The sequence below is a fragment of the Ideonella livida genome, from assembly GCF_010499455.1.
GTDB lineage: Bacteria > Pseudomonadota > Gammaproteobacteria > Burkholderiales > Burkholderiaceae_C > Ideonella > Ideonella livida.
The window spans coordinates 1-229,576 of record NZ_JAAGOH010000003.1; the positions used below are offsets into that span (position 1 = coordinate 1).

The 229,576-nt window shown below is 69.8% G+C and carries 194 protein-coding genes, 2 pseudogenes and 2 riboswitches (1 of these 198 cut by a window edge); of the genes and pseudogenes, 108 read left to right on the top strand and 88 right to left on the bottom strand.

The features are described from left to right. Positions 1-975: pseudogene (locus G3A44_RS03415) on the top strand (hypothetical protein); the annotation flags it as partial. A 19-nt stretch (positions 976-994) separates the two neighbouring features. On the opposite strand, the gene G3A44_RS03420 reads toward G3A44_RS03415, so the two are convergent. The 12 genes from G3A44_RS03420 to rbp all read right to left on the bottom strand — a co-directional run bounded on the left by G3A44_RS03420 (position 995) and on the right by rbp (position 13,596). After that, on the bottom strand, positions 995-2,191 hold the full coding sequence (locus G3A44_RS03420; RefSeq protein WP_163456105.1) for an FAD-dependent oxidoreductase: 1,197 nt from the start codon (positions 2,189-2,191) through the stop codon (positions 995-997). A gap of 95 nt (positions 2,192-2,286) precedes the next feature. Beyond that, positions 2,287-3,471: an alpha/beta hydrolase family protein gene (locus G3A44_RS03425; protein ID WP_163456106.1), complete on the bottom strand. Its 1,185-nt coding sequence runs from the start codon at positions 3,469-3,471 to the stop codon at positions 2,287-2,289. A 46-nt stretch (positions 3,472-3,517) separates the two neighbouring features. After that, positions 3,518-4,471, bottom strand: a complete 954-nt coding sequence (locus tag G3A44_RS03430; protein WP_163456107.1) for an NAD-dependent epimerase/dehydratase family protein — start codon at positions 4,469-4,471, stop codon at positions 3,518-3,520. A 28-nt stretch (positions 4,472-4,499) separates the two neighbouring features. Continuing rightward, positions 4,500-4,925 carry a nuclear transport factor 2 family protein gene (locus G3A44_RS03435; protein WP_163456108.1) on the bottom strand — a complete coding sequence of 142 codons (426 nt, stop codon included), beginning with the start codon at positions 4,923-4,925 and terminating at the stop codon, positions 4,500-4,502. A 3-nt stretch (positions 4,926-4,928) separates the two neighbouring features. Further along, positions 4,929-6,797, bottom strand: coding sequence for a phytoene desaturase family protein (locus G3A44_RS03440; RefSeq protein WP_163456109.1), 1,869 nt, complete (start codon positions 6,795-6,797; stop codon positions 4,929-4,931). Between the two features lie 20 nt (positions 6,798-6,817). Beyond that, on the bottom strand, positions 6,818-7,804 hold the full coding sequence (locus G3A44_RS03445; RefSeq protein WP_163456110.1) for a fumarylacetoacetate hydrolase family protein: 987 nt from the start codon (positions 7,802-7,804) through the stop codon (positions 6,818-6,820). 42 nt (positions 7,805-7,846) lie between these two features. Then, on the bottom strand, positions 7,847-8,848 hold the full coding sequence (locus G3A44_RS03450) for a Bug family tripartite tricarboxylate transporter substrate binding protein (RefSeq protein ID WP_163456111.1): 1,002 nt from the start codon (positions 8,846-8,848) through the stop codon (positions 7,847-7,849). Between the two features lie 37 nt (positions 8,849-8,885). Further along, on the bottom strand, positions 8,886-9,659 hold the full coding sequence (locus G3A44_RS03455) for an SDR family NAD(P)-dependent oxidoreductase (RefSeq protein ID WP_163456112.1): 774 nt from the start codon (positions 9,657-9,659) through the stop codon (positions 8,886-8,888). Between the two features lie 344 nt (positions 9,660-10,003). Next, complete coding sequence (gene hisD / locus G3A44_RS03460; protein ID WP_163456113.1) at positions 10,004-11,287, bottom strand: histidinol dehydrogenase; 1,284 nt, start codon at positions 11,285-11,287, stop codon at positions 10,004-10,006. A gap of 180 nt (positions 11,288-11,467) precedes the next feature. Continuing rightward, positions 11,468-11,920 (bottom strand): VOC family protein, encoded by a 453-nt coding sequence (locus G3A44_RS03465; protein ID WP_163456114.1) that lies wholly within the window; start codon positions 11,918-11,920, stop codon positions 11,468-11,470. Positions 11,921-12,136: 216 nt separating this feature from the next. Continuing rightward, positions 12,137-13,057: an SDR family NAD(P)-dependent oxidoreductase gene (locus G3A44_RS03470; RefSeq protein ID WP_163456115.1), complete on the bottom strand. Its 921-nt coding sequence runs from the start codon at positions 13,055-13,057 to the stop codon at positions 12,137-12,139. A 149-nt stretch (positions 13,058-13,206) separates the two neighbouring features. Continuing rightward, positions 13,207-13,596, bottom strand: a complete 390-nt coding sequence (rbp, locus tag G3A44_RS03475; protein WP_163456116.1) for an RNA-binding regulator — start codon at positions 13,594-13,596, stop codon at positions 13,207-13,209. A 483-nt stretch (positions 13,597-14,079) separates the two neighbouring features. Between rbp and G3A44_RS03480 the strand changes: the two genes are divergently transcribed. Continuing rightward, positions 14,080-14,835 (top strand): cation efflux transmembrane domain-containing protein, encoded by a 756-nt coding sequence (locus G3A44_RS03480; RefSeq protein ID WP_163456117.1) that lies wholly within the window; start codon positions 14,080-14,082, stop codon positions 14,833-14,835. 17 nt (positions 14,836-14,852) lie between these two features. On the opposite strand, the gene yghU is transcribed toward G3A44_RS03480, so the two are convergent. Further along, positions 14,853-15,767: a glutathione-dependent disulfide-bond oxidoreductase gene (yghU, locus tag G3A44_RS03485; protein ID WP_163456118.1), complete on the bottom strand. Its 915-nt coding sequence runs from the start codon at positions 15,765-15,767 to the stop codon at positions 14,853-14,855. Positions 15,768-15,895: 128 nt separating this feature from the next. Between yghU and G3A44_RS03490 the strand changes: the two genes are divergently transcribed. Next, the gene (locus G3A44_RS03490; protein WP_163456119.1) at positions 15,896-16,687 is read left to right on the top strand and encodes a hypothetical protein; all 792 of its coding nucleotides are present in this window, start codon (positions 15,896-15,898) and stop codon (positions 16,685-16,687) included. Positions 16,688-16,689: 2 nt separating this feature from the next. Here the strand turns inward: G3A44_RS03490 and G3A44_RS03495 are convergent, their stop codons facing one another. Continuing rightward, entirely contained in the window at positions 16,690-17,892 is a 1,203-nt protein-coding gene (locus tag G3A44_RS03495; RefSeq protein ID WP_163456120.1) for an MFS transporter, read from the bottom strand. Beyond that, positions 17,889-18,668 (bottom strand): DeoR/GlpR family DNA-binding transcription regulator, encoded by a 780-nt coding sequence (locus G3A44_RS03500; RefSeq protein ID WP_163456121.1) that lies wholly within the window; start codon positions 18,666-18,668, stop codon positions 17,889-17,891. The genes G3A44_RS03495 and G3A44_RS03500 overlap by 4 nt, the downstream gene beginning before the upstream one ends. Positions 18,669-18,889: 221 nt before the next feature. Here G3A44_RS03500 and G3A44_RS03505 point away from each other — a divergent pair, with 221 nt between their 5' ends. Then, entirely contained in the window at positions 18,890-19,144 is a 255-nt protein-coding gene (locus G3A44_RS03505; protein ID WP_259372979.1) for an acyl-CoA thioesterase domain-containing protein, read from the top strand. A 42-nt stretch (positions 19,145-19,186) separates the two neighbouring features. Here the strand turns inward: G3A44_RS03505 and G3A44_RS03510 are convergent, their stop codons facing one another. Next, positions 19,187-19,498 carry an ATP-binding protein gene (locus tag G3A44_RS03510; protein WP_163456123.1) on the bottom strand — a complete coding sequence of 104 codons (312 nt, stop codon included), beginning with the start codon at positions 19,496-19,498 and terminating at the stop codon, positions 19,187-19,189. Between the two features lie 29 nt (positions 19,499-19,527). Between G3A44_RS03510 and G3A44_RS03515 the strand changes: the two genes are divergently transcribed. Next, entirely contained in the window at positions 19,528-20,052 is a 525-nt protein-coding gene (locus G3A44_RS03515) for a GNAT family N-acetyltransferase (RefSeq protein WP_203561281.1), read from the top strand. A gap of 162 nt (positions 20,053-20,214) precedes the next feature. On the opposite strand, the gene G3A44_RS03520 is transcribed toward G3A44_RS03515, so the two are convergent. Together G3A44_RS03520 and G3A44_RS03525 are read right to left on the bottom strand one after the other, a co-directional pair. Next, entirely contained in the window at positions 20,215-21,567 is a 1,353-nt protein-coding gene (locus G3A44_RS03520; protein WP_163456125.1) for a DUF1329 domain-containing protein, read from the bottom strand. An 83-nt stretch (positions 21,568-21,650) separates the two neighbouring features. After that, positions 21,651-23,330 carry a DUF1302 domain-containing protein gene (locus G3A44_RS03525; RefSeq protein ID WP_310734315.1) on the bottom strand — a complete coding sequence of 560 codons (1,680 nt, stop codon included), beginning with the start codon at positions 23,328-23,330 and terminating at the stop codon, positions 21,651-21,653. Positions 23,331-23,738: 408 nt separating this feature from the next. Here G3A44_RS03525 and G3A44_RS03530 point away from each other — a divergent pair, with 408 nt between their 5' ends. After that, positions 23,739-24,644, top strand: coding sequence for a LysR family transcriptional regulator (locus G3A44_RS03530; RefSeq protein ID WP_163456126.1), 906 nt, complete (start codon positions 23,739-23,741; stop codon positions 24,642-24,644). 776 nt (positions 24,645-25,420) lie between these two features. Here G3A44_RS03530 and G3A44_RS03535 read toward each other — a convergent pair. Continuing rightward, positions 25,421-26,575: a ParB/RepB/Spo0J family partition protein gene (locus tag G3A44_RS03535; RefSeq protein ID WP_163456127.1), complete on the bottom strand. Its 1,155-nt coding sequence runs from the start codon at positions 26,573-26,575 to the stop codon at positions 25,421-25,423. 1 nt (position 26,576) lies between these two features. After that, entirely contained in the window at positions 26,577-27,887 is a 1,311-nt protein-coding gene (locus tag G3A44_RS03540; RefSeq protein ID WP_239061689.1) for a ParA family protein, read from the bottom strand. Between the two features lie 615 nt (positions 27,888-28,502). Here G3A44_RS03540 and G3A44_RS03545 point away from each other — a divergent pair. Further along, entirely contained in the window at positions 28,503-30,212 is a 1,710-nt protein-coding gene (locus G3A44_RS03545) for a replication initiation protein (protein ID WP_163456128.1), read from the top strand. Between the two features lie 66 nt (positions 30,213-30,278). Here G3A44_RS03545 and G3A44_RS03550 read toward each other — a convergent pair whose 3' ends face one another. Then, positions 30,279-30,713 carry an Lrp/AsnC family transcriptional regulator gene (locus G3A44_RS03550; protein WP_203561282.1) on the bottom strand — a complete coding sequence of 145 codons (435 nt, stop codon included), beginning with the start codon at positions 30,711-30,713 and terminating at the stop codon, positions 30,279-30,281. Between the two features lie 153 nt (positions 30,714-30,866). Here G3A44_RS03550 and ocd point away from each other — a divergent pair, with 153 nt between their 5' ends. The 4 genes from ocd to G3A44_RS03570 all read left to right on the top strand — a co-directional run bounded on the left by ocd (position 30,867) and on the right by G3A44_RS03570 (position 35,682). After that, a complete protein-coding gene (gene ocd / locus G3A44_RS03555) occupies positions 30,867-31,913 on the top strand; it encodes an ornithine cyclodeaminase (RefSeq protein ID WP_163456129.1) in 1,047 nt (348 codons plus the stop codon). 136 nt (positions 31,914-32,049) lie between these two features. Next, a complete protein-coding gene (gene ctlX / locus G3A44_RS03560; protein WP_239061701.1) occupies positions 32,050-32,955 on the top strand; it encodes a citrulline utilization hydrolase CtlX in 906 nt (301 codons plus the stop codon). A gap of 180 nt (positions 32,956-33,135) precedes the next feature. Continuing rightward, entirely contained in the window at positions 33,136-34,563 is a 1,428-nt protein-coding gene (locus G3A44_RS03565) for a CapA family protein (RefSeq protein WP_239061690.1), read from the top strand. Between the two features lie 93 nt (positions 34,564-34,656). Then, on the top strand, positions 34,657-35,682 hold the full coding sequence (locus G3A44_RS03570) for a ChaN family lipoprotein (RefSeq protein ID WP_163456131.1): 1,026 nt from the start codon (positions 34,657-34,659) through the stop codon (positions 35,680-35,682). 17 nt (positions 35,683-35,699) lie between these two features. On the opposite strand, the gene garD is transcribed toward G3A44_RS03570, so the two are convergent. The 8 genes from garD to G3A44_RS03610 form a co-directional block, all read right to left on the bottom strand. Beyond that, entirely contained in the window at positions 35,700-37,289 is a 1,590-nt protein-coding gene (garD, locus tag G3A44_RS03575) for a galactarate dehydratase (protein WP_163456132.1), read from the bottom strand. A gap of 5 nt (positions 37,290-37,294) precedes the next feature. Then, complete coding sequence (locus tag G3A44_RS03580) at positions 37,295-38,290, bottom strand: Bug family tripartite tricarboxylate transporter substrate binding protein (protein ID WP_163456133.1); 996 nt, start codon at positions 38,288-38,290, stop codon at positions 37,295-37,297. A gap of 180 nt (positions 38,291-38,470) precedes the next feature. Next, positions 38,471-39,469 (bottom strand): TRAP transporter substrate-binding protein, encoded by a 999-nt coding sequence (locus tag G3A44_RS03585; protein ID WP_163456134.1) that lies wholly within the window; start codon positions 39,467-39,469, stop codon positions 38,471-38,473. A gap of 24 nt (positions 39,470-39,493) precedes the next feature. Further along, positions 39,494-40,777, bottom strand: a complete 1,284-nt coding sequence (locus tag G3A44_RS03590) for a TRAP transporter large permease (RefSeq protein ID WP_163456135.1) — start codon at positions 40,775-40,777, stop codon at positions 39,494-39,496. A gap of 1 nt (position 40,778) precedes the next feature. Then, a complete protein-coding gene (locus tag G3A44_RS03595) occupies positions 40,779-41,318 on the bottom strand; it encodes a TRAP transporter small permease (protein WP_163456136.1) in 540 nt (179 codons plus the stop codon). A 26-nt stretch (positions 41,319-41,344) separates the two neighbouring features. Further along, the gene (locus tag G3A44_RS03600; RefSeq protein ID WP_163456137.1) at positions 41,345-42,337 is read right to left on the bottom strand and encodes a TRAP transporter substrate-binding protein; all 993 of its coding nucleotides are present in this window, start codon (positions 42,335-42,337) and stop codon (positions 41,345-41,347) included. Between the two features lie 69 nt (positions 42,338-42,406). Then, positions 42,407-43,321: an SMP-30/gluconolactonase/LRE family protein gene (locus G3A44_RS03605; RefSeq protein ID WP_203561283.1), complete on the bottom strand. Its 915-nt coding sequence runs from the start codon at positions 43,319-43,321 to the stop codon at positions 42,407-42,409. A gap of 25 nt (positions 43,322-43,346) precedes the next feature. Then, positions 43,347-44,180 (bottom strand): NAD-dependent epimerase/dehydratase family protein, encoded by an 834-nt coding sequence (locus G3A44_RS03610; RefSeq protein WP_163456139.1) that lies wholly within the window; start codon positions 44,178-44,180, stop codon positions 43,347-43,349. 242 nt (positions 44,181-44,422) lie between these two features. Between G3A44_RS03610 and G3A44_RS03615 the strand changes: the two genes are divergently transcribed. Beyond that, the gene (locus tag G3A44_RS03615; RefSeq protein WP_163456140.1) at positions 44,423-45,337 is read left to right on the top strand and encodes a sugar kinase; all 915 of its coding nucleotides are present in this window, start codon (positions 44,423-44,425) and stop codon (positions 45,335-45,337) included. Positions 45,338-45,409: 72 nt separating this feature from the next. Here the strand turns inward: G3A44_RS03615 and G3A44_RS03620 are convergent, their stop codons facing one another. After that, entirely contained in the window at positions 45,410-46,420 is a 1,011-nt protein-coding gene (locus G3A44_RS03620; protein ID WP_163456141.1) for a porin, read from the bottom strand. A 363-nt stretch (positions 46,421-46,783) separates the two neighbouring features. Then, complete coding sequence (locus G3A44_RS03625) at positions 46,784-47,158, bottom strand: cupin domain-containing protein (protein WP_163456142.1); 375 nt, start codon at positions 47,156-47,158, stop codon at positions 46,784-46,786. A 254-nt stretch (positions 47,159-47,412) separates the two neighbouring features. On the opposite strand from G3A44_RS03625, the gene kduI reads away from it, so the two are divergent. From kduI to G3A44_RS03700, 15 genes are all read left to right on the top strand, one after another. Further along, complete coding sequence (gene kduI / locus G3A44_RS03630) at positions 47,413-48,249, top strand: 5-dehydro-4-deoxy-D-glucuronate isomerase (RefSeq protein WP_163456143.1); 837 nt, start codon at positions 47,413-47,415, stop codon at positions 48,247-48,249. A 186-nt stretch (positions 48,250-48,435) separates the two neighbouring features. After that, positions 48,436-49,212 (top strand): 2-dehydro-3-deoxy-D-gluconate 5-dehydrogenase KduD, encoded by a 777-nt coding sequence (gene kduD, locus G3A44_RS03635; RefSeq protein ID WP_163456144.1) that lies wholly within the window; start codon positions 48,436-48,438, stop codon positions 49,210-49,212. A gap of 98 nt (positions 49,213-49,310) precedes the next feature. Continuing rightward, entirely contained in the window at positions 49,311-50,195 is an 885-nt protein-coding gene (locus tag G3A44_RS03640) for a carbohydrate ABC transporter permease (RefSeq protein ID WP_163456145.1), read from the top strand. Then, positions 50,192-51,130 (top strand): carbohydrate ABC transporter permease, encoded by a 939-nt coding sequence (locus G3A44_RS03645; RefSeq protein WP_203561284.1) that lies wholly within the window; start codon positions 50,192-50,194, stop codon positions 51,128-51,130. Before G3A44_RS03640 ends, G3A44_RS03645 begins: the two co-directional genes overlap by 4 nt. Before the next feature lie 32 nt (positions 51,131-51,162). After that, complete coding sequence (locus G3A44_RS03650; RefSeq protein WP_163456146.1) at positions 51,163-52,314, top strand: ABC transporter ATP-binding protein; 1,152 nt, start codon at positions 51,163-51,165, stop codon at positions 52,312-52,314. Between the two features lie 101 nt (positions 52,315-52,415). Then, a complete protein-coding gene (locus G3A44_RS03655) occupies positions 52,416-53,735 on the top strand; it encodes an ABC transporter substrate-binding protein (RefSeq protein WP_163456147.1) in 1,320 nt (439 codons plus the stop codon). Between the two features lie 12 nt (positions 53,736-53,747). Continuing rightward, entirely contained in the window at positions 53,748-55,130 is a 1,383-nt protein-coding gene (locus G3A44_RS03660) for a pectate lyase family protein (protein ID WP_203561285.1), read from the top strand. Between the two features lie 149 nt (positions 55,131-55,279). Further along, on the top strand, positions 55,280-56,425 hold the full coding sequence (locus tag G3A44_RS03665) for an oligogalacturonate lyase family protein (RefSeq protein WP_163456148.1): 1,146 nt from the start codon (positions 55,280-55,282) through the stop codon (positions 56,423-56,425). After that, positions 56,422-57,828 (top strand): MATE family efflux transporter, encoded by a 1,407-nt coding sequence (locus G3A44_RS03670; RefSeq protein WP_163456149.1) that lies wholly within the window; start codon positions 56,422-56,424, stop codon positions 57,826-57,828. The genes G3A44_RS03665 and G3A44_RS03670 overlap by 4 nt, the downstream gene beginning before the upstream one ends. Before the next feature lie 20 nt (positions 57,829-57,848). Then, positions 57,849-58,670: a DNA-binding transcriptional regulator KdgR gene (gene kdgR / locus G3A44_RS03675; protein ID WP_163456150.1), complete on the top strand. Its 822-nt coding sequence runs from the start codon at positions 57,849-57,851 to the stop codon at positions 58,668-58,670. Between the two features lie 58 nt (positions 58,671-58,728). Beyond that, positions 58,729-59,475: a FadR/GntR family transcriptional regulator gene (locus G3A44_RS03680; protein WP_163456151.1), complete on the top strand. Its 747-nt coding sequence runs from the start codon at positions 58,729-58,731 to the stop codon at positions 59,473-59,475. 205 nt (positions 59,476-59,680) lie between these two features. After that, the gene (locus tag G3A44_RS03685; protein ID WP_163456315.1) at positions 59,681-60,472 is read left to right on the top strand and encodes a transporter substrate-binding domain-containing protein; all 792 of its coding nucleotides are present in this window, start codon (positions 59,681-59,683) and stop codon (positions 60,470-60,472) included. A 28-nt stretch (positions 60,473-60,500) separates the two neighbouring features. Next, complete coding sequence (locus G3A44_RS03690; protein WP_163456152.1) at positions 60,501-61,157, top strand: amino acid ABC transporter permease; 657 nt, start codon at positions 60,501-60,503, stop codon at positions 61,155-61,157. Between the two features lie 20 nt (positions 61,158-61,177). Continuing rightward, positions 61,178-61,828, top strand: coding sequence for an amino acid ABC transporter permease (locus G3A44_RS03695; RefSeq protein WP_163456153.1), 651 nt, complete (start codon positions 61,178-61,180; stop codon positions 61,826-61,828). After that, on the top strand, positions 61,815-62,546 hold the full coding sequence (locus tag G3A44_RS03700; protein ID WP_239061691.1) for an amino acid ABC transporter ATP-binding protein: 732 nt from the start codon (positions 61,815-61,817) through the stop codon (positions 62,544-62,546). The genes G3A44_RS03695 and G3A44_RS03700 overlap by 14 nt, the downstream gene beginning before the upstream one ends. 21 nt (positions 62,547-62,567) lie before the next feature. Here G3A44_RS03700 and G3A44_RS03705 read toward each other — a convergent pair whose 3' ends face one another. Continuing rightward, positions 62,568-63,356, bottom strand: a complete 789-nt coding sequence (locus tag G3A44_RS03705; RefSeq protein WP_163456155.1) for a FadR/GntR family transcriptional regulator — start codon at positions 63,354-63,356, stop codon at positions 62,568-62,570. A gap of 219 nt (positions 63,357-63,575) precedes the next feature. Here G3A44_RS03705 and G3A44_RS03710 point away from each other — a divergent pair, with 219 nt between their 5' ends. The 9 genes from G3A44_RS03710 (at position 63,576) to G3A44_RS03750 (ending at position 73,961) form a co-directional block, all read left to right on the top strand. Beyond that, on the top strand, positions 63,576-64,730 hold the full coding sequence (locus G3A44_RS03710; protein ID WP_163456156.1) for a mandelate racemase family protein: 1,155 nt from the start codon (positions 63,576-63,578) through the stop codon (positions 64,728-64,730). Positions 64,731-64,799: 69 nt separating this feature from the next. Beyond that, a complete protein-coding gene (locus G3A44_RS03715) occupies positions 64,800-66,431 on the top strand; it encodes an ABC transporter substrate-binding protein (RefSeq protein ID WP_163456157.1) in 1,632 nt (543 codons plus the stop codon). A gap of 21 nt (positions 66,432-66,452) precedes the next feature. Then, positions 66,453-67,508 (top strand): ABC transporter permease, encoded by a 1,056-nt coding sequence (locus G3A44_RS03720; RefSeq protein ID WP_163456158.1) that lies wholly within the window; start codon positions 66,453-66,455, stop codon positions 67,506-67,508. A gap of 86 nt (positions 67,509-67,594) precedes the next feature. Further along, positions 67,595-68,503, top strand: coding sequence for an ABC transporter permease (locus G3A44_RS03725; RefSeq protein WP_163456159.1), 909 nt, complete (start codon positions 67,595-67,597; stop codon positions 68,501-68,503). A gap of 14 nt (positions 68,504-68,517) precedes the next feature. Continuing rightward, positions 68,518-69,402 (top strand): ABC transporter ATP-binding protein, encoded by an 885-nt coding sequence (locus G3A44_RS03730; RefSeq protein WP_163456160.1) that lies wholly within the window; start codon positions 68,518-68,520, stop codon positions 69,400-69,402. Positions 69,403-69,449: 47 nt separating this feature from the next. Continuing rightward, the gene (locus G3A44_RS03735) at positions 69,450-70,181 is read left to right on the top strand and encodes an ABC transporter ATP-binding protein (RefSeq protein WP_375138622.1); all 732 of its coding nucleotides are present in this window, start codon (positions 69,450-69,452) and stop codon (positions 70,179-70,181) included. A gap of 157 nt (positions 70,182-70,338) precedes the next feature. After that, on the top strand, positions 70,339-71,250 hold the full coding sequence (gene kdgD / locus G3A44_RS03740) for a 5-dehydro-4-deoxyglucarate dehydratase (protein WP_163456162.1): 912 nt from the start codon (positions 70,339-70,341) through the stop codon (positions 71,248-71,250). 183 nt (positions 71,251-71,433) lie between these two features. Beyond that, entirely contained in the window at positions 71,434-72,426 is a 993-nt protein-coding gene (locus G3A44_RS03745; RefSeq protein ID WP_310734319.1) for a Bug family tripartite tricarboxylate transporter substrate binding protein, read from the top strand. 38 nt (positions 72,427-72,464) lie between these two features. Continuing rightward, on the top strand, positions 72,465-73,961 hold the full coding sequence (locus G3A44_RS03750; protein WP_163456163.1) for an aldehyde dehydrogenase family protein: 1,497 nt from the start codon (positions 72,465-72,467) through the stop codon (positions 73,959-73,961). 149 nt (positions 73,962-74,110) lie between these two features. Here the strand turns inward: G3A44_RS03750 and G3A44_RS03755 are convergent, their stop codons facing one another. Beyond that, complete coding sequence (locus G3A44_RS03755; RefSeq protein WP_163456164.1) at positions 74,111-75,061, bottom strand: LysR family transcriptional regulator; 951 nt, start codon at positions 75,059-75,061, stop codon at positions 74,111-74,113. Between the two features lie 133 nt (positions 75,062-75,194). Here G3A44_RS03755 and G3A44_RS03760 point away from each other — a divergent pair, with 133 nt between their 5' ends. From G3A44_RS03760 to G3A44_RS03825, 14 genes are all read left to right on the top strand, one after another. Further along, entirely contained in the window at positions 75,195-76,190 is a 996-nt protein-coding gene (locus G3A44_RS03760; RefSeq protein ID WP_163456165.1) for a Bug family tripartite tricarboxylate transporter substrate binding protein, read from the top strand. 27 nt (positions 76,191-76,217) lie between these two features. Next, positions 76,218-77,252 (top strand): 4-hydroxythreonine-4-phosphate dehydrogenase PdxA, encoded by a 1,035-nt coding sequence (locus G3A44_RS03765; RefSeq protein ID WP_163456166.1) that lies wholly within the window; start codon positions 76,218-76,220, stop codon positions 77,250-77,252. Positions 77,253-77,307: 55 nt separating this feature from the next. Beyond that, positions 77,308-78,480, top strand: a complete 1,173-nt coding sequence (locus G3A44_RS03770; protein WP_163456167.1) for an L-rhamnonate dehydratase — start codon at positions 77,308-77,310, stop codon at positions 78,478-78,480. 8 nt (positions 78,481-78,488) lie between these two features. Continuing rightward, on the top strand, positions 78,489-79,424 hold the full coding sequence (locus tag G3A44_RS03775) for a dihydrodipicolinate synthase family protein (protein ID WP_163456168.1): 936 nt from the start codon (positions 78,489-78,491) through the stop codon (positions 79,422-79,424). Between the two features lie 134 nt (positions 79,425-79,558). Next, entirely contained in the window at positions 79,559-81,055 is a 1,497-nt protein-coding gene (locus G3A44_RS03780) for an aldehyde dehydrogenase family protein (RefSeq protein ID WP_163456169.1), read from the top strand. A gap of 422 nt (positions 81,056-81,477) precedes the next feature. Next, complete coding sequence (locus G3A44_RS03785) at positions 81,478-82,482, top strand: TRAP transporter substrate-binding protein (protein WP_163456170.1); 1,005 nt, start codon at positions 81,478-81,480, stop codon at positions 82,480-82,482. A 23-nt stretch (positions 82,483-82,505) separates the two neighbouring features. Continuing rightward, positions 82,506-83,450, top strand: coding sequence for a YncE family protein (locus G3A44_RS03790; RefSeq protein WP_163456171.1), 945 nt, complete (start codon positions 82,506-82,508; stop codon positions 83,448-83,450). Positions 83,451-83,454: 4 nt separating this feature from the next. Beyond that, positions 83,455-84,444 (top strand): TRAP transporter substrate-binding protein, encoded by a 990-nt coding sequence (locus tag G3A44_RS03795; protein WP_163456172.1) that lies wholly within the window; start codon positions 83,455-83,457, stop codon positions 84,442-84,444. 2 nt (positions 84,445-84,446) lie between these two features. Next, a complete protein-coding gene (locus G3A44_RS03800; protein WP_163456173.1) occupies positions 84,447-85,466 on the top strand; it encodes an amidohydrolase family protein in 1,020 nt (339 codons plus the stop codon). Further along, entirely contained in the window at positions 85,445-86,428 is a 984-nt protein-coding gene (locus G3A44_RS03805) for an amidohydrolase family protein (RefSeq protein WP_163456174.1), read from the top strand. The genes G3A44_RS03800 and G3A44_RS03805 overlap by 22 nt, the downstream gene beginning before the upstream one ends. Positions 86,429-86,478: 50 nt before the next feature. Further along, positions 86,479-87,519 carry a TRAP transporter substrate-binding protein gene (locus tag G3A44_RS03810; RefSeq protein WP_163456175.1) on the top strand — a complete coding sequence of 347 codons (1,041 nt, stop codon included), beginning with the start codon at positions 86,479-86,481 and terminating at the stop codon, positions 87,517-87,519. Positions 87,520-87,550: 31 nt separating this feature from the next. Continuing rightward, positions 87,551-88,054 carry a TRAP transporter small permease gene (locus tag G3A44_RS03815; RefSeq protein ID WP_163456176.1) on the top strand — a complete coding sequence of 168 codons (504 nt, stop codon included), beginning with the start codon at positions 87,551-87,553 and terminating at the stop codon, positions 88,052-88,054. Positions 88,055-88,088: 34 nt separating this feature from the next. Continuing rightward, complete coding sequence (locus tag G3A44_RS03820; RefSeq protein ID WP_163456177.1) at positions 88,089-89,372, top strand: TRAP transporter large permease subunit; 1,284 nt, start codon at positions 88,089-88,091, stop codon at positions 89,370-89,372. A gap of 105 nt (positions 89,373-89,477) precedes the next feature. Beyond that, on the top strand, positions 89,478-90,449 hold the full coding sequence (locus G3A44_RS03825) for a class I SAM-dependent methyltransferase (RefSeq protein ID WP_163456178.1): 972 nt from the start codon (positions 89,478-89,480) through the stop codon (positions 90,447-90,449). 12 nt (positions 90,450-90,461) lie between these two features. Here G3A44_RS03825 and G3A44_RS03830 read toward each other — a convergent pair whose 3' ends face one another. From G3A44_RS03830 to G3A44_RS03850, 5 genes are all read right to left on the bottom strand, one after another. Next, positions 90,462-91,055, bottom strand: a complete 594-nt coding sequence (locus tag G3A44_RS03830; protein WP_163456179.1) for a GNAT family N-acetyltransferase — start codon at positions 91,053-91,055, stop codon at positions 90,462-90,464. A 114-nt stretch (positions 91,056-91,169) separates the two neighbouring features. Then, positions 91,170-91,625, bottom strand: a complete 456-nt coding sequence (locus G3A44_RS03835; RefSeq protein WP_163456180.1) for a DoxX family protein — start codon at positions 91,623-91,625, stop codon at positions 91,170-91,172. 125 nt (positions 91,626-91,750) lie between these two features. Beyond that, positions 91,751-92,587 (bottom strand): HvfC/BufC N-terminal domain-containing protein, encoded by an 837-nt coding sequence (locus G3A44_RS03840; protein WP_163456181.1) that lies wholly within the window; start codon positions 92,585-92,587, stop codon positions 91,751-91,753. Beyond that, positions 92,584-93,489: an MNIO family bufferin maturase gene (bufB, locus tag G3A44_RS03845; RefSeq protein WP_239061693.1), complete on the bottom strand. Its 906-nt coding sequence runs from the start codon at positions 93,487-93,489 to the stop codon at positions 92,584-92,586. Before bufB ends, G3A44_RS03840 begins: the two co-directional genes overlap by 4 nt. 33 nt (positions 93,490-93,522) lie before the next feature. Next, complete coding sequence (locus G3A44_RS03850) at positions 93,523-93,819, bottom strand: BufA1 family periplasmic bufferin-type metallophore (protein WP_163456183.1); 297 nt, start codon at positions 93,817-93,819, stop codon at positions 93,523-93,525. A 545-nt stretch (positions 93,820-94,364) separates the two neighbouring features. Here G3A44_RS03850 and G3A44_RS03855 point away from each other — a divergent pair. Next, positions 94,365-95,489, top strand: coding sequence for an NAD(P)/FAD-dependent oxidoreductase (locus tag G3A44_RS03855; protein ID WP_163456184.1), 1,125 nt, complete (start codon positions 94,365-94,367; stop codon positions 95,487-95,489). 22 nt (positions 95,490-95,511) lie between these two features. Here the strand turns inward: G3A44_RS03855 and G3A44_RS03860 are convergent, their stop codons facing one another. From G3A44_RS03860 to G3A44_RS03900, 9 genes are all read right to left on the bottom strand, one after another. After that, positions 95,512-96,345: a hypothetical protein gene (locus tag G3A44_RS03860; protein ID WP_163456185.1), complete on the bottom strand. Its 834-nt coding sequence runs from the start codon at positions 96,343-96,345 to the stop codon at positions 95,512-95,514. Positions 96,346-96,496: 151 nt separating this feature from the next. Further along, positions 96,497-97,426 (bottom strand): alpha/beta hydrolase, encoded by a 930-nt coding sequence (locus G3A44_RS03865; RefSeq protein WP_239061694.1) that lies wholly within the window; start codon positions 97,424-97,426, stop codon positions 96,497-96,499. Then, a complete protein-coding gene (locus tag G3A44_RS03870) occupies positions 97,423-98,688 on the bottom strand; it encodes an amidohydrolase family protein (RefSeq protein WP_163456186.1) in 1,266 nt (421 codons plus the stop codon). Before G3A44_RS03870 ends, G3A44_RS03865 begins: the two co-directional genes overlap by 4 nt. Before the next feature lie 105 nt (positions 98,689-98,793). Continuing rightward, positions 98,794-99,831 carry a Bug family tripartite tricarboxylate transporter substrate binding protein gene (locus tag G3A44_RS03875; protein ID WP_163456187.1) on the bottom strand — a complete coding sequence of 346 codons (1,038 nt, stop codon included), beginning with the start codon at positions 99,829-99,831 and terminating at the stop codon, positions 98,794-98,796. Positions 99,832-99,929: 98 nt separating this feature from the next. Beyond that, positions 99,930-101,543 carry a bifunctional 3-(3-hydroxy-phenyl)propionate/3-hydroxycinnamic acid hydroxylase gene (locus tag G3A44_RS03880; RefSeq protein ID WP_163456188.1) on the bottom strand — a complete coding sequence of 538 codons (1,614 nt, stop codon included), beginning with the start codon at positions 101,541-101,543 and terminating at the stop codon, positions 99,930-99,932. Between the two features lie 2 nt (positions 101,544-101,545). Further along, positions 101,546-102,412, bottom strand: coding sequence for a fumarylacetoacetate hydrolase family protein (locus G3A44_RS03885; protein WP_163456189.1), 867 nt, complete (start codon positions 102,410-102,412; stop codon positions 101,546-101,548). 61 nt (positions 102,413-102,473) lie between these two features. Beyond that, on the bottom strand, positions 102,474-103,379 hold the full coding sequence (locus G3A44_RS03890) for a VOC family protein (protein WP_163456190.1): 906 nt from the start codon (positions 103,377-103,379) through the stop codon (positions 102,474-102,476). A 49-nt stretch (positions 103,380-103,428) separates the two neighbouring features. Next, a complete protein-coding gene (locus tag G3A44_RS03895; RefSeq protein WP_163456191.1) occupies positions 103,429-104,478 on the bottom strand; it encodes an amidohydrolase family protein in 1,050 nt (349 codons plus the stop codon). A 122-nt stretch (positions 104,479-104,600) separates the two neighbouring features. Then, the gene (locus G3A44_RS03900; protein WP_163456192.1) at positions 104,601-105,026 is read right to left on the bottom strand and encodes a GlcG/HbpS family heme-binding protein; all 426 of its coding nucleotides are present in this window, start codon (positions 105,024-105,026) and stop codon (positions 104,601-104,603) included. A gap of 97 nt (positions 105,027-105,123) precedes the next feature. Here G3A44_RS03900 and G3A44_RS03905 point away from each other — a divergent pair, with 97 nt between their 5' ends. Next, positions 105,124-106,059, top strand: coding sequence for a LysR family transcriptional regulator (locus G3A44_RS03905; protein WP_239061695.1), 936 nt, complete (start codon positions 105,124-105,126; stop codon positions 106,057-106,059). Between the two features lie 18 nt (positions 106,060-106,077). Here the strand turns inward: G3A44_RS03905 and G3A44_RS03910 are convergent, their stop codons facing one another. The 8 genes from G3A44_RS03910 to G3A44_RS03945 form a co-directional block, all read right to left on the bottom strand. Continuing rightward, positions 106,078-106,422, bottom strand: a complete 345-nt coding sequence (locus G3A44_RS03910; protein ID WP_163456193.1) for a TFIIB-type zinc ribbon-containing protein — start codon at positions 106,420-106,422, stop codon at positions 106,078-106,080. Positions 106,423-106,579: 157 nt separating this feature from the next. Continuing rightward, a complete protein-coding gene (locus G3A44_RS03915; protein WP_163456194.1) occupies positions 106,580-107,371 on the bottom strand; it encodes an enoyl-CoA hydratase-related protein in 792 nt (263 codons plus the stop codon). Next, positions 107,368-108,222 carry a crotonase/enoyl-CoA hydratase family protein gene (locus G3A44_RS03920; protein WP_163456195.1) on the bottom strand — a complete coding sequence of 285 codons (855 nt, stop codon included), beginning with the start codon at positions 108,220-108,222 and terminating at the stop codon, positions 107,368-107,370. The genes G3A44_RS03915 and G3A44_RS03920 overlap by 4 nt, the downstream gene beginning before the upstream one ends. 29 nt (positions 108,223-108,251) lie before the next feature. Further along, complete coding sequence (pcaF, locus tag G3A44_RS03925; protein WP_163456196.1) at positions 108,252-109,457, bottom strand: 3-oxoadipyl-CoA thiolase; 1,206 nt, start codon at positions 109,455-109,457, stop codon at positions 108,252-108,254. 1 nt (position 109,458) lies between these two features. Beyond that, a complete protein-coding gene (locus G3A44_RS03930) occupies positions 109,459-110,301 on the bottom strand; it encodes an amidohydrolase family protein (RefSeq protein WP_163456197.1) in 843 nt (280 codons plus the stop codon). Positions 110,302-110,811: 510 nt separating this feature from the next. Continuing rightward, positions 110,812-112,482, bottom strand: coding sequence for a (2,3-dihydroxybenzoyl)adenylate synthase (locus tag G3A44_RS03935; protein WP_163456198.1), 1,671 nt, complete (start codon positions 112,480-112,482; stop codon positions 110,812-110,814). A gap of 33 nt (positions 112,483-112,515) precedes the next feature. Continuing rightward, a complete protein-coding gene (locus tag G3A44_RS03940; RefSeq protein ID WP_163456199.1) occupies positions 112,516-113,301 on the bottom strand; it encodes an SDR family NAD(P)-dependent oxidoreductase in 786 nt (261 codons plus the stop codon). 204 nt (positions 113,302-113,505) lie between these two features. Beyond that, positions 113,506-114,540, bottom strand: coding sequence for a Bug family tripartite tricarboxylate transporter substrate binding protein (locus G3A44_RS03945; protein ID WP_163456200.1), 1,035 nt, complete (start codon positions 114,538-114,540; stop codon positions 113,506-113,508). A gap of 150 nt (positions 114,541-114,690) precedes the next feature. On the opposite strand from G3A44_RS03945, the gene G3A44_RS03950 reads away from it, so the two are divergent. Next, entirely contained in the window at positions 114,691-115,587 is an 897-nt protein-coding gene (locus G3A44_RS03950) for a LysR substrate-binding domain-containing protein (protein WP_163456201.1), read from the top strand. 16 nt (positions 115,588-115,603) lie between these two features. Here the strand turns inward: G3A44_RS03950 and G3A44_RS03955 are convergent, their stop codons facing one another. Next, positions 115,604-116,242, bottom strand: coding sequence for a LysE family translocator (locus G3A44_RS03955; RefSeq protein ID WP_163456202.1), 639 nt, complete (start codon positions 116,240-116,242; stop codon positions 115,604-115,606). Positions 116,243-116,353: 111 nt separating this feature from the next. Between G3A44_RS03955 and G3A44_RS03960 the strand changes: the two genes are divergently transcribed. Then, entirely contained in the window at positions 116,354-116,812 is a 459-nt protein-coding gene (locus G3A44_RS03960; protein ID WP_163456203.1) for an Lrp/AsnC family transcriptional regulator, read from the top strand. 69 nt (positions 116,813-116,881) lie between these two features. On the opposite strand, the gene G3A44_RS03965 is transcribed toward G3A44_RS03960, so the two are convergent. Next, positions 116,882-117,346 carry a super-infection exclusion protein B gene (locus tag G3A44_RS03965; RefSeq protein WP_163456204.1) on the bottom strand — a complete coding sequence of 155 codons (465 nt, stop codon included), beginning with the start codon at positions 117,344-117,346 and terminating at the stop codon, positions 116,882-116,884. A gap of 174 nt (positions 117,347-117,520) precedes the next feature. Then, complete coding sequence (locus G3A44_RS03970) at positions 117,521-118,411, bottom strand: LysR family transcriptional regulator (RefSeq protein WP_163456205.1); 891 nt, start codon at positions 118,409-118,411, stop codon at positions 117,521-117,523. A 143-nt stretch (positions 118,412-118,554) separates the two neighbouring features. Between G3A44_RS03970 and G3A44_RS03975 the strand changes: the two genes are divergently transcribed. The 13 genes and pseudogenes from G3A44_RS03975 to G3A44_RS04035 all read left to right on the top strand — a co-directional run bounded on the left by G3A44_RS03975 (position 118,555) and on the right by G3A44_RS04035 (position 130,069). After that, entirely contained in the window at positions 118,555-119,832 is a 1,278-nt protein-coding gene (locus G3A44_RS03975; RefSeq protein WP_163456206.1) for an ABC transporter substrate-binding protein, read from the top strand. Positions 119,833-119,859: 27 nt separating this feature from the next. After that, complete coding sequence (locus G3A44_RS03980) at positions 119,860-120,594, top strand: ABC transporter ATP-binding protein (RefSeq protein WP_163456207.1); 735 nt, start codon at positions 119,860-119,862, stop codon at positions 120,592-120,594. Positions 120,595-120,597: 3 nt separating this feature from the next. Continuing rightward, positions 120,598-121,320 carry an ABC transporter ATP-binding protein gene (locus G3A44_RS03985; RefSeq protein ID WP_163456208.1) on the top strand — a complete coding sequence of 241 codons (723 nt, stop codon included), beginning with the start codon at positions 120,598-120,600 and terminating at the stop codon, positions 121,318-121,320. 1 nt (position 121,321) lies between these two features. Then, positions 121,322-122,179 carry a branched-chain amino acid ABC transporter permease gene (locus G3A44_RS03990; protein WP_163456209.1) on the top strand — a complete coding sequence of 286 codons (858 nt, stop codon included), beginning with the start codon at positions 121,322-121,324 and terminating at the stop codon, positions 122,177-122,179. Positions 122,180-122,184: 5 nt separating this feature from the next. Then, positions 122,185-123,177 (top strand): branched-chain amino acid ABC transporter permease, encoded by a 993-nt coding sequence (locus G3A44_RS03995; RefSeq protein WP_163456210.1) that lies wholly within the window; start codon positions 122,185-122,187, stop codon positions 123,175-123,177. A gap of 42 nt (positions 123,178-123,219) precedes the next feature. Beyond that, positions 123,220-124,146: a catechol 2,3-dioxygenase gene (locus G3A44_RS04000; RefSeq protein WP_163456211.1), complete on the top strand. Its 927-nt coding sequence runs from the start codon at positions 123,220-123,222 to the stop codon at positions 124,144-124,146. 55 nt (positions 124,147-124,201) lie between these two features. Continuing rightward, the gene (gene dmpE, locus G3A44_RS04005; protein ID WP_163456212.1) at positions 124,202-124,993 is read left to right on the top strand and encodes a 2-oxopent-4-enoate hydratase; all 792 of its coding nucleotides are present in this window, start codon (positions 124,202-124,204) and stop codon (positions 124,991-124,993) included. Between the two features lie 11 nt (positions 124,994-125,004). Continuing rightward, on the top strand, positions 125,005-125,799 hold the full coding sequence (locus G3A44_RS04010) for an SDR family NAD(P)-dependent oxidoreductase (RefSeq protein ID WP_163456213.1): 795 nt from the start codon (positions 125,005-125,007) through the stop codon (positions 125,797-125,799). A gap of 23 nt (positions 125,800-125,822) precedes the next feature. Beyond that, positions 125,823-126,611, top strand: a complete 789-nt coding sequence (gene dmpH, locus G3A44_RS04015) for a 2-oxo-3-hexenedioate decarboxylase (protein WP_163456214.1) — start codon at positions 125,823-125,825, stop codon at positions 126,609-126,611. Between the two features lie 29 nt (positions 126,612-126,640). Continuing rightward, positions 126,641-126,832: a 2-hydroxymuconate tautomerase gene (gene thmT / locus G3A44_RS04020; protein ID WP_163456215.1), complete on the top strand. Its 192-nt coding sequence runs from the start codon at positions 126,641-126,643 to the stop codon at positions 126,830-126,832. A gap of 5 nt (positions 126,833-126,837) precedes the next feature. Next, entirely contained in the window at positions 126,838-127,848 is a 1,011-nt protein-coding gene (locus G3A44_RS04025) for an acetaldehyde dehydrogenase (acetylating) (RefSeq protein WP_163456216.1), read from the top strand. 116 nt (positions 127,849-127,964) lie between these two features. Continuing rightward, positions 127,965-128,978: pseudogene (dmpG, locus tag G3A44_RS04030) on the top strand (4-hydroxy-2-oxovalerate aldolase); the annotation flags it as partial. 188 nt (positions 128,979-129,166) lie between these two features. Beyond that, positions 129,167-130,069: a SphA family protein gene (locus G3A44_RS04035; protein WP_163456218.1), complete on the top strand. Its 903-nt coding sequence runs from the start codon at positions 129,167-129,169 to the stop codon at positions 130,067-130,069. Positions 130,070-130,165: 96 nt separating this feature from the next. On the opposite strand, the gene G3A44_RS04040 is transcribed toward G3A44_RS04035, so the two are convergent. After that, complete coding sequence (locus G3A44_RS04040) at positions 130,166-130,786, bottom strand: Crp/Fnr family transcriptional regulator (RefSeq protein ID WP_163456219.1); 621 nt, start codon at positions 130,784-130,786, stop codon at positions 130,166-130,168. Between the two features lie 222 nt (positions 130,787-131,008). Between G3A44_RS04040 and G3A44_RS04045 the strand changes: the two genes are divergently transcribed. From G3A44_RS04045 to G3A44_RS04065, 5 genes are all read left to right on the top strand, one after another. Continuing rightward, the gene (locus tag G3A44_RS04045) at positions 131,009-131,983 is read left to right on the top strand and encodes an alpha/beta fold hydrolase (protein ID WP_163456220.1); all 975 of its coding nucleotides are present in this window, start codon (positions 131,009-131,011) and stop codon (positions 131,981-131,983) included. A 185-nt stretch (positions 131,984-132,168) separates the two neighbouring features. Then, on the top strand, positions 132,169-133,242 hold the full coding sequence (locus G3A44_RS04050) for an alpha/beta hydrolase family protein (RefSeq protein ID WP_163456221.1): 1,074 nt from the start codon (positions 132,169-132,171) through the stop codon (positions 133,240-133,242). A gap of 147 nt (positions 133,243-133,389) precedes the next feature. Then, a complete protein-coding gene (locus G3A44_RS04055; RefSeq protein WP_163456222.1) occupies positions 133,390-134,238 on the top strand; it encodes a polysaccharide pyruvyl transferase family protein in 849 nt (282 codons plus the stop codon). An 84-nt stretch (positions 134,239-134,322) separates the two neighbouring features. After that, a complete protein-coding gene (locus G3A44_RS04060; RefSeq protein ID WP_163456223.1) occupies positions 134,323-134,751 on the top strand; it encodes an SRPBCC family protein in 429 nt (142 codons plus the stop codon). Further along, a complete protein-coding gene (locus G3A44_RS04065; protein WP_163456224.1) occupies positions 134,748-137,402 on the top strand; it encodes a hypothetical protein in 2,655 nt (884 codons plus the stop codon). Before G3A44_RS04060 ends, G3A44_RS04065 begins: the two co-directional genes overlap by 4 nt. On the opposite strand, the gene G3A44_RS23385 is transcribed toward G3A44_RS04065, so the two are convergent. From G3A44_RS23385 to G3A44_RS04095, 6 genes are all read right to left on the bottom strand, one after another. Continuing rightward, positions 137,395-140,478, bottom strand: coding sequence for a PAS domain S-box protein (locus G3A44_RS23385; RefSeq protein WP_163456225.1), 3,084 nt, complete (start codon positions 140,476-140,478; stop codon positions 137,395-137,397). The genes G3A44_RS04065 and G3A44_RS23385 overlap by 8 nt on opposite strands. A 138-nt stretch (positions 140,479-140,616) precedes the next feature. Next, entirely contained in the window at positions 140,617-141,297 is a 681-nt protein-coding gene (locus G3A44_RS04075) for a GntR family transcriptional regulator (RefSeq protein WP_163456226.1), read from the bottom strand. Next, the gene (locus G3A44_RS04080) at positions 141,294-142,682 is read right to left on the bottom strand and encodes an aspartate aminotransferase family protein (RefSeq protein ID WP_163456227.1); all 1,389 of its coding nucleotides are present in this window, start codon (positions 142,680-142,682) and stop codon (positions 141,294-141,296) included. The genes G3A44_RS04075 and G3A44_RS04080 overlap by 4 nt, the downstream gene beginning before the upstream one ends. Before the next feature lie 98 nt (positions 142,683-142,780). Then, positions 142,781-144,115 (bottom strand): glutamine synthetase family protein, encoded by a 1,335-nt coding sequence (locus G3A44_RS04085; RefSeq protein ID WP_163456228.1) that lies wholly within the window; start codon positions 144,113-144,115, stop codon positions 142,781-142,783. Between the two features lie 207 nt (positions 144,116-144,322). Next, positions 144,323-146,017: a lactate permease LctP family transporter gene (locus G3A44_RS04090; protein ID WP_163456229.1), complete on the bottom strand. Its 1,695-nt coding sequence runs from the start codon at positions 146,015-146,017 to the stop codon at positions 144,323-144,325. A gap of 44 nt (positions 146,018-146,061) precedes the next feature. After that, a complete protein-coding gene (locus G3A44_RS04095; protein WP_163456230.1) occupies positions 146,062-148,899 on the bottom strand; it encodes an FAD-binding and (Fe-S)-binding domain-containing protein in 2,838 nt (945 codons plus the stop codon). A 265-nt stretch (positions 148,900-149,164) separates the two neighbouring features. Between G3A44_RS04095 and G3A44_RS04100 the strand changes: the two genes are divergently transcribed. Next, complete coding sequence (locus tag G3A44_RS04100; RefSeq protein ID WP_163456231.1) at positions 149,165-149,941, top strand: GntR family transcriptional regulator; 777 nt, start codon at positions 149,165-149,167, stop codon at positions 149,939-149,941. A 128-nt stretch (positions 149,942-150,069) separates the two neighbouring features. Here G3A44_RS04100 and gstA read toward each other — a convergent pair whose 3' ends face one another. The 4 genes from gstA to G3A44_RS04120 all read right to left on the bottom strand — a co-directional run bounded on the left by gstA (position 150,070) and on the right by G3A44_RS04120 (position 156,791). Next, positions 150,070-150,678, bottom strand: coding sequence for a glutathione transferase GstA (gene gstA / locus G3A44_RS04105; RefSeq protein ID WP_163456232.1), 609 nt, complete (start codon positions 150,676-150,678; stop codon positions 150,070-150,072). 77 nt (positions 150,679-150,755) lie between these two features. Next, positions 150,756-152,282 (bottom strand): efflux transporter outer membrane subunit, encoded by a 1,527-nt coding sequence (locus G3A44_RS04110; protein ID WP_163456319.1) that lies wholly within the window; start codon positions 152,280-152,282, stop codon positions 150,756-150,758. Further along, positions 152,282-155,455: an efflux RND transporter permease subunit gene (locus G3A44_RS04115; RefSeq protein ID WP_163456233.1), complete on the bottom strand. Its 3,174-nt coding sequence runs from the start codon at positions 155,453-155,455 to the stop codon at positions 152,282-152,284. Before G3A44_RS04115 ends, G3A44_RS04110 begins: the two co-directional genes overlap by 1 nt. Before the next feature lie 43 nt (positions 155,456-155,498). Further along, on the bottom strand, positions 155,499-156,791 hold the full coding sequence (locus tag G3A44_RS04120) for an efflux RND transporter periplasmic adaptor subunit (RefSeq protein WP_163456234.1): 1,293 nt from the start codon (positions 156,789-156,791) through the stop codon (positions 155,499-155,501). Positions 156,792-156,932: 141 nt separating this feature from the next. Between G3A44_RS04120 and G3A44_RS04125 the strand changes: the two genes are divergently transcribed. From G3A44_RS04125 to G3A44_RS04135, 3 genes are read left to right on the top strand one after another with little or no spacing between them, the layout of a single operon-like run. After that, positions 156,933-159,209, top strand: coding sequence for a type I restriction-modification system subunit M (locus G3A44_RS04125; protein WP_163456235.1), 2,277 nt, complete (start codon positions 156,933-156,935; stop codon positions 159,207-159,209). Then, entirely contained in the window at positions 159,206-160,456 is a 1,251-nt protein-coding gene (locus tag G3A44_RS04130) for a restriction endonuclease subunit S (RefSeq protein ID WP_239061696.1), read from the top strand. Before G3A44_RS04125 ends, G3A44_RS04130 begins: the two co-directional genes overlap by 4 nt. A gap of 43 nt (positions 160,457-160,499) precedes the next feature. Continuing rightward, positions 160,500-163,796 (top strand): type I restriction endonuclease subunit R, encoded by a 3,297-nt coding sequence (locus G3A44_RS04135; protein WP_163456236.1) that lies wholly within the window; start codon positions 160,500-160,502, stop codon positions 163,794-163,796. A 3-nt stretch (positions 163,797-163,799) separates the two neighbouring features. Here the strand turns inward: G3A44_RS04135 and G3A44_RS04140 are convergent, their stop codons facing one another. Then, the gene (locus G3A44_RS04140; RefSeq protein ID WP_163456237.1) at positions 163,800-164,720 is read right to left on the bottom strand and encodes a LysR family transcriptional regulator; all 921 of its coding nucleotides are present in this window, start codon (positions 164,718-164,720) and stop codon (positions 163,800-163,802) included. A 149-nt stretch (positions 164,721-164,869) separates the two neighbouring features. Here G3A44_RS04140 and G3A44_RS04145 point away from each other — a divergent pair, with 149 nt between their 5' ends. Then, positions 164,870-165,643, top strand: coding sequence for an SDR family NAD(P)-dependent oxidoreductase (locus tag G3A44_RS04145; RefSeq protein WP_163456238.1), 774 nt, complete (start codon positions 164,870-164,872; stop codon positions 165,641-165,643). 29 nt (positions 165,644-165,672) lie between these two features. On the opposite strand, the gene G3A44_RS24035 is transcribed toward G3A44_RS04145, so the two are convergent. Together G3A44_RS24035 and G3A44_RS04155 are read right to left on the bottom strand one after the other, a co-directional pair. Beyond that, positions 165,673-166,398 carry a glycine-rich domain-containing protein gene (locus G3A44_RS24035; protein ID WP_203561287.1) on the bottom strand — a complete coding sequence of 242 codons (726 nt, stop codon included), beginning with the start codon at positions 166,396-166,398 and terminating at the stop codon, positions 165,673-165,675. A 23-nt stretch (positions 166,399-166,421) separates the two neighbouring features. Continuing rightward, positions 166,422-167,765, bottom strand: coding sequence for a ferredoxin reductase family protein (locus G3A44_RS04155; RefSeq protein WP_163456239.1), 1,344 nt, complete (start codon positions 167,763-167,765; stop codon positions 166,422-166,424). 240 nt (positions 167,766-168,005) lie between these two features. Here G3A44_RS04155 and G3A44_RS04160 point away from each other — a divergent pair, with 240 nt between their 5' ends. Together G3A44_RS04160 and G3A44_RS04165 are read left to right on the top strand one after the other, a co-directional pair. Beyond that, positions 168,006-169,409, top strand: coding sequence for an ATP-binding protein (locus G3A44_RS04160; protein ID WP_163456240.1), 1,404 nt, complete (start codon positions 168,006-168,008; stop codon positions 169,407-169,409). Further along, positions 169,406-170,164, top strand: a complete 759-nt coding sequence (locus G3A44_RS04165) for a winged helix-turn-helix domain-containing protein (RefSeq protein ID WP_163456241.1) — start codon at positions 169,406-169,408, stop codon at positions 170,162-170,164. Before G3A44_RS04160 ends, G3A44_RS04165 begins: the two co-directional genes overlap by 4 nt. 55 nt (positions 170,165-170,219) lie before the next feature. On the opposite strand, the gene G3A44_RS04170 is transcribed toward G3A44_RS04165, so the two are convergent. After that, positions 170,220-170,528: a BON domain-containing protein gene (locus G3A44_RS04170; RefSeq protein ID WP_163456242.1), complete on the bottom strand. Its 309-nt coding sequence runs from the start codon at positions 170,526-170,528 to the stop codon at positions 170,220-170,222. Positions 170,529-170,677: 149 nt separating this feature from the next. Here G3A44_RS04170 and G3A44_RS04175 point away from each other — a divergent pair, with 149 nt between their 5' ends. Next, positions 170,678-171,322, top strand: coding sequence for a hypothetical protein (locus tag G3A44_RS04175; protein ID WP_163456243.1), 645 nt, complete (start codon positions 170,678-170,680; stop codon positions 171,320-171,322). Positions 171,323-171,395: 73 nt separating this feature from the next. Next, on the top strand, positions 171,396-172,313 hold the full coding sequence (locus tag G3A44_RS04180) for a hypothetical protein (RefSeq protein ID WP_163456244.1): 918 nt from the start codon (positions 171,396-171,398) through the stop codon (positions 172,311-172,313). A 15-nt stretch (positions 172,314-172,328) separates the two neighbouring features. On the opposite strand, the gene G3A44_RS04185 is transcribed toward G3A44_RS04180, so the two are convergent. The 3 genes from G3A44_RS04185 to G3A44_RS04195 all read right to left on the bottom strand — a co-directional run bounded on the left by G3A44_RS04185 (position 172,329) and on the right by G3A44_RS04195 (position 176,430). Further along, positions 172,329-173,639, bottom strand: a complete 1,311-nt coding sequence (locus G3A44_RS04185) for a HupE/UreJ family protein (protein WP_163456245.1) — start codon at positions 173,637-173,639, stop codon at positions 172,329-172,331. Further along, a complete protein-coding gene (locus G3A44_RS04190) occupies positions 173,636-175,147 on the bottom strand; it encodes a DUF3500 domain-containing protein (protein WP_203561288.1) in 1,512 nt (503 codons plus the stop codon). Before G3A44_RS04190 ends, G3A44_RS04185 begins: the two co-directional genes overlap by 4 nt. Positions 175,148-175,506: 359 nt before the next feature. Next, the gene (locus tag G3A44_RS04195) at positions 175,507-176,430 is read right to left on the bottom strand and encodes a LysR family transcriptional regulator (RefSeq protein WP_163456246.1); all 924 of its coding nucleotides are present in this window, start codon (positions 176,428-176,430) and stop codon (positions 175,507-175,509) included. A 183-nt stretch (positions 176,431-176,613) separates the two neighbouring features. Between G3A44_RS04195 and G3A44_RS04200 the strand changes: the two genes are divergently transcribed. From G3A44_RS04200 to nirD, 6 genes are all read left to right on the top strand, one after another. Further along, complete coding sequence (locus G3A44_RS04200) at positions 176,614-178,374, top strand: hypothetical protein (protein WP_163456247.1); 1,761 nt, start codon at positions 176,614-176,616, stop codon at positions 178,372-178,374. Positions 178,375-178,521: 147 nt separating this feature from the next. Beyond that, entirely contained in the window at positions 178,522-179,520 is a 999-nt protein-coding gene (locus G3A44_RS04205; protein WP_163456248.1) for a tripartite tricarboxylate transporter substrate binding protein, read from the top strand. A gap of 9 nt (positions 179,521-179,529) precedes the next feature. Next, positions 179,530-180,762 carry a M20 aminoacylase family protein gene (locus G3A44_RS04210; protein ID WP_163456249.1) on the top strand — a complete coding sequence of 411 codons (1,233 nt, stop codon included), beginning with the start codon at positions 179,530-179,532 and terminating at the stop codon, positions 180,760-180,762. Between the two features lie 11 nt (positions 180,763-180,773). After that, positions 180,774-180,865: riboswitch (glycine riboswitch) on the top strand. 8 nt (positions 180,866-180,873) lie between these two features. After that, positions 180,874-180,969: riboswitch (glycine riboswitch) on the top strand. 88 nt (positions 180,970-181,057) lie between these two features. Beyond that, a complete protein-coding gene (locus G3A44_RS04215) occupies positions 181,058-182,425 on the top strand; it encodes a D-amino acid dehydrogenase (RefSeq protein WP_310734316.1) in 1,368 nt (455 codons plus the stop codon). 353 nt (positions 182,426-182,778) lie between these two features. Then, the gene (gene nirB / locus G3A44_RS04220; protein ID WP_163456251.1) at positions 182,779-185,313 is read left to right on the top strand and encodes a nitrite reductase large subunit NirB; all 2,535 of its coding nucleotides are present in this window, start codon (positions 182,779-182,781) and stop codon (positions 185,311-185,313) included. An 81-nt stretch (positions 185,314-185,394) separates the two neighbouring features. Beyond that, positions 185,395-185,784 (top strand): nitrite reductase small subunit NirD, encoded by a 390-nt coding sequence (nirD, locus tag G3A44_RS04225; RefSeq protein ID WP_163456252.1) that lies wholly within the window; start codon positions 185,395-185,397, stop codon positions 185,782-185,784. Between the two features lie 102 nt (positions 185,785-185,886). Here nirD and G3A44_RS04230 read toward each other — a convergent pair whose 3' ends face one another. The 4 genes from G3A44_RS04230 to G3A44_RS04245 form a co-directional block, all read right to left on the bottom strand. After that, positions 185,887-187,188: a gallate dioxygenase gene (locus G3A44_RS04230; protein WP_163456253.1), complete on the bottom strand. Its 1,302-nt coding sequence runs from the start codon at positions 187,186-187,188 to the stop codon at positions 185,887-185,889. A gap of 110 nt (positions 187,189-187,298) precedes the next feature. Next, the gene (locus G3A44_RS04235) at positions 187,299-188,348 is read right to left on the bottom strand and encodes a TRAP transporter substrate-binding protein (RefSeq protein WP_163456254.1); all 1,050 of its coding nucleotides are present in this window, start codon (positions 188,346-188,348) and stop codon (positions 187,299-187,301) included. A 128-nt stretch (positions 188,349-188,476) separates the two neighbouring features. After that, a complete protein-coding gene (locus G3A44_RS04240; RefSeq protein ID WP_163456255.1) occupies positions 188,477-189,802 on the bottom strand; it encodes a TRAP transporter large permease in 1,326 nt (441 codons plus the stop codon). Then, positions 189,799-190,329, bottom strand: a complete 531-nt coding sequence (locus tag G3A44_RS04245; RefSeq protein ID WP_163456256.1) for a TRAP transporter small permease — start codon at positions 190,327-190,329, stop codon at positions 189,799-189,801. Before G3A44_RS04245 ends, G3A44_RS04240 begins: the two co-directional genes overlap by 4 nt. A 143-nt stretch (positions 190,330-190,472) precedes the next feature. On the opposite strand from G3A44_RS04245, the gene G3A44_RS04250 reads away from it, so the two are divergent. Together G3A44_RS04250 and G3A44_RS04255 are read left to right on the top strand one after the other, a co-directional pair. Continuing rightward, positions 190,473-191,387 (top strand): LysR family transcriptional regulator, encoded by a 915-nt coding sequence (locus G3A44_RS04250; protein WP_163456257.1) that lies wholly within the window; start codon positions 190,473-190,475, stop codon positions 191,385-191,387. 205 nt (positions 191,388-191,592) lie between these two features. Beyond that, on the top strand, positions 191,593-192,429 hold the full coding sequence (locus G3A44_RS04255) for a hypothetical protein (RefSeq protein ID WP_163456258.1): 837 nt from the start codon (positions 191,593-191,595) through the stop codon (positions 192,427-192,429). Positions 192,430-192,445: 16 nt separating this feature from the next. On the opposite strand, the gene G3A44_RS04260 is transcribed toward G3A44_RS04255, so the two are convergent. Beyond that, the gene (locus G3A44_RS04260; protein ID WP_163456259.1) at positions 192,446-193,432 is read right to left on the bottom strand and encodes a LysR family transcriptional regulator; all 987 of its coding nucleotides are present in this window, start codon (positions 193,430-193,432) and stop codon (positions 192,446-192,448) included. Between the two features lie 83 nt (positions 193,433-193,515). Between G3A44_RS04260 and speB the strand changes: the two genes are divergently transcribed. The 3 genes from speB to G3A44_RS04275 all read left to right on the top strand — a co-directional run bounded on the left by speB (position 193,516) and on the right by G3A44_RS04275 (position 197,696). After that, positions 193,516-194,475 (top strand): agmatinase, encoded by a 960-nt coding sequence (speB, locus tag G3A44_RS04265; protein ID WP_163456260.1) that lies wholly within the window; start codon positions 193,516-193,518, stop codon positions 194,473-194,475. Positions 194,476-194,605: 130 nt separating this feature from the next. Continuing rightward, on the top strand, positions 194,606-196,060 hold the full coding sequence (locus G3A44_RS04270) for a sensor histidine kinase (protein ID WP_239061698.1): 1,455 nt from the start codon (positions 194,606-194,608) through the stop codon (positions 196,058-196,060). 10 nt (positions 196,061-196,070) lie between these two features. After that, positions 196,071-197,696: a diguanylate cyclase domain-containing protein gene (locus G3A44_RS04275; RefSeq protein ID WP_163456262.1), complete on the top strand. Its 1,626-nt coding sequence runs from the start codon at positions 196,071-196,073 to the stop codon at positions 197,694-197,696. Positions 197,697-197,726: 30 nt separating this feature from the next. Here the strand turns inward: G3A44_RS04275 and G3A44_RS04280 are convergent, their stop codons facing one another. Then, a complete protein-coding gene (locus G3A44_RS04280) occupies positions 197,727-198,152 on the bottom strand; it encodes a VOC family protein (protein WP_163456263.1) in 426 nt (141 codons plus the stop codon). Positions 198,153-198,192: 40 nt separating this feature from the next. On the opposite strand from G3A44_RS04280, the gene G3A44_RS04285 reads away from it, so the two are divergent. After that, complete coding sequence (locus G3A44_RS04285; protein WP_163456264.1) at positions 198,193-199,089, top strand: LysR family transcriptional regulator; 897 nt, start codon at positions 198,193-198,195, stop codon at positions 199,087-199,089. A gap of 149 nt (positions 199,090-199,238) precedes the next feature. Here the strand turns inward: G3A44_RS04285 and G3A44_RS04290 are convergent, their stop codons facing one another. Beyond that, a complete protein-coding gene (locus G3A44_RS04290) occupies positions 199,239-201,212 on the bottom strand; it encodes a reprolysin-like metallopeptidase (protein WP_163456265.1) in 1,974 nt (657 codons plus the stop codon). Between the two features lie 366 nt (positions 201,213-201,578). On the opposite strand from G3A44_RS04290, the gene G3A44_RS04295 reads away from it, so the two are divergent. The 8 genes from G3A44_RS04295 (at position 201,579) to G3A44_RS04330 (ending at position 214,276) form a co-directional block, all read left to right on the top strand. Next, on the top strand, positions 201,579-202,403 hold the full coding sequence (locus tag G3A44_RS04295; protein WP_163456266.1) for a putative hydro-lyase: 825 nt from the start codon (positions 201,579-201,581) through the stop codon (positions 202,401-202,403). Positions 202,404-202,461: 58 nt separating this feature from the next. Then, on the top strand, positions 202,462-203,454 hold the full coding sequence (locus tag G3A44_RS04300) for a TRAP transporter substrate-binding protein (RefSeq protein WP_163456267.1): 993 nt from the start codon (positions 202,462-202,464) through the stop codon (positions 203,452-203,454). A gap of 116 nt (positions 203,455-203,570) precedes the next feature. Beyond that, on the top strand, positions 203,571-204,086 hold the full coding sequence (locus tag G3A44_RS04305; protein ID WP_163456268.1) for a TRAP transporter small permease: 516 nt from the start codon (positions 203,571-203,573) through the stop codon (positions 204,084-204,086). Positions 204,087-204,104: 18 nt separating this feature from the next. Beyond that, positions 204,105-205,400, top strand: a complete 1,296-nt coding sequence (locus tag G3A44_RS04310; RefSeq protein WP_163456269.1) for a TRAP transporter large permease — start codon at positions 204,105-204,107, stop codon at positions 205,398-205,400. Between the two features lie 57 nt (positions 205,401-205,457). Continuing rightward, positions 205,458-206,468, top strand: a complete 1,011-nt coding sequence (locus G3A44_RS04315; RefSeq protein ID WP_239061699.1) for a TRAP transporter substrate-binding protein — start codon at positions 205,458-205,460, stop codon at positions 206,466-206,468. 71 nt (positions 206,469-206,539) lie between these two features. Further along, positions 206,540-210,295: a hydantoinase B/oxoprolinase family protein gene (locus tag G3A44_RS04320; RefSeq protein WP_163456270.1), complete on the top strand. Its 3,756-nt coding sequence runs from the start codon at positions 206,540-206,542 to the stop codon at positions 210,293-210,295. A gap of 439 nt (positions 210,296-210,734) precedes the next feature. Next, a complete protein-coding gene (locus tag G3A44_RS04325; protein WP_163456271.1) occupies positions 210,735-212,015 on the top strand; it encodes a purine-cytosine permease family protein in 1,281 nt (426 codons plus the stop codon). A gap of 164 nt (positions 212,016-212,179) precedes the next feature. Further along, positions 212,180-214,276 carry a DUF4357 domain-containing protein gene (locus G3A44_RS04330; protein ID WP_163456272.1) on the top strand — a complete coding sequence of 699 codons (2,097 nt, stop codon included), beginning with the start codon at positions 212,180-212,182 and terminating at the stop codon, positions 214,274-214,276. 33 nt (positions 214,277-214,309) lie between these two features. Here G3A44_RS04330 and thiD read toward each other — a convergent pair whose 3' ends face one another. Both thiD and G3A44_RS04340 read right to left on the bottom strand, forming a co-directional pair. Next, complete coding sequence (gene thiD / locus G3A44_RS04335; RefSeq protein WP_163456273.1) at positions 214,310-215,212, bottom strand: bifunctional hydroxymethylpyrimidine kinase/phosphomethylpyrimidine kinase; 903 nt, start codon at positions 215,210-215,212, stop codon at positions 214,310-214,312. 82 nt (positions 215,213-215,294) lie between these two features. Further along, positions 215,295-215,729, bottom strand: a complete 435-nt coding sequence (locus G3A44_RS04340) for a hypothetical protein (protein WP_163456274.1) — start codon at positions 215,727-215,729, stop codon at positions 215,295-215,297. A gap of 68 nt (positions 215,730-215,797) precedes the next feature. Between G3A44_RS04340 and G3A44_RS04345 the strand changes: the two genes are divergently transcribed. Together G3A44_RS04345 and G3A44_RS04350 are read left to right on the top strand one after the other, a co-directional pair. Further along, positions 215,798-217,408 (top strand): SEL1-like repeat protein, encoded by a 1,611-nt coding sequence (locus G3A44_RS04345; protein WP_163456275.1) that lies wholly within the window; start codon positions 215,798-215,800, stop codon positions 217,406-217,408. 62 nt (positions 217,409-217,470) lie between these two features. Next, on the top strand, positions 217,471-217,827 hold the full coding sequence (locus tag G3A44_RS04350; protein WP_163456276.1) for a DUF1304 domain-containing protein: 357 nt from the start codon (positions 217,471-217,473) through the stop codon (positions 217,825-217,827). 59 nt (positions 217,828-217,886) lie between these two features. Here the strand turns inward: G3A44_RS04350 and G3A44_RS04355 are convergent, their stop codons facing one another. The 3 genes from G3A44_RS04355 to G3A44_RS04365 form a co-directional block, all read right to left on the bottom strand. After that, positions 217,887-219,530, bottom strand: a complete 1,644-nt coding sequence (locus G3A44_RS04355) for a response regulator (protein ID WP_163456277.1) — start codon at positions 219,528-219,530, stop codon at positions 217,887-217,889. After that, positions 219,527-224,014, bottom strand: a complete 4,488-nt coding sequence (locus G3A44_RS04360) for an ATP-binding protein (protein ID WP_163456278.1) — start codon at positions 224,012-224,014, stop codon at positions 219,527-219,529. The genes G3A44_RS04355 and G3A44_RS04360 overlap by 4 nt, the downstream gene beginning before the upstream one ends. Before the next feature lie 67 nt (positions 224,015-224,081). Next, positions 224,082-225,437: a glycerate kinase type-2 family protein gene (locus G3A44_RS04365; RefSeq protein WP_163456279.1), complete on the bottom strand. Its 1,356-nt coding sequence runs from the start codon at positions 225,435-225,437 to the stop codon at positions 224,082-224,084. Between the two features lie 133 nt (positions 225,438-225,570). Here G3A44_RS04365 and G3A44_RS04370 point away from each other — a divergent pair, with 133 nt between their 5' ends. The 5 genes from G3A44_RS04370 to ltnD all read left to right on the top strand — a co-directional run. Further along, positions 225,571-226,386 (top strand): FadR/GntR family transcriptional regulator, encoded by an 816-nt coding sequence (locus G3A44_RS04370; RefSeq protein ID WP_310734317.1) that lies wholly within the window; start codon positions 225,571-225,573, stop codon positions 226,384-226,386. Positions 226,387-226,546: 160 nt separating this feature from the next. Then, positions 226,547-227,542, top strand: coding sequence for a TRAP transporter substrate-binding protein (locus tag G3A44_RS04375; protein WP_163456280.1), 996 nt, complete (start codon positions 226,547-226,549; stop codon positions 227,540-227,542). Between the two features lie 17 nt (positions 227,543-227,559). Next, a complete protein-coding gene (locus tag G3A44_RS04380) occupies positions 227,560-228,051 on the top strand; it encodes a TRAP transporter small permease (RefSeq protein ID WP_163456281.1) in 492 nt (163 codons plus the stop codon). A gap of 18 nt (positions 228,052-228,069) precedes the next feature. After that, a complete protein-coding gene (locus G3A44_RS04385) occupies positions 228,070-229,377 on the top strand; it encodes a TRAP transporter large permease (protein WP_163456282.1) in 1,308 nt (435 codons plus the stop codon). Positions 229,378-229,418: 41 nt separating this feature from the next. After that, a protein-coding gene (gene ltnD, locus G3A44_RS04390) for an L-threonate dehydrogenase (protein ID WP_163456283.1) crosses the window boundary here: on the top strand, positions 229,419-229,576 show its start. It continues 772 nt past the right edge of the window; 158 of the gene's 930 nt are visible here — the first part of the coding sequence; it begins with the start codon at positions 229,419-229,421; its stop codon lies off the right edge, out of view.

A 229,576-nucleotide genomic window follows, 5' to 3' on the forward strand; every position in this document is an offset into this window, starting at 1 on the left:
CCGGCCGCCTCTGCGCCAGCCGCCTCCGCGCCCAGCGGCGCGGCCCCCGCCGCGGCGGCACCGGTCTGGATCGCCGGTGAGCCGGTCAGCGCCGCCGAGCTGTGGTTCTGGCTGCGCTTTGCCGACCGCCACCAGCGCGCCCAGGCCCACCCCAGCGCCGCCCCAGGCCCGGCAGCCGCCATCACCCCGGCGGAGGCAGCGCGGCTGAGCCAGACCGCGGTTGACCTGGCCCGCCAGAGCAGCGCCCTGCGCGCCCAGGCGGCGGCCCAAGGCGTGGCCCTGACGCCGAGCGATCTGGCGCCCCTGCAGCAGGAATGGGACCGCCAGCGGCGGCTGTACGGCAGCGTGGAGTACCGGCGCATCGTCATGCGCATGTACGGCGCCGAGACCGTGATGCAAGACCTGGCCCGCACCGACCTGCTGGGCCAACGCCTGTTCGCCCGGCTCTACGGCGAACGGGGGGAGCGCTGCCCCGACGCGGCCGTGGCGGACTACATCCACCAAGCCGGGCTGCAGCATCTGCAGTACGTGCGGGTGGCGCCTGGGCCTGGGGCGGCGGTGCAGGCCCGGCTGCAGCGCCTGCAGGACCTGGCCCGGCAACTGCGGCAGGCCGACGACCCAGACGCCCTGATGGAGCAGGCCATCGCCACGCTGGGCGAGGACGAGGCCATGCTGCAAGAACCCCAGGGGCGTGTGGTGGGCGCCGGGGTGCTGCCGGCGGCGGTGGAGGCGGCCTACCAGGCGCTGGCCGACGGCCAGAGCAGCGGGGTGGTGCACACGCCCCAGGGCGCCTACCTGCTGCGGCGCCTGCCGCTGCACGGCGAGGTGATCCAGGGCGCCACCGGCAAGACCCTGCGCTATTGGGCGGCCTACAACGGCCTGTTCAAGCCCCAGGTGGCCGCCTGGGCACAGGCCCTGCCGGTGGTGGAAAGCCCCACCTGGCAAACGCTGGACGTGGCGCGCCTGCTGCGCTGAACGGCCGCTTGGGTGCCGCTCAGCGCGCCGTCCCGGCGTGTCTGCGGGCGGCAGAAACCGGGGGCGGCACGCCCCCGGGGCCTAAGATCGGCGCGCGCAGCGCCTCTTGGGCCTGCAGCATCACCTGGGTGTGCTCCTCGCGGCTGCCGCCCTGTTGCTCGATCTGGCCCATGCGGCCCGAGGCGCTGACCACCAGCCGGGCACGGTCGTAGTGACGGCCGGCGTAGGCCAGCAGCGCGCCTTCCAGGCTGTGGCGGCGGGCCAGCTCTTCGGCCAGCACGAGGGCGCCTTCGATGGCGATGCCCGCGCCAGAGGCCAGGTGCGGTGTGGTGGCGTGCACCGTGTCGCCCAGCAGCACGATGCGGCCACGGTGCCAGGGCCCGTCGATCATGTGGCCGGCCAGCGGGCGGTAGAGCACGCGGGCGTTGGGCAGGGTGCCGGCACGCAGCGCGTCGCGGATCTGGCCAACTTGGCCGCCAAACTCTTCCAGCAGTTCGGCCAGGCGTTCGGGCCATTCGGCGAGCGGAATGAAGTCCAGGCCCTCGCGCTTGTCCAGCACAAAGAGGTAGCACTCGGTCGCGCTGATGGGGTTCAGGCCCGCCTTGGTGGTGGCGCCCATGTAGATGGTGCTGTTTTCGCGCAGGCGCGGCACCACGGCGCGCCACGAGCCCTGGCCGGTGAAACGCGGGCCGCCAAAGTCGGGCTTGACCAGGGCGCGGACCTTGGAGTTCACGCCGTCGGCGCCGATCACCAGGTCATAGCGGGCGCTGGTGCCGTCGGTGAAGCGCACGTCCGCGCCGTCGGCATCGGGCGTGAGGGTCTCAAAGCTCACGCCCAGGCGCACGCGGGCGCCGGCGGCCAGCACGGCCTGGCCCAAGATGTCGGCCAGCACCGGACGCAGGATGCCGCCGGCGGGCGGCAGCTCAGCCGCGCCTTCAGCCGGGTGCACCGGCACGGTATTCACCACCTCACCGGCGGCGTTGCAGAGGTCGATGGCGCGCCAGTGGCCGCCTTGGCGCAGCACCTCATCGAGCACGCCCACGGTGTGCAGGGCGCGCAGGCTGGGGCCGCTGAGGGTGATGCCGGCGCCGTCGGGCGCCCAGTGGGGGTTGATCTCGACCAGATCAACGGCGATGCCCAGCTTGCGCAGCTGGATGGCGGCACACATGCCGCCCACGCCACCGCCCACGATGAGGGCGTTGCGGATCAGGGCCATGGGGTCTCCTTGGGGGTTTGTTCTGGGGAATGGCCGCGCGGCAGGCGCAAACGCGGGCGCGGCGGGCGCTGGCGGAGCGGCCGCCAGCCCGGCGCTCACACCTGGCCGCCCAGCACTTCGGCCAGCCAGTCGGCGATCAAGTTGCCGGCGTTGGCGGGGTTGTCCAGCGAGCTGTGCTCCACGCCGCCGGTTTGCTGGTCAAACACGATCAGCTCGCGGCGCGGGCTGTTGACCAGCTGCCCGTAGGTCTGGTGGGCGTACTTCAGCGGAATTTGGCGGTCGTTCTCGCCGTGGGTGACGAGAAAGGGCACGCGGATGCGATCGAGCACGCCGTTGAGGTGCATACCCTCAGCCTTGGCCAGAAAGTCGTCCAGGTCGCGGGCGCCAAACACCCATTGCACATGCTTCCAGTAGTGGGGCACGGGGTTCTCGCCCTCGCGCTGCAGGCGGGCCTGCTGCACGGCGCGCCAGTCGTGGTTGGCCCCCCAGACGGCGCCGCAGGCAAAGCGCGGCTCAAAGGCCACGGCGCGCGGGCAGTAGTAGCCGCCCAGCGACACGCCCAGGGCGCCGATGCGCGCCGGGTCCACCTCGGGGTGCTGCACCAGCCAGTCCATCACCGGGGTGGCCCAGGTTTCGGTCTGGGGCACGGCAGGCAAGCCGCCCAGGCGCAGGGCCTCGCCGGTGCCGGGCTGGTCCAGGAACAGGGTGGACAGGCCACGCTGCGCAAACAGGGTGCCCATCACGCTCTTCTGCAGCATCTCCTTGGTGGAATCCAGGCCGTTGAGCACCAGCACCAGCGGCGCACGCTGGCCGGGGGCCAGGCCTTGGGCGCGCACGTACAGGCCACTCAGGTGGCCGGGTTGCGGGCCGTCAAAGTCGGGCCGCACATAAGGAATCTCCACCCGGACGCAGTTCTCGCCGGTGAGCTGGCGGCTGCGCTCGAACAAGGCCAGCGAGTGGCGGTACTGGGCCAGACGGTGCTCAAAACCGTGGGCCTGCATGCGCTCGGCAATGCCGTGGTACAGCGCGGCGCGGCCCAGCTTCTCGCCGGCCGAGCGGCGCCGGCCGCGCAGCAGGTCCTGCTGGGCCAGGCCTTCGAGCTGCTCCGCCCCGCCTTTCCAGGCCTGGTAGAAGGCCACGGTGCCGGGGTCGTCACCGGCCTGGGCGGCTTCACGCAGGGGGGCGCACATGGCGTCCACCTCGCCAATATTGCCCCCGTGGGTGAGGGCGATCAGGGTGGACAGGCTCCACACGTAGTTGGTGGGAAAGTACTGGAACATGGGGTGGGGGCCTTGGCGCTTGGAAGGTCTGCGAACGAGCCGGCCCTCAGGCCATGGCGTGGGTGATGAGGCGGTCGATGTCCCCGTCGTGGCGCAGGCCCAGGGCCTCGGCCTCGGGGGTGCGCAGCGGCGGGTAGCTGGCGAACAACTTCTGGATGAAGGGGTCGGGCACGTACTGCACCAGGGCGCGGCGGTCTTCGCCAAAGCGGGCGCACAGCGCGTCCACCAGCTCGGCCACGGTGAAGCGCAGCACCGGCATCTGGTAGCTGCGGCGCGGGTTCAAGCGGGCGGGGTCCACGGTGGCGGCGTGCAGCAGGTTGTCCACGCAGGCGCCCACCGAAATCCACCAGGCCACACCCTGCGGCGTGACCGGCACGGTCAGCGGCTGGCCGGCGGCCAGGCGCCAGAACAGCAGGCTCATGAAGGCGCTCATCATCCCGGTGCCCTCGCCCGGGCGGGCCACCACACCCGGCAGGCGCAGCGAGCAGCCTTGTACCCAACCCTTGCGGCTGGCGTCGGCCACCAGGGTTTCACCGGCCAGCTTGTGGGCGCCGTAGGAGAGGCCGGGGTTGGGCAGCGTGGCCTCGTCCACCACAGCGGGCAGGTGCTCGCCGTAGACGGCAATGGTGCTGGCAAACACAAACCGGGGCACGCCGCCATCGCTGGCCTGCACACCACGCAGGTCTTCCAGCAGGCCCAGCGTGGCGTCCAGGTTGACCTGGCGGCCCAGCTCGTAGTTCTTCTCGGCCGCACCGCCGGGGATGCTGGCCAGGTGGAACACGGCGTCCACACCGCCTTCGTAGGCAGCGGCACGCAGGCCGGCATCGGCAATGCTTCCAGGCCGCTGGCGCACCCGCGGGTCGGCCGCCGGGCCGGCAAAGCCCACGTCCAGCAGGGTGAGGCGGGACACGGGCTGACCGTTCAGGCCGTCCTGCAGCAGGCGTTGCACCAGGGCGCGGCCGACAAAACCGTCGGCACCGGTGACGACAACATGGGTCATGGGAGTTCTTTCCTTGAACGGGGCGGCGTCAATGCGCCAGGCCCAGGGAATGGGTCACGCCATCCACCCCGGTGCGGGTGAAGGACAGGTAGGAGACGAGGATGCGGCTGAAGCGCCCGCTGGCGTCGAGGTCGTAGAACACCACGCCGTCGTAGTCGAAGCACTCACCGCGTCGCACCGGGCCGAAGGGTGATGTGTCCGCGTCCTTCAGCGCTTCGAAGTGGGTCTTGAGGTGCACCGCGGCGCTGTGGGCATCGGCCACATAGCGCTGGACGTTCAGCGTCTCACGGAAGGTGCCCCAGATGCGGGCGTAGTGGTCCTTCATGCCTTGCACGCCGGTGTAGTGCAGGCCACCGTTTTGCACCGCCACCTCGGGGCTGAGGTAGTCGTCAAAAGCCGTGGCGTCCTCGGCGTTGAAGCGGGCCACGTAGTCGTCAAAACGGGCGCGGTCCATGCATCAGTCTCCCGTGCCTTTGCGCAGCGGCAGGGTGGCCAGGAAGGCCAGCTTGCCCAGGCCCAGCAGCTTCAGGCCGGCGCGGGCCGAGTCGGCATCCAGCCGGGCCTGCATGGGCATGGTGCCAAAGCTCTTGCCCTTGATGACCAGCTCGTCGCCCACGCGGTCGATGGCCTCCACGTGCATCAGCTCCTCGTTGGCGGGGCCGCGAAGGACCATGCCTTCCTTCTTGGTGACCTTCTCGGCAGTGGCCACCACGTTCGGGTTGGCGTTGTCCTGGCGCGCCCCGGCGGCCACGGCGCCAAAGTCCATGCCCAACTCCTCGAACATCTTGATGGCGGTGGCGCGGCCAGCGCCGTAGACGCCGCCGCCCGGGTGCTGGAACGGGCCCGCCAGGTACAAGCGCTCCACACCGGGCACGGTGTACTGGCCCAGGTCCTGGGTGGGGCGGGCCCCGGCGCTTTGGTGGAAGTAGGGCGCCACGCCGTGCAGGTCGCCACGCATCATGCTGTTGGGGCTGGAGCGCTCCAAATCCACCGGGCTGACGATGCTGCGGGCGATGATGTTGTCGCTCGTCAGGTTCTTCACGAACTTGCGGTAGTGGGCGAGCGACAGGTCGCCGATCTCTTCCTTGAACTCGTCCCAGTGACGGTCCTTCCAGCGCTTGTCCGTCACGGTGTACGGCGCGAAGGTGATGCCGTGGAACATGCCGGCGCCTGCAGGCACACGGGTCTTGTCGCCGATGCTCTCGTCACCGCCGGCGCACAGGCGGCGCTCGGTGATGAGGCCACGCTTCAAGTCATCGAAATCGGCCAGCATCTCGTCGAGCGAATCCGTGGCCATGAACTCGCACATGGTGGCATAGCCCACCTGGTCGTCGGCGTAGTACTGGGCGTTTTCCTTCAGGTCGTAGTGGCTGACCATGATGGAGAACGGCGCGAGCTGGGTGCGCTCGGCCTTTTTGAGCACCGGCTCCGGCACGCCCTGCACGAACTTGCGCACCACATGCGGGTGGATGGCGCCAATCACCGCGTCCTTGGCCAGGATCTGCTCGCCGTCACTCATGCGCACACCGGTGGCACGACCACCGCTGGTGAGGATCTGCGCCACCTCGGCGTTGCAGCGCACTTCACCGCCGTGGCTTTCGATGCAGCGCACCAGGGCTTCGGTGAGCTTGCCGCTGCCGCCGATGGGCTGGCTCACGCCATAGGTGTGGATGATGCCGGGCATGAGCAGCACGCCCATGCCGGTGCCCAGCTCGTTGGGGTGCTGCAGGTTCTCGCTCACCAGCCGCAGCAGGTGGATCTTGATCTTGTCGCTCTCGTACAGGTCGTTGACCAAGCTCAGGCAGTCCCGGGTCATGTACTCCAGCATCAGCCGGCCTTCGTCCGTCCGGTCCAGCATGGCCACCAGCTCGCCCAGGGGCGGCGGCGGGCTGTAGAGGCCCGGCATGAAGACCTTCAGGATGTCGGAACTCATCTTGACGAAGTTCCGGTAGGTTTCGGCATCCCTGGGGCTGACCTTGGCGAAGCACTCGCAGGTCTTGTCCAGGTCCTTGTAGGTGTAGAGCACCGACTGGTCCGGAAAGACCGTGGCGTGCGGCACCGGCGAGTAGTGGTACTTCAGCCCGTGCTGGGAGAGCAGGCCCAGCTCGTCCTGGCGCAGCATGGGGTTGCCCTGGATCATGATGTGCACGCTGCTGTGCTCGTCATGCCAGTAGCCCGGGGTGTTGAGCTGCTGGGTGCTGACGCCGCCACCGGGGTGGTTCTTGCGTTCCAGCACCAGTACCTTTTTGCCCGCCTTGGCCAGGTAGGCGGCGGCGACCAAACCGTTGTGGCCGGCGCCCATGGCCACGATGTCGTAACTGCTCATCTTCTTGCTTTCAATGCGGCTCAACGCTGGCCAAAGGGCACGAACTGGTGGTCCACCGCACCAAAGATGCTCTGGCCATCGGCGCCCATCACCTCAAAGCGCAGGCGGTCGCCCAGCTGCAGGAAGGGGGTGGTGGAGTCGCCGGTGGCGATCTTTTCCAGCGCGCGCTTCTCGGCCAGGCAGGCCGAACCCACGGTGCGGGCGGCCTGGTTGCTGACGGTGCCCGTGCCCAGGATGGTGCCGGCGCGCAGGTTGCGGTTCTTGCCCAGGTGGGCCAGCAGCTCGCCAAAACTCCAGTCCATCTCGCGGCCGTTGGGCTGGCCAAACCACTGGCCGTTGCGGCTGACGTTCATGTTGAGGTGGATGCGGCCGTCGGCGCCCCAGGCCTCGCCCAATTCATCCGGCGTGACGGCCACCGGGCCGAACACCGTGGCCGGCTTGGCGTTGATGAAGCCAAAGCCCATCTGCAGCTCGCGGAACAGGTGGGCGCGCATGCTCACGTCGTTCAAGATCATCACCAGGCGGATCTTGCTGGCGCACACCTCAGGGCTGCTGGCCATGGGCGTGTCGTCCACGATGACGGCGAACTCGCCTTCAAAGTCACCGTTGTCGGCCTCGATCAGCGGGTAGTCGTCGCAAGGGCCGGCAAAGTCATCACTCTGGCGCTGCACCAGCACCGGGATGCCAGGCGTCTTCTTCACGGTGAGCTGGTAGGCCTCTTCCATGATGTGGCCGTGGTTCAAGAAGGCCGAGGCGTCCACGAACTGGTGGGTGCGCGGCAGCGGTGACATGGCCTGACGCGGGTCGAACTCGATTTCACCGGCCACGGCGCCGGCGTTCAGGGTGGCGTACAGGGCCTGCAGGCCGGGGGCCACGGCATCCCAGTGCTCGATGGCGAACTGCATCGTGGGCGCATGGGCGGCGGCGTCCACCGCACGCTTCAGGTCACGGCTGACGACGAGCAGGCGGCCGTCGCGGCTGCCGTTCTTGTAGGTGGCGAGTTTCATGGTCTGTCTCCGGGGTTCTGGGTGTTCTGAACGGGGCCGCGCTCACTGCGCGGTGATGTGGTGCTTGCGGATGAGCGGGCCCCAGGTGGCCAGGTCGCTGGCGATCTGCTCGGCCAGGTCACGCGGCGGGCCGGTGTGGCCTTCAAAGGCCATGGCCACCAGCTGGGCGCGCACGGCCTCGGCCACCAAGGCTTGGTTGGCGGCGTCGTTGAGCTTGGCCAGCAGCGGCGCGGGCGTGTCGGCCCGGGCCAGCAAGCCCAGCCAGAAAGTGGCGCGGTAGCCGGGGGCCACGGTCTCGGCCAGGGTGGGCACATCCGGGAAAGCGGGGCTGCGCTTCAAACCTACTTGGGCGAGGGCCTTGAGCTTGCCCGCACGCACCTGAGCACCCACGCTGCCGATGTCGCCCACATAGAGCTGAAACTGCCCGCCCAGCAGCGCGGTGATGGCCGGGCCAGCGCCGGTGAAAGGCACGTGCACGGCGTCAGCGCCCAAGCGGTCCAGCAGCAGGGCCATGGCCAGGTGGTTGGTGCTGGCAATGCCGGCGCTGCCGTAGTTGAGCTGGCCGGGCCGAGCTTTCATATAGGCCACCAGCTCCTGCACGGTGTTGACCGGCAAGCTGGCGGGCACCACCAGCAGGCCGTCGCCCCCGGCCAGCAGGGCCACGGGGGCAAAGTCCTTTTGCGCATCAAAGGGCGCGGGCTGTTTGAGCAGCGTGGGCAGCGTGAGGCTGGTGGGCGTGGCCAGAAACAGGGTGCGGCCATCGGCCGGGGCTTGCAGCACGGCCCGCGCGGCGATGGCGCCACTGGCGCCCGGCCGGTTTTCCACCATGACCGCCTGGCGCAAGGCCTGGCGCAGGGGCTCTGAGAGGGCTCGGCCCATTTGGTCGGTGATGCCACCGGGCGGCGCGGCGACGACGAGCTTGAGCACGTCGCCCTGGGCCCGAGCGGGGCTGGCGCCCAGCAGGCTGGCGGCGGGCCCGGCCAGGCTGGCGGCCAGCAGGCGCCGCAGCACGCGCCGGCGCGGGAGGGTGGAGGCAGATCGCATGGCGGGGAGTCCTTGCGGGTGGAGAGACGGTTTCGCTTCAGGCCAGCGGCCGGCCGCCATCCACGGGGATGACGGCGCCGGTGGTGAAGGTGAGGTGTGTGGCGGCGGCCACCACAGCGGCGGCCACCTCTTCGGGCAGGGCCAGGCGCTTCAGGGGCGTGCGGGCGGCCTGCTCGTCGCGCCAGGCCACGTCCAGGCTTTTCACAAACTCGGTGTCGGCCAGGCCGGGCGAGACGCTGAGCACGCGGATGGCCGGCGCCAGCGCCCGGGCCAGGCTCTTGGTGAGGTTGTCCACCGCGGCCTTGGAGGCGCAGTAGGCGATGTTGCTGCCCATGGCGGTGACGGCGGCGATGGAGGAGATGTTGACCACCAGGCCGCTGTGTCCTCCGGCCTTGGGGGCGGCCAGCAGGGGCTGCAGGGCGCGCAGGGCGGCGATGGGGCCACGCACGTTGGTGGCCAAAATCTCGTCGATCAGGCCGTCGTCCAGCCCGGCCAGGTCGGCATGGGGCACAAAGCGGGTGGTGCCGGCGCAGTTGACCAGGATGTCGCAACGGCCGTAGCGGCGCTGCACGTCAGCGGCCATCTGGGCCAGGGCGGCGGAGTCGGTGACGGGGCACTTCAGCGCGGCGTGCTGCGGGGCACCGGCGGCGGCGGGCAAGCGCGCAGCCAGTTCCGCCGCCGGGCCTTCCGAGCGGTTGTAGCCCACCACCACGGTGGCACCGGCCTGGGCCAGGCCGATGCAGATGGCTTCACCGATGCCCCCGGCACCGCCGGTGACGACGGCGACTTGTCCGTTCAGGTTTGCTGGCATGAGGGTTATGAGCTTTCTGTTCAGGACGTGGCCGGTTGGAGCCGTTGGTGACGCGAGGGTTGGAGGATGGGCACAGTCATCTCGGTGTGGAGGGCGGGTGAGTGCTTCCACTCATATCCTCCGGCCTGCGGCCTCCCCCTTGACTTCGCGGAAGCACTCACCCGCCCTCCACAGTGCCAGGGTCTTAGTGGTTTCACCCGTCGAAGACCCAAAACGGTGGCTCGTCGGGGGTGGGGTGCTGTGTTGGGCGAGGTAAAGGAGGAGACGACAGCCGCAGGCTGGCGGCGGGGGACACGAGCCCAACACAGCACCCCGCCCCGACCGCGCAACCCGTCACCGGGAAATCACACTTTCTTCAGGCGCCGCACCCGGATGTCCGCCTGCTCCTTGTGGCCACTCATGTGCTCGTAGCCGCACAGGCGCGAGCAGTACTCCCCCACCATCACGCTGGCCTCGTCGGTCAGCACGCGCTGGTAAGTGTGGGTCTTGATGAACTTGCCCACCCACAGGCCGCCGGTGTAGCGGCCGGCGCCTTGCGTCGGCAGCGTGTGGTTGGTGCCAATCACCTTGTCACCGTAGCTCACGTTGGTGCGGTGGCCCAGGAACAGACCGCCGTAGCTGGTCATGCGCTGCAGGAACCAGTCCGGGTCCTTGGTCATCACCTGCACATGCTCCGAGCACAGGCGCTCGGACTCCTGCAGCATCTCCTCATCCGTGTCGCACAAGATGATTTCGCCATAGTCGCGCCACGACACGCTGGCGATCGGCGCGGTATCCAGGCGCGACAGCACGGTGTCGATGGCGGCCGGCAGCTGCTCCGCGATCTTCTTGCTGGTGGTGATGCAGTAGGCCGGGCTGGTCGGGCCGTGCTCGGCCTGGCCCAGCAGGTCCACCGCCACCAGCTCAGCGTCCACGGTGTCATCGCAGATCACCATGGTTTCGGTCGGGCCGGCGAACAGGTCAATGCCCACGCGGCCGAACAGTTGACGCTTGGCCTCGGCCACATAGGCATTGCCCGGGCCCACGATCATGTCCACGCCGGGGAGGGTCTCGGTGCCGATGGCCATGGCGGCCACGGCCTGCACGCCGCCCAGGCAGTAAATCTCGTCGGCGCCGGCCATGTGCATGGCGGCCACGATCTCGGGGCAAGGGGCGCCGTCAAACGGCGGGGCGCAGGCGATGATGCGCTTCACACCGGCCACCTTCGCGGTCAGCACGCTCATGTGCGCGCTGGCGATCAGCGGGTACTTGCCGCCGGGGATGTAGCAGCCCACCGAGTTCATCGGAATGTTGCGGTGGCCCAGCACCACGCCGGGCAGCGTCTCCACCTCCACATCCTTCATCGAGTCGCGCTGGATCTGCGCGAAGCGGCGGATCTGCGCCTGGGCGAACTTGATGTCGTCGATCGTCTGGGGCGGCAGGCTGGCGATGCAGGCCTGGATCTGCTGGGCACTCAGGCGGAAGCTCTCGGGGGACCACTTGTCGAACTTGGCGCTGTACTCGCGCACCGCCGCGTCGCCACGGGTCTCGATGTCGGCCAGGATGCCTTCGACGGTGGCGCGCACCTGGGCGTTCAGGTCGGCCTTGGCGGCGGCGGGCTTGCCGGCCTTGATGGTCTGGATGGTCATGGGGTTCTCTCTCGCACGCGGCGGTTGAAGGCGAAAGGGGTAAGGAACAAGGGGTCCTGCGGTGGCGGCGGATGCTAGGCAGCCCCCTGTCCGCGGGGAAATGGTTTGTGCCGATGGCAGGTATCAGCCTGGCGCATGCCCGGTGGGCTGACCCGCAGGCCACGCCAACGGGCACAGTGCTCAGCCCGGGGCGGGCACCTGACGCCGCTCAAAGGGCTGCAGCAGCTCGATCAGGTTGCCAGCGCAATCACGCACAAAGGCCGTGGGGTTGCCCTGCACCGTCAGCTCCAGGGCGATGTCCGCCCCAGCGGCACGCAGCGCGGCCACGGCGGCCGGCACATCGGGCACCTCAAAGCACAGGTGCTTATTGCCGTGGGTCTTCAGGTCCAGGTTGGGCACGCGCCGGTCGGCCGGCAGCGGGGCGGCCCCCTCGACCTGGAAGATCTCAATGCGGAAGTTGCCGCGCTTGACGAAGGCGATGTGCGCAGGGATCTTCTCGATGTAGAGCCGCTCCTCCAGCACAAAGCCGAGCAGGCGCTCATACCAGTCCAGCGCTTGGTCCAGGTCGGGCACGCTGATGCCCAGGTGGTGCGGCCGCAGCGGCCCGACGGCACAGGTGAGGGATTCGGTCACGGGGGAAGTCTCCTGGCGGTCCGCGCGGGGCGCCGGGAGCCCCACAGCGCACCGCGCGTCTTGATCTGCCGCAGATGCTAGGCAGGCCAACCCATCAGGAGAATCGCAACGTGTTGAAGGGATGGTTTGATGGCATCAATACATCCAGCCCTGGCGGCTGCTCGCCGGTCGCCGCGGCGGTGTGGGGGCAGCCGCATCCCGCGGGCCCCGCCCGCCTCAGCCCCGGGCCGCCCGCATCGCCTGTCCCACCTCGTTGGTGCCCTGGGCGGCGCCGCTGGCGGGCACCTGCTCGCCCTCGTCGCGCTGCGAGACCTCGTCCCACTGTGCCACCACCTGCTCGGGGGTGTCCGGGGCCAGGCCCAGGTGCACGCCTTGGGTCAGGGTGATGTAGGCGCGCTCGAAGGTGCCGGCACCGGCGCAGGCGATGGCGCGGTTGGGCGCGTCGTCGGCGCACAGGGCCAGCAGGGCCGGGGTGACAGCCTCAGGGCGGAGCAGGTCCAGCACGGCCTGGGGCATCAGGCCCTCGGTCATGCGGGTGGCGGCGGTGGGGGCCAGGCAGTTGACGCGGATGCCGTTCTTCTCGCCTTCCAGCGACAGGGTCTGCATCAGGCCCACCAGGGCCATCTTGGCCGCGCCGTAGTTGCTCTGGCCAAAGTTGCCGTAGAGGCCGGAGGACGAGGTGGTCAAGACGATGCGGCCGTAGTTTTGCGCGCGCATCAGCTCCCACACGGCCTTGCAGCCGTGCACCGCGCCCATGAGGTGGACCTCCAGCACCAGGCGGAAGTCGTCCAGCGCCATCTTGGCAAAGGACTTGTCGCGCAGGATGCCGGCGTTGTTGACCAGGATGTCGACCCGGCCCCAGGTGTCCACCGCCTGCTGCACCATGGCCTGCACCGCCACAAAGTCCGTGACCGAGGCGCCGTTGGCGATGGCCTCGCCGCCGGCGGCGCGGATCTCGGCCACCACGGCGTCGGCCGGGCTGTCGCTGCCGTGGGCGGGCGCGAAGTCATTGACCACGACCTTGGCGCCACGCGCGGCCAAGGCCAGCGCATGCTGGCGGCCCAGGCCGCCGCCGGCACCAGTGACGATGGCCACGCGGCCATCAAAACGGAGGGGGGAAAGAGATGCGGTGCTCATGCCGGCATTGCAGCACGGCCCGGTGGCCGCGGCCTGCCGCCGGCGCGACAAATCGACCCCCCAACGACAACGCGGGCCCTGGGGCCCGCGTCGCAGAGGCGGCCGCCGGCTCAAGGCCGCGGCCGCAAGGGATCAGCCCCTAAGGCAGATCAGTAACGGTTGCGGCCACCGCCGCCGTAGCCGCCACCCGAACCGTAGCCGCCGCCGAAGCCGCCGCCACCGCTGCGCGAGCCGCCGCCGCCGAAGCCGCCGCCACCACCGCGCGGGCCGCCGAAGCCGCCCGGACGCTCTTCGCGCGGACGGGCCACGTTGACCACCAGGGCACGGCCGCCGGCGGACTGGCCGTTCAGGCCTTCGATGGCGGCTTGCGCTTCAGCGCCGCTGCCCATCTCGACGAAACCGAAACCCTTGGAGCGGCCGGTGTCACGCTCCATCATGACCTTGGCCGACTGCACTTGGCCGTAGGGGGCGAACATTTGCGCCAGATCATCGTCGCGCACGGCATAGGCCAGGTTGCCCACGTAAAGCTTGTTGTCCATGAAGTGTTCCCGAAGGGACCCAGAAAGAAAGAGAAAGAGAGAGGAAGGGCACCCGGCCAGTACGGCATCGCACCGGTCCAGGGGCCGGCAACTTCCGTGACACTCGCCTTCGGAGCCGCAGCACGCGGCCAGGAACGCACGGGAACGGGAGCACCGGCAGGTAAGCGGCCTTCAGACCCTCCGGGACGGGAGGGCGGCAGTCGGGCCAGGTGGACGCTCGCCGAGGATGGCGGCCGGGCCTCAGGCCGGAGCAGAACTCCGGCTGGCCACGCCGCGATGCCGCAAAGGAGAGCAAAGCTGCGGCAAGGGCCGACAGGGTAACAGGTCTGGACGACTTCTTCGCCAAAGATGCACCGCTTTCCTTGCCATGTGTCAGAACGGCACGTGGCCGGAGGGCTTGACCCTGGAGTGACTTCAGGGTTTGAAATGCGGTTCTGGCGCTGGGCCAGGACCTCCGCGCCGGTTGCCGCCGGCCTGACCGACATGTCTGCTTCCTGCTGTGCTCCCCTGCCCCCTTCGGCCGATCCGCGCTTTCGCCGCGCGCTGTGGATCGCCTTGTGGGTCAATGCCCTCATGTTCGTGGTCGAGTCCTGGGCGGGCTGGGCGTCGGGCTCGGTCGCACTGCTGGCCGATGCGGTGGACTTCTTCGGCGACGCGGTGAACTACGGCGTGTCCCTGGCCGTGCTGGGCATGACGGTGGCGGTACGGGCGCGCACCGCGCAGTTCAAGGCGATCTGCATGGCGGGCTTCGGCGTCTTGGTGCTGGGCCGGGCGTTATGGGCCTGGCAGACCGGCAGCATGCCGGAGCCGGCCACCATGGGCGTGCTGGCCACGCTGGCCCTGCTGGCCAATGTGGGCGTGGCCCTGCTGCTCTACCGCCACCGCACGGGCGACGCCAATATGCGTTCGGTCTGGATCTGCTCGCGCAACGATGCGGTGGGCAATGTGGCCGTGGGCCTGGCCGCCCTGGGCGTGCTGGGCACCGGCTCGCCGTGGCCCGACCTGGGGGTGGCCGCGTTCATGGCGGTGCTGGCCCTCAGTGGCGCCGCGACCGTCTGGCGCCAGGCCACCACGGAGCTGGCCACCGCGGCGGCGCCGGCCGGCGCCACGGGCGCAACAGCAGCCCACCACGGCGCCCCCCCTGCGCATGACACATGCTGTGCAGCCGGGCCTGCACCGCGCTGCCGCGCCGGAAACCACGATGACCATGACCATGGACCGGCGCATCCCCCCCACTGAGCAGGGAGGCCAAGGCGTCAAGCAGCGCTCAGCTTGTCCTGGGTGCGCAACTGGAAGTCGCTGGCGTCATGGCGCTCATGCAACTGCTCGGCCAGGGGGCCGCGGGTGCGGTTGACGATGCGGCCCCGTTGCACCGCGGGGCGAGCACCCACTTCCTCAGCCCATCGCCGCACATGACGATACTCGTCGACGGCCAGGAATTCGGCGGCGTCGTAGAGCTGGCCCAGCGAGAGGCCGCCGTACCAGGGCCAGATGGCCATGTCGGCAATCGTGTAGTCGTCGCCAGCCACAAAACGATGCTCGGCCAGCCGGCGGTCCAGCACGTCCATCTGGCGTTTGGACTCCATGGCGTAACGGTCGATCGCATACTGGATCTTGGCCGGGGCATACGCATAGAAGTGGCCAAAGCCGCCGCCCAGGAAAGGCGCACTGCCCATCTGCCAGAACAACCAGGACAGGCACTCGGCCCGGCCGGCGCCGGTGGGCAGGAAGGCGCCGAACTTCTCCGCCAGGTACATGAGGATGGCCCCACTCTCAAAGATCCGCACCGGCTCGGATCCGCTGCGGTCCAGCAGCGCCGGAATCTTGGAGTTGGGGTTCACTTCCACAAATCCGCTGCCGAACTGGTCGCCATCGCCGATGCGGATCAGCCAGGCGTCGTATTCGGCACCGGTGTGGCCCGCAGCGAGCAGTTCCTCCAGCAAGAGGGTGACTTTCTGGCCATTGGGCGTGCCCATGGAGTAGAGCTGCAGCGGGTGCTGGCCCACGGGCAGGGCCTTGTCGTGGGTGGCGCCGGCGATGGGCCGGTTGATGCTGGCGAAGGCGCCGCCGTTGGCGGTGTCCCAGGTCCAGACCCGCGGCGGGACGTAGGCGGCCGGCGCGGCAGTGGCATCGGAAGGGGCAGAGGAGACGGTGGAGGAAGAGGTGCTCATGCGACCGAGTGTAGGCAGGCGCAGCGCCCCGTAGCGGAAGCCCGGGCCAAGCCCCCAGGGCCAGACGCCCTGCCTGGTGGCGTCCGGCCCCCCTTGGCTTACAGTGCGGCGCCTCTGGAGAGTTCACCATGTCGCGCCTGCTTGCCGAACGCCTACGCCTCTACCTGATGCCCCCGGCCCCAGGCCAGGACCGTGACGACACCGGCCACTGCCGCGCCCTGGTGCTGGAGCTGTCCCGTCCAGCCGACTGGCAGGCCCTGGGCACGGTGTGGCGCGGCGTGCAGGAGCACCTGGGCTGGCCGGCGCCCGCCATTGCGGTGTCGGGCGATGAGGGGCTGCAGCTGTGGTTCTCACTGGCGCAGGCGGTGAGCACCCCGGCCGCCCATGCCCTGCTGCAGGCCCTGGGCCCGCATTTCCTGCCCGAGGTGCCGGCGCACCGCCTGCGCCTGTGGCCCGATCCGGCCGCCCCCGAGCGGACCTTGCCCCGGTTGCCCGAACAGGTGCGGCCCGAGCAATGGTCGGCCTTTGTCTCACCAGATTTGGCGCCGGTGTTCGCCGACACGCCCTGGCTGGACATCGCGCCGGGCGAGGACGGCCAGGCCGAGCGGTTGCGCCCCTTGCAGCCGGTCAGCCCCGCCGAGTGGCAGCAGGCCCTGGCGGTGCTGGGCCTGCAGGCCGATGGCACTCGCCAGGCGCCCCCCGCGGCCAGTCCGGCACCCTCGGCGGGCCCGGCAGGTCCGGCGCAGGCGACCGCCGGGCCCCCGGCCGCGCCCGAAGCGGCATCGGACAGCTTGTGCCTGCCCGACCTGCCGCAGACCGACGACCCCCGTGCGTTTCTGCAGGCAGTGATGCGTCATCCGCAGGCACCGGTGGCGCAGCGCGTGGCCGCCGCCCGGGCGCTGCTGGGCCTGCCGAACTGAGGTCAGGGGGCCACCCGACGCCCCAGCAGGACCAGTGGCAGCAGCAGCAGGCCCAGGCCCCAGAAGGCCGCCCCCAGGCTGGTGAACTGCGCCACCGCCCCCACGGCCGCCGGCCCCAGCAGCACACCGGCATAGCCCGTGGTGCTGACCGCGGCGATGGCCAGCGGCACGGGCATCTGCGTTTGCACACCCGTGCGACGGAACAGCACCGGCACCAGGTTGGCCGCCCCCAGTCCGATGGCGGCAAAGCCCGCCAAGGCCAACGGCGCCCAGGGCGCCAGCAGCAGCAGGCCGAAGCCCGCCGCCGCCAGCAGCCCGCCAGCCTGCAGCAGGCGCCGGTCGCCCAGGCGGGTGCTGGCCGCGTCGCCCGCCAAGCGGCCAGCGGTCATGGCCAAGGAGAACAGCACATAGCCCAGGCCCGCCTGCGCCGGTGAGGCCAGGCCCTGCTGCAGGATGAACAGCCCGCCCCAATCCAGCACCGCCCCTTCCACCAGAAAGCACAGGCCGGCCAAGGCCGCCAGCAGGCGCACCGGGCCGCGGGGCCAGGCCAGCAGCGGCACCGGCTGCGTGGTGCCCGGGGTCTGCAACAGGTGCTGCCAGGCCAGGAGCATGGCCAGGGCCATCAGCGCAGCGGCCGGCAGCGCACTGGCCAAGGCCCCCAGGCCGGGCAGGAAGACCGCCAGGAACCAGGTCATCAGTCCCGCCCCCAGAAAACCGCCCAGGCTGAACTGGGCATGGAAACCAGCCATCAGCGGCCGTCCGGCCGCGCGCTCTACCGCCGCCGCATGGACGTTGATGGCCACGTCCAGCGCGCCGACGCTGGCCCCGAAAGCCGCCAGGGCCAGGCCCAGTTGCCAAGGCTGCTGCACAGCGGCCAGCAGGGGCACGCACAACGCCAGGCTCAGGCCGGAGCTGAGGATGACCGGACGCGGACCGTGCCGGGCGCTCCACCACCCGGCAGCCACCATGGAGGCCACCGAGCCCAGGCCCATGCACAGCATGAGCAGGCCCAGCGCCCCCGCACTCAGGCCCAGGCGCTGCTGCAGCACCGGCACCAGCGGCGCCCAGCAGGCCATGCCGAAGCCGGCCACCAAAAAGCCCAGCCGGGTGGCCCAGCGGGTGCCGGGGCGATCGTCGTGTCGGTCGTCATGGCCGGAGACCGGAGCCGGCGCGTCGGTGCGGGTGGCAGGGGCGGTGGCGCTCATGGTGCCTCCGCCAGCAGCAGCCGGGCGCCCGCCGCCTTCAGGGCCGCCTGCTGCGCCGCGGGCAGGTCCGCCTCCACGACCAGGGCTTCCAGGGCGTCCAGCGGCAGCACCCGATGCGGGGCCCGCAGCTCCAACTTCTCGCAGGTGGCCAGGCCCAGCACCCGTCGGCTGACGCGGGCCAGGACCCGCTTGAACTGGGCATCACCCGCCTCCTGTGCGCACAGGCCATGCACGGCCGACACGGCGCACAGCCCCAGAAAGCAGCGGTCCACCACCAGTTGCTGCACCGCCTGCACCGCCTGCGCATCCACGCAACCGCCCACCAGGGGGTCGACCAGCCCACCCACCATCAGCAGACGCAAGTCCCCACGCTGCAGCACCGCCGCGGCGATATCAGGCGCGTTGGTGGCCACGGTGAGCCGGGCATCCTCGGGCAGGCAAGCCACCAGGGCCTGCTGGGTGCTGCCGGCATCCAGGAACACCATCTCGCCGGCTTGTACCGTGGCTGCAGCGGCCTGGGCCAGGGCCAGCTTGCGCGGGCCATCCCGGCCCAGCCGGGCCTGCAAAGGCAGCAGGCCAGGCACCGGCGGCAGGGCGCCACCATAAACCCGCCGGCACAGCCCCTGCGCCGCCAAGGCCCGCAGATCGCGGCGGATGGCGTCTTCTGACACGCCGAATTCGCCAGCCAGGCTGGCGGCGGCCACCGGCTGGCCCGCCGCCAGTCGAGCAGCAATGCGGTCCCGCCGACCCACGGGCAAACCATCTTGTTCATGCATGATTTGATTTTATATCGTGCATGAACGTGCACCCCCCCCACAGGCCACCAGACGGCAGGTGCTGGCGCGGCAGCGGGGTCAGGAGACCTTTGAGCTGACCGCCAGCTTCCAGACCCCGGAGCCCGGGCTGGACCGCCACCACCCCATGCCTCCGGTACCCGGCCCCGAAGGGATCCGCAGCGAGGCCGAGCGGCGCCGGGAACAAGGGGAGCGGTATCCCCCTGCCCCACGGCCTGAGCCTGCTGCGCGGCGATGTCCGCATGGCCAGCATCGACCATGCAATGTGGTTCCACCGCTCCTTCCGGCTGGACGACTGGCTGCTCTACCAGGTGGACTCTCCCACAGCCCGCGGCAGCCGCACCCTGTGCCGCGGCGCTTTCTACCGCCGCGACGGCCAGTTGGTGGCCAGCACGGCGCAGGAGGGCCTGATGCGCCTGCGCGGGCTGCCCGATGCCGCGGCCGCGCCCCGCCCATGACCGGGCGCTGAAAGGGCATGGGCGGGCGCCACCCGGGCTGTCCTACGCCCCAGCCCCATGCCTGCCGGCCTGCGGTGCAGGCGTGGCCGCCATCCGGACGGCATCAAAGGGACAGGCCCTCACACAGCGCCCGCAGGGTGAGCAGTCGTCGGGGGCATGGAGCTCGGCCACCTTGACCCAGCCGCGGGGCGCCAGGCTCAACGCATGGGGTGGACAGGCCGCCACGCATCGACCACAGCCGGTGCAGCGCAACGGATCAACGGCCGGTAGGCGCGCAGGTCTCCCCCCGTTGGGGGATGCTCCGCCAAGCACAGCGGGCCGAACATCTTCAAACGCTGCGGGGTGCTTGTCCATGCCCCGAGCCTAACGGAAGCATGTCCCGGATGTCCTACCCTGATTTGCTGGTCGAACCGCTGCACGAGGACCATCTGGAGCCACTGGTGCAGGCACTGTTGAATCCGGAGGTGTATGCCCACATCGGCGAGCGCCCGGCCTCCCATGAGGTCTACAAGGCGCAGCTGCGCCGGATGATCGCCGGGCCGCAGCGGGCCGAGGACGCCGACCAGCTCTGGCTGAACTTTGCGCTGCGGCGCCCTGGCGGCGTCGTCATGGGCCATCTGCAGGCCACCGTGCACCACGGCTTGGCGGAGGTGGCCTTTCTGCTGCGGCCCGACTGCTGGGGCCAGGGCCTGGGCAGTGCAGCACTGCACTGGCTGCATGGCCACCTGGCCAGCCTGCGACCCACCCAGGGCGCCCTGCCCTGCTGGGCCACCACCATCCCGCCCAACCTGCGCTGCCAGGCGCTGCTGGAGCGCCACGGCTACCGCCTGCGCGAGCTCCCGCGCACGGTGCCGCTGTACTCCTGGGATCCGGGGGACCTGGTCTACCACCGGCCGGACACGGCTTGAACACCTCGCGAGGGAGGTGACCACGAGGGAGAACCCTCGCGGCCACCGCTCGCCCGTGGATGCGCTCCCCCGCGTCCACGGCGCCCAGGAGACAGACCCGGACCTCGTCGGAAAGACGGCGCGGCCGCCCTCCCCTGTTCCTCGATCAGACCACCGGCGGGCTCAGCGCACCGCCTCGCCAGTCAGCGCTTCGGGCGTGAAGGTGGTGGCCGGATACCGCGGCATGATCTTGTACTGCTCGGCAGCGTCGCTGAGGGAGCTGTCAAAGTACCACGCCCCCGACAGCAAGTCGTAGAAGCCGAACATCTGCGGCGAGGTGGTGGCTGGCAGGTCCGGCATGACCACCGGGTTGGAGAAGCCCATCTGCCAGAGCTGGCCGTTGGCATCCCAGTGGTCGGCCAGCACGGCGATCCAGGTGTCCTCGTCCAGGTAATAGCGGCGCTTGGGCGCCACATGGCGCTTGCCCGCGGCCACGCTGGCCTCGATCACCCACACCCGGTGCAGCTCCCAGCGCAGCGCGTCGGCGGCCAGGTGGTGCTTGTCCAACACCTGCGCCTCGGGCATGGCCAGCATGCGGTTGCCGTTGTACGGAATCAGCATCTCCTTCTTGCCCACGACCTTCCAGTCAAAACGGTCGGTGCGGCCGTTGAAGACGTCGGTCTGGTCGAACATGGAAATGCCAGCGCTGGCGGGGGTGGGCGTGTCGCAGCAGGCGTTGGGCACCTTGCGCACGCGGCGCTGACCGGTGATGTAGGCCCACACCTGGGTCTTGTCGCCCTGCAGGTGCTCCCGGCCGACGATGCCCTCCCCGGCGCGCAGGGCCGGGCCGGAGTTGATCAGGCGGATCGACCAGTGCTGGCCGTCAAAGGTCTCGGGGTTGCCATCCTTGAAGTAGTAGGGCATCTGAAAGTCGCCCGAGGCCACGGCCGTGACCACATGCTTGCCGTCGGCGGTGCCCTGGATGCCCTTGACCGCCACGTGCCAGGCTTCACCGCGCCAGCGCAGGTTGTGGTTCCACATCGCCTCGGCGCCGGTCTTGGGGATGGGGAAGGGTATGCCGCCGTAGGCCCCCACCGGCACGCCGTCCTGCAGGTTGGCCTTCAGGGCATTGCGCGCGGTGTTGTCGTAAACCCATTGCGGCGCCGCGGCGGTACGGTGGGTCTTGTACACGTTGAGCCGGAAGCTCTCCGGGTACTTCTTGAGCATGGCCTTCACCCCCTCGGTGAGCTTGTCGGCATGCTGGCCAGCATTGGCTGCCGTGACCTGGTAGAGGGGCTTCTCCGCCGCGAAGGGGTCGGGACGCTTGCCGCCATTCTTGAAGCCGGGCGTGGGCGTGGTGTAGCCGCCGGTCCAAGCCGGAATCGTGCCGTCCTTGTTGCCGGCGCGCTCGGCGCCCAGCGGGGTCAGGTCGGACTTGAGTCGGGCGGCCTCTTCGGCGGAGACGGCCGCCAGGGCGGCGGTCTGGGCCAGCAGCAGGGCGGCCGCCAAGGCCAGGGGAGTGGTACGCAGGGACATGGTGATAGAGGGAATTTGAAGTTGGAGGCGGACACGCGGGCTGCCGGCAACCGCCTGGGCGGCGGCCGGCTCCGCGCCACAGATCAGAAGGTGCGGCGCACGAACAGCGAGAGGTAGTCGCGGTCGGCGTAGGACTGCTTGAAAGCGCGGTGGCCGCCGTCGATGAAGGGCGCCGCCTCACCCAAGTAGTGGGTGTAGTTCAGCCCAAAGCGCCAGACGTCCAGGTAGGCGCCGTTGAGGCCCACGCTCAGATCGCCCACCCCCTTGCCCATGAAGGCACCGACCGCCCGGGAATTGCCATGCAGGCCATAGCCCAACCCCACGGGTACGCTCAGGTCGACCCCCGGCATCACCTGCCGGTACTTCGGCTCCAGCACCATGCGGAGGTTGGCCGCATCACGGGTGGAGTTGGGGTTGAGCGCCGCGGCGTTGCGGGTGACGGAAAGGGTACGGTTGAAGGCCAGCTCGCCCACGAAATCGGTGTCCGGAGCCAGCCAGGTCTGCGCCAGGCTGGCGATCCAGCTCACCTGGGCGTGCAGGGACTTGCCGACGGCATAGAGCGGCGCGTCGGTGTTGTTCGCGCTGCGGGTGGCGTCCACCTGGGCGTCGCTGTCCAGCGGGGTGTTCCACCGGTAGGACATCTCGCCGGCCAGGTTGACACTGCCCAGCGTGGTGCTGAAGCCAGCCCCCACCGCCTTGATGCCTTCGTGGAACACCCACTGGTAGGTCCCCACATGCACACCCTGCCCATCCACCGTCGGACTGGCGTGGGGATGCAGGTACAGCCCGGAGGGTCCGTGGTCGTTCCACTGTGCCGCCAGCAGGCTGTAGTCGGTGTCGCCCACATGGAATCGCATCTGTGCCCCCCACTGCCCCTTCTTCTTGGGCGTGAGGTCGGCCTCGCGGTCAAAGCCGACGTTGCCAGCAGGGCTGTACCCGACGATCAGCCGCTCGCCCCCGGTGCCCAGTGCATCCATGAAGCTGAAGTAGCTGCCGGAGCCTGGCAGCCGGTCACTCTTCCAGTCCAGCATGTAGTAAGCACTCACCGTCACATCTGGTGAAACCTGCAGCTGCCCCGACACCTGGTTGACCGGCATCATGAACTCCTTGAACTGGGAGTTGGGCACAGTGGCGGCCTTGACCACGTCAATGGGTGCCTGGGCCGCGGCCATGCCGTTGGCCCCCAGCATGAAGCTCTCACCCAGCAGCAAGGTGTGCTTGCCCAGGCGCACGCTGGCAGGCATGTCGCCAAGGTCGAAGCGGGTGAACACAAAGGCATCCAGCACCTCCGCATCTCCACCATGCAGCTTGCGGGTGGCCGCGGTGAAGTCATCGTGCGCCACCGACAGGGGATTGGCCGTGCCCGCCGAATCGTTGTCGTTGCGGCCGCGGTAAACGCCATCACGCCAAGCGGCACCGGTCACCCGAAAGCCGCTGCGCTTGTATTGGAGGTCCAGCTCGGTCAACAGGTCCAGCCGGCTGGAGACCAGGCCTTTGCCGAAGTTGCGGCTGCCGTCGTCGGTGTTGGGAAAGTAGCCGCTGCTGCTGGTGTCGTAGTTGCCCCCCCCCACGATGGCCGAAGAGGCCTTCTCCATGCGAAATCCCGCGCTGTACTTGACCGTGGTGTCCCACAGGATGCGAAGGTCCGGGTCCTCGGTGTCGATCTGAAAGGCCGAAACCGGGCCGCACAAGGCCATGGCGGCGGCGGCAGCCAGCAGGCGCTGTCGCCGCAGCGGGGAAGGGAAGGGGCAGAGGGTGCTCACACGTGTCTCCTGGGTGGGGTCGGACATGACGGCGCTCTACGGCGCGTTGGAAAGCTGGACGGACCGGGAGGGCAGACGCAACCTGCCGATGCCGAACGGATCAAGGAGGACAAGGGGAGGCAGAGGCCGTGGCAGGCCACGCGCCTGAGGCCAGTTCACATGGCCTGCAGCAGCGATTAGGATCGACCGCAGTAATATGTCAGCGAGTGCTCGCTCTAAACGTGGCTCTTCACCTGTACAGCGATGGTACGGCTACCTATGTCTCCGTTCTCGTCTTCTTTGATCTGGGACAGATGCTAGGCACCGGGAACGTTTCAGGAAATCAAATTGTGCTGAAGCCAGGCGTTGATGCAATCAACACGTTAATCCTGATGTGCGGTGCATCTAGGCTGCGCAGAATCGCGGCCCATGCGATTGGGTCACTTTGATTTGAACTTGTTCGTCACGCTGGATGCCTTGCTGGAGACGCGAAGCATCACCCGCGCGGCAGAACGGCTGCACATTGGAGCCTCGGCCACCTCAAGTGCGTTGGGACGCCTGAGAGAACACTTTGGCGACGAGCTGCTGGTGCAAGTGGGGCGGCGAATGGAACTGACGCCACTGGCCATCAGTCTGCGTGAGCCCGTGCGTGACGTGCTGCTGAGGTCGCAGGCGACCTTGGCGGCCCGGACAGACTTCGACCCTTCGCGGGCCGAGAGGCGGTTTACCTTTCATGCCTCTGACTATGCGGCAACGGTGTTGTTGGCTCCACTGTCGCAACGCCTGGAACCTCTGGCTCCAGGCATCTCACTGGACATCATGAGCCTGGGAGACCGCAACCTGGAGAAACTCGAACGCGGCGAGGTTGACTTTGCGGTGTACCCGGACCGCAATGCCAGCCCGGACCACCCGCAGGAGTTTTTGCTGCAGGAAACCCACAGCCTCGTGTTGTGGACTGGCCACCGTCTGGCGCAACAAGGTTTGTCTCGTGAAGAGTACCTGCAGGCTCGGCATGTGGCGGCGCAGTTTGGCAACCAACGCCTGCCCACCTTTGAGGGATGGTTCCTGGAGCACCATGGCCTGGCCCGCAATGTGGTGGCCACTGCAAGCAGCTTCAACGCCTTGCCGTCCCTCCTGGTGGGCACCCAGCGGGTTGCCACCATGCACACCCGCCTGGCTCGCATGTACGCCCGCATGCTGCCGCTGGTGGTGCACCCTTCCCCGTTTGACATGCCTGCCGTGCAATTGGTGATGCAGTGGAACCGGCATAACGACCGGGACGCCGCACATGCGTGGTTGCGTGAGCAGCTTATCGCCGTGGCTGGCGAAACCTGAGGCTGGACCTGGCACGGGTGGCAGGGCGAGACCGTGCATCGCGTCCACCGCGGACCACTGGTTCAAGCCATTTCGGGTCTCCTCTGGGTCTCCTTGGGGTGCATGGCGGGCTGCGGCCTTGTGGAGAAGGCTCGGGAGATATCGCGGCCGGCCCGTGGTCAGCCGTCAAGCACAGGCATGGCCAGGGGAGAAGGGTTGGGAGGGGGTTGTACGGTACAACCCTCATTCGCCTTGTTCGGCCCCAGCTTAGGCCGTCATGCATCTTTCCACATCCGGCAACCGCCATGCGCCGCCAGCCAACGCCGTTTCAATTGGCAATCACGCGAAGCTGTCACGCGCATGGCAGTAGCGAATCCACGGGTCGACGGCCGCGCGCTGGGTCCTGCAAGCTGAGGGCATGAGACCGGCGTTGACAAGGACAGCGCCGGCGGTCGCTGCGCCCGGACGGGCAAGCCAGCATTGCCAAGTATGACCGCCAGAACTCAAACAGACAGACTGGCCGAATGAAGGAACTGACGTTGGGGAACTGACCCACCGTCAACGCACAACAGTCGGTTTACACCGACCTGCCCCAGCGGTCCACTTGTGGGGCATGCCAACCGGCCGTCTCGGTGGCCTCTGCACCCGCCAGCTCGAACTGGGAGGGCAAAGCCCAGACGAGTTGAGCGAGCGCTGGGCTCATGGCGGACAAAAGAAAAGGGGGTTGTACGGTACAACCCCCTTTGACCTGTCATGCGGCGCGGTTCGCACACCGCCTCGACGGAGGCTCCCACCGACTACTTCAGGACAGCCTCCTCGCCAACAAACAGGCGTACAGCCTGAACCAACGCCTCCACATCGCGCTGCTCCACTGCGCGGCCAGAAATGTCGATACGCAGGTCGCCCTCGGCGCTTTGCTGCACGGTCGCCACGCCGCGTCCAGCCAGCTCAATCGCCCACGATCGGGAGGGGGTTGTACGGTACAACGCCCCATTGCCGCGCAGATCCACAGGATCCTGCAAAAGCCGCTGCAGCACCTCCTTACCAGACAAGGCACCTCGGTCGTGGCTCAAAGCCGCGGCGCGCCGCAGCACCCCCTCACGGTCTGTGTTCAGCGCATCGTTGAGCAACTTGGACCAGCGGAACTGCAAATCCAGCGGCGAGGCAAAGGCGCCCACCACCTCGGCAGGCAAACGCGCCAGGCTCAGTGCCTTGCCCAGATTCCCCAAATCCACCCCCACCGCCTCAGCCAGCTTGCGGTTGGAGGGGAAGAGACCTTCATCCAGTGCGCGCTGGTACATCTTGCCCTGTTCCCAGGCCGAGAGATCCTTGCGGGTTCGGTTCTCACGGTCCATCTCGACGAACAATGCCTGGTCGTCCAGGTTGTCCACCATGGCCAGCACCGGCAAGCCAAGCTCCAGGCAGGCCTGGTGCCGGCGATGGCCATACACCAGCTCAAAGCGTTCAGCACCGCCCTCCGCTGCAACCTGGCGGACCTTGATGGGCTGAACGTTCCCCCCCGCGTTGGCGATCTCCGCCTTCAGCTGCTCAAAATCGACACCAAGAAAGCTGCGCGGATCACGATTGGCATACCGACTGCGCACCACCAGCTTCGGGTCCAACCACCGCGCGGCCTTTGCGCCCTCCCACTGCTGCAGGTCCACCAAGGCCTCGTCGAGCTGACTGCGAAGACCCTCCGCCTCTGCAGCCGCAGCACGCAGTTCCTCGTTCTCCTTGAGCAGGGAGGAGCGGGCGTCATTGGCAAAGGCCATCAGCGCGCCCGGCGCCGTTTTCGGCCCTGCCAAAGGTGCCGACGGCGCCACCGGCGCAGGTGCCGTCGTGTTGGGCAGGGCCAATCCTGGAATGGCCTCTCCGGCCCGCGAGGGCAGGGCGCCCGGCAGGTTGCTGAAATCCAGTTTGGCAGCCTTGCTGCTCAGCTTGCTCGTCGCCATGTCAATGTCCGAGTTGTTCCACTTGGGCCGCCCACACGGCCTCAATCTGTTGTTCCACCAGCTCACACAGCCGGTCATAAGCGTCCCGCGCCCGGGAGAAGGTCTTGGCGTTCATCGCCCCACGGGGCAGGTCATACACGGTGCCGAATTCGGCCGCCGCTGTCGCCGTCACTGCCGTCTTCGGGATCTCAATGGGCAACACCTTCTCGGTATAGCCCTCCAGGACCCATTGACGCACCACCGAACTTGCTGCGTCGGAGGATTCCACCCGTGACAGCAGCACGTCGATGAACTCGAACGTCTTGTCTTGGCCGCGGCTGCGAATCAGCTGATTGCAGAGATCGGAAAACAGATCCCAAAACTGCGCAGAACTTGCAAAATCCAAGGCAGATGGCGGCAGCGGCATGATGACGCCATCGGCCGCCATCAAGGCATTGATGGTGACGTAGGACAGCGCCGGCGGCGTGTCGATCACGATGACGTCGTAATCCATGCGCGCCTGGTCCAGACCGCGATCCAGACAGCGCCAAAACTCAAAGCCAGGATCGCGGGTTTGGCGTGCGGGGAGCGCAAATTCAGCCCCAAAAAGCAGCGGTGCGGCGCAAACCAGATCGATGCCAGGCCAGTAGCTCGGGCGAATGGCATAACTCAGGTCGTCGTGTTCGCCGGCAAAAAGGAGCATGGCGGTGTGTTCCTGCTCAACCTCCGCATCAGGAAGGACACCAAACAAGGTGGTGGCTGACCCTTGGGGATCCAGATCCACCACCAACACACGATGCCCGCGCATGGAAAGTCCCTGCGCTAGGGTCACCGCCGAGGTGGTCTTGGCCACGCCACCCTTGAAATTGGCCACCGTGATGGTGGTACCTGCCGCCATGGCAGGACGAAGGTGGCTTGCACGAAACTCTCGAACCCATTCCCGAGCTTCGTGCATCGTCCACTCACGGCGGTTTCCCTTCATCGTGCCCTGTGGCAGTCCGCCCCGACTCAGGCGATAGGCGATGCGGTTCTTGTCCACGTCGCACAAGGTGGCCAGCTGCGCGGCGCTGACGTCTGGGGCTTGTTTGGCGGCGGTTGGCTCCAGCATCGCAGCACGGATGTGTTCCATCATGGCCGAGATGCGTGCCGCTTGCAGTTCGATGTCCGCCAGAGACTGGCGTTTGATGGGGGCGCGCGCCTGTCGCAACGCGTCACTCATCACGGGCTTCTTTTCGCTCATCAGAAACTCCGAATAGATGTTGATTACGCGATTATGCGTGTGAACACCGAAAAATCGAATGGAATTCGGTATGTCAAAGCTCGCGAGCACCATGCCGCAGTGACGTATGCCAGCGAAAGCTTGTGGCATTCGGTTTTGGGTCCTAAATGGGGTCCATCAGACCTTCTCGGGGGATGAGATTAAGAAGAAATCTTCAATACCATCTAAGAGATTAAGCCTCCCTCGAATGTCAGAAAAACTCATATAATTCAACAACTTACATCGACTTTTAAGACCAAATTCGTCCAGCAACTACCCGCTGTTGTCCGTTGTTCTCCCGTTTGTGTCTGTGGAACAACCGACCATCGTCCAGCCTATGACCGGGGGCCACCGTCCAGACCCGTCCGGACGCCTCAAGGGCTGAGGCGTGCACATTCGCCCGGCCTCGCAGAGCCCTTCGTGGGGTCGAGTAGGGTTGTCGGCTGCGGAAAGGCGGGTAAATCTCGGACATCGGTCTCCAGAAATCGATCTCCCGCAAAGGCTTGGTGCCTGCCGGCAAGGGCCTGCGTGACGAAAGGTCCAGACTTTTCCCGTCGTCCTGGCCCGGTAAGCAGCTGGACTGTTTCGGATTTCGGCAAGAACCGTCCAGCTTTTACCCGCGAATCGAAGTGGATTGCGCGAACCACTGCGGTAATTGCGTCCAATCGCTGAAGGACATACCATCAACCCATGGACGATCCGCGTGCCCTCACCGCAGGCCCGCCCGGTGAGGAAAGCTCGACGCCAGAGCTGCGCAAGCCGCACGAAATGATCGTGCTCATGCCCCGCAGCAAGCGGGTGACCCTCACCGGACGGTTGCTCTACAACGCCATGCTGCAAGTGGCGCAGTCGCGTCTGGCGGCATTGCAGACCATGCCCAGTGCCGACTATCTGTTTGAGGCGCCCTTGCCAGCCCTGCTGCGCACGACTGGCTCCAGTGGCGAGGACCGCACCGCAGCTAAGCGCTATCTGCGCGAGATGCGCGGCTTGGAGGTGGACTGGGAGTCCACCGCACCGGGAGATGGCGTCAAGTGGCGCGGCTTTTCCATGCTCTCGGAGGTCGCCATCGAACTGCGGGGAGGGGAGAACTGGGTGGCCTGGTCTTATCCGCCCACGTTGATGGCGGCCCTGAGGGAGCCCGCCCGCTGGGCCCGGATTGATCTGGACATGCTGGCGCGCCTCGGAACTTACTCGGCGGTGGCCTTGTTCGAGATCTGTGCGCGCTACCGCGACAACCCATCGGGTGTGACCAGTCGCAAGCCGGTGTCGTGGTGGGTCGACGCGCTCAGCCCCCAGCCTGGTGGCAGCGAGCGGCGGGAGTGGCGCAAGTTCAAGTCAGAACGCGTGAAAGAGGCGGTGGACGAGATCAATGCGCACACCGACCTGGAGGTCGAACTCATTGAGCATCGGCAAGGGCGGGCTGTGATGGAGGTTCAGTTCGCGGTGCGTCGCAAGTTGCGCGGCGTGCGGGGGGCGGTACAAGCGGCGTTGGGCGCCGGCCAGGGCCAGGGCAACGGGACGACCGTACCCGCTGACGCGCACCTGGTGCTGCGTGCCGAGTCTCTCGGCATACGTGAGCTCAAGCTCGAAGGCTTGCTCAAGGAGTTCGGTGCGGATGCCGTGCGTGAGCAGCTTGATGTGGTCGAGCGCCGACACGCCAGTGCTCATCTCAGGCAGATTGAGAATCCGTATTCCTACCTCCGGTCGCTCTTGCGCCAGCAAGCTGGTCAGCTTGATTCGGTGGCGACGGTTCAAGTGCCGATGCAAGAACGGGATGCGGGTCCTGCGTGGTTGGCTGGCGATCGCCTTTCGGGCTCTGTCACCTCATCCTCTGCCAGGGTGGCTCGTCGGGCGGGCAGTGTTCCAACCAGGTCCGCTGCTTCAGGGGCACAAACCGCGGGCGAACTTTCGCAGACTCTGCTGCAGGGCATGGAGCGCGAGGCGCGCTCTCCTGTGGATCCACGTGGAACAGGGGCGCAAAGGCCAGCTGAGCGCCGGATGCCGGCGGCGGAGTCACCGGTGCAGGCGCGGCCTGTGATGCGTAGGCCGGGGCCAGTGGGCACCTCCGGCGTGGGTTCGGATGCCCGTTCGGGTCTTGGCGGCGTGGTGGGGCGCTCGGCGGGTAGTGGCACCGCTCCCGGAGTTTCGTCCATGTCCGACTCCTCTTGGCTGGAGCGCCGTATTCAGCAGCTCAAGAGCGAGTTAGCCAGCATGACGCCGGAGCAGCGGCAGGTTTGGGTGGAACTGGCGCTGAAGGATCTGGCGGAGAGGCGGCTTCTTTCGGCCGTCATTTCACGGCGCGCGGCGCAAGGCGATGTCCTTCACGGCATGTTGGGCGCTGTTTTGGTCAAGCTCTATGGCGAGCGGCAGTACGGTACTGGCTGGGACTCACAAACATAGATATACGCAATTGCCCGACTTTTCATCAACAGCGATGAGTTACAGACCAGATGGCTTGCGTATATCCTATTTGTAGGTGCCGAGAAGCAAGCTGGTCTCAGTCGTCGAAATTCCATCCAACAACCGAATGGTGTTGAGTACGGTATCGAAGGCGTGCAGGCTGTCAGTGCGCAGTTCGGCGACCAGGTCCCAACGGCCGTTGGTGGTGTGCAGCGCAACCACATTGGGGTGGCCGGTGAGGGCGTGGCGCACTTCCGCCGCGCGGTTGCCCTCCACCGCAATGCTCATCACCGCGCGGATGGCGTGCTCGGCCACATCGGGCTTGAGCTGCACGCTGTAGCCCACGATGGTGCCCTCGCGCTCCAGCCGCGCCAGGCGGTTTTGCACAGTGCTGCGGGTCACGCCCAGCGCACGGGCCAGCGCCACCACTGGCGTGCGCGCATTGCGGCGCAGCTGTGCGATCAGCTTGAGGTCGGTTTCGTCCAGAGTGGATGCGGCCATGGTTTGAGCAAAGTGTTTGCTTGGGTGTTCATTTTGCTCAATCCATTGCGCGAAGTGAGCAGCTTGCCTGCTTCTTTCTGGCGGTGGAGGCCGAAAGAATCCGGTGCATCGAGATCAGATGCCGCTGCCCGGAGGCAGCGCAAGGAGACCCCCATGACCCGATTCATTGATGTGGCCACCCTGGCCGAGTTGGTGGCCGCCGAGGGCCTGGAACATTTCATCGGCGAGCTGGCCGACACCATTGCGGCCGACTACGTGCGCTGGCCCGAGTTCGACAAGTCCGCTCGCGTGGCCAGCCACTCCGAGGTGGGTGTGATTGAACTGATGCCCACCGCCGATGGCCAGCGCTACGCCTTCAAGTACGTCAACGGCCACCCGGCCAACACCCGCCGCGGCCTTTACACCGTGATGGCGTTTGGCGTGCTGGCCGAGGTGGCCACCGGCTACCCGGTGCTGCTGTCAGAGTTGACGCTGGCCACCGCCTTGCGCACCGCGGCCACTTCGCTGGTGGCCGCCCGGGCGCTGGCCCGGCCTGGGTCACGCCGCATGGCACTGATTGGCAACGGCGCGCAGAGCGAGTTCCAGGCGCTTGCCTTCCATGCGCACCTGGGCATCGAGGAGCTGGTGCTGTTTGACGTGGACCCGGCCGCCATCGACAAACTGGTGCGCAACCTGGCCCAAGCCGCGCCGCGCCTGCAGGTGCGCCGCGCCACCAGCACCGCCGACGCGGTGCGCGGCGCCGACATCGTCACCACCATCACCGCGGACAAAACCCGCGCCACCATCCTCACGCCCGAGATGATCGAACCCGGCATGCACCTGAACGCCGTGGGCGGCGACTGCCCCGGCAAGACCGAGCTGCACCCAGACATCCTGCGGGCCGCCCGCATCGTGGTGGAGTACGAGCCGCAAACCCGCATCGAGGGCGACATCCAGCAACTGCCCGCCGACTGGCCGGTGGCTCACCTGTGGCGGGTGCTGGCCGGTGAGCAGACGGGCCGCGAATCGGCCGATCAGGTCACGGTGTTTGACTCGGTGGGCTTTGCGCTGGAGGACTTCTCCACCCTGCGCCTCATCGAAAGCCGTGCGGCCGCGCTGGGTCTGGGCCAGACCATCGAGCTGGTGCCCGCGGCCGAAGACCCCAAGGATCTCTTCCGCCACACCCGACGCGGCCAGCGCACGCTGCGCCGTGTGGCCTGAACGCCGCGCCGCCATGTTCTGCCTTCAGCCTGACCCGACCGTGGCCCACGCCGAGCTGCTCCCATCGGCCCCGCCCGTCGGCTTGTCGGTGGCCACCGCGCCACTGCCCAGCCTGCAAGCCCCGGCTGCGGTGGTGATGGTGCGCCCGCACCATTTCCACCCCAACCCCGAAACGCTGGCGGACAACGGCTTTCAAAGCCGCGGCGCCCCGGCCGATGGCGGCGCGCTGGCCGCCCGTGCGTTTGACGAGGTGAGCGCCGCCGCCCAGGTGCTGCGAGACGCAGGCGTCACTGTGCACCTGTTCGAGGACGACGGCACGCGTGACACGCCCGACTCGGTGTTCCCCAACAACTGGTTCTCCACCCATCCCGGGGGGCGCGTGGTGCTCTACCCCATGCACGCGGCCAGCCGCAGGAGCGAGCGCCGCGCCGATGTGATCGAGCTGCTCAAGGCCCGCTACCGCGTGCAGGAGCTGATCGACTACAGCGGCCTGGAAGCCGATGGCCTGAGCCTGGAGGGCACCGGCGCCATGGTGCTGGACCACCTGGACCGCGTGGCCTATGTGGCCCGCTCTCAGCGCGCTGACCCGGCGGTGCTGGCGCGTTTTGCGGCCCATGGCCATTACGAGCCGCTGGTGTTTGACGCCACCGATGCCCAGGGCCTGCCGGTCTATCACACCAATGTGCTGATGTGCGTGGCCACCCGCTTTGCGCTGGTGGGCACCGGCCTGATCCGCTGCCCGGCGCAGCGCGCCCAGGTGGTGCGGCGCCTGCAAGACAGTGGCCGCGAGGTCATCGAGTTGAGCGAAGCGCAGTTGCGCGAGTTTGCCGGCAACGCGCTGGAGCTGAGCGGGCGCAGCGGCCCGGTGCTGGCCCTGTCGGCCCGGGCGGCGGTGGCGCTCACAGCGGCACAACGTGCGGCCATCGAGCGCAGCGCCCGCTTGCTGCCGCTGGCGGTGCCCACCATCGAGCTGGCGGGGGGCTCGGTGCGCTGTATGTTGGCCGGCATCCACCTGACGCCACGGCCGGTGGCAGCAGCCTGAGGGGGGACTGCGGCGGGCCTGAAGCGGGTATCAAACGGGCCGGAAGCGGGCAGGCGGCAGGCATGAGGGCCGGGCCGCTCCGGGTGCAGCGTGGGCCGGCGCTGTGCGATGCTCGGGCGCCCGCGTGTCGCGGGCCACCGATGCCCACCGACGACCACTGACCCCTGCCACTTGCCGCCCATGCCCCGCACCGCCCTTGCTCTTGCTGCCTTGACCACCGTGTTGTGGGGGAGCGCCGTCACCCCGGCGTCTGCCGCAGTGCCCCAAGCCGAATGCCAAGTGACCTACGGCGGGGAAACCCACACCTGGCAGGCCAGCGCCACCGCCGCCCCGCTGCAAGCGCCCGTGAAAGCCGTGGGTTCCTACTTCTTGCTGCGCATGGTGCTGGAGCAACTGCCCGGCAGCGAACCCGCGCTCAAGCTGAGTGCCTGGGCCGACGCGGAAGGCGCCCCGCAGCCCCTGCACGAAGGCCGCTGGCCCGCCACTCGCGCCGGCGACACCGGCTGGCAGGCGGTGTATGAGCCGATGCGCGACGGTGAACTGCGCTACCGCTGCCAGTGGCCCGCCGTGCCCACCTTGCCCCCGGTCCGTCGCCTGCAGGCCCCGCTGGCCGTGGTGCCGCTGGACCCGGCCGTACCCGAGCGCACCCTCTCCCCCGCCCAAGCGCAAGCCCTGCGCGCCACGCCGGCCCCAGCGGGGGCACGGGTCACGCTGGCTTTTGCCGGTGACTTGATGCTGGACGACGGCCCTGGCCGCCTGATCGCCGCCGGAGGCGACCCGCTCGCGCCTTTTGACGCCCTGCTGCGCGCCGCCGATGTGCGCATCGGCAACCTGGAGTTGCCCGTGTCCACGCGCGGTGAGGCACTGGCCAGCAAGATTTTTGTGTTCCGCGCCCCGCCGCAGGCGCTGCGCGTGCTGCAAGGCCGTTTTGACGCCGTGGCCGTGGCCAACAACCACTCGGGCGACTACGGCAAGCAGGCCTTTGCCGACACCTTGAGCCACAGTCGCGCCGCCGGCTTGGTGCCCTTTGGGGGCGGCGCCAACCTGCGCGAGGCGCACCGGCCGCTGTGGATCGAGCGCCAGGGCCTGCGCATCGCCGTGCTGGCCTACAGCGAGTTCAAGCCGCGCAGCTTTGCCGCCGGCCCCGACTGGCCCGGCATCGCCTGGAGCGAGGACACGCTGGTGGAAGCCGACATCCGCGCCGCCCGCGCCGCCGGCGCGCACGTGGTGATCCCGTTCATGCACTGGGGCTGGGAGCGTGAACCCCAACCCGAAGCCCGCCAGCGCGCGCTGGCTCGCCGCATGATCGCCGCCGGTGCCGATGCGGTGGTGGGCGGCCATCCGCACGTGACGCAGGGCGCCGACATCATCGATGGCAAACCGGTGATCTGGAGCCTCGGCAACTTTGTGTTCGATGGTTTTGACCTGCCTGCCGCCAAGGTGGGCTGGCTGCTGCGCCTGACGGTGGACGCCCAGGGCGTTCAGGCCTGGGATACCGTGGCCGCCCGCATGGACGAGCAGGGAACCCCCCATCCAGACCCCGCCTTGCCCACCCCCTGCGGCCGCCGTGGCCAAGCGCGGGTGGGTGAATGCACCCCCTTGCGTTGAGGTCGCCCCGGGCCGCCCAGAATGACGGCCATGCGCACACTGCCTCATCGCCTCCCGGTACCCGCTGACCCTCCGCCCATTGAACCCCCGTCCGTGGGGAGCCGCCGCCACGCCTTGATCCGTGCCGGGCTGAGTTGGGGTACTTGGGCGCTGGCCAGCGGGGGCTTGGGGGCTTGCGCCTGGATGGGCCCGCAGGGGGGCTCGCCGAGTGGCCATTCCGGTGGCCATCCCCCCGAGGGCCAAGGCTATGAGGCTGCCACCGGCCGCCCGCTGGACCCCACCGCGTGGCAGGCCCGCTTGGCCCAGGCCGATGTGCTGCTGCTGGGCGAGCGCCATGACAACGCGCTGCACCACACCCTGCGGGGGCGTTGGATCGCCGCTTTGCCCCACGCGCAGGTGGTGGCCGAGCACCTGCCGCAAGGCGGCACGGTGGTGTGGCCTACGGCGCCGAACCTGCCAGAGCAACAGGAGGCGCCCAGCGGACCGCGTGAGGCCGCCTGGCTGGCCGCCCTGACCGCTGCGGGGTTTGAGCCACAGGCCTGGGGCTGGCCCCTGCACCAGGGCTTGATGGCGCCGCTCGCCCAGGCCGGCGTGCCAGTGAGGGGTGGCAATCTGCCGCGTGCGCTGGCCCGGCGCATCGCGCGCGAAGGCGAGGCGGCTTTGCCGCCGGCGTTGGCCGCCAGTTTGGCGCGCGCGCCGCTGTCTGGCGGCGCCCTGGCCAGCTTGCAGGCGGCGTTGGTGCAGGGCCATTGCGGCCAGTTGCCGGTGGCCCGTCTGCCGGCCATGGTGGCGGCGCAGCGGGCGCGGGATGCCGCGATGGGCCAGAGCCTGCTGGCGGCCTGGGACGCCGGCGCCCGGCCCGCGGTGCTGGTGGCCGGCAACGGCCATGTGCGCACCGATTGGGGCGTGCCGGTGTGGTTGCGGGCTCAACGCCCGGGGCTGCGGGTGTTGAGCGTGGTGATGAGCGAGGTGGGCGAGGGCGAGTCAAACCACCCACTGCCCGGCACCTTGCCGCCGCAGGCGCCGGGCAGCGAAGGGGCCGCGGCGGACCTGCTGTGGCTGGCCCCCGCACCCGCCGGGCGTGAGGACCCGTGCCAAGGCCTGAACTTGCCGCGCTGAGCCCTGGGCTCAGCGGCTCAGGTCACCGGGGCTGGGTTGAACAGCACCAGCGCGTTGTGCAACTGGTGTTTCTCCGCCCAGGTGGGCTGGCCGCTGGCGGTGGCGATCATCTGCTCCAGCAGGGCCCAGCCGGCCTGCTCGATGGACAGCTCGCCTTCGGCAATGCGCCCGGCGTTGAAGTCCATCAGGTCGTGCCAGCGTCGCGCCAAGTCAGATCGGGTGGCCACCTTGATCACCGGGCAGGCGGCCAAGCCGTAAGGCGTGCCGCGGCCGGTGGTGAAGATGTGCAGGTTCATGCCGGCGGCCAGTTGCAGCGTGCCGCAGATGAAATCACTGGCCGGCGTGGCGGCATAGACCAGGCCGCGCTGATCGCGCCGCAGCTTCTCACCCGGCGGCAGCACGTGGGCGATGGGCGCCGAGCCGCTCTTGACGATGGAGCCCATGGCCTTTTCGGTGATGTTCGAGAGGCCACCGGCTTTGTTACCCGGCGTGGTGTTGGCGGCGCGGTCCACCCGGCCGCGCTCCAGGTAGCGGTCGTACCAGCCCAGCTCGCGCACGATCCCTTCGGCCACCTCGGGGGTGGCGGCGCGGCGGGTGAGCTGCTCCACGGCGTCGCGCACCTCGGTGTTCTCGCTGAACATGAGGGTGGCGCCGGCGCGCACCAGCAGGTCGGCCGCGTAGCCCACCGCGGGGTTCGCGGTGACGCCCGAGAAGGCGTCGGAGCCGCCGCACTGCACGCCCACCACCAGCTCGCTCAAGGGCACCGGCTCGCGCCGGCGGGCGTTCAGCCGTGCCAGGATGGGCCGGGCGCGATCGAGGATGTCCTCGATCATCGAGTGGAAGCCCACATGGGCGGCGTCTTGCAGGCACACCGTCTCGGGTCCGCTGGCGGGGTCGCGGCCGTCGGCGATGGGGAAGCTGCCCGGCGGCAGCAGGCGCTCGGGCTGCAGCTTTTCGCAGCCCAGGCTGACCACCAGCACCTCGCCGCCGAAGTTGGGGTTCAGCGACAGGTTGCGCACGGTGCGGATCGGGATCACCGCGTCGGGCGCGTCAATGGCCACGCCGCAGCCGTAGCTGTGCTCCAGGCCCACCACCCCATCGACATTCGGGAACTGGGGCAGCAGCTCGCGGCGGATGCGATCCACCGCATGGCTCACCACGCCGGCCACGCATTGCACCGTGGTGGTGATGGCCAGCAGGTTGCGCGTGCCCACCGAGCCGTCGGCGTTGCGGTAGCCCATGAAGGTGCGGCCGGTCAGCTCGGGCGGGCAGGCCATGTCAGGGTGCGGGCCGGTGGCGAACGTCGAGCGGGGCAGACCCTCCAGCTCGCGCGCCGGGCGCAGGGCCAGCCGGCGCTCGTGCACCCAGCTGCCGGCCGGGATGTCGGCCAGCGCGGTGCCGATGGGCACGTCGTACCGGCGCACCTCGGCGCCGGCGGGCAAGTCGGTCAGGGCCACCTTGTGGCCCTGGGGCACGGCCTCACGCAGCACCAGGCCGGCACCGGGCACGCCCTCGGGCAGCACGGTGCCCGCGGGCAGTCCCCCATCGTTGGCCACGATGGCCACGTTGTCGGCGGGGTGCATGGCGATGGTCAGCGGCTTGGTCATCCCGGTCATTCCAGCGTCACCTTGCCTTCCTTGGCCACGCGTTGCCACTTGCTCAGCTCACCGCGGTTGAACTCGGCAAACTGGGCCGGCGTGTTGGCGCTGTGGCTCAGGCCCAGCACATACAGGCGGGCCTTGACCTCGGTGGTGGCCAGGATCTTCTCGACCTCGGCGTTCAGGCGCTGCACCACCGCTGCGGGCGTGCCCGCCGGGGCATAAAGCGCCTGCCAGCTGGCCACCTCAAAGCCCTTCACGCCGGCCTCCTGCATGGTCGGCACGTCCGGCAGCAGCGGGCTGCGCTGCGCCGTGGTCACCGCCAGGGCCCGCACCTTGCCGGCCTGGATGTGGGGCAGGGCGACGGTGATGGTCTCGAAGCTCGACGGAATCTGGTGGCCGATCACGTCTTGGATGGCCGGGGCGCTGCCCTTGTAGGGCACATGGGCGAGGTCTGCCCCGGCCAGCAGCTTGAACAGCTCGCCCGACATATGCTGGGAGCTGCCCATGCCCGCGGAGGCGAAGGCGATGGCATCGGGCTTGGCCTTGGCCGCGGCAATCAAGTCCTTGACGTTCTTGAAGGGCTGATCGGTGCCCACCAGCAGCACATTGGGGATGGTGCCCAGCAGGTTGACAGGGGCGAAATCCTTGGCCGCGTCGTACGGCATCTTGGCCCGCATGGCGGGGTTGATGGCGTGGCTGGCGATGGTGCCAAGCAGCAGGGTGTAGCCATCCGCCGGCGACTTGGCCACCGCATCAGCCCCCAGCACGCCCCCCGCACCTGCGCGGTTCTCCACCACCACGGTCTGCTTCAGGCCGGCCTGCAGGCGCTCTGCGATCAGGCGGCCCAGGATGTCGCTGGTGCCACCAGCGGCGAAGGGGATGATCAGCTTTATCGGGCCCTTGGCCGGCCAGGCGGCCTCCTGGGCCAGGGCGGTGGAAGAAACCAAAGGCAGCCCGGCCCACAGCGCGGAGGCCAGGACGGAGGACAGCAGGTGGCGGCGTTGCATGGGCAAGTCTCCAGGTGAGGGACTGGCGGGAGCTCTTGCCGAGCATCCACCATGTCATCGGTTATCGTACAACTTGCCGCTACTCTAAGGACTATCAGACCGCCGACACATCCGGGTATCCACGAATGGCGCTTGTCCTTGCCGCCCAGCCGACACGTATTGCCGGGCTTCGTGAATCCCTCAGCCCGCCATGCCTTGTGTCAGCACCATGGACAGCGCTTCCCGGGTCACCGGATCGGTGCTGCGCCACAGCGGCTCGTAAATGGGCTTCATGCGGCGCAGCACCGCGCCATGGTCGCCGGCCAGGTGGAACTGCACGCCTTGCCGTGCCAGGCGAGCCTGCACCTCGGCCACACGCTGCGCCCAGAGCTGACGCATGTGCAGGGCCGATTCGCGGCCTGCCTGGAGCAGGCGCTCCTGCTCGGCAGGCGAGAAGCGTGCCCAGGCCTTCTCCCCCATGATGAGCATCTCGGGCGAGACGAGGTGCCGGGTAAGGGTGTAGTGTGGTGCTACCTTGTAGTGCCCCGTGCTTTCGTACGACGGCAGGTTGTTCTCCGCGCCGTCGATCTGCCCCCCCTCGAAGGCCGCCAGCACCTCCTTGAAGGGCAGGGGCACCGCCTTGCCGCCCAGCGTGCTCACCATGGCCGCGTGGGCCGGCGTGTTGCCCACCCGAAGGCGCTCTCCCTGGAAGTCGCTGGCGGTGCGCAGCGGCTTGTGGCGGTGGTAGAAGTTGCGCGTGCCACCTTCGTACCAGCCCAGCAGAATCACCCCGAAGCGGCGCAGCTCCGCGGCGATGAGCGCGCCCAGGCGTCCGTCCAGCAGCTTGAACATGGCCCCGCTCTCCTTGAAGAGAAAGGGCGTGCCCAGGAGCTGCAGCACGGGCACCTTGTCGCCGTAGCCCAGCAGGCCGATCTCAGCAAAGTCGATCTCGCCGCGGGTCAGCCGCTCCAGCACCTGGCCTTGGGGCGCCAAGCTGCCGTTGCCATGCACCTTGGCCGTGAGGCGCTGGCCGGTGATCCGGGCCAGTTCGTCGGCAAAGCGCTGCATGGCCTGGTTCACGGGGTAGTCGTCCGGGTGGATGCTCCAGCCGTTGAGCACGGTGGGAGCGTCCGCCGCGCAAACGGCCCGCGGCGCCCCGGCGGCCAGCGCCAGGGTCTGCAAGACGGTTCTGCGTTGCATGGTGGGTTCCTGGGCTTGGTGGGCTTACAGACCCAGCGTGCGCGGCAGCCACAGCGACAGCCACGGGATGTAGGTCACCATCAGCAGCACGATGAACAGGGCAACGAAGAAGGGCATCATGGCCCGCGTCACCACCCCCAGTGAGAGTTTGGCCACGGCCGAACCGACGAACAGCACGGTGCCCACCGGCGGCGTGATCAGACCGATGCCGAGGTTGACCATCATGATCATGCCGAAGTGCACCGGGTCCACCCCCAGCATCTTCACCACCGGCAGCAGGATGGGCGTGAGGATGAGGATCAGCGGGGACATGTCCATCAGACAGCCCAGCAACAGCAGCAGCACGTTGATGAGGGCCAGGATGACGTACTTGTTGTCCGACAGGCTGGTGAGGAATTCCGTCACCTGCATCGGGATCATCATCACCGTCATGAGGTAGCCAAAGGCCGCCGCAAAGCCGATCAGGATCATCACCACGGTGACGGTCTTCACCGTGCGGTGCACCAGCTTGGGCAGGTCACGCCACTTGTAGTCCCGGTAGATGAACATGGTGACGAAGAAGGCCCACACCACCGCGATGGCCGCCGATTCGTTGGCCGTGAACACCCCCGTGAGGATGCCGCCCAGGATGATGACCATGGTCATCAGCCCCCAGAGGGCTTCACCGGCGATCTTGAGCGCCTGCCTGAGCGGGATCACCTCCCCCTTGGGGTAACCCTCGCGCCGGGCGGTGATGAGGCACAGCACCGCCAGCGTCAGCCCCATGAGCAGCCCCGGCAGCACACCGGCCATGAACAGCGCGGCAATCGACACCGAACCGCCCGCCGCCAGCGAGTACAGCACCGCGTTGTGGCTGGGCGGGATCAGGATGGCCTGCACCGAGCCGCTCACCGTCACCGCCGTGGCGAAGGGGCGCGGGTAGCCCTTCTTTTCCATCTCGGGAATCAGCACCGAGCCGATGGAGGCGGTATCCGCCACCGAGGAGCCGGAGATGGCGCCAAAAAAGGTGCTGGCCATGATGTTCACCAGGCTCAGGCCGCCCCGGATGAACCCCACCAGCACGCCAGCAAACGCCACCAGACGCCGCGCCATGCCGCCTTCGGCCATCAAGGCGCCGGCCAGCACGAAGAAGGGAATGGCCAGCAGCGAGAACTTGTTCACGCCCGAGGCGATCTGGATCATCACCGCGTCCAGCGGCAGGTCGATCCACAGGGCGCCGACCAGGGCCGAGAGGCCCAGCGAATAGGCGATCGGCACGCCGATCATCATCAGCGCGAAAAACGAGCCGAGCAAGACAAGCGCATCCATGTCAGGTCTCCTGCGGGGCCGGTGCGTGGTCGTCCAGCCCTTCTTCATAGCGCACGATCGCGCGGGTGTTCTGGGCACCGTAGAGGCACTTCTCCAGCACGAACAGCAGGGTGACGGCTGAGCCGATGGGCAACGCTGCATAGGTGGCCCCCACCGGCAGCCAGGGCAGCTCACTCACCCCCTGGTTCCAGGTCTCCAGGCACAACTTGGTGCCGTACCAGGTGACGAAGGCGCAGATCAGCAGCATCAGCCCGTCCACCACCCACACCAGCAGCGCTTGCACGGCCTGGGGCAGTTGTTCGGTGAGCATGTTCACCGCGATGTGCCCGCCCGCGCGGTAGGCACAAGCCGCCCCGATGAAGGTGAACTGCATCATCAGCAGGATGGCGATGGGCTCAGGCCATTGCGAGCCCGTGCCCATGACGTAACGCGAGAACACCCCCCAGGGGATGATGAGCGCCATCAGCGTGATGGCGCTCCCCGCGATCCAGATGGCGGCCAGGTACAGCCGGTCCATCCAGCGCACAAAGAGCGGTTCCATGATGTGGGTGCCTCCGGCCTTGCCGCTCACTTCGTGGCTTCGATGCGCTTGATCAGCTCAGCGTGTTGGGCGCCGTACTTGGCGCGCACGCTGGCGGTGGCGTCGTAGAAGGCCTTGTTGTCGATCTGGATGAACTCGACGCCGGCGCCCTTGAGCTTGGTCGTGTAGTCCGCCACGCTCTGGTCCCACAGCTTGCGCTGCTCCATTTGCGCTTCCCGGCCCAGCTTCTTCAGCAAGCCTTGGTCGGCCGGAGTGAGCTTGTCCCAGGTGGCCTTGGAGACCACCAGCAACTCGGGAATCACCAGGTGGTTGGTCTGGGTGTAGTACTTGGCGCCAGTCGAGAAATGGTTGCTGGTGAAGAAGCTCGGCGGGTTGTTCTCGGCCCCGTCGACCACGCCGGTCTGCAGGGCGGTGAAGACTTCGCCGTAGCCCATGCTGATCCCGTTGCCGCCCATGGCGTTCATGGTGTCCACGAACAGCGGGTTGCCCATCATGCGGATCTTCTGGCCCTTCAGGTCTTCAGGCTTGCGCACCGGCTTCTTGGTGTAGAGGCTGCGTGCGCCGCCGTCCATCCAGCCAATGGCCACCAGCTTGGCGGGCGAAGCGCTGATCTTGGCCAGCAGCTCATCGCCGATGGGGCCGTCGATGACGGCGCGCATGTGCGCCACGTCGCGAAACACGAAGGGCAGGTTGAAGACGTTGACCTCGGGCACCACCGTGCCCACCGGCCCCAGCGAGGTGCGCAGGATGTTGATGGCCCCGACCTGGGTCTGCTCGATCATCTCCTTCTCGCCGCCCAGGACACCACCCGGGTACATGCGCAGCTTGATGCGGCCGCTGGTGGCGGCCTCCAGCTTCTTGCCCAGGCTTTCCACGGCGACCACATTGGGGTAGCCGGCCGGATGCACGTCAGCCGCCTTCAGGGTCAGCTCGTTGGCCGAGGCCTGGAAGGGGGCGGAGAGGGAGGCGGCAAAGCCCAGGGTGGCCACGGTGGCCAGCAGAGAACGGCGTGCAGTCATGGTGGGATCTCGTTCCAGTGAGGGTGGGAGAAAGGCGGCCGCCACTTCGGCGGTGGCAGCTCAGGGGACTCAGATCGACAGGACGGGGGCAGGGGACAGGGCAGCTCCGGCGGGCGCGAACGGCCTTTCGGCCAAGCCGCACACCCCCGGGCGGGTGACAAAGACGGCGCCCGGCAGCGCCCCCTGCTCTGCGGTTGGCTGCGCCGGCCGGATGGACGTGATGAACAGCAAGTCCCCCTGCGGGCCGCCAAAGCAGCACATCGAGGGCTTGGCCACGGGCACAGAAAGGGAGCGGTCCAGCTGGCCATCGGGCGTGAAGCGGTGCACCTGCCCGGCGTCGTTGGCGCAGATCCAGTAGCAGCCCTCGGCGTCCACGGCGGCGCCGTCCGGGCGGCCCGGTAGCGTGCGCATGTCCACGAAGACCTGGGCCGGCCCCAAGGTGCCGTCCTCGTGCAGCGGCGCGCGCCAAATTTGCTGCGACAGCGGGTGGCTGTCGCTGAAGTAGGCAAGGTCGCCCGCGGGACTGAAGGCCAGGCCGTTGGGCACGTACAGGCCCTGGCGCTGCGGGGCCGACAGGCCGTCACCGTCCAGTCGGTAGAGGGCCCCCGCCGCCAGGTTGAGCTGCATGCCCCGCACCATGGTGCCGGCCCAGAAGCGGCCCTGGCGGTCGGTGCGGCCGTCGTTGAAGCGCATGCCCGGCGCGGCATGGTCCACCTGGGCCAGCGTGCGACGGTGCAGCTCGCCAGAGGCCAGCGGCTGCAGCTGCACCACCTCGCGCTCCAGCGCGGCCACCAACCCCCCCTGCGCATGCAGGGCGATGCAGCCGATGCACTCGCCCACGCTCCAGCGCCGGTGGCCGTCCGCCTCGCTCCAGCGGTTCAGGGCTTGGCCTTCAATGTCCACCCAGTACAGCGCGTTCTCGCCGGGGTGCCACAGCGGGCTTTCGCCCACGGCATCACGATGGGTGTCGAGCAGCAGTTCCATGGACAAAGACTCCCTGGGGCCGCGCTCAGGCCTGCGGCGGGATGGTGACGAAACGGCCGCCCTGCAGCCGCTGCGTCGGATCGCTCAGGTCGATGTGCGGTTGGCGCGCCTCGATGGCGGCACGCCAGGGCTCCGAGCTGTCCTGAGGGCGGTAGCCGACATGGCTGGCCCCGCGGTTGTCCCACCAGGTGCTGGCGTTGTCCGAGCAGCCGTACACGATCGTGTGCCCCAGTACCGGCGCACGCAGGCAGGCCATCACCAGGCGTTCCAGGTCATCGTGGCTGAGCCAGGTGGAGAGCATGCGCCGGTCGGTCGGCTCCGGCGTGCAACTGCCGATGCGCAGGCAGGCCGTCTCGATGCCGTGGCGGTCAAAGTAGAGCCGGGAGAGGTTCTCGCCAAAGGCCTTGCTCAGGCCGTAGAAGCCATCTGGACGCGGCGTGGCCTTCACATCCAGCACCTCGTGCTGGCCATACATGCCCACGACATGGTTGGAGCTGGCGAAGACGATGCGGCGCGCGCCATGGATCCGCGCCGCCTCATAGAGGTTCTTGGCACCCACGATGTTGGCCTGCAGGATGGGATCCCAGGGCGTCTCGATGGAGATGCCCCCAAAGTGCACCACGGCGTCCACCCCTTCGAGCAGGGCGGTGACCGCAGCGGCGTCGGCCAGGTCAGCTTGCACCACTTCCTCGCCCGCGCCGGCCGCGGCCATGGGCGCGATGTCGGACAGGCGCAGCGTCTGGCAATAGGGCTTGAGCCGTTGGCGCAGCACCTGGCCCAGGCCGCCTGCCGCGCCGGTCAGCAACAGGCGCGCAAAGCGAGGCGCTACAGGGCACAGAGGGTCGGTGATGGCGTTCATTGTGGTGATTACGTAGTTGTCCGACGACGGACGAGATGATTGCGACTTATGCCCGGAACGTCACCTCGGGAAACCCTAGGTACCGCGCGTCGTGTTGCCGAAGGCCCCCCGATGGCCCGAAGGTTGTATGACTACAGGACCAACCCAGAAGACGGGCAGCCGATTCGGGTTGTGGAGCAAGCATTCATGGATTTAAGTTCTTAGAATAGCAAAACAACGTTTCATTCTTTCTAGGAGTTTCCATGAGTCACACCACCTGCCACGTGGCACTGCTGGGCGAATGCATGCTGGAGCTGCAGGGCGAGGCCTTCGGGGCCATGCGCCAGTCCTTTGGCGGCGACACCCTCAACAGTGCCGTGTACCTGGCTCGGGCCGGCGCCGGGCAGGGCGTGAAGGTGAGTTACGCCACCGGGCTGGGCACCGATGCGCTGAGCGACGGGCTGCTGAGCCGCTGGGCCGAGGAGGGCTTGGCGCTGGAGCTGGTGCGCCGCCTGCCGGGCCGCATGCCGGGCCTTTACCAGATTCAGGTCGACGCACGCGGCGAACGCACGTTCTTCTACTGGCGCGAGCAGAGCGCGGCGCGGGCCTATTTCGAATCTGAATCCACCCCGCTGGAAGCGGCTGCCGCCACGCTGGACGTGCTGTACTTCAGTGGCATCAGCCTGGCCATCCTGCCTCCGGCGGGCCGCGAGCGGCTGCTGCAGCTGGCCCAGCGCCTGCGGGCGCGCGGCGCCCAGGTCGTGTTTGACAACAACTACCGTCCACGCCTGTGGCCCGACGCGGCCACCGCCCTGCACTGGTACGGGCGCACCTACGCCTTGTGCAGCACCGCGCTGCTGACGCTGGACGACGAGCAGGCCCTGCGCGGACTGGGCGAGGCCGAGGCACTGGAGGTGGCCGCCCGCCTGCCCACCCCGGAGGTGGTGGTCAAGCGGGGGCCGGCGCCCACCCTGGTGCGCACCGCGGGCCAGGCTTGGGTGGCGGTGCCCACGGTGCCTGTGGCGCAGGTGGTGGACACCACCGCCGCGGGCGACTCCTTTGGCGGCGCCTACCTGGCCGCGCGGCTGGCGGGCGCCACGCCCGCACAGGCCGCGGCGGCTGGCAACGCGCTGGCGGCGCAGGTCATCCAGCACCGTGGCGCCTTGATGCCCCGCTGATGCCCACCCGCCTGGCGCCATCCCGCGCCAGGCGTCCGTGGCCCGCCTGACAGACCGGCCACGGCAGGGGCATCAGAAGTTGTGACGCAGCGCCACCTCATATTGCATCGGCACGGTGTTGTCGGTGCTTGCCTTCTGGTAGTTGTGGCGCACCAAGGACAGGTTGACGCTGCTGCTCTTGGTCAACAGGTACTGGTAGCCCAGGCCCAGACGCGCCTCCTTGGCGCCGCCCAGGGCGTCATTGTCTTGACGCCGCTGGTGCGAGGCGCGGATCTGTCCCGGACCGGCGGGCACCTGCACGCCCAGGGTCAGCACCTTCTGCTCGCCCAGGTTGTTGGTGCCCACGTCGCTGGACTTGGCCCAAATGGCCATCACCTTGGCCACCTTGAAGTCATAGGAGCCCGCCAGGGCCAGCGATTTCCAGTCGTCCGTGGCGCTGGCATCGGTCTGCTGGCCGATGGACAGCACCAGCGGGCCGCTCTGGTAATCCAGTTGCACGCCGCTCAGGTTCTTGCTGAGGGCGGTCTCCTTGGGCGCATAGGCCAGGCCAAAGGCCAGGCCATTGAAGGTGGCGGACTGGTAGTAAGTGGCGTTGTCCCACTTGGCGACGAACTTGGCGCCGCGGCTGCCGTTAGACGCCAGGCTGTCACCGCCAAAGGCTTCAAAGCGGCCGTTCACGCCACGCATGTCCAGCGGCGAGCTCTGGTGGCCCAGGCGGATCTCGCCGTAGGTGGTGTGGGCCAGGCCGACAAAGGCCTTGTCCTTCCACATCAGCGTGCCGTCCTGGGCGCCGGTGTCGGCCTTGAAGCGGTGTTCCAGGTGCGCAAAGGCCGTCAGGCTCTCGTTGACCGTCTCGGTGGCGCGAAAGCCCAGGCGGGCGGTGGAGCTGTCACGCTGTTCAGACATCGTGTCCTCGGAGGTCTTGACGTCCTTGGCGTAGCGGCCCATGGCCAGGTCGACCCGCCCATACAGAGAGAGGCTGCGGCCGCCGCTGGTGGTCTGGGCCTGGGCGGGCAGGGCGGCGGTCAGGGCCAAGGGCAGTGCGAGCAGGGCAATGCGGGCGCTATGGCGGGGGGCGGTCATGGTCTGTCTCCAAAAGTCCAAGTCAAAACGAGGGTCGGAGCGCTGGCCGCCAAGCGCATACACGCGGCGTGGGGCAGCGGTTCCGTGGGTATGGCCCGGGCGATCGCCGCCCCGAGGCGGCACCCATGGGCCTCGTCGGGGCAGGTGAACGGGGGCGATGAGAAGCTGCGGTGTCAGACCGCAGGCACCGCCATCACGCCAGCCCCCAGCAGGGGGGCCGGACACGCACGCCCTCAGCAGGTGGGCGGGGTGGGTGATGGTCAGAAGCGCAGGTCGGCCAGAAGGGCACGGCCTGCCGCCAGGGCCGGGCGCGCGCAAAGGTCGCGCCCGACAGGCAATCAAGCCCGGCTTGCCGGGCGCGCGTCAGGCGAAGAAGTCGTCCCGACGCGGCGAGAACATGTCAATCAGCTGGCTGTGGGGCTCCAGCGCCACGGCCTCGTGTAGCACGGTCTTGGGCGCGATGAAGGCGTCGCCGGCGCGCAGCACGCGCCGCGTGTCGCCCACCAGCACATCAAAGGCGCCACTCAGCACGTACACCACCTGATCGTGCAGCGCATGCGCATGGGCACTGCCCACGCCGGCGCCTTGGGCAAAGCGCACCACGGCGCCCAGCAGTTCGGGTGTGTGGCCCAGGATCTTGCGCTCTATGCCCGGGGCCACCTCCACCCAGGGGTGCTGGGCATCGAGGAAGAACGCGTCACAGGCGGTCCGGTCGGCAAGGGGAGGGGGATGGTTCATGGGGTCTCCTCCAGCAGGGCTCAACACTTCAGGTAGACGTCAAAACGACGTTCCAAAAATCTTGCAATCTGCTGACATGGCTGGCATTATAGGAACCACAGAATGAAATGAAACAGCGGTTCAAACACAAAACGACACTGTTTCTGGAAAACACCGAGTCATCAGCCGAGTGCACCAACGCCCACGCGCTGCAGACTTCCGCCTCATCTGGAAGCGGCTTCTTTGCCCCTTCCCCGTCACCGAAGGAGACCCCCTTGGACATCCGCCAAGCCATCCACAGCGACCACGCCAAGACCCTGGACACCACCGGCCTGCGCCAGCAGTTCCTGGTGGACGCGGTGTTCCAGCCCGGCGCCATGACGCTGACCTACAGCCACATCGACCGCATCATCGTGGGCGGCATCCAGCCCACCGAGGCGCCGGTGCTGTTCTCGCCCGAACTGGGCAAGCACACCGGCACCGAGTTTTTCCTGGCTCGGCGCGAAATCGGCCTGATCAACATCGGCGGCGATGCCGTGGTGACGGTGGATGGCACGCGCTACGACGTGCTGCGCGAGGAAGCGCTCTACATCGGCGCAGGCGCACGCGACGTGGCCTTCGAAAGCGTGAACCCCGCCGATCCGGCCAAGCTCTACTTCAACAGCGCCCCGGCCCACACCACCTACCCGACGCGCAAGATCACCCTGGAGCAGGCCTCGCCCGAGACCCTGGGCGATCCCAAGACCAGCAACCGCCGCACGATCTACAAGTACATCGTGCCCAACGTGCTGCCCACCTGCCAGCTGCTGATGGGCATGACCAAGCTGGAAGAAGGCAGCCTCTGGAACACCATGCCTTGCCACACGCACGAGCGGCGCATGGAGGTGTACTTCTACTTCAACATGAAGTCGGACGCGGTCGTGTTCCACATGCTGGGCCAGCCGCAGGAGACGCGCCACATCGTGGTGCGCAATGAGCAGGCCGTCATCAGCCCGAGCTGGTCCATCCACTCCGGCGTGGGCACGCAGGCCTACACCTTCATCTGGGGCATGGTGGGTGAGAACCAGGTCTTCCCGGACATGGACCACATCAAGATGACCGAGCTGCGCTGACCGCGGCGCCGCCACCGTCCGGCGCCCAGTACCCCGGACGGCTGCAGGCCCCTGACGGGCCGACCTGAACCCTTTGCTTCCGACCATCGCCGGTGGCCTGCCGCCACTGCGAGGGGAGGCGTTCGCCCTCTCTCCGCCCTCTCCCCGCCATCATCGGCCGCCACGGCGGCCAAGCGAGTCGTCACCATGAGCGCATCCCCTTCCTTTTCCGCCGCCTTCGACCTGACCGGCAAGGTCGCCCTGGTCACCGGCTGTGACACCGGCCTGGGCCAGGGCATGGCCCTGGCGCTGGCCCGCGCCGGCGCCGACATCGTGGGCGTGAACCTGGTCGAGCCCAAAGACACCATTGCCTGCATCCGAGAGACCGGCCGGCGCTTCATCGACCTGCGCGCCAACCTGTCGCACACCTCGGCCATCGCCGACGTCATGGCCCAAGCCGTGGCCGCCCTGGGCCGGGTGGACATCCTGGTGAACAACGCCGGCATCATCCGCCGCGAAGACGCGCTCAAGTTCAGCGAGAAGGACTGGGACGACGTCATGAACCTGAACGTGAAGACGGTGTTCTTCATGTCCCAGGCCGCGGCGCGCCAGTTCATCGCCCAGGGCTCGGGCGGCAAGATCATCAACATCGCCTCCATGCTGTCCTACCAAGGCGGCATCCGCGTGCCGTCCTACACCGCCTCCAAGAGTGGGGTCATGGGCATCACCCGCCTCATGGCCAACGAGTGGGCGGCGCACCGCATCAACGTCAACGCCATCGCCCCGGGCTACATGGCCACCAACAACACCGCGCAGCTGCGGGCGGATGAGGCGCGCAACCAGGCCATCCTGGAGCGCATCCCCGCCGGCCGCTGGGGTACGCCGGACGACCTGGCCGGACCGGTGGTGTTCTTGGCCTCCAGCGCCGCGGACTATGTCAACGGCTACACCCTGGCCGTGGATGGCGGCTGGCTGGCGCGCTGACCTGCGCCCCCGCCGGGGGCGGCACCCGTGGTGCCTGCACCCCTTAACAGAACGCGCGGCCCCGCCTGCTCGGGCGAGCGGCCGCCAGGAGACCAACCATGTACGAGAACAAACGACTGGGCTTCCTGTTCGTGCTGCCCTTCGTGCTCGGCGTGCTGATGTTCAAGCTCTTCCCCTTCGTGATGAGCTTTGCGCTGAGCTTCACCGAATACGACGTGATGAGCCCGCCGGTGTGGATTGGCGCCGGGAACTACGAGCACATGCTCACCCAGGACCCGCTGTTCGGTAAATCCCTGGGCGTCACGCTGTTCTTCGTGGCCATGGCCGTGCCGCTGCGTGTGGGCTTTGCGCTGTTCATCGCCCATGTGCTGAATTTCAAGCTGCGCGGCATCAACTTCTTCCGCTCGGCGTTCTACCTGCCGTCCATCCTGGGTGGCTCGATTGCGGCGGCCGTGCTGTGGCGTTTCCTCTTCGCCCAGCAAGGCCTGGTGAACATCGTGCTGATGAAGGTCGGCCTGGAGCCCATCTCCTGGCTGGCGGATGAGCACTACTCGATCTGGACGGTGATCCTGCTGTTCACCTGGCAGTTCGGCTCGGCCATGGTGATCTTTTTGGCGGCGCTGCAGAACGTGCCGACCTCGCTGTACGAGGCCGCCGAGATCGACGGCGCCAGCAAGACGCAGCAGTTCTTCCGCATCACCGTGCCGCTCATCACGCCCGTGATCTTCTTCAACCTGATCATGCAGATGGTGCACGCCTTCCAGGAGTTCAACGGCCCCTACATGATCACCGAGGGCGGCCCGCTGCATTCCACCTACCTGCTCTCGCTCTACATCTACGAGCAGAGCTTCAAGCTGTTCAACATCGGCTACGGCGCGGCGCTGTCCTGGGTGCTGTTTGCCATCGTCGGCGGCCTGAGTGCGCTCTCGTTCCTCAGCTCCAAGTACTGGGTCTTCTACGCCGGCGAGAAGGACCGCAAGTGAACACGCTGAAGCAGACCTCCGCCATGACCACCACCACCTTGACCCCGGCCAGCGCCACTGACCGCGTGGCCTCCGACCGCGAAGCCCTGCTGACCCAGCGCCGCGAGCGCATCGCCACCGTGATGCGTTACGCCGTGCTGGGCCTGGTGGGGCTGGTGATGCTCTACCCGATGATCTGGCTCATCGGGGCCTCGTTCAAGAGCAACGCCGAGATCTTCACCGAGATCGGCTTCATCCCCTCGCACCTGGACTTCGGCGCCTATGTGAAGGGCTGGAAGACCAGCACCGAGTACACCTTTGCGACCTACTTCCTGAACTCGTTTCTGATCACCATCCCGCGCATCATCGTCACGGTGATCTCGTGTGTGCTGGTGGCCTACGCCTTCGCGCGCTTTGAGTTCTGGGGCAAGAAGTTCCTGTTCTCGGTGATGGTGGGCACCATGATGCTGCCGCTCATCATCCTGCGCCTGCCGCAGTACCTGATGTTCAAGGAGTTCGGCTGGCTGGACACCTACCTGCCGATGATCGTGCCCTCGGCCTTCGCCACGGACACCTTCTTCGTGTTCATGCTGGTGCAGTTCCTGCGCGGCATCCCGCGTGACATGGAAGAGGCCGCGCAGATCGACGGCTGCAACGCGCTGCAACTGCTCTGGCACATCATCGTGCCGCTGCTCAAGCCGGCCATCATCAGCGTCATCGTCTTCCAGTTCATCTGGACGATGAATGACTTCATGGGCCCGCTGATCTACCTCTCCACCGTGGAGAAGTACCCCGTGTCGCTGGCCTTGAAGATGAGCATCGGCGCCACCGAAGAGGTCGAGTGGGCCTCGGTGCTGGCCATCTCGGTGGTGGCCCTGCTGCCCTCGGTGGCGGTGTTCTTCGCCGCCCAGCGCCACTTCATCGAAGGCGCCTCCAGCAGCGGCATCAAGGGCTGAAGCGCCCACCCCCATTCCCCAGGAGACAAGACATGGCCCAAGTCAGCCTCAAAGGCATCGAGAAGGTTTACGGCAACGGCTTCAAGGCCGTGCACGGGGTGGATCTGGAGATCCGCGAAGGTGAGTTCATGGTGTTCGTCGGCCCCTCGGGCTGCGCCAAGAGCACGCTGCTGCGCATGGTGGCCGGGCTGGAGTCCATCAGCGGCGGCGAGCTGCGCATTGGTGGCACGGTGGTGAACAACCTGGCGCCCAAGCAGCGCGGCATCGCCATGGTGTTCCAGAACTACGCCCTCTACCCGCACATGAAGGTGTACGACAACCTGGCCTTTGGCCTGAAGCTGGCCGGCACCCCCAAGGCCGAGGTGGACGCCCGCGTGCGTGACGCCGCCAAGCTGCTGGAGATGGAGCACCTGCTGGACCGCTACCCCAAGCAGCTCTCCGGCGGGCAGGCGCAGCGTGTGGCAGTGGGGCGTGCCATCGTCAAGAAGCCGGGGGTGTTCCTGTTTGACGAGCCCCTGTCCAACCTGGACGCCAAGCTGCGCGCCAACATGCGGGTGCGCCTGACCGAGCTGCACCGCACGCTGCGTGAGCAGGGCCGGGCCTCCACCGCCATCTACGTCACCCACGACCAGGTGGAAGCCATGACCATGGGCGAGCGCATCTGCGTGCTCAAGGAAGGCACCATCCAGCAGGTGGACGTGCCCACCGCGCTCTATGACCGCCCGGCCAATGCCTTTGTGGCGGGTTTCATCGGCTCGCCAGAGATGAACATCCGCGAGGCGCGGCTGGTGTCCACCGACACCGGCGCCGCCATCGCCCTGGGCAGCGAGACCTTGCTGCGGCTGCCGGCCGGCCATGCGCAGAAGCTCGCGCCCTGGCGGGACCGGGCGCTGCGCCTGGGTCTGCGACCGGAGCACATCGTGGCCGACCTGGACGCCCCCGGCCTTGCCGGTCAGCCCGACCTGGTGACGGTGGACGGCACGCTGCGCTTTGTCGAGCACATGGGCAGCGAGGTCTATGTGCACTTCGACCTGGGCGACGTGCCCTTCACCTGCCGCGCCAGCGCCGAGCGCCTGGGCGGCGTGCACCTCAAGCAGCGCGGCGATCGCCACCGCTTTGGCCTGCAGATGGGCCACAGCCACGCCTTCGAGCCCGAAGGCGAGGGCCGCAACCTGCTGCTGTGAGGGCGGGCGGGCCTGTGCGGCCTGCCGGTCTCGCCCCCAACCGTTCTTGACCCTTGAGGCTGCGCCGCAGAGCAAGCCCGCCCCTTCCACGGAGACACACCATGCAACGCCGATCCTTCTCTGCCCTGGCCAGCACCCTGGCCGCCACCTTGGCCGCCCCCGTGCTGCTGAGCGCCGCCGCCCCGGCGCTGGCGCAGGAGCCCGTGACCTTGCGCTTTTCCTGGTGGGGCGGCGGTGAGCGACACGAGACCACGCTCAAGGCCATCGCCGCCTTCGAAGCCAAGAACCCCGGCGTGAAGATCAAGGGCGAGTACATGGGCTTTGGCGGCTACCAGGAACGCCTGACCACGCAGATCGCCGGCGGTTCCGAGCCGGACATCATGCAGATCAACTGGGCCTGGCTGGCCACCTACTCCAAGCGCGGCGACGGCTTTCTGGACCTGGGCCAGTTCAAGCAACACCTGGCGCTCAAGGAGTTCTCTGAAGAAGAAGTCCGCATGGGCACGGTGGCCGGCAAGTTGAACGGCCTGCCCACCTCGTACACCGCGCGCCTGTTTGTGTGGAACCGCGCCGCGCTGGAGCGCGCCGGCCTGAAGATGCCCACCACCTGGGAAGAACTCTTTGCCGCCGGCAAGAGCTTCCAGGCCAAGAACGGTGACAAGGCCTATGTGATCGACGGTGAGCTCTACGACATGCTGCTGCTGTCGCAGACCTACATCCACCAGAAGTACGGCACGCCCTATGTGGACCCGGCCGAGGCCAAGGTGGCGATGAGCCCGCAGGCCCTGCTGGAATGGGTGCAGACCTACCGGCGCCTGGTGGAAGGCAAGGTGGCCACGCCACTGCCGTACCGTGCCAGCCTGGGCGGCGCCGAAAAACCCACCGAGCAGCAGCCCGACTGGGTGACCGGCACCTGGGCCGGCAACTACACCTGGGACTCGGTGCTGCGGCTGCGCGCCAGCACGCTCAACAAGGAGCAAAAGCTCGACATCGGTGACTTCCTCACCCTGCCTGGCGCCAAGAACTCCGGCATGTTCGGCCGGCCCTCGCTGTTGTTTGTGGCCAGCAAGCGCACCAAGCACGCCGAAGTGGCCGCCAAGTTCATCAACTTCATGCTGACCGACCCGGAGGCCGCCCGCATCCTGGGCCTGACCCGGGGCATTCCGGCCGCCGACAGCCAGTTCAGCGTGCTGGCCGCCGAGAAGCGCATCGATGCGCTGGAGCAGAAGGCCTACCTGCAGATCAAGGCCGCCAAGGACGCCGGACGCATCAGCCTGCCGTCACCGCTGTTTGAGTCGCCCCGGGTGCAGAAATTCATGCGCGAGGTGTTCGAGCAGGTGGCCTACGGCAAGATCACCGACCAGCAAGCCGCCGCCCGCCTGATGGACGAAGGCAACGCCATGCTGGCCCGCCTGAAGTAAACGGAGGCCACCATGCCACGACGCCAATGGCTGGGCCCATCGGCCCGCCGCCTGACTGCCTTCGCCCTGGTCTCCAGCCTGCTGATCATGGGCGGTTGCGCCCAGCTGCTGCCGGCAGGCGCGACCGCTGTCCACCCCACCACGCCGGCCCCGCTGCTGCCGGCCCGCCTGGCCCAACTGCGGGAGGCCTTGCCTGAGCACGATGGCTGGGCCGCCGCCCAAGGCGGCACCTGGGGCGGAGCCGATGCCAAGCCCGAGCACGTGACCGTGGTGCGCACCCGCGCCGAGTTGCTGCGTGCGCTGGCGGCTGGGGGCAACCCCAGCACGCCCAAGATCGTGCAGGTGGCCGCCATGATCGATCTCATGACGGACGACAGCGGCCGCCCGCTGGGTGAAGCCGATTTCCGCGACCCGGCCTTCAGCTGGGAGGCCTACCTTGCGGCCTATGCCCCGGCCACTTGGGGCAAGAAAAAGCCCGAAGGCCCGCAAGAGGAGGCCCGCGCGCGCTCGGCCCAGCGCCAGGAAGCACAGGTGATGGTGAAGGTGCCCAGCAACACCACCCTCATCGGCGTGACGGCCGATGCCGGCTTCAAGCATGGTGGGTTGATGGTGCAAAACGCGGAGAACGTGGTGATCCGACACCTGCGTTTTGAAGACGCCTACGACCTCTTCCCCGAATGGGACCCGAAGGACGGCCCCGAAGGCGAGTGGAACAGCGAGTACGACAACCTCGCGTTGCGCGGCGCCAGCCAGGTGTGGATCGACCACTGCACCTTCAGTGACGGCCAGCGCCCCGACGCGCGCGAACCCGTGTGGCTGGGCCGCAAGGTGCAGCACCACGACGGTTTGCTGGACATCACCCTGGGCTCGACCCACGTCACCGTCTCGTGGAACCACTTCAAGGGCCACGACAAGACCCACCTGGTGGGCGGCAGCGACAGCCTGAAGACCGACGAGGGCAAGCTCAAGGTCACCTTCCACCACAACTGGTGGGACGGCGTGGGCCAGCGCGCCCCGCGTGTGCGCTGGGGCGAGGTGCATGTGGTCAACAACCTCTACACCGTCCCAGCCCAGGCCGGCACCGACGCGGTGCGCTTTGTCTACTCCATCGGCGTGGGGGTGAACTCGCGCATCGTCAGCCAGGCCAACGCCTGGGAGGTGCCCGCCCACGTGCCGGCAGGGCAACTGGTCAAGCTCTGGAAGGGCAGCGCCTTCCGGGACGAAGGCAGCCTGGTCAATGGCCAGCCGGTGGACCTGTTCGCCGCGCTGCAGGCCACCCACCCGGGAACCCCCCTCAGCCGGGATGTCGGCTGGTCGCCTTACCTGTTGCCGCCGCTGGACGCGGCGGCCGACGTACCCGCCAAGGTGCGCGCCGGGGCTGGCGCGGGCCGCTGACCGACGACTCTTCTTTCTCCAGGGGTGACAACGCAGTGCTTGGGGCCAGCGGCCTGCGCATGACCCTTTCCGGCCGCCGCCTGCCTGCCCGGGTGACCCCTCACCCATGGCGGCGGCCGGTCTTTTCCTTGCCGTAAAGGAACTCTTTGATGAGCAAAGCCAAGGTGCGCCCACTCGCCTTTCAGGTGCAGACCGACCCCGACACCGGCGCCCGCGTCACCCGCCTCACGCCCGAGGACGTGACGTGCCACCGCAACTACTTCTACCAGAAGTGTTTCACCCAGGACGGCCGCAAACTGGTGTTTGGCGGTGAGTTCGGTCCCGGCACCGACTGGAACTACCACCTGCTGGACCTGGACAGCCAGACCGCCCTGCAGCTCACCGACCAGCCCGGCGAGAACACCTTTGGCGGCTTTCTGAGCCCGGACGACCTGCACCTGTACTTCGTGCGCCAGCAGCGCCAACTCGTGCGCCTGGAGCTGGCCACCCTCAAGGAGGACGTGGTGTATGGGGTGCCCGAGGGCTGGGTGGGCTACGGCACCTGGGTGCCCAATTCGGCCTGCACCAAGATGGTGGGCATCGAGATCGCCGCCGAGGACTGGTTCCCCTTGAGCGACTGGCAGAAGTTCAACGAGATGTTTGAGCGTCAGCCGCGCTGCCGCCTGTTCAGCATCGATCTGGCCACGGGTGAGCGCCGGGTGATCCTCGAACAAAAAGGCTGGCTGGGCCACCCGCAATACCGCCCGTTTGACGACCACACCGTGGCCTACTGCCACGAAGGCCCGCACGACCGCATCGATGCGCGCATGTGGTTCATCAACGAGGACGGCACGCACCGCCGCTGCGGCAAACCGCACGAGAACGGCGAGAGCTGCACGCACGAGTTCTGGGTACCGGACGGCTCGGCCATGATCTACGTGAGTTACCTCAAGGGCAGCCCCGAGCGCTGGATCCGCTCGCTCGACCCGGTCACGCTGGTCGACCGGCCGCTCACCGCCATGCCGCCGTGTTCGCACCTCATGAGCAACCAGGACGGCACGCTCATCGTGGGCGACGGCTGCGGCCACGCCGCCAGCGGCCACAACACCATGCTCACAGGCGACCCTTACCTTCACCTCTTTGACCTGAAGGCCGGCACCACCCGCAAGCTGGCGCGGCATGACAGCTCCTGGGGCGTCTACAAGGGCGACCGCCAGGTCACCCACCCCCACCCCAGCTTCACCCCGGATGAAAAGCAGGTGCTGTTCAGCTGCGACAAGGCCGGCGAGCCGGGACTGTTTCTGGTGGATCTGTGAGCCTGCGCCGGGTGCGCGTGTGCTGGCGCCGCGCCTGCGGCCGGCCGCGCGGCGCCTGGTCGCTGGCCGCCCCCCTGCTGCTGCAGGAGCTGGCCGTGGTGCTGAGCGGTGCGGCCATGACCCTGCTGGCAGCGCGGCTGGGATCGGCCGCGGTAGCCGCCATCGGTTGGGTGGAGGTGCTGGGGCAAATGCTGCACGCCCTCATGGGCGCCTGCGCCATGGGCGCCACCGTGGCGGCGGCGCAGGCCGTGGGCGCCGGCCGGCCCGGCCGCCTCGCGGCCCTGGCCGCCGACGCCCTGGCACTCATGCTGGCCTTGGGCCTGATCTTGCTCGCCTTGCTGTGGCTGGCGCAAGACATGCTGTTTGCCCTGCTGCTGCCCGGGGCCGACCCCGCCGTGCTGGCCCATGCCCGCACCTATTTTCAGGGCCTGCTGTGGGCTGACGTGCCCGCGGGCCTGGCCCTGGTGGGCGCCGGCCTGTTGCGCGGCATGGGGCGAACCGGTGCCGCCATGCGGGTGCAGCTGGCCTTCACCGTCACCCAGCTCAGCACGGCTGCGCTCTTCATGCACGGGTTGGACGCGGGCGTGCCGGGGGCGGCCGCCGCGCTGGTGCTTTCGCGCGGCGTGGCACTGGCCGTGGCGCTGCACGCCCTGGCGCCGCTGTGGCCTGGGCGGGCCTGGCCCACCGCCTTGGCGCGGCGTTGGCGCCGCCGCGGCTGGGCGGCCTTGACCTCGCGCCACGCCCGCGCCGTGGCCGCGGTGGGTGGGCCCACCGCGCTGGAAAACATCTTCTTTCACCTGGGCAAGATGCTCACCCAGAGCCTGGTGGCCGGACTGGGCACCACCGCCATGGCGGCCAACTTCATCGCCTTTGCGCTGGCCGGCCTGATGAACATCCCCGGCAACGCCCTGGGTGCGGCCGGGACCACCCTGGTGGGCCAGGCCGTGGGCGCCGGCGAACTGGCCCGCGCCCGCCGCCAGATGCTGCAGCTGCACCGCAGCGCGGCCTTGGTGCTGTGCGGGCTGGCCCTGCCCGTGGCGCTGGGGGCCCCGGCGCTGGTGGCGCTCTACACGGCCGACCCCGCAGTGCAGGCCCAGGCCGTGGCGCTCATCCGCCTGAATGCCGCCTTCATGCCGGTGTGGGCGGCCTCCTTTGTGCTGCCGGCGGCGCTGCGGGGCGCTGCGGACTCCCGCTACGCGCTGGGCGTGGCCACGGCCAGCATGTGGGGGTGCCGCGTGCTGCTGGGCTGGGGGTTGGGGCGCGCCCTGGGCTGGGGGGTCACCGGGGTGTGGCTGGGCATGTTCGCCGACTGGTGCGTGCGGGGCGTGCTGTTCTGGCACCGTGCAAAAACCCTGCCCCTGGAGTCGGAATCACGCGAAAATCCAAGTCAATTGAAACGATAGCCCGAAGGGAACAAAACATCATGGACGACGACAGCCTCGATCCCCGCCAGCCCGAGTCGGTCGCGGCGGTGCTCAAGGTGTTTGCCATCCTGCAGTCGCTGGCCGACCGCAGCGAGACGGGCATTTCGGACCTGTCGGTACGCCTGGCCATGCCCAAGGCCACCGTCTACCGTTTTCTGCAGACCATGAAGAGCCTGGGTTACGTGCGCCGCGAGTCAGACTCCGAGCGCTACGGCCTGACCATGAAGCTCTTTGAGTTGGGCTGCAAGGCCATGCAGTACCCGGACCTGATCGAGGTGTGCAAGCCGCACATGCAGACCATCTCCGAGCGCATTGGCGAGACCATCCACCTGGGTACGTTGATCGACAGCGAGATCATCTACGTCCACAAGATCGATTCGCGCCACATCCTGGGCATGTATTCGCGCATCGGCCGGCGCGCCCCGCTGCACTGCACCGCCATCGGCAAGGTGCTCATGGCCTGGGAGAACGCGGTGCTGCGCGACGCGGTGCTGGCCGGCGCCGAATTCAAGCGCTTCCGCGACAACACCATCTGCGAGCTGCCGGATTTCCTGCAGGAACTGGAGCGCACGCGCGCCCAGGGCTTTGGCGAGGACCGTGAGGAGTTTGATGAGCACATCCGGTGTGTGGCCGTGCCCCTCTTCGGCGTGCACGGCACGCCGGTGGCCGGCATGAGCGTGTCCTTTCCCACCTTCCGCTTCACCGATGCCATTGGCGCCGAGACGGTGGCGCTGCTGCGGGAGGCCAGCCGCGACATCTCGCGCCAACTGGGCTGCTCCCAGTCGCCGCTGGATGAGGCGGCACCGCCCAAGCGCCGCTGAACCCCTGACCACCACCACAACGGCCGCAGCCTGACGCTGTGCCCCCAAGGTTTACCCCATGTTGAACGAAGATCCCGTCTTGCCCCGGCGCCGCCCGCGGACCCTGGCCCAGGTGCTGGTGGGGGCGCTGGAAGAGCGCATCCGCGACGGCCGCCTTGGCCCCGGTGAAAAGCTGCCCACCGAGGCGGCCATCATGGGCGAATTCGGCGTGAGCCGCACCGTCGTGCGCGAAGCCATCTCCCGTCTGCAGGCCGCCGGCCTGGTGAGCACCCGCCACGGCGTGGGCACCTTCGTGTCCGAGCGCATTGCCGAGGACACCGGCTTTCGCATCGCGCCCGAGCAGCTGGGCACCCTCAACGACGTCATCGCCCTGCTGGAGCTGCGCATCGGCCTGGAGACCGAGGCCGCAGCCCTGGCGGCCCAGCGCCGCACCGAGGACGAGTTGCAGGCCATGCGCCAGGCCATCGAGGCGATGGAGGCCGCCATTGCCAGTGGTGAAGACGCGGTGGCGCCGGACTTCCAGTTCCACCTGGAGATCGCCAAGGCCACCCACAACCCCCACTACGTGCAACTGCTCAGCACCTTGGGCAGCACGGTGATTCCCCGGGCCCGCCTGGACGAGGAGCACCCGGAGGCTGTGCAGCGCCGGCAGACTTTTCTGCGGCGCGTGAACGGCGAACACGAGAGCATCCTGGACGCCATTGGCGCCGGTGACCCCGAGGCCGCCCGTGCGGCCATGCGCACGCACCTGAGCAACAGCCGCGAACGGCGCCGGCGCTCCCTGGTGGCCAGCAGCGCGGACTGACGCTACCCCACGGAACCGCACCGCAGCGGTGCGCAAAGCACCAAGTAGGGGGACGATGCACCAGTGAATTGAACGATGCACCGTATTCATCAGCATGTTCAATCCTGTATACAGTTTTGAATACGATGGCATGAGCTTTGCTGTTTCTCCGGCACCTCTTCCTGATGCTGGAGTTGTTGCCGTGGCCTTGCCTTCCCGATCCGATCTGTCCCTTTCTTCCTCCCGTCGCCTGCTGCTGGGTGCCTTGCTTGCTGCGGCTGCCAGCGGCCCGGCCTGGGCGCAAAGTGCGCTGGAGACTGTGCTCAAGGTCAAGACGATCAAGATCGCCGTCCCCACCGACTTTCCGCCCTATGGCTTCGTCGGCCTGGACATGGCCCCGCAGGGCCTGGACGTGGACATGGCCCGCCTCATCGGCGCCAAGTTGGGCGTGAAGGTGGAGCTGGTGCCGGTAAGCAGTGCCAACCGCATCGCCTACCTGCAGACCAAGAAGGCCGACTTGGTCATTTCCACCCTGGGCAAGAACCCCGACCGCGAGAAGGTGATCGACTTCACCGCCGCCTACTCCCCGTTCTACCAGGCGGTGTTCGGCCCCAAATCCCAGCCGGCCAAGAGCGTGACCGAGCTGCACGGCCGCACGGTGGGCGTCACCCGTGGTGCCATCGAGGACCAGGAGCTGAGTCGGCTGGCCCCGGCCGACGTGGTCATCAAGCGCTTTGAGGACAACAACGCCACCGTGGCCGCCTTCGTGAGCGGGCAGGTGCAGTTCATCGCCACCGGCGCCTCCGTGGCCGCCGTCGTGATGCAGAAGAACCCGCAGCTGGGCACCGAGCTGAAGTTCGTGCTCAAGGATTCGCCCAACTACATTGGCGTGGCCAAGGGCGAGGACGCGCTGCGCACCAAGGTCAACGAGGTCATCGCCGCCGCCAAGGCGGCGGGGGAGCTGGACAAGCTGGCGCAGAAGTGGCTGGGTCGTCCCGCCGGCACCCTGCCTGAATGAGCCCCGCCCCAGCACCGACGAGCCGGCCATGACCGAACTCGACTTTCTGAGTGTGCTGCGCGAATGGCCGCAGCTCCTGCATGGCCTGGGCATGACGGTGGCGCTCACCGCCGTCAGCGCCGTCGTGGGCCTCGCCCTGGGCGTGGCCTGCGCGTGGGCGCGGCTGCAAGGCCCAGCGCCGCTGAGCTGGGCCGTGGGGGCGTATGTGGAGCTGTTCCGCAATACACCCTTCATCGTGCAGCTGTTCTTCCTGTTCTTTGGCTTGCCCAGCCTTGGGGTGCGCCTGTCGCCAGACCTGGCCTCGGTGCTGGCCATGGTGCTCAACCTGGGCGCCTACGCTGCCGAGATCGTGCGGGCGGGCCTGGTGGCCACGCCGCGTGGCCAGCTCGAAGCCGCAGCCAGCCTGGCGCTCACGCCCTGGCAGACCTTCAGCCGCATCGTGCTGCCGCCGGCACTGTGGCGGGTGTGGCCCTCCCTGACCGGTCAGCTGGTGATCGTCATGCTGGGTTCGGCCGTGTGCGGGCAGATCTCGACCGAAGAACTGTCGTACGCCGCCAACCTGATCCAAAGCCGCAACTTCCGCGCGTTTGAGGCCTTCATCGTGGCGACCACCCTCTATCTTGGGCTGGCCACGGCGCTGCGCTGGGGCTTGAACGCCCTGGGCCGCCGCTGGCTGGCGCACTGACCGCAAGGAGCTGGCCCATCATGGTCGAGTTCACCCTTTGGGACATTCTGCGCAACCTGCTGTTGGCCGCGCGCTGGACCGTGCTGCTGTCGCTGGTGGCGTTTGTGGGCGGCGGGCTGCTGGGCGGCCTGCTGCTGGTGCTGCGCCTGCGCGGCGGCCCGCTGACCCAGTGGGCGCTGAACCTGTTCGTCGAGATCTTCCAGGGCACGCCGCTGCTGATGCAGCTGTTTCTGGCCTATTTCGGCCTGGCCCTGCTGGGCATTGAGGTGCCTGCCTGGCTGGCGGCGGGCCTGGCGCTCACGCTCTACAGCGCTGCCTTCCTCAGCGAGATCTGGCGCGGTTGCGTGGCCGCCATCCACCGGGGCCAGTGGGAAGCGGCCCGCGCGCTGGCCCTGGGCTTTGGGCAGCAGCTGCGCCATGTGATCCTGCCGCAGGCCTGGCAGGTCGCCTTGCCTCCCACGGTGGGTTTTGCGGTGCAGGTGGTCAAGGGCACAGCCCTGACCTCGGTCATCGGGTTTGTGGAGCTGACCAAGGCCGGCAGCATGGTGAGCAACGCCACCTTCCAGCCTTTCTTGGTCTATGCCTGCGTGGCGGGCGTGTACTTCCTGTTGTGCTTCCCTCTGTCGGTCGCCGCGCGCGCCCTGGAGAAACGTCGTCATGCCGTTCATTGAGATCCGCGCCCTGCGCAAGCGTTTTGGCGCCCACGAAGTGCTCAAGGGCATTGACCTGACGGTGGAGGCCGGTCAGGTGGTGTGCATCATCGGCAAGAGCGGCTCGGGCAAAAGCACGCTGCTGCGCTGCCTCAACGGGCTGGAGCGCCACGATCAAGGCCAGATCCTGCTGGACGGCCAGGCGCTGGACCTGGCCGATGCGCCGCTGCGGGCCTGGCGCCAGCGCGTGGGCATGATCTTTCAGAGCTTCAACCTCTTTCCGCACCTGAGCGTGGGGCGCAACGTGATGCTGGCGCCCACCCTGGTCAAGGGCAGCGGCGCTGCGCAGGCGGAGGAACGCGCCCGCGCCTTGCTGGCCCGGGTGGGTCTGGCCGAGAAGTTCGACGCCGCGCCGGACCGGCTCTCGGGCGGCCAGCAGCAGCGCGTGGCCATCGCCCGCGCCCTGGCGATGTCACCCGCGGTGCTGCTGTGCGACGAGATCACCTCGGCGCTGGACCCGGAGCTGGTGGGTGAAGTGCTGCAGGTGGTGGAGTCCCTGGCCGCCGACGGCATGACCCTGCTCATGGTCACCCACGAGATGAACTTCGCCCGCAAGGTGGCCGACCTCGTGGTGTTCATGCATGCGGGCCAGGTGCATGAGATGGGCCCCCCGGCCCAGCTCTTTGGCTCGCCGGCCACGCCCGAGCTGCAGCAGTTCCTCAGCGCGCTGCATACCTGAGCGGCGGCCGGCCAGGGCCGCTCACGCCAGACCCGCCAGCGCCCGCAGGCGCTGCCGGCTCTGGTCCAGGTGCAGGAACATGGCCGCCCGCGCGGCCTGGGCGTCGGCACGGCGGATGGCGTCGTGGATGGCGCGGTGTTCATCGAGCACCACCACCTTGCCTGGGCGCAGGCCGGGCTCGTCGGCCGCGCGAGGGGCCGCCGGCGCGCTTGGCGGCCTGTCCACCTGCCGTGCCGCCCTCGCCGCGGCGGGCGCGTCAGGCACCACCGGCGGCAAGCGCTGGATGGTGGCCCGCCCCAGGGCATGCAGCACCGCCTCGAAATGACGGTTGCCGGTGGCCCGTGCCACCAGCAGGTGGAACTGGGCGTCCTGCGCCACGGTCGGCCGCCCGGCGGCCACCGCCTCTGAAAACGACGCCAGCACCTGGCCCAGCTCCTCCAGCTGCTGCGGGCTGCGTCGCTGCGCGGCCAAGGCGGCGGCGTCGGACTCCAGGCCCATGCGCAGCTCCAGCATCGCCAGCTTGTCCTCCAGGCTGGGGGGCTCGCCGCCGCTGCCCAGGTTGACCGGTTCGGGGTTGGCCGGTTCGCACACGAAAGTGCCCACGCCATGGCGGGTGTGCACCCAGCCCGCCGTCTGCAGGCGCAGCATGGCCTCACGCACCACGGTGCGGCTTACCCCAAAGCGGGCCATCAACAAGGGCTCGGTGGGCAGCTTGTCGCCCGGGCGCAGCGCGCCGCTGCGCATCTCTTCTTGCAGGGCATCGACCAGTCCATGCGCCAGGCTGCGGGGGAGGAGGGGAGTGGACGTCATGTCGTCTGACCTCTTTGGGCCTGCTGTCATCAGATGACTTGCATTGTAGAGCCTTAATTTCGCCCCCGAACCGGCGACTTTTCACCGGGTATTCCCGCATGTTGTCCGACTTCGCACCTCTTATGATGCCGCCAATCGTCAGATGACACGCTGAACCGGCGCCGCAATTGGCACTCCGAATCGCCAAGTCATCCGATGACTTAACCGAACGGAGCCCCCATGAAGATCGAGACCGTGCGCGTCACGGAGTTCAGTTATCCGAGCCACCGCAGCACCGATGCCGCCGGCCACAGCCACCCCGGCCCCCTCACGCAGGCGCGCCTGTCGCTGCTGACCATCACCACCGACGACGGGCAGCAGGGCCACGCCTTCGCGCCGTGTGAGGTGATCCGCGAGCATGTGCTCAACGCCTTCTTCCGCAAAGTGCTGGTGGGGCGCGATCCGCTGCACCGCGAGAAGCTCTGGGCCGAGCTGGAGCACTGGCAGCGCGGCAGCGCCGGGCAACTCACCGACCGGGCCCTGGCCGCCGTGGACCAGGCGCTGTGGGACTGGGCCGGGCGCGCCCTGGGCCAGCCGGTCTACAAGCTGATCGGCGCCTACCGCGACAAGGTGCCGGCCTACGGCAGCACCATGTGCGGCGATGAGCTGGCGGGTGGCCTGTCCACCCCGCAGGAGTACGGCGACTTCGCCCTCAAGCTGGTGGCGCGGGGCTACAAGGCCATCAAGCTGCACACCTGGATGCCCCCGGTGAGCTTTGCACCCAGCGTGGCCATGGACATCCGCGCCTGCGCTGCCGTGCGCGAGGCCGTGGGGCCGGACATCGCGCTGATGCTCGACGGCTACCACAACTACAGCCGCACCGATGCACTGACCATCGGCCGCGCACTGGAGCGCCTGAACTTCACCTGGTTCGAGGAGATGATGAACGAGCAGAGCATGGCCTCGTACGCCTGGCTCAGTGAGCAGCTGGACATCCCCATCCTCGGCCCCGAGAGCCTCTCGGGCAAGCACTACAGCCGGGCGGACTGGGTCAAGGCCGGCGCCAGCGACATCCTGCGCGCCGGCGTGCCCGGCGTGGGCGGCATAACCCCGACGCTGAAGGTGGCGCACCTGGCAGAAGGCTTCGGCCTGAACTGCGAGGTGCACGGCAACGGCGCGGCCAACCTGGCGGTGTGCGCGGCGGTGCGCAACTGCCGCTGGTACGAGCGCGGCCTGCTGCACCCCTTCCTCGATTACGACGAGGTGCCCGCCTACCTGAACCGCCTGGCCGATCCGATGGACGCCGACGGCTTTGTGCACCTCTCGCCCGCGCCGGGCCTGGGTGAGGACATCAACTTCGCGCACATCGAGGCCCACACGCTGCGCAGCTACTGATCGCCGCAAGGATCGCCGCTCGGATCGCCTCACCGGCGTCCGCCCCCAGAACACCAGGAGACACCCCCGATGCACACCCCCGCCCTTTGCCGCCGCCACCTGCTGAGCCTGGCGGCCACCCTGGCCACCGCCGCCACGCTGGCCCTGGCCCCGGCCGCCACCCGGGCCGACACCCCGGCCGACCAGCTGGTGATCGGCTTCAGCATGAACAACCTGCTCTCGCTGGACCCGGCCAACGCCACCGGCCTGGACGTGGCCGAGATCTTCGCCAACGTCTACGACACCCTGGTGGTGCTGGACCCCGCCAACCCGCGCCAGGTGCAGCCCGGCCTGGCCGAGCGCTGGCAGATTGCCGCCGATGGCAAGAGCCTGCGCTTCACGCTACGCAAGGGCGCCAGCTTCCACAGCGGCAACCCGGTGACGGCAGACGAGGCCGCCTGGTCCCTGCAGCGGGTGGTCAAGCTCAACCTGGCTTTGGCCACGGTGTGGAAGAGCTACGGCTTTTCCAAGGAGAACGTGGAGAAGTTCATCCGCGCCGAGGATGCCCAGACGCTGGTCGTCGAGCTGCCCGAGCCGGGGGATGCGCGGCTGGTGCTCTACACCCTGGCCACCTCGGTGAGCGCGGTGGTGCTGGACCGCAAGACCGTGATGGCCAACGAGAAGGGGCTGGACATGGGGGCGGCCTGGCTCATCAACCACACCGCCGGCTCGGGCGCCTTCAAGCTGGACGAGTGGCGCGCCAAGGAGGTGCTGCTCGCCAGCCGCTTTGAGGGCTACTGGCGCGGCCCGGCCAAGCTGCGGCGCATCGTCTGGCGGCACATGAGTGAGTCGCAAAGCTTGCGCTTGATGCTGGAGCGTGGGGATCTGGACGTGGCCACCGGCATGGCCCCGCCGGACATCGAGGCACTCAAGAGCCACCCCAAGATCCGCACCCAGGCGGTGCAGCGCGGCACGATCTATTACGTGGCCGCCCAATCCAAGGACGGCCCGTTTGCCGACAAGCGCGTACGCCTGGCGCTGCGCCACCTCATCGACTATGAGGGGCTGAACAAGACGGTGATGCCGCACTTCGGCGTGCTCAACCAGCGTCCGGTGCAGCTGGGTCTTGCCGCCACGTTGCCGCAGCCGGGCTACACCCTGGACGTGGCCCGTGCCAAAGCGCTGCTGGCGCAGGCGGGTTTCCCCAATGGCTTCAAGACCACCATCCGCGCCGTGGCCGAGCCGCCTTTCACCCACATCGCCACCAACCTGCAGGCCACGCTGGCGCAGGCGGGCATCGAGGCCAGCATCCTCACCGGCACCGGCAACCTGGTGTACGGCGCCATGCGCGACCGCCGCTTTGACCTCATCGTCGGCCGCGGCGGTGGCGGCACCGAGCCGCACGCCTACTCCAGCCTGCGCTCCCTGGTCTACAACCCCGACAACAGCGACGCCGCCAAGCTCACCAACTTCCAGGGTTGGCGCACCGGCTTTCAGAGCACCGCGCTCAACGAGCTGGTGGACAAGGCGCTGCTCGAGCCGCGTGAGGACCGGCAGGTCAAACTCTTCCAGGACGCCCAGCGCCTGTATGAGCAGGAGGTGGGCGGCATCCAGCCCGTCTCGCAGATGGTGGAAACCGTGCTGCTGCGCAGTGATGTGCAGGGCTACCAGAGCCACCCCTCGGCCACCACGCGCCTGCACGGCGTGAGCAAGCAGCGCTGAAGGCGCGGGAAGGAAACCGTCATGGCCCTGTCTGCCGTGTTTTCAAGGGTAAGTCCGGCGCTGCTGCTGGCGGGTGTGCGCCGGCTGGGCAGCGTGGCCATCACGCTGCTGGGCCTGTTGGCGCTGACCTTCGCCATCGGGCGGGTGATGCCGGTGGACCCGGTGCTGTCCATCGTCGGGCCGGATGCGGATCGCTCCACCTACGAGCAGGTGCGCGCCCAGCTCGGCCTGGACCAGCCACTGAGCGCCCAGTTCACCCGCTACCTGGGTGAGCTGGCCCAAGGTGACCTGGGCAAGGCCATGCTCAGCGGCAACCCGGTGAGTGAGGACATCGCGCGTGTCTTCCCGGCCACGGTGGAGCTGGCCACGCTGGCCATCGTCATCGGCACGGCGCTGGGGGTGCCGCTGGGGGTGTGGGCCGCCGCACGGCGCGGGCGCTGGGCGGACCATGCCGTGCGCCTCATCAGCCTCATTGGCCACTCCACCCCGGTGTTCTGGTTCGCCATGATGGGTCTGCTGGTGTTCTACGCCTGGCTGGGCTGGGCCGGCGGCAGCGGCCGGCTGGACCTGAGCTACGACGGCCTGGTGGCCTCGCGCACGGGCTTTTTGCTGATTGACGCCGCGCTGGCCGGCGAGTGGGCGGTGTGGGGCAGTGCGCTCAAGCACATCACCTTGCCGGCCACCATCTTGGCGCTGCACGCCATGGCCTACATCGCCCGCATGACGCGCAGTTTCATGCTCGCCCAGCTGGGGCAGGAATACATCCTCACCGCCCGGGTCAAGGGGCTGAGCGAGCGCGCCGTGCTCTGGAACCACGCGTTTCGCAACTGCCGGGTGCAGCTGCTCACCATCGTCGCCCTGACCTACGGCGGCCTGCTCGAAGGCGCCGTGCTGGTGGAAACCGTCTTCGCCTGGCCGGGCTTTGGCCAGTACCTCACCAGCAGCCTGATGCTGGGGGACATGAACGCGGTGATGGGTTCGGTGCTGCTGGTGGGGCTGCTGTTCATCGGCCTGAACCTGCTGTCCGACCTGCTCTACCAGGTGTTTGACCCGCGCACCCGCACCCAACGCCAGTGAGGCCGACACGGCCCCACACCGCCAATCGCCCTTCGCCTGACGAAAGCGCCCCCGCAATGTCCGCCACCAGCCCCCGCTGTGCCGCCATGAATCCGACCGCCTCCCCCCCCGCCAGCCCCAAGGCCGCCGCCGCCGCCTCCGCCGCCACCCAGGAGGTGCGCTCCGAGCGCCGCCGCGCCCTGCGCCGGTTGCTGCGCAATCCGCTGACGCGCTTTGGCATGGCGGTGATCTTCGCCTTGCTGGCCGTGGCCCTGTTCGCCCCCTGGCTGGCCACCCATGACCCGCTGGCGCAGGACCTCAACCGCGCCCTGCAGGCGCCCAGCGCCCAGCACTGGTTCGGCACCGACGAGTACGGGCGCGACCTCTACAGCCGCGTGATCCACGGCGCACGCATCACGCTCTACATCGTGATGCTGGTGACCGTGATCGTCGGCCCCATCGGACTGGCGGTGGGGGTGGTGTCGGGCTACTTTGGCGGCTGGGTGGACGGCGCCATCATGCGTGTCACCGACATCTTCCTGTCCTTCCCCAGCCTGGTGCTGGCCCTGGCCTTTGTGGCCGCCCTGGGCCCAGGTCTGGACCATGCGGTGATGGCCATCGCACTCACCGCCTGGCCGCCCATCGCCCGCCTGGCCCGTGCCGAGACGCTGACCCTGCGTCGCGCCGACTTCATCGTGGCCGTGCAGCTGCAGGGCGCCAGCGCGCTGCGGGTGCTGGGGCGCCACCTGGTGCCGCTGTGCCTGCCCTCGGTGATCGTGCGGCTGACCATGAACATGGCCAGCATCATCCTCACCGCCGCCGGCCTGGGTTTTCTGGGCCTGGGCGCGCAGGCCCCGGCGCCGGAGTGGGGCGCCATGATCTCCGAAGGCCGCCGCACCATGATGGAAGCCTGGTGGACGGTGGCCGCCCCCGGCGGCGCCATCTTGCTGGTGAGCCTGGCCTTCAACCTGCTGGGCGACGGTCTGTATGACCTGCTTGACCCGCGTGGCGAATGAAAGGAACCGCGACCATGAGCCATTCCATCCCAACCCCCTTGGCCCCCGCGCCAGCCCTGGCACCCGCCAAGCCCACCCTGGAGGTGGAGAACCTGCACGTGCGTTTCCGCCAGGACGAGCGCGAGACCCACGCCGTGCGCGGCGTCTCCTTCAGCCTGGGCCGCGAGAAGCTGGCCATCGTCGGCGAGTCCGGTTCGGGCAAGTCCACCGTCGGCCGGGCGCTGCTGGGGCTGCTGCCGCGCAGCGCCCGCATCGAGGCCGACGTCCTGCGCCTGGACGGCCAGGACCTGCGCGGCGCCAGCGAAGCCACGCTGCGCGAGCTGCGCGGGCGGCGCATCTCCATGATCATGCAGGACCCGAAATACGCCCTCAACCCGGTGATGCGGGTGGGCGAGCAGATCGCCGAGGCCTGCCTGACGCACCACCGCGTCAGCCGCGCCGAGGCCTGGGAGCGCACGCTGGCGATGCTGGCCTCGGTGCGCATCCAGGAGCCGGCGCGGGTGGCGCGCCTGTACCCGCACGAGGTCTCGGGCGGCATGGGCCAGCGCGTGATGATCGCCATGATGCTGATCACCGAGCCCGAGCTGCTGATCGCCGACGAGCCGACCTCGGCGCTGGATGTGTCGGTGCGCCAGCAGGTGCTCAACATCCTGGACGAGCAGGTGCGCCAGCGCGGCCTGGGCCTGTTGTTCATCTCGCACGACCTGCCGCTGGTGCGGCGCTTTTGCGACCGCGTGCTGGTGATGTACGCCGGCCGCGTGGTGGAGAGCCTGCCGGCCAGCCAACTCGCCCAGGCTCAGCACCCCTACACCCAGGGCCTGATGGCCGCGCTGCCGCGTCTGCACCAGCCCTGTGACCGCCTGCCCGTGCTGCAGCGCGACCCGGCCTGGGCGCTGTGAGCGCAGCCGCTTCCTTTGTGACGCATTTTGGGAAGACCCCGATGGCGATGATCCAGATCCAAGACCTGAGCCTGTCCTTTGCCGGTGTGCCGGTGCTGCACGGCGTGAACCTGACCGTGCGGGAAGGGGAGGCCTTCGGGCTGCTGGGCGAATCCGGCTCCGGCAAGACCACCGTGCTGCGCTGCCTGGCCGGTCAGTACCACCATTGGCGTGGACAGATCCAGGTGGCGGGTGAGGCGCTCACCCACCGCCTCACCCTGGCGCGCTGCCGCCACATGCAGATGGTGTTTCAGGACCCCTACGGCAGCCTGCACCCGCGCCACAGCGTGGCCACGGCACTGACCGAGCCGTTGCACATCCACCGCCTGGGCGATGTGGACGGGCGCATCGACCGCGTGCTGACCCAGGTGGGCCTGAGCCCAGCCTTTCGCGAGCGCCTGCCGCACCAGCTCTCAGGCGGCCAGCGTCAGCGCGTGGCGATTGCGCGCGCCCTCATCCTGGAGCCGCGTGTGCTGCTGCTGGACGAGCCGACCTCGGCGCTGGATGTCTCGGTGCAGGCCGAAATCCTCAACCTGCTGGCCAGCCTGCGCGAGCGCCACGGCCTGACCTACCTCATGGTCACGCACGACCTGGGCGTGGTGGCTCACCTTTGCGACCGCATTGGCGTCATGGCGGCCGGCCGCCTGGCTGAGGTGCTGAGCCGGGACCAGCTGCGCGCCGGCCAGGTGCAGGCGCCCGCCACCCGGGCCCTGCTGGACGCCTGCGCCGAAACGGCCTGAAACGGCCTGAAACGGCCAACGCCGCCGCCCGCCTGCGGCTGGCGCGGAAGCGGCCGGACCGCATCCGTAGTTCCCCCCAGCACAAAGCTGAAACCACGGCTTGGCGTCGTCCAAGCCATGTTGTACGATGACGTATAACTTACTCGGAGACCCCGCCATGTCCCCCCAAGAGCTCAAGACCGTTCTCGAAGCCGGCCTGCTGTCCTTCCCCCTGACCGACTTTGACGCCCAGCTCAATTTCGAGCCCAAGGGCTACGCAGAGCGTCTGGAGTGGCTGCAGCCCTACGGCGCCTCGGCGCTGTTCGCCGCCGGCGGCACGGGTGAGTTCTTCTCCCTGGAGCCGGGCGAGTACAGCCACGTGATCCAGGTGGCGCTGGACACCTGCCGCAACCGCACCCCCATCCTGGCCGGCGCCGGCGGCCCCACCCGTGTGGCCATCCAGTACGCCCAAGAGGCGGAGCGCCTGGGCGCCCAGGGCATCCTGCTGCTGCCGCACTACCTGACCGAGGCCAGCCAGGAAGGCCTGATCGCCCACGTGCAGGCCGTCTGCCGCAGCGTCAAGTTCGGCGTGGTGGTCTACAACCGTGGTGGCTGCCGCCTGACCCCGCAAAGCCTGCTGGTGCTGGCCGAGACCTGCCCGAACCTGATCGGCTTCAAGGACGGCATCGGCGACATCGAGAAGTTCGTCGCCATCCGCCAGACCCTGGGCGAGCGCTTTGCCTACCTGGGTGGCCTGCCCACCGCCGAAGTCTTTGCCGGTGCCTACAAGGCCATGGGCTGCCCGGTCTATTCCTCCGCCGTCTTCAACTTCATCCCGAAGACCGCCATGGACTTCTACAACGCCCATGCCGCCGGTGACACCGCCACCTGCGACCGCCTGATCCGCGAGTTCTTCCTGCCCTACATCGCCCTGCGCAACAAGGGCGAGGGCTACGCGGTGGCCATCGTCAAGGCCGGTGCCGCCATCGCCGGCCATGCCGCCGGCCCGGTGCGCCCGCCGCTGTCGGACCTCAAGGCCTCGGAGGTGGAAGAGCTGCGCGCCCTGATGGCCCCCCTGGGCCCGCAATAAAGCGCCCGCGTCGGGCCCTGCCCGGCGCGCCCCGTGACACGCCCCCCCAGACCACGACAGCCCGGCCATGACCGGGCTGCGCCCCCCCTTGCCCCTCATGGAGTACCAGGAGACACCCGCATGAAGATGCCCCAGCCCCCCCACGGGCAGGCCCAGCCTGCCACCGACATCGCCACCGCCGACATCCGCATTCCGCGCCGCCAGGTCCACCGCCTGGCCGGCGCCTTGGCGCTGGGCGTCACCCTCGGCGGGACGCTGCTGCCCGGTGCTGCCCTGGCACAGTCCGCCTGGCCGAGCAAGCCGCTGCGCATCGTGGTGCCGTATTCGCCCGGCGGCTCCTCAGACATCATTGCCCGCACCATCGCCCCGCACCTGGAGGCGGTGTTCAAGCAGACGGTGCTGGTGGAGAACAAGCCCGGCGCCAACGGCAACACCGGCAGCGACACCGTGGCCAAGGCCACCGACGGCCATACCCTGCTGCTGTGCGACGTGGGCGCGCTGGCCATCACCCCCTCGGTCTACAAGCAGCTGCCGTTCAACCCGTCCAAGGACCTGCGCGGCGTCAGCATGCTGGCCTACTCGCCGCACCTGCTGGTGGTCCATCCTTCGGTGCCGGCCAATAACCTGCGTGAGCTGGTGGCCCTGTCCAAGAAGGAGAAGATGAACTTCGCCGTGACGGCCCAGGGCAGCGCCCCGCACCTGGCCGGCATCGCGGTGGAAAAGGCCACCGGTGCCGACTGGGCTTACATCCCCTACAAGGGCGGTGCCCAGGCCCTGGCCGATACCATGGCCGGCCAGACCCAGATCGTGATGAACGGCATGCTCGCCACCCTGCCGCATGTGCAGAGCGGCAAGCTCAAGGTGCTGGCGGTGTCCAAGGCCACGCGCGTGGCCCAGCTGCCGCAGGTGCCCACCATTGCCGAGCAAGGCGTGGCGGGCTTTGAGTCCGGCACCTGGCAGGGCGTGCTGATGCCGGCGGGCACCCCCGACGCCGTGGTGCAGAAGGTGGCCACCGAGTTGCAGCGCATCGTGCAGCTGCCCGAGGTGCGCGACCGCCTGCAAAGCCAGGGCGCCGAGGTGCACGTCATGGGTCCGGCCGACCTGGGCCGCTTCTACGAGACCGAGCGCGCGCGCTGGGCCAAGGTGGTGGCCCAGGGCGGTGTCTCGCTGGACTGACCCTCCCTCCGATATCCCCGCAACCTCCTGATCACACCATGAGCACCCTGCAATCCTTCAGCGCCCGCACGGGCGACGTGCTGGCCGAGCTGCCGGCCACCTCTCCTGCAGCGGTGGACGCCGCCTGCGAGGCCGCCGCCGCCGCCTTCGCCCCGTGGCAAGCCGCCACCGGTGCCGAGCGCGCCGCCCTGCTGCGCGGCCTGGCCGCCGCGCTGGAGGCCGACCGCGAAGCCCTGGTGGCCCTGGCCGATCAGGAAACCGCCCTGGGCCCGGTGCGCCTGAACGGCGAGCTCGACCGCACCGCCTTCCAGCTGCGCCGCTTTGCGGACTTGGCAGAGCGCGGCGAGCCCTTCGCCTTCGTGGACGACCCCGCCGTGGCCGGCGCCCCGCCGGCGGGCCACCCCGCCATGCAGCGCTGGAGCGTGCCGCTGGGCCCGGTGGCCATGTTCTCGGCCAGCAACTTCCCCTTCGCCTTCTCGGTGTTGGGCGGTGACACCGCTTCGGCCCTGGCCGCCGGCTGCCCGGTGGTGGTCAAGGCCCACACCGGCCACCTGCAGCTGTCCAACCGCGTGTTCGGCCTGATCCAGCAAGTGCTGGCCGCCCAAGGCCTGCCCGCCGGCCTGGTGGGCCTGGTGCAGGGCGGTGGCCGTGACGTGGGCGTGCGCCTGATCCGCCACCCGGCCATCGCGGCCGGCGCCTTCACCGGCTCCACCCAAGGGGGGGCCGCCCTGGCCGCCGAGGCCGCGGCCCGCCCGCGCCCCATCCCGTTCTACGGCGAGCTGGGCTCGGTCAACCCCACCATCGCCCTGCCGGCCAAGCTGGCCACCGACGGCGCCGCCCTGGCCACCACCCTGGCCGGCTCCATCACCCTGGGCTGCGGCCAGTTCTGCACCAACCCCGGCGTGATCCTGCTGATTGACGAGGTGCAGCCGGAGATGGACGCCAAGGCGGTGAACGACGCCTTTGTGGCCCAGCTCGCCGAAGCGCTCAAGGCCCAGCAGCCGCACGCCATGCTCACCACCGCCATGCGTGGTGCCTTTGAAGCCGGCGTGGCCCATTGGGCCCAGGCCGGGGCCGACATGCTGCTGCAGGAAACCGCCGCCGCCGGCCAGCCGCCGCGCCCGGTGCTGGCCCAGGTCAGCGCGCTGGAGTTCATCGCCAAGGCCGCGCTGCGTGAAGAAGTCTTCGGCCCCAGCAGCCTGATCGTGCGCGCCGCGTCTTTGAGCCAGGCCCTGCAGGTGCTGCAGGCCGTGGGCGGCAGCCTGACCGTGACCCTGTGGGGCGTGGAGCAGGACAGCGACAAGTCCCGCGCCCTGGTGCGCGGTGCCATGGCCATTGCCGGGCGCGTGCTGTTTGCCGGCGTGCCCACCGGTGTGGCCGTGACCGCTGCGCAGCAGCACGGTGGCCCATGGCCCAGCAGCACGCGGCCGGAGACCACCTCGGTGGGCGACGCCGCGCTGGCGCGCTTCCTGCGCCCGGTGTGCCTGCAGGACGCCCCGGCCTGGCTCACCGCCCGCGCCGGCCGTCCGGTCTGACGCACTGCCCCTCTGGCGCTGGGACATGGGGCCGCCCCACAGGATCCCGCGCCTGAGGTGAATCCTCTCCTTCCGGGTGCCGTCGCCCTGAGCGGGTGCCGGCTTCCCTTGCAGCCGCCTGCGGTGTCATCACCCCAGGCGGCATTTTTTTATCCGCCGTCCACGGCCCCCGGCGCCAGGGCATGGAGCAGCTCCAGAAAGCGCCGCGCCGCCGGGTTGACCGGCCGGTCGCGGCGGATGATGGAGCTGTAGGCGTCCAGGCGCCCGGGCAGATCAATCGGCAGCACACACAGCTGGCCGCGGCTGGCGTAATAGTCGGCCAGCGCCGCGGGCAGCACGGCCACCATGGGGGCTTGCGCCAGCAAAAAGCTGGTGGTGAGGATGGACGCCGTTTCCACCAGATCCTGTGGCACATCCACGCCGGCATGGCGGAAGGCCTGTTCCAGCACCTCGCGCATGGGCGAGCCCCGCGGCTGCAGCACCCAGGGCTGTGACATCAGTTCCAGCAGGCCCACCGCGCGGCCGTCCGCCCAGGGGTGCTGAGGCCCCACGACCACCCGCAGGGCTTCGTCGTCCAGCGGCTTGACCTCATGGTCCGCGCGCCGATGGCCTTCGGTCAGGCGGCCGATCACCAAGTCCAGGTGACCGCTGGCCAGCTGGTCCATCAGCAGGTCGCTGGTCTCGGTGTGGATGGAGACCCGCAGGCGTGGCTGCTCGCGCTTGATGGCCACCACAGCACGACTGAGCAGGGTGGGGGAGGGGGCCAGCACGCTGCCGATGTCCAGCGTGCCGCCATCGCCGGCGCGCAGGCCTTCCAAGTCCCGGGCGAGGGCGGTCATCGCGCCGCGCAGCCCTTCAAAGTGCCCCAGCACCGTCTGCCCGGCCGGGGTCAGGCGCAGTCCACGGCCTTCCCGCTCCACCAACCGGCAGGCCAGGGCGGTCTCCAGCTCCTGCAGCATCTTGGTGGCGGCGGGCTGGGTCATGCCCAGCTCTGTGGCCGCCGCCCCCAGCGTGCCGTGCTGCTGCAGGGCCAGCAACAAGGCCACTTGGCGCAGCCGTAGGCGGTTGAGCAGCTGGCTGGCCCGCAATGAGTCGCTCATTTCATAACCCCCGGTGATGGTTCTATGAGATGTTTTCACTATACCGGCATGTATTGTGGGCCTACGATGCCCCTCATGGCTGGTGCAGAAGCCCTGCACTGTGTGCCAACACAACAACGCTGGAGACATGCCGATGACCCCCTTCACCCGCCGCCGCGCCTTGGGCGCCCTGACCCTGCTGCCCGGCCTGGGCGCTGCGCCGCTGCTGCTGGCCCCCGCCGGCGCCCGCGCCCAGGCCTGGCCCACACAGCCGGTGAAGCTGATGGTGGGCTCCAGCCCCGGCGGCGGCACCGACGCCATGGCCCGCACCGTGGCCGACAAGCTGGGCCCCGCCCTGGGCGGCACCGTGGTGGTGGAGAACCGGCCCGGCGTGTCCAACACCCTGGCGGTGGACGCGGTGGCCAAGAGCGGCGACGGCCATGTCATGGTCATGGGCGTGTCCACCGCACACGCGATTGCCCCACACCTCATCCGCCTGGGCTATGACAACGAGCGCGATGTGGTGCCGGTGGTCTACGTGGGCGCCGTGCCCAATGTGCTGGTGGTGGCCGCCACCTCGCCCTACAAGACCGTGGCCGAGCTGGTGGCCGACGCCCGCAAGCAGCCGGGGCGCCTGAACTACGCCTCCTCGGGCAACGGCAGCACCCAGCACATCGCCGGCGAAATGTTCGAGGAGTCCACCGGCATCATCCTCAACCATGTGCCCTACCGGGGCTCGGCCCCCGCCCTGGTGGACCTGATGGGCGGCCAGGTGCAGCTGAGCTTTGACACGCTGGCCTCGGTGCTGCCGCACATCAAGGGCGGCAAGCTGCGCGCCCTGGCCGTGTGCAGCAGCGCCCGCAACGAGCAGCTGCCCGGTGTACCCACCCTGGCCGAGGCGGGTGTGAAGGACGTGGAGATGAGCGCCTGGTACGGCATCTACATGAAGGCGGGCACGCCCAAGCCGGTGCAGCAGCGTGTGCACGACGAGGTCAACAAGCTGCTGGCCCTGCCCGAGAGCCGCGCCCGCCTGGCCACCTTTGGTGCCGACCACCAGCCCATGAGCCAAGCCCAGTTCCAGGCTTTCCATGTGGCTGAGAACAAGCGCTACGCCGACCTCATCAAGCGCCGCAACATCAAGATCGACTGATTCCACGCTCTCACCTGGGCCGCTCCGATGTCTGACTTTTCCCCCCCCCGCCTGCCCGTCGTGGCCCTCACCCTGGGCGACCCCGCCGGCATCGGCCCCGAGCTGATCGCCCGCCTGCTGGCCCGCCCCGAGACCTGCACCACCGCCAACGTGGTGCTGGTGGGCGACCCCTGGCTCTGGGCCGACGGCCAGCAGGTGGCCGGCCTGCGCGCGGCCACCACGCCGGTGGCCAGCCTGGCCGAGGTGCGCGGTCGCGCCGACACCTCGGTGCCCGCCTTCCTCGCGGTGGACTCGGTGCGGCCCGAGCAGGTGCAGCGCAGCGTGGCGCAGGCGCCCGGCGGCGCCTCGGTGCTGCAGGTGCTCAACCGCTGCATGGACGCGGCGCAGGCCGGCCAGATCGACGCCATCTGCTTTGCCCCGCTCAACAAGTTCGCGATGAAGCAGGGCGGCCTGCAGCACGAGGACGAGCTGCACCACTTCGCCCAGTACCTGGGCGTGACCGGCTACTTCTGTGAGTTCAACACGCTGGGCAGCCTCTGGACCTCGCGCGTGTCCTCGCACATTCCCTTGAAGGACGCGGTGAACTGGCTGACCCAGCCGCGCATCGAGGCCGCCGCCACGCTGATCTACCGCTCGCTGCAGGCCGCTGGCGTGGCCGCGCCCCGGGTGGCGGTGGCCGGCTTCAACCCGCACAACGGCGACGGCGGCACCTGCGGGCGCGAAGAGATCGACATCATTGCCCCGGCCGTGGCTGCACTCAACGCCGCCGGCCTGCCGGTGGTGGGCCCGTTCCCGGCCGACACCATCTTTTTGAAGGCCCGTGACGGCGACTTTGACGCCGTGGTCACGCTCTACCACGACCAAGGCCAGATCGCGATCAAGCTGCTGGGCTTCAGCCAGGGCGTGACGGTGCAGGGCGGTCTGCCCATCCCCATCACCACCCCGGCGCACGGCACGGCGTATGACATCGCCGGCCAGGGCCGCGCCAACGTGAGCGCCACCGCCAACGCCTTCGCCATCGCCTGCCGCATGGGCGCCAGCGCCCTGGCCGCGCGCGGCTGAGATCAGCGCCCACCTCCCCATCGATTCCGACTTCTTCCTCGACTGGAACCACCCCATGAAGATCACGTCCGTCCGCGCCCGCGTCTTTGAATGGAAGGGCAAGACCGTCCCGCCGCAGGGCAACTTCTGCTCCAACGCCATGGACCTGCTGTACTCGCGGCAAGAAACCATGAAGACCTTCCGCTTCCACCAGTGGACGGTCGTCGAGATCGAGACCGACACCGGCCTGGTGGGCTACGGCAACGTGGCCCTGGCGCCGAAGGTGGCCAAGCAGATCATCGACCAGTACCTCACCCCGCTGGTGATGGGCCAGGACCCCTGGGACTACGAGTACCTCAGCCAGCGCATGTACCGCGCCACCCACGCCTGGGGCCGCAAGGGCGTGGGCATGGCCGCCATCTCAGCGGTGGACCTGGCGATCTGGGACATCCTGGGCAAGAGCGTGAACAAGCCGGTGTTCAAGCTGCTGGGCGGGCGCACCAAGGAAAAGATCCCCTGCTACTACAGCAAGCTCTACCGCACCGACCTCGACGAGATGCAGAAGGAGGCCGAGACCTTCCTCAAGCAGGGCTTCACCGCCTTCAAGATGCGCTTCGGCTACGGCCCCAAGGACCTGCAGAAGGGCGTGGTGGAGAACCTCAAGAGCGTGGCCGCGGTGCGCGAGGTGATTGGTTATGACACCGACCTGATGCTCGAGTGCTACATGGGCTGGAACCTGGAGTACACCAAGCGCATGCTGCCCAAGCTGGCCCAGTACCAGCCGCGTTGGCTGGAGGAGCCGGTGATCGCCGACGACATCGACGGCTACGCCGAGTTGAACGCCATGAACATCATCCCGATCTCGGGCGGCGAGCATGAGTTCAGCCTCTACGGCTTCAAGCAGCTGCTCGACCGCAAGGCGGTGAGTGTGGTGCAGTACGACACCAACCGCGTGGGCGGCATCACCATGGCGCACAAGATCAACGCGCTGTGCGAGGCCTACTCGGTGCCGGTCATCCCGCACGCCGGCCAGATGCACAACTACCACCTGACCATGAGCACGCTGGCCTCGCCGATGGCCGAGTACTTCCCGATGTTTGATGTGGAAGTGGGCAACGAGCTGTTCTATTACATCTTCGACGGCGAGCCGGTGGCCGAGAACGGCTTCCTGGACCTGCGTGACGACGTTCCCGGCCTGGGCCTGAGCCTGAAGACCGAGTTCCTCGACCAGTTCGACATCACCGAGTGAGCCCGGTCATGCCCACCCCTTCCGCCAGCGCCCCGCGCTATCGGGGCGTCTTCCCGGTGGTGCCCACCATCTTCCACGCCGACGGCACGCTGGACCTGCCCGGCCAGCGCCGCTGCGTGGACTTCATGATCGACGCCGGCTCCCACGGCCTGGCCATCCTGGCCAACTTCTCCGAGCAGTTCGCGCTCTCGGACGCCGAGCGCGAGGTCCTCACCCGCGACATCCTGACCCACGTGGCCGGCCGCGTGCCGGTGATCGTGACCACCACGCACTTCAGCAGCGCGGTGTGCGCCGCCCGCTCGCGCCAAGCCCAGGATCTGGGCGCGGCCATGGTGATGGTGATGCCGCCCTACCACGGCGCCACGCTGCGGGTGGGCGAGGCCCAGGTGCTGGACTTCTACCGCACCGTAGGTGCCGCGGTGGACATCCCCGTGATGATCCAGGACGCCCCCATGTCCGGCACACCGCTGCCCGCCCCGCTGCTGGCCCGGCTGGCGCAGGAGGTGGAGACGATCCGCTACTTCAAGATCGAGGTGCCGCGCGCGGCTGACAAGCTGCGCGAGCTGATCGCCCTGGGCGGCGAGGCCATCGAAGGCCCCTGGGACGGCGAGGAGGGCATCACCCTCTGGGCCGACCTGGAGGCCGGTTGCACCGGCGCCATGACCGGCGGCGGCTTCCCCGACGGCATGCGCGCCATCTTTGACGCCTACCACGCCGGCCGGCGCGACGAGGCCTACGCCCTGCACGAGCGCTGGGCGCCGCTGATCAACTGGGAAAACCGGCAGGCCGGCTTCCTGGCCGCCAAGGCCCTGATGCAGGCCGGCGGCGTGATCGCCTGCGGCGCGCCGCGCGCGCCCTTCCCGGACATCAGCCCCGGCGTGCGCCACGGCCTGCTGGACATCGCCCGCCGGCTGGACCCGCTGGTGCTGCGCTGGGCGCGCTGACGGTGTGCCGGCCTGACCTGCCGGCCCGCGCCCCAGCGGGTCTTACCGCCTGACCGCGGCCCACGCGGGATCCCTTGTGTGGCCCGGCACGGTGCACCCGCACCGCGCCGGGCCGTTTTTCTTCTGGAGCTGTCATGAGCACCCTGCAATCCTTCAGCGCCCGCACGGGCGACGTGCTGGCCGAGCTGCCGGCCACCTCTCCTGCAGCGGTGGACGCCGCCTGCGAGGCCGCCGCCGCCGCCTTCGCCCCGTGGCAAGCCGCCACCGGTGCCGAGCGCGCCGCCCTGCTGCGCGGCCTGGCCGCCGCGCTGGAGGCCGACCGCGAAGCCCTGGTGGCCCTGGCCGATCAGGAAACCGCCCTGGGCCCGGTGCGCCTGAACGGCGAGCTCGACCGCACCGCCTTCCAGCTGCGCCGCTTTGCGGACTTGGCAGAGCGCGGCGAGCCCTTCGCCTTCGTGGACGACCCCGCCGTGGCCGGCGCCCCGCCGGCGGGCCACCCCGCCATGCAGCGCTGGAGCGTGCCGCTGGGCCCGGTGGCCATGTTCTCGGCCAGCAACTTCCCCTTCGCCTTCTCGGTGTTGGGCGGTGACACCGCTTCGGCCCTGGCCGCCGGCTGCCCGGTGGTGGTCAAGGCCCACACCGGCCACCTGCAGCTGTCCAACCGCGTGTTCGGCCTGATCCAGCAAGTGCTGGCCGCCCAAGGCCTGCCCGCCGGCCTGGTGGGCCTGGTGCAGGGCGGTGGCCGTGACGTGGGCGTGCGCCTGATCCGCCACCCGGCCATCGCGGCCGGCGCCTTCACCGGCTCCACCCAAGGGGGGGCCGCCCTGGCCGCCGAGGCCGCGGCCCGCCCGCGCCCCATCCCGTTCTACGGCGAGCTGGGCTCGGTCAACCCCACCATCGCCCTGCCGGCCAAGCTGGCCACCGACGGCGCCGCCCTGGCCACCACCCTGGCCGGCTCCATCACCCTGGGCTGCGGCCAGTTCTGCACCAACCCCGGCGTGATCCTGCTGATTGACGAGGTGCAGCCGGAGATGGACGCCAAGGCGGTGAACGACGCCTTTGTGGCCCAGCTCGCCGAAGCGCTCAAGGCCCAGCAGCCGCACGCCATGCTCACCACCGCCATGCGTGGTGCCTTTGAAGCCGGCGTGGCCCATTGGGCCCAGGCCGGGGCCGACATGCTGCTGCAGGAAACCGCCGCCGCCGGCCAGCCGCCGCGCCCGGTGCTGGCCCAGGTCAGCGCGCTGGAGTTCATCGCCAAGGCCGCGCTGCGTGAAGAAGTCTTCGGCCCCAGCAGCCTGATCGTGCGCGCCGCGTCTTTGAGCCAGGCCCTGCAGGTGCTGCAGGCCGTGGGCGGCAGCCTGACCGTGACCCTGTGGGGCGTGGAGCAGGACAGCGACAAGTCCCGCGCCCTGGTGCGCGGTGCCATGGCCATTGCCGGGCGCGTGCTGTTTGCCGGCGTGCCCACCGGTGTGGCCGTGACCGCCGCGCAGCAGCACGGCGGCCCGTGGCCCAGCAGCACCCGGCCGGAGAGCACCTCCGTGGGCGACGCCGCGCTGGCGCGCTTCCTGCGCCCGGTGTGCCTGCAGGACGCCCCGGCCTGGCTCACCGCCCGCGCCGGCCGTCCGGTCTGAGTCGGGCTGGCGGGCGGGGCAGGGGAGGGCAAGGGAAGGCCGCCCAATTCATAACCCCAAGCAATGGGTTCATGAGATGTTTTCACTATACCGGCATGTATGCGCTGCCTACGATGCATGCCACGGGGGTACCGAGACGGTGACGAACCGGCCCGGGCCCACCGGCACAACAAGGATGGAGACAAGACCCATGAACCGCTGCACCGCCCAGGGGACGCCGCGCACCACGCCCGGCCCCGCCCCAACCGCTCCCCCTCCATGGCGCCGCCCGGCGCCGATGTGGCGCTGAGCGCCTTGGCGGGCTGAGGCCCGCGACCTCCTTCCACCCCACACCCGTTTGTCCCATAGGCAGGGCCGGTGCCACCGGCCTGGCCGGGCTCGTCTCGCCCCGTCTCGCCTAGCGCCCCTTGAAGGTCACCACCATGCAACGCCGTCAGTTCTGCCAGTCCGCTGTCCAACTCTCCGCCGTGGCCGCCACCACCGGTCTGCTGCCCCCCCTGGCCCGCGCCCAGGCCACCGTGCTGCGCCTGGCCCACGCCGGCCCCGAAACCTCGTCTCAGCACCTGGCCGCGCTGGAGCTGGCCAAGGCCGTCAAGGAGCAGTCCAAGGGCCGGCTGGAGGTGAAGGTCTTCCCCAACGGCCAGCTGGGCAATGACGGCACCGTGATCGGTGCGGTGCGCGGCGGCAGCATCGACATGATGATGGCCGGCAGCGTCAACTTCGCCGGCCTCACCCCGGCCATCGGCGTGCTGGACCTGCCCTTTCTGTTCAACGGCGGCCGGCACGCCTATGCCACGCTGGACGGTGCGGTGGGCGCGCAGCTCATGACCGGGCTGGAGGCGCACGGCCTGAAGGGCCTGGGCTGGTTCGAGGTGGGCTTCCGCTGCATCACCACCAAGAACCGCGCGGTGCGCGCGCCCGACGATGTGAAGGGCCTGAAGATCCGCACCACGCCCAACCCGTCGCACATCCAGGCCTTCAAGCTGCTGGGCTGCAACCCGGTGCCCATGCCCCTGGGCGAGCTGTACCAGGCGCTGGAAACCGGCGCGGTGGACGCGCAGGAGCATCCGGTGGCCATCACCTGGTCGGCCAAGTTCTACGAGGTGCAGAAGCACCTGACCATGAGCCGCCACGCCTACACCGCCATGCCGGTGGTGATGACCAAGGGCCGCTTCGACGGCCTGCCGCCCGATCTGCAGGCCATCGTGGTGGAGGCCGCCCGCGCCGCCGGTCGCTTCCAGCGCGACATGAACGCCCGCGACGAGGCCCGCATCGTGGCCGACCTCAAGGCCAAGGGCATGCAGGTGCTGGAGACCTTCGACGCCGAGCCCTTCCGCAAGCTGGTGGGCGCCGAAACCCGCAGGAGCTTCATCGAGAAGAACGGTGACGCACTGCTGAGCGCCATCGACGCCCTGCGCAGCGCCTGAGCCCTGCACCCTCTGGAGACGCCATGTCCGACATCCTGCTGCTGGTGCAGAAATGCGCCCACACCTTCAGCTTTTATGACCTGGCCAGCGGCCAGGCCCTGCAGCATGTGGTGCTGCCCAACTTTCCGCACGAGTTCACCGTGGACCCGGCGCGCGAGCGCGCCTATGTGGGCATCTTCGGCATCGAGACCGCCTGGACCCGCGGCGACGAGGGCGACACCCGCATCGCCGAAATCGACCTGTCCGCGCGGCGGCTGCTGCGCCTGCTCGACCTGTGGCCCTACCGCCGCCCGCACGGCATGGCCTGCGACGCCGCCGGCCGGCTCTACGCCATGAGCGAGGCGCAGGACACCCTGCTGGTGTTTGACCGCCCGCGCGAGCAGGACGTGCCGCACCTGGCCGTGCCCTCGGGCGGCATCAAGACCCACCTGGTGACGCTCGACGCCCAGGCCGAAACGGCCTATGGCATCCACCTGCTGTCCAACACCGTCACCCGCTTCCACCCGCGCGACGCCACCGTGGCCCCACGCGCGGTGATGCCGGGCCCGCGCCCCGAGGGCAACGCCCTCTCACGCGACGAGCGCACCCTGTTCGTGGCCAACCGGGGCGACGACACGCTGGTGGCCATCGACACCGCCACCCTGGCCGTGGGCCGGCGCGTCAAAACCCGGCGCGACCCCAACCGCATCTACCGCCGCGACCTGCCCGACGGCCGCGCCCAGCTGCTGCTGACCAACTCGGGCGAGCAGTCACTCTCGGTCTTCGATGCCGACACGCTGGAGGAGCTGCATTGCCTGACGCTGCCGGCCAACCCCACCGCGCTGTCCTTCCATCCCACGCAGCCGCTGGCCTATGTGTCCTTCCAGGACGACTTTGTGCGCGAGCTGGACCTGCAGCGCTGGCAGTTTGTGCGCCAGATCCGCACCCTGCGCGAGCCCGACGCCTCCTTCGTCCTCACCGGAGCCTGACGCCATGACCTTCACCCGACGCCACCACCTGCAGGCCCTGGGCCTGGGCGCCCTGGCCCTGGCCGGCACGGCCCGCGCCCAGGAGACGGTGCGCCTGCGCCTGGCCCATGCCGGGGCCGAGACCGATTCCCAGCACCTGGCCGCGCTGGAGTTTGCCAAGCGGGTGAAGGCCCGCAGCGGCGGCACGCTGGAGGTGCAGGTCTACCCCAACAGCACGCTGGGCAACGACAACACCGTGCTGGCCGCCACCCGCGGCGGCACGGTGGACCTGATGCTGGCCGGCAACCCCTACTTCACCGGCCTGGTGCCCAAGCTCAATGCGCTGGACCTGCCCTACCTATTCAGCAGTGCCGAGCAGGCCCACAAAGTGCTGGACGGCGCCGTGGGCCAGCAGCTGCTGGGCGAACTGGAGGGCTTCTCGCTCAAGGGCCTGGCCTTCTGGGAGGTGGGCTTTCGCTGCCTGGCCAACAGCCGCCGCCCGGTGCGCCGCGCCGAGGACATCCGTGGCCTGAAGATCCGCACCACGCCCAACCCGGCCCACCTCAAGGCCTTCCAGCTGCTGGGCGCCAACCCGCAGCCCATGCCCTACGCCGAGGTGTACCCGGCGCTGGAGTCCGGCGCCATCGACGGGCATGAGAACCCGCCCATCATCATGGCCGCCTCCAAGATGCACGAGGTGCAGAAGCACCTCTCGCTCACCCGGCACGCCTACACCGCCATGCCGCTGGTGATGCACAAGGCGCGCTTCGACAAGCTCAGCGCCACCCAGCGCCAGTGGCTGGTGGAAGAGGCCGTGGCCGGCGCCCGCTTCCAGCGCAGCTACAACGCCACCCACGAGGCCGAGGTCATCGCCCAGCTGCGCCAGGCCGGCATGCAGGTGGTGGACCAGCCGGACAACGCCGGCATCGCCGCCATCGTGCGCGACGAGACCCGCCGCCTGTATGTCGAGAAGAACGGCGATGCGGTGCTCAAGGCCATTGAGGCGGTGCGCTGACCATGGCCGCCCCCTGGCCCGAGGCGATCCTGGACGCCCACCACCATTTCTGGGACCTGTCGGCCGGCCACTACGACTGGCTGCAGGAGGCCTATGCGCCTGAGCGCTTCATCCTGGGCCCCTACACCGCAATCTGCCGCGACTACCTGCCGCGCGAGCTGCGGGCCGATGCCAGCGGGCTGAACCTGGTGGGCAGCGTGCATGTGGAGGCCGAGCGCGACCGCGCCCAAGCCCTGGACGAAACCCGCTGGCTGCACACCGTGCACGCCCAGCACGGCCTGCCCAGCGCCGTGGTGGCCTGGGTGGACCTGCTGGCCGACGACGCTGAAGCCGCGCTCACGGCCCAGGCCGCCTGGCCCCTGGTGCGCGGCGTGCGCTGCAAGCCCGCCATCCGCCCGCAGCCCGACGGCCCAGCGCCCGACCACAGCGGTCTGGACGACCCGCGCTGGCCCGAAGCCCTGCGCCGGCTGGCCGCCCACAGCCTGCTGTGGGATTTGCGCGTGCCCTGGTGGCACCTGGAGGAAGCAGCCACGCTGCTGGCCCAGGTGCCCGAGCTGACCGTGGTGGTGGAGCACACCGGCCTGCCCTGGGACCGCAGCCCCGCCGGGCTGGCAGCCTGGCAACGCGGGCTGCAGGCCCTGGCCGCGCTGCCTCGGGTGCACCTCAAACTCTCTGAGCTGGGGCTGAAGACGGCGCCCTGGTCACGTGCGCAGAACGTGGCCGTGCTGCGCCACGCACTGGCCGCTTTCGGCTGGGGGCGCTGCCTGTTTGGCAGCAACTTCCCTGTGGCCGGCCTGCGGGCCTCGTATGGCGAGATCGTGCAGACGGTGACCGAAGCGCTGCAGGACGCCACGCAAGAGGCGACGCCAGGGGCGCCGGATGCGCTCCTGCATCAGGCCCTGGCCGCCGTGTTCCACGACAACGCCGCCCGGGTGTACCGCACCGGCCCGGTGGCTGTCACCCCGCCGCCGCAGCCCCAGGCGGCAGGGGAGGGCGCGCCATGCTTGACGAGAGCGACGTGAGCGACTTGAGCCCCTTGCAGGCCGCCCGCTTGGCCTTTCTCGCCAGCGGCGACGAGGCGCTGCTGCCCATCGTGGATGCGCACCACCACTTCTGGGACGTGGGCCGCAACCCGCACCCCTGGCTGCAGCGCCTGCCGCGCATCCCCTTCCGCTACGGCGACTACGGCGCCATCTGCCGCGACTACGGGCCGGCCGACCACGCCCGGCATGCCGGCGCCCACCGGGTGATGCGCAGCGTGCTGATGGAAGGCGAGTGGGACCCGGCCGACCCGCTGGGCGAGGCCCGCTGGGTGCAGGCCCTGGCCGCGCGCGAAGGCACGCCCCATGCCCTGGCCGCCCAGGCCTGGCTGGACCGCGAGGACTGGCCCGAGGTGCTGGCCACCCTGCTGACCCTGCCGATCGTGCGCAGCGTGCGCCACAAGCCGCGCACCGTGCCCCGTGCCGAGCACCACGCCGCCTGGCAGGCCCCCGGCAGCCTGCGCTGCCCGCGCTGGCGTGCCGGCTACGCCCGGCTGGTGGGCACCGGCCTGCTGTTCGAGCTGCAGGCGCCCTGGTGGCACCTGGACGAGGCGGGCGAGCTGGCGCGGGACTTCCCCACCGTGCCGCTGGTGCTCAACCACGCCGGCCTGCCGGCCGAGCGCGACGCCGCCTCGCTGGACGCCTGGCGCCAGGCCACGGCCCGGCTGGCGCAGTGGCCGCAGGTGGTGGTCAAGCTCTCGGGCCTGGGCGTGCCCGGCCAGCGCTGGACGCCTGAACTGCAGGCCCCGGTGGTGCACCACCTGCTGCAGGTCTTCGGCCCCAGCCGCTGCCTGGTGGCCAGCAACTTCCCCGTGGATTCGCTGGTGGCCACGCTCGACGAGATCCTTTCCGGCTTCAAGGCGCTCACCCGCCACCTGCCGCCGCCCGAGCGCCTGGCGGTGTTCTGCGACAACGCCCTGCGCCTGTACCGCCTGCCGGTCTGAGTGACCGGCCCCCGACGGCTTCCGCCCCCAACCACAAGAGGAGACACCCCATGAACCGACGCCTTGCCACCGCCCTCACGACCGCCCTCACGACCGCTCTCTCCACGGCGCTGACCACCGCCTGCGCCGCCCTGCTGCTGGCCGGCCCCGCGCAGGCCCAGGAGATCCGCGCCCGCCTGGGCACCAGCCTGCCCGACAGCCACCCCCAGACCCTGGGCGCCCGCAAGTTCGCCGAGATCGTGGAGCAAAAGAGCCAGGGTCGCATCCGCATCAGCGTGTACTCCGGCGCCACGCTGGGCAGTGACCAGCAGATGCAGTCCGCGCTGCGCGGCGGCACGCAGGAGTTCACCGTGCCCTCCACCGCCACCCTGGCCAACCTGGTCAAGGAGTTTGGCGTCATCGGGCTGCCCTTCTCCTTCTCCACCGAGGCGCAGGCCGACGCGGTGCTGGACGGCCCCTTCGGCCAGGGGCTGCTGGCCCGCCTGCCGGAGAAGGGCCTGGTGGGCCTGGCCTTCTGGGAGAACGGCTTTCGCAACCTGACCAACAGCCGCCGCCCGGTGGCCAAACTCGACGACCTGGCGGGCCTGAAGGTGCGCACGATGCAGAACAACCTCTACATCGACCTGTTCAACGGCCTGGGCGCCAACGCCGTGCCCATGCCGGTCAACGAGCTGTTCACCGCCCTGGAGACCCGCGCGGTGGACGCGCAGGAGAACCCCTACACGGTGATCCACGCGCAGAAGTTCTACGACGTGCAGAAGTACCTCTCGGTGACCGGCCACGCCTATGACGCGCTGGTGCTGCTGACCTCGCGCAAGTTCTGGGACGGCCTCAAGCCCGCCGACCAGGCCCTGGTGCAGGCCGCCGCCCGCGAGGCCACGCTGTACCAGCGCCAGACCAGCCGCAGCCTGAACCAGAGCCTGCGGGCCGAGCTGGCCAAGGCCGGCATGCAGATCAACGAGGTCAGCGAGTCGGAACGCCGCCGCATGCGCGACCGCCTGCGCCCGGTGATCGACAAGCACATCGAGTCGGTGGGGGCCGAGACCGCCCGCGCCTTCTTCGCCGCACTCGACCAGGCGCCCGCGCGCTGAGCGCACCCCGCCGCCGAATCAGGAGCCAAGCATGCTGCCTCGCTTTTTTGTGCGTTTTCTGGAGTGGATGCTCATCGGCCTGCTGGGCGTGATGGTGGTCCTGGTGTTTGGCAACGTGGTGCTGCGCTACGGCTTCAACTCCGGCATCACCTTCTCCGAGGAGGTCTCGCGCTTCATCTTCATGTGGCTGACCCTGCTGGGCGCACTGCTGGCCATGCACGAGCATGCCCACCTGGGCATGTCCAGCGTCATCTCGGCGCTGCCGGTGTGGGGGCGGCGGGTGTTCCGCTTCGCCTCGGACCTGCTGATGCTGGTCTGCTGCGGCCTGCTGGTGCAGGGCACCTGGAAGCAGGTGGTCATCGCCATGGACGACCACGCGCCGGTCTCGGGCGTGCCCATGGGCGTGGTGTTCTCGGCGCTGCTGGTGAGCAGCACGGGCATCAGCTGGATCCTGCTGTGCAGCCTGTGGCGCCAGGTCAGCGGCCGCATGCCGGCCGAGGAACTGGTGATCACGCCCACCGGCTCCGTCGAATGAACCCCCGCGCCCCGATCTCCCTGGAGTCCCTGACATGACGATCGCCGTCTTCCTCTGCTCGCTGCTCGGGGCCATGACCCTGGGCATGCCCATCGCCTTCGCGCTGCTGGTCTGCGCCGTGGCGCTGATGGTGCACCTCAACAACTTCGACACCCAGATCCTGGCGCAGAACCTGCTGGAGGGCACCAACAACTACCCGCTGATGGCGGTGCCCTTCTTCATGCTGGCCGGCGAGCTGATGAACGCCGGCGGCCTGTCCAAGCGCATCATCGCCATGGCCCAGTCGCTGGTGGGCCATGTGCGCGGCGGCCTGGGCTATGTGGCCATCCTGGCCGCGCTGGTGATGGCCAGCATCTCGGGCTCGGCGGTGGCCGACACCGCCGCCCTGGCCGCGGTGCTCATCCCGCTGATGCGCCAGGCCGGCTACGACGTGCCGCGCTCGGCCGGGCTGATCGCCTCGGGCGGCATCATCGCCCCCATCATTCCGCCGTCCATCGGCTTTGTGGTGTTTGGTGTGGCGGCGCAGGTGTCCATCACCAAGCTGTTCATGGCCGGCATCGTGCCGGGTGTGATGATGGGGATGGCCCTGGGCCTGACCTGGTGGCTGTGCGCCCGCCGCGAGGCGCCACCGGTGCGCGAGGCCGACCACTTCGCCTGGTCCCGGGTGGGCCAAAGTTTCCGCCAGGGGGTGTGGGCGCTGCTGCTGCCGCTGGTGATCGTGGGCGGCATGAAGGCGGGTGTGTTCACGCCCACGGAGGCGGCGGTGGTGGCCGCGGTGTACTCGCTGGCCGTGGGCCTGCTGGCCTACCGCGAGCTGAAGCTCTCGCAGCTGCCCGCCTTGATGCTGGCGGCGGCCAAGACCTCGGCCGTGGTCATGTTCCTGGTGGCCTGCGCGCTCGTCTCGGCCTGGCTCATCACCATCGCCGACATCCCAGGCCAGGTGGCCGAGCTGCTGCGCCCCTTCATGGACCAGAAGATCCTGCTGATGTTCATGATGATGGCGCTGGTGGTGGTGATCGGCACCGCGCTGGACTTCATGCCCACGGTGCTCATCCTCACGCCGGTGCTGATGCCGCTGGTCAAGCAGGCGGGCATCGACCCCATCTACTTCGGCGTGCTCTTCATCATGAACAACGCCATCGGCCTGCTCACCCCGCCGGTGGGCACGGTGCTGAACGTGGTGGCCGGCGTGGCGCGGGTGGACCTGGGCCGCGTCACGGTGGGCGTGTGGCCGTTCCTGGTGGCCCAGTCGCTGCTGCTGCTGCTGTTCATCCTGTTCCCGGCGCTGGTGATGGTGCCGGCGCGCTGGTTCTATTGAGGGTTGACGGCGGGCCCCATCTGCTGGGAGCGGCGCGGGGGAGGGCAGGGCGGCGCAGGAACGTGCGGACGGGTCCACAATCCGCGCCCCGTGGAACCTACCGAAATGAACACCCCCCCCGCCCCCGTCCCCGGCTTGACGCCCGGTGCCCTGCCTACCGCCCTGCTGCAGGCCATCGCCGCCCTGCAGCCCAGCGCCCAGGCCCAGCGCCTGTTTCACGGCCGCGGTGGCCTGCACCCGGGTGAGGAGGCGTGGACGCTGGACGCCTACCCGCCGGTCTGGCTGCTGACCCACTACGGGCCGGTGGATGAAGTGGCACTGGCCGCTGTGGGAGAGGCCCTGCAGCGCCGCTGGGCCCAGGTTGGCGCCGGCCAGCCGCTCAACCTGGTGTTCCAGCAGCGCGACGAAGTGCGTGCCGACACCCGCGTGCTGTGCGGCACGGTGCCCGAGGACCACGCGGTGGCGGAGGACGGCGCCCGCTACGCTGTGCATCTGCTGCGCGGCTTCAACCACGGCCTGTTTCTGGACATGGCCGAGGGACGGCGCTGGCTGCGCGCCCAGGCGGCGGCGCGGCCCGGCGCGCGCGTGCTCAACCTGTTTGCCTACACCTGCGCCTTCTCGGTGGCGGCGCTGCAGGGCGGCGCCAGCCAGGTGCTGAATGTGGACATGTCACCCGGCGCCTTGGGCATTGGCAAGCGCAACCATGCGCTCAACGGCCTGTCGGGCCGGGCCAGCTTCCTGCCCTATGACGTCTGGAATTCCTGGGGCAAGCTCAGCCGCCAGGGGCCCTACGACCTGCTGGTGGCCGACCCACCGGCCTACCAGAAGGGCAGCTTTGTGGCTGAAAAGGATTGGGCGCGGCTCCTCCGCCGCCTGCCGGGCCTGCTGGCGCCTGGCGGCCAGGCCCTGCTGGCCCTGAACGCGCCCCGCTACAACGAAGACTTCCTGCGCCAGCTCCTGGCGGTGGAGGCGCCCGCCCTGACGGTGCTGCAGCGCCTGCCCAACCCGCCAGCGTTTGCGGATGTGGACCCGCAACGGGCGCTCAAGGTGCTGATCGTGCAGGCGCCGGGCGCATGAGCCCCATGGCGCTCAACGCGGCCTGTCCAGCTGCCACTGCAAATGGGCCTTGACGGCCGGCCAGTCGGGCGCAATCACGCTGTAGACGCAGGTGTCGCGCAGGCTGCCGTCGGGCAGCTTCTGGTGGTGGCGCAGCACACCGTCGAGCTTGGCGCCCAGGCGTTCAATGGCCCGCCGGCTTTGCTGGTTGAAGAAGTGGGTGCGGAACTCCACCGCAATGCAGCCCAGCGTTTCAAAGGCATGCTGCAACAGCATCAGCTTGCAGGCGGTGTTAAAGCCGCTGCGCTGCACGCTGGCTGCCGTCCAGGTGGAGCCGATCTCCACCCGCCGGTTCGCCGCGTCGATGTTCATGTAGGTGGTCATGCCGCGCACGGTGCCACCGGCATCCACGCTGACAAAGGGCAGCATGCTGCCCTTGGCCTGCAGGTCCAGGCGGCGCTGGATTTCGGCACGCATGCCCTCGGGGCTGGGCACGACGGTGTACCAGAGGCGCCACAGTTCTCCATCTTGGGCAGCCGCCACCAGGGCGTCGTGGTGCTCCGGCAGCAGCGGCTCCAGGCGGGCCAGGGGGTGGGTGAGGGTGACGGGGGCGGGCCAGGTGGACATAGAGACGGCGAGGAGAAGCGCAGGAGGGGCGGCGACAAGGCCGTGCCGGCCAGCATACCCGCCCGCCCCCGCGGCCTGGAAAGCGCCGCGGGTGTCCAGCCCCGCCCACGGCCTCTAGTGCCGGGCGGTACCTGCCCAGCGTCGTGCCAGCAGGTGGTCCAGCGAGAGCCGACCCGGCCCCAGCGCCATCAGCCACAACAGCCCGGCGGCCCAGGTGCCGTGTGTGGCATAGGCGCCGGGGTAGACCAGCAGTTGGATCACCGCCGTCATGCCCAGCAGCCCCAGGGCCGCCAGGCGGGTGCCCAGACCCAGCAGCAGCAAGACGGGCAGCACATGCTCGGCCGTGGCCGCCAGGACGGCGGCCACGGCCGGCGGCAGCAGGGGCAGGCGGTACTCGTCGGCAAACAGCGCCACGGCGCTGTCGGAGAGCCGGGGCCAGCCCAGCACCCATTCACCGCTCACCAGGTTGATCACCAGCCCACTGACCTTGGTTTGCCCGGAGAGCCAGAAGGTGGCAGCCAGCGCAAAGCGGGCCAGCAGGGCAATGCCATCGGCGGGCAGCTGGCTCATCAGGCCATTCAAGCGCCGCACCAGACGGGAGGCCAGACACACCGCATGAGACGCAGTGGAGGAGGCCGCGGGGGTGGCCAACGGCGCTGAGGCGCTTGGGTTGGTCGCGTTGACAGGGCGCGTCATCAGGGGTTCTCCCAGAGCAGATCCGCCCACACCTCGTGGGCCAACAAGTCGCCCAGGCCGCGGCCCAGGTCCAGCGCAGGTTCAGCCGCCAGGGCCTGGGCAGCGGCCCGGCCCAGAGGCTGGCCCTGGCCACAGGCCTCCAGCAGCGCAGTCAGGCCTGGGCCCAGGGGCAACAGACGCAGGCGGTCGTCCACCCGCAACAGCAGGGCCGCCTCGGGTTGGTCCATGTCCAGCTTGGCCAGCCGCGCGGCCAGGCCGGCGGCCGGGTCTTCCTCAGGCGCCTCGGGCGCCTGATGGGCGCGCCAGAAGCTCGGCACCGCCCAGTCTGAGCGCAACACCGCCGCGCCGCTGCGCAAGGGCAGGCGCAGGCGCGGCAGCGCATCGGGTTGCGCCAGTGCCGCATGCAAGGTGCCAGCCGCCAGGGGCGTGTCATCGGCCGCATGCAGCGCCGCCTGGCCAGCCAGTTCCAAGCGCACCAGATCGGCCAGCCAGGGCAGTCCCGCGGCGGGGGGAAAGCCGCGCAAAAAATCCGGCAGCGCCTGCCCATAACCGGCCAACACCGGGCTGCAGGGGGGATGCTGGCGCACGAACACCGCGGCCATGGCGCGAAAGAATGTCTCTCCGACAGCGGTTTGCGTCACCGGCAGGCTGCTGGCCAGCACATCCACCAAGCCGCTGACGACGTTATGGCGGTGCACCGCAAAGCGGCGCGCCACGCCGGGCCCCCCACCCGGTGCGCCCAAACCGGCCGGCACCGGCAGGTCGGGGTCCAGCAAGGCCGCCACCCAACGCGCCTGCACGCTGTCCGCGGGCGCAGGGCAAGCAGTCGGTTTCATGCCACCTCCTGCGCGGGGCGCGCCGGCCGTGGATCCCGGACAAGAGGCAAAGCGGGCCTCGGGCTGCCCGCCAACAGCCGGTCGGCCTGCGCCGCCTCGGCCAGCAGGCGGTCCAGCGGCGGCAGGTCTTGGTCCCATTCAATCAAGGTGGGCACCGCGCCGCGCCGGGCCACCACCTCGGCCAGCAAACCCCACACCGCGTCGTCCACCGGGCTGGCGTGGGTGTCCAGCAGCAGCACGCCCGGGGTCACGTCGGCCGCCCGGGTGAAGCCGGCCAGGTGGATCTGCTCCACCGCCTCCAGCGGCCAGTCGTCCAAAGCGGCCAGGGCGCTGAACCCCAAGTTGACGCTGCTCACATGGAGGTTGTTGAGGTCCAGCAGCAGGCCGCAACCGGTGCGGCGCACCAGTTCCCGCAAGAACGCGGGCTCTGTGAACTGCGACGCTTCAAAGGCCAGATAGGTCGACGGGTTCTCCAGCAGCAGGCGCCGGCCCAGCCGGGTCTGCACCTGGTCTATGTGGCGGCACAACCGGTCCAGCGTGGGCCGGTCGTACGCCACCGGCAACAGGTCGCCCAGGTAGTGCCCGCCATGCCCCCCCCAAGCCAGATGCTCGGAAAACACGCTGGGCTGATAACGCGCGATCAAGGCCGCCAAGCGGTCCAGATGGGCGACCTCTGGCGCGGACGCACCCGCCAGGCCCAGGCCCACCCCGTGCAGGGCCAAGGGCCAGCGCGCCCGCACCTGATCCAGTTGCCGGGGCAACGGGCCGCCGGCCACCATGTAGTTCTCGGCATGCACCTCCACAAAGGCAGGCGGCGGCGCCGAGAAGTCGCCGCTCAGCAGACCGGCGGCGTGGGGCATGCGCAGCCCGATGCCGGCGCGGGCCGGCAGCGTCGGCGCCATGCACGAGAGTGACTCACAGGCGGCCGGCATGGATCACTTGGCCCCGAAAGCCATCAGCTGGCCAAAGCCACTGGGCGAGGTCTTGGAGGCAGTCTTCTCGCAGCTGCCCTTGGGCACGTAGCTCCAAGCATTGCCCTGGTAGTCCATCTTGGAGGTGCCGGCGCACGTGGTGCCCGGGCCGGCGGCGCAGTCGTTCTTGCCCTTCATGGCCACGCCGTAGCACTTCTCTTTCTCGGCCGCCTGGGCCAAGGCGGGTTGAGCGGCCAATGCCGTGGTGAGGGCCAGGGCGAGAGAGGCAGCGGGCAAAACGGTGGAATGACGAACGGACATCGGAAGGCTCCAACAGAGAAGAGGTGGGAAACACGCTGGCCGGCGGCCAGGTGGGGGGCGAATCGGCGCCGGCTGGGCCGGCTGCCACTCCGGCACCTCCTCGGTAGTCGCCTCGGCGGGCCATTTCTGACAGTCTTCTTGTAAGTGGAAACCCTAGTCTCGATGGCCCCCACCGGACAGGCCGGCGCGCAGCCGGCTGACCGGCCCGCGGCCGGTGGACACCGCCAGGGCCGCCACCAGACGTTTCATCAGACCTTCCGCCCGCCGCGCCATACACCTGAGGCTGGAGCCGCACAGGCGCCGTTCGGCCTTCGGCGTGCGCAAGTGCCCACGGCAACAAGCATTTGGCCCTGCACGCGGATTCAACGGGATTTATGGGATCTTTTATTTGTATGTTGATTATTACGCTAATCAATGTTTTATTCAGGCCACCAAGCCACCGCTGCGATGGCCCACGACGGTCCCGGACCGGCCATGCGCCCCATGCCGACCCGCCCACCACCTCATTCGCCACCGTTCCACCCACCGCCGCCACAATGAACCGCATGGAAGATGTCGATAGCCTGGTGATCGGTGCGGGGGTGGTGGGCCTTGCGGTGGCCCGGGCGCTGGCGCGCCAAGGACGGGAGACCGTGGTGGTGGAGCAGGCCCTGGCCCCCGGCACCGGCGTGAGCGCGCGCAGCAGCGAGGTGATCCACGCCGGCCTGCACCACCCAGCTGGCTCCCTCAAGGCCCGCCTGTGCCAGCGGGGCCGGCAGTTGCTGTACGACTACTGCGCCGCGCGGGGCGTGGCCCACCGGCGCTGCGGCAAGCTCATCGTCGCCACCACGCCGGCGCAGCTGCCGGCCTTGCGCCAGCTGTGGGCCGCCGGGCAGGCCCAGGGGGTGCCCGGGCTGGCCTGGTGCGAGGGCGAGGCGCTGCGCCGCCTGGAGCCGGCCCTGCGGGCCGAGGCCGCACTGCACAGTGCCTGCACCGGCATCGTCGACAGCCACGGGCTGATGCAGGCCCTGCTGGCCGATGCCCAGGCGGCCGGGGCACAACTGGCCCTGGGTTCACCGGTGCTCGGCGGTCAGGTCACCCCACAAGGGCTGGTGCTGCAGATCGGGGGCGCCCAGCCCATGGCCATCCGGGCCCGCACCGTGGTCAATGGCGCCGGCCTGCATGCCCCGGCCCTGGCCGCACGGCTGCAGGGCCTGGACCCGCGGGGGCTGCCCAGGTCCTGGCGGGCCAAGGGCCATTACTTCAGCCTCCGAGGCCGGGCGCCCTTCTCCCGCTTGGTCTATCCCCTGCCCGAACCCGGCGGGCTGGGCATCCACCTCACCTTGGACCTGGCGGGACAGGCCCGTTTCGGTCCGGACGTGGAGTGGGTGGACGACACGGCCGACCTGCAGGTGGACCCGCGCCGGGCTGCAGCCTTCGACACTGCCATACGCCGTTACTGGCCTGATCTCCCGGCCGGCGCCCTGCAACCTGCCTATGCCGGCATACGCCCCAAGATCAGCGGCCCGGGCGAGCCCGCCGCCGACTTCATGGTGCAGGGCCCGGGCGCCCACGGGGTGCCGGGGCTGGTCAACCTCTTTGGCATCGAGTCGCCCGGCCTCACGTCCAGCCTGGCCTTGGCCGAGGAGGTGCTGCGGCAACTCGCCCCGGACCGCGGCCTGGCCGCCTGAGGCGGAACGGCCGGGTCGGACCTCAGGCCGGCAGCAGGTGGGCGCGCATCAGCCGGCGCGCCTGCTCCAGGCCTGAGGGGCTGGGCGACTCCTTGAAGAACACCGGCAAGGGCAGTTGCAGGTGCGCCGCCGGCTGTCCCTGCTTGAGGGCCTGCAGCGCGCTGCGCACCTCCACCGAGCGGGCCACCAGATGCCGTGCCACCACCGGCTGGTCCACCCAGCGGGCGGCCTGCACCCGGGCGGTCATGAAGACCGCCTGTTCATTGAGCACGCCTTCGCGCATGACCTCCCCATGGCGGCTGAGCACCAGAAAACGGTCCTCGTAGTCCAGGTTGTGGCGCACCAGAAACTGCCGGCCCAGGGCCAGCGGCACAAACCAGGTGGCCTCGTCAAACTGCCGGCGGTTGAAGCCCCGGGCCCGCATGGCCTGGGCCAGTGCCTGGTCCTCCACCTGACCGGCGCGGACCACAGCCTCCAAATAGAAGGGCGCGGCCTCGGCGTCCACCGGCCGGGCGGCGCCGCCCGGCCCGGCCCGCTGCGCCTGTCCCGCCAGGCGGGCCTGCAGGGCCTGCCGTGCCGCCCGGGCCAAGACCGCGCAAGCCGGTGCGGCAGGCGGCCAGGCCTGGGACAGCCAGGCCTCAGGCACATAGGGCTGGCCCTGGTGCAACAGCACCTGCACCCCTTCGGCCGCCGCCCGGGCCAGCACGGCCGCCGCCCTGCCCTGCGCCCCGGTGGGCGCCGCCAGCGCCACCGCCACCAGCACCATGCCACCCGGCGGCATCACGCCCACCCATTGCCCGCCCGGCGGGCAGCCGGGCAGGTCCGCTTCTTCGAAGCGTAACCACGTCACATCCATGTTTTTCACCCCAGTGAGGGTCCCCACGACCATCAGGTGCCGCCGCCGTCTGGCGCAGCGGCTGTCGCACCTGCCTGGTGCGATTATTGGCCAGACCACAGGAATTCAGCGGGGGTACGCCCAAGCGAAAGGGGCTGGATGTGTGGGCGCCTCAGGCGGTCAGGCGACGCACAAAGTCGAGCACAGCGGCGCTGACGCTGACGTCGGCCGTGCCAAAGGAATGGCCGGGTGAGAAGTGGTTGTGCTCGGCCCAGCAGTGCAGCGCGGGTGCAAAGCCGTGGCGGCTGACCAGCCGGGCAAACAGCTCGCCGGCTTGCACCTGCATCTGCAGCAGGTCGCGCTGGGCAAAAGCGATGAGCAGTGGGAAGGGGGCGGCATCCACCTGGTCCACCACGCTGGCGGCGTCCCAGTCGGCCGGATCGGGGCCGAAGTAGGCCTCGTTGCGCGGGTCGGGCGTGGCCACGCCGAACGGGACGCGGGCCAGACCCTCCAGCCGGGCGTTGTACGGGCCGGAGAGCAGCACCGCGCCGGCAATGCGCCAGTCGGCGGGCTGAAAGCGCCGCAGCAGCGTGGCGGCGGCCACATGGGCCGCGCCGGCAGACTCGCCCATCAGCACGATGCGATCGGGGTTGGCGCCCAGGGCGGCCGCCTGCTGGCGCAGCGCCTGCCAGACGGCCACCACATCTTCGGGGCCGCTGGGCCAGCGGCTCTCGGGTGCCAGGCGGTAGTTGGGCAGCACGGTGAGAAGACCTTGCTGCGCGCCCCACCAGCCGATGTTGGCGCGCTGCGCCTTGTCCCCCCGGATGAAGCCGCCGCCATGAAAGCTCACCAGCACCGGCCAGCCGCCGGGCGGCGGGAGCCCCTCAGGCTGGTAAACATCCAGCCGGTGGCGGGCGTGCGGGCCGTAGGCCAGGTCGGTCACCAGGCGCACCCCGTCGTGCGGCTGGGCGGCCAGCAGCGGCGCGTACAGCGCCTGCACCTGCGGCAGGTTGAAGCCGCTGCCCAGGCGGCGCAGGGCGTCCATCACCTCAGGGCTCATGCCGGCGATGGCGCCGGGTTCGTGTTGCTGTGGAAGGTTCATGCGGCCAGCTCCCGGCCCTTGTGGAAATGGCCGTCCTGCATGATGACCCGCAGCGCGTGCCGGTTCTGCAGGATGGCCACGTCTTGCGTGGGGTCGCCGTCGACCAGCAGCAGGTCGGCCAGGAAGCCGGGGCGGATCTGCCCCAGCGCCTCGCCCTGGCCCATGATCTGCCCGCCCAGGGCGGTGGCCGCGTGCAGCACCTCGGCCGGGGTGTAGCCGAAGTGCCGCACCCACAGCGCCAGGTCCCAGGCGTTGCGGCCGTTGGGGTTGAAGGGAAAGCCGTAATCCCCGCCCGGCAGCAGGCGCACGCCCCGACGCTTGAGCTCGGGCACCAGGCGCTTCTGGCACTCCAGCACGGCGGCCGCGTCCTGCTTCATGGGCGTCATGTCGAAGTGCGGCGGCGGCGTGGCGTCCAGCGTGGCCTGCACGATGCCGATGGTGGGCGCCACAAAGATCGTCTCTTTGGCCGCTTCCAGCAGGTCCAGCGCTTCCTCATCGGCATAGGTGCAGTGGTACAGCACCCGAAAGCCGGCCTTCACCCCCAGCTTCACGGCCTGGGCCGCATGGGCGTGGCCGGTGAGCCAGACCCCGCATTCGCGCGCCGCGTGGCCGGCGGCCAGCAGCTCGGCCTCGGTGTAGAGCAGCTGCTGCGAGGCACCGGGCTTCAAGGCGCTCTCGCCCGAGATCAGGAACTTGACGGCTTGCGCACCGAGGGCTTTGCAACCGCGCACAAAGGCGGCCACGTTCTCCGGGCCGCTGCCGTGCTCGTCCACGTGCCCAGGGTCCAGGGCACCGTCGTTGGGCGGCTCACGCTCCACCGAGCTGGCGATCAGGCGCGGCCCGGGCAGGCCGCCCGAGTCGATCTGCGCCTTGAGCACCACCTCCAGCCGCTTGCTCAGGGCCCCGGCGGAGTAGGCGCTGGTGAAGCCGTGGTCCAGCAGGATGCGGGCATTGCGCGCGGCGGTCAGCGCCAGTTCCTCCGGCGGCAGGGCCATGCCGGGCACAAATTTCTCCACCGAGCTGGGCCAGGTGAGGTGGGCATGGGCTTCGGTCATGCCGGGCATGAGCACGCCGCCTCGGCCGTCGATGACGAGGGCGTGGTCGCGCGGCACCTGGGCGCCGTCGCGGGCCACCGCGGTGATGCGTTGGCCGTCCACCCGCACCTCGCCGGCAAAGGGCGCGCTGCCGCTGCCGTCAAAGATGCGCACCTGGGTGAAGACCACCGGCTGCGGGGCCGGGATGGAAGCGTGTGGGGAAGTCATGGACAGGATGAGGGGGGTGAGGGGGGGAAGTGGCAAGAAGGCGGCGGTGGGGCGCGTGATCCACACCCGGGCGGCGGCCGGGCGGCCCGGGCCGCCCGGCCCGGCTCACTCCGGCAGCACGCCGATCTCGCGCGTGGCCTGGGCCCAGCGCTGGTGCTCCTGCGCCAGCCACTGGGCCACCTGGGCCGGGTCCAGACCGCCCGCGGCCACGGGGCCGATGGCGGCGATGCGCTCGGCGATGGCGGGCTCGGCCAGCAGGGCGTTGAGGTCGCGGTTGACGCGCTGCACCACCGCCTCCGGCGTGCCGGCCGGGGCCACCAGGCAGAACCAGCCGCCCATGTCAAAGCCGGGCACGGTGTCGGCCACCGGCGGCACGGCCTCGAAGCCGGCCACCCGCTGCGCGGTGGTCACGGCCAAGGCGCGCAGGCGGCCCTGGCGCAGCAGCGTGGCGGTGCTGGCCAGGTCGGCCACCAGCAGGTCCACATGGCCGCCCAGGGTGTCCTGGCTGGCGGTGCCCACCGAGGCGTAAGCGGCCAGGTTGAGGTCCAGGCCCAGGCGGGCGGCCAGGAGCCGGGCGATCATGCCGCCAAAGGTGCGCGGCCCCTCAGTGGCCACCTTGAGCTGACCGGGGCGCGCCTGCGCAGCCTTCACCAGATCAGCCAGGCTGCGCAGCGGTGAGCCCACCTCCACCAGCACCGCAAACGGGCTGCGGGCCACGAAGGCCACCGGCACAAAGTCCTTGCGCGGGTCGTAGGGCAGGCTCTTGAACAGGTAGCTGTTGGTGACCAGCGCGGCGGTGGTGGCGAAGTAGAAGGCATGGCCGTCGGCCGGGGCGCGTGCCGCGGCCTGGGCGCCGATGGTGTTCTGGCCACCGGGCTTGTTGTCCACCACCAGGGCCTGGCCCCAGGCCTTGGCCAGCCGCTCGGTGAGCAGACGGGCCACGTTGTCGGGGCCGGATCCCGGGGGCTGGGACAGCACCCAGCGCACCGGTTTTTCCGGCCAGGCCTGGGCACGGGCCGGGCTGAGCGCGCCCAGGCCGCTGAGCAGGCCCAGGCCACCCACCAGCCGGTGGCCGATCTGGCGGCAGACTTGGCGACGGGAAGGTGCCGACGGGCGGACACCGGGAACAGGGATCGTGCGCATGGGGTCTCCTACAACTCCGGGGATGGAAGGGTCGGGGCCACCGACCTGCCTCTGCGGGCCGGTTCGGGTGGCTGACGGGAAGCGCCTGTCGGCGCTGTTCAGCACAAGGCGGCAGCCGCCTCCTGCAGCAGGGCGGTGACACCGGCGGCGTCGGTCGCCGTGCCAAAGACGTAGTGGTCCGGGCGGACCAGGGCGGCGTGGCAGCGCTGGCGGTCCAGCCAGGCGGCCACCACGCCCTCGGTCTCGGGCTGGCGGCCCAGGTGCAGCACGGCCAGGCCGGGCAGGCCGCCACCCGCTTCGGCGCCGGCTGCGAGGTCTGCCAGGCTGGGCGGCAGGCCCTCGCCCAGCACCAGGCGCCAGCCGGTGCCCAAGGCGTGGTCCAGGCGCACGGGCCGGCCGGTCCCGTCCTTCAACCAGGGCTGCGGAAACAGCAGACCACGGCCCGGGCTGTCCTGCGCGGCCAACAGGCCTTGCGTCAGCGGGGGCAGCACGTCCTGGCGCGGGGTGTCGCGCACCACGCCGCCGCAGTCGGCCAGCAGGCGGGCATCGCGCTCGCGGGCCCGGGCCACGTCGCGCTCACAGATGACGGCGCCCACGGCCTTGATGCGGGTGGTCAGCTCGCGCACATGGGCCTGCCGCTCGGCGCCATAGCTGTCCAGCAGGCGTTCGGCGGCGGCGCCACGCACCTCACCGCGCTGCACGCTGATCAGCTTCCAGCACAGGTTGGCCACGTCGCGCACGCCCTGGCACATGCCCTGGCCCAGGAAAGGCGGCTGCATGTGCGCCGCATCCCCCGCCACAAAGGCCCGGCCCACGCGCCAGCGGTCGGCCACCAGCGCATGGAAGCGGTAGCTGCTCTGGCGCCAGAGGGTGCCGTCCTCCGGCGTCAGCCAGCGCGAGAGCAGCGCCCAGGTGCGCTCGGGCGTGGCGGCCTCGCGCGGGTCTTCGCCCGGCTGCAGCGAGATTTCCCAGCGCCGGTGTGCGCCCGGGCCGATGACGTAGGTGCAGGGCCGCGCGGGTTCGCAGTACTGCACGCTGGTGCGGGGCAGCTTGGCCAGGCCGCGCTCGTTGCACAGCACGTCCACCACCAGCCAGGGTTCGTCAAAGTCCAGGTCGATCAGCCCGATGCCCAGCCGGCTGCGCAGGCCGCTGCTGCCGCCGTCGCAGGCCAGGGCCCAGCGGGCACGCACCTGGCCGACCGTACCGTCGGCCTGCCGCAGGTCCAGACTCACGCCGTCGGCATCCTGGTGCAGGTCCAGCACCTCGGTGGACAGGACCACGGTGACGGTGGGCAGCTCGGCCACCCGGGCCCGCAGCGCCCGCTCCACCGGCGGCTGGGTGAACACCAGCGAGGGGGTGTAACCCTGCGGATAGGGCGGCGCCACCATGGTCATGCGCCGGATGAGCTGACCGTCCACGCCGAAGTACTCGGAGTTGGTGAAGGGCTCGAAGTACGGTGCGATGGCCTCGACCACGCCGATCTGCTGGAACACCCGCATGATTTCGTGGTCCAGTGCGATGGCGCGCGGGATCTCGTACACATCGGGCAGGCGGTCGCCCACCCAGACCTTCAGGCCGGCCTGGCCCAGCAGCGCAGCGGCCACCGCACCCGCCGGGCCAAAGCCCGTGATGGCGACATCGTAGATTTCCTCCCCTCCTCCGCCGGTTACGGCGGCCGATCCGGCGCAGGCCTTGGGCGGTGTCGGCGACATGCTCAGGCCTCCTGCACGATGGGGTTGACCAGGGTGCCGATGCGTTCGATCTCGATCTCGACCACATCGCCCGGCTTCATCCACACCGGCGGGGTGCGCGCCTGGCCCACGCCGGCGGGGGTGCCCATGACGATGACGTCGCCCGGCTCCAGCGTCAGGCAGTCCGACAGCAGGGCGATGGTTTCGGCCACGCCCCAGATCATGTCGGTGGTGTTGGCGTCCTGCATGACCTGGCCGTTGAGGCGGCTCTGGATGCGCAGGCCGGTGGCGCCCGGGGCCAGTTCGTCGGCCGTCACCAGCACCGGGCCGAAGCCGCCGGTGCCGTCAAAGTTCTTGCCGATGGTCCATTGGGGTGTGCGCTTCTGGTAGTCGCGCACCGACATGTCGTTGAAGCAGGTGTAGCCCCAGACGTGGCGCAGCGCCTGCTCCTGGGTGACATGGCGCGGCACGGTGCTGCCGATCACCAGGGCCAGCTCGGCCTCGTAGTCAAAGCGTTCGGAGACACGCGGGCGCACACCCGGCGCGCCATGGGCCACCAGGCTGCTCTTGCCGCGCAGGAAGAACCAGGGGTACTCGGGCTTGTCGCGGCCGCCTTCCTTGGCGTGGTCAAAGTAGTTCAGGCCCAGGCAGATGATCTTGCCGGGTTCGGGCACCAGCGGGGCCAGGGTGAGGCGGGCCAGGGGCAGGCGGGGGGCGGCGGCATCGTCGGCGGCGGCGCGGGCCGCGGCCATCAGGTCCACCCCCTGGGCCAGGGCGGCGCGCAGGCAGGGCGGCACCTGCGGCTGGGCGTCGTTCAGGTCGATGAGTTGCTCATCGAGCACCAGGCCCAGGCGGGGCTGGCCGTCGCGGAGGTAGGTGGCAAAGCGCATGGCGGGCTTTCTCTTGAGGGGGGCAGGAGGGAAGAAGGAAGCGGCAGTCGGTGGCGGGCCCTCAGGCCGGGGGCGCCACCGGGGCGAAGAACACCGAACGCTGGGCGGCCCTGAGCTCGGGCACCGGCGGGGCGACGCCCCACTGGTCCACCCGGCCGGGTGGCCAGGTCCAGTCCGACGGGCCGCCCACCGGGTAGTGCGCATCGATCTGCTCGACTTCCGTCGTGTATTCGATGACCTCGCCGAAGGGGCCGATGAAGTAGTTGAAGACGTTGTTGCCCGGACCGTGGCGGCCGGGGCCCCAGGCGATGGGGAAACCGGCATCGCGCAGGCGCCCGCCGCCGCGCATCACGTCGTCGATGGCGGGCATCAGGAAGGCGATGTGGTTGAGGGCGTTGTTGTCGGTGTCGCCCAGCGCGATCGTGTGGTGGTCACGGTCGCAGTTCATGAAGGCCATGATCCGGGTGCGGTCGGCCAGGGTGAAGCCCAAGGCCTGCTCCAGAAAGCGCTGGGAGGTGCCCGCGGCCTGGGTGTTGAAGACCGCATGGGCCAGGCGGATGGGGGTATCGGGCCGCTCTTCGATATCGGTGTGGCGCGCATCGCCGTGCACCACATGAAAGACGCGGCCGTGGCTGTCCATCAGGCGGATGGCGCTGCCCCCGGCCGGGTCCTTGCTGGCCCGGGCGGCGTGCAGCAGGCGGCCACCGGCGGCCGGCGTGGCCTGGGCGATGGCCTCCAGCGCCTCGGCGCTGCGTGCCCGCAGGCTCACATGCCGCAGGCTCAGCACGGCGGCCGCGTGCAGAGACAGCAAGTGGTGGTCGGCCCCGCTGCCGCGCAGAAAGACGGCGTCTTCGCTGCGCGCCACCACCTGCAGGCGCCAGGTGTCGGTGTAGAAGGCCTCGGCGCGGGCCAGGTCGGGCACGTTCAGCGCCACGCTGCGCAAGGACTGGATCCAGGGGGATGCCATGGGAAGGTCTCCAGGGTTCTAGGAAATTGGCGCAAGGCTCAAGGGCCCGTCAGGCGGCCGGCGCCCGGGTGCCCAGAAAGCGCCGGGCATTGCCATGCAGCAGTGCGGCGGTGGTGGCCGCATCCAGGCCCAGCGCCTGCACCCGGGCCGCCGGTGCGGCCTCGCGGAAGTTGAAGGGGTGGTCGGTGCCCAGCATCAGCGCCTGGGGGCCGAAACGTTCCAGCAGCTGGGCCAGGGTGGCGGGGTCGAACACCAGGGTGTCGTAGAACAGGCGCCGGGCCTGTTCGGCCGGGCTCTCGGGCACGCGCTCCCGCAGGGCCGGAAACACCTGCCAGCCCTGCTGCAGCCGGGGCAGCAGGCTGGCCAAGGTGCCGCCGCCGTGGCTGAAGGCCAGGCGCAGGCGCGGGCAGGCCTGCAGCAGCCCGCCGGTGATGACCGAGGCCGCCGCCAGGCCCACCTCGCTGGGGTAGCCCAGCACCTGCAGCAGCGGCGCCGGACCCACCAGGCGCTCCTGCCCGACGGGCTTGAGGGCATGCACAAAGACCGGCACGTCCAGCGCCTCGCAGGCGGCCAAGAACGGTCGCCAGCGCGGGTCGCCCACGGGGCTGCCGTTGATGTGGCTGCCCAGCTCCACCCCCACCAGGCCCAGGGTCTGCACCGCGTGGCGCAGCTCGGCAATGGCCGCGTCCACATCGGGCAGGGGCACGGCGGCCAGGCCCAGCAGCACCCCGCCCGATTCCGCCGCCAGCGCGGCGGCGGTCTCGTTGAGGAAGCGGCACAGGCGCTGCGCCGCCAGGGGCGCCAGCCAGTAGCCCAGCAGCTCCGGCATGGGCGAGATGAGCTGGTGCGTCAGCCCCATGGCCGGCAGCTCGGCCAGGCGGCGCGGCACGCTCCAGCAAGACTCGGAGACGGTGCGGTAGTGCCGCCCACCCACCAGCACCTGGCGGTGGCACACGCCGCCCTGCGGCGCAGCCTCAGCCGTGGCGGGCCAGCCCTCGGGCAAGGCGCCGTCCAGCCAGGCCGGAAAGTGCTCGGGCACGAAGTGGGCGTGGACGTCGAGGGCGCCGCAAGCGCAGGGGGTCAGGAGGGCGTGGGACATGGCAGGCAGGCGGACGTTGGCCGCAGGCGTGGGCGGGCCTGCGCGCCTGGCTCCACCAGGCGACAGGGTGTGGGAGGAGGGTGGCCCCGCAGAGCGGGGCGCGAGGGACGCCCGGCCGGCGCTCAGCCGGCGTTCAAGCCCGCAGCGCGCAGGCCAGCCAGGCAGATGGCCTCGTCCTCATCACCGGTGCCGCCGGAGGCGCCCACCGCGCCCAGGGTGCGGCCCTGCGCATCGCGGATCAGCACCGCCCCGGTCTGCGGCAAAAAGCGGCCCTGCGCCGTGGCCGCCAGCGTGGTGAAGAAGTTGGGGTTGCCCTGGGCACGTTCGGCCAGCACCCGGCTGCTGGCGCCCATGCCCACCGAGGCCCAGGCTTTGCCGGTGGCGATGTCCAGGCGGAACATGCTGGCACCGTCCTCGCGCTGGGCGGTCTTGAGGTGGCCGGCCTCGTCCAGCACCACCACCGCCATGGGCCGGTGGCCGGCCTCGCGGGCGGCGGCCAGCGCGGCCTGGACGATGGTGTTGGCCTGGGTCAAGGTGAGGGCGGTCATCGGCGCGGTCTCCGGGTGTCGTTTTGATCTGACGCAAATGCTAGGGACGCCAGCACAATCCATCCATCACATGCTGTGGATTCGCAAAATCCATCTGATGGATGATCAATGGAAGGCTTCACCCATGGACCTGCGTGGCATCGACCTGAACCTGCTGCTGGTGTTTGAGGCCATGGCCGAGCACCGCAGCGTCACCCGGGCCGGCGAGGCCATCGGCCTGAGCCAGCCGGCCATGAGCGCCGCGCTGGCCCGGCTGCGCGCCCTGCTGGACGACCCGCTGTTCATCAAGGTGGGCGCCCGCATGGCCCCCACCGACCGGGCCGAGGCCCTGACCGAGCCGGTACGCCGCGTGCTGCAGACCGTGCGCGGTGAGATCCTGCTGCCCGGCGGCTTTGACCCGGCGCGCAGCGAGCGCACCTTCACCGTCATCACGCCCGACATCGGCGAGATGCTGTTCGTGCCCCCGCTGGTGGCGCGCCTGGCCACCCATGCGCCCGGGGTGCGGCTCAACGTCATCTCACGCCCACGCACGGCCGCTGCCGACGCCCTGGCCGCCGGTGACGCCGACCTGGCCATCGGCTACTTTCCCGACCTGCGCGGTGCCGCCTTCTTCCAGCAAAAGCTGTTTGACAACCGCCACGTCTGCATGCTGCGCCAGGACCACCCCCTGGCCCACAGCGGCGCGCTGGCGCTGGGCGACTACCTGGCCTTGCAGCATGTGGTGGTCCACCCAGACGGCCGGGAGCATGTCTTTGAGCAGTACCTGGCCCGCCAGGGGGTGGTGCGCAACGTGGTGCTGGAGCTGTCGCACTTCATGAGCCTGCTGCCGCTCATCGAAACCAGTGACCTGGTGGCCACGGTGCCGCAGGACCTGGCCCAGATCTGCCAGCGCTACGCCCGCATCCGGGTGCTGGCGGCGCCCATCGAGGCGCCGGACATCCCGGTGCACCAGTTCTGGCACCGCCGGGCCCACAAGGATGCGGCCTGTGCCTGGCTGCGCACCCAGGTACAGGGCCTGTTCGGCAGCCGGTAGGGGCGCCCCCGTCAGGCCTCAATCAAACAAGTCGCTCAGCCAAGACTTGCGGCGGTAGCCGCCGTGGTGCTTGTGGTAATCCGAATCCTCGAAATCCGGACGACGCCCTTGGGGCGGGTAGCCGGGCTGGGCATGAGCCCCCGGCACGGGGGCATGGGCAGGCGCAGGCGGTGGCGCGTAGGCCGGCGCCGCCGCGGGTGTGGCCGCGGTGGCCGCCATGGCCTGCTGCTGGCTCAATGCAATGAGCTTGTCGAGCTCACCGCGGTCCAACCACACCCCCCGGCAACGGGGGCAGTAGTCGATCTCCACGCCCTGACGCTCGCTCATGAGCAGCGTGGTGTCGGGGCAGACGGGACATTGCATCGTAGGGCTCCTGGGCTCGGACCGGGGCAACCCGCCGCCGGTCTCGTCTTGCCTGGGAGGCCCGGCCGCGACGGGAGTTCCGTAGAAGGCGCGCGGAGATGCGTCCGCTCGTGGCCCCTGGTTTCGGCGCGTGACCAGGCGGTCAACGCCTCACCCCTCACCCAAACCGCGCCGGCCGCTTCTCCAGCCGGGCGCCGATGCCCTCGGTCTTGTCCGGGTGGTCGAAGAGCAAGGCGAAGGCTTTACGCTCGAATTCCAGGCCCTGTTGCAGGGGCGCCTGGTGGGCGTGCAGCACGGCCTCCTTGATGGCGCGCAGCGCGGCTTGGGGGCCGGTGGCGAATTGGGTGGCCAGGGCCAGGGCGCGGGGCTCCACCTCGGCATCGGGCAGGCATTCGCTGACCAGTCCCAGGGCCAGGGCCTCCAGCCCGCCGATGGGTGCGCCGGTGAGCAGCAGGCGCATGGCCTGGTACTTGCCGATGGCGCGGGTCAGGCGCTGGGTGGCGCCGCCGCCGGGCATCAGGCCGATCAGCACCTCGGGCTGTCCCAGGCGGGCGCTCTCGGCCGCCACGATCAGGTCGGCATGCAGCGCCAGCTCGCAGCCGCCGCCCAGGGCGTGGCCGCGCACGGCGGCAATCACCGGCTTGCGGCACTGGGCGATGGCGTCCCACAGCCGGCCCATGCCGCGGGCGGCGATGCCGCCGGGCGTGGCGTCGCGGTACTCGGTCAGGTCGGCACCGGCGCAAAAGGCGCGCGGACTGCCGGCCAGCACCACGGCACGCACGCTGTCGTCGGCATCGGCGTCCAGAAACGCTTGAGCCAAGGCGTGGCGCAGGGTCAGGTTCAGGGCGTTGAGCACCTCGGGCCGGTGCAGGCGGATGAGACGCACGCCGGGGCTGGGGTGCTCGATCTGCAGCACGGGCGGCGTCGCCTCCAGGTCGGCGGTGTTCATGCGCCCTCCTGCGGGGCCATGCCGGCGCCGGTGAACACGGGCGGGCGCTTCTCGAAGAAGGCGGCCAGGGCCTCGCGGTGGTCGGCCGTGTGGTGGGCCAGGCCTTGGAACTGGCCGGCGGCGTCCAACGCCTCGTCCAGCGTGCCGCTGCGGGCTTGCCACAGCAGGCGCTTGGTCCAGCGCAGCACCTGGGGCGGGTTGGCGGCCACGCGCTGGGCCAGGGCCATGGCGGCGTCTTCCAGCGCCTCGGGCGCCACCACCTGCGAGACCAGGCCGATGCGCAGCGCCTCGGCCGCGTCCAGGGTGTCGCCGGTCAGCGCCATCTCGGCCGCCTTGGACCAGCCCACCACCCGGGGCAGCAGCCAGCAGCCGCCGTCGCCCGGCACGATGCCCACCTTGACAAAGCTCTCGGCAAAGCGCGCCGCGCTGCTGGCGATGCGCAGGTCGCACAGGCAAGCCAGGTCATTGCCCGCGCCGATGGCCGGGCCATTCACGGCCGCAATGATCGGCAGGCCTAGCCGCGCCAGCGCCCGGGGAATGCGCTGAATGCCCTGGCGGTAGCGGCTGGTGATCTCGGCCGGCGGGCCGGCGAACATGCCTTGGCGGTCGCGCATCTCGGCCACGTTGCCGCCGGCGCAAAAAGCGCTGCCCGCGCCGGTGAGCACGGCCACGCGCAGCGTGGGGTCGGCGTCGATCTCGGCCAGCACCGTCTCGAAAGCGCTGAACAGGTCGTCACCGCTCAAGGCGTTGCGGGTGGCCGGGCGGTTGAGGGTGAGCCAGGCGATGGCGCCTCGGCGCTGCAGCCGCAGGGGCGCGTCGGTGGTGGAGGCGGACGGGGTGGGTTCGGTCATGGGGGGCTTTCGGGGTGAAGGCGCGGCGATCAGACGCGCTCAATGGCCAGCGCGATGCCCTGCCCCACGCCCACGCACATGGTGCACAGGGCGCGGCGGCCGCCACGGCGTTCCAGCTGGTGCAAGGCGGTGAGCACCAGGCGCACGCCGCTCATGCCCAAGGGGTGGCCGAAGGCGATGGCGCCGCCTTGCGGGTTGATGAAATCGCCGTCGTCGGGCAGGCCCAGGCCGCGCAGGACGGCCAGTCCCTGGGCGGCAAAGGCCTCGTTGAGCTCGATCAGGTCGAAGTCGGCCAGCGTCAAGCCGGTCTGCGCCAGCAGCTTGCGCACCGCCGGCACCGGGCCGATGCCCATGACCCGCGGCGCCACACCGGCGGTGGCCAGGCCCAGCACGCGGGCACGCGGCGTCAGGCCATGGCGGGCGACGCCGGCCTCGCTGGCCAGCAGCAGGGCGGCGGCGCCGTCGTTCACGCCCGAGCTGTTGCCGGCGGTGACGCTGCCGCCGTCGCGAAAGGCGGGCTTCAGCCGCGCCAGTTCCTCGGCCGTGGTCTGCGGGCGCGGGTGCTCGTCCGCGCTCACCCAGGTGGTGTCGCCCCGGCGGCCGGGCACGGGCACCGGGGTGATTTCGGCGGCCAGCCAGCCGGCGGCCTGGGCGGCGGCGGCGCGCTGCTGGCTGCGCAGCGCAAAGGCGTCCTGGTCAGCCCGGGCAATGCCGTGCTCCTGGGCCACGTTCTCGGCCGTCTCGCCCATGCTGTCCACGCCGTGCAGGGCCACCATGCGCGGGTTGACGAAGCGCCAGCCGATGGTGCTGTCGGCCACCTCGGCCTGGCGCGAGAAGGCGCTGGTGGCCTTGGGCATGACCAGCGGGGCGCGGCTCATGCTCTCCACCCCGCCGGCCACGGCCAGGTCCAGCGCGCCGCAGGCGATGCCCCGGGCGATGCCGCCCACCGCGTCCAGCCCCGAACCGCACAGGCGGTTGACGGTGCTGGCCGCCACGCTCACCGGCAGGCCGGCCAGCAGCGTGGCCATGCGCGCCACGTTGCGGTTGTCCTCACCGGCCTGGTTGACGCAGCCGTAGCTCACTTCTTCCAGCGCGGCCCAGTCCAGGCCGGGGTGGCGGGCCATCAGGGCCTGCAGGGGCACGGCGGCCAGGTCGTCGGTGCGCACGCCGCTGAGGGCGCCGGCGTAGCGGCCAATGGGGGTGCGCAGGCCGTCACAGAGGTAGGCGGTGTTCATGTCACAACCCCAGCACGCGCTCGGCGTTGCCGTGCATGACCTTCTCCATCACGCTGTCGCTGTAGCCCAGCTCCTGCCACTCGCGGAAGATGCGCTCGTAGGGCAGGCTGGGGTAGTCGCTGCCGAACATGATCTTGTCTTGCAGGCGGCCGCGGATGTCGGTCTTCAGGTTGCCGGGGAAGTGCTTGGGCGCCCAGCCCGACATTTCCCAGTACACATTGCCCTTGTGCAGGGCCACGGCGGTGGTCTCGTCCACCCAAGGCCAGCCGGGGTGGGCCATGATGATCTTCAGGTTGGGGAAGTCGGCCGCCAAATCGTCGATGGCGCCAGGGTGGGCATGGCGGATGCGCGCGCCGTGGCCGCCGGGCATGCCCGCGCCCATGCCGGTGGTGCCCACGTCCACCATCACCGCCGCACCCAGGGCGTTGATCTCTTCAAACAGTGGGTAGAAGCGACGGTCGTTGACCGCAAAGTGCTGCATGATCGGGTGGAAATGGAAGCCGATGAAGCCCAGTTCGCGCACCGCATGCTGCACCTGGCGGATGGCGATCTCGCCCTTGGCGGGCTCCACCGCGCCCCAGCATTGCACGATGCGCTCGGGGTGGCGCTGCCAGATGCCGTGCACGTAGTCGTTGTCGCAGGGCGTGGTGGCCACGGTGGTTTCCAGGTCCAGCGCCACCAGGCAGGCTTGCACGTTGTGCTGGGCAAACTCGGCGATCACGTCGTCTTCTGACTTGGCCACCCATTCACGCTTCCAGTAGCGCGCCAACTCGGCGGGGTATGGGCCCTGAGAGTCGATCCAGCGTTGGGTGCCGGGGTAGCAGTGCAGGTCGATGATGCGCATGGAAATTGGCTCCGTGGTGAGGTTTGGAAGTCGTGATGACGGGGTGTGAAGTCGGGGTGCGGTTTTGTGATGGGTGCGGGGTTTGCGGGGTCTGGACAGATGGCGGCGGCTGGTTCAGGGATTGGCGGGCGCGCTGGGGCGGGTGGGCGTACTCCGCTCATGTCCCCCGGGCGGGCTGTGCCCGCCCTCCTCCTTTACTTCGCTGCGCACGCCCACCCACCCCATCGCTGTTCCACCCGTCGCGCGCCTGGGGGCCGGGCTGGAACAGCCGGCCTGCGCTCGCCGTTTGAGTGAAGACCTGGCTGTTTGGCTGATTGGGTTCGGACAGGAGCCCAGCCCAACCACCGTCTCGGCGGGGTGGGGCCTTGCATGGAGCGAAGTCAAGGAGGAGCCCTGGCATCGCCAGGGCGGGGGACATGAGCGCAATGCAAGGCCCCGCGCCGCCGCGTGCGTCACTCCGGCTCGCCAGCTGGATTGACAACATCCGCTTGGCATCAAGAGCTCAGAGCCTCAGCCCCCCTCCCCCGCCAACTGCGCCGCAATCCGCTCGCCCAAGGCCTTTTTAGAGACCTTGCCGAAGGTGGACACGGGGAAGTCGGGCAACACCTCCAGCCGCTCAGGCAGCTTGAAGCGGGCGATCTCATGGCCCTGCAGAAAGGTCACCAGCTCGGGCAGCGTCAGGGCCCGGCCCGGGCGCTGGATCACGTAGGCGCACATCCGCTCGCCCAGTGCCGCGTCGGGCATGGGCACGCAGGCCACGTTCTGCACCGCCGGGTGCATGAGGATCAGGTTCTCCACCTCCTCGGCGCTGATCTTCTCGCCGCCACGGTTGATCAGGTCCTTCTTGCGGCCCTCCACGATGTAGTTGCCTGAAGGGTGCTTGCGCATCAGATCGCCCGAGCGGTAGAAGCCGTCGGGGGTGAATTGCCGGGCGTTGTACTCGGGCACGCCAAAGTAGCCACGCAGGGTGTAGGGGCCGCGGCAGGCCAGCTCGCCCACCTCGCCGTCGGGCACCTCGGCCCCGTCGTCGTCGATCAGCTTGACCTCGTCGTGCGGGCACACCGGGCGGCCGCAGGTCTCCAGCAGCACCTCCTCGGGGTCGCCCCGACGCACGAACATCAGCAGCCCTTCGCTCATGCCGAAGTTCTCCTGCACGAAGGCGTTGCGGAAGAGCTGGCGCGTGCGGATGCGCACCTCAGGCTGCATGCGCTGGCCGCCACTCTGGATCTGCTGCACCGAGCTGAGGTCGTAGTCGCCAATGGCCGGGTCGTTGATGAGCCGGATCAGCAGCGCCGGCACCACCTTCAGGTGCGTGACGCCGTGGCGCTGGATGAGCTGGAACATCGGCTCGGGGCGGGTGCTGGCGTGCAGCACCACGGTGGCGCCGTGGAACAGGAAGCCCTGAATCCCCGGGCAGGCCAGCGGCAGGTTGTGGGCGATGGGCAGCACCAGCAGCAGCACCGAGTCCTGGGTGACGCCCGCCACCTCGGACGCCACCTTGGAGTTGTAGGCGTAGTCGTTGCCGGTGCGGGGGATCAGCTTGGGGATGCCGGTGGTGCCGCCCGAAAGCTGGAAGATGCAGGGGTCGGCCGGGTCAATGGTCAGGTCGCTCAGGGCGCTGCGTGCCAGCGTGGCCGGGCGCTCGATCAGCTCCGTCAACGAATGTTCACCCGGGCCGGCCTCGCCCAGCACCAGGCGCAGGCTCAGGCAGGGGTGCTCGGCCTGCACCCGCTCGATCATGGGGCCGAAGCGGAACTCACCGCCCTGCTCTTTCACGCGGGCCGGGTACACCGCGCAGCGGGCCTGCGAGAGCCGGGTGAACTGGCTGATCTCGGCAAAGCGGTGCGTGACCAGCGCGGCGATGGGGATGGCGCCGATCTTCTGCAGCGCCAGGTACAGGATGACGAACTCCGCCACATTGGGCAGGGTGGGCACCACCCGGTCTTGCGGGCGCAGGCCCAGGTCCAGCAGGTTGAGCGCCAGGTTGTCGCTGGCGGCGTCAAGCTGGGCGTAGGTCCAGCGGCGCTCGCCCTGGGCCCCGGCGTCGATCAGCGCGGTGCGCGGCGCAAAGCGCTGGAACACTGCCGCATATTCCTGCGCCAGGCTGCGGTCTTGCCAGTAGCCCGCCGCGCGGTACTGGGCGGCGAAGGCCGGCGGAAAGGGGACGAATCCGTCAAGCATCGTGGGTCTCCTGATGTACGTGGTGGGGTGGAATCAGGTGCTTGCGGTGAAGCCACCGTCGATGACCACCACCTCGCCGGTGACGAAGCGGTTGGCGGTGAGCAGGTTGAGCATCACCTCGGCCACGTCGTCGGCCGTGACGCAGCGCTTGAGCGGGGTCGCCTTGGCACGGTTGCCCATCAGCTCGTCGTACTTCTCGCCCAGCATGCGTTCCATCCAGTCGCCCTCCATCCAGCCCGGGGCCACCGCGTTCACGCGGATGTGCGGGCCCAGGTTCCAGGCCAGGGTCTTGGTGAGGTTGACCACCGCGGCCTTGCTGGCCGCGTAGGGCAGCGGCTGCGGGCCGGGCCGCAGGCCCACGATGCTGGCGGTGTTGACGATGGCCGGGCTGCCGCCGGCGTCCCTGCATTTGCGCAGCAGGGGCACGGCGGCGCGGCTGACCTGGAAGGTGCCGCGCACATTGACCGCAAAGGTGCGGTCCCACTCGGCCAGGTCCAGGCTTTCCAGGTCCTTCATCTTCCAGTTGGCGGTGGTGCCGGCGTTGTTGACCAGGGCGTCCAGGTGACCAAAGGCCTCGGCCACCGCAGCCAGGGTGCGACGCACGGCGGTCTCGTCGCTCACATCGCACTGCAGCAGCAGGGTCTGGGCGCCCGCGGCCTGGGCTTCGGCGGCCGTGGCCTGGGCCGCAGCGGCGGAGGTGCCATACACGATGGCCACGTCATAGCCGGCGCGGGCCAGGGCCAACACCGCACTGCGGCCGATGCCGGTGGCGCCGCCGGTGACCAGGGCCTTCTTGCGGGGGGTGGAGGTGGGCGTCATGGGGAGGGGCTCCAGGGGTCAGGGGGTGAAGTCAGGGGCAAGGAAGAAAAAGGGGCGGAGGCGCCGTGGGGGCAAAGCTCCGCCCAGCCCGGTCGGCGTGCCGGGGAGCGGCAGACCGGCCGGGGCCAGAAAACGGGTCGGGAGGTTGGGAGGAGGCGGTGTGGTGCGCGGCCCGCCGGCGTCAGCGGGCGACTGCCACGCCCCTCACTGCGGCTTGATGCCCAGCTCGGCCACCAGGCGGCGCGCCACCTTTTGCTGGCTGGCAAAGAACTCGCGGGCGGCGACGGGGCTGTCCTGGCGCGGGTACACGCCCAGCTCGGCCAGCTTGGCCACCACCTCAGGCAAGCGGGTGATGGCGTTGAGGTCGGTGTTCACGCGCTCGCCCACGGCGGACGGGGTGCCGGCAGGCACCAGCAGCTGGAACCAGCCCACCACGTCAAAGCCGGGGTACTGCTCGGCCACGGCCGGCACATCCAAGCCGGGCAGGCGCTGGGCCGAGGTCACGCCCAGCGCGCGCAGCCGGCCGCTCTTGACGTGCTGCAACACGCCGGGAATGCCGTCGGCGGTGACGATGGCATCGCCGGCGATCACGGCCGTCACCGCCGCCGGCGGGCCGGGATAAGGCACGGTGAACAGGTTCATATTGCCCAGCTTGCTCACCAGCTCACCGGCCAGGTGCGGCAGGGAGTTGGGCTGCGGCGCCGCAAAGTTCACCTTGCCAGGGTTGGCGCGGGCCAACTTCTCCAGGTCGGCCAGGGTGTTGACGCTGCTGTTGGCATGCGTCACCAGCATCAGCGGGCTGGTCCCCACCGTGGCCACGGCGCTGAGGTCGGTGTCGGGGTTGAACTGCGGGTTCTTGTAGACCAGGGGCGTGATGGTGCCCATGGCCGCCGGCACAAAGCCCAGGGTGTAGCCATCGTTGGCCGAACGGGCCAGGGCGCTCATGCCCGGAATGCCCCCGGCACCCGGCCGGTTGTCCACGATCACCGTTTGCCCCCAGGCCGCGCCCAGCCGGTCGGCCAGCAGGCGGGCGATGACGTCTGGCGCCGAGCCTGCCGCCGCCGGCACGATCAGCCGTACCGGCTTGGCCGGCCAGGCCTGCGCCCGGGCCGCACCGGGGGCCAGGCCGCCGGCGGCCGCCAAACCCAGTGAGAGCGCAGCGCTGGCCAGCGCGGCAGACACAGCAAGGCGGCGGCGCGCCGGGTCAGCGGGGGCAACGATGCGTGAGAGGGTGTTCATCCGGGGTGTCTCCTGTCGGTGCGCGCCAGCTCGTCGTCTGGCATGGGTGGCACTCTAGGCCGGCTGGGCGATGCCCATAAGATGCCATCTTGACGCTGATGATTCGATTCCAGCATCCCCCCCCTCCGCCCTCCCCCTGCCCGCCGCCCCATGAAACTTGACCAGCTCCAGGCCGTGACCGCCATCGTGGAACAGGGCAGCCTGCGCGCCGCCGCCCGCCGCCTGGGCCTGCCCCAGCCCGCCCTCACCCGCAGCGTGCGGGCGCTGGAGCGCGAGCTGGGGGTGGAGCTGTTCCTGCGCCAGACCACCGGCATGGTGCTGACCGAAGCGGGCGAGCGCTTTCACCGCCGCGCCTCGGTCATCGTCCATGAGGCGCGCCGCGCCCAGGAAGAGCTGGCGCTGGACGCCCAGCAGGCCAAGGGCAGCGTGTCGGTGGCGCTGTCCATCGCCGCGCATGTGGGCATGCTGCCGCAGGCGCTGGGCCCCTTTCGCCAGCGGTACCCCCAGGTGCAGCTGCAAATCACCGAGGGCCTGCTGCCCGATGTGGAGGCCGGCCTGCGCGACGGCCGCATCGACTTCTACCTGGGCGCGGCGCCGGCCCAGCCCCCGGCCGGCGGCCTGCTGATGCGCCACCTGGCCGACAACCGCCGGGCGGTGATGTGCCGCCGGGGCCACCCGCTGGCGGGCGCCACCGGCCTGGCCGAGCTGGCCGGCGCCGAATGGGCCACCACCGCCGTGGACTACAACGCCGAGGCCGACCTGACCCGCCTGTTCACCCAGCACGGCCTGCCCGTGCCCCGGGTGATGCTGCGCGCCCGCTCCGCCATGACGCTGATCGTGGCCCTGGCCCACACCGACCTGCTGGCCATGCTGCCTGTGCAGTGGGGCAACTACCCCGTCACCCGCGACGCGCTGCAGGTCATCCCCGTGGCCGAGGCCCTGCCCGCCCCGCCGCTGGTGATGATCCGCCGGCCGGACCTGCCACTGACCCCGGCCGCGGAATGCCTGGCGGATGTGCTGTGCCGGTACTTGCCTGCGGGCGGGTGAACATGGCGGTGCCACTTCAAGCCGACCGGCCCACCAGGCGCAGGGCCGCCAGCATCAGCAGCCCACCGGCGGCGCCTTCACCCAGGCGGCGCAGGCGCTGATTGCCCCGGCCGCGCCGGCCCAGCCAGGCCACAGCCGCGCCCACCACCGCGTACACCCCGCCGCACAGGGCGATGAACACCGCAGACAACGCCAGTGCCTGCGGCAGCACCGGCTGCGCCGGCTGCATGAAGGGCGGCAGGATGGCGAAATACACCAACATGCCCTTGGGGTTGAGCAAGCTGGTCATGAAACCCTTGAGCAGGGAGACCGGCGCCGTGGCGGGGCGGGGCGTTTGCCCGGGGCCGGTGGCCGGACGCAGCGCGGCGCGAAACATCTGCAACGCCAGCCAGCCCAGGTAGGCGATGGCCACCCAGCGCAGCACCTCGAACGCCCGGGGCGAGGTGGCCAGCAGTGCCGCAACCCCGGCGGCGGTCAGCAAGGCGTGGGCCGTGTAGCCCAGCAGGATGCCGACATTGGCGCGCAACGCGCCGCGCCACCCCGCGGTGAGCGCCTGCGAGACGATGAGCAGGATGTCCGGCCCCGGCGTACACACCAGGGGCAGCACGGTGAGGGCAAAGAGCAGCAGGGCATGGGCGGAGACGGCGGTGTCCATGGTGGCGGGTCCTCGAGGTCATCAATGGCGCCCCAGATCCTAGGAAAACCACCCGAACAAAGGCTTCCAAAGATTGCCCTCCTCTGCACGGTTGCTGGAAAAATCCACCCGATGGACGCACTCGACTGGAAAATCCTTGCGGAACTGCAACAAGACGGCCGCCGCACCGTCACCGAGCTGGCCGATCGGGTGGGCCTGAGCGTCTCGCCCTGCCACCGCCGTGTGCGCGCACTGGAAGACGCCGGCGTGATCCGCGGCTACCACGCCGAGATCGACCCCGCCGCCGTGGGCCTGCGCTTCTCCACCCTGGTGTTCGTCACCATCCGCCAAGGCGACCGCGACTCGGTGGCCGCCTTTGAAGACGCCATTGCCGCGGTGCCGCAAATCGTCGGCGCCCAACGCCTGTTTGGTGAGCCCGACTACCTGCTGCACGTGGTGGCCACCGACCTGCCCGCCTTCCAGCGCCTCTACGACGAGCGCCTGTCCACCCTGCCCGGCGTGCAACGCCTCATCTCCACCCTGGTGATGAAGGACGTGATCCGGCACCGGCCGCTGCCGTTTGGGGGGTGAGGGCTTGGTACCCAGGTTTGCCGTGGGCTTGGATGAGCACGCCGCAGCTTTGAAGGTCCCCGGCGCCGTTCAGCGCAGCCAATTGGGGTTTTGCTTCAGGATGTGCACGGCGACGGGGGACATTCGGTAGACATAGAAGCGGTCGTCTTTTCGCTCTTGGGTGCGAAAGATGAACCGGCAGGACTCCAAATACGCGACCGACAGATCGTTGGGGTCCAAAGGCTGCGTGGTTCGCTGTGCATCTACAAACAGCGACAAAAGGTACTTTTCCTGCGCTCCCAAGGACTTCAACTTTCGGGTGATGTTTTTGAAGTGAAGGCGGTCCATGAACCGATCGCGAAAGTGCTGGGCGACGTCTCGCACCATGTCGTGAATCAGCACTGTGATGAACAGCAGGCAAAGCAAGACCAGCCCGGGGGCGTACTGCTCGGTGACCTTGGCAAGGGTGTCCTCCAGCCCGGCTTTTCCCACCAGATAGATAAGCGCAATGAAGATCAAGCCCAAACGAGCGACCATGACAGGCAGCTTTTCCAATGCGTTCTCCCAAATATCTTTCGACGCTAGGTCATCAGAACCAGAATTAGACCAATGTTGTGTGGCGCAATCAGTCGTTCACGCTCAGACGGACGGAAACTTTACGCCTAAGCGAACCCTCGCCAAAGCTGGCTGACATCGACGGGCACATCCACCAAAGGCACCTCCCAGCGCTCACGCCGCCCCCTCCTCCGCCCTCAACACCGCCTCACAAAACGCCTGCAAGTCTTCACTGGTGTCGCCCCGGCGGCGGGTCATCAGCACGGGCGAGACGATGCCCGCATCCACGATGGGGCGGTAGCTGATGTCGTCGCGTTTGAGACGCTGCACCGAGGTGGGCACCAGGGTGATGCCAATGCCGGCGGCGGCCAGGCCAATGGCGGTTTGCAGGCCGTTGGTCTCGAAGGTGCGGGTCACCGGGTGGCCGTGAACCCGGAACTGCGCCAGCACCTGGTCGGCAAAGCTGGGGCGGGGCTGGGCGGGGTAGACGATGAGCAGGTGCTGGGCCAACTGCTCCAGTGACACGGCGGGCAGCGCAGCCAGCAGATGATCGGCGGGCAGCACGGCCACCAGCGGTTCTTCGTGGATGAGGGTGTTGGTCAGGCCCTCGGTGTCGATGCCCACGCGGCCAAAACCCACGTCGATGCGGCCGGCCTGCAGGGCCTCGGCCTGCTGCACCGAGGTGAGCTCCAGCAGCACCACGTCCACCTCGGGGTGGGCGTGCATGTAGTCGCGGATGGCGCCGGGCAAGGCGGTGTAGAGCATGGACGGCACAAAGCCCACACCCAGCCAGCGGCGCTGGCCGCTGCCCAGGCGGCGCGTGGCCTCGCTCACCTCGGCCACGCGGCCCAGGATCTGGCTGGCCTGCTCGTAGAAGAACGCCCCCGCCCGCGTGAGCGCCAGGGGGCGGGCGCTGCGGTCCAGCAGGGTCACGCCCAGCTCTTCTTCCAGCTGCTGGATCTGGCGGGAGAGGGGCGGCTGCGCAATGTGCAGCTGCTCGGCCGCACGGGTGAAGTTGAGCGTGCCGGCCACGGCCTCGAAGTAGCGCAGGTGGCGGAGTTCCATCCATACCTCACGGGTATTGTTGAAGAGGAAAACGATATTGGACGCTGATTTGTCCCCGGTGGGAAGATGCGCAGCACGGGCCGAGTGCTGACATCCACCAGGCCCAGGATGCTCAAAGAGTATTCAACAACGGAGACAAGAACATGCCAGAGACGATTTCGCGCCGCACCCTCATCCAAGCCGGCCCGGCCGCTGCAGTGGCCTCTTTGTTGGGCCACGCCCCGGCCGTGCTGGCGCAAAGCGCCAAGCCCCTCAAGATTGGCTATGTGAGCCCGCAGACCGGCCCGCTGGCCGCCTTTGCCGAGCCCGACAAGTTCACGCTGGAGCAGGTGAAAAAAGCCGTGGCCGGGGGCATCACCGTGGGCGGCAAGAAGCTGCCGGTGGAGATCGTCTACAAGGACTCGCAGTCCAACCCCAACAAGGCGGGTTCGGCCGCCGCCGAGCTGATCTTGCGCGACAAGGTGGACCTGGTGGTGGCCTCGGCCACGCCGGCCACCTGCAACCCGGTGGCCGACCAGTGCGAGGCCAACGGCGTGCCCTGCATCACCAACGACGCGCCGTGGCAGCCCTATTTCTTTGGCCGCAAGGGCGACCCGAAGAAGGGTTTTGAGTGGACTTACCACTTCTTCTGGGGTTTGGAGGACGTGATCGGCGCCTTCACTGCCATGTGGGGCCGTACCGCCACCAACAAAAGCGTGGGCGCGCTGTGGCCCAACGACGAAGATGGCAACGCCTGGGGCGACGGCAAGATCGGCTTCCCGGGCACGCTGGCGGCCAAGGGCTTCACGCTGCTGGACCGGGGGCGCTTCCAGTCGCCCATCAACGACTTCTCGTCCTTCATCGCGGAGTTCAAGAAGAACAACGTCGAGATCGTCACCGGCGTGGTGCCGCCGCCGGACTTTGCCAACTTCTGGAACCAGGCCGAGCAGCAGGGTTTCCGGCCCAAGATCGTGACCGTGGCCAAGGCCACCGAGTTTCCGGCCGCCGTCAGCGCCTTTGGCCCGCGTGCCGCCGGCCTGACGGTGGAGCTGATGTGGAGCCCGGAGCACCCGTTTGTCTCCACGCTCACCGGCTTGTCCAGCCGCCAACTGGCCGAGGCCTACGCCGCCGCCACCGGCCGGCCGTGGAACGTGACGCTGGGGTTCAAGCAGTCGCTGTTTGAGGTGGCGCTGGACGCCCTCAAGCGCGCCGCCGACCGCAGCCCCGAGGCCATCCGCGACGCCATTGCCAGCACGCGGCTGGCCACCACAGTGGGCACGGTGGACTTTCGCAAGGGCCCGGTGCCCGGCGTGTCCAAAACGCCGCTGGTCATGGGCCAATGGAAGAAGACCCAAAAGGGCCTGGACCTGCGCATCGTGGACAACAGCTTGGCCAAGGACATTCCGATGCAGGAATGGCTGGAGCCGATCCGATACGCCTGAGCCCTTGACGCAGGACCTTTGTTGACCATGACCGCAACAACCGCCCCGCTGCTGCGCCTGCACGCGGTGGGCAAGCGCTACGGCGCCCTGGTGGTGACCGACCAGATCAGCCTGGACGTGCGCCGGGGCGAAACCCTGGGCATCCTGGGCCCCAACGGCGCGGGCAAGACCACGCTGTTCAACCTGATCTCCGGCGATGTGAAAGCCGACACCGGCCGCGTGGAGTACGCCGGGCGCGACATCACCACGCTGGCGCCGCACCAGCGCTGCCGCGCCGGCATTGGCCGCAGTTACCAGGTGCCCCAGCCCTTTGGGCACATGACGGTGTTTGAGAACCTGGTGACGGCCGCCTGCTTTGGCGGCGGCCAGCCCGAGGCCCAGGCCTGGGACACCGCCGTGGACGTGCTGGCCAAAACCGGCCTGAGCCCCCACGCCAACGCGCCGGCCGGCGGCCTGACGTTGCTCAACCGCAAGCGCCTGGAGCTGGCCCGGGCGCTGGCCACCCAGCCTGACCTGCTGCTGCTGGACGAGATTGCCGGCGGCCTGACTGAGCACGAGGCCCGTGAACTGGTGGACGAGCTGCGCCGCATCAAGGCCCAGGGCGTGACCATGGTCTGGATCGAGCATGTGGTGCACGCGCTGCTGTCGATTGCCGACCGGCTGTTTGTCATCAACTTTGGCGCCAAGCTGGCCGAGGGCGAGCCGCAGGCGGTGATGAACAACCCCGACGTGCGCCGCGTCTACATGGGCATGGAGGCCTGAGCCATGGGCAAAACCTTGTTGAGCACCCACGGCCTGAAGGCCTTTTACGGCGACGCTCAGGCGCTGTTCGGCATTGACTTCCACCTCGACGAAGGCGAGGTGGTGGCCATCATCGGCGCCAATGGCGCGGGCAAGAGCACGCTGCTGAAGTCGCTCACCGGCCTGGTGGCGGTGCCGGCGCCGGCGGTGTGCCTGCACGGCCAGCCCATCGGCGGCCTGCCGCCGGGTGAGATCGTGCGGCGTGGCCTGGCCATGGTGCCGGAGGGCCGGCGCCTGTTCCCCTCGCTGAGTGTGGAGGAGAACCTGCGCATGGGCGCCCTGGCCGGCCGCCAGGGCCCGTGGACGCTGGAGCGGCTGTTCCAGATGTTCCCCATCCTGAAGGAGAAGCGCCGCAACCCGTCGGGCGCGCTCTCGGGCGGGCAGCAGCAGATGGTGGCCATTGGCCGCGCCCTGATGAGCAACCCGCAAATCTTGCTGTGCGACGAGTTGTCGCTGGGCTTGGCGCCCATCGTCATCCGTGAAATCTACGCCGCGCTGCCCACCTTCACGGCTGAAGGCCTGACGGTGGTGGTGGTGGAGCAGGACGTGAGCCTGGCGCAGCAGGTCTCGCAGCGGGTGGTGTGCCTGCAAGAAGGTGTGGTGTCGCTGGAGGGTCGCAGCAACGCGCTGACGCGTGAGCAGATCAGCGAAGCCTACTTTGGCCTGTCTACGGCGGAGGCGCACTGAGATGTTGGAGGTGTTGATTCAAGGCGCCCTGCTGGGTGGCCTCTACGCGCTGTTTGCGCTGGGCCTGTCGGTGATGTTTGGCGTGATGCGCCTGACCAACATCGCCCAGGGCGATTTCATCGTGCTGGCCGCCTTTGGCGCCATGGCCTTGGCCTCGGCGCTGGGCGGGCAGACCGTGTGGGTGGCGCTGCTGCTCCTGCCGCTGGGCTTTGCCGTGGGCTGGGCGCTACAGCGTGGGGTGCTCAACCGCACGCTGGACAAAGACCCACTGCCCTCGCTGGTGGCCACGTTTGGCTTGTCCATCGTGGTGCAGAACGGGCTGCAAGAGGTGTTCTCGGCCGACCCGCGCTCGCTGGCCGCCGGTGACCTGGCCACGCGCAGCCTGGCGCTGGGCAGCGTGAACGTGGGCCTGCTGCCGCTGCTGATCTTGGTGGCGGCGGTGGCGGCCACGGCGGGGCTGCAATGGCTGTTCTCGTCCACCGCGCTGGGGCGCTCGTTCCGGGCGGTGTCCGATGACCGGGACATCGCCCAGTTGATGGGGCTGGACGCCCGCAAGGTGTTTGCGCTGGCCACCGGCTTGGCCTTTGCGCTGATCTCGCTGGCCGGCCTGTTCCAGGCGCTGCGCACCACCGTGGCGCCCACCGATGGGCCGATGCTGCTGCTGTTCGCGTTTGAGGCCGTGATCATCGGCGGCATGGGCAGCTTCTGGGGCACGCTGGTGGGGGCCCTGGTGCTGGGCATCACACAGCAAGCCGGTTTTGTGGCCGACCCCGGCTGGGGGCTGTGGTTTGGTCATCTTGTGTTCCTGGCGGTGCTGGTGGTGCGGCCGCAGGGTTTGTTTCCGAAGACCCGGGGGTGAGCGCCATGCAAGGCTCAACATTTGAAGTGGTGCGCAGCACCCGTCTGAGCCAGGCCACGCTGGGCCTGGGCGCGCTGTGGGTGGCGGTGTCGGCCAGCTTGCCCTTCTGGGGCGAGGCGGCGTGGATGCGCGAGATGGTGGAGTTTTCCTGCTACTTCATCTTCGCGATGATGTGGAACCTGCTGGCCGGCTACGGCGGCATGGTGAGCGTGGGGCAGCAGGCCTTCTTCGGCCTGGGCGGCTACGTCATGCTGGCCCTGGGCAACCTGGCCGGGGTGAACCCCTTCATCGCCATCCCCATCGCCGCCGTGGTGGCGGGTTTGGTGGCGGTGCCGGTGTCCTGGGTGGCGTTCCGGTTGCAAGGTGGCTACTTCGCCATTGGCACCTGGGTGATTGCCGAGGTGTTTCACCTGACGGTGGCCAACATCCCGGCCGTGGGCGGGGGCTCGGGCACCAGCCTGACGGCGCTGCGGGGCCTGGACCGCGCCACCCGCCAACACGCCACCTACTGGATTGCGCTGGCCTGCGTGGTGGCCTGCATCGGCGGCGTGTACCTGTTCTTGCGCAGCAAGCAGGGTTTGGCACTGCAAGCCATCCGCGACAACCCCGTGGCCGCCGAGAGCCAGGGCATTGACGTCAAGCGCATGAAGCGGCTCGTCTACATGGTGGCCGCCATGGGCGGTGGCCTGGCCGGGGCGCTGTACTTCGTGGGCAACCTGCGCATCAGTCCCGACGCCGCCTTCGGCGTGAACTGGACGGCCTTTGCGATCTTCATCGTGGTCATCGGCGGCATTGGCCGCATCGAAGGGCCAATGGTGGGCGCCGTGCTGTTCTGGCTGCTGAACAAGTTCTTCGCCGACTACGGCACCTGGTACCAACTGGGCCTGGGCCTGCTGGCCGTGGCCGTGACGCTGTGGTTCAAGCAAGGCTTCTGGGGCGCGCTGCAGGCGCGCTGGGGGCTGTCGCTGTTTCCCACGCAGCGCCGGCTTCAGACATAAGTCACCAAAGATTCATCCACCCTGCCAAGAGGAGACAAGACCATGGCAATTTCTGGCGTCATGCGCCCTGGCCACTGCCAGCTGCGCGTTCTGAACCTGGACGAATCCGTCAAGTTCTACACCGAAGTCATGGGCCTGAAGCACATGGGCTTTGATGCCCAGGGCCGGGCCTACTTCAAGTGCCTGGACGAGTTGGACCACCACAGCCTGATCCTGCGCCAGGCCGACAAGGCCGGCATGGACTTTTACGCCTTCAAGGTGCGCGACAAGGCCACCCTGGAGCAGCTGGATGCCGACCTGCGCGCCTACGGCGTGGCCACCGAGCGCATCCCCGCCGGTGAGATGTTGGAAACCGGCGAGCGGGTGCGCTTCACGTCGCCCACGGGCCATGTGTTCGAGCTGTATGCCGAGAAGACGATGGTGGGCAATGGCCTGGGCTTTGAGGCGCCCGAGGCCATCATCGACGGCCGCCGCGGCATCTCCCCCATCCGTCTGGACCACTGGCAGATCCACGGGCCGGACCTGGACGGCAGCCGTGACCTGTTCGTCAAGGTGCTGGGCTTCTCGCTGGTGGAGCGCATCAAGGCCGAAGACGGCGTGACCGACGTGGCGGTGTGGCTGAGCTGCTCGACCAAGGCGCATGACATCGCCTTTGTGCGCGACGAGCGTGCCAACACCCTGCACCACGCCTCTTACCTGCTGGGCACCTGGGAGCAGGTGCTCAAGGCGGCGGACATCATCACCATCCACCGCGTGTCCATGGACATTGGGCCGCTGCGCCACGGCATCACCCGCGGCACCACCATCTACGCCTTTGACCCCTCGGGCAACCGCTTCGAGACCTTCTGCGGCGGCTATGACTTCTACCCCGACATGCCCGTCATCACCTGGCCGTTTGAGGAGATGGGGCGCGCGGTTTTCTATCACACGCGCCAGCTCAACGAGCGCTTCTTGACCGTGGTGACCTGACCCACGCCCGCAGCGGTTGCGGCCGCTGCCTCACCTCTTCTTTTTCTGCCACGCCATGACCACCTCCCCTGAACTGGATCTCCAAGCCCTGGGCGACCGCCTGTATGCGGCGCTGCGCACGGCCACGCCCATCGACCCCCTCACCGCCAGCCACCCGGGCCTGAGCATCGAGCAGGCCTACGGCATCCAGCAGCGCCTGAACGCGCGCCGGCTGGCCGATGGCGAGCGGGTGGTGGGCAAGAAGATCGGCGTCACCAGCCAGGCGGTGATGGCCATGCTGGGCGTGGGCCAGCCCGACTTTGGCCTGCTGACCGACGCGATGCTGGTGCACCAAGGCGCTACCATCGAGCGCGGCGCGCTGATCCAGCCCAAGGCCGAGGGTGAGATCGCCTTTTTGCTCAAGCGCGACCTGCAGGGCCCGGGCGTGGGCGTGGCCGATGTGCTGGCCGCCACCGAATGCGTGATGCCTTGCTTCGAGATCGTGGACAGCCGCATCCGCGACTGGAAGATCAAGATCCAGGACACCGTGGCCGACAACGCCAGCTGCGGCGTGTTTGTGCTGGGCAGCCAGGCGGTGAGCCCGCTGAAGGTGGACCTGCACACCTGCGGCATGGTGCTGGAGAAGAACGGCGAGGTGGTGGTGACGGGTGCGGGTGCCGCCGCCCTGGGCTCGCCGCTGAACGCCGTGGCCTGGCTGGCCAACACCCTGGGCCGGCTGGGCATGGGCCTGAAGGCCGGCGAAGTCATCCTCTCGGGCGCGCTGGGCGCCATGGTGCCGGCGCTGCCAGGCGACCAGTTCCGCGTGAGCATTGGCGGCCTGGGCGACTGCTCGGTGCGCTTTGCCTGAAGGAGCCCGCCATGGACCTGCAACTTCACGGCCGCCGCGCCCTGGTCACCGGCTCTACCGCCGGCATCGGCTTTGCCATCGCCGCCCGCCTGGCGGCGGAGGGCGCGGCCGTCACCCTCAATGGGCGTGACACGTCGCGGGTCACCGCTGCCGCCGCCCGTCTGCAAACCCGGGTGCCGGGCGCGGAGATCACCGCCGTGGCCGCCGACCTGGGCACGGCCGAAGGCTGCGCCCAGCTGGCCGGCGCCGCCCAGGCCTGCGACCTGCTCATCCACAACCTGGGCATCTACGCGCCGGGCGAGTTTGCCCAGACCGACGACGCCACCTGGCAGCGTTTCTTTGAGGTGAACGTGATGAGCGGCGTGCGCCTGTCGCGCGTGGCCCTGCCGGCCATGCTGGCGCGCAACTGGGGCCGCATCGTCTTCATCAGCAGCGAGTCCGGCATCCAGCCGCCGCCGGAGATGGTGCATTACGGCATGACCAAGGCCGCGCAGCTGTCCCTCTCGCGTGGGCTGGCCGAGCAGACCACCGGCACCGGTGTCACCGTCAATGCCGTGCTGCCCGGCCCCACCCGCACCGAGGGCTCGGCCGCCTTCATGGCCGAGCGGGCGGCCGAGTTGGGCCTGAGCGCCGACGAGGTGGTGCGCCAGTACTTCGCCCAGGAGCGGCCCAGCTCGCTGATCCGCCGCTTTGTGGAGCCCGACGAAGTGGCCGCCACCGTGGCCTTTTTGTGCAGCCCGCTGGCCGGCGCCACCCACGGCGCGGCCGTGCGGGTGGATGGCGGCGTGGTCCGCTCGATGGTTTGACCCTGACTTTTGCAGAGAACCCCATGACCCTTGACGACCTCACCATCGCCAGCCTGGCCGAGCGCCTGGAAAGCTGCCAGCTGCAGCACCTGGAAACCCACAAGATCACCGAAGACTATCCCAGCATGGACTGGGAAGACGCCTATGCCGTGCAGGCCGCCATCCTGGCGCGCAAGCTGGCACGCGGCCGCACCGTGGCGGGCCTGAAGGCCGGTCTGACCTCGCACGCCAAGATGAAGCAAATGGGCGTGACCTCGCCCGTCTTCGGCTGGATGACCGACGACTACGCCGTGCCCCACGGCGGCGAGGTGGCCACAGCCGCGTTGATCCACCCCAAGGTGGAGCCCGAAATCGCCTTTGTGCTGAAGAAGCCGCTGGCCGGCCCGGGCTGCCACATCGCCGCCGTGCTGGAGGCCACCGACTTTGTGCTGCCGGGCATTGAGGTGATCGACAGCCGCTACAAAGACTTCAAGTTCGACCTCAAGAGCGTGGTGGCCGACAACACCTCGGCCGCCCGCTTTGTGGTGGGTGGCGCCCCCACGCCGGTGGCGGGCCTGGACCTGCGCACCGTGGGCGTGGTGATGGAGAAGAACGGCGTACCCGTGGCCTTTGGCGCCGGCGCCGCCGTGCTGGGCCACCCGGCCACCGCCATTGCCGAGCTGGCCAACCACCTGGGCCGCCGGGGCCAGAGCATCCCGGCCGGCACGCTCATCCTCTCCGGCGGCATCACCGAGGCCGTGCCCGTGCAGGCCGGAGACCACGTGAGCCTGCATGTGCAGGGCATGGGCAGCACCAGCCTGCGTTTTGTCTGAACCCGCCCCCTCTTCATTCGGAGACCGTCATGCCATTTGCACAGATCTACATGATCGAAGGCCGCACCGAGGACCAAAAGCGCGCCGTCATCGAGAAAGTCAGCACCGCCCTGGTGGAAGCCACCGGCGCGCCCAAGGAAGCCATCCGGGTTTGGATCCAGGAGGTGCCCAAGACCAACTGGGGCATCGCCGGCCAAACCGCCAAGGACCTGGGACGGTGAGCACCATGCGCCCCACCATCAAATGCGCCCTGATTGGGCCCGGCAACATCGGCACCGACCTGCTGGCCAAACTGCAGCGCAGCCCCGTGCTGGAACCCGTGTGGATGGTGGGCATCGACCCTGCCTCCGACGGCCTGAAGAAAGCCCGCGAGCTGGGCCTGAAGACCACCGCCGAGGGTGTGGACGGCCTGCTGCCCCACCTGCAGGCCGACGGCGTGCAGATCGTGTTTGACGCCACCAGCGCCTATGTGCATGCCGAGAACTCGCGCAAGGTCAACGCCCTGGGCGCGCTGATGATCGACCTGACGCCCGCCGCCATCGGGCCCTACTGCGTGCCCCCGGTGAACCTGCTGCAGCATGTGGGCGCGCCGTCGCCGGGCCGTTCCCAAGACGGCGCAGCCCCCTTGGGGGGTGGCACAGCGCGCAGCGCGAAGCCTGGGGGCCTGTTGTCCGAAATGAACGTCAACATGGTCACCTGCGGTGGCCAGGCGACCATTCCGATGGTCGCTGCCGTCAGCCGCGTTCAGCCGGTGAGCTACGGCGAGATCGTCGCCACCGTCTCCAGCCGCTCGGTCGGCCCGGGCACGCGCAAGAACATCGATGAATTCACCCGCACCACGGCCGGCGCGGTGGAGAAGGTGGGCGGCGCCAAGAAGGGCAAGGCCATCATCATCATCAACCCGGCCGAGCCGCCGCTGATGATGCGCGACACCGTGCACTGCCTGGTCGAAGGTGAAGTCAACCGCGAAGGCATCACCGAGAGCGTGCACGCCATGATCCGCGAGGTGCAGAAGTACGTGCCCGGCTACCGCCTGGTCAACGGCCCGGTGTTCGACGGCCAGCGCGTCTCCATCTTCCTGGAGGTGGAAGGCCTGGGCGACTACCTGCCCAAGTACGCCGGCAACCTCGACATCATGACCGCCGCCGCCGCCCGCACCGCCGAGATGTTTGCCCAGGAGATCCTGGCGGGGCGTCTGGTGCTCAAGGCCACGCCCACCGCTGCGCTTGCCGCCTGAAACCGGAGAACTTGGACATGACTCAGAAGATCACCCACGAGCCCGGCGCCCGGCCGCCCGAAGCCGGGCGAGATCCCCTCGGGGGATCGTCCACCGTACCCGGTGGACGAGGGGCCGTCAGGTTACATGACATGACGCTTCGGGACGGGATGCACCCCAAGCGCCACCTGATGAGCCTGGAGCAGATGGTCTCCATCGCCACCGGCCTGGACGAGGCCGGCGTGCCGCTGATCGAAGTGACCCACGGCGACGGCCTGGGCGGCAGCTCGGTCAACTACGGCTTTCCGGCGCACACCGACGAGGAATACCTGGGCGCCGTCATCCCGCGCATGAAGCAGGCCAAGGTCAGCGCCCTGCTGCTGCCGGGCATCGGCACCGTGGATCACCTGAAGATGGCCCACAGCCTGGGCGTGCACACCATCCGCGTGGCCACCCACTGCACCGAGGCCGATGTGAGCGAGCAGCACATCAGCTTCGCCCGCAAGATGGACATGGACACCGTGGGCTTTCTGATGATGGCCCACATGGCCAGCCCGGAGCAGCTGGTGAGCCAGGCCAAGCTGATGGAGGGCTATGGCGCCAACTGCGTGTACGTGACCGACTCCGCCGGCTACCTGCTGCCCGACGGCGTGAAGGCGCGCCTGCAGGCCGTGCGAGACGCCTTGAAGCCGGAGACGGAGCTGGGCTTTCACGGCCACCACAACCTGGCCATGGGCGTGGCCAACAGCATTGCCGCCATTGAATGCGGCGCCACCCGCGTGGACGCCGCCGCTGCCGGCCTGGGCGCCGGCGCAGGCAACACGCCGATGGAGGTGCTGGTGGCGGTACTGGACCGCATGGGCGTGGCCACCGGCGTGGACGTCTGGAAGATCCAGGACGTGGCCGAAGACCTGGTCTTCCCGATCATGGACTTCCCCATCCGCATCGACCGCGACGCGCTCACCCTGGGCTATGCCGGCGTGTACGGCAGCTTCTTGCTGTTTGCCAAGCGCGCAGCGGCCAAGTACGGCCTGTCGGCCCGCGACATCCTGGTGGAGCTGGGCCGCAAAAAGATGGTGGGCGGCCAGGAAGACATGATCGAAGACACCGCGCTGACCATGGCGCGGGAGCGTGGGCTGCTCACCGCCTGATATCGGCCTGACCCCCCCCGGCCGGTGGCTTTGCCGCCGGCCTCGCGCTGCCCGCCCTAGGTGCGGCGGCGCCCCCCGTCACCTCACGCTGCACTGCCCGCTGGCCAGCCGGGCAGCGCCGCTGCATGCCCCGCTGGCCCATCGTTTCACACCGTTCACGGCATCAAGACCGAAGCAGGAGACAACTCATGACCCCTCGTTGCAACACCCTGGCCGCGCTGGCGGCTGTCGCGGCCCTGGCCGCCGCCGCCCTGCCCGTGGCGCACGCCACCGAAGGCGGTGGCTCCATCTACCCGCATGGGGTGGAAAACTACATGGGCGGCGCGCTGCCGCCCCCGGGCACCTACGGCATCGTCTACGGCAATGTCTACAGCGCCGACCGCGTGAACGACGCGAACGGCCACGACCTGAACCTGCCCGGCTTCAAGGTGCGCGCCAACGTGGTGGCACCGCGTTTTGTCTGGGTCACGGGCGAAAAGCTGTTGGGTGGGGACCTGGTGGTGCATGCCATCGCCCCGCTGGTGGACCTGAGCGTCACCACGCCCGGCGGCCACTTTCACAAGACCGGCCTGGGCGACATGACCGTGGGCCTGGGCACGGGCTTTCACTACAGCCCCAACCTGCATGCCGTGTTCGCGCTGGATGTGATGCTGCCCACCGGCGGCTACGACCAGGCCGAACCCAGCATCGGCCGCAACTACCTGGCCTTCGAGCCCGTGGTGGCCGTCACCCGGGTGGATCCGGCCGGCCTCAATGCCGACATCAAGGCTGGGTTGATCGTCAACCAGCGCAACAAGGACACCGACGTCACCTCCGGCCGCGAACTGCACTTTGACTACGCCCTGGGCTGGGGTCTGGCCAACGGCTGGGTGGCGGGCGTGGGGGGTTATGTCTACCAGCAGCTCAATGAAGACCAACAAGGGGGCGCCAGCCTCTCGGGCAGCAAGGGCAAAGCCCTGGCCATCGGGCCTTCCGTGAAATACGACAGCGGCAAGGGCTGGTTCGTCACTGCCAAGTGGCAGAAGGAAACCACCGCTGAGAACCGTGCCCAGGGCAACGCCCTGTGGCTCAAGGCGGTGTTCCCGCTCTGATCCAGCCGGCCAGCCCTGGGGCAGGAATGACACGTCCGCGAAGCGCCCCGGAACCCATCGGTAGAAGTGGCTTGGGTGGCGAAGGCCGCGGGCGTCTCACCCGCCTGCCTTCAGCTGCGCACGCAGCCGGCTCAAAGACACCGGCGTGATGCCCAGGTGGCTGGCAATGTGACGGTGGGCCACTTGCTCCTCCAGGCCGGGCAGGCGTGCACGCAGGGCCAGCAGGCGCTCGCGCGCGGGCAAGGCGGCCAATGCCCATTCCCGGTCCGCCCTGCGGATCAGCTCGGCGCGCAGCACGGCGTCGCCCCAGCGTTGCACCGCCGGGTGGGCCACCATTTGGGCCACCAGGGCCTCGGCGTCAAACAGCACCACCCGGGCCGGGGTGAGCGCCTCCACCAGCACCCGCGAACGCCCGTCCGCCGTGCGGCCAATGGACGGCGGCAAGGCTCCGGGCCCGGGGTGAAAGCCCAGTGTCACCTCGCGGCCCTGGGCATCGCCCACGCCGCTGCGCAGCAGGCCCCGGAGGATAAGCACCTCTTGCGGCGGCCCATCGCCCACCCGCAACAGCACCTCCCCCGCCGCCAGCGTGCGCGGGCGCATGACCGCCATCAGGGGTTCCAGGTCGGCGGTGGTCAGCGGTGGCAGCTCGGGCACCAGCACGGCGGCGCAGTGCAGCACCGCCTGGCGGTCTGAAGCGGTGAGCGTCGTCTTATCCAATGTTGTTGAGCGCGGCAAGGGGAGCGGGAAGCATGGTGCATGTCTTCACCACAGCGACCTTTCATCATGCCAGTCCCGCCCTTGCCTGCCCCACCTGCTGCACCCGCTGCCCCCGCCACGGGCGCTGCACGCGCCCCGGTCCGGCGCAGTGCCTTGCTGTCGAACGCGACCACGGCTGCCCGCTATGGAGGCGTCGCCGCGTGGCTGGCCAAATGGCGGGCCATGACAGCATGGGCAGGACTGACCGCACTGACCACACTGACGGCTTGCACCCTGCAACGCCCCACCGTGCCGCCCACCGTGGAACACGACCCCACCTTGCCCCGCTTGGCCGCCGGCGGTCGCTTGCTGCATGGCCAGGCCCTGGGCCCGCAAGATGCCCCGGTGCTGGTGGTGCTGCACGGCGGCCCGGGGGCCGACCACCGCTACCTGCTCGGCCTGTCGGCCCTGGCCGATGCCTACCGCGTGGTGTTCTATGACCAGACGGGCTCGGGCCTGTCACCCCGGCTGCCGGCCGAGGCGCTGACCGTGCAGCACTTTGTGGACGACCTGGACGCCGTGGTGCAAGCCCAGGGCGGCGGCCGCCCGGTCCACCTGCTGGGCCACAGCTGGGGCGCCATGCTGGCCACGGCCTATGCCGGCGCCCACCCCGACCGGGTGGATCGCCTGGTGCTGGCTGAACCCGGCTTTCTGGAAGCCGACACCTTGGACGGCCTGCCCGGCGGGGGCTGGCCCGGCTGGCGGGTGGTGTTGGGCTTTGGGCGCGCCTGGCTGGCGCAATGGACGGTTGACCCCCAGGGCGACCCCTTCGCCCGCGCCGATTGGTTCCTGGGCCAGGTCTTCCCGCTCACCCAGGGCGAGGCCACCCATTGCCCGGGGTCACCCCCGCCACTGACCCTGTGGCGTGCGGGCGCGCCCGCCTTCCAGGCCACGCTGGGCCGCATGCAGCGCGACCCCGCCTGGGGCCGCCAGCTGGACTTCACCCACGGCCTGCAGGCCTACAGCGGACGGGTGCTGTTTGTGCGCGGCGCCTGCAACCAGGCCCAGGGTGAAGCCCATCAACGCCGCATGATGGCCCGCTTCGCACCCGTCAACCAGGCGCGGCTGGAAACGGTGCCGCAGGCTGGGCACTTCATGTTCAACGACCAACCCCAGGCCAGCCTGGCCGCGGTACGCGGCTTTCTCGCGGCACCGTAAGCGCGACCCCTCTAGCGGGCGCGGCCGGCAACGGGCCCACGTGGACGGAAGGGACGGAACGGTCTGCGCCGCCTGCGGCACGTTTGGCGCCACCTGGCCGCAAGCCGTCCCATCCAGGCAGCGGCCCAAGGGGAGGAACACGCAACATGGCGGCAACGCAACGGAAAACCCCCCTGCCCCACACCATGGAAACGAACTTCCCCCGCCTGCACGCCGCCCTCTCGCGCCTGGTGTCCACCGCCGCCCTGGCCTGCGCCGCCCTGGGCGCTGCCGCCAGCTTGCCCGTCACCGCCCACGCCCAAGTCGGCATGCAGCGCTTGCAATGGAACACCACCGACGCCGCCGGCGCGCCCCAGGCCCTGCAGGCTTTGGTCTGGTACCCCAGCCCGGCGCAGGCCGGCCCGCAGCGTTTTGGCCCCTTTGCCGTGGAGGTGGCCCCCGGCGCCCCGGTGACCGCTGGCGTGCATCCCCTGGTGTTGATCTCGCACGGCACCGGCGGCCATGAAATGGGCCATGCCTGGCTGGCACGCCAATTGGCGGCCGAGGGCTTTGTGGTGCTCAGCCTGCGCCACCCGGGCGACAACTACCAAGACCGCAGCGGCGTGGCCCGCCCGGATTACCTGGCCGAGCGCCCGCGCCAGGTGAGCCGCGCGCTGGACGCCCTGCTGGCCGACCCGCAATGGGCGCCGCGCCTGGATACCCAGCGCATTGGCGCCGTGGGGCACTCGGCCGGTGGCCACACCGTGCTGGCCCTGGCCGGCGCCCAGCCCGACCGGGTGCGCCTGGTGAACCACTGCAGCCCCACCGGCACCGGCCTGCAGACCGATGCCGCCATGTGCGCCCTGGCCGGTTTCAGCACCGAGCGGCCGGCGCCGGTGCTGACGGTCGGCACGTCGACCTTGCCCTCGGTGCGCGAGCCGCGCATCCGCGCCGTGGTGGCGGCCGCCCCCCTGGGCCAGGGCGTGAACCTGGCCACGTTGGCGGCCGATGTGCGCGTGCCGGTGTGGATCGAAACCAGCCGCCGCGACGAAGTGCTGGCCTTCCCGCCCCATGGCGGGGCCGTGTGCGCCGCCCTGCCCCAGGCCCAATGCGAGGTGGACGACCGCGCCGGCCACCATGCCCTGTTCCAGGCCGGCACCGGGCCCATGGGCGCGCCTGGCCTGGACCCGGCCTGGAACCCCAACGGCTTTGACCGCGCCGCCTGGCAGGTGCCGGCCGGCCAGCGCATCGTGGCCTTCCTGAAGGCACAGCTGAAATGAGGGCTACACGCCGCTGCGCAGTCCGGCGGGCGGCGCGGCCCAAGACAGGCGCCGGCCGGTTGATTCTTGAGTGGAACCACGGCCTCGGGCGCACACCAACGGTCCACCATAATGAAGGGCTCCCCCTCCACCCCAAGAGCCCAAGCGATGTCCCTACTTGGCCGCTACGTCGTCGACGAAGATCAACTGATCACCGATGCCGAGGGCCGCGTGCCTCTGGTGTGGTGGACGGTTGCCCCCAACTTTGGCGATCTGCTCTCGCCCTACCTGTTCCGGCGACTGAGCCGTCGCAAGGTGGCCCGTGTCCATGTGGGTCCCAAGTTCCGCAAGGACCAGGTCACAGCACCGGCCTACATCGCCGTCGGCAGCATCCTGTCGCGGGCCCAGGACAGTTTTGTGGCCTGGGGCACGGGCTCCTTCGGCACCGAGCAGGCCGCCCAGATCTCCGCCAAGTGCCGCTACACCGCCGTGCGCGGACCGCTGACACGCTCCTTCATCCTCAACCAGGGTGGCCAGTGCCCGGAGGTCTACGGCGACCCCGGTCTGCTCATGCCCCAGGTCTATGCGCCTGAGGTGGCCAAGCGCCACGACGTCGGCTTCGTCATCCGCTGGTCCGATGAGGAGTTCCGCGAAGCCCTGCTCGACGAAGGCGTCAAGGTCATCGACCTGGGCCGCAGCGACGTGGAGCAGGTGGTCCACGAGATGCTGGAGTGCCGCACCATCGCCACCTCGTCGCTGCACGGCCTGATCATTGCCGACGCCTACGGCATTCCCAATGCCTGGCTGTCCTCGCACACGCCCAAGGGCGGAGAGTTCAAGTACTTCGACTACTTCCTCTCGGTGGACAAAGTGCGTCGCGCCCAGTACCTCCCACGGGTGGAGGGCCGCGTGGACGCGCGCCGGCTGCGCAGCGCCCTTCACTTTGACGACCGGCCGATCCACTTCGACCCCGCCACACTGCTGGACGCCTGCCCGCTGCTCAAACACGCCGCCTGAGGGCCCTGGCACGCGGGCTGCGGCGCCAGCGGACGGTTAAGCTGACGCCCTGTCCCGCCTCTCACCCTCCCAAGGAGCCGCACCATGCCCCAGATCACCGTGCAAGCCACCATGGCCGCGCCACTTGAAGCCGTGTGGCGCGCCTGGACCAACCCGGCCGACATCCTGCAATGGAACGCCGCCAACGACGACTGGCACACCACGCAGGCCGAGGTGGACCTGCGGGTGGGCGGCCGGTTCCGCTCCCGCATGGAGGCCAAGGACGGCAGCATGGGCTTTGACTTCGAAGGCACCTACACCGAGGTGCAGCCCTTGCACCGTCTGGTGGCGGAGTTTGGCGGCCGGATGCTGTCGGTGGAGTTCGTGCCCGGCCCCGCCGGGGTGACGGTGCGCGAGACTTTCGATGCCGAAGATGTCTTCCCGCTGGAGCAGCAGCGCCAGGGCTGGCAGAACATCCTGGACCGTTTTGCCGCGCATGTGCTGCGGGCGCAGGCCGCCGGCGCAGGTGGATGAAGGCGTCGTCCAGCGCGCTCGCCGCCTGGCCGCGCGCTGTTGCCCTGCTGGGCCTGCTGACCGCCACCGGCCTGATCACCGCGGCCGACGAGCCGCGTCCTGACACGGCCTTCGTCCACCGCCCTGCCGTGCTCCAGGTGCACACCGAGGTGCTCAACCCGGGGCTGGAGGCGTTCACCGTCACCGGGTCGAACTATGGCGATACCCTCAAGCGCGCCGGCAAGGGCGGCTTCGAGCCCGTGTCCTGGCGCCACCGTTTCACGGCCGCTGCCGACGCCGCCGATCGCGTGGAGGTGCGCGAGCCGGGCGGGCTGAGCCTGGATGGCCGCTTCGCCGCCGATTACCTGGACGGTGCGCAGGTGCGGGTGTACCGGGTCAGCCGCGGTCGCCTGGACCTGGTGCGGGAAGACCGGGTGGCCGCCGGCGGCACCGTGCTGGGCAGCCCGGAGGGTGGGCACCTGCGCCTGGCAGGCAACGGCGCGGCGCTGCGCCAGGGCGACATGGTGATCGTGACCCAGGATTTTGCGCCGCTGCGCCCACGCCACATGGGCCCGCGCCTTCGCAGCGACCCGGTGCAGGCCCGGCGCTGGCTGCCGGCCGGGGTGCCCCACGACCTGTTGATGGACGATCAACACTGGCGGCTGGTACCCCATGCGCCGGACAGCCCGGTGGAGGACGGTGGCCAGACCTACCTGGCCCTCACCCTGGGCCCCGGCGAGGTGCGCAAGGTGGGCCTGCATGACCTGCCCGACCTCTCCACCACCGCCCAGTCCTACTACCAGGTGGCCGAGCCGGTGGACTACGAGGCGGAGGTCTGGGTCAAGGCCGACCGTGCCGACGCGCCGCCGCTGGTCCTGGGCTTTGACGGCGATCCGCGGGTGGGGGGCTTCATGTCACCCCAGACGCTGGCGGTGGGCACAACCTGGCGGCGGCATGTGCTGCGCCTGCGCGGCCAGCCGGCGCACGCGGGCTTCCACGCCTATCTGGTGTTGAGCGCCTCGGGGCTGCCGCCAGGGTCTGCGTCGGAGGGCTCGGTGACCTACGGCATCGACAACTTCCGCATCCACCGGGCCGACACGCCCTACCTGGCCCTGTCGCCGCGCCGCCAGGCCCAGCTGGCAGCCTCGGGCATGGCGGCCTGGCGCACCCACCACACCATCAAGACCGGCCAGGCCAGCTACAGCATGGCCCAGTGGCTGGGCCCCCAGGGCGGGGTGGAAGGCGTGGGCCTGGGCATGTCCCTGGGCGGCACCCTGGCCATGATGGCCCAGGCCGGGGTGCGGCCCTGGCTGCAGATCGAGTTCCACCTGTCACCCCAGGAATGGCTGGCCTGGGCCGAGTTCATGGCCGCACCCTGGGACCCGGCGGTGGACACACCGCAGTCCAAGCCCTGGGCCTGGCAACGGGTGCGCCAGGGCCGCACCGCCCCCTGGACCGACGCCTTTGACCGCCTGTACCTGGAGCTGGGCAACGAAACCTGGAACCCGCTGTTCGCGCCCTGGACCTTCCCGGCGATGACAGATGCGGCCACCGGCGAACGGCTCAACCCCGGCGCCGTCTACGGCCTGTTCCACGACCATGTGGTGGACGTGCTGCGGCGCAGCCCCTGGTGGACGCCGGCGGTGGCGGGCAAGTTTGTGCAGGTGCTGGGCGGCTGGCCCGTCCACCAGTTCAACGACGGCATCGCCCTGGCCTCGCGCAGCGCGGACTTTCTCACCGTGGCCACCTACCTGGGGGGCTGGGACATGGGTGAAGGCCCGCCACAGCCCAACCCCGAGGGCTACTTCGGCGTGCTCCAGTTTGCGGCGCAGCAGGCCCGCCCGACCGCCCGTGCCCTGCTGGAGCAGGCCCAGGGCTGGCAGGCCCGCACCGGGAGGCGCCTGCGCCTGGGGGCCTACGAGGGGGGCCCGGGCTACGCGATGAACGGCCTCAATGGCGAGCAGGTCAGCCCGGCACAGGCCGCCGGGCAGGAGGCGGTGATGAAGAGCAAGGCCACCGGCGTGGCGACGCTGGACACCTTCCTGGTCCAGGCCAGCCTGGGTTTCGAGCTGCAGAACTTCTTCACCTTCGGCGAGGGGGAGCGCTGGACCTCGCATGGCCCCTGGCACGCCGGCGGCCACGCCCACCCGTCCTTCCTCTACCTCTCGCTGTTCAACCGCGAAGGACGCGGCGACCTGCTGCGGGTGAGCACCGTCAGCACGCCCACCGCTCACCTGCCCGCCTTGCGGCGCCGGCCCGCCCTGCGTGACGCGCCCCTGGTCACCGCCTACGCCACCCGCCAGGGCGACCGGGTCAATGTGTTTGTGGTGTCCCGGCGGATGCCGGACCACCCCGCCGGTTCCGGCGAGGGCTACACACCGGTGCGCCTGGAGCTGCCCTTTGGCCAGGCCCGGCGCATCACCCTGCACCGGCTGAGCGGCCGGCCCCAGGACACCAACCTGGGCGCCGAGCGGGTACGCCTGCAGGCCATGACGCTGCCGGCGCAGGCCCTGGGCCGGGACGGCCGCTTCACCCTGGGCCCGGACACCGGGCTGGACGCGCGCGGCCTGCCGCCAGCCGAGGCACTGCTTTATGTGTTCGAGGGCACCGACATCGGCCCGCCAGGCTGGGTGCTGGACCGGGCGCAGGTGCTGGAGCGCCTGGCTAGGTAGCCGTGGCCGCTGTGGCCGCCGGCAGCCACTGGCACAGGGCCTCATAGAGGTGCCGGGGCTCCACCGGCTTGGCCAGGTGGCCGTCCATGCCGGCGTCCAGGCAGGCCTGCCGGTCCTCGGGGAAGGCATTGGCCGTCATGGCCAGGATGGGCAGCTCCGACCCCAGGCCGGCCCGCAGCGCGCGGGCCGCCCCCAGGCCGTCCAGACGGGGCATCTGCATGTCCAGCAGCACCAGGTCGTGACCCCCCGCCAGGCCCAGGGCCACGGCCTGCTCGCCATCCTCGGCCAGGCTCACCTGCAGGCCGGCCTGCCGCAACAGGGCCTCGGCCACCTCGCGGTTGATGGGGTTGTCCTCGGCCAGCAGGATGCGCTGCCCGGCGTGGTCGCGCCGCAGGCGCGCCAGCGCGTCGGGCGGCGGGAGGCTGGTGGCGGCCGGGGCCGGCGACGCCCGGCCCAGTCGGGCGGTGAACCAGAAGCGGCTGCCCCAGCCCGGCACGCTGTCGACGCCGGCCTCGCCCCCCATCAGCCCGGCCAGGCGACGCACCAGGGCCAGACCCAGGCCGGTGCCCTGGTGGCGTCGGGTGGGGCTGCTGTCGAGTTGCACAAAGGGCTGGAACAGGGCGGCGCGCTCCTGCGCCGTCAGGCCGGGTCCGGTGTCCTGCACCTCCATGCGCAGCAGCAGGCCCTGAGGATCCTCCTGGACCACTGCCGCGCGCAGGTTCACCTCACCGGCGGGGGTGAACTTGACCGCATTGGCCAGCAAGTTGATGAGCATCTGCCGCAGGCGGGTGACGTCGCCCACCAGCGCCAGAGGCAGCCCGCTGGCGTCCACCCGCAGGCTCAGGCCCTTGGCCTGTGCCGCCGGGCCCACCATGGCCAGCGCGTCCTGCAGCAGCTCGTCGCGCTGGAAGGGCACCGGCGCCAGGGTCATGTGGCCGGCCTCGACCTTGGAGAGGTCCAGCACATCGTGGATGACCTGCAGCAGGTGGTGGGCCGCGCCGTCGATGCGGGCCAGGCGCTCCCGGTGCGCGGGGGCCGGCAGGTCCTGGGCCAGCAGGTGGCTCAGGCCCAGGATGGCGTTGAGCGGCGTGCGGATCTCATGGCTCATGTTGGCCAGAAAGACGCTCTTGGCCTGGTTGGCCCGTTCCAGCTCGGCGGTGCGCCGGGCCACCAGCGCTTCCAACTCACCGCTGTGGGCCTGCAGCAGGCGCTGCACCGCCTTCTGCGGGCCGATGTCCATGAACAGGCTGATGAAGTGCGGCTCCCCCCCCACGCCCACCACCTCGGTGGCAAAGGCGGCGTCCACCTCGTGGCCGTCCTTGTGGCGCAGGCGCACCTCCACGCCCTGCACCCGGCCGGTGCGCGCCGCCTCGACCTGCAGGTCTGCCAGCACCTGGGCGTCGGCCCAGAGCTGACCGCAGGGCGAGCGCCCCACCAGCTCAGTCGCCGGGTAGCCCAGCAGGCGCTCCAGCGCCGGGTTGACCGCCACATAGACCTGGTCGCTCAGGCGCCCCAGGACGATGGCGGTGGGGCTGTGCAGAAACACCGCCTCGAAGCGGGCCAGGGCCTCGCGCACCGCCTGGGCGGCCTGCTCACGCTCGGTGATGTCGCGGATGACCGCCATCAGGCCCAGCAGGTGGCCGTCGGCACTGTGCACCGGCACCGCGGTCGACTCGGCCCAGAACACCTCACCGTCCCGGCGCCGCAGCTGCACCACCAGCTGTACCGCATCCCCCTGCAGCAGACGCTGGTAGCTGGAGGCGCCACGGCCCGCATGCTCACGGACGTCGGCGTAGAGGAAGTCGGTGGCGCGGTCGTGCACTTCGGCCAGGTCGTAGCCGAACAGGCGGGTGAAGGCCGGGTTGACCTGGCGGATGCGGCGCTCGGGCGTGAGGAAGATCAGGACATCGGCCATGCCGTCGAACATGGCGTGCAGGGTGGCTTCGCTGTCGCGCAGCGACTGCTGGCTGGCCGCCAGGCGCTGGCGAACCGCCTCCACCTCGCGGATGCGGGGCGCACCCAGCACGGCCAGCGCCGCCGACAGGTGCCGCAGCAAGGAGCGCCTCGGCGGCTGACGGCTCCCGGGAAGCGCCTCGGCAGCGGCCGGCGCGGGCGGTGCCGCCGCGCCCGGCCGCTCCAGCGCTTCAACCGCGCGGGCCAGCCGCCGACCGGCCCACCGCCCCCCGGCCCCCCCCGCTGCCAGGGTCAGGGCAAACATCAGCAGCACCGACTCGGCAGCCTGCAGGGCGGGGTCGCGCAGCAGGTCCTGGGGCAGGTGCACCTGCACCCGCCAGGGGGCTGCGCCCAAGTCCTGCTCCTGCAGCTGGCCAGCCTCCCATTCAGGCACGGCCCCATCGGGCTGCCACAGCACCATGTACCGCGCGGGCGACCCCAGGACCGCCGCCGGGTCCTGCCCGGCCTGCCAGCGCACCATGGGCCGGCCCTGGCTGTCCACCAGCTGCAACCACCAGCCGGGGGGCACGGCCAGACCGTGCAGCAGCTGGGCCAACTGCGCCAGGTCCACGGTGGTGAGCAGCACCGCTTGGGTACGCCCACCGCGCTGCACCGGCGCCGCCAAACCCACCAGCGCCACCCGCGAGAGGGTGCCCATGAAGGGGTCGCCGACGGCGGGCCGCCCCGAACGCAGCGCACGCTCACGGGCGGAGACGGCCGGCGCCACGGGCAAGGCCGGCAAGGCGCCGCCCCAGGGCAGGCGGGTGTGCATCAGCAGCCGCTGGTCCAGGCTCAGCAGCACCACCTCGCTGCCAAAGGTGTGGCGGAACGACTGACCCAGGGCATGCAGCTCGGGGCTGCCCTGGGCAGGGTCGGCCTGGGGGGCGTCGGCCAGCAAGGCCAAGCCCTGCAGCCGCGCCGCCAGGAAGGTGTCCACGGTGGTGGCCACGTTGCGGGCCAGGTCGGCCGCCCCGCGCCGGGCCTTGGCCTGTTCCTCGTCCAGGGCGCGCAGGCCCATCACGCTGGCCAGCAGCAAGCTGGGGAGCAGGCACAAGCCGATGAGCAGCCGCAGGTAGCGGCGCAGGGGCACTGCCTCGGTGGTCGGATCGAAGGACGTGGACACGCGCTCTCCCTTGGCCGGTGCCCGTGCCGCAGCGTCAGGGTGGCGCCCCTGCACTCCGGTCTACAGGCCCGGCGCATGCTAGTGCGCCCGGGGCCGCAGGGGAAGGGGCACGCCCGCTGGGCGGCGTCAAAGCGGCATTCAGCCCTGGCGCAGGCGCTGGCGGACGAACTGGCCGGCCACGAAGATGTCGCGCTCGACCGCGCGACGCACGCCGGCGGCGTCCTGGCGGTCCAGGGCGCGCAGCAGGTCCTCGTGCGCGTCGTTGAGCACACCGGCCGCCTCGGGGGTGTCGAAGAGCCGGTTGCTCACCGGGCCGGCCTGCAGCCAGAGGGTGTCGATGAGGCGCCAGAGGGTGGGAGAGCCGGCGGCGCGGTACAGCAGGACGTGGAAGTCCTCGTTGGCGGCGAGGTAGTCGTCGGCCGCCCCGCGGGCCAGGGCGGCGGCCATGCGCGCGCTCAGGTCCCGCAAGGCTTGGCGGCCGGCAGCGTCCAGCCGGGTGGCGCCGCGCTCGGCGGCCTCACCCTCCAGCAGCAGGCGGGTCTGCAGCAGGTCGTCAAAGGCCGGCACCGACAGGCGGGGCACCGCCACGCCGGCATGGGGCACGTTGACCAAGGCGCCTTCGGCGGCCAGGCGCTGCAGCGCGGCCCGCACCGGCATCTGCCCCACACCCAGGGCAGTGGCCACCTGCCGGATCTTGAGCCGCTCGCCTGGCCTGAAGCGGCCCACCGTGACCCACTGGCGCAGGCGGGCGTACACGGCGTCCTGCTGGGTGGCGGCGTCCTGGGCCTGCGACGCCGGAGCCGGGTCGGTCACGGTCATGCCGGCGCCCGCAGCGTGGCCACCGCCGCCTCCAGCGTGTCCGCCAGGGCCTGCAGGTCCTCGTCCCGGGTGTCGGGGCAGACCAGCATCATGTTGTGGAAAGGGGTGATGAGCAGGCCGCGGTTGAGCAGGTACAGGTGCAGCGCGTGCTCCAGCGCGGGGTCCATGGCGGCACCGGCGGCGCTGCCGTGGCGCGGCGGGCGGGGGCAGAACTGGAACTCGGTGCGTGCCCCCACCTGGGTGACGCACCAGGGCACGCCCTGGCGGGCGAAGGCGCCGCGCAGCAGCCCGGCCAGGCGCTCGGCCCGGGCGTGCATGGGCGCAAAGACCTCGGGGCGCAGCAGGTGTTCCAGGGTGGCGCGCATGGCGGCCATGGCCAGGGCGTTGGCGGTGAGCGTGGTGCCGATGCCGGAATGGCCGGCCGGCGCCTGCCGCTTGGCGGCCACCGCACGGGCGGCCAGTTCGGCACTGAAGCCGTAGGCGGCGCAGGGCATGCCGCCGCCCAGGGCCTTGCCCACGACCACGGCGTCGGCGTGGATGCCGTGGGCCCGCGCGTACCCCCCGGGGCCACTGCTCAGGGTGTGGGTCTCGTCCATCACCAGCAGGCTGCCGTGGCGATGGATCAGGCGCTGCGCCGCTTCCCAGAAACCGGGCTCGGGCAGCACCATGCCGATGTTGGTCATCACCGGCTCGGCCAGCACGCAGGCCACGTCGCCCGGCGCCAGCGCGGTCTCCAGGGCGGCCAGGTCGTTGAACTCCACCACCCGGGTGTGGGGCAGCAGGTCCTGCACCTGGCCCAGCAGGCTGGGGCGCTGCACCGGCCGCCCGTCGATGAGGTCGACAAACACGTCGTCCACCGTGCCGTGGTAGCAGCCGTTGAAGACCAGCAGCACCGACCGGCCGGTGGCCGCACGCAGCCAGCGCAGCACGAAGCGGTTGGCGTCGCTGGCGGTCATGGCGAACTGCCACTGCGGCAGGCCAAAGCGCTCGGCCAGGCCCTGGGCCACCACCGCCGCATCCTCGCCGGCCAGCATGGTGGTCAGGCCGCGCTCGGCCTGCCGGGCCAGGGCCTGGGCCACCGGGGCCGGCGAGTGGCCAAACATGGCGCCGGTGTCGCCCAGGCAGAAGTCCACCCGCTCATGGCCGTCCACATCCGTTAGGCGGGCGCCCCGTGCCTGGGCCATCTGCAGGGCAAAGGGTGTACCCCAGTCGCTCATCCAGTGCAGCGGCACGCCGAACATCAGGTGGTCGGCGGCACGTCCGGCCAGGGCGCGCGAGCGCGGATGCGCGGCCTCGTAACGGGCGCGCTCGCGCTGCAGCAGCGCTTGCACACGGGCGGGGTCGATGCCGGTGTCGGGGCGGGCATGGGGGGCATGGGCGCTCATGGGGCCCTCCTGGGGCGGGGGGATTGAGGACCGGACAGGGGCGCGGGGGGGCGCCGGCCCGGCACAGGCAAAGCGGGGGCGTCAGGCCGACGCGGGGTTCACACCAGCAGCAGCAGGTGCTCACGCTCCCAGCTGCTGATGACCCGGTTGTAGGTGGCGTACTCCAGCTCCTTGACCGCGCAGAAGGCGTCGACGAAGGACTCGCCCAGCACCTCGCGCATGGGGGCACAGGCGCGCATGGCCTCGATGGCGTCCTCTAGGTGGCGGGGCAACTCGTGGTTGACGTTCCAGGCGCTGTCCACCGTGGGCTCGCTGGGCTGCAGGCCGCCTTGCAGGCCCAGCCAGCCGCAGGCCAGCGTGGCGGCCATGGCCAGGTAGGGGTTGGCGTCCACGCCGGGCACGCGGTTCTCCACCCGGCGGTTGGCGGGCCCAGACTTGGGCACGCGGATGCCGCAGGTGCGGTTGTCATGCCCCCAGCGCACGTTGATGGGGGCGGACATGTAGGGCGCCAGCCGCCGGTACGAGTTGACGTAGGGCGCGAACATGGGCATGACCTGCGGGATGTAGGCCTGCAGGCCGCCGATGAAATGGTGGAAATGCTCAGAAGCGCTGCCGTCGGGACGGCTGAAGAGGTTCTGCCCGTCGGGGCCCAGCACGCTCTGGTGGATGTGCATGGCACTGCCGGGTTCGCCCTCCATGGGCTTGGCCATGAAGGTGGCAAAGACGCCGTGGCGCAGCGCCGTCTCACGCACGGCGCGCTTGAAGAGGAACACCCGGTCGGCCAGCTCCAGCGGCTCGCCATGGGTGAAGTTGATCTCCATCTGCCCGGGACCGGCCTCGTGGATCAGCGTCTCCACCCCCAGGCGGTGCTGGGCGCAGAAGGTGGAGAGCTCCATGAAGAAGGGGTCGAAGTCGTTGACCGCGTCGATGGAGTAGCTCTGGCGGCCCACCTCGGGCTTGCCGGTGCGGCCCAGCGGCGGCTGCAGCGGCTCATGGGGGTTTTGCTGGCGGGCCACCAGGTAGAACTCCATCTCCGGGGCGACGATGGGTTTCCAGCCCTGGCGCTCGTACAGCGCCAGCACCCGGCGCAGCACGGCCCGGGGGGACAGGCCCACCGGCCGGCCGTCCCACTCCTCACAGTCGTGGATGACCACCGCCACCGGCTCCGCCGCCCAGGGGACCATGCGCACCGTGGCACCGTCGGGCCGGCAGACCATGTCGGGGTCGGTGTCGCCCACAAAGGGCCCGTTGTCGGGCTGGTGGCCGTTGACCGTGTTGAGCAGCACGCTCTTGGGGATGCGCATCTCCCCGCTGGCCAGAAAGAGGTCGCGCGGCAGGATCTTGCCGCGGGCGATGCCTGTCATGTCCGGAATCACGCACTCGATCTCGTGGATGCGGTGGCGTGTCAGGAAGTCCTCAAGGGGGGTGTCCATGCACCGAGTCTAGCGGTATCGCCTCATTTTGTGATCACAAATTGGGTCAAAAACCTGCACAAGGCGTTGAGCAGCGCCAACGTCACGCCTTTTCAGATCTCATCCAAGTCATCGTCCGGGGTGGCGAGATGGCAAAAAAAAGAGGGCGGCCATGGGCCGCCCTCCTGGCGCATCAGGCGGGGGCGGGCAGGCGCCCGCTGCCCGTCCTCACTGCGGGATCATGCCGGTCAGCCAATAGGCCTGCACGTAGGTGATCACGCCCACGATGGTGGCAAAGAACAGGCTGTGCTTGAGGGTGAAGCGGAACAGGTCCGACTCCTTGCCCACCAGGCCCACGGCAGCGCAGGCCACGGCAATGGACTGCGGTGAGATCATCTTGCCGGTCACACCGCCGGTGGTGTTGGCGGCCACCAGCAAGGTGTCGGACACGCCGACCTGGTGCGCGGTGGTGGCCTGCAGCGAGCCGAACAGCGCGTTGGCCGAGGTGTCCGAGCCGGTCAGGAACACGCCCAGCCAGCCCAGGAAGGGCGAGAAGAATGGGAACAGCGAACCGGTGCCGGCCAGCACCAGCGCCAGGGTGGAGGACAGGCCGGAGTAGTTGGCCACGAAGGCGAAGGCCAGCACCATGCCGATGGAGTAGATCGGGCGGCGCAGCTCCTTGAGCACCTCGGCGAAGGTGCGCAGACCGTCGGCCGGCTTCATGCGCAGCAGCACCATGGACAGGATGGCCGACAGCAGGATGGCGGTGCCGGTGGCCGAGACCAGGTCGAGCTTGTAGATGGCCTCATAGGCCTTGTCCGAGGCCACGATGGGCGCGGTCTTGATGACCAGGTTGTGCAGATGCGGCACCTCAAACTTGAAGACCAGGCCGGCCAGGGCGCCACCCTTGTCGAACAGGGCCTTGAAGGGCTTAAGGCTCCAGACCGTGACCATGACGGTCAGGATGATGAAGGGCGACCAGGCCTTGGCGATCTGGCCGGCGGTGTAACCCGACGGACGGCCGGCCACGCTGGCGTCCGACATCAGCGGCGCGCCGGCCACAGCGGTGGCCCCCACGCCACCGGCGGTGGCAAAGCGGAAGGTCTCCTTCGGGCGCCAGACCTTCAGGAACAGCGTCAGGCAGATCAGGCTGACCAGGGCGGAGGTGATGTCCGGCAGTTCCGGGCCCACGTAGCTGGCGGTGAAGTACTGGGTGACGGCGAAGCTGCCGCCAGCCACCAGCACGGCGGGCCAGGTGTCCTTCACGCCCTTGAGGCCGTTCATCATGAACACCAGCCAGAAGGGCACGAACAACGACAGCAGCGGCAGCTGGTGGCCGGCCATCTTGCCGATCAGGAAGGGGTCGATGCCGGTGACCTTGCCGGCCACCAGGATGGGGATGCCCATGGCGCCGAAGGCCACCGGTGCGGTGTTGGCGATCAGGCACAGGCCCGCGGCATACAGCGGGTTGAAGCCCAGGCCCACCAGCAGCGCGGCGGTGATGGCCACCGGGGCGCCAAAGCCGGCCGCACCTTCCAGGAAGGCACCGAAGGCGAAGCCCACCAGCAGCATCTGCAGGCGTTGGTCATCGGTGATGGACAGGATGGAGGCGCGGATCACCTCGAACTGCCCGGTCTTGACCGTGACCTTGTAGAGGAACACCGAGCACACGATGATCCAGGCGATGGGCCACAGGCCGTAGGCAAAGCCGTAGCCGGCCGAGGCCATGGCCATGTCCACCGGCATGCCATAGGCCAGCACGGCAATGGCCAGCGACAGCAGCACGGTGATGGTGCCGGCGATGTGGCCCTTCATGCGCAGCACCGCCAGCGCGACGAAGAAGAACACCACCGGAATGACGGCCACCAGCGCGGAGAGCGCCAGGTTGCCCAGGGGGTCATAGGTTTGCAGCCAGGTGGCCATGGAGGTCCTTGTGGGATCTGGTTGGAGTGGGGTTGGAGAAGTGGTCAGGAGGCCGAGGCCGGCACCGCGCAGTCATCCAGCAGCGCCTCGATCGACCGGTAAGGGATGCCGCCGTGGCTGCTCAGGCCGATCTGGCAGGTGCGGCTGCACGACACGCCCCCGCCGCAGCCCTCGGGCAGGGCCGGCTTCAGGCGCTTGAGGCTGTTGGCGTTGAGCTCGGGCCGTGTGAAACCCTTGTCACCGGCAAAGCCGCAGCAGGCGATGTCGGGCACGGTCACCTCGGTGGCGCAGCCCTTGGCCAGGGCCACCAGCTTGGCGCCGGCCCCCAGGCGCGAGGTGCTGCAGGGCACGTGCACCGCCAGCGACTGGGCCTTGGGCGTGAGCGCCACCTTGGGCAGCACCGCATCGGCCAGGAAGCTGACGGCGTCGTGCAGCTTCAGCCGGGCGTCCAGCTTGCCGGCGCGCTGGGCCTCGATCAGGCGCAACGAGCACGGCGCGTTGTCCAGGTAGACGGGAATGCGGCCCTGGTCGCTGGCGGCCAGCAGGGCTTCACCGGTGCGTTGCAGGGCGCGCTCGGCGGCCTCGGTGGCGCCGTGGCTGTCAAAGGGCTGGCCGCAGCACAGGCTGTCCTGGCCCGGCGGCAGCACCGGCACAAAGCCGGCCTTGTCCAGCAGGCTGAAGGCCGAGCTGGCCAGGTGGTCACCGCCCTTCGGGCTCTCGGCGAACACGCGGTTGACGCAGGCGGAGAAATACACCACCGGCGCCTTGGCTGCCCCGCCGGCCACCGCCTTGGGCGGTTGCGGCATGGACGCGGCCGGGCCCGGCGTGGCCACCGGCGCCACCGGCACCGGCACGATCTTGGCCACCGTGCGGTTGACGGCCGCGGTGGTCTGCGCCCCCAGCACGCCCTTGGCCAGACGCAGCACGCCCAGGCCGGCACGGGCGGTGCCCAGCACGGCGCCCAGGTGGCTCTCGGCGCGGTCGGCCAGGCCGGCGTGGCGTGACGGGCCGCGCAGCTTCTTGACCAGATCGCCGGTGTTGATGCCCACCGGGCAACGGGTAGCGCACATGCCGGTGGCCGCGCAGGTGTCCAGCCCGGCCCAGCCGTAGTCGGCCTCCAGCGCCGCCAACTCGGCCGGGGCGCTGCCGTCGCGGCGCAGCTGCTGCATGCGGCGCCAGGCCACGATGCGCTGGCGCGGCGTGAGCGACAGGCCGTTGGACGGGCAGGCCGGCTCGCAGAAGCCGCATTCGATACAGCGGTCCACCAGGCTGTCGGCGGCCGGCATGGCCTTGAGCGCCTTCAGGTGGATCTGGTCGTCGCGGCTGATGATGACGTCGGGGTTGAGCAGGCCAGCCGGGTCGAACAGCGCCTTGAGGGCGCACATCACTTCGTAGGCCTCGTCGCCCCATTCCAGCTTGACGAAGGGCGCCACGTTGCGGCCGGTGCCATGCTCGGCCTTGAGGGAGCCGCCAAACTCCACCGCCACCAGCAAGCTGACCTCGTCCATGAAGTCGCTGTAGCGCTGCACCTCAGCCGGGCTGTCAAAGCTGGGCGCAAACACGAAGTGCAGATTGCCCTCCAGCGCGTGGCCGAAGATCAGCGCCTCGGTGTAGCCGTGGGTGTCGAACAGCGCGGTCAGGCGCAGCACGCCCTCGGCCAGCTTCTCCACCGGAAAGGCCACGTCCTCGATCACGCAGGTGGTGCCCACGGCGCGCTGCGCGCCCACCGCCGGGAACAGGCCCTTGCGCACCGCCCAATAGGTCTCGCACACCGCCGCATCGGTGGAAAAGCCGCTGTCGGCCGCCGGCCGGTACGCCTGCAGCGTCGCGGTGATGGCGGCGCAGCGCGCCGCCAGCTCGGCAGCATCGGCGCCGCGGGTCTCGATCAGCAGGGCGGCGGCGCTGGGCGCGGGCTCACCGTACAGGAAGGCCGGCAGGCCCTTCTTGCCCTGGATGGCCAGGATGGAGCGGCGGTCCACCAGCTCCACCGCGTCCACCGCACCGCCGTCCTTGAGCGCGGTCACGGCGCGGCAGCAGTCCTCCAGCTCGGCAAACAACACCAGGCAACTGGCCTTGTGCGGATGGTCCGGCACCGTGTGGTAGGTGATCTGGGAGATGAAGCCCAACGTGCCCTCGGAGCCGATCATCAGGTGGGCCAGCATGTCCACCGGGTCTTCAAAATCGATCAGCGCGTTGATGCCGTAGCCGGTGGTGTTCTTCAGCCGGTACTTGCGGCGCACCTTGGCCAGCAGCTCCGCATTGCCGCGAATGCGCTGGGCCAGCGCCTGCAGGCTGTTGAGCAGCAGCAGGTGGCTGCGGCGGAAGGCGGCCACGCTGGCGGCATCGGCCGTGTCCAGCACCGTGCCGTCGGCCAGCATCACCCGCAGGGCCGCCAGCGTGTGGTAACCGTTCTGGGCCGTGCCGCAGCACATGCCCGAGCTGTTGTTGGCCGCCATGCCGCCAATGCGCGCCGTGGCGATGGAGGCCGGATCGGGCCCGATCTTGCGGCCGAAGCGTCGCAGCGCGTCGTTGGCATGCTGGCCGATCACGCCGGGCTGCAGGCGGATGCGGGCGCCGTCGTCCAGCACCTCGATGCCGGTCCAGCCCTCGCCAATCACCACCAGCACCGAATCGCTCACGGCCTGGCCCGACAGGCTGGTGCCCGCAGCCCGCAGGGTGACGGCCACCTCATGGCGCTGGGCCAGCGCCAGCACCGCGGCCACCTCGGCCTCGTCCCGGGCCAGCACCACCACCTGCGGCACCAGGCGGTAGAAGCTGGCGTCGGTGCCATAGGCCAGGGTGCGCAGCGGGTCGGTGACCAGCCGCTCGGCGGGCACATGACGGCCAAGGTCCTGGAGGAATGCCTGGTGCTGGGGGGTCATGGAGAGGCCTCGTCTCGCTGTTTGGATAATTGGTCAGTCCACTAGCTGACCTGGGATGGCCGGCAATGTAGAGGCACAACTGCCCAAGGGTCAACGCGAAACCCTCAGTATTAACCCTTATTTTGCCTTTCTTTGATCATTGGTAAGACCAATATGGCGCTGCAACACCACGTACCATGACCGCCTGATATCATTGGTCAGACCAATCCCGGTGTCCGACGGCTGCGCGCCGCGGCCCCGTCCCCTGCCCCGCCAGACCCGCCCGATGCCCGACTCCGCCACCCGCGCCCCGCTCAAGCCCTTGAACGTCACCCGCCTGTCCGACCAGATCGTGCAGCGCCTGGAGTCCATGCTGCTGGAGGGCAGCTTCAAGGCCGGCGACCAGTTGCCGCCCGAGCGGCAGCTGGCCGAGGAGCTGGGGGTGTCACGCCCCTCGCTGCGCGAGGCGCTGCAAAAGCTCATCGCCCGCGGCCTGCTCACTGCCCGCCAGGGCGGCGGGACTTTTGTCACCGACCGCTTGGGCGCCAGCTTTGCCGAGCCCTGGAAGGACCTGGTGGGCAGCCACCCCGAGCTGCAACGCGATGTGCTGGACTTCCGCCGCATGCTGGAGGGCACCGTGGCCGAGATGGCGGCCGAGCGTGCCACCGACGCCGACCTGGAGCGCCTGTCCACCTTGATGGCCCAGATGGAGGAGGCCCACCAACAGGGCGTGCTGTCGCGCACCTCGGCCATCGACGCCCACTTCCACCAGGCCCTGGCCGATGCGGCGCACAACGCCCTGCTCACCCACCTGAGCGCCAGCCTGCTGACCATGCTGCAGTCGCATGTGCACGACAACATCGCCAACCTGTTTGCAGTGGGCACCGTCTCCGCCCAGCTGCTGGACCAGCACCGGGCGGTGTGGGAGGCGGTGCGCGCTCGCGCGCCGGCCCAGGCCCGGGCCGCCGCCGTGGCGCACATCGACTTTGTGGACCGCACCCTGGAGAGCCTGCGCGAGGAGGCGGTGCGCCGCGAGCGGGCGCACCGCCGCGCGACGCCCTGAGGCGACGCGCCACCACTGCGTAGCCTGCCCCTGCCGGGCTGCCGTCGGTGCGGCGGTCCGCCGTGGGCTGCAGCTGGTCCGCCGCGCCATCTTTCAGGCAGGCACCGGGCGCCCGGCGCCGGTGGCGCTCAGGCCAGGCCTTCGGCCTGCAGCGCCTTCTGCACCGCCGGGCGGGCGCCCACGCGGTCACGGTAGGCCGGCAAAGCCGGCCAGCTGGCCAGGTCCACACCGGTGGCGGGCATCCAGCGCAGCACGGTGTACAGGTACGCGTCGGCCACGGTGAAGGTCTCGCCGGTCAGGTATTGGCGTCCGTCGGCCAGCTGGGCGGCCACAAAGCCCAGGCGTCGCGTCAGGTTGGCGCGGGCGGCGCTTTTCCAGTCGTCCTGGGCGCTGGGATTGAAGAAGGGGCTGCAGGAGCGGTGCAGCTCGGTGCCGATGAAGGTGAGCCACGACTGCAGCTGGTAGCGCGCCAGCGTGCCGTGGGTCGGCGCCAGGCCGGTGGCCGGCACCAGGTCGGCCAGGTACTGCACGATGGCCGGGCCCTCGGTCAGCAGCTCGCCGCCATCGAGCACCAGCGCCGGCACATAGCCTTTGGCATTGATGTCCAGGTAGTTGGCGCCGCCGGCGGTGACCTTGGTCTGCAGGTTCACGGCTTCGGACTCATAGGGCAGGCCGGCTTCTTCCAGCACGATGCGGGGGCTGAGCGAGCAGGCGCCGGGCTTGTAGTAGAGCTTCAAGGGGATGTGTCCTGTGGAGGGGGTGGGAATCGGCCGGTCACGGCCCTGCTCAGAATAGCCTGCGGCGGCAGGGGCGCTCAGGTCCCGCCCAGCACCTTGAAGAGCGTCACCCGGTTGGCCTGCTCGGTGAGTTGCAGGCTGATCAGGCCCTGCTGGGCGGCCAGCAGGCTGCGCTGGGCATCCAGCAGGGTGAGGTAGCCGTCGGCGCCGGCCTGCCAACGGGCCTGGCTCAGGCGCACCGCCTGGGTGTTGGCCTCCACCAGCGCCTGCTGGGCGCTCAAGCGCTGCTGCAGCGAGGCGCGCACGCTCAGCGCATCGGCCACCTCCTTGAAGGCCGTCTGCACCGTCTTGTCGTAGCTGGCCAGCCGCAGATCCCGGGTGATCTCGGCCTTCTGGGCCGTCGTGCGGGCAGCGCCCCCGTCCAGCAGGGGCAGGGTCACACTCGGGGCAAAGCTCCAGGCCCCCCCTTGGAACAGGTCTTCCAGGCTGCGGCTGGCGGTGCCCGCGCTGGCGGTGAGGGTGATGCGCGGGTAGAGGGCAGCGCGGGCGGCGGCCAGATCGGCCTGGGCGCCCTGCACCACCGCCTCGGCGGCCTGCACGTCGGGGCGGCGGCGCAGCACTTCGGAGGGCAGGCCCTCAGGCAGGGCCACCAGCGCGGCGGCCGGGACGGCCGCCTGCGTCGCGGTGCCACTGTCCGGCGTTGGCGGCAGCAGCGCCTCGGGCAGGCGCTGGCCCACCAGCAGCTCCAGCGCGGTGCGGTCGCGCTGCACCTGGCTCTCATAGGTGGCCACGCTGGCGCGGGCACTCTCCACCGTGGCCCGGGTCTGGGCCACGGTCAGGCCCGAGGCGGCGCCCAGCGCCTGGCGCTTCTCGGTCAAGCCCAGGGTCTGCTGCTGGCTGGCCAGGGTCTGGCGGTAGAGGGCCAGCAGCTGCTGGTCGGCACCCAAGGTGAGCCAGGCAGTGGCCACATCGGCCACCAGGGCCAGGCGGGTGCTGCGCTGGGTGGCCTCAGCCGCCAGGTAGGCCTGCAGGGCTGAGTCCCGCAGGCTGCCCACCCGGTTGAACAGGTCAATTTCCCAGGCGCTGATGCCCAGGCCGGCGCTGTAGGCGCGGCTGACGGTGTCGCGGCCGGCACTGCTGGCCTCGGCCGGGGTGCGGCTGGCGCTCAGGCCGGCGTTGGCATTGAGGGTCGGGCCGCTGGCCGCCTCCTGGATGCGGTAGGTGGCGCGGGCCTGCTCCAGTGTGAACACCGCCACCCGCAGGTCGCGGTTGGCCTGCAGCGCCAGGGCGATGACCTGGCGCAGCCGGGCGTCCTGCACCAGGGCCTGGCCCTCAAGGGCGGCGGCGTCGGCCGTGGGCGCGGACGCCGGGGATGCGGGGAGCGTGGCGGAGGCCGCCGGCCAATCCGCCGGCACGGCCGAGGCGGCCTGGGCCTGGAGCTGGGCGCGGGCGTCGGCGCGCTGTTGTGCGCTGTCCGGGCCCAGGGTGCCGCAGGCGGACAGGGTCAAGCCGACGGCCAGGGCAGCGGCCAGGCTGGCGGCCCGCCGGGCAGGCAGGCCAGACGGGGCACGGCCCGGGCGAGTGGGGTAGTGGTCGGGGCGCATCACGGGCCCTCCTGCTCAGAATGGATGGCGGCGGGGGTGGAAGGGGCGGCGGCCGCCGCGCGGCGGCGGGCCACCCAACCCCGGATCAGCACGAAGAACACCGGCACAAACAACAGGCCCAGCACGGTGGCACTGGCCATGCCGCCCAGCACGCCGGTGCCAATGGCCCGGCGGCTGCCGGCGCCAGCGCCGGTGCTCAGGGCCAGCGGCAGCACCCCGGCCATGAAGGCCAGCGAGGTCATCAGGATGGGCCGCAGGCGCAGGCGCACCGCCTGCTTGGTGGCTTCGATCAGGTCCATGCCCTGCTCCTGCAACTGCTTGGCAAACTCCACGATCAGGATCGCATTCTTGGCCGCCAGGCCCACCGTGGTGAGCAGGCCCACCTGGAAGTACACGTCGTTGGACAGGCCGGCCAGCACGGTCAGCCCCAGGGCGCCGATGACGCCCAGCGGCACCACCAGCATCACCGCCAACGGCACCGACCAGCTCTCGTACAGCGCCGCCAGGCACAGGAACACGAACAGGATGGACAGCGCATAGAGCGCCGGCGCCTGCGAGCCCGAGAGCCGCTCCTGGTAGCTCTGCCCGGCCCACTCAAAGCCAAAGCCCTGGTGGCCCTGGGCCGGCAGCTGGGCGATCAACTCCTCCACCACCGCCATCGCGGTGCCCGAGCTCACGCCCGGGGCGGCCTCGCCCACGATCTCCAGCGACGGGAAGCCGTTGTAGCGCTCCAGGCGCGGGGCGCCGTAGGTCCAGCTGGTGCTGGCAAAGGCCGAGAACGGCACCATCACCCCGCTGCTGCTGCGCACCTGCCACTGCATGATGTCCTCGGGGCCCATGCGGTAGGGCGCGTCGCCCTGCACATAGACCTTCTTCACGCGACCCTGGTCCAGAAAGTCGTTCACATAGGCGCCACCCAGCGCCACCGACAAGGTGGTGTTGATGTCGCCGGTGGACAAGCCCAGGGCACCGGCCTTGCGGTCGTCCACGCTGATGCCCAGCTGCGCGGTGTCGTCCAGGCCGCTGATGCGCACCTGGGCCAGCTCGGGACGCTTGCGGGCCATCTGCAGCAGCTGGTCCTTGGCTTTGACCAGGGCGTCGTGGCCCAGGCCGTCGCGGTCCTGCAGCTGCAGGGTGAAGCCACCGGAGGAGCCCAGGCCGCGCACGATGGGCGGCTGCATCACGAACACCCGCGCATCGCGCAGGCTGGCCAGCGCCTGGTTGGCACGGCGGGCGATGCTGGCGGCGCTCTGGCCGTCGGCCGGGCGCTCGCTCCAGTCCTTCAGGCGGATGAAGGCGCGGCCGGTGGCCTGGTCGCCGGAGATGCCCACGATGGTGGTGTAGCCGGCGATGTCGGCCTGCTGGCCGAGCCAGTTCTCAAAAGCCTCCATGGACTTCATCAGCCGCTCGCGGGTAGCGCCCGAGGGCAGGCGCACCTCGGCCATCAGCACGCCCTGGTCCTCAGCGGGCAGGAAGGAGCTGGGCAGGTCCTTGTAGAGCCAGCCCATGCCGGCCAGCAGCAGGGCATAGACCACCATCATGCGGCCGCCACGCCGCACCAGCCGGCCGGTCAGCACGGTCAGGCCCTGGCTGCTGCGGTCAAAGGTGCGGTTGAAGCCGCCAAAGAAGCGGCCCAGCAGGCCGGCGTGGGCGGTGTGGTGCTCGCCCGGCGGCAGGGGCTTGAGCAGGCTGGCGCACAGCGCGGGCGTCAGCGTCATGGCCACCAGCACCGACAGCACCATGGCCGAGACGATGGTGATGCTGAACTGGCGGTAGATCACCCCGGTGGAGCCGCCGAAGAAGGCCATGGGGATGAACACCGCCGACAGCACCAGGGCAATGCCCACCAGCGCGCCGGTGATCTCGCCCATGGACTTGCGGGTGGCCTCGCGCGGGCCCAGGCCCTCGTCGCCCATCACCCGCTCCACGTTCTCCACCACCACGATGGCGTCATCCACCAGCAGGCCGATGGCCAGCACCACGCCAAACATGGTGAGCGTGTTGATGGAGTAGCCAAACGCCGCCAGCACGCCAAAGGTGCCCAGCAGCACCACCGGCACGGTGATGGCCGGGATCAGCGTGGCCCGCCAGCTCTGCATGAACAGGTACATGATGACCACGACCAGGGCCACCGCCTCGGCCAGGGTGATCACCACCTCCTCGATGGAAATCTTCACAAAGGGGCTGGTGTCAAACGACAGCTCGGGCTGCAGCTGGTACGGAAAGCCCGGCTGCAGCGCAGCCACTTTGGCCTTGACCGCATTGGCCACCGCAATGGCGTTGGCCCCGCTGGCCAGGCGCACGCCCAGCGCCGCCGAGGGCTGGCCCTTGAAACGGGTGGCGATGGTGTAGCTCTCCCCGCCCAGCTCCACCCGGGCCACATCGCCCAGGCGCACCAGGCTGCCGTCGCTGGCGGTCTTGAGCACGATGTTGCGGAACTCGAACTCGCTTTGCAGCTTGCTGCGGGCGGTGATGGTCACGTTGAGCTGCTGGCCCGGCGTGGCCGGCAGGCCCCCCACCTGGCCGGCCGAGACCTGTGCGTTCTGCGCGGTGATGGCGCTGCTCACGTCCGAGGGCATCAGGCCCACCGCCGCCAGCTTGGCCGGGTCCAGCCAGATGCGCATGGCGTGGCCGGTGCCCAGCAGCTGCACCTCGCCCACGCCGTCCACGCGGCTGAGGATGTCCACCACATTGGCGTTGAGGTAGTCGCCAATCTGGATGTTGGTGGCGCTGGCGTTGGCCGAGGCAAAGGCCATGACCAGCAGGAAATCGGTGCCCGACTTGGTGACAGTCACGCCCTGGTTCTGCACCGCCTGCGGCAGCTGGCTCAGCGCCTGCTGCAGCTTGTTCTGCACCTGCATCTGCGCCACGTCGATGTTGGTGCCGGCCTGGAAGCTCAGTGTGATCTGCGCCTGCCCCGAGGACGCGCTGCTGGAGGACATGGACAGCAGCCCGTCCAGCCCCTTCATGCGCTGCTCGATGACCTGGGTCACCGAGTCCTCGATGGTCTTGGCCGAGGCGCCGGGGTAGGTGGCGTTGATGCTGACGCGCGGCGGCGCGATGTCAGGGTACTGCTCCAACGCCAAGGTGCGGATGGCCAGCGCCCCGCCCAGCATCACCAAGATGGCGAGCACCCAGGCAAAGATGGGCCGGTCAATGAAAAAACGTGCCATGAATGGTGGACTCCGTGTCGATCTGCGGGCGATCGGCGATCGATCAGCGGGAAGCGGCCGAGGCCGCCGCCGTGGCCGGTGCGGCGCCGTTGGCCGCCGGGGCCCCCGTCCCGCCCGTCCCCACCGGATGCACCTGCACCGTGTCGCCCGCCTTGACCTTCTGCGACCCTTCCACGATCACGCGCTCGCCGGCCTTCAGCCCGCCGCTGACCAGCCAGGCATTGCCATAGGCGCGGTTGACGGTGACCGCCCGGCGCTCCACCACCCCGGCGGCGTCCACCACCAGCACGCTGGCGGCGCCGCGGCTGTCGCGCGAGAGCGCCTGTTGCGGCACCTGCAGGCCTTCGGGCACGCTGCCGGTCTCCAGTTGGGCGCGCACGTACATGCCCGGCATCAGGTCACCCTGCGGGTTGGGAAACTGCGCGCGCAGCGTGACCGCGCCGGTGGTGGTGTTGACCGACACCCCGGCCATGCGCAGCTTGCCCGGCAGCGGGTACACGCTGCCGTCTTCCAGCACCAGGCGGATGCGGGCGTCTTCCGCCCCCACCTTCTGCAGCTTGCCGGTGGCAAAGTCCCGCTTCAGGCGCAGCAGCTCGGCGCTGGACTGGCTGATGTCCACCTGCACCGGGTCGGTCTGGCGCACGGTGGTCAGCACCGTGGCCTGGTCGGCCGTCACCAGCGCACCGGGGGTGACACTGCTCACATCCACCCGGCCGCCGATGGGCGAGGTGACCTGGGTGCGGCTCAGGTTGAGCTGGGCGCTGTCGCGCGTGGCCTTGGCGCTGGCCAGATCGGCCTCGGCCTGCTTCACCGCCACCTGGGCGTCCTGCAGGTCCTGCTGGCTCACGGCCTCCACCTTCATCAACTCGGCGCGGCGCTGGGCGGTCAGGCGCGCGGCCTCCAGCGTGGCCTGGGCGCGGTCCACACTGGCCTGGGCGCTGGCCAGGGCCACGCGGTAGCTGTCGGGCTCAATCTCATAGAGCACCTGCCCGGCCTTGACGGTGCCGCCCTCCACAAAGTTGCGGCTGCGGATCAGCCCGCGCACCTGCGGCCGGATCTCGGCCACCACCGGTGCCGCCACCCGGCCGGGCAGCTCGGTGGACAGGCCCACCGTCTGCGTGGCCAGCGTCACCACCCCCACCGTCACCGGCGCCGCCGGCTTGGCGCCACCGGCCGGCGCCGTCTGCGCACCAGACTTCTGGCAGCCCGCCAGCGCCACCAGGCTCAGCAGCGCCGCCGCCGCCAGCAATGAAAGGGGCCGCCGGCGCAGCCACACGGCGCTCAGCGCCACGGCGTTCACGGGGTCTTGTGGGGAAGCAGGTGCAGCAGCAGACATGGGCGCGCCATCGGCAGAGTTCTCAGGATGGGCGCCATGATGGAAAGCAAATGTGGAGGAAATGGGGAGAGGGGTGGGGAGAGGCTGGCCGAGCTGGTGAGCCCACAGGGAAGGCCAGGGCCGCAGTTAGCATTCCGGCCCATGAACTTGCAACAACTAGAAGACGAACTCTGGGAGGCCGCAGACGACCTGCGCGCCAACTCCAAGCTCACCGCGGCCGAATACGCCATGCCCGTGTTGGGCCTGATCTTTTTGCGCCACGCGGCCAACCGCTTCCGGGCCTACCTGCCCGACATTGAAGCCGCCATTCCGGCCAAGATGCCCGCCGCCCAGCGTGAAGAAGTGATCAAGCTCGGCTTTCAAGGCAAAGCCGCCGTGTACCTGCCGGAAGCCGCACGGTTTGAGCGCATCGCCAGCCTGCCCCAAGACGCCAGCGTGGGCGAGGCCATTGATGCGGCCATGGACGCCGTGGAAGCCGAATACCCCGTGCTGCAGGGCGCCTTGCCCCGTGGCTACGCCGGGTTCGAGCCTGAGTTGCTGGCCCGCTTGGTCAAGATCTTTGACCGCCCTGCCCTGCAAACCGCCACGGGCGACGTGTTTGGCCGCATCTACGAGTACTTCTTGAACAAGTTCGCCATGACCGGCGCGCAAGAGGGGGGCGAGTTCTTCACCCCGCCCTCACTGGTGCGCCTGATCGTGAACGTCATCGAGCCCGATCACGGCATCGTGCTCGACCCCGCCTGCGGCTCGGCCGGCATGTTTGTGCAAACCGGCCACTTCATTGAAGACGCGCGCCACGCCCAGGCCAATGACACCGTCACCTTTCACGGCCAAGAAAAGAGCGACACCAACACCAAGCTCGCCCGCATGAACTTGGTGGTGCACGGCCTGGACGCCAGCAACATTGGCCAAGGCAACACGTTTTATGACCAAGCGGAGCACCTGATTGGCCAGTGCGATTTCGTCATGGCCAACCCGCCGTTCAACGTGGACGGGGTGGACACCAAACGCATCACCAAACAACTGGCCCCGCAAACACCCGACGAGCAAGCCGCTGATCTGGGCGGCGGCCCCTACCGCCTGCCCTTTGGCTTGCCCGGCACCAATGCCAAAACCGGTGCCATCAGCAATGCCAACAGCCTGTGGATTCAGTACTTCTACAGCTACTTGAACGGCAGTGGCCGGGCCGGCTTTGTGATGGCCAGCAGCGCCTCAGACGCGGGCAACAAAGACCGCGACATCCGCGCGCAGTTGGTGCGCACCGGCCATGTGGACGTGATGGTGGCCATTGGCCCCAAGTTTTTCTACACCCGCAGCCTGCCCTGCACCCTGTGGTTTTTTGACAAGGGCAAGCCCGCCGACCTGCAAGACCAGGTGCTGATGGTGGATGCCCGCAGCATCTACCACGTGGTGTCAACCCGCTCGCATGTGTTCACTGAAGAGCAGTTGGCCAACCTCACCACCATCACCTGGCTGTACCGGGGCGAGCACGCCAAGTTCACCGCCCTGGTGGCCCGCTACCAGCAGCAGGTGGCGCACTGGCTGGCCGAGCTGCCCGCCCGCCTGCGCGCAGACACCCGCACGCTGCGCCAACTGGCGCTCAAGCTGCAGCGCTTTGCGCGCTACACCAACGTGAACACCGAGCTGCTGCCCCCGCTGCCCGCTGAGCCCCCGCCCACACCGGCCCAGCAAGCCGAGCTGGCCCAGCGCCGCACCGCGCTGCAAGCCACCCTCGACGCCTGGAAGGCGGATCTGGCCCAGGCACTGGCCGACACCAGCGCAACCCAAACCCTGGCCGCGCTGCAAGCCCAGGCCGCCCAGGCCCGCGCCGCCATCGCGGCGGCCAATCTGGCCACCCATGCGGGCCAAACCGCCCTGCAAACCACGCTGGAGGCCCTGGCCCCCGCACTCAAAGCCGCCGGCAAAACGCTGGAGGCGCGCCACAAACGCGCCCTGGCCCTGCTGGATGCAGCCGACAAAATGTGGCGCGCCCGCACCGGCAGCAAAGCCAGCAAGGCCTGGCACGGGGCGGCCCTGCGCCAGCTCCGCCGCGCCCTGCAGCCGGCCGATGCCAAAAAGAGCGAAGACCCCACCGTGCGTGACCGGGTGCTGGAGGCACCCAAGCAGGCCGCCTACTTCATCGCCCAGGTGCACTGGCTGCACAGCCGCTTTCCCCACGGCACCTTTGAAAACGTGCCCGGCCTGTGCAAGGCCGTGACGGTGGAAGACATCGAAGCCAACGATTGGTCGCTCACCCCGGGGCGTTATGTCGGCGTGGCGGCCGCGCAAGACGACGGCGACGAAGACGCCTTTGCGGCGCAACTGCGCGAGATCCACGAGGAGTTGGCGGAGTTGAACGACAAGGCGGTGGCACTGGCGGCGCGGATTACGGGCAATTTGGAGGGGTTGTTGGGATGAGCGCCCGCATGTTGTCGATTCGCGAACTGTCGGTCGGGGTGTTTGATGGGCCACACGCCACACCCGAATTGCATGAGGAAGGTGCTGCCGTTTTCCTCGGTATTCCCAACATCAGGCCCGACGGCTCGCTGGATCTTGCCGCTGCACGCTGGGTGGCGGAAAAGGACTTGGCTAAGTGGAACAGGCGTGTCACACCACAACCGCGCGACATCGTGTTCACCTACGAAGCCACACTGAATCGGTATGCGCTGATTCCAGATGGCTTGAGCTGCACTCTGGGGCGGCGCACGGCATTGATTCGTCCGAACCCTGAGGTGGTTGACCACCGCTACCTCTTCTACTACTTCTACTCGGCACCTTGGCGTGCCCAAATCGAAGCCAACACCCTGACCGGCGCCACGGTGGATCGCATCCCGCTGACTACCTTTCCTGACTTCAGGGTCTTTGTGCCTGACTTGATGTCACAGGGCGTGATTGCCGAAGTCTTGGCAACCTACGACAACCTGATCGCCATCAACCAGCGTCGCATCACGCTGCTGGAACGGGCCGCCCGGTTGCTGTACCGCGAGTGGTTCGTGAACCTGCGGTTTCCGGGGGGAAACGCCGCAAGAATCGAAGATGGTTTACCTGTTGGCTGGGTCAAAGGGACGACTCATGACTTCGTTGCCGTACTCAGCGGCGGCACTCCAAAGACGGGGATGCCCCACTACTGGGGGGGCGAAATTCCTTTCTTTACGCCAAAAGATTGCCCCTCGAACTTTTATGTAGTCGATACGGAAAAGCGGCTGACAGAGTCTGGTCTTGGCAGCTGCAACAGTCGGCTCTATCCGCGCAATACGACGTTCATCACGGCTAGAGGGACCGTAGGCAAGATTGCCCTTGCGCAGCGGTCCATGGCCATGAATCAGTCTTGCTATGCGCTGGCGCCGAAGCAGGCCTTTGACGAGCTGTTTTTGTTCTTGGCCATCAGCGATGCAGTTGAACATTTCAAACAAGTGGCTGTCGGCGGCGTCTTTGATGCGATCGTCGTGGACACCTTCAAAGTCATTCCATTCGTCTTGCCCCCCCTCGAACTGGTTGCCAAATTTGGCGATCTGGTACGTCCCAAGTTTGAGCAGATCGCAAATCTACTCTTGCAGAATCAGCAACTCTCCCGCGCCCGTGACCTGCTCCTCCCCAAGCTGATGTCCGGCCAACTGGATGTGAGCCGGCTGCCGATGCCTGAGGCGGCACCGCCCGCCGCCTGACCGGCCACCCCCTCGCCCCAACACCACACCACAGGGAGTCCCCATGGGCCACAAAAACGACTATTCAGAAAGCGTGTTGGTGCAAGAACCCGCCGCCGAGTTTTTGCAACAACAACTGGGCTGGGACAGCGTGATGGCCCAAAACGAGGGCCCGCTGGTCCCCGAGGGTCTGCTGGGCCGCACCGCCGACACCCAGGTGGTGCTCACCCGCGATGTGCTGGCCGCCCTGCGCCGCCTGAACCCCAACTTGCCCGAGGCGGCCTACACCCAGGCGCTGGAGGCGGTGCTGCACCACGACAGCGCCCAATCCCTGCTGCAGACCAACCAAGACAAATACCGCCTGCTGCGCGACGGCGTGCTGGTCAAGGTGCGTGACCCGGCCTCCGGCCAGTGGCTGGAGCGCCGCCTGCGCCTGATCGACTTTGACGCGCCCCAGAACAACCGGTTTTTGGCCGTGCGCGAGCTGTGGGTGCGCGGCCCCATTCACCTGCGCCGCCCCGATTTGCTGGGCTACGTGAACGGCCTGCCGCTGGTGTTCATCGAGTTCAAGCGCTTTGATGTGCCGGTGGATGCTGCCTACAAGCACAACTACGCCGATTACCGGGACACCATCCCCCACCTGTTCCACTGGAACGCGCTGGTGGTGATCTCTAACGGGCTGGAGGCCCAGTACGGCTCACTCACCGCCACGCCCGAGCACTTCTACCGCTGGAAGCGTCTTGACGAAGATGACCCTGAGCCCAACCCCAACCAGCCGCAACTGAACCTGCTGCTGCGCGGCCTGATGGAGCGCGGGCGCTTGCTGGACATCGTGGAGAACTTTGTGCTGTTTGACGCCGGGGCTGACGGCGTGCAGAAGATCGTGCCGCGCAACCACCAGTACCTGGGCGTGAACCGGGTGATTGAGCGGCTCACCTCCACCGACCCCGCCGTGCAGGCCGAGGTGGCGCAAGGCCGGCTGGGCGTGTTTTGGCACACGCAGGGGTCCGGCAAGTCGTACTCCATGGTGTTTTTGAGCGAGAAGATCCGCCGCAAGGTGTCTGCCCGCTACACCTTTGTGGTGGTGACCGACCGCACCGAGCTGGACGGCCAGATTGCCGGCACCTACACCACCACCGGGCGCGCCAGCGCCCGGGCCGACCAAGCCCGCAGCGGCGACGCACTGCGCAGCATGCTGCGCGAGCAAAACCGCAGCTATGTGTTTGGCATGGTGCAAAAGTACCGCGAGCGGGTGACCGAGCCATATTCCGAGCGCTCAGACATCATCGTGTTGTCTGACGAGGCGCACCGCACCCAGTACGGGCGCTTGGCGCAAAACATGCGCCGGGGCTTGCCGCGCGCTAAGTTCTTGGGCTTCACCGGCACGCCCTTGATTGACGCTGACGAGAAGCAACTGACCCGCAAGGTGTTTGGCGACTACGTCTCGATCTACGACTTCAAGCGCGCCGTGGCCGACGGCGCCACCTTGCCCCTGTTTTATGAAAACCGGGGCGACAAACTCAAGATCACCGACCCCAAGCTCAACGAGCGCCTGCTCAAGCACATCGAGGCGGCCAAGGAGGCCGCCACGGCCGACGACCCGTGGACCGAGGAGAAAGAGGACAAGCTCTACCGCAAGCTGGCCAGCGATTACCCCGTGCTCACCGCGCCCACCCGCCTGGACCGGGTGGCCACCGACTTTGTGGATCACTTCGCGCAGCGCCGCATTGCCGTGGCCCAGGGCAACAGCAAGGCGCTGGTGGTGTGTCTGGACAAGATCACCTGTGTGCGGCTGTTTGACCTGATCGACGAGAAATGGCGGGCCAAAACGGCGGCCCTGGACGCCGAGGTGTCAGAGGAAGAAGCCAAGTTCGCGGCCAAGGGCAAGACCCCTGGCAGCACCTTGCTGGCCCAGCGCGAGAAGGTGGAGTGGATGAAGGCCACCGAGATTTGCGTGGTGGTGTCTCAAGAGCAGGGCGAGGTGGCGGAGTTCAAGAAGTGGCAGAACCACCGCAACGAGCCGCTGGACATCACCCCGCACCGGGAAAAGATGGTCAAGCGTGCGTTGGAGGCTGACTTCAAGAAGGCGGAGCACCCGTTCCGCGTGGCCATCGTGTGCGCCATGTGGTTGACGGGTTTTGATGTCAAGAGTTTGGCCACGCTGTACCTGGACAAGCCGATGCAGGGGCACGCGCTGATGCAGGCGATTGCCCGGGTGAACCGTGTAGGTGGCGGCAAGAAGATGGGCCTGGTGATTGACTACAACGGCATGCTGCGCAGCCTGCGCGAGGCCCTGGCCACCTTTGCGCAAGGTGACCGCAAGGGCACCGGCAAGGGCGATGCCGAGGACGAGACCGTGCGCGATGACGTGGCGGCCTTGGCCGAGTACGCCAAGAGCCTGGAGGCGGCCGAAACCTATCTGCGCGGCCTGGGGGTGGCGCTGGACGCCATCATCCAAGCCACAGGTTTTGCCAAGCAGCAGTTGCTGCTGGCCGCCGCAAATGCCTTGGCCACGACGGAGGAGGTGCGCAAGCGCTTCGACGTGCATGTGGAGGATGTGCGGGCGCGCTATCGCTCGCTGTTCCCGAACGAGGGGCTGTACCCGTACGACGCGCAGGAGGCAGCGCTTTCCGCCATCCACAGCAAGCTACAGGCCGTGCGCACCTCACCGGACATCAGCGCGCTGCTTCAGTCGCTGTATGACGTGGTGGACACCGCCATTGAGCACGAGGCGCCAGCACAGCAGGCCAAGGAGAAAGCACCGCTGTATGACCTCTCGGCCTTGGACATTCACCGGCTGCGGGCCGAGTTTGAGAAAACCCCTCACAAGGCCGTGCTGCTGCTGAACCTGCAAGAGCGCATGGCGCGGCGCTTGGCCGCCATGGTGGCCGCCAACCCCACGCGGGTGGATCTGTACGAGCGCTATCAAAAGATCGTGCAGGCCTATAACCGCGACAAAGACGCCACCGAGATTCAAAAGGTCATGGACGACTTGCTCGCCATGAACGAGACCCTGGATGTGGAGGCCCGCCGTTTTGTGCGCGAGGGTCTGGACGACGAGGAGCAACTGGCCGTGTTTGACCTGCTGCAAAAGGAAAGCCTTAGCAAAGCAGACCGCGAGAAGGTCAAGGAGGTGGCCAAGGCGCTGTTGGCCAAACTCAAGGCCGGCAAACTCAAAATCGACCATTGGCGCGAGAAGGCCACGGCTCAGGCGCAGATCAAGGCAGAAATCATCAATGAGCTGTTCGCCCATCTGCCCGATGCAGCGTACGGCGAGGCAGAAATCAGCGCCGTGGCCGGTGCTGTGTTCACGCACATGCTGACCACAGGCCCGGGCGCTTCGGCCCCTCGGCTGCATTGAGGCTCAGCGCACCAGCGTCGGCCCCAGCACCTCCTCCAGCCAGCGCATGAACACCTGCACCCGCCGGGGCAGGTGGCGCCGGTGGGGGTAGAGCAGGTGCACCGGCATGGGCGGCGGGCGCCAGCGCGGCATCACCTCCACCAGTTCGCCGTCTTGCAGGGCGCTGCGCACGCCGGCCAGGGGCAGCTGAGCCAGGCCCAGGCCGGCGCGCACCGCCGCCTGGTAGGCCTCGGCGTTGTTGACGGTGAGGGTGCCGGGCAGGTCGGTGTGGCCGGGGGCGCCGGTGTCGGGGTCGGTCCATTCCAGGGTGCTGGGCATGCCGGGGACGGTGGCGTAGTGCACCAGGCGGTGGTCGGCCAGTTCACCCGGGTGGGTGGGCGTGCCGTGGCGCGCCAGGTAAGCCGGGCTGGCCACGGTGGCCACGGGGTACAGGCCCAGGGGCCGGGCCACCAGGCTGGAGTCGCCCAGGGCGCCGATGCGCAGCACGCAGTCATAGCCCTCGCGCACCAGGTCCACCCGGCGGTCGGTGCTGTCGAGTTGCAGTTCCAAGCCAGGGTGGGCGGCCAGAAACTCCGGCAGGCGCGGGATCACCAAGCGCCGGGCGGTGATGAGCGGCATGTCCACCTTGAGGCGGCCGGTCAGCCCGCCATCCAGTGGCTGGAACTGGGTGCTCATGGCGTCCCATTCGTCCAGCAGGTCACGGGCCTGGGCGTAGAAGGCTTGGCCGTCCGGCGTAGGCTGCACGCGGCGGGTGGTGCGGTGCAGCAGCCGAGTGCCCAGGCGGGCTTCCAGGTGCCGCACGGCCTCGCTCACCCGGGTCTTGGGCCAGCCCAGGGCGGCGGCGGCTTGGGTGAAGCTGCCCAGCTCCACCACCCGCACCAGGGCCCGCAGGTGCTCGGGGCGCAGCTCGGATTGTTCGTTCATGCCGGACAGTATGTGCGGAATTGGCTTATTTATCAGCGCTGATTCGATCAATACAGTCCATCCCCAGACGTTGCCCACGGTGGGCACGCCCGCGCAACCCCGGCCCGCCCTGGCAACCGCCACGGCAGGCCCAGACCCCGGTGGACCCCATGACCGCTTCCCCCTCCCCTGCTTCCCTCACCCTCATCACCGGCGGCAGCCGCGGCCTGGGCCGTGCAATGGCCGAGCACCTGGCCGCGCAAGGCCATGACCTGATCCTCACCTACCGCGACCGTGAAGATGAAGCCGCGGCCGTGGTGGCCGCCGTGCAGGCGCAGGGCCGGCGTGCCGTCGCCCTGCGGCTGGAGGTGGCCGATGTGGTCGGCCATGCCACCTTTGTGCAGGCCTTGCGGGCGGCGCTGGCCCGGCACTGGCAGCGTGAGCGCTTTGACGCCCTGGTGAACAACGCTGGCTTCGGGGTGCATGCCCCGCTGGCGCAAACCACACCCGAGCAATTTGACGCGCTGATGGGCGTGCACCTGCGTGGGCCCTTCTTCCTGACCCAGGCGCTGCTGCCCCTGCTGGCCGATGGCGGCCGCATCCTGAACGTGAGCAGCGGGCTGGCGCGCTTCAGCCTGCCGGGCTATGGCGCCTACGCGGCCATGAAGGGCGGGATGGAGGTGCTGACCCGCTACTGGGCCCAGGAACTGGGCGGCCGGGGCATCGTGGTCAACACGCTGGCACCTGGTGCCATTGAGACCGACTTTGGCGGCGGTGCGGTGCGCGACAACCCGCAGCTCAACGCCATGATCGCCAGCCAGACGGCCCTGGGCCGCGTGGGGCTGCCGGCTGACATTGGCGGCGCGGTGGCCGCCTTGCTGGCCCCCGGGGCTGGCTGGATCAACGGCCAACGGGTGGAGGCCTCGGGCGGCGTGCTGCTTTGAGGTCGCAGCCGGGCTCGGCGCTGAGGCTTTCAGTCGCCGCCGCCACAGCCGCTGCCGCCGTCCCCACCACCGTCCCCGGCCCCGGCCGGGTCCGCGCCAGGACAGTCCCCTTCGCTGGAGCTGGAGCAGCCGCTGCCCCCGCCGCCACCGTCGCGATGTTCCGGCCCCGCCAGCTCGGCGCCGCAATAGGGCGAGCCCTCCACGGCGCCCTGGGGCCGCGGGCCCTGGCAGTCGGCCACGTAGAGGAAACCGCCGGCCACGGCGAACTTGGCATCCAGGTGAAACAGCAGGGGCAGACGGCTGGGCTGGCGGGGATCGATCTGCTCCTGCCGGCAGACCCAGTGCCAGCAGCGGCGCAAGCCGGCATCGCGCCGGCGATGGCCCCCCATGGCCAGGGCCGGCGTGTGGTGCAGAAAGCCGCCAAAGGCCTGCTGGCAGTACCGGGCATACGCCCGCGTGTGCAGGATGTAGGCGTGCCAGAGGTCGTCAACCACCTGGCTGGGCATGGACAGCACGCCGCGCCCACTTTGCAGGTGGGCCAGAAAGAACTGCCGCAGGCCCTGGCCCACCAGCTCGCAGTCCCGGGGGCTGAGCTGCGGGTGGCGTTGGCGCAAACCGTCGAGCAACCCGGAGGGCCAGGGGGCGTGGCGGATGAAGTCCTCACGTCGTCGGGTCTGTCGGCGGCGCCACCACCACCACACCCCTGGGGTGAGCACGACGCCGGTCAGGACAAGCACAGCAGAAACTGGGGCCATGGCGCGGCATTCTGGCGGCCGCCTCACCGCATCTCGAACAGCTCCTGATGGAAGGCGCTGGCGCGCAGGCCGTGGGCGGACAGGTCGGCCTTCAGGGCGCGGCCGAAGGCGGCGGGGCCGCAGAACCACAGGCTGGCCTGGGCCCAATCGGGCACGGTGCGGCGCAGGTGCTCACCATCCAGCAGGCCGTCCCGGCGGTCCACCATCAGGTGCAGGCGCACGCCGGCGGCGCGGGCGGCGGCCTTCAGACGGAGCAGCGCCAGGGGTTCTTCCTGCGCAGTGGGGTGGAACAGGTCAATCTGCTGGCCACGGGCGCTGCCGCTGGCGGCCAGGTGTTCCAGCCGGGCGATGAAGGGCGTGATGCCGATGCCCGCGCCCACCCAGATCTGGCGCGGGGCGCCGTCGTCAAAGTCAAAGCAGCCGTAGGGGCCCTCCACGGTCACGGTCTGTCCGGCCTGCAACTGCCGGGGCAGCGCGGCGGTGTGGTCGCCCAGGGCCTTGGCGATGAAGCGCAGCTCCCGGGTCTCGGGGTTCCAGGCGCTGGCCATGGTGAAGGGGTGGGCGCCCTCGGCGGCGTCGGTGGTGACAAAGGCGAACTGGCCCGCGCGGTGGCCCGGCCAGCCGGCATCCACCCGCACCCGGAATTCCAGGCTCTGCACCGCGTCAAAGCGCTCGGTGGCGGTCACCACCGCCGAGACCTTGCGGCGCGCGCCGATGCGGCGGCCCAGCACCAGCACTGCCGCCACGCTGCCGGCCACCATCAGGACGGCCATCAGCAAGCCCACAGGCTGGGTCCAGTAGGTCCACTTGAGCAACACCACCGAATGGAACACCAGCGCCAGGTAGCCGGCCGCCAGCACGGTGTGGGTCTTGGCAAACCAGCGGTATGGAAAGCGCTTGACCAGGGCCAGCACCATCAGCACGGCCGCCAGGTAGAAGGCCCATTCGCCCACCGTCTCGGCCAGGCCGCGCTGGCTGCCCAACCAGGCCTCCAGCAGCGGCTGATCGGCCGCGGCCGGGCGCGGGCCGCGCTGCGGTCGCACCAGCCAGCCCCAGCCCACCATCCACTTGGTGCCCTGCCCCAGCCACCAGTGCACCACGGCGGTGACCAGCGCGGTGATGCCCAGCCACTTGTGCAGGCGGTACATCTTGTCCAGCCCCTGCAGCGGGGGCTCCAGCCAGACAGGGCGCACGGCCAGCACCATGATCAGGCTCATGGCCCCGATGGCCAACACGCCGGTGCCCTGCATGGCCCAGGCGCGGAAGCTGAAGTACTTGAAAGGCTGTGGCCAGGTGGGATCGGCCAGTGTCCACAGACCGGCCAGCACGGCCAGGCTGAGGAGGAATGTGCGTTGGATGCGGGTCATGGCGCTACGCCCGCAGCACCGCGGGCGCCTCAACAAGCCGGCGCAATGCCGGCGAAAGGGGGGACGGGGCCGGGGCCGCCGCCATGACCCTGATGGTGAGCGGGGAATGTGGAGGAAGTTTGAAGAACCCGCCCCGTCCCCCGCGCGGGTGCTGCGGCTTGCCAGCGCGGCGCGGAGGTGCGCCAATCCGGCCTGAACGCCCGCCTGCCACCGCCCTGCCCCGCCCCCCTGCCCTTGCGCATGTCCTACCGCCCCGGCCTCACCGTCCGCCTGTTTCTGGCCGTGCTGGCCACCGCCACCCTGGCCACCGTGCTGATGGGGGCCGCCTCGTTCTGGAGCTTCAGCCGCGGCTTCCTGGGATTTCTGAATGCCCAGGCCGTGACGCAGATGGAGGGCGCCATCCCGCGCCTGGTGCAGGAGTACCGCGAGCATGGCAGCTGGAATTTCATCAAAGGCCGGCCCGGTGCCTGGTTCCGCATGACCCGCCCGCTGCAGGCCGATGGCAGCGACGACCCCTGGGGAGACCCCGAGCGCATGGCCTCCGACCTGCTGGGCGCCGGCCGGCGTCTGAGCCTGCTCGATGAGCAGCGGCAGTTTGTCATCGGCTTTCCGCAGCTTTTTGATGGCACCGAGTACCGCGAGATCGTCCTGGAGGGCCGCACCGTGGGCTGGATCACCCTGGCCCCGGTGGAGGCCGTGACCGACGCGGCGGCGGTGCGCTTTGGCCAGAGTCAGGAGCGCGCCACCCTGGCCATTGGCGGCCTGGCCCTGGTGCTGGCCACGCTGGTGGCCTGGTGGGTGGCCCGAGCCCTGCTGGCCCCGGTGCGAGAGGTGGCACGGGCCACCCACCGCCTGGCCGCGGGCCACCACGACACCCGGGTGCCTGAGCGTGGCGGACAGGATGAGGTGGCCCAACTGGCCCGCGATTTCAACCAGCTGGCGCTGACGCTACAACGCAACGAGCAGATGCGCCGGGAGTACATGGCCGACATCTCGCACGAGCTGCGCACGCCGCTGGCGGTGCTGCGCGGCGAGATCGAGGCGCTGCAGGATGGCATCCATCCGGTGACGCCCCAGGCCCTGGCGCTGCTGCATGGCGAGGTGCACACCCTGGGCCAGTTGGTGGGCGACCTGCATGAGTTGGCGCTGGCCGATGTCGGCGCCCTGCGTTACCGCAAGGCGCCGCTGGACTTGGCGGCCCTGCTGGACCGCGAGGGCGAGGCCTTCCAGGCCCGGGCGGCCGAGCGCGGGCTGACGCTGCAGGTGCAGGCCGGCGCCGCGCTGACCGTGGAGGCCGACGCCGAGCGCCTGGGCCAGCTGCTGCACAACCTGCTCGACAACGCCGTGCGCTACACCGACGCCGGCGGCCTCCTGCGCCTGAGCCTGCAGACCGAGGATCGCCATGCAGTGATCGACCTGCAGGACAGCGCCCCGGGCGTGGCGCCTGAGCTGCTGCCTCGGCTGTTCGAGCGCTTTTTCCGGGTCGAGGCCTCACGCGGGCGACGCACTGGCGGCAGTGGCCTGGGCCTGGCCATCTGCCGGCAGATCGTCACCGCCCACGGCGGCCACATCGAAGCCCGGCCCAGCCCGCTGGGCGGGGTGTGGATCCAGGTCCGCCTGCCGCTGACGGAGACCCCTGCTTGACCGAAGCCGCCTTGCCCATCCTGATCGTCGAAGACGAGCCCCGCCTGGCCCAGCTGCAGGCCGACTACCTGCGCGCTGCCGGCTACGCCCCCCGCACCGTGGACGACGGCGCCCAAGCCCTGGGTCAGCTCACCGCCCCCGGATCCACGCCGCCGGCCCTGATGGTGCTGGACCTGATGCTGCCGGGCCTGGACGGCGTGGCCCTGTGCCGGGCGGTGCGCGCCGCCCCCCCGCCGCTGAACCGGCTGCCCATCATCATGGTGACCGCCCGGGTGGAGGAGGTGGACCGGCTGCTGGGCCTGGAGGTCGGCGCGGACGACTACCTGTGCAAGCCCTTCAGCCCGCGTGAGCTGGTGGCCCGGGTCAAGACCATCCTGCGCCGCGCGCCGCCGGCCGGCTGGGACGCCCCGGACGGCGCCCCCCCGCAGGCGCCTGGCGTGACCGGCGGCCCGCCACCGGCCGCGGCGGGTGTGGTGCTGGACCTGGCGGCGCACAGCGCACGCGCCGCCGGCCAGGCGCTGGACCTGACGCCGGCCGAGTTCCGCCTGCTGGCGGCACTGGTGGAGCAGCCGGGCCGGGTGTTCTCGCGCGATCAGCTGCTGGACCGCCTGCACGACGACCAGCGGGCCCTGAGCGACCGCACGGTCGACAGCCACATCAAGAACCTGCGGCGCAAGCTGGACGCCCACTGGCCGGGCCAAGACCTGATCCGGTCCATCTACGGCGTGGGCTACAAGTACGAACCGCCGGTCTGAGCCGGCGGCAGCCAGCGCGGCGCCCCGTTCAGGGCGCCGCGGCGGGCGCATCCGCTCAGCGGGCGCTGCTGGACCAGCTGCGGAACTGGCTGCTCACCGACTGCACACCGGGCACCTGGGCCGCCAGCTGACGTGCGCGCAGGTCGTCATCGGCATACCGGACCCAGCCCGAGAGCTGCACCACCCCCCCCTGGGCGGCGACCCGGAGTTCCACCGCGGGATCCTGGAACAGGGTCTCCTGCAGCACACGCGCCCTGACGGCGGCAGCCAGTTCGGCATCGGTGGGGGCGGCTTGGGCGCCAGTGGCCAGCAGCAGCGCGGCGGCCAAGGTGGCCAGGGTGTGAGCGGTAGGGCGGAGGTTCATGGCGATTCCTTTGAAGGTCTTGGTCAAGGTGTCGTCATGGTTAACCCTGAGTGTGGAGGAAAGATGGAGAGCCGAGCCCCACCGCCCCTCAACGCTGTGTCAACGCAGCCCGGACACGATGCGCTCACCGCCCCAACCCGGAGACGCGCATGCCTGCCGAGATCGACCCCGAACTGCTGGAAGAGCACTACCACTGCGTCCACCAGCTCGCCCCCAGGACCCTGGCCGACCGCTGCCAGAGCTTTGACCCGTTTGCCCCGGACGCGTCCTTCCATGAGCTCAACCTGGAGCGCATGAGCTGGATCGCCACCGACGACAACTTGCAAGCCGGAGTCTTTGCCACCGGCCAGGACTGGGCAGGCGCCCCGGACTTTGACAGCCGCATGAGCCGGGTGCAGGCCTTTCTGGGCCAAGGCGATCCCTTGGCCGTGCCGCTGTCTGACATCCCGCCGCCGCGGGGCAGTGCGCAGCAAACCACCGACAGCCTGGACCGGCTGTTTGCCGCCGGCTACCAGAGCCCCGAGATCCTGGGGGACGCGCTGGACGCGCTTGTCGACCTGTCCAGCTGGGCCGCGGAGCTGCATCAGGATTTCGGCCTGCAGGACACCCTGCTGGACTACACCCAGCAATTGGCCGCCCAGGGCCGCCTGCAGCCCCCCGGCGGCTTCCAGGCGTTCGAGGGCCCCGACCTCAGCCTGCAGGAGTCTGCCCAGACGCGGGACTTTCTGACCCGTGAGCCCCTGGGGCGCATCCTGGACGCCTGGATCCGCGGCTATGTGGTCTGGCAGCCCTGAGTTCCACCCCACCCCACCCTGCCTTGCCCTGCACCCTTCGTTTCCTCCACCCTGGCGAACCCGAAATCACACCATGGCCGACATTCCCAAACACCTCACCGCCAACGCCTGGAAGGCTGCCCAATGGGATGAGCAGTTCTCCCGCGTCAGCTGCGTCAACCGTCCCGACGTGACCTACTCCCCTCCCGATCCGGTCTCGGACTACCTGCCGCACGGCGCACTGCAGGTCACGGTGGATGCCCATGCCTACGACAACTTCAAGGAGGGCAATGTGTTCGCGGTGTCCCTGCAGAACAGCAGCCTCAGCGCCACCCGCGGGGGCCGGGCCTACTACAAGGAGCTGGGCGGCCTCACCGAGAACTACTTCATCCGGGTCCGTGGCCCCTTCCTGGAGTGGGTGACGATGGAGGTCTGGATGGAGGACATGAACGACCCGGTGGGCCAGGGCCCCAACCCCAAATTCGAGCTGCGCCAGTGTTCGCCCGGCACCACCATCGTCAGCAGCGAGCTCACCAGCTCCACCAACTGGAACTTCGACCTGAGTGCCGGCACGTTTGGCACCAGCCCCACCGTCAATGGCGGTGTGGGATTCAACATCGGGCAGACGATCTCGGCCCAGTTGCCGGGCCTGAAGGTGACGGACCTGCATGACCAGCAGCGCATGTTCCACCGGTACGAACTGGGCACGCTACGTGATGGCCATGCCTACAACAGCCATGACGACCTCTACGACAGCGGCGCCTTCTTCCAGGGCTACCCGCTGCGCGAGTTCACCGACATCGCCACGTCGAACTGGCCGCTGATCAGCCAGGCGATCTTTGTGTGCCGGGACAAGACCGTGCGGCGCATGCGGGTCATGGCCCGGATGACGGGCAATGTAGCGGTGGCCCAGTCGGGCTTCACCGTCTTCCGGGCCGACATCGCGGTCCAGCAGCGGGAGGTGTCGATTGAAGCGATGGTCGAGCTGGACCTGGACAAGCCCGACGCCTGAGCCCGGGTGCCCCGGTCAGCCCAGCGCACCCGCGCCGCGCTGCAGGGCCCAGGCCAGGGCCATCAGGCCGCCCAAGGCGGCCCCGCCGCGGCGTACCCGTTGATAGGCCCGGGGGTGGCGGCACAGCCAGAGCAGGGGCGGCAGCAGCGCCGCCAGCACCAGTACCTGGGCCAGCTCGATGCCCAGGTTGAACGCGCCCAGTGCCAGGGCCTGCTGGCCCAGGCTCAGGCCCGCGCCCAACAGGCTGGCGGAGAAGGCCAGGCCGTGCACCAGGCCCAGCAGGCCGGTCAGCAGCGCCTCGCCCCGGAGCAGACGGGGCTGCCAGGCATGGGCCGCGGCGGCCAGCAGGGTCAGGGCCACGCCCAGCTCCACCGGGCCGCTGGGCACCTGCAGACCGCCCAGGCTGCCGGCGGCCAGGGAAAGCGAGTGGCCCGCGGTGAAGGCCGTGGCCAGGGCCAGCACCCGCCGCAGGGTGGCCCCGGGGCCGTGCAAGGCCGCTCCCCCTGGGGCAGGGCCGGCACGCCACGGGGCGGCCAGCGCCAGCAAGGCGATGAACAGCAGATGGTCAGCCCCTTCAGCCAGGTGGCGCATGCCGTCGCGCACCAGGGCGCCCACGGCCGCCCAGGGCCCGGCCATGTCGTCCAGGACCAGCGGCAGCCGGGTCTGCTGCAGGTCGAGGACGCCCAGCGGGCGGGGCGGCTGGGCCGCCCGGCCGCCCGCCCAGTCCTGACGCAGCAGCACCTGCAGGCGGTGGTTGGCCACCTGGTGCACCACCACGTCCAGCAGCAGGGTGGGCCGGCGCGGATCGGCCCCCGGCGGGGCGGTGAGCAGCAGCTCGGCCCACAGGGCGGTGGCGGTGGCCTGCAGGTGGGCGCTGCCCTCCCCGTCTTCTCCGCCGTCCCCGTGCGTCCAGCCGATCCCGGCAGTACCCTTGTTCCCGTCCACCAGCCGCAGCGTGGGCGGCGCCACCTGCCAGCCCAGGCCGTCGCTGCGGGCCCCCACATGGGCCAGCAGGTACGCCGAGAGGGCACGGGCTGAGGCGGTGGGCAGCGCCGCCCCGGCGGGCAAGGTGGTCAGGGATGCGGGCGCCAGGCCCGCCGCCTGGGCCAGGGGCTCCAGCGGCAGCCGCAGGCTCAGGCGCAGGCCTTGGGGCAGGGTGTCCACCCAGGCCTGGCTGAGCGGCATGGGATGGGCCTGCCCGGACCGGGGCAGCCCCAGCAGCAGGGCCAGGGCCAGGGGCAGCACCCCGCATAAGCGGGCCAGCCACGGCAACCCTTGCCGCCACGCCCGGGCCCGTCCGGCGCGGCCGCCTGGCGGGCCGCTCATGACACGCACTTCCCGCCGTAGTCGGCCAGCTTGTCGCGCCAGATGGTGTGGAAGTGGATGTCGCTGGACACGATCACCCCGCTTTGCACCGAGAACTCGATCCACACCCGCGGCCCGGCGATGCGGAAGTAGTTGCCCTTGGCCGTGACGGTGCCGGTGCCGGCATAGCCCACAGAGGTGCTGGCCAAGGCGCTGTCGCTCAGGTAGGCCGACAGCAGCTCGGCGGCCACGGCACTGGCCTGGGTGTTCACATAACTTCGGATGGCCGTCTGCACCAGGGCTTGGTCGGTGCTGGAGAGGCTGCTGTAGGCCAGGCCCAGGTCGGTCACGCTGGCATAACTGCGTGGGCAGCTGCCGTCGATGCTGCCGCTGCCATTGGCACCGAACAGCACATCGCCATAGGTCTTGCTGAACCGGGCGCCGGCATAGGCGGTGAGCGCAGCGCCCAAGTTGGCAAAGGCGCTGCGCTGGGCCTGCATCGGGTCCCAGGTGGTGCCGCTGAGGGTGAAACTGCCCTTGGGCTCCACGCCCAGGAACAGCGGGGTGGGCGAGGCATAGGCGCCGCCCATGGCCAGGTTGGCGGTGAAGTGGTGGCCGGTCAGCTGCAGCAGCCAGAAGTCTGACGCGCTGGGCGTGCCCAGGGCGGCGATGTAAGAGTGCCCGGCGCCATAAGTGCCGCTGCTGGCGCCGTAGGTGCTGACCAAAGCCTCATCGGCGGCCTGCATGCCCAGGTGCAGGGCGTTGCCGGTGTCTCCCAGGGCGGTGGTGATGAGGCTGCGGGCCGCGGTCTTCTGGACGGTGGACAGGTCTCCCCACTTCACCCCGTTGCGCGCCACCATGCTGGCGGGCAGGTTGGACCAGCGGCGCGCGCTGTCCAGCGCCCAACCCAGCTGCGCCGTGCCCTGCTGACTGGTGCTGAGGGTGCCGAGGAAGGTCTCCATGGCGCTGTGCACGGCTGCGGCGTGGGTGGCCACCGCCGAGGTGCTGGACACCGTGAGCGTGGCCGCGCTGCTGGTGACGCTGCCCACGCCAGTGCTCACCACCACGTCATATTGGCCGGCATCGTCCGTGGTCACGGCCGCCAGGGTGTGGGTGGCCGCCGTGGCGCCGCTGAGCGTGGCGCCATCCTTGCGCCACTGGTAGGCCAGGGTGCCGCTGCCCGTGGCGCTGACGCTGAAGCTGACCGCAGCGCCCACGCTCACCGTTTGGGCCGTGGGCTGGCGGCTGATCACCGGCGAGCCGTCGGCGCTGCTCACGCTCAGCGTGGCCTCCGCGCTGGTGGTGGAGCCACCGCTGTTGCTGACCACCACGTCGTAGGCGCCCGCATCGGCGGCCGTCACCGCGGACAGGCTCAGGCTGGCGCTGGTGGCCCCGCTCAGGCTGGTGCCGTCTTTACGCCATTGGTAGCTCAGGGTGCCGTCGCCCGTGGCGCCGACGCTGAAGGTCACTGCCGCCCCCTCCACCACGCTGGCCGAGGCGGGCTGACGGGTGAGGGTGGGCGCCGCCACGGCGGTGGAACCGTCTTCACTGTCTTGCGAAGCCCCACCCCCGCAGGCCACCAAGCCGATTGCGGCGCCCGCCAGGACCCAGGCCCAAGACAGGCCGCGCAAGCCACGTCGGCTTGCCGCCAGCACGCCGGCGCGGCGAGGTGGGGCGACAGTGGGCGCTGGAACAGCAGCAAGGGCGCAGGGGGTCATGGGTGGCGGTCCTCAGGTCCTGAAACGGGCGCCGCAGGCCGGCGCAGTTCGGCACCCCAGGTGGCCACCAAGGCCTGCCGGGGCACAAACGCCAGGCTAGACCGTGTGCGTTGGAGGCCTACAACGCTGGTGCAAAGTTTCTTGTCCGCGCCCGGAAGACATGAGGCGGATCAACTCACCGGCGCACTGCCGGGGGCACCGCCCGGAGGCATTTCCACCAGGCACTCCTGCAGGCGCTGTCGGAGCCAGTCCAGCGCCGGGTGCTCGGTGCGGCGGGCCAGCGTCACCAGGCCGAACCGGGCCGTGGCCGTCATGGGCGGATCCAGCGGCAACTCCATCAGTGCGGGCGCCGTGGCCCGCACCGCCAGCAGCACCGCATTGCTGGCGCTGGCCACCGCCACCAGGCTGGGGATCTCTTCACAGCGCAAGCGCACCAGGCGCTCAGGGTGGGCCTGCGGCCCGTAGTGCTCGACCAGCATCCGGGCGATCTCTTCGGACAGCGGGGTGGAGGCCACCGGATAGTCCTGCAGCGCCGAAAACGGCAAAGGTCCTTGGCGGGCCGCCGCCAGCAGGGGGTGCCCCGGCCGCACCATGAAGGCCCCGCGCAGCTCATGCACAAAAGCGCTGCGCAAATCGGGGGCCGGGGTGAGCGAGCGGGCGTCCACCACCAACGCATCCAGGCTGCGTTCACGCAGGGCGTCCACCAGGCGTTCGGTGGGGCCGCGGCTGATCTCCAGCGTGGCCATGGCCGCCGGATCCCGAGCCAAGTCCAGCAACAAGGGGGTCATCAACAGGGCCCCGGGGCCGGAGCCCAGGCCCAGGCGCAGCCGCCCGGCCATGCCCGGAGCCGCCAGGCTGTGCAGTTCCTGGGCGTCGTCCACCAGTTGGCGCGCCCGCACCAGGGCCTGGTGGCCAAACGGGGTGAGTTCAGCCCGGCGGCCCAGCCGGTCGAACAGGGGGCGGCCCAATTCGTCTTCCAGCGCCCGGATGCTGCGGCTGAGTGCCGGTTGGCTCAGGCACACCTGGTCGGCCGCCTGCACAAAGGAAGCCGTTTCGGCCAGGGCAATGAAATGACGAAGTTGCACCAGGGTCATGGCAAGTCTCGGCGTGGCAGGCCCACCTGGGGGCGCGCCGCCCAGGCCCCTCATTCTGCAGGGGCATTCCGGACAAACGGTACTGGCACCTTAAAAGCCCACCGGCTAACTTCCCGCGCAGTGGCAAATTGCCAGCCCTGTGCCTGCACTCACCACTCAACACCAACGCCAAGGGAGATCACCATGTCACGCCGCCCCACGCCTCAAGGCCCGTTGTATGCCGACCCTGCCCTGCAGGACGACGTCCTGAGCGCACTGCCGTCCCCCCAGGGCGGCGTGATAGACGTGCCCGGCCACCACGCCAGGGTGAACGGCACGGCCGGTCAGGATGAGGTGACCCTGGGCGCCAGCGGCAGCCAAAACCTGGTGATGCTCCATGCGGGTGACGACATGGCCTGGATTCAGGGTGATTTGCAGACGGTGCAAGGCGGCCAGGGCGCGGACACGATGCACATCATGGGCACCCGGGCCCTGGTGTCCGGCGGCGAGGGCGCCGATGTGTTTCTGGTGGACGCCACCGCCGGTGCCCAAGGCAACACCCTGGTGGGCGGACAAGGCGATGACACCTTCCTCGTCACAATGGGACCCACCAGCGCCCAGCAGCACTATGTGCGGGGCGGAGCCGGCCAGGACAGCCTGCACGTGGACTACGCCGCCCGCGCCCGGGTCACGGTGGAACTGCAGAACAACGCCGGCGAACATGCCGGCCGCTTCAACGACATCGCTTACAAAGGCATCGAGACGCTCAGCCTGAGCCTGACCGCGGGCAACGACCGCCTGGAGCTCAACGGCTTTCACCATGACGTCACGGTGGATGCCGGCGCTGGCGCCGACTGGATCCACCTCACCCAGGCCCCGATGGACGGGACCGACCTGGTGCTCAGCTCTGCGGCCGGCTGGCACAGCACCAGCGCCTTGGGCATCGACTTCCAATACGCCGGCTTTGAAACTTTTGAGCTGGTCACCTCCAAGCAGCTCACAGGGGTCACCGTGGATGCGAGCCAGGCCGGCCGCCTCATGTTCTCCTCCGCCCACTTGGACCACAGCACCCTGCTGGGTGGCGACGGCGACGACATCCTGGGCGTGGACACCTTCCAAGCCGCCGGCTGGGGCAACCTGCTGGATGGCGGGGCCGGCGACGACAGCCTGGTGATCCGCCGCGGTGACACCGCCCGAGGCGGGGCCGGCGATGACCTGCTGGTGCTGGACAACAGCGACGTCTCGGCGCCCACGCCCACCCTGCTGGACGGCGGAGACGGCAGGGACGGGCTGGACCTCTCGGGCCTGGGAGGCACGCTGGTGCTGAGCGACGACCCTGACGACCTGATCGGCGCGCCGGACCTGGAGCTCACCGGCCTGGAGTATTGGGCCTCCCTGACCGGCAGCGACGCCAGCGACCTGATCGACGCCCGCGCCGTGAGCACCGGCATGCACCTGTCGGGCGGTGGCGGCAACGACACCGTGCTGGGGGGCGCCGGGGCCGACACGATTTCGGCCTGGCACGGGCGAGACGTGTTGGGGCTGGACGGCGGCGACTGGGTCATGGGGGCCATCGACCATGTGCGCAAGATCTCGCTGCAGGGCGCTGGCATTGGAGACGGCGACCTGGTGATTGACGGCGCCACCGAGGCGGCCGGCCCCGGCGGCTTTGACAGCCAGGCTGAATTGGTGCTGATCACCACGGCGGGCAGCTTCAAGGTGGGTGAGCTCAAGACCCAGACCGCCACCAGCGCCGCCGCCATGATCGGCCAGGCCAGCAGCGACTACGCCGAAGGCCAGACCGCCGTCTTTGGGACGAACAACGGAGACAGCACCGTGCTGTGGCTCTTCACCTCGGACGGCCATGACGCCACCGTCAGCGCCAGCGAGTTGACGCTGATCGCGACGCTCACGGGCAGCAAGGACTTCGTCACCACGGTAGACGACTACCTCTGGGGCAGCTGAACGGCCCCGCCCCTGGCGGCAAGGCTTGGCAGTTCAATGCGTACAGCGCATTGAACTTCACTCCTGAATGCATTGGACGTTGTGACGGCGGCTGCCTACATTGGCATGCATCGCCCCCACCCCACCGTCCCTTGCAGGAGCCCGCCGATGTCCAGTCTCATCTCGCGCCGCACCGTTCTGGCCTCCCCCTTCGCCCTGTTGGGCGGCATGGCCAGTGCCCAGGCTTCGCTGCCCAAGCAGGTCAACCTGATGGTGCCCTACCCGGCCGGAGGCCCATCAGACGCCATCGCCCGCCTGGTGGACAAGCCCCTGGCCAAGGCCGCCGGGCAGATGGTGATCGTGGAGAACCTGGGCGGCGTGAGCGGTGCCCTGGCCGCGCAGAAGGTGCTGTCGGCCCCGGCCGATGGCGGCTACGTCTTCCAGGGCTCGCCCAATGAACTGATCCTGGCGCCGCTGGCCAACGCCGCGGTCAAGCTGCGCAGCGAGGACTTCCGGCCGGTGCAGCTCATTGGCGTGGCCCCCATCGCCATCCTGGCGCGCAAGGGCCTGGCTGCCGGCCATGTGGATGAGCTGATTGCCTTGGCGCGCAAGGCCGCCGCCGACGGCAAGCCGCTGAGCTACGGCAGCGTCGGCGTGGGTTCGTTCTATCACGTGCTGGGCGCCCACTTTGGCCAGACCGTGGGTGCCACGCTCAACCACGTGCCCTACAAGGGCGTGGCCCCGCTGGTGCAAGACATCGCCGGCGAGCAGGTGGACTTTGCCATCGTGGTGGTCACCCCCGGCGCCATCGCCCTGGCCGAGCAGGGCCGCATGAAGGTGCTGGGCACCCTGGCCCCGGCGGGCAAGCCCGAGGTGGCCCTGCTCAAGGCCTACCCCAGCATCAACGACAGCAAGACGCTGCACGACTTCGCCTTCAACATCTGGACAGGCTACTTCGTGCGCAAGGACACGCCCGAACCCGTGGTGCAGGCCCTGCACGCAGCCCTGACCCAAGTGCTGGGCGATGCCGGCGTGCGCGGCCAGCTGGAGCAGCTGGGCATGATGGTGGCCAGCCCGCTGAGCCTGGCCGAGGCGTCGCGCCACTACGAGGCGCAGACCGCACGCTTTCGCGCCATCGCCAAGTCCATCCGCCTGGAAGCCCAGTAAGGCGCCGCCATGCAAGATGTGCTGCAGTCGCTGGGCGTGGCGGTGGAGGACTTCATCGCCCTGCGCCGTCAGCTCCACCGCTACCCTGAACTGGCCTTTGACGAGCACCGCACCGCCGCCCTGGTGGCCGAGCACTTGACGGCCTGGGGCTACAAGGTGACCACTGGCCTGGGCGGCACCGGCGTGGTGGGCACCCTGCAGCGCGGCCCGGCCGGCGGCCCCCGCCTGGGCCTGCGCGCCGACATGGACGCCCTGCCCATTCAGGAGGCCGTGGACGAGGAAGGCGGCCGCCCTTGGACCAGCCAGCGCCCGGGCCTGATGCACGCCTGCGGCCACGACGGCCACACCGCCATGCTGCTGGCCGCGGCCCTGGCCCTGTCGCGCCAGACCCAGTGGCGGGGCACCCTGCACCTGATCTTCCAGCCGGCGGAGGAAGGCGGTGGCGGTGCGCTGCGCATGATGGCCGACGGCCTGTTCACCCGATTTCCGTGCGACGCCATCTTTGCGCTGCACAACATGCCCGGCCTGCCCAAAGGGCACCTGGCCTTCCGCGACGGCCCCACCATGGCCAGCAGCGACTACGCCTCCATCACCCTGCATGGCACCGGCGGCCACGGCGCCATGCCGCACCGCGCGGCCGATCCGGTGGTGGCCGCCTCCAGCCTGGTCATGGCGTTGCAGACCCTGGTCTCGCGCAATGTGGACCCGATGCAGATGGCGGTGGTGACCGTGGGCGCCTTGCACGCGGGCCAAGCCAACAACGTCATTCCAGCCCAGGCACGGCTGGAGCTGAGCCTGCGCGCCCTGGACCCGCTGGTGCGCAGCCAGCTGCATGCCCGCCTTCAGACGGTGGCCCGAGCCCAGGCCGAGAGTTTTGGCGTGCGCGCCGAGGTGGACTGGCGCCCCGGGTATGCGGTACTCATCAACCACGCCGCACCGACCGCCCTGGCGCGCACGGTGGCCCGCGAGCTGCTGGGACCAGAGCGGGTGATCGAACAGACCGCCGCCTTGCCGGGCAGCGAGGATTTCGCCTTCATGCTGGAGCAGGTGCCGGGCAGCTACGCCTTCATTGGCAACGGCGACGCCCCCGGTGGCTGCATGGTGCACCACCCCGGCTATGACTTCGATGACGACATCCTGGCCACCGGCGCGGCCTTCTGGCTGCGCTTGGCTGAGACATTCTTCTCCCTGCGCTCCCCCGAGCCACCGCCGCCCCCCCCACCGCCTTCCGCGCAACGCTAACATTCACCCCAATCGCAGGAGCAGGAGAGCGCTTGGCCCCCGGGCCAGGACACCGAAGGCGCAACCTCCCATGAACGCTCAGGTCCCGTACTGCCCTGCGACCACCGCCGACTGGAGAGCCCTCAGCCACCCGGCTGAGGCGCCGAAGGAGCAAGGCCCACACCGCCCCACCGGGCGCAGGCCGAATCTCTCAGGCACCAAGGACAGAGGGAGCGGCACCGGATTCCCACCCTGTACAGCGCCCCGGCACTGACGGGGGACGGACCGGCCGTTTGTTCCTTCAAGTTCCTCAGGAGTGCCTCTCATGCACGTACTCGTCCTGGGCGCCGGCCTGCTCGGCGTCAGCACCGCCCATTTCCTGCGCCAGCTCGGCCATGAGGTGACCGTGGTGGACCGCCAGTCCGCTGCCGCCGCCGAAACCAGCTTTGCCAACGGTGGCCAGATCTCGGTCAGCCATGCCGAACCCTGGGCCAACCCGGGCGCCCCCTGGAAGGTGCTCAAGTGGCTGGGCCGGGAAGACGCGCCGCTGCTGTTCCGCCTGCGGGCCGACCCGGCCCTGTGGCGCTGGGGCCTGCAGTTCCTGCGGGAATGCACGCCCGGCCGCACCCGGCACAACATCGAGCAGATCGTGCGCCTGGGCACCTACAGCCGCAGCACCCTGCAGGCCCTGCGCGCCGCGCTGGGCCTGCAGTACGACCAACGCACCCAGGGCATCCTGCACTTCTACACCAGCCTCTCGGAGTTCAACGCCGCCGAGGCCCCCGCCGCCCAGATGCGCGCGCTGGGCTGCGAGCGCCACGTCATCAGCGCCGACGAGGCCGTGCGCATCGAGCCTGCCCTGACCCACGCCCGGCCGCAGCTGACCGGCGCCACCTACACCTCCGAAGATGAATCGGGCGATGCCCAGCGCTTCACCCGGGCCCTGGCATCGGCCTGTGCAGCCGCCGGTGTGCGCTTTCTGTTCAACCACCAAGTCACCGCGCTGCGCACCGTGGGCGGTGCCCTGGACCATGTGGAGGTGACCGACGCCACAGGCCGCTACCAGCGCCTGCGGGCCGACGCCACCGTGCTGGCCCTGGGCAGCTGGAGCCCGCTGCTGGCCCAGCCCTTGGGGCTGCGCCTGCCCATCTACCCGGCCAAGGGCTATTCGGTCACCCTGCCTGTGGCCGATGCGACGGCGGCCTACCAGACCTCGCTGACCGACGACGAGTACAAGCTGGTGTTCTCGCGCTTCACCACGCCCGCCGGCCCGGACGGCCAGCCTGGCGAGGACCGGCTGCGCATTGCCGGCACCGCCGAGCTCAACGGCCATGCCCGCGACCTCAACCCGGTGCGATGCGCCGCCATCGTGCGCCGGGTGGAGCAGCTCTTTCCCGGCGCGGGCGACCTCTCCCGCGCCAGCTACTGGACCGGGCTGCGTCCAGCCACGCCCAGCAACGTGCCCCTGATCGGCGCCTCGGCCGTGCCGGGCCTGTTCCTCAACACCGGCCATGGCACGCTGGGCTGGACCCACGCCTGTGGCTCCGGCAAGAGCCTGGCACGCCTGATCAGCGGCCTGGCCCCGGAGGTGGACTTCGATTTTCTGGGCCGTGCCGCCGGGCCGCGGGTCTACCCCGCGCCGGCGGCCCCAGCACGCACCAGCGCGGTGCACCGCCAAGGCTGACCCCCCGGGCAGGCGCCCGGCCTGCACCACCATGGCCCATCACGGCCCCGGTCTGCCCACCGGCCGGGGGCCAGCGCCTGCCCCAGGGCTGGCCCGCCACTTGCTAGCCTGTCGACCAAGCCGGCCCCGTGCCGGTTCTTCCTCCCCGCGAACCTGCGAACGGGCCAACGAAGGCCCGGCCGCCCCCGGCGGACCCTGACCCCAGGGCCGCGCAGGTGCCGCGTCTGGCTGTCGCCCTCCTTCCACGGATCCCGGTGACGGCCGCCTCTCCCCAATCCCCGGATCCCCACCTGCACGCGGCGCCTGGACGTCGTCGCGGCCGGCGGATCCTCTGTCGTCTGGAGCAAGCAGCCATGAAGATCGTCGTCGTCGGCCACGGCATGGTCGGTCACAAGTTTCTGGAAAGCCTGGCGGAACTGCCCGCAGAGCTGTCCGCGGGTGTGGCCGGCGCCCAGGTCACCGTGCTGTGCGAAGAGCCCCGCCCGGCCTATGACCGGGTACACCTGTCCGAGTTCTTTGCGGGCAAGACGGCCCAGGACCTGTCGCTGGTGAGCCCGGGCTTTTTTGACCAGACCGGCTTTGACCTGCGCCTGGCCGCCCGCGCCGCCGCTGTCGAGCGTCGCGACAAGACGGTGACCACCGCCGACGGTGAAGTCATCGCCTACGACAAGCTGGTGCTGGCCACCGGCTCCAGCCCCTTCGTGCCGCCCATTCCGGGCCGCGACCGGCCCCACACCTACGTCTACCGCACCATCGAGGACCTGGAAGGCATGAAGGCCGCCGGCGCCAAGAGCAAGAGCGGGGTGGTGGTGGGCGGTGGCCTGCTGGGCCTGGAATGCGCCAAGGCTTTGCGTGACCTGAGCCTGGAGACCCATGTGGTGGAGTTCGCCCCGCGCCTGATGGCCGTGCAGGTGGACGAGGCCGGCGGCAAGGTGCTGCGCAGCAAGATCGAAGCCTTGGGCGTGCAGGTGCACACCAGCAAGAGCACCACCAAGATCGTGGACGGCGCCACCGCCCGCCACCGCATGGTGTTTGAGGATGGCACCTGGCTGGAGACCGACATGATCGTGTTCTCCGCCGGCATCCGGCCGCGCGACGAGCTGGCGCGCCAATGCGCCCTGGCCATCGGCCCGCGTGGCGGGGTGGTGATCGACGGCACCTGCCGCACCGCCGACCCCGACGTGTACGCCATTGGCGAATGCGCCAGCTACGAGGGCCAGACCTTCGGCCTGGTGGCCCCGGGTTATGACATGGCCCGCGTGGCCGCGCGTCAGCTGGCCGGCGACGCCGGCGCCGCCTTCACTGGCGCCGACATGAGCACCAAGCTCAAGCTCATGGGGGTGGACGTGGCCTCCATCGGCGACGCCCATGCGCGCACCGCCGGTTGCAAGACCTTCAACTACACCGACGAGCTGCGCGGCGTCTACAAGAAGATCGTGGTCAGCGCCGACGGCCAGCGCCTGCTGGGCGCGGTGCTCATCGGTGACGCCACCGAGTACGGCACCCTGCTGCAGATGGCGCTCAATGGCATCGCGCTGCCGGCGGACCCCGAATTCCTGATCCTGCCCAGCAGCGACGGCAAGGCCAAGCCCGGCCTGGGGCCGGACGCCCTGCCCGACTCGGCCCAGATCTGCTCGTGCAACAGCGTCACCAAGGGGATGATCGCCGCCGCGGTGGGCGAGGGCTGCACCACCATCGCCCAGATGAAGAGCTGCACCAAGGCCGGCGCCACCTGCGGCGGCTGCGTGCCGCTGGTCACGCAGGTGATGAAGAGCGAGATGGCCAAGCGCGGCATGGCGGTGAACAACCACCTGTGCGAGCACTTCGCCTACTCCCGCCAAGAGCTGTTCCACCTGATCCGCGTGGGCCAGATCAAGACCTTTGAGGAGCTGCTGGCCAAGCACGGCAAGGGCCTGGGCTGCGACATCTGCAAGCCGGCCGCCGCCAGCGTGCTGGCCTCGGTGTGGAACGAGTTCGTGCTCAAGCCCGAGCTGGCCGCGCTGCAGGACAGCAACGACTACTTCCTGGGCAACATCCAGAAGGACGGCACCTATAGCGTGGTGCCCCGCATGCCGGGAGGCGAGGTCACGCCCGACGGCCTGATCGCCGTGGGCACCGTGGCCAAGAAATACGGCCTCTACACCAAGGTCACCGGCGGTGCCCGCGTTGACATGTTCGGCGCCCGCTTGGAGCAACTGCCCCTGATCTGGGAGGAGCTGATCGCTGCTGGCTTTGAATCCGGCCACGCCTACGGCAAGAGCCTGCGCACCGTGAAAAGCTGCGTGGGCAGCACCTGGTGCCGCTACGGGGTGGACGACTCGGTGGGCCTGGCGGTGGAGCTGGAGAACCGCTATAAGGGCCTGCGCGCCCCGCACAAGATCAAGTTCGGTGTGTCCGGCTGCACCCGCGAATGCGCCGAGGCCCAGGGCAAGGACGTGGGCGTGATCGCCACCGACAAGGGCTGGAACCTGTATGTGTGCGGCAACGGCGGCATGAAGCCGCGCCATGCCGAGCTGATCGCCAGCGACTTGAAGAAGGACGAGCTGATCCGCCTGATCGACCGCTTCCTGATGTTCTACGTGCGCACCGGCGACCGCCTGCAGCGCACCAGCACCTGGCGCGACAACATGGAGGGCGGGCTGGACTACCTCAAGAGCGTGCTGATCGAGGACAAGCTGGGCATTGCCGCCGAGCTGGAGGCACAGATGGCCCATGTGGTGAGCACCTACCAGTGCGAGTGGAAGACCGCCGTCACCACCCCGGCCGTGCGCGCGCGCTTCAAGAGCTTCGTCAACAGCGACCGGCCCGATGAGCACATCGTGTTCGTGGAGGAGCGTGGCCAGATCCGCCCGGCCCGTGCCGACGAGCGCGAGGCCACCGGCGCCTGAACCCGGGAACGCTTCCGCGGCCCGGCCGGGCCACCATGCCAGGCCGGCCGCCCCCTTCCACACTTTGACCTGAACGCTGCCGTGACAGACACCCTCACCCCAACCGCCCCCAGCGCCCACAAGCACGACACCTCCGCCTGGACCTCCGTGTGCGCCGCCGACGCCATCCTGCCCAACACCGGCGTCTGCGCCCGGGTGGGCCTGCACCATGTGGCCATCTTCCGCTTGGCGGGCGACCGCTTCTTCGCCCTGGACAATGTGGACCCCAAGTCCGGGGCCAGCGTGCTCAGCCGCGGCCTGGTGGGCAGCCTGGGCGAGCGCCTGGTGGTGGCCTCGCCGCTGTACAAGCAGCACTATGACCTGGTCACCGGTGAGTGCCTGGAGGACGCTGCCCTGTCCATCCAGGCCTGGACGGTGCGCGTGCTGGACGGCCAGGTGCAGGTGGCGGCCACCGCCGCCACCATGGCCTGAGCCGCCTGGAAAAAAAGGGGCGGTCCCTCTCGGAACCGCCCCAAGGAAGACACCCGTTGCCGGGTGCGACTCACTGGAAATCGGATGGCGCCGCCCGGGCGCTCAGGTCTTGGCGGCCGGGGTCCAGCCCGGCTGGGGCGCAGCGGCGTCTTTGCCCGCCACCGAATACAGCGCCCCGGGGGCATTGCGGGTCTTGAGGAATTCCTCGAGCGGCTGCCCGCGCATGGCGGCGTACAGGTGCAGGTTGGACACGCCCACCACCGCGCCCAGCTTCTCCAGCATGAAGAAGATCACGCCGTAGTGGATCAGGCCGCGCCAGTCGCGCTGCTGCACCAGGGCCATCTCCTCCTCGGACAGACCGGCGGCCTGCATGTCGGCCTGCTCATCGGCGCGGAAGCGGGCGCGCCGGGCCGGGTCGATCAGGCCATGCAGGTAGCGGTTGAGCCGGTAGGCCTTGACGCTGCGCGCCAGCGTGAAGGGGTAAGTCCCGGTCAGGCGTTCGGCGCCGGCCAGTTGCTGGCCGATGGCCTGGCGGTGGCGCTCCACCTCACCGGCGATGACCGGTCCGGCCAGGTTCTCGTAGACCGCGGCCGCAATGCCGGTCATGGACGGCAGCGTGTAGGCCTGGTGCAGCTTGCGCACCTGGGGCGACAGCGCCCCGCGCATGACCAGCCACATCATCACCTCGGCGCCCTCGGCGCCGCCCAGCTCGGCCAGCTCGGCGTGGGTCAGGCTGGCCAGGCGCTCGGGGTCCTGCTCGAACAGCTCCAGGAACTGCAGGTCCCAGGGCGTGTTGTTGAAGCCGCAGCGCTCGCCATGGACCTGGTGCGACAAGCCGCCGGTGGCGACGATGACCACCCGCAGGTCTTCCGGGTAGCTCTCGATGGCGCGGCGCAGGGCCTGACCCATGCGGTAGAAGCGCCGTGCGCTGGGCACCGGGAACTGCAGCACCCCCAGTTGCAGGGGAATGATGGGCGTGGGCCAGCCCTGGGCATGGTCCCAGAGCACCGACATGGGCGAGAAGGCACCGTGATCCAGTGGCTTGTCCTGGAAGAAGGATAGGTCGAACTCATCGTGCATCAGCGAGGCGCCGATGTGCGCGGCCAGGCCCGGGTGGCCGGCCACCGCGGGCAGGTCACGCGGGCCGCCGCCCTCGTCGGCGGGCTCGTAGCGCTCGCCAATGCCCAGGGCGAAGGGCGAGTAGTGGTCAAAGAAGAAGGAGGTGACGTGGTCGTTGTAGGTGACCAGGGCCACGTCGGGTTTCTGCTCGGCCAGCCACTGCTTGACCGGCTCAAAGGCAGCAAAGATGGGCGCCCAGACCGGGTCGTCCTGCTTCTTCTGGTCAAACGCGAAACCGATGGTGGGCGTGTGCGAGACGGCCACGCCGCCGATGATCTTGGCCATGTGGGAACGCCCCGTGCGGCGGGGCGGATGTGCAGGAGGTAGGAAACCGGCGGGGCACCACGACCGCCGCCGGCGCAGGTGCCGGGCGGCACCGCGGGCGCCGTGGCGCTTCAGCGCTTGGCGGCGTGCTGGGCGATCAGGCTGCGGGCGGCCTCCAGCATCTGGGCGCCGGGCTTGCCCTTGCCGTTCATGTCGCTGACCCAGGCGTCGGTCAGGCTCTGGCCGGCCTTCTTCCAGTGGGCCAGCTCGGCCGCCGGGATCACCGTGGTGGTGTTCTTGGCGGTGAGCTTCTTGCCCTCCATGTCGGCCTGCAGGAAGGCCTTGCCGATCTGGCCGGACAGCGCCTGGCCCGAATTGGCGTCAATGACCTTCTTCAGGTCGGCCGGCAGCGACTCGTACTTGGCCTTGTTCATCGCGAACACGAAAGTAGAGGTGTAGAACGCGGGCTCGGCCGGATCGGTCTCGACGTGGTACTTCACCAGTTCCTGGATCTTGACCGAGGGCACCACCTCATACGGCACCACCGCGCCGTCGATCACGCCCTTGGACAGCGCATCGCCCACCTGCGGCACCGGCATGCCCACCGGCGTGGCGCCCAGCAAGGCCAGGTACTTGTTGGTCATGCGGGTGGGCGCACGCAGCTTCAGGCCCTTGAGGTCCGCCAGCGTCTTGATGGGCTTGCTGGTCATGTGGAACACGCCGTCGCCGTGCACATGGAAGGCCAGGGGCTTGACGTCCTTGAACTCGTCCAGGCTGTACTTCTGGGTGTAGTCCCACAGGGCCTTGGAGGTGGCCTCCGGGCTCTGCATCATGAAGGGCAGCTCAAACACCTCCAGGCTGGGGAAGCGGCCGGCGGTGTAGCCCGGCAGGGTCCAGATCACATCGGCCACGCCGTCCTTGACCTGGTCGAAGAGCTGCGGCGGCGTGCCGCCCATCTGCATCGACGGAAAGATCTGGCACTTCAGGCGGTTGGCGCTCTCCTTGGCGATCTTCTCGCACCAGGGGGTGATGAACAGGGTGTTGGCGTAGCTGGTGGCCGGCAGGAAGAAGTGGACCTTCAGGGTCACTTCCTGCGCCTGCGCGGTGCCGGCCAGCGGGGCCAGCACGGCGGCCAGCGCGGCCGCGGCCAGGGTCTTGAGCGTCTTGTGGGGGGCGCGCATCGTCGGTCTCCTCGTGAGTCTCAGGTCAAAGTCACCCCGCCAGACCCGACGAGGCCTGTGGAGTGGGAGGGAACAGGAACAGGCAAAGGGCGCAGCGCCGCCGGGCGGGCGCGCGGCGGCCCGGGGCATCAACCCGCCAGGCGATGGACCAGCCAGAGCGTGACCGGCGGAAAGCCGATGAGCAGCGCCAGGCGCAGGCCGTCCGTGATCAGGAAGGGCACCACGCCCTTGTAGGTCTCGACCATGGGCACGTCCTTGGCCAGGCCGTTCATGATGTAGACGTTCAGGCCCACGGGCGGAAAGATCATCCCGATCTCGCAGACGGTGAGGATCAGGATGCCGAACCACAGGGCCTTGTCGGCCCCGTCCAGGCCGAAGAAGTCCATGCCCATGATCACCGGGAACAGGGTGGGCACGGTCAGCAGGATCATGCTCATCTCGTCCATCACGCAGCCCAGGATGATGTAGAAGACCATGATCCCGGCCATCACCACCACCGGCGAGATCTGCAGGTGGGCCACCACGTCGGCCAGCTGCGCGGGCAGCTGCGACAGGGCCAGGGCGGCATTGATCATGTCGGCCCCGATGAAGATCAGGAAGATCATGCCGCTGGTCTGGGCGGTGGTGCGAACGCAGGACATCAGGCGTTCGCGGTCCATCTCGCCTCGCAGCACGGTGATGGCAAAGGTCAGCACGTTGCCAATGGCGGCGCCTTCGGTGGCGGTGAACAGGCCGCCGTAGATGCCACCGAACACCACCGCGAAGATGGCCACGATGGGCCAGACCTTGGCCGCCGCGGCGAGCACCTCCGCCGGGCTGGCCGCCTGGGCGGCCGGGGCTTGTTCGGGATGCAGGCGCACCACCACGGCAATGGCGATGAGGTAGCCCACGGCCGCCACCAGCGCCGGCACGTAGGCGGCCAGGAACATCTTGGTGATGTTCTGCTCGGTCAGGATGGCGTAGACCATCAATGTCACCGAGGGCGGCAGCAGCACGCCCATGGTGCCGCCGGTGGCCAGTGCGGCCGTGGCCAGCCGGCCCGAGAAGCCGATGCGGCGCATCTCCGGGTAGGCCACCTGGGCGATGGTGGCGGTGGTGGCCACGGTGGAGCCGGAAATGGAGCCGAAGGCCGCGCAGGCCAGCACGCCCGCCATGGCCATGCCGCCACGGAAGCGGCCCAGCAAGGCGTTGGCAAAGTCAAACAACGCCTTGGACAGCCCGCCCTTGACGGCAAAGGCGCCCATCAGCATGAACAGCGGGATGACCGAGAGGTCGTAGACCGACACCCGGCCGTACACGGCGCCCTTGAGGTGCGCCAGCAGCGGGTCCCAGCCGGAAAGGGCCACATAGCCCAGGGCACCGGGCACAAACATGGCGTTGGCGATGGGCACGCGCACCGCCATCAGCACCAGCATGCCGGCAAACAGGGTCAGGCCGATGGACATCGTGCTCATCGCGCACCTCCACGCAGCAGGTGCAGGGTCATGCCGAAGGTCTGGTGGGAGCCGATCACCACCGCCAGCGCCAGGCCGGGCAGCATCAGGGCGTAGGGCCACCACAGGGGCAGGTTCATGAGCATCGAGGATTCCTGGGACTCGTGCATGGCCACCGCGCCGGCGGCCACGCGCCAGACGATCAGGGCCATCACCAGGGTGTAGAACAGGGTGCCCAGCGCGTCCATGGCGTGCTGGGTGCGCTCACGGGCGCCCGAGGTGAAGAAGTCGACGATCAGGTTGGCGCGCTGGAACTGCGCATAGGGCAGGAAGCTGGCCACCACCACGGCGCCCCCCAGCTGCACCAGCTCCACATCGCCCAGGATGGGGTGCGAGAAGAAGGCACGGCCGACCACACTGACCACCGTCATGGTGGCCATGGCCACCAGCACCAGGCCACCGCCCAGGGCGCTCACGTCGCACAGGCGCCCCAGCAGGCGCTCGATCAGGGGTCCTGCCCCCAGGTTGTCCGGGACCTCGCGGGTCATGTCGTCTCCTCTTGTGGCTTCCGTGCTGTGGCGGTCATTCCCTTTGACCTGGATCAGCGCAAGCGGCGCACTCTAGGGTTGTGCCCCCCGCCGGCCAAGATGACGGAACACGTCGCGCGATAACCATTGGTTATCATGAAGTCATGAAAATACAGGCACTCACCGCCCTGGTGGCCGCGGTGGAAGAGGGCAGCCTGCGGGCTGCCGCCCGTCGGGTGGGCCTCTCCCAGCCGGCCCTGAGCAAGCTCATGCGCGAGCTGGAGCAGGAGTTGGCCGCCCCGGTGCTCACGCGCTCCACCACCGGCGTGCTGCCCACCGCCCAGGGCAAGGTGCTGTACGAACGGGCCACCCGGGCGCTGCGCGAGCTGGCCAGCGCCACCGACGAGATCGCCCAGCTGGGCGGCACCATGGTGGGCGAGCTGCGCCTGGGGGCCGTACCGCTGGCGGTGATGCTGCTGATCCCCGAGGCGGTGCGCACCTTCAGCCGCGAGTTCCAGGGCGTGCACCTGCATGTGCGCGAGGAGCTCTACATCGAGCAGCTGATGAACCTGCGGCGTGCCGAGGTGGACATCGCCATCGGCCCGGTGCCCGAGCACCTGCCACCCGGCGAATTCCACATGGAGGAACTGATGCCGGTGGAGATGGTGGTGGTGGTGCGCCGGGGCAGCCCGCTGGCCCAGGCCCGCTCGCTGGAAGCCCTGCGCAACGCGCGTTGGGTGTTCACCAGCCTGGGCGGCGTCTCCGGCTATGCGCGCAAGCTGTTTGAGCACCATGGCCTGCCGCCTCCGGCCGCGGGCGCCACCGTCAACTCCACCCTGGGCCTGCTGTCCCTGGTGGGCAGCGGAGACTTTGTGGGCCTTATGCCGGCGCCCTTGCTGGCCCACCCGGCCGCCCGCCTGTTTTTGGACGTACCGCCCCTGGCCGAAGGGCCGCTGCCCCTGTCAGTCAGCGCCATCACCCGGGCCGATCTGCACCTCAAGCCCGTGGTGCGGCACTTTCTGGCGCATCTGCACCGCGCGGCGCACCACATCCAGCACGGCGGCCTGGGCGGGGCCTGAGGCCGCACCGGCCGGCAGCGGGGCGGCGGAGGGCAGAATCCGGCGGCGGGCGCCCCGCGCGCCCCGGAGCCGCCACCGCTGCCACCACCGCTTCCACCACCGCTGCCACCACCACTGCCGCCGTCCACACGCCACGACGCTCATGACCCAGCCCCCGCCCCCCCCACCGCGCGCTCACAGCCCCCGACGGGCCGTCGCCCTGGCGATGCTGCTGCCGCTGGCGGTGCTGGGCGGGCTGCCGGCCTGCGGCGGCGGAGGGGGCAGCTCAGAAACCCCCACCTCCGACCTGTCCACCACCGGCCTGCAGCAGGCGCTGGCCGGCTACACCGCGCTGCGGGTGGCCACCAGCCTGCCCCTGCTCTGGCCCTTGTCCCTGGGCCAGCTGGGCTGCGACGTGGGCGGCCACCGTGAGTCCACCACCGGCCTGCCCGCCGGCTTTGGCACGCTGCTGCAGGACTGCCGCAGCGGCCTGGACCCGCAGACCGCCTACAGCGGCAGCTTCAACGGCTCGGCCTATGTCTTCAACGGCCTGCAGCTGGCGCTGGACCTGGCAGGCCGGCCGCTGGCGGTCGTGCCGGCCACGGTGATGACCCTGGATGAGGTACAGGCCGACCTGGGCACCCCGGCCAGCGACACCGCGCTGCCGCCCCTGAGCGCCTGGGGACGCCTGCAGGCGCTGGACTTCACCGTCGGCGCGGCCAGCACCTACCGGCTGCAGGACCTGCGCCTGGGCGACGGTGGGGCCGCGCCACTGACCCGCACGCCGGGCGACGACGGCCCGCAGGTCCACCTGCCTGCGGCCAGCGGCCCGGTGCGCCTGGGCACCACCACCCTGACCCTGCAGGTCAGCCACCCGCTGGCCTGGCGTGGCCAGGCGATGCCTACCGAGGGCACGCTGCAGATCACGCCGGACGGTGCCGCGGCCCTGACCCTGACCTTCCTGCCGGACGACCGGTTGAGCCTGAGCCGCGGCGGCCAGCGCCTGGACCTGCACTGGCAAGACCCCCAGGTGCAGGCCGCCCTGTCCGCCGTCACCCACTGAAGCCGCGCGCCGGGCCTCAGCCCTGCAAGGCCCGCAGCAGCACCCGCAGCGGTGCGGCGGCCTTGCCCCGCCGGCACAGCAGCATCATGGTCTGCCGGTAGCTGAACTGTGCTGGCCAAAGCGGCCTCAGGCCCGCCAGCGCGGGCTGGGCGGCCACCACATGGTCGGGCAGAAATCCGGCAAAGCAGCCGGTGGCCACCAGCAGGGCCACGCCCTCCATGCTGTCGGCCCGGGTGGGGGTGGCACGGGCCGCCTCAGGCAGCAGGCGGGCCCCCGGGCTGGTGTCGAAGAAGGGGTCGGTCACCAGCGCCAGACCGGGCAAGGGCGCCAGCACCGGGGCGGTTGGTGGGGGCGGTGGCGCGGCGCACCAGGGATGTCCCGGGCCCACATACAGGCTGCTGGGTTCGTCGTAAAGCGGATGGGCCTCCAGCCCGGCGGGCCAGCGCGGACGCTCCACCGCCAGCCCGGCATCCAGCTCCCCGGCCAGCACCGCGCGCTCGATCTCCTGCGGGCGCAGGGTGCGCAGCTGCAACTGCAGCCCCGGCAGGGCGACCACGCAGGCCGCCAGCGCCTGCGGCAGGGACCGGCGACCGGCCGGCCAGAGCGGCCCGGTGTCCAGCACCGCGTCCAGCAGGCCCAGGCGCAGACAAGGAGGCGGCGGCCGCCCCACCTCGGCCAGGGCTTGGCCCAGGCTCTGCAGCTGGCCCAGCGCCTGGCGGGCCAGCGCATACACCTGAGCGCCCTCCGGCGTCAGCACAAAGCCCTCACGACCGCGGCGCGCCAGACGCACACCCAGGACCTGCTCCAGCTCGCGCAGCTGCCGGCTTACCGTGGACAAGTCCACCCCCAGGACCAACGCCGCCGCCGACAGGCCGCCCGCCTCCACCACCGCCACAAAGCCGCGCAGCAAGCGCAGCTCCGCCTCGCCCAGCCCCAAGGTGGAGGGGGCCTCGCCCGCCGCCAAGCGGGCATGCCATGCCAGTGAACTTGCCGATCGCGCCATGCCTGTGCCGTCCTGCGCCGGGCTAAGCTGCCCGGGCGGGGTCGCCCCCGCGTCACCCATTCTCCCGCCAAGCCCTTCCTCCCATGCCCGAGACGCCCCCGCTCCCCCCCCCCCACGGCTTTGCCTTCACCGACCAGGCCAGTTTCCTCAAGGCGCCCCGCGACGAATCCGCCGGCCTCAAGCCCTTCGGCCTGGCCGGCTTGTGCTGGGACGGCTGCGTGACCAACCGACCTGGGGCGCGCTTCGGCCCCCGTGCCATCCGGGCCGCCAGCCACATGCTGTGCGACGGCATCCACCCCCATTTCAACGTCAGCCCGCTGCAGCACCTGACCGACCTGGGCGACCTGCCCCTGCCCAACACCAGTCTGGAGGCCATGCGTGCAGCCCTGGCCGCCCAGCTGCCCGCGCTGCTGGACCAGCGCCACATGGTGTGGCTGGGCGGGGACCACTCCGTCACCTTGCCGCTGCTGAGGGCGCTCAAGGTCCGGCATGGCCGGCCGCTGGCGGTCATCCATTTCGATGCCCACTGCGACACCTGGGAGGACCACTTCGGCGAACCCAGCGGCCACGGCACCTGGGTCTATGAGGCCTTTGTGGAGGGCCTGGTGGAGCCGGCGTGTTTCACCCAGCTGGGCATCCGCTCGTCTGGCGAGCGCGCAGCACGCGAGTACGTGCGCGACCAGGGCGGCCAGATCTTCACCGCCCGCGACCTGCGCGGGCTGGAGAGCCCCGCCCAGCTCGCCGCCGTGATGGACGCCATCCGCCAGCGCCAGGCCGCGCAGGACCACCCGCCGGTCTACCTCAGCCTGGACATCGACTGCCTGGACCCCGCCTTCGCCCCGGGCACCGGCACGCCAGAGCCCGGTGGCATGAGCAGCAACCAGGTGCTGAGCCTGCTGGAGGGCCTGGCCGACCTGCCTTTTGTCGGCATGGACTGCGTGGAAGTGGCGCCGCCTTATGACCATGCTGAGATGACGGCCAATGCCGCCGCGCATTTCGTCTGGACCTATCTCAGCGGACAGTTGGCCAAGCGCAAAGACTGAGAGCGCCCGCCAAGCTCCCCGGACGGGGAGAAGTGCCCCTCAAGAGCCGAACGGTTCCGCCGATAGGCCCTTGGGGGCGCCAGTCCGTGGACGCTCCGGCTGCGCAGCCCCCCTGCGCAAGGAGCGCCACTTGGCCGACCTGTCCAGCACCCTGCAGCAGTTCATTCCCCACGGCTTCTGCCTGTCGTGGGAGCCCCGGCTCGTGGCCCTGCACCTCATCTCTGATGGGGTGACGGCGCTGGCCTACGCCACCATACCGTTCATGCTGATCAAGCTGGTGCGCGCGCGCAGCGACCTGCAGTTCAGCTGGATGTTCGTGCTCTTTGGCGCGTTCATCCTGGCCTGCGGGGCCACCCATGCCATGTCCATCTGGACGCTATGGCACCCCGACTACCTGGCCGCAGGTCTGGTCAAGGCGCTCACCGCCCTGGTGTCGGTGGGCACGGCGGCGGTGCTGTGGCCCCTGATCCCGCGGGCCATCGCCCTGCCGGGCCCGGCCCAGTGGGAGGCCGTGCACCAGGACCTGCGCCGCCAGATCAACGACCGCGAAGCCGCGGAGCAGGAAGTGCGCCGGCTGAATGCCGAGCTGGAGGTCCGCGTCGCCGCCCGCACGGCCGAGCTGCAGGAGGCCCATGACCGCCTGAGCGCCCTGCATGCCGAGCTGGAGCAGCGGGTGCGCGACCGCACCCAGGAGCTGGAACAGGCCCAGGCGGCGCTGGTGGCCACCGCCCGGCAGGCCGGCATGGCCGAGGTGGCCACCAACGTGCTCCACAACGTGGGCAACGTCCTCAACAGCGTGAACGTCTCGGTCGGCCTCATGGGGCAGCAGCTGCGGCAGTCGCGGCTGGGCGGCCTGGGCCGCACGGTGGGCCTGCTGGCCGAGCACCGTGCCGACCTGGGCGCCTTCATGGGCCAGGACCCACGCGGTCAGATGCTGCCCGACTACCTGGCCCGGCTGGACACCACCTTGCAGGACGAGCAGCGCGCGCTGCAGCACGAGCTGGAGGGCGTGGCCAAGAGCCTGGACCACCTCAAGGATGTTGTGGCCACCCAGCAGACCTACGCCGGCCACCGCCAGATGCTGGCCCCGGTCCGCGTGGACGAGCTGGTGCAGGACGCCCTGCGCATGAACGCCGGCGCCCTCTCGCGCCATCAGGTGCGGGTGGAGCTGGCGCTGCAGGAGCTGCCGCCCCGCCTGCTGGACCGCCACCGCGTGCTCCAGATCCTGGTCAACCTGATCAGCAACGCCAAGCAGGCCATGGACGCCAAGGAGGCGGGGGGGCACACCCTGAAACTGAGCGCCCACCAGGACGAGGAGGGTACCCTGCATCTGGCCGTGCAGGACCAGGGCGACGGCATCGCGCCGGAAAACCTCACCCGCATCTTCCACCACGGCTTCACCACCCGCGCCCAGGGCCACGGCTTTGGCCTGCACAGCTGCGTGCTGGCCGCCCGCGAGATGGGCGGCGAGCTGCGGGTGCACAGCGACGGCCCCGGCCATGGCGCTACGTTCACCCTGGTGCTGCCCAGGGTCGCGCCACCCGCAGATCCCTCCGGCGCCACCCCGTCCCCGTCTGCGGCTTGAGGAGCCCGCCATGCACGCCCCCAAGTCCGAGACGCCGGCCCTGCCCCCCGTCCTGCGCGTGCTGCTGGTGGACGACATGCCCGCCATCCACGAGGACTTCCGCAAGATCCTGCTGCCGGCCCCACCGTCGGGCAGCGCCCCCGCCGCCGTCCCCGGCAGCCCGGTGGTGGACGGGCTGGACACCCTGGACGCCCTGGAGGCCTCACTCTTTGCCGCGCCCACCGGCGCCGCCCCTGCCGCCCCGGCGGCGGCGCCCAAACTGAGACCGGCAACCTTTCTGCTGGACTCCGCCTACCAGGGTCAGGAGGCGCTGCAGAAGGTCGAGACCGCGGTGCAGGAAGGCCGCCCCTACGCCCTGGCCTTCGTCGACATGCGCATGCCCCCGGGCTGGGACGGTGTGGAGACCCTGGAGCACCTCTGGCGCGTGGACCCGGCCCTGCAGGTGGTCATCTGCACCGCCTACTCCGACTACGCCTGGGAGACGGTGTTGGAGCGGCTGCAGGCCCAGGACCGGCTCATCATCCTCAAGAAGCCCTTTGACCCCATCGAGGTCTCCCAGCTGGCCCATACCCTGTGCGCCAAGTGGCTGGCGGCGGCCGCGGTGGCGCGCCACACCCGTGAGCTGGAGGAACAGGTCGCCCTGCGGACCGCCGAGCTGCAGCAGGCCAACGCCCAGTTGCAGGACGAGCTGGCCGAGCGGGTCCGGCGTGAGGCGGACCTGCAGCTGGCCGCCAGCGTCTTCCGCAACGCCCTCAACGGCATCGTGGTCACCGACGAGCGCAGCTGCATCCTGTCGGTCAACCCGGCCTTCACCCAGCTCACCGGCTACGAGGCCCACGAGGCTGTCGGTCAACGCATGAGCCTGCTCAGCTCGGACCACCATCCCGCCGGCTACTACCGGGCCCACTGGCAGGCCCTGCTGGCCCATGGGCACTGGAGCGGCGAGCTGTGGAACCGCCGCAAGGACGGCAGCCTGTTCTGCGAGTGGCTGAGCCTGTCCCGGGTGCCGGCGGCCCCTGGCCAGCCCGACCGCTATGTCGGCATCATGGCCGACGTGACCGAGCGCAGGCGCCTGGACGAGCATTTCCGCCACCTGGCGCTGCACGACCCCCTGACCGGGCTGGCCAACCGGGTGCGCCTGGAGGCTTGCGTGGCCGAGGCGCTGACCCTGGCGCAGGCCGGTGCCGAAGGCACGACGCGCCAGATGGCCCTGCTGTTCATTGACCTGGACCGATTCAAGCCCATCAACGACGACCTGGGCCATGAGGCCGGCGACGCCGTGCTGCGGGTGGTGGCCGAGCGCCTGACCGGCATCATCCGCCAGGGCGACACCGCCGCCCGGCTGGGCGGTGACGAGTTTGTGCTGCTGCTGCGCGACCTGCGCGGTGTGGACGATGCCCTGCAGGCCGCCCAGCGCACCTTGGCCAGCCTGCTGCAGCCCATCTGGCTAGACCGCCTGGTGGGTCCCCCCTTGCAGATCGGTGCCTCCATCGGCGTGGCCTGCGGCCCGCTGCACGGTACCGACGCCGCCACCCTGCTGCGCCACGCCGACGTGGCCATGTACGCCGCCAAGGCCGCCGGCCGGGAACAGGTGGTGCTGTTCAGCCCGGTCGAGGATCCGGCCACCCACATCTGAGGCGGCCCGTGGCCGGGCCCGGCGTGCAGATCAATCCACCGGCACGGGCCAGTGCGGGTTGTGGGCGATCTCCCAGAGGTGCCCGTCGGGGTCCTGGAACTGGGCGGTCCAGCCGCCCCAAAAGGCGGGCCCCGGCCGCTTGAGCACGGTGGCCCCCGCGGCCTCGGCCTGCGCCAGCACGGCCTCCACCTCCCGGGGCGTGGCCACGTTGTGGGCCAAGGCCATCTCGGTGGCGCTGCGCGGCCCCTGGGGTACGCCCGCGTCGGCGGCCAGGCTGGCCCGCGGCCACAGCGCCAGCTTCAGGCCGGGCTGCAGCTCAAAAAACACCACCGCCCCATGCGGATACTGGGTGCCCACAATGCCGGGCGTGGCCCAGCCCAGGCCGTCGCGGTAGAAGCGCAGGGCGCGTTCCAGGTCGTCCACCCCGAGGGTGATCACGGTGAGTCGGGCTTGCATGGGCACCGATTGTGGCGCGCGCCCTTACCATCGCGCCCCCATGAACCTGCGCTTCGTCGAGGCCTTCCACTGGGCCGTCTCCCTCAAGAGCGTCACCCGCGCGGCGCAGAAGCTGCACATCACCCAGTCAGCCCTGTCCGCGCGCATCGCTGCGCTGGAGGAGGAGCTGGGCACCGTGCTGGTGGACCGCCGCGACAAGCAGTTCCGCCTGACCATTGCGGGCCAGCGTTTCCACGCCCTGGCCCTGCGCCTGCTGGAGGTGCAGCGCCAGGTCAAGGCCGAGATGGGCAGCCACGCCGGGCGGCCCATGTCGCTGCGCCTGGGGGCCATCGAATCGGTGGTGCACAGCTGGCTCACCGGCTGGCTGCAGCAGATGCGCCGCACCCAGCCCGACTTTGAGCTGGAGCTGACGGTGGAAACCTCGCCCGTGCTGGTCGATCAGGTGCGACGCGGCGCGCTGGACCTGGTGTTCGCCGCCCTGCCGGCAGCCGACTCCGCGGTGCGCACTCGCCCGTTGCCGCCCATGCCCATGGTCTTTGTGGGCCATGCCCAGCAGCATGCCCAGCCGCGCTACAGCCTGCTGGACTTGAGCTGCATCGAATTGCTGACCTTCCAGCGGGGCTCACAGCCGCACCAGGCCTTGCTGGAGCTGTTCCAGCGCCACCAGGCGCCGCTGCCGCGGGTGCACACCATCTCCTCCATCTCGGCCATGGTGCAGCTGGTGGAGGGCGGCTTCGGGGTGGCGACCCTGCCGCAGGCCACGGTGGCCACGCTGGCGCGTGGCGCGCCGCTGCGCGAATTGCCCGCCGAGCGCCGCCTCCAGCCCTTGCCCATCCACGCCAGCTACCGGGAGGACCCGACCTCTTCCCTGACGGAGTCGGTGCTGGAGTCGGCCCTGGCCTATGTGACCCAGGAGCCAGCGCCGCCCATGGCCTGAGCCTTCGACGGGCCCGGCAGGCGCAGCGGGGCGCCAGCGGCCCCGTCCAGCCGCGGAACCTCACGATCGCGGCCTGCTCGCCCGCCGGGGCGGGCTCCAGGGGCGGGCGCGGCCAGAGGCGGCGGGTGGCCGCTGCGCCCGTCCGGTGCTCAGCGGATGTTGAAGCTCACATCCGAGAGGTCGAAGAACACGTTGCTGCTGCACTTGACCTTGATGCGGGCGTTGGCCAGCGCGGCATCGGGCAGCTTGACCTTGGCCTCGCCGTTGTTGGGCACGGCTTCGGCCAGCAGGCGGCGGGCCTTGGCGCCGTGGGCGGACATGAGCCACACGTCCACCGCGGTGCAGGACACGGGCGCCACATCGGTGCCGGCCACGTCCCAGCGCACGGTCATGCGGCTGCCACGGGTGAACTCGCCGCCGGCGTTGGGCGACTTGATCTTGAACGGGCCGGCATTGGCGGTCACGTTCAGGGCGTAGTCGGTCCAGCCCACACCGCCGGCCATGGGGGCCGCCTTCTGGTCGCGCACCAGGAAGCGGAAGTGCAGCGTGCGGGTGGTGCTGGGCAGCACCTCGCCCAGGGTCTGGGTGTTGCCGATCAGGTCACTGATCTGCGGGAACACGCGCACCGGAGAGCTGCCGGGCACAAAGGTGCGGAACAGCGGGGCATTGCCCGTGGGCGCGGTGGGGGTGCCGGCCGGACCCAGGTCGCGCTGTTCCCACAGGTAGTCCAGCTTGTCGGCGTCCTCGTCGCTGCCCTTGCCCACCAGCTCGAACGGGGTGTTGCGCGGAATGGTCAGGCCCACGGGCGACAACACCTTGGCCTTGGGCACGGTGTTGTCGCCCGCGGTCACCGCCGCACAGCTGCCACCGCTGCCGGCCAGGAAGGCGCGGATCTCGTCCTGGCTGCCGCTGTGGAACAGGGCGTCGCTGTGCGGTTGCAGGTCGTCGGCGCCGCAGATGCCGGCATAGGCCATGATGGTCGAGCCGCTGCCCGGCTCGTAGGCCACCGAAGCCACCCGGTTGCCACGGCAGGCGCCGGTGATGCTGTTGAAGGTGTGGTTGGCGCCGAACTGGTGCCCCATCTCATGGGCCACGTAGTCGATGTAGAAGCCGTCGCCCACCGGCGCGCCCAGGCCGGTCACGCCGCCGGCCTTCCAGTTGGCGCAGACCGCCTGCAGGTAGGCCACACCACCGCCGCCGGTGCTCACCACATGGCCGATGTCGAAGTTGGCGTTGCCGATCACGCTGGCCAGCGTGTTGATGTTCTGGCCCAGCATGGCGCCGCCGTCCTCGTTGGTGTAAGGGTCGGTGGCGGCATCGGTGTAGATGAGCGACTCGCTGTCCTCGATCAGCTCCAGGCGCACGCCCAGCTCACGCTCATAGACCCCGGAGACGCGGTTGACCAGGCTCACCAGCTCGGCCAGCACCACCTCCTTGCGCGGCACAGCCTGCAGGGGGTCGAAGAATCGGGCGTATTCGCCCGTGGTGGCCAAGGCCAGGCGGTAGGTGCGCAGCCGGGTCTGGCCGGTGGGCGTGGCCTGGGCCTGCAGCGCCTGGCGCATGACACCTGCCGGCGGCTGCAGCACCTGGTCGGCCTGGCGCTGGCGCGGCAGCAGGTCCTGACGCCAGTAGACCTGGTGCAGACCGGCCTGGGCGTCGCGGCCCGGGTCGATGAACACCCGGCCTTGCGGGGTGAACAACATGGCCTTGAAACCTTGCGGGCTCCAGTCGATGCGGCCGCGCACCGCCGAGCCGTCGGTGGCCACCGCCTCGAAGGTGCGGATGTCGGGGTGGCGGGCCGCCAGGGCCGGCGCCATCACGGCCACCGGGGTCAGGTCCACGGTGACCTGACGGCCATCGGGCAGCGGCAGGGTGAGCGTGCCGCGGGTACCGCGGCCGGCCAACACGGCCTGCAGGGCCGAGGCCTCCCAGCGCACCCAGCGGGCGGCCACCGCGCGCGAGACCTCCGCCTCGCGGCTGGCGGCGACAGCCGGAGCGGCCTGGTCGGTCCACAGGGCGGTGGCATGGGCGGGGCTGGCCAGCCAGGCCAGGGCGGCGGCGCAGATCAAGCCGGCGGCATGGCGGCGGGGCGAGGCGTGGACGGTGTGGGCGCGGGCGGTCATGGAGAGCATCCTCTGAAGGGTGTGGAGGCGCCGCGGGGCGGGGTGGCTGACTGGCTTGCGTCAGGCCCACCGGCGAGGCGAGTCCGCGAGTCTCTCCGCCGACCGGCCCCGCCGCCGCCGGTGGCGCCGGCCCTGGCGCAGACGGCAGACCGACGGCGCTGCTGGCGCGACAGATCGCCTGCCACCCCCCACAGGCAAGGGGTGCACCACCGGCCATGCACCAAGCCGGGTGAACCCTGACAGGGTGAACCCGCCCCAAGTTTGATCATGAAAAAAAATGATGAGGCCACAAGGAAATTTCTCGTTGGAACGGGTCGATGCGCACTTTCACAATCCGCCGCATCGCAGACGTACACGGAGCCCGGCATGAGCACTTCCCCCCCTCTCCCTCCCGGCGGCAGCGCCCTGGACGACCGCAGCAGCGGCCGCGCGGTGCGCCTGGCCGCCCGCCAGGGGCAGCTCAGCACCCACACCAGCGGCCTGGCACGCGAGCAGGTGCAGGCCAATCTGGCCATCCTGCCCGCTGCCCTGGCGGGTGACTTCCTGCGCTTTTGCCAGCGCAACCCCAAGCCCTGCCCGCTGCTGGCGGTGTCTGAACCCGGCCAGTACCTGCTGGACGAACTGGGTGAGGACCTGGACATCCGCACGGACGTGCCGCGCTACCGCGTGTGGCGCCAGGGCGAGCTGGTGGCCGAGCCCACCGACCTGCGTGCGCATTGGCGCGACGACCTGGTGACCTTTGCCCTGGGCTGCTCGTTCAGCTTTGAGCATGGCCTGCTGGCGGCCGGCATCCCGCTGCGCCATGTGCAGCAGGGGCGCAACGTGGCCATGTACCGCACCCACATCGCCACCCGGCCTGCCGGCCCCTTCCACGGCCCCATGGTGGTCTCCATGCGCCCGATGAAGGCGGCCGACGCCATCCGCGCGGTGCAGATCACGGCCCGGGTGCCCGAGGTGCACGGCGCCCCCATCCACCTGGGCGACCCGGCGCTGATCGGCATCCACGACCTCTCGCGCCCCGACTATGGCGACGCGGTCGAGGTGCTGCCCGATGAGTTACCCGTGTTCTGGGCCTGCGGCGTGACGCCGCAATCGGCCATTGCCACCGCCCGCCCCGAGTTCTGCATCACCCACGCCCCCGGCCACATGCTGGTGACCGACCGGCTCAACCGCCAGCTTGGCCTGGGCTGAGCCGTCCGGCCCACCGCCCCGGCCCCACCCCCAACCACCCCACCCAGAGGAGATCTCCATGCGCACTGCCACCCCCCGCCGCCAGCTGCTGGCCCTGACCGCCGCCGCCACCCTGGCCTGGACGGCCCCCCTGGCCCGGGCCACCACCGCCTGGGACCTGCCCACCGCCTACCCCCTGTCCAGCTTCCAGACCGAGAACCTGATGGCCTTTGTGGCCGAGGTGGACAAGGCCACCGCCGGCAAGCTCAAGATCACGGTGCACCCCAACGCCTCGCTCTACAAGGCCAACGAGATCAAGCGCGCGGTGCAGACCGGCCAGGTGCCGGTCGGTGAATTCATCCTCTCCGGCGCCAGCAACGAAAACCCGCTCTTCGGCACCGATGCCCTGCCCTTCCTGGCCGACAGCTATGCCGAGGCGCGCAAGCTCGCCGGCATCGAGCGCCCCTACCTGGAGAAGCTGCTGGCCGCGCAGGGCATGAAGCTGCTCTACACCGTGCCCTGGCCAGGCCAGAGCCTCTACAGCGTCAAGCCCATCGACTCGGTGGCCGACCTCAAGGGCACCAAGATGCGCGCCTACAACCCGGCGTCCTCGCGCATCGCCCAGCTGGTGGGTGCCCAGCCCACCACCATTCAGCTGGCCGAGCTGGGCCAGGCCCTGGCCACCGGCACGGTGCAGAACTTCCTGACCAGCAGCGCCAGCGGCGTGGAGAACAAGCTCTACGAGAGCGTCAAGTACTTCTACCGCGTCAACGCCTGGCTGCCCAAGAATGCCGTGGTGGTCTCCCAGAAGGCCTTTGATGCGCTGGACAAACCCACGCAAGAAGCCCTGCTGCGCGCCGCCGCCACCGCCCAGGAGCGTGGCTGGAAGCTCAGCGAGGCCAAGGACGCCGAGTACCAGAAGGAGCTGGCCGCCAAGGGCATGAAGGTGGCCGACCCCAGCCCGGCGCTGAAGAAGGACCTGAAGGCGGTGGGCGACAAGATGGTGGCCGATTGGCTCAAGACCGCCGGCCCCGAGGGCCAGGCCATCGTGGACGCTTTCAGCAAGCCCTGAGGCTGGGAGGCGGGCCCCCCCCCACCGCCCCTTCCCCCGCTGCCCTGACCCCACCGCCGCCCGTCACCGCCGGTGGCCCGGGCGGCCCCCAACCCCTTCTCTGGAGGACGCCGCGCATGAAGACGCTGCTCCTGGCCTTCTACCGTCTGCTGGGCCTGCTGGCCATGCTGGCGATGGCGGCCGCATTCATCACCGTCGGCCTGGGCGTGCTTGCCCGCGAGGCCGGCTGGGACGTCCAGGGCCTGGACGGCTACGCCGGCTATGCCATTGCCGCCGCGCTGTTCCTGGCCCTGCCCACCACCTTCCAGCGCAGTGAGCACATCCGCGTCACGCTGCTGATGGAAAAGGTCTCGCCGCGCTGGCGCAACGCGCTGCAGGTCTGGAGCCTGGCCGCGGGCACCGCCCTGTCGGTGTACCTGGCCTGGTTCGCTACTCGCCTGGTGTGGATCTCCTACAGCACCCACGACATCTCGCCCGCCATGGACGCCACGCCGCTGTGGATCCCGCAGCTGGCCATGGCGCTGGGCGCTGTGGGGCTGGCCGTGGCCCTGGCCGACGCGCTGGTCAGCCACTGGCTGGGCCTGCCTTTCTTTGCCACCCCGGCCGACGGCGAAGCCGCCCGTGTCGAGTAACCCCCAGGAGAACCCAACATGGATGCACTCATTGCCCTGTTGCTTATCGTGCTGATGCTGGTGGTGCTGGGCTCGGGCCTGTGGATCGGCCTGTCCCTGCTTGGCGTGGCGGTCTTTGCCATGCAGACCTTCAGCAGCCGCCCGGTGGGCGACGCCATGGTCCTGACCATCTGGGGCTCCACCTCCAGCTGGACCTTGACCGCCCTGCCCCTGTTCCTGTGGATGGGGGAGATCCTGTTCCGCACCAAGCTCTCTGAAGGCATGTTCCGCGGTCTGGCGCCCTGGCTCAACCGCCTGCCCGGACGGCTGCTGCACATCAACGTGATCGGCTGCGCCATCTTCGCGGCGGTGTCGGGCTCGTCGGCCGCCACCTGCGCCACCATCGGCAAGATCACCCTGCCCGAGCTGAAGAAGCGCGGCTACCCTGACCACATGGCCATCGGCACCCTCTCAGGTGCCGGCACCCTGGGCCTGCTGATCCCGCCCTCGATCATCATGATCGTCTACGGCGTGGCCGCCAACGTGAGCATCGCCAAGCTGTTCATGGCGGGCGTGTTGCCGGGCATCCTGCTGGCGCTGGTGTTCATGGGCTACATCGTGGTGTGGGCGCTGCGCCACCCCGATCAGGTGCCCGCCGCCGAGGCCAGCCTGGGCTTCTGGGCCAAGGTCTACGAGGGCCGCCACCTGATCCCGGTGGTGCTGCTCATCGCCCTGGTGCTGGGCTCCATCTACTCCGGCCTGGCCACCGCCACCGAAGCCGCCGCCTTGGGCGTGGCCGGCTCCCTGGCCCTGGCCGCGGTCGAGGGCTCACTGAACTGGCAGCGCTTTGTGGAGGGGCTGTCGGCCTCGGTGCGGGTGTACTGCATGATCGGCCTGATCCTGGCGGGCGCCTCCTTCCTGACGCTGGCCATGGGCTTCATCGGCCTGCCGCGCCACCTGGCCGAGTTCATCGGCGGCCTGGGCCTGTCGCCCTTTGTGCTGATGCTCAGCCTGGTGCTGTTCTTCATCGTGCTGGGCTGCTTCCTGGACGGCATCTCCATGGTGGTGCTCACCATGGCCGTGCTGCTGCCCACGGTGGAGAAGGCCGGGTTTGACCTGGTGTGGTTCGGCATCTTCATCGTGCTGGTGGTGGAGATGGCGCAGATCACCCCGCCGGTCGGCTTCAACCTCTTCGTGCTGCAGGGCCTGACCCAACGCGAGATCACCTGGCTGGCCCGCGTGTCCATGCCCCTGTTCTGGCTGATGGTCGGCTTTGTGCTGCTGGTGTATTTCATCCCCGGCATCGTCACCTGGCTGCCCAGCCAGATGCAGTGACCCCTGCGCCAGGCCCACGCCCACGCCCCCGACCCTCCACCCCAGCGGAGACCCGTCATGCACCGTCGCGACATGCTGCTGGCCGGCACGGCCAGCCTGGCAGGGCTGCTGACCGCCCTGCGCCCGGCCAGCGCCGCCCCCCAGGGCAGCGCTGCCGCCACCCGCTGGCCGGTGGCCACCGGCTACCGCGCCGAGGGCTACCACGCCCGTAACCTGCAGGCCATGGGCGAGGCCCTGGCCCAGGCGAGCGGCGGCGCCTTCAGCCTGGAGGTGCGGGCCGACAACAGCCTGGTGCCGATGGCGGGCATCCCGGCGGCGGTGGCCGGCGGCCAGCCGCCGCTGGGCGAGGCCATCATGACCGGCTTGAGCAGGCGCTGGCCGGTGTGCGGCGCCGACGCCGTGCCCTTCCTCACCCGCAGCCTGGACGATGCCCAACGCCTGTGGCGCGCCCAGCGCCCGGTGGTGGAAGCGGCCCTGGCCCCCGCCGGCCTGGGCGTGCTGCTGGCCGTGCCCTGGCCGGGCCAGGGCCTCTACACCCGCCAAGCCGTCACCAGTCCTGAAGACCTGCGCGGCCTGCGCATCCGGACCTACAACCCCACCACCGTGCGCATTGCCGAGCTGCTGGGCGCCACGCCGGTGGACGTGCCCATGGCCGGCATCGGTCAGGCTCTGGCCGAAGGGCGCATCGACGCGCTCATCACCTCCGCCGTCACCGGGGTGGAGCAGCAGGTGTGGCGCTGGCTCACCCACTTCCAGGACCTGAACGCCTGGATGCCCAAGAACCTGGTGATGGTGAACGCCGCCGCCCTCAAGGCCTTGCCCGCCCCACACCGCGAGGCCCTGCTGCGCGTCGCCACCGACGCCGAAGCGCGCGGCTGGGCCGCCTGCCGCCAGGCCGGCCAAGACGCCCTGGCCACCTTGCAGGCCAACCGCATGAGCCTGGACGCCACCCCGCCCCCGCTGGCCCGGCAGCTGCAGCGCCTGGGCGAGCGCTTCTCGCGCGAATGGGTGCGGGAGGTGGGTCCCCAGGCCAATGCGATCTTCATTCCCTACTACACGCAGTCCTGAGGCTGCTCACCGCCCTGGCTTCAGCGGGTGCTCCACCCAACGCTCCCCCAACACGCTCCTAATACACCGCCATGACCACCTCGCACACCCCGCAAGCTCACCACGACGATGCTCCTGCCACCCCGCTGCGCTGGCAGTTCTGGATTGACCGCGGCGGCACCTTCACCGACCTGGTGGGTCGCGCCCCCGACGGCACCCTGCACACCCTCAAGCTGCTCTCCGAGAACCCGGAGCAGTACCGCGACGCGGCGGTCGAGGGCATCCGCCGCCTGCTCGGCTTGGCGGCCGGCCAGCCCATCACCCCCGAGCAGGTGGAGTGCGTGAAGATGGGCACCACCGTGGCCACCAACGCCCTGCTGGAGCGCAAGGGCGACCCCACGTTGCTGGTCACGACACGAGGTTTTCGCGATGCGCTGCGCATCGCCACCCAGGCCCGGCCCCAGCTCTTTGACCGCGCCATCCACCTGCCCGAGCGGCTGTACGAGCGCGTGGTGGAGGCTGACGAGCGGGTGAGCGCCCAGGGCGAGGTGGTGCAAGCCCTGCATGAAGCCAACCTGCGCGCCGAGCTGCAGGCTGCGTTTGATGCCGGCCTGCGCGCCTGCGCCATCGTCTTCCTGCACGGCTGGAAGGCCCCGGCCCACGAGCTGGCCGCCAAGCGTCTGGCCGCCGAGGTGGGCTTCACGCAAATCTCCGTCTCGCACGAGGTCAGCCCGCTGATGAAGCTGGTGCCGCGCGGTGACACCACCGTGGTGGACGCCTACTTGAGCCCCATCCTGCGTCGCTACGTGGACCAGGTGGCCAGCCAGATGCCCGGCGTGCGCCTGTTCTTCATGCAAAGCTCGGGCGGCCTGACCGAAGCCCGCCGATTCCAGGGCAAGGACGCGATCCTCTCCGGCCCGGCCGGCGGCATCGTCGGCATGGTGCGCACGGCACTGGCGGCAGGACAGGACAAAGTCATCGGCTTCGACATGGGCGGCACCTCCACCGACGTGAGCCACTTTGCCGGCGAGTTCGAGCGTGCCTTTGACACCGAGGTGGCTGGCGTGCGCCTGCGCGCCCCGATGATGAGCATCCACACCGTGGCCGCCGGCGGCGGCTCGGTCATCCGCTTTGACGGTGCCCGGCTGCGGGTGGGCCCGGAATCGGCCGGCGCCAACCCCGGCCCCGCCAGCTACCGCCGCGGTGGCCCCTTGGCCACCACCGACGCCAACGTCATGCTCGGCCGCATCCAGCCAGCGTGGTTCCCCCGGGTTTTCGGCCCGCACGCTGATCAAGCCTTGGACCGCGACGTGGTGGTGCAGCGCTTCACCGAGGTGGCCCAGGCCATGAGCGCCGCCGCCGCCAAGTCGGTGACGCCTGAGGACGTGGCCGCCGGCGCCCTGCAGATTGCCGTGGCCAACATGGCCAATGCGTGCAAGCGCATCTCGGTGGCCCGTGGTTACGACGTGACCCAGTACACCCTGCAGTGTTTTGGTGGCGCCGGCGGCCAGGCCGCCTGCCTGGTGGCCGACGCCCTGGGCATGAGCCGCATCCTGGCCCATCCGCTGGCGGGCGTGCTGAGCGCCTACGGCATGGGCTTGGCCGATCAAACCGCACTGCGCGAAGCCTCGCTGGAGGCGCCGCTGGACCGCGCCGGCTTGGCCAGCGCCCAGGCCTTGGCCACCCAACTGGCCAACCAAGCCCGTGAGGAACTGTTGGCCCAAGGCGTGCCGGCCACCGCACTGCGCACCGTGGCCCGCGTGCAGGTGCGCTACGAGGGCACGGACACCGCCTTGCCCTGTCCCCTGGCCTTGGACGGTGACGCCGGCGCGGCGCTGGACGCCATCACCACGGCCTTTGAGGCGGGGTACCGCCAACGCTTTGCCTTCCTGATGCCGGGCCGTGGCCTGACGCTGGAAGCCGTCAATGTGGAATGCCTGGCCCCGGGTGAAACCGTGGAGGCCTCTGCGCTGGCGGGGGATGCGGCAGCGCCTGCGCACGATCCTGCCCCGCTGGAGCGCGTGGCCATGTACTGCCTGGCCGATGAGCGCCCCGCCGGCTGGCGCGAGGCCGGCCTGTTCCAGCGCGAGGCCCTGACCCCCGGCGCCCGCATCACCGGTCCGGCCGTCATCGCCGAGAAAAACGCCACCACCGTGGTGGACGACGGCTGGCAGGCCGAGCTGACCGCGCGCGGCGATCTGCTGCTGCAGCGCATCCGCCCCCGGGCCCAGCAACATGCCGTGGGCACCCAGGCGGATCCGGTGATGCTGGAGGTGTTCAACAACCTGTTCATGAACATCGCCGAGCAGATGGGCCTACGCCTGCAGAACACTGCCTACTCGGTGAACATCAAGGAGCGGCTGGACTTCTCCTGCGCGCTGTTCGACGGCCAGGGCCAGCTCATCGCCAACGCACCGCATGTGCCGGTGCACCTGGGCTCCATGAGCGAGTCCATCCGCTCGGTGATCGAGCGCAACCCCGCCATGGCCCCGGGCGATGTGTTTGTGCTCAACGACCCGTACCACGGCGGCACCCACCTGCCGGACATCACGGTCGTCACCCCTGTGTTCCTGCCTGCCCCCATGGCTGCTGCGCAGGGTGAGGCCTGGGAGGCACGCCCCGCCTTCTACGTGGCCAGCCGCGGCCACCACGGTGACGTGGGCGGCACCACCCCAGGCTCCATGCCGCCGTTCTCGGCCAGCATCACCGAAGAGGGCGTGCTGATCGACAACTTCCAGCTCGTGGCCACCGGCCCCGATGGCACGCCGGTGATGCGTGAGGCCGAGATGCGCGCCCTGCTGGCCAGCGGCCCCTGGCCCGCCCGCAACCCCGACCAGAACCTGGCCGACCTACGCGCCCAGATCGCCGCCAACGAGAAGGGCGTGCAAGAGCTGCGCGCCATGGTGGCCCAGTTCGGCCGCGATACCGTGACCGCGTACATGGGCCATGTGCAGGACAACGCCGAGGAGAGCGTGCGTCGGGTGATTACGGCCCTGCGCGACGGCGAATTCATCCTGCCCCTGGACAACGGCGCCCAGATCCGCGTCGCGGTGCGGGTGGACGCCGCGCGTCGCTCGGCTCAGATCGATTTCAGCGGCACCAGCGCGCAGCTGCCGGGCAACTTCAACGCCCCGCGCGCCATCACCACCGCCGCCGTGCTCTATGTCTTCCGCACCTTGGTCGACGACGCCATTCCGCTCAATGCCGGTTGCCTCAAGCCGCTGGAGCTGATCGTGCCCGAGGGCAGCATGCTCAACCCGCGTTATCCCGCGGCGGTGGTGGCGGGCAACGTGGAGACCTCACAGTGCATCACCAACGCCCTGTACGGCGCCCTGGGCGTGCTCGCCGCCAGCCCCTGCACCATGAACAACTTCACTTTTGGTGACGAGGCGCACCAGTACTACGAGACCATCGCCGGCGGCTCGGGCGCCGGCCCCGGCTTTGGCGGCACGGCCGTGGTGCAAACGCACATGACCAACTCCCGCATGACCGACCCCGAGGTGCTGGAAACCCGCTTCCCCGTGCGGCTGGACAGCTACACCGTGCGCGCCGGCTCCGGCGGCACCGGCCAGTGGCCGGGTGGCGACGGTGGCGAGCGCCGCATCCGCTTCCTGGCGCCCATGACCGCCTCCATCCTCAGCAACGGCCGCCGCCACGGCGCCTTTGGCGGCGCCGGCGGCCAGCCCGGCGCCGTGGGCGAGAACGCGGTGCAGCGCGCCGATGGCACGTTGGAGCCGTTGGACCACATCGGCCAGGTGCAGATGCAGCCGGGTGACGTCTTCATCATCCGCACGCCGGGTGGTGGCGGCTGGGGCGCGGTCGCGACCACCCAAGGCAGCGGCGCTTGAGCGGGTCTGCCGTCCCGGCCTGGCCCGGGCAAGTCCGTGCTTGAGCCGCACCGGGTCGGCGTGCGACGCCCGCCGGGACGGGCACCGGCAGGAGTTCGCCAGCGGATCGTCCTCCGGTACGTCCCGACACGCCGCAGGGGCACCGCCCGGGCACCGGCGCCCCCTGGCTAGAATCGCGCGGGCTTTCGGCAATGCCGAAGGCTTGAACTTTGCTGGGGGTGCCGCCCCGGCGTGCAAACAGCGTCCATGTGGCCTGTGCGCCGCCGCAGGTGGCTGAGAGAGTCCCTTTGAACCTGTGAGGTCATCCTCGCGCAGGGAAAGCTGGGTGAATCGGGTCAGGCGTGACCGTGCGGCCGTGCAGAGCGCGGCGGTGACGGTGTCCAGCACCGGTCGCGCGGTCTGGCCTGCCGGGGCGGGCCGATGAAAGCCGTACCCACCCATGTCCACCGTCTCCTCCTCTTCCGCCACCGACGTGGCGCACGACGCGCTTACGCCCGTGCCCGCCGCCGAGCGTGTCTTCGGCTTCTCCGACCACGCCGCGCTGTGGTTCAGCCTGGGCGTGGGCCTGCTGGTCATGCAGGTGGGCGCCTACCTCATGCCCGCGCTCAGCCCGCAACAGGCGCTGCTGGCGGTGCTGCTGGGCTCCGTGCTGGGCGCCGGCCTGCTGGCCCTGGTGGCCCGCATCGGCTGCACCCTGGGCCTGTCCAGCTCGGCCCTCATCAGCCGCAGCCTGGGCCGCCGTTTTGCCCTGCTGCCCGTGGGCCTGAACGTGGTGCAGCTGCTGGGCTGGACCGCCTTTGAGCTGGTGGTCATGCGCGACGGCACCGCCGCCATCGTCAAGCAGCTCATCGGCCTGGAGGCCAGCTGGCTGACCTGGGCCGCCACCCTGCTGTGGGGCGGCCTGCTGCTGGCGCTGGCCAGCGGCACCATGATCGGCCTGGTGCGCCGCTTTGTCAGCCGCTTCGGTCTTCCGCTGGTGATCTTGTCGCTGCTGTGGCTGACCTGGCAGTTCGGCTCGCGCCTGGCCGCCCAGGGCTTTGACGCCTGGTGGACCCGGCCTGGCGCCGGTGGCATGAGCCTCCTGGCCGGCATCGACCTGGTGGTGGCCATGCCCGTGTCCTGGCTGCCCCTGGTGGCCGACTACGCCCGCTATGGCCGCAGCGCCGGCAGCGCCCTGCGCGGCACCTGGCTGGGCTACGCCGTGGCCAACATCTGGTGCTACACGCTGGGCATCCTGGTGGTCAGCACCGCCCCGCAAGGCGCCGATCTGGTGAGCACCCTGCTGCTGGCCCAGGGCGGCCTGCTGGCGCTGGGCCTGATCCTGATCGACGAGGCCGACAACGCCTTTGGCGACGTGCACTCCGGCGCCGTGTCCATCAACTTCCTGCGGCGCGGCCTGAGCATCCGCCACGCCGGCCTGGGCCTGGCCGTGGCCGCCACCCTGGCTGCCCTGGCCCTGGACATGCATGGCTTGGAACCCTTCCTGCTCATGCTCAGCAGCATCTTTGTGCCGCTGTTCGGCGTGGTGATCTCCCAACTGGCCGGCCGCAGCGCCGCCGAGCTGCCCACCGAACGCGCCGTGCGCTGGGCCCCCGCAGCCGTGTGGCTGCTGGGCATCGCCTGCTTCCACGCCGGCGCCGCCTGGTGGCCCAGCCTGGGCTCGGCCCTGCCGGCCCTGGCCCTGACCTTGGCTCTGGGCTGGGTGGTGCGTGGACGTTGAAGGGCGCCTTGCCTGGATGAACAAGCGGGCCTACACGGCCCGTTTCTTCTTTGCGACGGCGTGAGTGCAGCATCAACGCGACAATCAGTGGCGCTATAGGATCGGTCGATGGCCAGTGCGCCAATCACTGAACCTGTCCTCCTCAACGCCACGATGACGCACCCATGTCCCGCCTGCTTTCCGCCAAAGAACAGCCGCTGTCAAAGATCTTCAGCAGCGACTACCTCTTCACGATTCCGGGCTACCAGCGGCCCTACGCTTGGGGCACCGAACAGGCGGAAGAACTTTTGGATGACGTGCTAGCGGCCTCAGCAGCCGCGGGCACGAATCTGCAAGAGGCAGCGCCGTACTTCCTCGGCAGCATCGTGCTCATCCAAAGTGAAGGCGTTCCAGACGCCACTGTAGTGGACGGGCAACAGCGTTTGACCACGCTCACGCTGCTGCTTTCCGCGATCCGGGCGACGGTGAAAAGCCCCGAGGTGCAGATTGGCATCAGTGCTTGCATCTACCAAAAGCCCAACGTCATTCAGAACCTGCCGGCCAGCTACCGCCTGACGCTGCGCGAGCGTGATCAAGCGTTTTTCCGGCAATACATCCAGCATGAAGGCGGCTTGAGCCAGCTAGAACACATCAGCACCGCGCTGCCGGATGCACAGGCGCGGCTGAAAGCCAACGCTGAACTCTTCCTAGAACGCCTACAAGACCTTGACGACGCCCAGCGAGTGGAGCTTGTGCAGTTCATCGTGACACGGTGCTTTTTGGTCGTGGTAGCTACGCCAGATCTAGATTCGGCATACCGCATTTTTGGAGTGCTCAACAGCCGGGGGCTCGACTTGAGTGCCACTGACATTTTGAAAGCGGAAATCACCGGCGCCATCACACAAGAGCGCCGCGAGGATTACACGCGCCAGTGGGAAGATTTTGAAGAATCGTTGGGCGGCGATGCTTTTGGCGAGCTGTTCAGCCACATCCGCACGGTGTTCCGCAAGGCCAAATCCAAAGGCACATTGCTCAAAGAGTTCACCGACCATGTGAAGCCCAAGGCCAACCCTGTGGCCTTCATGGACGACGTGCTTATTCCCATGGCACGCGCCTTCAAGGTCATCCGTGATGAGTCGTTCTCTGCGACTCATCTGGCCGAGGAGGTCAATGACACCCTGGGCTGGCTGAATCGCCTGGAGTTCACCGATTGGGTGCCACCAGCGCTGGCCTTTTTCGTCCGACACCACTCTAAACCACCAGCCTTGCTGGCCTTTTTGCGTGATTTGGAACGGCTGGCGTATTCGATGCTGGCCCGCAAGTCAGGGATCAACGACCGGATTGAGCGCTTTTCATTGCTGACCACCGCCATTGAGGTCGGTGCCGATCTGCATGTAGCCAACGCCCCGCTGCAGTTGTCCCCGCAAGAGCAGCATGAGACCTACGAGGCGCTCAACGGACCGCTTTACGAGACTCACGCCCCTCGCGTGCTGGCGGTGCTGTTGCAGCGCCTTGATCAATTGCTGTCGGATCAAGCGGTCAAGTTCAAGCTGGCGAATGTCTCGGTTGAACATGTATTGCCCCAGCAGCCCGCCCCACGCAGCCAGTGGCTGCAGTGGGTGAGCGACCCCCAAGCCCACCAGTTTTGGGTTCATCGCTTAGGCAACCTCGCCCTGCTGAGCCGAAACAAGAATAGCGCGGCCAGCAACTTTGAGTTCGACAAGAAAAAGACCGCTTACTTTCAGAAAGGTGGCGTGTGCCTGTTTGCGCTCACCACCCAGGTGCTGACCCATGCGGAGTGGACAGCAGAGGTCATCGAACAGCGCCAGAAGGCGTTGCTGGCGAAGCTGGAGGCCCACTGGCGCCTGCAAGACCGCCAAAGCCTCGAACAGCACCGCGCCACGCTGCAAACCCAGGTGGCACTGGGCGGGCATGGCTTGGTGTTCGAACTGCAAAGCTCCAAACTCGGCCTGCATGCGAAAGCCCGCGTCGATGGCACGCAATTCACGGTGTTGGCAGGCTCGCTGGCACGAAAAGAGTGGATTGGTGTAGACGGTGGTTACCAATTACACCGACAGACTTTGATCGAAAGCGGACGCTTGCCATTGACCCCTGACGGCCAACGCCGCTACTTCACCGAAGACACCGTGTTCAACAGCGCCAGCGCCGCTTCCGCCACCGTGCTGGGCCGATCTGACCGTGGCACAACAACGTGGAAACTGCCCAACACCCTGATGAGCTACGGCGACTTGCTGGACAGCGCACCACCTGAACAAGCTTGACCCACAGCACGGGCCGCGCTGGCCCAGGTGCACTCAACTGATCAGAGCAACCCTCACCGCCGCCTTCGGCGCATGCCCGTGGTTGAGGGGGCCGTGGCCGTGGCCCACTTTCAGGTCGGCGCCGGCCAGCAAGGCCTCGCGCACGTAGGCGCGGGCAGCCACCACGGCGGGTTCCAGCGCCAGGCCCAGGGCCAGGTGGCAGGCAATGGCGCTGGAGAGGGTGCAGCCGGTGCCGTGGGTGTTGCGGCTGGGGATGCGTTCGTCGTGCCAGCGGTGCAGGGCGGGCTCGTGGGCATTGGCCGCCGTGTCCAGCAAGAGCACGTCACTCACCTGGGCACCGGGCAGGTGGCCCCCCTTGACCAGCACGGCGCGTGCGCCCAGGGCGTGCAGGGCCTGGGCGGCGGGGGCCAGGTCGTCCACGGCGGCAATGGGGCGGCCCAGCAGCCAGGCGGCCTCGTCCAGGTTGGGGGTGATCACGCTGGCCAGCGGGAACAGCTCGCGCACCAGCACGGCCACGGTCTCTTCAGCGATGAGCTTGTCGCCGCTGGCAGCCACCATCACCGGGTCCAGTACCACATGGGCAAAGCGGTGGCGGCGGATGGCCTGGGCCACCACCTGCACCACGGCGGGGTCGTGCAGCATGCCGATCTTGACGGCGTCCACGCCGATGTCCTCCACCACCGCGTCGATCTGCTGGGCCAGCAGCTCGGGCGGCAGGGCCTGGATGGCGCGCACGCCCTGGGTGTTTTGCGCCGTGATGGCGGTGATGGCGCTCATGCCGTAGCAGCCCAGGGCGGCCATGGTTTTCAAGTCGGCCTGGATGCCGGCACCGCCACCGCTGTCAGAGCCGGCGATGGTGAGCACGCGGACATAACGCGCCGTGGGGACCGCGGCAGCGGGCGTTGACGGATCGGCAGGGCGGAGGATGTCGCTCATGGGGCAATTGAGATGGCGCGGTAAGACAAGGGAGAGGCGGCCAGGGCGGTGCCGGGCGTGGACCAGGGCCCACAGACGGGGTTCAGGGCCGCGCGGCGGGCATTGTCGCCGTCTGGGGCAAGGCCCCGCTGCGGGTGCAGGGCCCCTGGCCACGGGCCTTGCCGCGGAAATCGCTCTGCCACAGCCCCTGGGCGAGGTCCAGGGCAATGCGTTCGTTGTCCAACGCGGTGAACACCTGCTCCCCTTCCACCTGGAAGCTGTGCACCGCCAGGCCGTCAATGCGCAGGGCCAGAAGGCGCTGACCGTCGTGGTCCAGGGCCACCTGGCGCGGCCAGCGGCTGCGCGCGGGCAGGTAGAACGGCTCGCAGTCCCAGACCACCGTGGCCACACCGGGGGCAGGCACCCCCTGGGCCGGGCCGTTGCCTGCCGGCAAAGCCAGCGCCGCGCCCACCCATGAAGCGATCACCACCAGGACGGCCAGCCGGTGCAGCAACGGGCCAGAATGCAAAGTTTTCATACAAGAGGGGCAGGAAGATGACCGCAGGACAAAGGCGCACCTGGCACCGGGCGGGGCGGAGTGCGGGCGTGCTGGGAGCGGGCGCGTTGGTGGCGGGCCTGCTGGGCTGGGCCAGCCTGGTGGCCCCGGCCTGGGCCGGACATGCCGAGGGTCTGGAGGCCCTGGCCCGGCGGGATGCCGTCCGTGCCCGGGCGGAGTTTGAGGCCGCGCCACAGGATCCCAAGGCGCAGTATGAACTGGCAAGGCTGTGGCAGGAGGGCCAGGGCGGTGCCAAGGACGAGGCCCGGGCCACGCAGCTGCTGCGCAGCGCCTCCGACCGAGGGCACCTGGACGCCCGGCTGGCCCTGGCCTACAGCGCCGGCAATGGCCGGGGCATGTCCAAGGACGGAGACGAGGCCATGCGCCTGCTGCGCAGCCTGGAGGCCGCCGGCCACACCCAGGGCACCCTGGTGCTGGGCCGCGCGCTGCGCTGGGGCTGGTGGGGCGTGCCGCGTGACGAGGTGGCGGGCGTGACCCTCTTCAAGCGCCTGATGACGGAACAGGACCACGACGACGCCCGGCTGTACTACGCTATGGCCTTGCAGAGCGGCGTGGGGGCCGCCAAGGACGAAGCCGGCGCCGCGGCCCTCTACAAACACGGCGCTGAACGCCAGCACCTGGGCTCGATGGTGGCTTATGCCCGCGCGCTGACCTATGGCCATGGGGTGACGGCGGATGAGGCGGCCGGCCTGGACTGGTACCGCCGGGCAGCGGAGCGGCACGACCCCGAGGCCCAGCTGGCGGTGGGCCTGGCCCACCTCTGGGGGCGGGGGGTGGGCCGGGATGAGAAGACCGCCGCGCGCTGGATCGACGCCTCGGCGCGCCAGGGCTGGGCCTTCGCCCAGGAGCAGCTGGCCGACCTGTTCCGCCGTGGTGCCGGCGTGCCGCGCAGCCCGACCGAAGCCTACTTTTGGTATTCGGTGGCGGCGCGGGACCGTTTCAGTCCTCTGGTGGTCGAGCGTGCGCAGCAGCAGCGCGTGACCCTCTCGCGCGAGCTCAACGACGGCCAGCTCAGCCGCGTGCAGGCGCGCGCCGAGGCCTTCCAGCCCACCGTGCCGTTCAAGGTGCTGGCCGAGGCCCCCGCCCCGCTGAGCCGCAACGACCGGCTGCAGATGGGGGGGGTGGAGCTGCGCGTGCCGGCGCCGCGAGGTTATGTCAACAGTTGGGCGGTGCTGGAATGGATGCAGGGCATCAACCCCAACGAGCCCGCCGTGCGTGCCGTGCTGATGTCGCTGACCTCTCAGGAGGACCACGACCGCGCCCGTCTGGGCATGCCGGGCCGCCTGCGCAACATCGAGATCAGCCGCCACCAGCAGGACGACGCGGTGGCCGTCACGCCGGCCCTGTTCAAGTCCCTGCAGGAGCAGACCCGCCGGGCGATGGAAGGCGCCGTGCAGGAGGGGCGCTACAAAGTGGAGGGGGAGCTGGAACAGGACGAGGCGCGCCTGGTGATGGTGCGCTCCAGCCCCGACGGCACCCAGCTGGACGCGGTGGCGCTGCTGCGGGTCAAGGAACGGGTGTTGCAGCTGGTGTTCACCGGCTTTGCGCCAGGGCAGATGGCCGAGCTGCACGACCTGATCAAGCAGACCCTGGGCGGCGCCCTCTCGGCCAACCGCAGCGGCGGTTTCTGGCCCTTCTGAGCCGCGCCGCGCCATGCCGCACAGGTGACAGGCTTTGCCCCGCTCAAGGCTAGGATGCGACCATGACCACCGCTGCCCACCTCGTCGCCCTTCTTGTGGGCCTGCTCCATGTGTACATCCTGGTGCTGGAGATGTTTCTCTGGGACACACCCAAGGGCCGCAAGGCTTTTGGCATGACCGCGGAACAGTCCGCCGCCACCAAGGTCCTGGCGGCCAACCAGGGGCTCTACAACGGCTTCCTGGCCGCGGGCCTGTTCTGGGGCCTGTGGCTGGGCGCCGCCGGCACCGGGGTGCTGGTGTTCTTCCTGGGCTGCGTGGCGGTGGCCGGGCTCTATGGGGCGGCCACCGCCGCCCGCAAGATCCTGTTCATCCAGACCGTACCGGCCACCCTGGGCCTGGTGCTGCTGGCCCTGGCCTGAAACGGGGCCGCTGAACGCACAGGCATTGCAAGCGGTGCGGGCGGGCCGCGGCCGCCGCCTCAGCGCCCGGGCGCGGCCCCCGCCGGCGCGTCCAGCCAGCGCAGCAGGCACAGGTAAAACCCCAGCGGCTCCACCGGTTTGGCAATGAAGTCCTCCATGCCGGCGTCCAGGCAGGCTTGGCGGTCCTCGCCAAAGGCATTGGCGGTCATGGCGATGATGGGTCGCTGCGGCCAGTCGGGCTGCGACCGCAGCTGACGGGTGCTGGTCAAGCCGTCCTGCCGCGGCATCTGCATGTCCATCAGCACCAGGGCGTAGTCGTGGCGGCGTGCCATGGCCACGGCCTGCAGGCCGTCCTCGGCCAGATCCACCGTCAGCCCTGCCAGTTCCAGCAGGGCGCGGGCCACCTCGGCACTCACCGGGTTGTCCTCGGCCAGCAGCAGGCGCTGGCCGGCGTGGCGTTGGCGCAGCCGCTCGCGCGCGGCCTGCAGGTCGTCCGGCCCAGGCGCCGGCGCGGCCGGCACCGGCGCGGCGGCCTCCACCTCGGCGGTGAACCAGAAGCAGCTGCCCTGGCCCGGGCGGCTGCGCACGCCGGCCGCGCCCCCCATGCACTCGGCCAACCGTCGGGTGATGGCCAGCCCCAGACCCGTGCCGCCATACTGCCGCGTGGTGCTGGCGTCGGCCTGGGTGAACTCGCCAAACAGTGCCTCGGCGGCCTGCGGGTCGATGCCAATGCCGCTGTCCTCCACCTCAAAGCGCAGGCGCAGGCGGCCCTCGGGCAGGGTCGCCTCCACCCCGCCACGCAGGTCGATGTGGCCGCTGGCGGTGAACTTCAGTGCATTGCCGGCCAGGTTGAGCAGGCACTGGCGCAGGCGGGTGGGGTCGCCACGCAGGCGGGCGGGCAGGCCTGAGCCCTCCACCCGCAAGGCCAGCCCCTTGGCCCGGGCCGACTCGGCCAGCAGGTCGGCCACCCGGTCCAGCAGGTCCTCGCGCCCGAAGTCCACACATTCCAGGGGGAGCTTGCCGCCCTCCACCCGGGCCAGGTCCAGCACATCGTTGATCACGCCCAGCAAGTGCTGGGCAGCGCCCTCAATCTTGTTGAGCCGGTCGGCGGCCTGGCCCGGCCCCACCTCTTCGCGCAGCAGGTGGGTCATGCCCAGGATGGCGTTGAGCGGGGTGCGGATCTCATGGCTCATGTTGGCCAGGAAGCGGCTCTTGGCACGGCTGGCGGCCTCGGCGGCCTCGGCGGCCGCCTGCAGGCTGCGGGTGCGGGCCTCCACCAGCGCTTCCAGGCGGTCACGCTCGGCGCCCAGGGCCGCGCGCAGCCGCTCGCGCTCAAGCTGGTTGCGGATGCGCTGGCGGGCGATGTCCAGCTGTATGGGCTTGGTGATGAAGTCCACCGCCCCCAGGGCCAAGCCTTCCTGCTCGGCCTGCGCATCGGCCAGCCCGGTCAGGAAGATGACGGGCACCTCGCACAACAGCGGGTCGGCGCGCAGCGCCCTGCAAGTGGCAAAGCCGTCCATGCCCGGCATCATGATGTCCAGCAGGATCAGGGCGGGGGGCGACTGGGTGGCCAGCCGCAGGCATTCCGGCCCCGAGGTGGCAATGCTCAGGTCGAACTCGCCGGCCAGGGCGCGGCCCAGGGTGTGGAGGTTCTCGGGCACGTCATCGACGATGAGCACCGTCTGCGGTGTGGGGACATTCATGGGGGCGGGCTCACGGCATCGGCGGCCCCGGCCTCACGGTCCAGCCGTGCGGCCAGGTCGGCCAGGGGTTGCAGGGCATCCTCGTAGCGCATGCGGTCCAGGGCCTGGCGCGCCTGCTCCAGTGGCGCGGCCCAGGGGCCGCCTTGACCCTGGCGGACCAGCTGCTCCAGCGCCTCGACGGCTGCGTATTTGCGCTGGGCCAGCAGCGCCTGCACACCGGGCAGGGCCAGGCGCAGCGCGGCGGCCTGCAGCGGGTCGGGCGGCCGGGCGGAAGGCCCGCCGTCGGCCGACGGACCGCTGGCCGCCGCGGCCGCACCGGGGTCCGGGGTGGCGGTCCATCGCGCCAGGACCTCATGCAGGCGCTCCAGCGGCAGCGGTGGGCTGAGCACCTCGGCAAAACCGGCCTGCAAGACCGCGTGGCGGGTGGCGGGCAGCGCATCGGCCACCAAGGCCAGCACCGGCGGGGCGCCGGGGGCCTGCAGCGCCGGGGGCAGCTGCCCTACCGTGCCGGACAACGCCCACAGCACCACGGCCGGCGCGGCAGCCGCAGGGCCGAGGCCTGACCCTGACCCGTCGGCGCAGACCAGCGCCGCGGCGGGCACCGCCCGCGGGCTCAGGCCCAGGGCAGTCAGGCTGGCCAGCAGCAGTTCGCGGGCAGGCCCTTCGTCCTGGGCCACCAGCACCTCCCCGCGCAACGGGGGCAATGCCGGGGCCGCCAATGCCGGCCGCTGGGCGGGCAGGGGCTGGTCGGCCGGCGCGCAGCGGGCGGTGAACCAGAAGCGGGCGCCCTGCCCGGGGCGGCTCTCCACCCCGGCCTCGCCTTGCATGGCGCGGGCCAGCCCGCGCACGATGGCCAGGCCCAGTCCGGTGCCGCCGTGTGGGCGGGTCATGGGATCATCCACCTGCGAGAAGGGCAGGAACAGCCGCGCCTGGGACTGCGCCGCGATGCCCGGCCCGGTGTCGCGCACGCTGAATTCCAGGCAGCCGTCGCCGCCCAGGGTGCCGGTGGCTCGGGCCGACAGTGTCACTTGGCCGCGGGTCGTGAACTTCAGGGCGTTGGACACCAGGTTGGCCAACATCTGGCGCAGCTTGCCAGCATCGCCCTGGCAGGCGGGCTCGTCACCCGGTCCGGCCCAGTGCCAGGACAGGGCCAGGCCCTTCTGCTGTGCCAGGGGCCGGAACAGGGCCGCCACATCGGCCAGCAGCCAGCCGGGCCGGAAGGGCTCGGTCGCCAGCCCGGGCTGTCCGGCCTCGAGTTTGGAATAGTCCAGCACCTGGTTGACCTGGGCCAGCAGGCCGTGGCCGGCCTCCAGCACCGTACCGGCCCAGCGCACGCGCTGGGCCTCGGACACGTCCGGCCGCATGAGCAGCTGGGCGGTGCCCAGCATGGCGTTCAGGGGGGTGCGCAGCTCATGGCTCATGGTGGCCAGAAAGCGGCTCTTGGCCTGGCTGGCTGCCTGGGCCGCGGCCAACGCGGTCTCCAGCGCCTCGCGGGCCATGCGGGCGGCGGTCACATCGCGCGAGAAGCCGATGACCCGGGTGGGCCGCCCCTGCGGGTCGCGCTCCAGGTAGGCCGAACCTTCCAGCCAGCGCAGGCGGCCATCGGGCAGCACGATGCGGAACACCGGGTCATACACGCCCCGGCCCTCCACCAAGGCCAGGCGACTGGCCTCCACCACGGGCAAGTCTTCCGGGTGGACCAGGGGCCGCCACAGCGGCACCTCCAGCACGGCCGGGGTGGCGGACGGCGCCGGCAGCCCGTAGAGCTCGAACATGCGGGCATCCCAGATCAGGCGCTCGGAAGGCAGCTCACGGATCCACACCCCCAGCTGCGCCGCCTCAGCGGCGTGGGCCAGGCGCTCGCGGTTGGCCTCGGCCTCCCGGCGCGCCTGTTCGGCGGCCTGCTGCTCCTGGCGCTGGCGGCTGATGTCCACCGCCTGCAGCAGCAGGTGGGGCTGCCCGGCCAGCCGGGTGCGACCCAGGTGGAGCACCAGGCTGCGCACGCCGGGGCTGCCTGCAGGGCCGGGCAGGTCCACCGCCTGCTCTCGCGGCAGCCCATCGGCCAAGGTCTGACGAGCCAGGGCCTGCAGGTCAGGCGCAGCCAGCAGGGGCAGATCCGACAAGGTGCCATGGGCCCGCCCCATCTGCTGCAAGCCGGCCTCATTGGCCAGCACCAGCCGGCCCTCACCGTCAAACAGGAGCATGCCGGTGACGGATTCATCAAGCAGCCGGGCGGTGGTGCCCAGCTCAGCGGCCAGGCGTCCGGCCCGCGCCGAGGCCAGCCGGTGCCGGGTGAACTCGCTGGACAACCAACCACACAGCAGCGCGGCCAGCAACGCCACCTGGGCCAGGGTGGTCAGCCCGGCAGGCGCTCCCCCCCGGGGGGGCCCGACCTCCACCCGCAGCTGCAGGCCGGGAGCCCGGCGCACCAGGGCAGCCGCGTCCGGGCGCGCGGCAGGCAGCCGGGCCAGGACCTCCACCTCACCCTGCTCGCGCAGCCAGCCGGCGGGCGGCGCCTCATCGCCCGTGGGCAGCAGCGGTGGGTCCAGGGCCGTGGCGGCTTCGTTCTGCCAGGCCAGCCGGAAGGGCTGCCCCGGCGGCGCCAGCCAGAGGCGCAGCGGCAGGGTTGCGTCGCGCAGCGGGGGCAGTTCGGCCAGGCCTTCGGGCAGGTGCAGGATGGCCAGGGCCAGGCCACGGGTGGTCGGCGCCGTGCCGTCCGCAGGGCCGCTGGGGCTGCCGGAGGCCACCGGCAGGAAGTAGGCGATGGCCTGCCCGCCCTCCACCTTGGGGAACACCGGGCTCCACCCGCCCTGGCCGGTCTGCAGCAGCTGGCGCACCGTGGTGCCGTTGCCCGGGTGCTCGCGCAAGTCCAGGCCGCGTACCGCTGGCGCCAGGGCGCGGGGAGCCCCCAGCGCCAGGCGGCCCTGGGGCGCCCACTGCAGGGACAGGCCCGGCCCCATGGGCCGCAACAGCTCGGCCGACCAGCCGGCAAAGACCTCGGGCGTGGGGTCGGCCCAGGCCAGCAGCGGCGACATGGCGTGCGGCAGCTGCTCCACCAGCAGCAGGTAGGTGGACAAGGACTGCAGGCTGGCCTCCACCGTGGCCTGCTGGACCTGGTGGGCGGCCTGCAGACGGTCGTCGCGCCATTGCCAGCCGGCCAGGCCCGCCAAGAGCAGCACCAGCGTCCCGGTGGCCACGCCCACATGGCGGCTGGTGCTGTCCTGGCGACCCGAAGGGGTGGCGCCCGCCTCTGCCTGCTCCGCCGCCAGCGGTGGCAGGGCCAGGCGCTGCGGCACCGCGGCGGCGGGCGGCGACGGGGCCGGCCAGGCCGCGGCCTGGGCCGTGGCGGGCAGCGAGCGCGCCCAGTGCAGGGTCAGCGCCAGCACCCCGGTGGCCTGCAGCGCTTGCAGGAACCAGGGCTGCAGCGCCTCGGCCGGCAGCACGGCGCCGGTGGTGGCCAGCACCGCCAGCCACAGGCCCAGCATGGTGCGCCAGGCCCTGGCCGGCAGCATGACCGCCAGGGCGTAGGCCAGCAGGCTCAAGAAAGCCAGGGCCACCGCCCCGTTGCGCCAGATGGAGGTGACGATGGTGAACAGCAGGACCATCAAGGCCAGGCGCAGCGTGGTCTCTCCCGGCCAGCGCCGCAGGGCCAGCAAGACCGCGGCACCCAGCGGAAAGAACATCAGGCTCAAGGGCGCCACCGGCTGCACAGTGCTGTGGGCCTGCAGCCAGGGGTAGAGCAGGTTGTGCAGGGCCATCATGCCCAGCACAAAGCCCCCCAGCCCGGAGGTCAGCGCCAGCCGGTGGTCGCCGGCGGGGTCGCGGGCATGCAGCGACCACTGGTGCGCCCAGCCCATCAGCAGCAGCAGGAACATGCCGGCGCCGCGGTACATCAGGTGCGCCTCGGGCAGACCGGCGGAGGTGCCGGGCCCGGTGGCGCGCAGCGTGAGCACGGTCAACGCCAGGAGGAACACCGGCACCGCCAGACCCAGCACCCACTGCGGGCGCCGGGGCGGCGGCCCCCAGTGGAGCGGCCACCCCCCCCAGGGCCGGCCTGCGGGCGCGCCCGGGTCGACGCCGTGGCCCAGCACATGCCAAGTCAGGGCCAGCACCGCCGCCAGCGGCACCAGCTGGCGCCAGGGCCGCAGCCCGCCCAGGCTGGCCACCACCAGCAGCAGCAGCGCCGCCACCCCGGCCAGGGCCAGCAGCGGCCGGCGCAGCTCGGCCAGGCGCTGGCGTCCGCGCCAGGGCAGGCCCAGGGCCGCCACCAGCGGCAGCAGCACCAGCAGGCCCATGCCCACCGGCAAGGTAGCCATGACCGAGCCGCGGGGGTAGACCACCGCCCGCAACAGGACCGACGCCAGGCTGAAGGCGATGATGGCCACCATGCTCTGCCCCAGCAGCGCGGCGCGCCCCGCCTCGCCGTTGGGGCTGGGCGTGGCGGGGGCCGCGGGCGGCAGGGGGGCGGACGTAGGGTCGGTCATCACGGGCAGGGGGCGCCTGCCCCATGTTGCGACAGAACGGGCCCGCCGGCCAGTGCCCCGCGGTTTCTCAGGGCATCACCAGCAGCGCCCGGAAGTCGTTGACATTGGTCATCGTCGGCCCGGTCACCAGGGCGTCACCCAGGGCGCCAAAGAAGCCGTGGCCGTCGTGGCGGTCTAGGCTCTGGCGCGGCGGCCGGCCCAGCGCCCAGGCACGGGTCAGGGTGTCGGGGGTGAGGAAGGCACCGGCCACCTCCTCCACCCCGTCCACGCCATCGGTGTCGGCCATCAGGCCCCACACGCCGGGCTGGCCGTCCAGCGCCAGGGCGGCGGCCAGCAGGCACTCCACATTGCGCCCGCCGCGGCCCCAGTCGGGCGCGCTGCCGTCGGCGGGTGGGCGGAAGGTGACGGTGGTCTCGCCCCCGGAGAGCAGCACACAGGGCCCTGTCAGGGGCTGGCCGCGGGTGGCCGCCTGGCGGGCGATGGCGGCCAGCACCTGGCCCACGTCGCGGGCCTCGCCCTCCAGGCTGTCGCCGAGGATCACCGGGGTCACGCCGGCGGCACGGGCCACCTCGGCCGCCGCCTCCAGCGCCTGCTGAGGCGTGGCGATCAGGCGCACGGCGTGCCCGGCCAGGCGGGGGTCGCCGGGTGGCACCGATTCGGCTTCGGGCCGGTCCAGCAGCGCGGCAACGGCCGGCGGCAGCGTGGCCAGCAGGCCGTAGCGGGCCAGGATGGCGCGGGCATCGGCGGTGGTGCTGGCGTCGCCCACCGTGGGTCCGGAGGCGATGTCCACCGGCCGGTCACCCGGCACATCCGACACCACCAGCGTCAGCACCCGAGCCGGGGCGCAGGCCGCCGCCAGCCGGCCGCCCTTGATGGCCGAGAGGTGGCGGCGCACGCAGTTCATTTCGCTGATGGTGGCGCCGCTGGCCAGCAAGGCGCGGTTGACGGCCTGCTTGTCGGCCAGGGTAAGGCCCGGGCCCGGCGCCACCAGCAACGAAGAACCGCCGCCGGAGATGAGCGCGATCACCAGGTCATCGGCCGACAGGCCGGCCACCGTGGCCTGCAGGGCCTGGGCAGCGGCCAGGCTGGCGTCATCGGGCACCGGATGGGCGGCTTCAATGATGCGCAAGTGCCGGCACGGCACGGCATAACCGTAGCGCGTGACCACCGTGCCACTGAGCCGGCCACTGGCGGCGTAGGCCGGACCCCAGGCGGCGTCCAGCGCCTCTTCCAGCGCCTGGGCCATGGCGGCGGATCCCTTGCCGGCCCCGATGACCACGGTGCGGCCGACCGGCGGCTGGGCCGGCAGGTGCGGGGCGATGCAGCGGCGGGGCTGCACCCGGGCCACGGCGGCTTGGAACATGTCGCGCAGCAGGGCGCGGGGGTCCAGGGTGGAGGTGGCAGGCGGGGTGGGCAGGCTCATGCAGAAGGGGCCGGGACGCGGCGGTGTCTGTGGATGGAGGGGGGCGAAAACAGACCAAATGCCCGGTGCAACGTACGTGTCGGACAGGGTGTAGCTTATATTGTTGTCATACAGCTTTGAAACCCCGCTTGCCGTGAACGCCCCCGCCGACGCCGATTTCCCCCTGTCTGCCCTGCCGGCCGTGAAGCTGGGCGCACGACTGTCCGAGCAACTGGCCGACGCGCTGGCCGGCGGTATCCGCGAAGGACAACTTCAGCCCGGCCAGCGCCTGCCCACCGAGGCCGCGCTGGTGGAGCGTTTTGGCGTGAGCCGCACCGTGGTGCGCGAGGCCCTCTCACGGCTCAAGACCCTGGGCCTGATCGAGTCCCGCCAGGGCTCGGGCGCCTATGTGCGCCGCCCGCCGGAGGCGGCCACCGCGCAGCCCCTGCTGTTGGCGCCGGATGGCTCGGTGGAGGCGGTGCTGCAGATGGTGGAGGTGCGCCGCGCGCTGGAGGCTGAAGCCGCCGCGCTGGCCGCCGCGCGGGTGACGCCGGCCACCTTGGCGCCCATTCAGGCGGCGCTGCAGACCTTGGAAGCGGCGGTGGCCGCAGGCAGTGAGGGCGTGGAGGAAGACATGGCCTTTCACGCTGCCATCGCCCAAGCGGCGGGCAATCCCTTTTTGTTGGCCACCCTCGCCCACCTGGGCCAATTCCTCACCGGCGCCATGCGCGTGACCCGGGCCAACGAGGCCACGCAGGACCGCATGCAGCAGGAAGTGCGCGCCGAGCACGCCGCCATCGTGCGGGCCATTGCCGAGGGTGACGTGGTGGCCGCGCGTTTTGCCGGCGCCCAGCACATGGTCAACGCCGCCCAGCGCATGGGCCAGGCCGATCCCGCCTTCTGGGCGGCGCGCGGCCGGCAATTGGCCGAACGCCTGCGGGCCGAACTGGGCGAACGGACGACGCGCTGACGCGGCCCCGGCCGGCCTCGCGCCGGGCGGCGGCCACGGTGGCGGTTACATGGGGTTTCCACGAATGCTGAGGTGTGCGGTTTGTCCGGCAAAATTTGTATGACAACCTGACAGCCGGACAAGAACCCGGTTGTTCTTTCACCACCGCCTGGAGACCTGCATGACCGCCATTCGCCCCCGTCGCCCCCTGTCCCTGCTGGCTGCAGCCTGCGCCGCCCTGCCCTTGTTGGCCGCCCTGCCCGCCCAGGCCCAGACGGTGCTGAAGATGGGCCATGTGCTGGCCAAGGGTTCGCATTACGACGTGGGCGCCAACACCTTCTGTGAGGAGCTGGACAAGGGCACGCAAGGTCGCATCAAGTGCCAGATCTTTGCGGCCGGCGCCTTGGGCGGCGAGCGTGAGATGGTGGAGGCGGTGCAACTGGGCACGCAGGACGCGGTGATCACCTCCACCGGCCCGGTGGGCAATTTCGTGCCCGAGATCAAGGTGCTGGACATCCCCTTCCTGTTCCGCGATTACGCCCACGCCCGCGCCGTGCTGGACGGCAAGATCGGCCAGGACCTGCTGGGCAAGTTCCCGGGCAAGGGGCTGGTGGCACTGGCCTGGAGCGAGAACGGTTTCCGCCACATGACCAACAACAAGCGGCCCATCGTCACGGCCGCCGACGCCACCGGCCTGAAGCTGCGCACCATGGAGAACAAGGTGCACATGGCCGGCTACAAGACCTTCGGCATCCTGCCCACGCCGATGTCGATGACCGAGGTGTTCACCGCCCTGCAGCAGGGCACGGTGGACGGGCAGGAGAACCCGGTGGGCGTGATCCTGGCGTCCAAGTTCTCCCAAGTGCAGAAGCACCTGTCGCTGACCGGCCACGTCTATTCGCCGGCGTTGATCATGGTGTCGCCCGGCGTGTGGGGCAAGCTGAGCGAGGCGGACAAGAAGGTGTTCCAGGCCGCCGCCGCCAAGAGCGTGGCCGCCAGCCGCAAGAAGGTGAACGACGACGAGGCCAACGGCCTGGCCCAGCTGAAGAAGGATGGCATGCAGATCGTCGAGCAGGTCGACGGCGCCAGCTTCCGCAAGGCCATTGCGCCGGCCTATGCCGAGTTCGCCAAGGAATTCGGCGCCGACAAGATCGCCGCCATCCAGGCCGTGCGCTGATCTGAAGGACGCCCGCCATGCGATCTCTCCTTCTGGCCCTGGACCGCCGGGCCATCGCCCTGGCCTCGGGCGCCGCCTGCGCCCTGCTGGTGCTCATCAGTGCCCTGGGCCTGTGGCAGGTGGCCGCGCGCTTTGTCTTCTCCCAGCCCTCCAGCTGGACGGAAGAAGCCATGCGCCGGCTGCTGATCTGGTGCGTGATGCTGGGCACCGCGGTGGCCTTCCGCCGTGGGGCGCTGGTGTCGGTGGACCTGGCGCTGCGCACCGCCACCGGGTGGTGGCGCGGGGTGCTGCGCCACCTCATCACCGGCACGGCGCTGGCCTATCTGGCGGTGCTGCTCTGGTACGGGGCTGACCTGACCTGGCGCGTGCGCTTCCAGAGCTTTGCCTCGATGGAGCTGTCCATGGCCTGGGCCTATGCCGCGCTGCCGGTGGGCGCCCTGCTGTGCATGGTGGGGGTGCTGGGCCACCACCTGGACCCGGTCCATGAAGAACTCGAAAACGCTCAATAAAGCGCGGAGCCCCCTGCCATGTCCCTCACCCTGCTTGTGACCATGATGCTGGGCTTCGCGCTCAGCATCTCCATCGCCGTGTCCATCGGCGGCTCGGCCATGCTGGGCATCGCGGTCTTCGACCCCGAACGCCTGGTGCTGGCCCCCAAGGAGATGTTCACCGCCATCGACAAATTCCCGCTGGCGGCCATCCCCTTCTTCATCCTGGCTGGCAACCTGATGGAGACCGGCGGCATCAGCCGGCGCCTGGTGGACTTTGCCAAGAGCCTGGTGGGCGGCGTGCAGGGCGGCCTGCCCATGAGCTGCGTGCTCACCTGCATGATCTTTGCGGCCGTGTCCGGCTCCTCGGTGGCCACCACCTTCGCCATCGGCTCGGTGCTGATCCCGGCGCTCATCAAGCACGGCTACCCCACGCCCTACGCGGCGGCGCTGCAGGCCACCTCGGCCGAGCTGGGGGTGATCATTCCGCCGTCCATCCCGATGATCCTGTTCGGCGTGTCGGCCGAAGTCTCCATCGGCGAGCTGTTCATCGCCGGCTTCGGCCCGGGCCTGCTGATTGGTGGCGTGCTGATGCTGTTCGTGCACCTCTACTGCCGCTACAAGGGCTGGGGCCAGCACGATGGCGACGGCCGCCTGAGCGTGGGCACCGCCAGCCGCAACGCGGCCTGGGCGCTGCTGATGCCGGTCATCATCCTGGGCGGCATCTACGGCGGCATCTTCACGCCCACCGAGGCCTCGGTGGTGGCGGTGGCCTACGCGCTCATCGTCGGCCTGGTCATCCACCGTGAGCTGACGCTCCAGGACGTGCTGCCGGTGCTGCGCAAATCGGTCATCTCCAGCGCGGTGATCATGTTCATCATCGCCAACGCCGGGCTGTTCGCCTTCCTCATCACCCGGGCCGGCGTGCCTGAGGCGATTGGTGAATGGCTGGTGAGCGTGCTGCAGTCGCCGCTGTGGTTCCTGCTGGGCGTGAACGCCGCGCTGTTTGTCATCGGCATGTTCATCGAGACCTCGGCCGCCATCATCGTGCTGGCGCCCATCTTGGTGCCAGTGGCCCGCCACTTCGGCGTGGACCCAGTGCACTTCGGCACGATCATGGTGGTGAATTTGGCGCTGGGCATGATCACCCCGCCCTTTGGCGTCAACCTGTTCGCCGCCTGCACCGTGGCCAAGATCTCGCTGGACCGCATCGTGCGCCACCTGCTGCCCTTCGTGCTGGTGGTGCTGGGCTGCCTGATGCTCATCACCTACATCCCCGGCATCAGCCTGGGCCTGCGCGACCTGGTGTTCCCGCCGGCCGTGGTCGCCCCCATCGGGCCCCAGTGACCCCCGGCTCCGCCCTCTTCCCCCTTTCTGGAGACCTCCCGATGAACGCCCCTGCGTCGTCTTCCCCCCTGCCCGCCGTGGGCCTCATCGGCCTGGGCGCCATGGGCCGCGGCATGGCCGCCTCGCTGCGCCGCGCCGGCCATCCCGTCTTCGTGCACGACGTGCGCCCTGAGGCCGTGAGCGCCTTCGTGGCCGAAGG

Bases quoted from the DNA above. Each gene is read 5' to 3' on its own strand.
- G3A44_RS03420 (WP_163456105.1), bottom strand. From the start codon at position 2,191: ATGGCCCTGATCCGCAACGCCCTCATCGTGGGCGGTGGCGTGGGCGGC.
- G3A44_RS03425 (WP_163456106.1), bottom strand. From the start codon at position 3,471: ATGTTCCAGTACTTTCCCACCAACTACGTGTGGAGCCTGTCCACCCTG.
- G3A44_RS03430 (WP_163456107.1), bottom strand. From the start codon at position 4,471: ATGACCCATGTTGTCGTCACCGGTGCCGACGGTTTTGTCGGCCGCGCC.
- G3A44_RS03435 (WP_163456108.1), bottom strand. From the start codon at position 4,925: ATGGACCGCGCCCGTTTTGACGACTACGTGGCCCGCTTCAACGCCGAG.
- G3A44_RS03440 (WP_163456109.1), bottom strand. From the start codon at position 6,797: ATGAGCAGTTACGACATCGTGGCCATGGGCGCCGGCCACAACGGTTTG.
- G3A44_RS03445 (WP_163456110.1), bottom strand. From the start codon at position 7,804: ATGAAACTCGCCACCTACAAGAACGGCAGCCGCGACGGCCGCCTGCTC.
- G3A44_RS03450 (WP_163456111.1), bottom strand. From the start codon at position 8,848: ATGCGATCTGCCTCCACCCTCCCGCGCCGGCGCGTGCTGCGGCGCCTG.
- G3A44_RS03455 (WP_163456112.1), bottom strand. From the start codon at position 9,659: ATGCCAGCAAACCTGAACGGACAAGTCGCCGTCGTCACCGGCGGTGCC.
- hisD (WP_163456113.1), bottom strand. From the start codon at position 11,287: ATGACCATCCAGACCATCAAGGCCGGCAAGCCCGCCGCCGCCAAGGCC.
- G3A44_RS03470 (WP_163456115.1), bottom strand. From the start codon at position 13,057: ATGAGCACCGCATCTCTTTCCCCCCTCCGTTTTGATGGCCGCGTGGCC.
- rbp (WP_163456116.1), bottom strand. From the start codon at position 13,596: ATGGACAACAAGCTTTACGTGGGCAACCTGGCCTATGCCGTGCGCGAC.
- G3A44_RS03480 (WP_163456117.1), top strand. From the start codon at position 14,080: ATGTCTGCTTCCTGCTGTGCTCCCCTGCCCCCTTCGGCCGATCCGCGC.
- yghU (WP_163456118.1), bottom strand. From the start codon at position 15,767: ATGAGCACCTCTTCCTCCACCGTCTCCTCTGCCCCTTCCGATGCCACT.
- G3A44_RS03490 (WP_163456119.1), top strand. From the start codon at position 15,896: ATGTCGCGCCTGCTTGCCGAACGCCTACGCCTCTACCTGATGCCCCCG.
- G3A44_RS03495 (WP_163456120.1), bottom strand. From the start codon at position 17,892: ATGAGCGCCACCGCCCCTGCCACCCGCACCGACGCGCCGGCTCCGGTC.
- G3A44_RS03500 (WP_163456121.1), bottom strand. From the start codon at position 18,668: ATGCATGAACAAGATGGTTTGCCCGTGGGTCGGCGGGACCGCATTGCT.
- G3A44_RS03510 (WP_163456123.1), bottom strand. From the start codon at position 19,498: ATGGACAAGCACCCCGCAGCGTTTGAAGATGTTCGGCCCGCTGTGCTT.
- G3A44_RS03515 (WP_203561281.1), top strand. From the start codon at position 19,528: ATGTCCTACCCTGATTTGCTGGTCGAACCGCTGCACGAGGACCATCTG.
- G3A44_RS03520 (WP_163456125.1), bottom strand. From the start codon at position 21,567: ATGTCCCTGCGTACCACTCCCCTGGCCTTGGCGGCCGCCCTGCTGCTG.
- G3A44_RS03530 (WP_163456126.1), top strand. From the start codon at position 23,739: ATGCGATTGGGTCACTTTGATTTGAACTTGTTCGTCACGCTGGATGCC.
- G3A44_RS03535 (WP_163456127.1), bottom strand. From the start codon at position 26,575: ATGGCGACGAGCAAGCTGAGCAGCAAGGCTGCCAAACTGGATTTCAGC.
- G3A44_RS03540 (WP_239061689.1), bottom strand. From the start codon at position 27,887: ATGGTGCTCGCGAGCTTTGACATACCGAATTCCATTCGATTTTTCGGT.
- G3A44_RS03545 (WP_163456128.1), top strand. From the start codon at position 28,503: ATGGACGATCCGCGTGCCCTCACCGCAGGCCCGCCCGGTGAGGAAAGC.
- G3A44_RS03550 (WP_203561282.1), bottom strand. From the start codon at position 30,713: ATGGCCGCATCCACTCTGGACGAAACCGACCTCAAGCTGATCGCACAG.
- ocd (WP_163456129.1), top strand. From the start codon at position 30,867: ATGACCCGATTCATTGATGTGGCCACCCTGGCCGAGTTGGTGGCCGCC.
- ctlX (WP_239061701.1), top strand. From the start codon at position 32,050: ATGGTGCGCCCGCACCATTTCCACCCCAACCCCGAAACGCTGGCGGAC.
- G3A44_RS03565 (WP_239061690.1), top strand. From the start codon at position 33,136: ATGCCCCGCACCGCCCTTGCTCTTGCTGCCTTGACCACCGTGTTGTGG.
- garD (WP_163456132.1), bottom strand. From the start codon at position 37,289: ATGACCAAGCCGCTGACCATCGCCATGCACCCCGCCGACAACGTGGCC.
- G3A44_RS03580 (WP_163456133.1), bottom strand. From the start codon at position 38,290: ATGCAACGCCGCCACCTGCTGTCCTCCGTCCTGGCCTCCGCGCTGTGG.
- G3A44_RS03585 (WP_163456134.1), bottom strand. From the start codon at position 39,469: ATGCAACGCAGAACCGTCTTGCAGACCCTGGCGCTGGCCGCCGGGGCG.
- G3A44_RS03590 (WP_163456135.1), bottom strand. From the start codon at position 40,777: ATGGATGCGCTTGTCTTGCTCGGCTCGTTTTTCGCGCTGATGATGATC.
- G3A44_RS03595 (WP_163456136.1), bottom strand. From the start codon at position 41,318: ATGGAACCGCTCTTTGTGCGCTGGATGGACCGGCTGTACCTGGCCGCC.
- G3A44_RS03600 (WP_163456137.1), bottom strand. From the start codon at position 42,337: ATGACTGCACGCCGTTCTCTGCTGGCCACCGTGGCCACCCTGGGCTTT.
- G3A44_RS03605 (WP_203561283.1), bottom strand. From the start codon at position 43,321: ATGGAACTGCTGCTCGACACCCATCGTGATGCCGTGGGCGAAAGCCCG.
- G3A44_RS03610 (WP_163456139.1), bottom strand. From the start codon at position 44,180: ATGAACGCCATCACCGACCCTCTGTGCCCTGTAGCGCCTCGCTTTGCG.
- G3A44_RS03615 (WP_163456140.1), top strand. From the start codon at position 44,423: ATGAGTCACACCACCTGCCACGTGGCACTGCTGGGCGAATGCATGCTG.
- G3A44_RS03620 (WP_163456141.1), bottom strand. From the start codon at position 46,420: ATGACCGCCCCCCGCCATAGCGCCCGCATTGCCCTGCTCGCACTGCCC.
- G3A44_RS03625 (WP_163456142.1), bottom strand. From the start codon at position 47,158: ATGAACCATCCCCCTCCCCTTGCCGACCGGACCGCCTGTGACGCGTTC.
- kduD (WP_163456144.1), top strand. From the start codon at position 48,436: ATGAGCGCATCCCCTTCCTTTTCCGCCGCCTTCGACCTGACCGGCAAG.
- G3A44_RS03640 (WP_163456145.1), top strand. From the start codon at position 49,311: ATGTACGAGAACAAACGACTGGGCTTCCTGTTCGTGCTGCCCTTCGTG.
- G3A44_RS03650 (WP_163456146.1), top strand. From the start codon at position 51,163: ATGGCCCAAGTCAGCCTCAAAGGCATCGAGAAGGTTTACGGCAACGGC.
- G3A44_RS03655 (WP_163456147.1), top strand. From the start codon at position 52,416: ATGCAACGCCGATCCTTCTCTGCCCTGGCCAGCACCCTGGCCGCCACC.
- G3A44_RS03660 (WP_203561285.1), top strand. From the start codon at position 53,748: ATGCCACGACGCCAATGGCTGGGCCCATCGGCCCGCCGCCTGACTGCC.
- G3A44_RS03665 (WP_163456148.1), top strand. From the start codon at position 55,280: ATGAGCAAAGCCAAGGTGCGCCCACTCGCCTTTCAGGTGCAGACCGAC.
- kdgR (WP_163456150.1), top strand. From the start codon at position 57,849: ATGGACGACGACAGCCTCGATCCCCGCCAGCCCGAGTCGGTCGCGGCG.
- G3A44_RS03680 (WP_163456151.1), top strand. From the start codon at position 58,729: ATGTTGAACGAAGATCCCGTCTTGCCCCGGCGCCGCCCGCGGACCCTG.
- G3A44_RS03690 (WP_163456152.1), top strand. From the start codon at position 60,501: ATGACCGAACTCGACTTTCTGAGTGTGCTGCGCGAATGGCCGCAGCTC.
- G3A44_RS03695 (WP_163456153.1), top strand. From the start codon at position 61,178: ATGGTCGAGTTCACCCTTTGGGACATTCTGCGCAACCTGCTGTTGGCC.
- G3A44_RS03700 (WP_239061691.1), top strand. From the start codon at position 61,815: ATGCCGTTCATTGAGATCCGCGCCCTGCGCAAGCGTTTTGGCGCCCAC.
- G3A44_RS03705 (WP_163456155.1), bottom strand. From the start codon at position 63,356: ATGACGTCCACTCCCCTCCTCCCCCGCAGCCTGGCGCATGGACTGGTC.
- G3A44_RS03710 (WP_163456156.1), top strand. From the start codon at position 63,576: ATGAAGATCGAGACCGTGCGCGTCACGGAGTTCAGTTATCCGAGCCAC.
- G3A44_RS03715 (WP_163456157.1), top strand. From the start codon at position 64,800: ATGCACACCCCCGCCCTTTGCCGCCGCCACCTGCTGAGCCTGGCGGCC.
- G3A44_RS03720 (WP_163456158.1), top strand. From the start codon at position 66,453: ATGGCCCTGTCTGCCGTGTTTTCAAGGGTAAGTCCGGCGCTGCTGCTG.
- G3A44_RS03725 (WP_163456159.1), top strand. From the start codon at position 67,595: ATGAATCCGACCGCCTCCCCCCCCGCCAGCCCCAAGGCCGCCGCCGCC.
- G3A44_RS03730 (WP_163456160.1), top strand. From the start codon at position 68,518: ATGAGCCATTCCATCCCAACCCCCTTGGCCCCCGCGCCAGCCCTGGCA.
- G3A44_RS03735 (WP_375138622.1), top strand. From the start codon at position 69,450: ATGATCCAGATCCAAGACCTGAGCCTGTCCTTTGCCGGTGTGCCGGTG.
- kdgD (WP_163456162.1), top strand. From the start codon at position 70,339: ATGTCCCCCCAAGAGCTCAAGACCGTTCTCGAAGCCGGCCTGCTGTCC.
- G3A44_RS03750 (WP_163456163.1), top strand. From the start codon at position 72,465: ATGAGCACCCTGCAATCCTTCAGCGCCCGCACGGGCGACGTGCTGGCC.
- G3A44_RS03755 (WP_163456164.1), bottom strand. From the start codon at position 75,061: ATGAGCGACTCATTGCGGGCCAGCCAGCTGCTCAACCGCCTACGGCTG.
- G3A44_RS03760 (WP_163456165.1), top strand. From the start codon at position 75,195: ATGACCCCCTTCACCCGCCGCCGCGCCTTGGGCGCCCTGACCCTGCTG.
- G3A44_RS03765 (WP_163456166.1), top strand. From the start codon at position 76,218: ATGTCTGACTTTTCCCCCCCCCGCCTGCCCGTCGTGGCCCTCACCCTG.
- G3A44_RS03770 (WP_163456167.1), top strand. From the start codon at position 77,308: ATGAAGATCACGTCCGTCCGCGCCCGCGTCTTTGAATGGAAGGGCAAG.
- G3A44_RS03775 (WP_163456168.1), top strand. From the start codon at position 78,489: ATGCCCACCCCTTCCGCCAGCGCCCCGCGCTATCGGGGCGTCTTCCCG.
- G3A44_RS03780 (WP_163456169.1), top strand. From the start codon at position 79,559: ATGAGCACCCTGCAATCCTTCAGCGCCCGCACGGGCGACGTGCTGGCC.
- G3A44_RS03785 (WP_163456170.1), top strand. From the start codon at position 81,478: ATGCAACGCCGTCAGTTCTGCCAGTCCGCTGTCCAACTCTCCGCCGTG.
- G3A44_RS03790 (WP_163456171.1), top strand. From the start codon at position 82,506: ATGTCCGACATCCTGCTGCTGGTGCAGAAATGCGCCCACACCTTCAGC.
- G3A44_RS03795 (WP_163456172.1), top strand. From the start codon at position 83,455: ATGACCTTCACCCGACGCCACCACCTGCAGGCCCTGGGCCTGGGCGCC.
- G3A44_RS03800 (WP_163456173.1), top strand. From the start codon at position 84,447: ATGGCCGCCCCCTGGCCCGAGGCGATCCTGGACGCCCACCACCATTTC.
- G3A44_RS03805 (WP_163456174.1), top strand. From the start codon at position 85,445: ATGCTTGACGAGAGCGACGTGAGCGACTTGAGCCCCTTGCAGGCCGCC.
- G3A44_RS03810 (WP_163456175.1), top strand. From the start codon at position 86,479: ATGAACCGACGCCTTGCCACCGCCCTCACGACCGCCCTCACGACCGCT.
- G3A44_RS03815 (WP_163456176.1), top strand. From the start codon at position 87,551: ATGCTGCCTCGCTTTTTTGTGCGTTTTCTGGAGTGGATGCTCATCGGC.
- G3A44_RS03820 (WP_163456177.1), top strand. From the start codon at position 88,089: ATGACGATCGCCGTCTTCCTCTGCTCGCTGCTCGGGGCCATGACCCTG.
- G3A44_RS03825 (WP_163456178.1), top strand. From the start codon at position 89,478: ATGAACACCCCCCCCGCCCCCGTCCCCGGCTTGACGCCCGGTGCCCTG.
- G3A44_RS03830 (WP_163456179.1), bottom strand. From the start codon at position 91,055: ATGTCCACCTGGCCCGCCCCCGTCACCCTCACCCACCCCCTGGCCCGC.
- G3A44_RS03835 (WP_163456180.1), bottom strand. From the start codon at position 91,625: ATGAGCCAGCTGCCCGCCGATGGCATTGCCCTGCTGGCCCGCTTTGCG.
- G3A44_RS03840 (WP_163456181.1), bottom strand. From the start codon at position 92,587: ATGAAACCGACTGCTTGCCCTGCGCCCGCGGACAGCGTGCAGGCGCGT.
- bufB (WP_239061693.1), bottom strand. From the start codon at position 93,489: ATGGCGCCGACGCTGCCGGCCCGCGCCGGCATCGGGCTGCGCATGCCC.
- G3A44_RS03850 (WP_163456183.1), bottom strand. From the start codon at position 93,819: ATGTCCGTTCGTCATTCCACCGTTTTGCCCGCTGCCTCTCTCGCCCTG.
- G3A44_RS03855 (WP_163456184.1), top strand. From the start codon at position 94,365: ATGGAAGATGTCGATAGCCTGGTGATCGGTGCGGGGGTGGTGGGCCTT.
- G3A44_RS03860 (WP_163456185.1), bottom strand. From the start codon at position 96,345: ATGGATGTGACGTGGTTACGCTTCGAAGAAGCGGACCTGCCCGGCTGC.
- G3A44_RS03865 (WP_239061694.1), bottom strand. From the start codon at position 97,426: ATGAACCTTCCACAGCAACACGAACCCGGCGCCATCGCCGGCATGAGC.
- G3A44_RS03870 (WP_163456186.1), bottom strand. From the start codon at position 98,688: ATGACTTCCCCACACGCTTCCATCCCGGCCCCGCAGCCGGTGGTCTTC.
- G3A44_RS03875 (WP_163456187.1), bottom strand. From the start codon at position 99,831: ATGCGCACGATCCCTGTTCCCGGTGTCCGCCCGTCGGCACCTTCCCGT.
- G3A44_RS03880 (WP_163456188.1), bottom strand. From the start codon at position 101,543: ATGTCGCCGACACCGCCCAAGGCCTGCGCCGGATCGGCCGCCGTAACC.
- G3A44_RS03885 (WP_163456189.1), bottom strand. From the start codon at position 102,412: ATGCGCTTTGCCACCTACCTCCGCGACGGCCAGCCCCGCCTGGGCCTG.
- G3A44_RS03890 (WP_163456190.1), bottom strand. From the start codon at position 103,379: ATGGCATCCCCCTGGATCCAGTCCTTGCGCAGCGTGGCGCTGAACGTG.
- G3A44_RS03895 (WP_163456191.1), bottom strand. From the start codon at position 104,478: ATGTCCCACGCCCTCCTGACCCCCTGCGCTTGCGGCGCCCTCGACGTC.
- G3A44_RS03900 (WP_163456192.1), bottom strand. From the start codon at position 105,026: ATGACCGCCCTCACCTTGACCCAGGCCAACACCATCGTCCAGGCCGCG.
- G3A44_RS03905 (WP_239061695.1), top strand. From the start codon at position 105,124: ATGGATGATCAATGGAAGGCTTCACCCATGGACCTGCGTGGCATCGAC.
- G3A44_RS03910 (WP_163456193.1), bottom strand. From the start codon at position 106,422: ATGCAATGTCCCGTCTGCCCCGACACCACGCTGCTCATGAGCGAGCGT.
- G3A44_RS03915 (WP_163456194.1), bottom strand. From the start codon at position 107,371: ATGAACACCGCCGACCTGGAGGCGACGCCGCCCGTGCTGCAGATCGAG.
- G3A44_RS03920 (WP_163456195.1), bottom strand. From the start codon at position 108,222: ATGACCGAACCCACCCCGTCCGCCTCCACCACCGACGCGCCCCTGCGG.
- pcaF (WP_163456196.1), bottom strand. From the start codon at position 109,457: ATGAACACCGCCTACCTCTGTGACGGCCTGCGCACCCCCATTGGCCGC.
- G3A44_RS03930 (WP_163456197.1), bottom strand. From the start codon at position 110,301: ATGCGCATCATCGACCTGCACTGCTACCCCGGCACCCAACGCTGGATC.
- G3A44_RS03935 (WP_163456198.1), bottom strand. From the start codon at position 112,482: ATGCTTGACGGATTCGTCCCCTTTCCGCCGGCCTTCGCCGCCCAGTAC.
- G3A44_RS03940 (WP_163456199.1), bottom strand. From the start codon at position 113,301: ATGACGCCCACCTCCACCCCCCGCAAGAAGGCCCTGGTCACCGGCGGC.
- G3A44_RS03945 (WP_163456200.1), bottom strand. From the start codon at position 114,540: ATGAACACCCTCTCACGCATCGTTGCCCCCGCTGACCCGGCGCGCCGC.
- G3A44_RS03950 (WP_163456201.1), top strand. From the start codon at position 114,691: ATGAAACTTGACCAGCTCCAGGCCGTGACCGCCATCGTGGAACAGGGC.
- G3A44_RS03955 (WP_163456202.1), bottom strand. From the start codon at position 116,242: ATGGACACCGCCGTCTCCGCCCATGCCCTGCTGCTCTTTGCCCTCACC.
- G3A44_RS03960 (WP_163456203.1), top strand. From the start codon at position 116,354: ATGGACGCACTCGACTGGAAAATCCTTGCGGAACTGCAACAAGACGGC.
- G3A44_RS03970 (WP_163456205.1), bottom strand. From the start codon at position 118,411: ATGGAACTCCGCCACCTGCGCTACTTCGAGGCCGTGGCCGGCACGCTC.
- G3A44_RS03975 (WP_163456206.1), top strand. From the start codon at position 118,555: ATGCCAGAGACGATTTCGCGCCGCACCCTCATCCAAGCCGGCCCGGCC.
- G3A44_RS03980 (WP_163456207.1), top strand. From the start codon at position 119,860: ATGACCGCAACAACCGCCCCGCTGCTGCGCCTGCACGCGGTGGGCAAG.
- G3A44_RS03985 (WP_163456208.1), top strand. From the start codon at position 120,598: ATGGGCAAAACCTTGTTGAGCACCCACGGCCTGAAGGCCTTTTACGGC.
- G3A44_RS03990 (WP_163456209.1), top strand. From the start codon at position 121,322: ATGTTGGAGGTGTTGATTCAAGGCGCCCTGCTGGGTGGCCTCTACGCG.
- G3A44_RS03995 (WP_163456210.1), top strand. From the start codon at position 122,185: ATGCAAGGCTCAACATTTGAAGTGGTGCGCAGCACCCGTCTGAGCCAG.
- G3A44_RS04000 (WP_163456211.1), top strand. From the start codon at position 123,220: ATGGCAATTTCTGGCGTCATGCGCCCTGGCCACTGCCAGCTGCGCGTT.
- dmpE (WP_163456212.1), top strand. From the start codon at position 124,202: ATGACCACCTCCCCTGAACTGGATCTCCAAGCCCTGGGCGACCGCCTG.
- G3A44_RS04010 (WP_163456213.1), top strand. From the start codon at position 125,005: ATGGACCTGCAACTTCACGGCCGCCGCGCCCTGGTCACCGGCTCTACC.
- dmpH (WP_163456214.1), top strand. From the start codon at position 125,823: ATGACCCTTGACGACCTCACCATCGCCAGCCTGGCCGAGCGCCTGGAA.
- thmT (WP_163456215.1), top strand. From the start codon at position 126,641: ATGCCATTTGCACAGATCTACATGATCGAAGGCCGCACCGAGGACCAA.
- G3A44_RS04025 (WP_163456216.1), top strand. From the start codon at position 126,838: ATGCGCCCCACCATCAAATGCGCCCTGATTGGGCCCGGCAACATCGGC.
- G3A44_RS04035 (WP_163456218.1), top strand. From the start codon at position 129,167: ATGACCCCTCGTTGCAACACCCTGGCCGCGCTGGCGGCTGTCGCGGCC.
- G3A44_RS04045 (WP_163456220.1), top strand. From the start codon at position 131,009: ATGACAGCATGGGCAGGACTGACCGCACTGACCACACTGACGGCTTGC.
- G3A44_RS04050 (WP_163456221.1), top strand. From the start codon at position 132,169: ATGGAAACGAACTTCCCCCGCCTGCACGCCGCCCTCTCGCGCCTGGTG.
- G3A44_RS04055 (WP_163456222.1), top strand. From the start codon at position 133,390: ATGTCCCTACTTGGCCGCTACGTCGTCGACGAAGATCAACTGATCACC.
- G3A44_RS04060 (WP_163456223.1), top strand. From the start codon at position 134,323: ATGCCCCAGATCACCGTGCAAGCCACCATGGCCGCGCCACTTGAAGCC.
- G3A44_RS04065 (WP_163456224.1), top strand. From the start codon at position 134,748: ATGAAGGCGTCGTCCAGCGCGCTCGCCGCCTGGCCGCGCGCTGTTGCC.
- G3A44_RS04075 (WP_163456226.1), bottom strand. From the start codon at position 141,297: ATGACCGTGACCGACCCGGCTCCGGCGTCGCAGGCCCAGGACGCCGCC.
- G3A44_RS04080 (WP_163456227.1), bottom strand. From the start codon at position 142,682: ATGAGCGCCCATGCCCCCCATGCCCGCCCCGACACCGGCATCGACCCC.
- G3A44_RS04085 (WP_163456228.1), bottom strand. From the start codon at position 144,115: ATGGACACCCCCCTTGAGGACTTCCTGACACGCCACCGCATCCACGAG.
- G3A44_RS04090 (WP_163456229.1), bottom strand. From the start codon at position 146,017: ATGGCCACCTGGCTGCAAACCTATGACCCCCTGGGCAACCTGGCGCTC.
- G3A44_RS04095 (WP_163456230.1), bottom strand. From the start codon at position 148,899: ATGACCCCCCAGCACCAGGCATTCCTCCAGGACCTTGGCCGTCATGTG.
- G3A44_RS04100 (WP_163456231.1), top strand. From the start codon at position 149,165: ATGCCCGACTCCGCCACCCGCGCCCCGCTCAAGCCCTTGAACGTCACC.
- G3A44_RS04110 (WP_163456319.1), bottom strand. From the start codon at position 152,282: ATGCGCCCCGACCACTACCCCACTCGCCCGGGCCGTGCCCCGTCTGGC.
- G3A44_RS04115 (WP_163456233.1), bottom strand. From the start codon at position 155,455: ATGGCACGTTTTTTCATTGACCGGCCCATCTTTGCCTGGGTGCTCGCC.
- G3A44_RS04120 (WP_163456234.1), bottom strand. From the start codon at position 156,791: ATGTCTGCTGCTGCACCTGCTTCCCCACAAGACCCCGTGAACGCCGTG.
- G3A44_RS04125 (WP_163456235.1), top strand. From the start codon at position 156,933: ATGAACTTGCAACAACTAGAAGACGAACTCTGGGAGGCCGCAGACGAC.
- G3A44_RS04130 (WP_239061696.1), top strand. From the start codon at position 159,206: ATGAGCGCCCGCATGTTGTCGATTCGCGAACTGTCGGTCGGGGTGTTT.
- G3A44_RS04135 (WP_163456236.1), top strand. From the start codon at position 160,500: ATGGGCCACAAAAACGACTATTCAGAAAGCGTGTTGGTGCAAGAACCC.
- G3A44_RS04140 (WP_163456237.1), bottom strand. From the start codon at position 164,720: ATGAACGAACAATCCGAGCTGCGCCCCGAGCACCTGCGGGCCCTGGTG.
- G3A44_RS04145 (WP_163456238.1), top strand. From the start codon at position 164,870: ATGACCGCTTCCCCCTCCCCTGCTTCCCTCACCCTCATCACCGGCGGC.
- G3A44_RS24035 (WP_203561287.1), bottom strand. From the start codon at position 166,398: ATGGCCCCAGTTTCTGCTGTGCTTGTCCTGACCGGCGTCGTGCTCACC.
- G3A44_RS04155 (WP_163456239.1), bottom strand. From the start codon at position 167,765: ATGACCCGCATCCAACGCACATTCCTCCTCAGCCTGGCCGTGCTGGCC.
- G3A44_RS04160 (WP_163456240.1), top strand. From the start codon at position 168,006: ATGTCCTACCGCCCCGGCCTCACCGTCCGCCTGTTTCTGGCCGTGCTG.
- G3A44_RS04170 (WP_163456242.1), bottom strand. From the start codon at position 170,528: ATGAACCTCCGCCCTACCGCTCACACCCTGGCCACCTTGGCCGCCGCG.
- G3A44_RS04175 (WP_163456243.1), top strand. From the start codon at position 170,678: ATGCCTGCCGAGATCGACCCCGAACTGCTGGAAGAGCACTACCACTGC.
- G3A44_RS04180 (WP_163456244.1), top strand. From the start codon at position 171,396: ATGGCCGACATTCCCAAACACCTCACCGCCAACGCCTGGAAGGCTGCC.
- G3A44_RS04185 (WP_163456245.1), bottom strand. From the start codon at position 173,639: ATGAGCGGCCCGCCAGGCGGCCGCGCCGGACGGGCCCGGGCGTGGCGG.
- G3A44_RS04195 (WP_163456246.1), bottom strand. From the start codon at position 176,430: ATGACCCTGGTGCAACTTCGTCATTTCATTGCCCTGGCCGAAACGGCT.
- G3A44_RS04200 (WP_163456247.1), top strand. From the start codon at position 176,614: ATGTCACGCCGCCCCACGCCTCAAGGCCCGTTGTATGCCGACCCTGCC.
- G3A44_RS04205 (WP_163456248.1), top strand. From the start codon at position 178,522: ATGTCCAGTCTCATCTCGCGCCGCACCGTTCTGGCCTCCCCCTTCGCC.
- G3A44_RS04210 (WP_163456249.1), top strand. From the start codon at position 179,530: ATGCAAGATGTGCTGCAGTCGCTGGGCGTGGCGGTGGAGGACTTCATC.
- nirB (WP_163456251.1), top strand. From the start codon at position 182,779: ATGAAGATCGTCGTCGTCGGCCACGGCATGGTCGGTCACAAGTTTCTG.
- G3A44_RS04230 (WP_163456253.1), bottom strand. From the start codon at position 187,188: ATGGCCAAGATCATCGGCGGCGTGGCCGTCTCGCACACGCCCACCATC.
- G3A44_RS04235 (WP_163456254.1), bottom strand. From the start codon at position 188,348: ATGCGCGCCCCCCACAAGACGCTCAAGACCCTGGCCGCGGCCGCGCTG.
- G3A44_RS04240 (WP_163456255.1), bottom strand. From the start codon at position 189,802: ATGAGCACGATGTCCATCGGCCTGACCCTGTTTGCCGGCATGCTGGTG.
- G3A44_RS04245 (WP_163456256.1), bottom strand. From the start codon at position 190,329: ATGACCCGCGAGGTCCCGGACAACCTGGGGGCAGGACCCCTGATCGAG.
- G3A44_RS04250 (WP_163456257.1), top strand. From the start codon at position 190,473: ATGAAAATACAGGCACTCACCGCCCTGGTGGCCGCGGTGGAAGAGGGC.
- G3A44_RS04255 (WP_163456258.1), top strand. From the start codon at position 191,593: ATGCTGCTGCCGCTGGCGGTGCTGGGCGGGCTGCCGGCCTGCGGCGGC.
- G3A44_RS04260 (WP_163456259.1), bottom strand. From the start codon at position 193,432: ATGGCGCGATCGGCAAGTTCACTGGCATGGCATGCCCGCTTGGCGGCG.
- speB (WP_163456260.1), top strand. From the start codon at position 193,516: ATGCCCGAGACGCCCCCGCTCCCCCCCCCCCACGGCTTTGCCTTCACC.
- G3A44_RS04275 (WP_163456262.1), top strand. From the start codon at position 196,071: ATGCACGCCCCCAAGTCCGAGACGCCGGCCCTGCCCCCCGTCCTGCGC.
- G3A44_RS04280 (WP_163456263.1), bottom strand. From the start codon at position 198,152: ATGCAAGCCCGACTCACCGTGATCACCCTCGGGGTGGACGACCTGGAA.
- G3A44_RS04285 (WP_163456264.1), top strand. From the start codon at position 198,193: ATGAACCTGCGCTTCGTCGAGGCCTTCCACTGGGCCGTCTCCCTCAAG.
- G3A44_RS04290 (WP_163456265.1), bottom strand. From the start codon at position 201,212: ATGACCGCCCGCGCCCACACCGTCCACGCCTCGCCCCGCCGCCATGCC.
- G3A44_RS04295 (WP_163456266.1), top strand. From the start codon at position 201,579: ATGAGCACTTCCCCCCCTCTCCCTCCCGGCGGCAGCGCCCTGGACGAC.
- G3A44_RS04300 (WP_163456267.1), top strand. From the start codon at position 202,462: ATGCGCACTGCCACCCCCCGCCGCCAGCTGCTGGCCCTGACCGCCGCC.
- G3A44_RS04305 (WP_163456268.1), top strand. From the start codon at position 203,571: ATGAAGACGCTGCTCCTGGCCTTCTACCGTCTGCTGGGCCTGCTGGCC.
- G3A44_RS04310 (WP_163456269.1), top strand. From the start codon at position 204,105: ATGGATGCACTCATTGCCCTGTTGCTTATCGTGCTGATGCTGGTGGTG.
- G3A44_RS04315 (WP_239061699.1), top strand. From the start codon at position 205,458: ATGCACCGTCGCGACATGCTGCTGGCCGGCACGGCCAGCCTGGCAGGG.
- G3A44_RS04320 (WP_163456270.1), top strand. From the start codon at position 206,540: ATGACCACCTCGCACACCCCGCAAGCTCACCACGACGATGCTCCTGCC.
- G3A44_RS04325 (WP_163456271.1), top strand. From the start codon at position 210,735: ATGTCCACCGTCTCCTCCTCTTCCGCCACCGACGTGGCGCACGACGCG.
- G3A44_RS04330 (WP_163456272.1), top strand. From the start codon at position 212,180: ATGTCCCGCCTGCTTTCCGCCAAAGAACAGCCGCTGTCAAAGATCTTC.
- thiD (WP_163456273.1), bottom strand. From the start codon at position 215,212: ATGAGCGACATCCTCCGCCCTGCCGATCCGTCAACGCCCGCTGCCGCG.
- G3A44_RS04340 (WP_163456274.1), bottom strand. From the start codon at position 215,729: ATGAAAACTTTGCATTCTGGCCCGTTGCTGCACCGGCTGGCCGTCCTG.
- G3A44_RS04350 (WP_163456276.1), top strand. From the start codon at position 217,471: ATGACCACCGCTGCCCACCTCGTCGCCCTTCTTGTGGGCCTGCTCCAT.
- G3A44_RS04355 (WP_163456277.1), bottom strand. From the start codon at position 219,530: ATGAATGTCCCCACACCGCAGACGGTGCTCATCGTCGATGACGTGCCC.
- G3A44_RS04360 (WP_163456278.1), bottom strand. From the start codon at position 224,014: ATGACCGACCCTACGTCCGCCCCCCTGCCGCCCGCGGCCCCCGCCACG.
- G3A44_RS04365 (WP_163456279.1), bottom strand. From the start codon at position 225,437: ATGAGCCTGCCCACCCCGCCTGCCACCTCCACCCTGGACCCCCGCGCC.
- G3A44_RS04375 (WP_163456280.1), top strand. From the start codon at position 226,547: ATGACCGCCATTCGCCCCCGTCGCCCCCTGTCCCTGCTGGCTGCAGCC.
- G3A44_RS04380 (WP_163456281.1), top strand. From the start codon at position 227,560: ATGCGATCTCTCCTTCTGGCCCTGGACCGCCGGGCCATCGCCCTGGCC.
- G3A44_RS04385 (WP_163456282.1), top strand. From the start codon at position 228,070: ATGTCCCTCACCCTGCTTGTGACCATGATGCTGGGCTTCGCGCTCAGC.